The sequence below is a fragment of the Humibacillus xanthopallidus genome, assembly GCF_006716675.1.
Classification (GTDB): Bacteria; Actinomycetota; Actinomycetes; order Actinomycetales; family Dermatophilaceae; genus Humibacillus; species Humibacillus xanthopallidus_B.
The window spans coordinates 1,434,043-1,662,312 of the sequence record NZ_VFPM01000001.1; the positions used below are offsets into that span (position 1 = coordinate 1,434,043).

At 71.4% G+C, this 228,270-nt stretch carries 204 protein-coding genes and 4 pseudogenes (2 of these 208 cut by a window edge); 97 read left to right on the forward strand and 111 right to left on the reverse strand.

The features are described 5' to 3' along the window. The 4 genes from FBY41_RS06260 to FBY41_RS06275 all read left to right on the forward strand — a co-directional run. On the forward strand, positions 1-508 hold the 3' end of the coding sequence (locus tag FBY41_RS06260) for a sensor histidine kinase (protein ID WP_141842460.1). Its footprint begins 818 nt before the window's first position; only the last 508 of its 1,326 coding nucleotides appear in the window; its start codon lies off the left edge, out of view; its stop codon occupies positions 506-508. Then, positions 505-1,221 carry a response regulator gene (locus FBY41_RS06265; RefSeq protein WP_260439584.1) on the forward strand — a complete coding sequence of 239 codons (717 nt, stop codon included), beginning with the start codon at positions 505-507 and terminating at the stop codon, positions 1,219-1,221. Before FBY41_RS06260 ends, FBY41_RS06265 begins: the two co-directional genes overlap by 4 nt. Positions 1,222-1,340: 119 nt before the next feature. Next, positions 1,341-2,489: a M14 family zinc carboxypeptidase gene (locus FBY41_RS06270; RefSeq protein WP_141842461.1), complete on the forward strand. Its 1,149-nt coding sequence runs from the start codon at positions 1,341-1,343 to the stop codon at positions 2,487-2,489. Between the two features lie 266 nt (positions 2,490-2,755). After that, positions 2,756-4,414: an ABC-F family ATP-binding cassette domain-containing protein gene (locus FBY41_RS06275; protein WP_141842462.1), complete on the forward strand. Its 1,659-nt coding sequence runs from the start codon at positions 2,756-2,758 to the stop codon at positions 4,412-4,414. On the opposite strand, the gene FBY41_RS06280 is transcribed toward FBY41_RS06275, so the two are convergent. Beyond that, a complete protein-coding gene (locus tag FBY41_RS06280; RefSeq protein ID WP_141842463.1) occupies positions 4,362-5,372 on the reverse strand; it encodes a YihY/virulence factor BrkB family protein in 1,011 nt (336 codons plus the stop codon). The genes FBY41_RS06275 and FBY41_RS06280 overlap by 53 nt on opposite strands. A gap of 108 nt (positions 5,373-5,480) precedes the next feature. On the opposite strand from FBY41_RS06280, the gene zwf reads away from it, so the two are divergent. Further along, entirely contained in the window at positions 5,481-6,914 is a 1,434-nt protein-coding gene (gene zwf, locus FBY41_RS06285; protein ID WP_141842464.1) for a glucose-6-phosphate dehydrogenase, read from the forward strand. 18 nt (positions 6,915-6,932) lie between these two features. On the opposite strand, the gene FBY41_RS06290 is transcribed toward zwf, so the two are convergent. From FBY41_RS06290 to FBY41_RS06300, 3 genes are all read right to left on the reverse strand, one after another. Beyond that, entirely contained in the window at positions 6,933-7,913 is a 981-nt protein-coding gene (locus tag FBY41_RS06290) for a hypothetical protein (protein ID WP_141842465.1), read from the reverse strand. 100 nt (positions 7,914-8,013) lie between these two features. After that, positions 8,014-9,078, reverse strand: coding sequence for a Gfo/Idh/MocA family protein (locus tag FBY41_RS06295; protein ID WP_141842466.1), 1,065 nt, complete (start codon positions 9,076-9,078; stop codon positions 8,014-8,016). Then, positions 9,075-9,635 (reverse strand): DinB family protein, encoded by a 561-nt coding sequence (locus FBY41_RS06300; protein WP_141842467.1) that lies wholly within the window; start codon positions 9,633-9,635, stop codon positions 9,075-9,077. Before FBY41_RS06300 ends, FBY41_RS06295 begins: the two co-directional genes overlap by 4 nt. Before the next feature lie 79 nt (positions 9,636-9,714). Between FBY41_RS06300 and FBY41_RS06305 the strand changes: the two genes are divergently transcribed. Then, entirely contained in the window at positions 9,715-10,866 is a 1,152-nt protein-coding gene (locus FBY41_RS06305) for a diacylglycerol/lipid kinase family protein (protein WP_141842468.1), read from the forward strand. Between the two features lie 57 nt (positions 10,867-10,923). On the opposite strand, the gene xylA is transcribed toward FBY41_RS06305, so the two are convergent. Further along, positions 10,924-12,111: a xylose isomerase gene (gene xylA / locus FBY41_RS06310; protein ID WP_141842469.1), complete on the reverse strand. Its 1,188-nt coding sequence runs from the start codon at positions 12,109-12,111 to the stop codon at positions 10,924-10,926. A 177-nt stretch (positions 12,112-12,288) separates the two neighbouring features. Further along, complete coding sequence (locus FBY41_RS06315) at positions 12,289-12,879, reverse strand: hypothetical protein (RefSeq protein ID WP_260439638.1); 591 nt, start codon at positions 12,877-12,879, stop codon at positions 12,289-12,291. A 366-nt stretch (positions 12,880-13,245) separates the two neighbouring features. Between FBY41_RS06315 and FBY41_RS06320 the strand changes: the two genes are divergently transcribed. Then, the gene (locus tag FBY41_RS06320) at positions 13,246-13,638 is read left to right on the forward strand and encodes a VOC family protein (RefSeq protein WP_141842471.1); all 393 of its coding nucleotides are present in this window, start codon (positions 13,246-13,248) and stop codon (positions 13,636-13,638) included. A gap of 31 nt (positions 13,639-13,669) precedes the next feature. Here the strand turns inward: FBY41_RS06320 and FBY41_RS06325 are convergent, their stop codons facing one another. The 4 genes from FBY41_RS06325 to efeU form a co-directional block, all read right to left on the reverse strand. Continuing rightward, on the reverse strand, positions 13,670-14,371 hold the full coding sequence (locus FBY41_RS06325; protein WP_141842472.1) for a class I SAM-dependent methyltransferase: 702 nt from the start codon (positions 14,369-14,371) through the stop codon (positions 13,670-13,672). A 62-nt stretch (positions 14,372-14,433) separates the two neighbouring features. Further along, complete coding sequence (gene efeB, locus FBY41_RS06330) at positions 14,434-15,741, reverse strand: iron uptake transporter deferrochelatase/peroxidase subunit (RefSeq protein ID WP_221629233.1); 1,308 nt, start codon at positions 15,739-15,741, stop codon at positions 14,434-14,436. A 62-nt stretch (positions 15,742-15,803) separates the two neighbouring features. Then, positions 15,804-16,970, reverse strand: a complete 1,167-nt coding sequence (efeO, locus tag FBY41_RS06335) for an iron uptake system protein EfeO (protein WP_141842473.1) — start codon at positions 16,968-16,970, stop codon at positions 15,804-15,806. Positions 16,971-17,058: 88 nt separating this feature from the next. Then, positions 17,059-17,916 (reverse strand): iron uptake transporter permease EfeU, encoded by an 858-nt coding sequence (efeU, locus tag FBY41_RS06340; protein WP_141842474.1) that lies wholly within the window; start codon positions 17,914-17,916, stop codon positions 17,059-17,061. 112 nt (positions 17,917-18,028) lie between these two features. Between efeU and FBY41_RS06345 the strand changes: the two genes are divergently transcribed. Beyond that, positions 18,029-18,703 carry a DUF2461 domain-containing protein gene (locus FBY41_RS06345; protein WP_141842475.1) on the forward strand — a complete coding sequence of 225 codons (675 nt, stop codon included), beginning with the start codon at positions 18,029-18,031 and terminating at the stop codon, positions 18,701-18,703. Further along, a complete protein-coding gene (locus FBY41_RS06350) occupies positions 18,700-19,887 on the forward strand; it encodes a flavin-containing monooxygenase (RefSeq protein WP_141842476.1) in 1,188 nt (395 codons plus the stop codon). The genes FBY41_RS06345 and FBY41_RS06350 overlap by 4 nt, the downstream gene beginning before the upstream one ends. A gap of 33 nt (positions 19,888-19,920) precedes the next feature. On the opposite strand, the gene FBY41_RS06355 is transcribed toward FBY41_RS06350, so the two are convergent. The 4 genes from FBY41_RS06355 to FBY41_RS23800 form a co-directional block, all read right to left on the reverse strand. Beyond that, entirely contained in the window at positions 19,921-22,461 is a 2,541-nt protein-coding gene (locus tag FBY41_RS06355) for a CHAT domain-containing protein (RefSeq protein WP_141842477.1), read from the reverse strand. A 92-nt stretch (positions 22,462-22,553) separates the two neighbouring features. After that, the gene (locus tag FBY41_RS06360; protein ID WP_141842478.1) at positions 22,554-23,051 is read right to left on the reverse strand and encodes a hypothetical protein; all 498 of its coding nucleotides are present in this window, start codon (positions 23,049-23,051) and stop codon (positions 22,554-22,556) included. A 1-nt stretch (position 23,052) separates the two neighbouring features. Beyond that, positions 23,053-23,634 carry an RNA polymerase sigma factor gene (locus tag FBY41_RS06365; RefSeq protein ID WP_260439585.1) on the reverse strand — a complete coding sequence of 194 codons (582 nt, stop codon included), beginning with the start codon at positions 23,632-23,634 and terminating at the stop codon, positions 23,053-23,055. Beyond that, positions 23,631-25,217, reverse strand: a complete 1,587-nt coding sequence (locus tag FBY41_RS23800; protein ID WP_141842480.1) for a S8/S53 family peptidase — start codon at positions 25,215-25,217, stop codon at positions 23,631-23,633. Before FBY41_RS23800 ends, FBY41_RS06365 begins: the two co-directional genes overlap by 4 nt. A gap of 336 nt (positions 25,218-25,553) precedes the next feature. Here FBY41_RS23800 and FBY41_RS06375 point away from each other — a divergent pair, with 336 nt between their 5' ends. After that, positions 25,554-26,264, forward strand: coding sequence for a peptidoglycan-binding domain-containing protein (locus FBY41_RS06375; protein WP_141842481.1), 711 nt, complete (start codon positions 25,554-25,556; stop codon positions 26,262-26,264). 57 nt (positions 26,265-26,321) lie between these two features. On the opposite strand, the gene pheA is transcribed toward FBY41_RS06375, so the two are convergent. Continuing rightward, a complete protein-coding gene (gene pheA, locus FBY41_RS06380; protein ID WP_260439586.1) occupies positions 26,322-27,269 on the reverse strand; it encodes a prephenate dehydratase in 948 nt (315 codons plus the stop codon). Further along, positions 27,266-27,802, reverse strand: a complete 537-nt coding sequence (locus tag FBY41_RS06385) for a DUF4446 family protein (protein WP_141842482.1) — start codon at positions 27,800-27,802, stop codon at positions 27,266-27,268. Before FBY41_RS06385 ends, pheA begins: the two co-directional genes overlap by 4 nt. 107 nt (positions 27,803-27,909) lie before the next feature. On the opposite strand from FBY41_RS06385, the gene FBY41_RS06390 reads away from it, so the two are divergent. After that, positions 27,910-30,165: a hypothetical protein gene (locus tag FBY41_RS06390; RefSeq protein WP_141842483.1), complete on the forward strand. Its 2,256-nt coding sequence runs from the start codon at positions 27,910-27,912 to the stop codon at positions 30,163-30,165. Positions 30,166-30,188: 23 nt separating this feature from the next. On the opposite strand, the gene FBY41_RS06395 is transcribed toward FBY41_RS06390, so the two are convergent. The 4 genes from FBY41_RS06395 to FBY41_RS06410 are packed head-to-tail and all read right to left on the reverse strand — an operon-like array spanning position 30,189 to position 33,866. After that, on the reverse strand, positions 30,189-30,968 hold the full coding sequence (locus FBY41_RS06395; RefSeq protein ID WP_141842484.1) for a glycosyltransferase: 780 nt from the start codon (positions 30,966-30,968) through the stop codon (positions 30,189-30,191). Positions 30,969-30,984: 16 nt separating this feature from the next. Further along, the gene (locus FBY41_RS06400; RefSeq protein ID WP_185748915.1) at positions 30,985-31,872 is read right to left on the reverse strand and encodes a DUF5926 family protein; all 888 of its coding nucleotides are present in this window, start codon (positions 31,870-31,872) and stop codon (positions 30,985-30,987) included. A 51-nt stretch (positions 31,873-31,923) separates the two neighbouring features. After that, complete coding sequence (locus tag FBY41_RS06405) at positions 31,924-33,387, reverse strand: LLM class flavin-dependent oxidoreductase (RefSeq protein ID WP_141842485.1); 1,464 nt, start codon at positions 33,385-33,387, stop codon at positions 31,924-31,926. 23 nt (positions 33,388-33,410) lie between these two features. Continuing rightward, positions 33,411-33,866: an ATP-binding protein gene (locus FBY41_RS06410; RefSeq protein ID WP_141842486.1), complete on the reverse strand. Its 456-nt coding sequence runs from the start codon at positions 33,864-33,866 to the stop codon at positions 33,411-33,413. Between the two features lie 281 nt (positions 33,867-34,147). Between FBY41_RS06410 and FBY41_RS06415 the strand changes: the two genes are divergently transcribed. Next, positions 34,148-35,047: a PadR family transcriptional regulator gene (locus FBY41_RS06415; protein ID WP_141842487.1), complete on the forward strand. Its 900-nt coding sequence runs from the start codon at positions 34,148-34,150 to the stop codon at positions 35,045-35,047. 63 nt (positions 35,048-35,110) lie between these two features. Here FBY41_RS06415 and FBY41_RS06420 read toward each other — a convergent pair whose 3' ends face one another. Further along, positions 35,111-35,617 (reverse strand): nitroreductase/quinone reductase family protein, encoded by a 507-nt coding sequence (locus tag FBY41_RS06420; RefSeq protein WP_141842488.1) that lies wholly within the window; start codon positions 35,615-35,617, stop codon positions 35,111-35,113. A gap of 81 nt (positions 35,618-35,698) precedes the next feature. Between FBY41_RS06420 and FBY41_RS06425 the strand changes: the two genes are divergently transcribed. Both FBY41_RS06425 and cobF read left to right on the forward strand, forming a co-directional pair. Continuing rightward, positions 35,699-36,796, forward strand: a complete 1,098-nt coding sequence (locus FBY41_RS06425; protein ID WP_141842489.1) for a cobyric acid synthase — start codon at positions 35,699-35,701, stop codon at positions 36,794-36,796. Next, positions 36,793-38,196 carry a precorrin-6A synthase (deacetylating) gene (gene cobF / locus FBY41_RS23325; protein ID WP_185748916.1) on the forward strand — a complete coding sequence of 468 codons (1,404 nt, stop codon included), beginning with the start codon at positions 36,793-36,795 and terminating at the stop codon, positions 38,194-38,196. Before FBY41_RS06425 ends, cobF begins: the two co-directional genes overlap by 4 nt. A gap of 29 nt (positions 38,197-38,225) precedes the next feature. Here the strand turns inward: cobF and FBY41_RS06435 are convergent, their stop codons facing one another. Continuing rightward, complete coding sequence (locus FBY41_RS06435; RefSeq protein WP_141842490.1) at positions 38,226-38,801, reverse strand: dienelactone hydrolase family protein; 576 nt, start codon at positions 38,799-38,801, stop codon at positions 38,226-38,228. Between the two features lie 229 nt (positions 38,802-39,030). Between FBY41_RS06435 and FBY41_RS06440 the strand changes: the two genes are divergently transcribed. Then, positions 39,031-39,402: a VOC family protein gene (locus FBY41_RS06440; protein WP_141842491.1), complete on the forward strand. Its 372-nt coding sequence runs from the start codon at positions 39,031-39,033 to the stop codon at positions 39,400-39,402. An 87-nt stretch (positions 39,403-39,489) separates the two neighbouring features. Here FBY41_RS06440 and FBY41_RS06445 read toward each other — a convergent pair whose 3' ends face one another. Beyond that, on the reverse strand, positions 39,490-39,975 hold the full coding sequence (locus FBY41_RS06445; protein ID WP_185748917.1) for a GNAT family N-acetyltransferase: 486 nt from the start codon (positions 39,973-39,975) through the stop codon (positions 39,490-39,492). A gap of 80 nt (positions 39,976-40,055) precedes the next feature. On the opposite strand from FBY41_RS06445, the gene FBY41_RS06450 reads away from it, so the two are divergent. Both FBY41_RS06450 and FBY41_RS06455 read left to right on the forward strand, forming a co-directional pair. After that, entirely contained in the window at positions 40,056-40,790 is a 735-nt protein-coding gene (locus FBY41_RS06450) for a class I SAM-dependent methyltransferase (protein ID WP_141842493.1), read from the forward strand. A 54-nt stretch (positions 40,791-40,844) separates the two neighbouring features. Then, entirely contained in the window at positions 40,845-41,426 is a 582-nt protein-coding gene (locus tag FBY41_RS06455; RefSeq protein ID WP_141842494.1) for a DinB family protein, read from the forward strand. 10 nt (positions 41,427-41,436) lie between these two features. On the opposite strand, the gene FBY41_RS06460 is transcribed toward FBY41_RS06455, so the two are convergent. From FBY41_RS06460 to FBY41_RS06465, 3 genes are all read right to left on the reverse strand, one after another. Then, positions 41,437-41,742, reverse strand: a complete 306-nt coding sequence (locus tag FBY41_RS06460; RefSeq protein ID WP_141842495.1) for a hypothetical protein — start codon at positions 41,740-41,742, stop codon at positions 41,437-41,439. Positions 41,743-41,775: 33 nt separating this feature from the next. Continuing rightward, on the reverse strand, positions 41,776-41,940 hold the full coding sequence (locus tag FBY41_RS23330; RefSeq protein ID WP_185748919.1) for a hypothetical protein: 165 nt from the start codon (positions 41,938-41,940) through the stop codon (positions 41,776-41,778). Positions 41,941-42,072: 132 nt separating this feature from the next. Further along, entirely contained in the window at positions 42,073-42,741 is a 669-nt protein-coding gene (locus FBY41_RS06465) for a DUF6928 family protein (protein WP_141842496.1), read from the reverse strand. 84 nt (positions 42,742-42,825) lie between these two features. Between FBY41_RS06465 and FBY41_RS06470 the strand changes: the two genes are divergently transcribed. Then, entirely contained in the window at positions 42,826-43,116 is a 291-nt protein-coding gene (locus tag FBY41_RS06470) for a DUF1905 domain-containing protein (protein ID WP_141842497.1), read from the forward strand. A gap of 105 nt (positions 43,117-43,221) precedes the next feature. Here FBY41_RS06470 and FBY41_RS06475 read toward each other — a convergent pair whose 3' ends face one another. After that, positions 43,222-44,253 (reverse strand): LacI family DNA-binding transcriptional regulator, encoded by a 1,032-nt coding sequence (locus tag FBY41_RS06475; protein WP_141842498.1) that lies wholly within the window; start codon positions 44,251-44,253, stop codon positions 43,222-43,224. Between the two features lie 230 nt (positions 44,254-44,483). Here FBY41_RS06475 and FBY41_RS06480 point away from each other — a divergent pair, with 230 nt between their 5' ends. The 4 genes from FBY41_RS06480 (at position 44,484) to FBY41_RS06495 (ending at position 49,431) form a co-directional block, all read left to right on the forward strand. Beyond that, positions 44,484-45,845 carry an ABC transporter substrate-binding protein gene (locus FBY41_RS06480; protein WP_141842499.1) on the forward strand — a complete coding sequence of 454 codons (1,362 nt, stop codon included), beginning with the start codon at positions 44,484-44,486 and terminating at the stop codon, positions 45,843-45,845. Next, the gene (locus FBY41_RS06485; protein WP_141842500.1) at positions 45,842-46,816 is read left to right on the forward strand and encodes a carbohydrate ABC transporter permease; all 975 of its coding nucleotides are present in this window, start codon (positions 45,842-45,844) and stop codon (positions 46,814-46,816) included. The genes FBY41_RS06480 and FBY41_RS06485 overlap by 4 nt, the downstream gene beginning before the upstream one ends. Before the next feature lie 5 nt (positions 46,817-46,821). Beyond that, a complete protein-coding gene (locus FBY41_RS06490) occupies positions 46,822-47,646 on the forward strand; it encodes a carbohydrate ABC transporter permease (RefSeq protein WP_141842501.1) in 825 nt (274 codons plus the stop codon). Between the two features lie 132 nt (positions 47,647-47,778). Beyond that, positions 47,779-49,431, forward strand: a complete 1,653-nt coding sequence (locus FBY41_RS06495; protein WP_141842502.1) for a glycoside hydrolase family 13 protein — start codon at positions 47,779-47,781, stop codon at positions 49,429-49,431. Positions 49,432-49,499: 68 nt separating this feature from the next. Here the strand turns inward: FBY41_RS06495 and FBY41_RS06500 are convergent, their stop codons facing one another. Further along, entirely contained in the window at positions 49,500-51,278 is a 1,779-nt protein-coding gene (locus tag FBY41_RS06500; protein ID WP_141842503.1) for a SulP family inorganic anion transporter, read from the reverse strand. 196 nt (positions 51,279-51,474) lie between these two features. On the opposite strand from FBY41_RS06500, the gene FBY41_RS06505 reads away from it, so the two are divergent. Beyond that, a complete protein-coding gene (locus FBY41_RS06505) occupies positions 51,475-52,053 on the forward strand; it encodes a DoxX family protein (RefSeq protein WP_221629211.1) in 579 nt (192 codons plus the stop codon). Positions 52,054-52,201: 148 nt separating this feature from the next. Here FBY41_RS06505 and FBY41_RS06510 read toward each other — a convergent pair whose 3' ends face one another. From FBY41_RS06510 to FBY41_RS06525, 4 genes are all read right to left on the reverse strand, one after another. Beyond that, entirely contained in the window at positions 52,202-52,744 is a 543-nt protein-coding gene (locus FBY41_RS06510) for a 2'-5' RNA ligase family protein (protein ID WP_141842505.1), read from the reverse strand. Further along, on the reverse strand, positions 52,741-53,526 hold the full coding sequence (locus FBY41_RS06515) for a B3/B4 domain-containing protein (protein ID WP_141842506.1): 786 nt from the start codon (positions 53,524-53,526) through the stop codon (positions 52,741-52,743). Before FBY41_RS06515 ends, FBY41_RS06510 begins: the two co-directional genes overlap by 4 nt. Then, the gene (locus tag FBY41_RS06520) at positions 53,519-53,650 is read right to left on the reverse strand and encodes a hypothetical protein (protein WP_260439587.1); all 132 of its coding nucleotides are present in this window, start codon (positions 53,648-53,650) and stop codon (positions 53,519-53,521) included. The genes FBY41_RS06515 and FBY41_RS06520 overlap by 8 nt, the downstream gene beginning before the upstream one ends. Positions 53,651-53,845: 195 nt before the next feature. Beyond that, a complete protein-coding gene (locus FBY41_RS06525) occupies positions 53,846-54,619 on the reverse strand; it encodes an AfsR/SARP family transcriptional regulator (protein ID WP_141842507.1) in 774 nt (257 codons plus the stop codon). A 294-nt stretch (positions 54,620-54,913) separates the two neighbouring features. Between FBY41_RS06525 and FBY41_RS06530 the strand changes: the two genes are divergently transcribed. From FBY41_RS06530 to FBY41_RS06590, 13 genes are all read left to right on the forward strand, one after another. After that, positions 54,914-55,603 carry a hypothetical protein gene (locus FBY41_RS06530; RefSeq protein ID WP_141842508.1) on the forward strand — a complete coding sequence of 230 codons (690 nt, stop codon included), beginning with the start codon at positions 54,914-54,916 and terminating at the stop codon, positions 55,601-55,603. Positions 55,604-55,605: 2 nt separating this feature from the next. Next, entirely contained in the window at positions 55,606-55,908 is a 303-nt protein-coding gene (locus tag FBY41_RS06535; protein WP_141842509.1) for a LysM domain-containing protein, read from the forward strand. Then, positions 55,908-57,050 carry a hypothetical protein gene (locus FBY41_RS06540; RefSeq protein WP_141842510.1) on the forward strand — a complete coding sequence of 381 codons (1,143 nt, stop codon included), beginning with the start codon at positions 55,908-55,910 and terminating at the stop codon, positions 57,048-57,050. The genes FBY41_RS06535 and FBY41_RS06540 overlap by 1 nt, the downstream gene beginning before the upstream one ends. Position 57,051: 1 nt before the next feature. Further along, the gene (locus FBY41_RS06545) at positions 57,052-57,582 is read left to right on the forward strand and encodes a phage baseplate assembly protein V (RefSeq protein WP_141842511.1); all 531 of its coding nucleotides are present in this window, start codon (positions 57,052-57,054) and stop codon (positions 57,580-57,582) included. Next, a complete protein-coding gene (locus FBY41_RS06550; protein WP_141842512.1) occupies positions 57,582-57,905 on the forward strand; it encodes a hypothetical protein in 324 nt (107 codons plus the stop codon). Before FBY41_RS06545 ends, FBY41_RS06550 begins: the two co-directional genes overlap by 1 nt. Further along, complete coding sequence (locus tag FBY41_RS06555) at positions 57,902-58,333, forward strand: GPW/gp25 family protein (protein ID WP_141842513.1); 432 nt, start codon at positions 57,902-57,904, stop codon at positions 58,331-58,333. Before FBY41_RS06550 ends, FBY41_RS06555 begins: the two co-directional genes overlap by 4 nt. Then, a complete protein-coding gene (locus FBY41_RS06560; RefSeq protein ID WP_141842514.1) occupies positions 58,330-60,870 on the forward strand; it encodes a putative baseplate assembly protein in 2,541 nt (846 codons plus the stop codon). The genes FBY41_RS06555 and FBY41_RS06560 overlap by 4 nt, the downstream gene beginning before the upstream one ends. Next, positions 60,867-63,377, forward strand: a complete 2,511-nt coding sequence (locus FBY41_RS06565; protein ID WP_141842515.1) for a baseplate J/gp47 family protein — start codon at positions 60,867-60,869, stop codon at positions 63,375-63,377. Before FBY41_RS06560 ends, FBY41_RS06565 begins: the two co-directional genes overlap by 4 nt. After that, positions 63,374-65,563 (forward strand): phage tail protein, encoded by a 2,190-nt coding sequence (locus tag FBY41_RS06570; RefSeq protein ID WP_141842516.1) that lies wholly within the window; start codon positions 63,374-63,376, stop codon positions 65,561-65,563. The genes FBY41_RS06565 and FBY41_RS06570 overlap by 4 nt, the downstream gene beginning before the upstream one ends. Before the next feature lie 2 nt (positions 65,564-65,565). Then, the gene (locus FBY41_RS06575) at positions 65,566-68,496 is read left to right on the forward strand and encodes a DUF6519 domain-containing protein (protein WP_141842517.1); all 2,931 of its coding nucleotides are present in this window, start codon (positions 65,566-65,568) and stop codon (positions 68,494-68,496) included. A 9-nt stretch (positions 68,497-68,505) separates the two neighbouring features. Then, positions 68,506-69,735 carry an eCIS core domain-containing protein gene (locus tag FBY41_RS06580; protein WP_185748920.1) on the forward strand — a complete coding sequence of 410 codons (1,230 nt, stop codon included), beginning with the start codon at positions 68,506-68,508 and terminating at the stop codon, positions 69,733-69,735. Positions 69,736-69,814: 79 nt separating this feature from the next. Next, entirely contained in the window at positions 69,815-70,864 is a 1,050-nt protein-coding gene (locus tag FBY41_RS06585; protein WP_141842519.1) for an eCIS core domain-containing protein, read from the forward strand. Then, positions 70,861-71,256: a hypothetical protein gene (locus FBY41_RS06590; RefSeq protein ID WP_141842520.1), complete on the forward strand. Its 396-nt coding sequence runs from the start codon at positions 70,861-70,863 to the stop codon at positions 71,254-71,256. Before FBY41_RS06585 ends, FBY41_RS06590 begins: the two co-directional genes overlap by 4 nt. Here the strand turns inward: FBY41_RS06590 and FBY41_RS06595 are convergent. The 7 genes from FBY41_RS06595 to FBY41_RS06625 are packed head-to-tail and all read right to left on the reverse strand — an operon-like array spanning position 71,235 to position 79,418. Continuing rightward, the gene (locus FBY41_RS06595; RefSeq protein ID WP_141842521.1) at positions 71,235-72,299 is read right to left on the reverse strand and encodes an eCIS core domain-containing protein; all 1,065 of its coding nucleotides are present in this window, start codon (positions 72,297-72,299) and stop codon (positions 71,235-71,237) included. The genes FBY41_RS06590 and FBY41_RS06595 overlap by 22 nt on opposite strands. After that, positions 72,296-74,308 (reverse strand): ATP-binding protein, encoded by a 2,013-nt coding sequence (locus FBY41_RS23805; protein ID WP_141842522.1) that lies wholly within the window; start codon positions 74,306-74,308, stop codon positions 72,296-72,298. The genes FBY41_RS06595 and FBY41_RS23805 overlap by 4 nt, the downstream gene beginning before the upstream one ends. After that, complete coding sequence (locus FBY41_RS06605; protein WP_141842523.1) at positions 74,305-75,555, reverse strand: DUF4255 domain-containing protein; 1,251 nt, start codon at positions 75,553-75,555, stop codon at positions 74,305-74,307. The genes FBY41_RS23805 and FBY41_RS06605 overlap by 4 nt, the downstream gene beginning before the upstream one ends. Continuing rightward, positions 75,552-76,622, reverse strand: a complete 1,071-nt coding sequence (locus FBY41_RS06610; RefSeq protein ID WP_141842524.1) for a hypothetical protein — start codon at positions 76,620-76,622, stop codon at positions 75,552-75,554. Before FBY41_RS06610 ends, FBY41_RS06605 begins: the two co-directional genes overlap by 4 nt. Next, positions 76,619-77,341 (reverse strand): hypothetical protein, encoded by a 723-nt coding sequence (locus FBY41_RS06615; protein ID WP_141842525.1) that lies wholly within the window; start codon positions 77,339-77,341, stop codon positions 76,619-76,621. Before FBY41_RS06615 ends, FBY41_RS06610 begins: the two co-directional genes overlap by 4 nt. Then, a complete protein-coding gene (locus FBY41_RS06620; protein WP_141842526.1) occupies positions 77,341-77,862 on the reverse strand; it encodes a phage tail protein in 522 nt (173 codons plus the stop codon). The genes FBY41_RS06615 and FBY41_RS06620 overlap by 1 nt, the downstream gene beginning before the upstream one ends. 11 nt (positions 77,863-77,873) lie before the next feature. Then, positions 77,874-79,418: a phage tail sheath subtilisin-like domain-containing protein gene (locus FBY41_RS06625; RefSeq protein ID WP_141842527.1), complete on the reverse strand. Its 1,545-nt coding sequence runs from the start codon at positions 79,416-79,418 to the stop codon at positions 77,874-77,876. Between the two features lie 171 nt (positions 79,419-79,589). Between FBY41_RS06625 and FBY41_RS06630 the strand changes: the two genes are divergently transcribed. Continuing rightward, complete coding sequence (locus FBY41_RS06630; RefSeq protein WP_141842528.1) at positions 79,590-80,063, forward strand: hypothetical protein; 474 nt, start codon at positions 79,590-79,592, stop codon at positions 80,061-80,063. Positions 80,064-80,374: 311 nt separating this feature from the next. On the opposite strand, the gene FBY41_RS06635 is transcribed toward FBY41_RS06630, so the two are convergent. Continuing rightward, positions 80,375-81,280 (reverse strand): MerR family transcriptional regulator, encoded by a 906-nt coding sequence (locus FBY41_RS06635; protein ID WP_141842529.1) that lies wholly within the window; start codon positions 81,278-81,280, stop codon positions 80,375-80,377. A gap of 7 nt (positions 81,281-81,287) precedes the next feature. After that, positions 81,288-81,740: an SRPBCC family protein gene (locus tag FBY41_RS06640; RefSeq protein WP_141842530.1), complete on the reverse strand. Its 453-nt coding sequence runs from the start codon at positions 81,738-81,740 to the stop codon at positions 81,288-81,290. A 168-nt stretch (positions 81,741-81,908) separates the two neighbouring features. Here FBY41_RS06640 and FBY41_RS06645 point away from each other — a divergent pair, with 168 nt between their 5' ends. From FBY41_RS06645 to FBY41_RS06670, 6 genes are all read left to right on the forward strand, one after another. After that, positions 81,909-83,198, forward strand: coding sequence for an NAD(P)/FAD-dependent oxidoreductase (locus FBY41_RS06645; protein WP_311769370.1), 1,290 nt, complete (start codon positions 81,909-81,911; stop codon positions 83,196-83,198). Further along, positions 83,195-83,950: a DUF1365 domain-containing protein gene (locus FBY41_RS06650; RefSeq protein WP_260439589.1), complete on the forward strand. Its 756-nt coding sequence runs from the start codon at positions 83,195-83,197 to the stop codon at positions 83,948-83,950. The genes FBY41_RS06645 and FBY41_RS06650 overlap by 4 nt, the downstream gene beginning before the upstream one ends. Then, positions 83,947-85,224, forward strand: a complete 1,278-nt coding sequence (locus FBY41_RS06655; RefSeq protein WP_260439590.1) for an SAM-dependent methyltransferase — start codon at positions 83,947-83,949, stop codon at positions 85,222-85,224. Before FBY41_RS06650 ends, FBY41_RS06655 begins: the two co-directional genes overlap by 4 nt. Then, positions 85,224-86,579: a cryptochrome/photolyase family protein gene (locus FBY41_RS06660; protein ID WP_141842532.1), complete on the forward strand. Its 1,356-nt coding sequence runs from the start codon at positions 85,224-85,226 to the stop codon at positions 86,577-86,579. The genes FBY41_RS06655 and FBY41_RS06660 overlap by 1 nt, the downstream gene beginning before the upstream one ends. 130 nt (positions 86,580-86,709) lie before the next feature. Next, positions 86,710-87,432, forward strand: a complete 723-nt coding sequence (locus tag FBY41_RS06665; protein ID WP_141842533.1) for a CPBP family intramembrane glutamic endopeptidase — start codon at positions 86,710-86,712, stop codon at positions 87,430-87,432. A 4-nt stretch (positions 87,433-87,436) separates the two neighbouring features. Then, entirely contained in the window at positions 87,437-88,894 is a 1,458-nt protein-coding gene (locus FBY41_RS06670; RefSeq protein ID WP_141842534.1) for a tryptophan-rich sensory protein, read from the forward strand. A 183-nt stretch (positions 88,895-89,077) separates the two neighbouring features. On the opposite strand, the gene FBY41_RS06675 is transcribed toward FBY41_RS06670, so the two are convergent. Continuing rightward, positions 89,078-90,040, reverse strand: coding sequence for a GlxA family transcriptional regulator (locus FBY41_RS06675; RefSeq protein WP_141842535.1), 963 nt, complete (start codon positions 90,038-90,040; stop codon positions 89,078-89,080). Between the two features lie 93 nt (positions 90,041-90,133). Here FBY41_RS06675 and FBY41_RS23335 point away from each other — a divergent pair, with 93 nt between their 5' ends. The 4 genes from FBY41_RS23335 (at position 90,134) to FBY41_RS06690 (ending at position 92,159) form a co-directional block, all read left to right on the forward strand. Next, a complete protein-coding gene (locus tag FBY41_RS23335) occupies positions 90,134-90,295 on the forward strand; it encodes a hypothetical protein (RefSeq protein WP_185748921.1) in 162 nt (53 codons plus the stop codon). 174 nt (positions 90,296-90,469) lie between these two features. Continuing rightward, positions 90,470-90,967: a cysteine dioxygenase gene (locus FBY41_RS06680; RefSeq protein ID WP_141842536.1), complete on the forward strand. Its 498-nt coding sequence runs from the start codon at positions 90,470-90,472 to the stop codon at positions 90,965-90,967. A 38-nt stretch (positions 90,968-91,005) separates the two neighbouring features. Then, positions 91,006-91,383 carry a rhodanese-like domain-containing protein gene (locus FBY41_RS06685; RefSeq protein ID WP_260439591.1) on the forward strand — a complete coding sequence of 126 codons (378 nt, stop codon included), beginning with the start codon at positions 91,006-91,008 and terminating at the stop codon, positions 91,381-91,383. 41 nt (positions 91,384-91,424) lie between these two features. Further along, entirely contained in the window at positions 91,425-92,159 is a 735-nt protein-coding gene (locus FBY41_RS06690; RefSeq protein ID WP_141842538.1) for a class I SAM-dependent DNA methyltransferase, read from the forward strand. Positions 92,160-92,175: 16 nt separating this feature from the next. Here the strand turns inward: FBY41_RS06690 and FBY41_RS06695 are convergent, their stop codons facing one another. The 4 genes from FBY41_RS06695 to FBY41_RS06710 all read right to left on the reverse strand — a co-directional run bounded on the left by FBY41_RS06695 (position 92,176) and on the right by FBY41_RS06710 (position 96,783). Further along, positions 92,176-93,552 (reverse strand): glutamate decarboxylase, encoded by a 1,377-nt coding sequence (locus FBY41_RS06695; protein WP_141842539.1) that lies wholly within the window; start codon positions 93,550-93,552, stop codon positions 92,176-92,178. 33 nt (positions 93,553-93,585) lie between these two features. After that, positions 93,586-94,287 (reverse strand): hypothetical protein, encoded by a 702-nt coding sequence (locus FBY41_RS06700; RefSeq protein ID WP_185748922.1) that lies wholly within the window; start codon positions 94,285-94,287, stop codon positions 93,586-93,588. A gap of 19 nt (positions 94,288-94,306) precedes the next feature. Then, a complete protein-coding gene (locus FBY41_RS06705) occupies positions 94,307-95,680 on the reverse strand; it encodes a chloride channel protein (protein ID WP_141842540.1) in 1,374 nt (457 codons plus the stop codon). Between the two features lie 209 nt (positions 95,681-95,889). Beyond that, complete coding sequence (locus FBY41_RS06710) at positions 95,890-96,783, reverse strand: ArgP/LysG family DNA-binding transcriptional regulator (RefSeq protein WP_141842541.1); 894 nt, start codon at positions 96,781-96,783, stop codon at positions 95,890-95,892. A gap of 69 nt (positions 96,784-96,852) precedes the next feature. Here FBY41_RS06710 and FBY41_RS06715 point away from each other — a divergent pair, with 69 nt between their 5' ends. The 3 genes from FBY41_RS06715 (at position 96,853) to FBY41_RS24150 (ending at position 100,861) form a co-directional block, all read left to right on the forward strand. Continuing rightward, complete coding sequence (locus FBY41_RS06715; RefSeq protein ID WP_260439592.1) at positions 96,853-97,449, forward strand: LysE/ArgO family amino acid transporter; 597 nt, start codon at positions 96,853-96,855, stop codon at positions 97,447-97,449. A gap of 149 nt (positions 97,450-97,598) precedes the next feature. Then, the gene (locus tag FBY41_RS23340) at positions 97,599-97,757 is read left to right on the forward strand and encodes a hypothetical protein (protein ID WP_185748923.1); all 159 of its coding nucleotides are present in this window, start codon (positions 97,599-97,601) and stop codon (positions 97,755-97,757) included. Between the two features lie 83 nt (positions 97,758-97,840). Continuing rightward, entirely contained in the window at positions 97,841-100,861 is a 3,021-nt protein-coding gene (locus tag FBY41_RS24150; protein ID WP_311769371.1) for a helix-turn-helix transcriptional regulator, read from the forward strand. Between the two features lie 102 nt (positions 100,862-100,963). Here the strand turns inward: FBY41_RS24150 and FBY41_RS06725 are convergent, their stop codons facing one another. Then, positions 100,964-102,166: an MFS transporter gene (locus FBY41_RS06725; RefSeq protein ID WP_141842544.1), complete on the reverse strand. Its 1,203-nt coding sequence runs from the start codon at positions 102,164-102,166 to the stop codon at positions 100,964-100,966. Between the two features lie 59 nt (positions 102,167-102,225). On the opposite strand from FBY41_RS06725, the gene FBY41_RS06730 reads away from it, so the two are divergent. After that, positions 102,226-103,227, forward strand: a complete 1,002-nt coding sequence (locus FBY41_RS06730) for an ArsR/SmtB family transcription factor (protein ID WP_141842545.1) — start codon at positions 102,226-102,228, stop codon at positions 103,225-103,227. Between the two features lie 66 nt (positions 103,228-103,293). Continuing rightward, entirely contained in the window at positions 103,294-104,304 is a 1,011-nt protein-coding gene (locus FBY41_RS06735) for a hypothetical protein (protein WP_141842546.1), read from the forward strand. Between the two features lie 6 nt (positions 104,305-104,310). Here the strand turns inward: FBY41_RS06735 and FBY41_RS06740 are convergent, their stop codons facing one another. Beyond that, positions 104,311-104,988 (reverse strand): cobalamin B12-binding domain-containing protein, encoded by a 678-nt coding sequence (locus tag FBY41_RS06740; protein WP_141842547.1) that lies wholly within the window; start codon positions 104,986-104,988, stop codon positions 104,311-104,313. A gap of 214 nt (positions 104,989-105,202) precedes the next feature. Between FBY41_RS06740 and FBY41_RS06745 the strand changes: the two genes are divergently transcribed. Beyond that, positions 105,203-107,416, forward strand: a complete 2,214-nt coding sequence (locus FBY41_RS06745) for an acyltransferase family protein (protein WP_185748924.1) — start codon at positions 105,203-105,205, stop codon at positions 107,414-107,416. Here FBY41_RS06745 and FBY41_RS06750 read toward each other — a convergent pair. Further along, the gene (locus tag FBY41_RS06750) at positions 107,388-108,098 is read right to left on the reverse strand and encodes an SDR family NAD(P)-dependent oxidoreductase (protein ID WP_141842549.1); all 711 of its coding nucleotides are present in this window, start codon (positions 108,096-108,098) and stop codon (positions 107,388-107,390) included. The two genes, FBY41_RS06745 and FBY41_RS06750, sit on opposite strands and share 29 nt — an antisense overlap. Positions 108,099-108,293: 195 nt before the next feature. Between FBY41_RS06750 and FBY41_RS06755 the strand changes: the two genes are divergently transcribed. Genes FBY41_RS06755 through FBY41_RS06775 form a run of 5 tightly spaced genes read left to right on the forward strand, consistent with a single transcriptional unit; the run spans position 108,294 to position 115,689 of the window. Next, complete coding sequence (locus FBY41_RS06755) at positions 108,294-109,610, forward strand: SWIM zinc finger family protein (protein WP_260439593.1); 1,317 nt, start codon at positions 108,294-108,296, stop codon at positions 109,608-109,610. Beyond that, a complete protein-coding gene (locus FBY41_RS06760) occupies positions 109,607-111,142 on the forward strand; it encodes a DUF5691 domain-containing protein (protein WP_141842550.1) in 1,536 nt (511 codons plus the stop codon). The genes FBY41_RS06755 and FBY41_RS06760 overlap by 4 nt, the downstream gene beginning before the upstream one ends. Then, positions 111,139-112,236: an ATP-binding protein gene (locus FBY41_RS06765; RefSeq protein ID WP_141842551.1), complete on the forward strand. Its 1,098-nt coding sequence runs from the start codon at positions 111,139-111,141 to the stop codon at positions 112,234-112,236. Before FBY41_RS06760 ends, FBY41_RS06765 begins: the two co-directional genes overlap by 4 nt. 1 nt (position 112,237) lies before the next feature. Continuing rightward, positions 112,238-114,490, forward strand: coding sequence for a DUF5682 family protein (locus FBY41_RS06770; protein WP_141842552.1), 2,253 nt, complete (start codon positions 112,238-112,240; stop codon positions 114,488-114,490). Further along, positions 114,487-115,689, forward strand: coding sequence for a vWA domain-containing protein (locus FBY41_RS06775; protein ID WP_141842553.1), 1,203 nt, complete (start codon positions 114,487-114,489; stop codon positions 115,687-115,689). The genes FBY41_RS06770 and FBY41_RS06775 overlap by 4 nt, the downstream gene beginning before the upstream one ends. Here the strand turns inward: FBY41_RS06775 and FBY41_RS06780 are convergent. Then, positions 115,682-116,095 (reverse strand): RidA family protein, encoded by a 414-nt coding sequence (locus tag FBY41_RS06780; RefSeq protein WP_141842554.1) that lies wholly within the window; start codon positions 116,093-116,095, stop codon positions 115,682-115,684. The genes FBY41_RS06775 and FBY41_RS06780 overlap by 8 nt on opposite strands. Positions 116,096-116,153: 58 nt before the next feature. On the opposite strand from FBY41_RS06780, the gene FBY41_RS06785 reads away from it, so the two are divergent. The 4 genes from FBY41_RS06785 to FBY41_RS06800 all read left to right on the forward strand — a co-directional run bounded on the left by FBY41_RS06785 (position 116,154) and on the right by FBY41_RS06800 (position 124,483). After that, positions 116,154-116,801 carry a uridine kinase family protein gene (locus FBY41_RS06785; RefSeq protein WP_221629213.1) on the forward strand — a complete coding sequence of 216 codons (648 nt, stop codon included), beginning with the start codon at positions 116,154-116,156 and terminating at the stop codon, positions 116,799-116,801. Between the two features lie 86 nt (positions 116,802-116,887). Next, positions 116,888-118,378 carry a hypothetical protein gene (locus tag FBY41_RS06790; protein WP_141842555.1) on the forward strand — a complete coding sequence of 497 codons (1,491 nt, stop codon included), beginning with the start codon at positions 116,888-116,890 and terminating at the stop codon, positions 118,376-118,378. A gap of 77 nt (positions 118,379-118,455) precedes the next feature. Then, positions 118,456-118,692, forward strand: coding sequence for a hypothetical protein (locus FBY41_RS06795; protein ID WP_141842556.1), 237 nt, complete (start codon positions 118,456-118,458; stop codon positions 118,690-118,692). A 253-nt stretch (positions 118,693-118,945) separates the two neighbouring features. Beyond that, on the forward strand, positions 118,946-124,483 hold the full coding sequence (locus FBY41_RS06800; RefSeq protein WP_141842557.1) for an ATP-binding protein: 5,538 nt from the start codon (positions 118,946-118,948) through the stop codon (positions 124,481-124,483). A 161-nt stretch (positions 124,484-124,644) separates the two neighbouring features. Here the strand turns inward: FBY41_RS06800 and FBY41_RS06805 are convergent, their stop codons facing one another. From FBY41_RS06805 to FBY41_RS06860, 12 genes are all read right to left on the reverse strand, one after another. Beyond that, positions 124,645-125,388, reverse strand: a complete 744-nt coding sequence (locus FBY41_RS06805; RefSeq protein ID WP_141842558.1) for a hypothetical protein — start codon at positions 125,386-125,388, stop codon at positions 124,645-124,647. Next, positions 125,385-125,969 carry an RNA polymerase sigma factor gene (locus FBY41_RS06810; protein ID WP_141842559.1) on the reverse strand — a complete coding sequence of 195 codons (585 nt, stop codon included), beginning with the start codon at positions 125,967-125,969 and terminating at the stop codon, positions 125,385-125,387. The genes FBY41_RS06805 and FBY41_RS06810 overlap by 4 nt, the downstream gene beginning before the upstream one ends. A 60-nt stretch (positions 125,970-126,029) precedes the next feature. Further along, positions 126,030-126,326 carry a DUF6510 family protein gene (locus tag FBY41_RS06815; RefSeq protein WP_141842560.1) on the reverse strand — a complete coding sequence of 99 codons (297 nt, stop codon included), beginning with the start codon at positions 126,324-126,326 and terminating at the stop codon, positions 126,030-126,032. Positions 126,327-126,337: 11 nt separating this feature from the next. Then, positions 126,338-127,102, reverse strand: coding sequence for a ferredoxin reductase (locus FBY41_RS06820; RefSeq protein ID WP_141842561.1), 765 nt, complete (start codon positions 127,100-127,102; stop codon positions 126,338-126,340). Beyond that, complete coding sequence (locus tag FBY41_RS06825) at positions 127,072-127,671, reverse strand: molybdopterin-dependent oxidoreductase (protein WP_141842562.1); 600 nt, start codon at positions 127,669-127,671, stop codon at positions 127,072-127,074. Before FBY41_RS06825 ends, FBY41_RS06820 begins: the two co-directional genes overlap by 31 nt. An 85-nt stretch (positions 127,672-127,756) precedes the next feature. Then, on the reverse strand, positions 127,757-128,776 hold the full coding sequence (locus tag FBY41_RS06830; RefSeq protein ID WP_141842563.1) for a YdcF family protein: 1,020 nt from the start codon (positions 128,774-128,776) through the stop codon (positions 127,757-127,759). 172 nt (positions 128,777-128,948) lie between these two features. Then, positions 128,949-129,320, reverse strand: a complete 372-nt coding sequence (crcB, locus tag FBY41_RS06835) for a fluoride efflux transporter CrcB (protein WP_141842564.1) — start codon at positions 129,318-129,320, stop codon at positions 128,949-128,951. Further along, positions 129,317-129,853, reverse strand: a complete 537-nt coding sequence (crcB, locus tag FBY41_RS06840; protein WP_260439594.1) for a fluoride efflux transporter CrcB — start codon at positions 129,851-129,853, stop codon at positions 129,317-129,319. The genes crcB (FBY41_RS06835) and crcB (FBY41_RS06840) overlap by 4 nt, the downstream gene beginning before the upstream one ends. Before the next feature lie 98 nt (positions 129,854-129,951). Then, positions 129,952-130,836 carry a putative hydro-lyase gene (locus FBY41_RS06845; protein ID WP_141842566.1) on the reverse strand — a complete coding sequence of 295 codons (885 nt, stop codon included), beginning with the start codon at positions 130,834-130,836 and terminating at the stop codon, positions 129,952-129,954. Next, the gene (locus FBY41_RS06850) at positions 130,833-131,702 is read right to left on the reverse strand and encodes a 5-oxoprolinase subunit C family protein (protein WP_141842567.1); all 870 of its coding nucleotides are present in this window, start codon (positions 131,700-131,702) and stop codon (positions 130,833-130,835) included. The genes FBY41_RS06845 and FBY41_RS06850 overlap by 4 nt, the downstream gene beginning before the upstream one ends. After that, positions 131,699-132,367: a 5-oxoprolinase subunit B family protein gene (locus FBY41_RS06855; protein ID WP_185748925.1), complete on the reverse strand. Its 669-nt coding sequence runs from the start codon at positions 132,365-132,367 to the stop codon at positions 131,699-131,701. Before FBY41_RS06855 ends, FBY41_RS06850 begins: the two co-directional genes overlap by 4 nt. A 6-nt stretch (positions 132,368-132,373) precedes the next feature. Continuing rightward, positions 132,374-133,141 (reverse strand): LamB/YcsF family protein, encoded by a 768-nt coding sequence (locus FBY41_RS06860; protein ID WP_141842568.1) that lies wholly within the window; start codon positions 133,139-133,141, stop codon positions 132,374-132,376. Positions 133,142-133,239: 98 nt separating this feature from the next. Between FBY41_RS06860 and FBY41_RS06865 the strand changes: the two genes are divergently transcribed. Then, positions 133,240-133,932 (forward strand): GntR family transcriptional regulator, encoded by a 693-nt coding sequence (locus FBY41_RS06865; RefSeq protein ID WP_141842569.1) that lies wholly within the window; start codon positions 133,240-133,242, stop codon positions 133,930-133,932. A gap of 70 nt (positions 133,933-134,002) precedes the next feature. Here FBY41_RS06865 and FBY41_RS06870 read toward each other — a convergent pair whose 3' ends face one another. Beyond that, a complete protein-coding gene (locus tag FBY41_RS06870) occupies positions 134,003-134,146 on the reverse strand; it encodes a DUF2200 domain-containing protein (protein WP_141842570.1) in 144 nt (47 codons plus the stop codon). Positions 134,147-134,156: 10 nt separating this feature from the next. Then, positions 134,157-134,957 carry a DUF427 domain-containing protein gene (locus tag FBY41_RS06875; RefSeq protein ID WP_141842571.1) on the reverse strand — a complete coding sequence of 267 codons (801 nt, stop codon included), beginning with the start codon at positions 134,955-134,957 and terminating at the stop codon, positions 134,157-134,159. Positions 134,958-135,064: 107 nt separating this feature from the next. Between FBY41_RS06875 and FBY41_RS06880 the strand changes: the two genes are divergently transcribed. The 4 genes from FBY41_RS06880 (at position 135,065) to arr (ending at position 138,817) form a co-directional block, all read left to right on the forward strand. Beyond that, positions 135,065-136,075 carry a zinc metalloprotease HtpX gene (locus tag FBY41_RS06880; RefSeq protein WP_141842572.1) on the forward strand — a complete coding sequence of 337 codons (1,011 nt, stop codon included), beginning with the start codon at positions 135,065-135,067 and terminating at the stop codon, positions 136,073-136,075. 16 nt (positions 136,076-136,091) lie between these two features. Then, positions 136,092-136,607, forward strand: coding sequence for a hypothetical protein (locus FBY41_RS06885; protein ID WP_141842573.1), 516 nt, complete (start codon positions 136,092-136,094; stop codon positions 136,605-136,607). A gap of 278 nt (positions 136,608-136,885) precedes the next feature. Further along, a complete protein-coding gene (locus FBY41_RS24240) occupies positions 136,886-137,749 on the forward strand; it encodes a putative immunity protein (protein ID WP_375869857.1) in 864 nt (287 codons plus the stop codon). 114 nt (positions 137,750-137,863) lie between these two features. Next, positions 137,864-138,817, forward strand: coding sequence for an NAD(+)--rifampin ADP-ribosyltransferase (arr, locus tag FBY41_RS24155; protein WP_185748926.1), 954 nt, complete (start codon positions 137,864-137,866; stop codon positions 138,815-138,817). Between the two features lie 46 nt (positions 138,818-138,863). Here the strand turns inward: arr and FBY41_RS06900 are convergent, their stop codons facing one another. Beyond that, positions 138,864-140,138: an ATP-binding protein gene (locus FBY41_RS06900; protein ID WP_141842574.1), complete on the reverse strand. Its 1,275-nt coding sequence runs from the start codon at positions 140,136-140,138 to the stop codon at positions 138,864-138,866. 234 nt (positions 140,139-140,372) lie between these two features. Then, positions 140,373-141,221 carry a pyridoxal kinase PdxY gene (gene pdxY / locus FBY41_RS06905; protein ID WP_141842575.1) on the reverse strand — a complete coding sequence of 283 codons (849 nt, stop codon included), beginning with the start codon at positions 141,219-141,221 and terminating at the stop codon, positions 140,373-140,375. A 58-nt stretch (positions 141,222-141,279) separates the two neighbouring features. On the opposite strand from pdxY, the gene FBY41_RS06910 reads away from it, so the two are divergent. Both FBY41_RS06910 and FBY41_RS06915 read left to right on the forward strand, forming a co-directional pair. After that, positions 141,280-141,603 carry a rhodanese-like domain-containing protein gene (locus FBY41_RS06910; RefSeq protein WP_141824019.1) on the forward strand — a complete coding sequence of 108 codons (324 nt, stop codon included), beginning with the start codon at positions 141,280-141,282 and terminating at the stop codon, positions 141,601-141,603. Positions 141,604-141,657: 54 nt separating this feature from the next. Further along, a complete protein-coding gene (locus tag FBY41_RS06915; protein WP_141842576.1) occupies positions 141,658-142,152 on the forward strand; it encodes a CD225/dispanin family protein in 495 nt (164 codons plus the stop codon). 91 nt (positions 142,153-142,243) lie between these two features. On the opposite strand, the gene FBY41_RS06920 is transcribed toward FBY41_RS06915, so the two are convergent. The 3 genes from FBY41_RS06920 to FBY41_RS06930 form a co-directional block, all read right to left on the reverse strand. After that, entirely contained in the window at positions 142,244-143,032 is a 789-nt protein-coding gene (locus tag FBY41_RS06920) for a hypothetical protein (protein WP_141842577.1), read from the reverse strand. A 64-nt stretch (positions 143,033-143,096) separates the two neighbouring features. Further along, positions 143,097-143,957, reverse strand: a complete 861-nt coding sequence (locus FBY41_RS06925) for an Fpg/Nei family DNA glycosylase (RefSeq protein ID WP_141842578.1) — start codon at positions 143,955-143,957, stop codon at positions 143,097-143,099. Between the two features lie 25 nt (positions 143,958-143,982). Continuing rightward, on the reverse strand, positions 143,983-145,092 hold the full coding sequence (locus FBY41_RS06930) for an App1 family protein (RefSeq protein WP_141842579.1): 1,110 nt from the start codon (positions 145,090-145,092) through the stop codon (positions 143,983-143,985). Between the two features lie 86 nt (positions 145,093-145,178). On the opposite strand from FBY41_RS06930, the gene FBY41_RS06935 reads away from it, so the two are divergent. From FBY41_RS06935 to FBY41_RS06945, 3 genes are all read left to right on the forward strand, one after another. Beyond that, positions 145,179-145,814 carry an N-acetyltransferase gene (locus FBY41_RS06935; RefSeq protein ID WP_221629214.1) on the forward strand — a complete coding sequence of 212 codons (636 nt, stop codon included), beginning with the start codon at positions 145,179-145,181 and terminating at the stop codon, positions 145,812-145,814. Between the two features lie 172 nt (positions 145,815-145,986). After that, a complete protein-coding gene (locus tag FBY41_RS06940) occupies positions 145,987-147,084 on the forward strand; it encodes a hypothetical protein (protein WP_141842581.1) in 1,098 nt (365 codons plus the stop codon). 35 nt (positions 147,085-147,119) lie between these two features. Beyond that, on the forward strand, positions 147,120-149,057 hold the full coding sequence (locus tag FBY41_RS06945; protein ID WP_260439596.1) for a penicillin-binding transpeptidase domain-containing protein: 1,938 nt from the start codon (positions 147,120-147,122) through the stop codon (positions 149,055-149,057). 110 nt (positions 149,058-149,167) lie between these two features. On the opposite strand, the gene FBY41_RS06950 is transcribed toward FBY41_RS06945, so the two are convergent. The 4 genes from FBY41_RS06950 to FBY41_RS06965 form a co-directional block, all read right to left on the reverse strand. Further along, on the reverse strand, positions 149,168-149,356 hold the full coding sequence (locus tag FBY41_RS06950; RefSeq protein ID WP_141842582.1) for a hypothetical protein: 189 nt from the start codon (positions 149,354-149,356) through the stop codon (positions 149,168-149,170). A 345-nt stretch (positions 149,357-149,701) separates the two neighbouring features. After that, on the reverse strand, positions 149,702-150,997 hold the full coding sequence (locus tag FBY41_RS06955) for a serine hydrolase domain-containing protein (protein ID WP_141842583.1): 1,296 nt from the start codon (positions 150,995-150,997) through the stop codon (positions 149,702-149,704). Next, positions 150,994-152,592, reverse strand: a complete 1,599-nt coding sequence (gene dacB / locus FBY41_RS06960) for a D-alanyl-D-alanine carboxypeptidase/D-alanyl-D-alanine endopeptidase (RefSeq protein ID WP_141842584.1) — start codon at positions 152,590-152,592, stop codon at positions 150,994-150,996. Before dacB ends, FBY41_RS06955 begins: the two co-directional genes overlap by 4 nt. 90 nt (positions 152,593-152,682) lie before the next feature. Continuing rightward, positions 152,683-155,460, reverse strand: coding sequence for a hypothetical protein (locus FBY41_RS06965; protein WP_141842585.1), 2,778 nt, complete (start codon positions 155,458-155,460; stop codon positions 152,683-152,685). A gap of 159 nt (positions 155,461-155,619) precedes the next feature. Here FBY41_RS06965 and FBY41_RS06970 point away from each other — a divergent pair, with 159 nt between their 5' ends. Then, positions 155,620-157,407, forward strand: a complete 1,788-nt coding sequence (locus FBY41_RS06970) for an ATP-binding protein (RefSeq protein WP_141842586.1) — start codon at positions 155,620-155,622, stop codon at positions 157,405-157,407. After that, complete coding sequence (locus tag FBY41_RS06975; RefSeq protein ID WP_141842587.1) at positions 157,395-158,042, forward strand: response regulator transcription factor; 648 nt, start codon at positions 157,395-157,397, stop codon at positions 158,040-158,042. The genes FBY41_RS06970 and FBY41_RS06975 overlap by 13 nt, the downstream gene beginning before the upstream one ends. Before the next feature lie 205 nt (positions 158,043-158,247). On the opposite strand, the gene FBY41_RS06980 is transcribed toward FBY41_RS06975, so the two are convergent. Beyond that, complete coding sequence (locus FBY41_RS06980) at positions 158,248-160,230, reverse strand: N-acetylmuramoyl-L-alanine amidase (protein ID WP_260439598.1); 1,983 nt, start codon at positions 160,228-160,230, stop codon at positions 158,248-158,250. 294 nt (positions 160,231-160,524) lie between these two features. Between FBY41_RS06980 and FBY41_RS06985 the strand changes: the two genes are divergently transcribed. Next, the gene (locus FBY41_RS06985) at positions 160,525-161,121 is read left to right on the forward strand and encodes a hypothetical protein (protein WP_141842588.1); all 597 of its coding nucleotides are present in this window, start codon (positions 160,525-160,527) and stop codon (positions 161,119-161,121) included. Between the two features lie 117 nt (positions 161,122-161,238). On the opposite strand, the gene FBY41_RS06990 is transcribed toward FBY41_RS06985, so the two are convergent. Then, positions 161,239-163,299 (reverse strand): M4 family metallopeptidase, encoded by a 2,061-nt coding sequence (locus FBY41_RS06990; RefSeq protein ID WP_141842589.1) that lies wholly within the window; start codon positions 163,297-163,299, stop codon positions 161,239-161,241. A 213-nt stretch (positions 163,300-163,512) separates the two neighbouring features. Then, positions 163,513-164,133, reverse strand: coding sequence for a molybdenum cofactor guanylyltransferase (gene mobA, locus FBY41_RS06995; RefSeq protein WP_221629215.1), 621 nt, complete (start codon positions 164,131-164,133; stop codon positions 163,513-163,515). A gap of 25 nt (positions 164,134-164,158) precedes the next feature. Between mobA and fdhD the strand changes: the two genes are divergently transcribed. Continuing rightward, a complete protein-coding gene (fdhD, locus tag FBY41_RS07000; RefSeq protein WP_141842591.1) occupies positions 164,159-165,007 on the forward strand; it encodes a formate dehydrogenase accessory sulfurtransferase FdhD in 849 nt (282 codons plus the stop codon). Between the two features lie 14 nt (positions 165,008-165,021). Further along, entirely contained in the window at positions 165,022-165,360 is a 339-nt protein-coding gene (locus FBY41_RS07005) for a YciI family protein (protein WP_141842592.1), read from the forward strand. A gap of 151 nt (positions 165,361-165,511) precedes the next feature. Here the strand turns inward: FBY41_RS07005 and FBY41_RS07010 are convergent, their stop codons facing one another. Both FBY41_RS07010 and FBY41_RS07015 read right to left on the reverse strand, forming a co-directional pair. Next, positions 165,512-167,149 carry an ABC-F family ATP-binding cassette domain-containing protein gene (locus FBY41_RS07010; RefSeq protein WP_141842593.1) on the reverse strand — a complete coding sequence of 546 codons (1,638 nt, stop codon included), beginning with the start codon at positions 167,147-167,149 and terminating at the stop codon, positions 165,512-165,514. 53 nt (positions 167,150-167,202) lie between these two features. Then, positions 167,203-168,408, reverse strand: a complete 1,206-nt coding sequence (locus FBY41_RS07015; RefSeq protein WP_141842594.1) for a molybdopterin molybdotransferase MoeA — start codon at positions 168,406-168,408, stop codon at positions 167,203-167,205. 75 nt (positions 168,409-168,483) lie between these two features. Here FBY41_RS07015 and FBY41_RS07020 point away from each other — a divergent pair, with 75 nt between their 5' ends. Both FBY41_RS07020 and FBY41_RS07025 read left to right on the forward strand, forming a co-directional pair. Continuing rightward, complete coding sequence (locus FBY41_RS07020; RefSeq protein WP_141842595.1) at positions 168,484-169,830, forward strand: glycoside hydrolase family 1 protein; 1,347 nt, start codon at positions 168,484-168,486, stop codon at positions 169,828-169,830. A gap of 82 nt (positions 169,831-169,912) precedes the next feature. Continuing rightward, the gene (locus FBY41_RS07025; RefSeq protein WP_141842596.1) at positions 169,913-170,350 is read left to right on the forward strand and encodes a DUF3237 domain-containing protein; all 438 of its coding nucleotides are present in this window, start codon (positions 169,913-169,915) and stop codon (positions 170,348-170,350) included. A gap of 126 nt (positions 170,351-170,476) precedes the next feature. Here the strand turns inward: FBY41_RS07025 and FBY41_RS07030 are convergent, their stop codons facing one another. Beyond that, the gene (locus FBY41_RS07030; RefSeq protein ID WP_141842597.1) at positions 170,477-171,850 is read right to left on the reverse strand and encodes an L-serine ammonia-lyase; all 1,374 of its coding nucleotides are present in this window, start codon (positions 171,848-171,850) and stop codon (positions 170,477-170,479) included. 391 nt (positions 171,851-172,241) lie between these two features. On the opposite strand from FBY41_RS07030, the gene FBY41_RS07035 reads away from it, so the two are divergent. Further along, positions 172,242-173,189 carry an ornithine cyclodeaminase family protein gene (locus FBY41_RS07035; RefSeq protein WP_141842598.1) on the forward strand — a complete coding sequence of 316 codons (948 nt, stop codon included), beginning with the start codon at positions 172,242-172,244 and terminating at the stop codon, positions 173,187-173,189. Positions 173,190-173,263: 74 nt separating this feature from the next. Here the strand turns inward: FBY41_RS07035 and FBY41_RS07040 are convergent, their stop codons facing one another. The 5 genes from FBY41_RS07040 to FBY41_RS07060 all read right to left on the reverse strand — a co-directional run bounded on the left by FBY41_RS07040 (position 173,264) and on the right by FBY41_RS07060 (position 178,757). After that, the gene (locus tag FBY41_RS07040) at positions 173,264-173,920 is read right to left on the reverse strand and encodes an NAD(P)-dependent oxidoreductase (RefSeq protein ID WP_141842600.1); all 657 of its coding nucleotides are present in this window, start codon (positions 173,918-173,920) and stop codon (positions 173,264-173,266) included. A gap of 140 nt (positions 173,921-174,060) precedes the next feature. After that, complete coding sequence (locus tag FBY41_RS07045; protein ID WP_141842601.1) at positions 174,061-174,912, reverse strand: SRPBCC family protein; 852 nt, start codon at positions 174,910-174,912, stop codon at positions 174,061-174,063. 7 nt (positions 174,913-174,919) lie between these two features. Continuing rightward, a complete protein-coding gene (locus FBY41_RS07050; protein ID WP_141842603.1) occupies positions 174,920-175,777 on the reverse strand; it encodes an FAD binding domain-containing protein in 858 nt (285 codons plus the stop codon). After that, positions 175,774-178,278, reverse strand: a complete 2,505-nt coding sequence (locus FBY41_RS07055) for a xanthine dehydrogenase family protein molybdopterin-binding subunit (protein WP_141842606.1) — start codon at positions 178,276-178,278, stop codon at positions 175,774-175,776. The genes FBY41_RS07050 and FBY41_RS07055 overlap by 4 nt, the downstream gene beginning before the upstream one ends. Then, entirely contained in the window at positions 178,275-178,757 is a 483-nt protein-coding gene (locus tag FBY41_RS07060) for a (2Fe-2S)-binding protein (protein WP_141842608.1), read from the reverse strand. The genes FBY41_RS07055 and FBY41_RS07060 overlap by 4 nt, the downstream gene beginning before the upstream one ends. A gap of 106 nt (positions 178,758-178,863) precedes the next feature. Between FBY41_RS07060 and mgrA the strand changes: the two genes are divergently transcribed. Next, positions 178,864-179,907, forward strand: coding sequence for an L-glyceraldehyde 3-phosphate reductase (gene mgrA, locus FBY41_RS07065; RefSeq protein ID WP_141842610.1), 1,044 nt, complete (start codon positions 178,864-178,866; stop codon positions 179,905-179,907). A gap of 108 nt (positions 179,908-180,015) precedes the next feature. On the opposite strand, the gene FBY41_RS07070 is transcribed toward mgrA, so the two are convergent. From FBY41_RS07070 to FBY41_RS07100, 8 genes and pseudogenes are all read right to left on the reverse strand, one after another. Continuing rightward, complete coding sequence (locus FBY41_RS07070) at positions 180,016-180,726, reverse strand: FadR/GntR family transcriptional regulator (RefSeq protein ID WP_185748927.1); 711 nt, start codon at positions 180,724-180,726, stop codon at positions 180,016-180,018. A gap of 179 nt (positions 180,727-180,905) precedes the next feature. Further along, complete coding sequence (locus tag FBY41_RS07075) at positions 180,906-182,051, reverse strand: XdhC family protein (protein ID WP_141842614.1); 1,146 nt, start codon at positions 182,049-182,051, stop codon at positions 180,906-180,908. Continuing rightward, complete coding sequence (locus FBY41_RS07080; RefSeq protein ID WP_141842616.1) at positions 182,044-183,183, reverse strand: vWA domain-containing protein; 1,140 nt, start codon at positions 183,181-183,183, stop codon at positions 182,044-182,046. The genes FBY41_RS07075 and FBY41_RS07080 overlap by 8 nt, the downstream gene beginning before the upstream one ends. 7 nt (positions 183,184-183,190) lie before the next feature. Continuing rightward, complete coding sequence (locus tag FBY41_RS07085) at positions 183,191-184,078, reverse strand: AAA family ATPase (protein ID WP_141842618.1); 888 nt, start codon at positions 184,076-184,078, stop codon at positions 183,191-183,193. A gap of 92 nt (positions 184,079-184,170) precedes the next feature. Next, positions 184,171-184,938 (reverse strand): nucleotidyltransferase family protein, encoded by a 768-nt coding sequence (locus tag FBY41_RS07090; RefSeq protein WP_141842620.1) that lies wholly within the window; start codon positions 184,936-184,938, stop codon positions 184,171-184,173. 240 nt (positions 184,939-185,178) lie between these two features. Then, on the reverse strand, positions 185,179-186,447 hold the full coding sequence (locus tag FBY41_RS07095; RefSeq protein WP_375869862.1) for a DUF4041 domain-containing protein: 1,269 nt from the start codon (positions 186,445-186,447) through the stop codon (positions 185,179-185,181). Between the two features lie 186 nt (positions 186,448-186,633). Continuing rightward, a pseudogene (locus tag FBY41_RS24245) lies at positions 186,634-186,930 on the reverse strand (DUF2510 domain-containing protein); the annotation flags it as partial. Positions 186,931-186,999: 69 nt separating this feature from the next. After that, a complete protein-coding gene (locus tag FBY41_RS07100; protein ID WP_260439600.1) occupies positions 187,000-187,803 on the reverse strand; it encodes an Ltp family lipoprotein in 804 nt (267 codons plus the stop codon). A 594-nt stretch (positions 187,804-188,397) separates the two neighbouring features. Here FBY41_RS07100 and FBY41_RS07105 point away from each other — a divergent pair. After that, positions 188,398-188,802 carry a hypothetical protein gene (locus FBY41_RS07105; protein ID WP_141842622.1) on the forward strand — a complete coding sequence of 135 codons (405 nt, stop codon included), beginning with the start codon at positions 188,398-188,400 and terminating at the stop codon, positions 188,800-188,802. 298 nt (positions 188,803-189,100) lie between these two features. Beyond that, complete coding sequence (locus FBY41_RS07110; RefSeq protein WP_141842624.1) at positions 189,101-189,415, forward strand: hypothetical protein; 315 nt, start codon at positions 189,101-189,103, stop codon at positions 189,413-189,415. A 249-nt stretch (positions 189,416-189,664) separates the two neighbouring features. Here FBY41_RS07110 and FBY41_RS23830 read toward each other — a convergent pair whose 3' ends face one another. Next, positions 189,665-190,648 carry a helix-turn-helix transcriptional regulator gene (locus FBY41_RS23830; protein ID WP_260439601.1) on the reverse strand — a complete coding sequence of 328 codons (984 nt, stop codon included), beginning with the start codon at positions 190,646-190,648 and terminating at the stop codon, positions 189,665-189,667. 172 nt (positions 190,649-190,820) lie between these two features. Between FBY41_RS23830 and FBY41_RS07120 the strand changes: the two genes are divergently transcribed. The 3 genes from FBY41_RS07120 (at position 190,821) to FBY41_RS23835 (ending at position 192,109) form a co-directional block, all read left to right on the forward strand. Further along, positions 190,821-191,207 (forward strand): hypothetical protein, encoded by a 387-nt coding sequence (locus tag FBY41_RS07120; RefSeq protein WP_141842626.1) that lies wholly within the window; start codon positions 190,821-190,823, stop codon positions 191,205-191,207. A 340-nt stretch (positions 191,208-191,547) separates the two neighbouring features. Next, positions 191,548-191,883, forward strand: a complete 336-nt coding sequence (locus FBY41_RS07125; RefSeq protein ID WP_141842629.1) for a DUF2510 domain-containing protein — start codon at positions 191,548-191,550, stop codon at positions 191,881-191,883. 94 nt (positions 191,884-191,977) lie between these two features. Next, positions 191,978-192,109, forward strand: a complete 132-nt coding sequence (locus FBY41_RS23835; protein ID WP_260439602.1) for a hypothetical protein — start codon at positions 191,978-191,980, stop codon at positions 192,107-192,109. A gap of 192 nt (positions 192,110-192,301) precedes the next feature. On the opposite strand, the gene FBY41_RS07130 is transcribed toward FBY41_RS23835, so the two are convergent. From FBY41_RS07130 to FBY41_RS07140, 3 genes are all read right to left on the reverse strand, one after another. Beyond that, positions 192,302-194,362, reverse strand: a complete 2,061-nt coding sequence (locus tag FBY41_RS07130) for a P-loop NTPase fold protein (RefSeq protein ID WP_185748929.1) — start codon at positions 194,360-194,362, stop codon at positions 192,302-192,304. 771 nt (positions 194,363-195,133) lie between these two features. Continuing rightward, positions 195,134-195,685 carry a hypothetical protein gene (locus FBY41_RS07135; RefSeq protein ID WP_141842633.1) on the reverse strand — a complete coding sequence of 184 codons (552 nt, stop codon included), beginning with the start codon at positions 195,683-195,685 and terminating at the stop codon, positions 195,134-195,136. A 321-nt stretch (positions 195,686-196,006) separates the two neighbouring features. Beyond that, complete coding sequence (locus tag FBY41_RS07140) at positions 196,007-197,332, reverse strand: hypothetical protein (RefSeq protein ID WP_141842635.1); 1,326 nt, start codon at positions 197,330-197,332, stop codon at positions 196,007-196,009. A 488-nt stretch (positions 197,333-197,820) separates the two neighbouring features. Here FBY41_RS07140 and FBY41_RS07145 point away from each other — a divergent pair, with 488 nt between their 5' ends. Together FBY41_RS07145 and FBY41_RS07150 are read left to right on the forward strand one after the other, a co-directional pair. Continuing rightward, on the forward strand, positions 197,821-198,363 hold the full coding sequence (locus tag FBY41_RS07145) for an AAA family ATPase (protein ID WP_141842637.1): 543 nt from the start codon (positions 197,821-197,823) through the stop codon (positions 198,361-198,363). 128 nt (positions 198,364-198,491) lie between these two features. After that, the gene (locus FBY41_RS07150) at positions 198,492-199,334 is read left to right on the forward strand and encodes a hypothetical protein (protein ID WP_141842639.1); all 843 of its coding nucleotides are present in this window, start codon (positions 198,492-198,494) and stop codon (positions 199,332-199,334) included. Between the two features lie 192 nt (positions 199,335-199,526). Here FBY41_RS07150 and FBY41_RS07155 read toward each other — a convergent pair whose 3' ends face one another. Next, the gene (locus tag FBY41_RS07155) at positions 199,527-200,369 is read right to left on the reverse strand and encodes a transposase (RefSeq protein ID WP_260439603.1); all 843 of its coding nucleotides are present in this window, start codon (positions 200,367-200,369) and stop codon (positions 199,527-199,529) included. A gap of 47 nt (positions 200,370-200,416) precedes the next feature. Further along, a pseudogene (locus FBY41_RS23840) lies at positions 200,417-200,722 on the reverse strand (IS110 family transposase); the annotation flags it as partial. Between the two features lie 501 nt (positions 200,723-201,223). Between FBY41_RS23840 and FBY41_RS07160 the strand changes: the two are divergent. Then, complete coding sequence (locus tag FBY41_RS07160) at positions 201,224-202,477, forward strand: IS110 family transposase (RefSeq protein ID WP_260439604.1); 1,254 nt, start codon at positions 201,224-201,226, stop codon at positions 202,475-202,477. Positions 202,478-202,739: 262 nt separating this feature from the next. Here the strand turns inward: FBY41_RS07160 and FBY41_RS07165 are convergent, their stop codons facing one another. The 3 genes from FBY41_RS07165 to FBY41_RS07175 are packed head-to-tail and all read right to left on the reverse strand — an operon-like array spanning position 202,740 to position 206,589. After that, on the reverse strand, positions 202,740-204,386 hold the full coding sequence (locus tag FBY41_RS07165; RefSeq protein ID WP_141842643.1) for a sensor histidine kinase: 1,647 nt from the start codon (positions 204,384-204,386) through the stop codon (positions 202,740-202,742). Continuing rightward, positions 204,383-204,736: a response regulator gene (locus FBY41_RS07170; protein WP_141842645.1), complete on the reverse strand. Its 354-nt coding sequence runs from the start codon at positions 204,734-204,736 to the stop codon at positions 204,383-204,385. Before FBY41_RS07170 ends, FBY41_RS07165 begins: the two co-directional genes overlap by 4 nt. Continuing rightward, positions 204,733-206,589 (reverse strand): TRAP transporter substrate-binding protein, encoded by a 1,857-nt coding sequence (locus FBY41_RS07175; RefSeq protein WP_141842648.1) that lies wholly within the window; start codon positions 206,587-206,589, stop codon positions 204,733-204,735. The genes FBY41_RS07170 and FBY41_RS07175 overlap by 4 nt, the downstream gene beginning before the upstream one ends. Positions 206,590-206,967: 378 nt before the next feature. On the opposite strand from FBY41_RS07175, the gene FBY41_RS07180 reads away from it, so the two are divergent. From FBY41_RS07180 to FBY41_RS07190, 3 genes are all read left to right on the forward strand, one after another. After that, positions 206,968-208,659, forward strand: coding sequence for a histidine kinase (locus tag FBY41_RS07180; protein WP_185748930.1), 1,692 nt, complete (start codon positions 206,968-206,970; stop codon positions 208,657-208,659). A gap of 55 nt (positions 208,660-208,714) precedes the next feature. Next, complete coding sequence (locus FBY41_RS07185; RefSeq protein WP_141842652.1) at positions 208,715-209,362, forward strand: response regulator transcription factor; 648 nt, start codon at positions 208,715-208,717, stop codon at positions 209,360-209,362. A gap of 348 nt (positions 209,363-209,710) precedes the next feature. Next, positions 209,711-210,307, forward strand: coding sequence for a hypothetical protein (locus FBY41_RS07190; protein ID WP_141842654.1), 597 nt, complete (start codon positions 209,711-209,713; stop codon positions 210,305-210,307). A gap of 172 nt (positions 210,308-210,479) precedes the next feature. Here the strand turns inward: FBY41_RS07190 and FBY41_RS23845 are convergent. The 3 genes and pseudogenes from FBY41_RS23845 to FBY41_RS07205 all read right to left on the reverse strand — a co-directional run. Next, a pseudogene (locus FBY41_RS23845) lies at positions 210,480-210,625 on the reverse strand (IS256 family transposase); the annotation flags it as partial. Positions 210,626-211,292: 667 nt separating this feature from the next. Then, entirely contained in the window at positions 211,293-212,234 is a 942-nt protein-coding gene (locus tag FBY41_RS07200; RefSeq protein ID WP_141842656.1) for a hypothetical protein, read from the reverse strand. 322 nt (positions 212,235-212,556) lie between these two features. Then, entirely contained in the window at positions 212,557-213,306 is a 750-nt protein-coding gene (locus FBY41_RS07205; RefSeq protein WP_141842658.1) for a hypothetical protein, read from the reverse strand. 433 nt (positions 213,307-213,739) lie between these two features. Here FBY41_RS07205 and FBY41_RS07210 point away from each other — a divergent pair, with 433 nt between their 5' ends. Both FBY41_RS07210 and FBY41_RS24250 read left to right on the forward strand, forming a co-directional pair. Further along, entirely contained in the window at positions 213,740-214,240 is a 501-nt protein-coding gene (locus FBY41_RS07210) for a GNAT family N-acetyltransferase (protein ID WP_141842660.1), read from the forward strand. Between the two features lie 591 nt (positions 214,241-214,831). Then, positions 214,832-215,185: pseudogene (locus tag FBY41_RS24250) on the forward strand (tyrosine-type recombinase/integrase); the annotation flags it as partial. Positions 215,186-215,195: 10 nt separating this feature from the next. Here the strand turns inward: FBY41_RS24250 and FBY41_RS23850 are convergent. Both FBY41_RS23850 and FBY41_RS07225 read right to left on the reverse strand, forming a co-directional pair. Beyond that, on the reverse strand, positions 215,196-215,852 hold the full coding sequence (locus FBY41_RS23850) for a maleylpyruvate isomerase family mycothiol-dependent enzyme (RefSeq protein WP_141842664.1): 657 nt from the start codon (positions 215,850-215,852) through the stop codon (positions 215,196-215,198). A gap of 55 nt (positions 215,853-215,907) precedes the next feature. Further along, on the reverse strand, positions 215,908-216,387 hold the full coding sequence (locus FBY41_RS07225; protein ID WP_141842666.1) for a MarR family winged helix-turn-helix transcriptional regulator: 480 nt from the start codon (positions 216,385-216,387) through the stop codon (positions 215,908-215,910). Between the two features lie 437 nt (positions 216,388-216,824). Here FBY41_RS07225 and FBY41_RS07230 point away from each other — a divergent pair, with 437 nt between their 5' ends. Then, on the forward strand, positions 216,825-218,792 hold the full coding sequence (locus FBY41_RS07230) for an acyl-CoA dehydrogenase family protein (RefSeq protein ID WP_141842668.1): 1,968 nt from the start codon (positions 216,825-216,827) through the stop codon (positions 218,790-218,792). Positions 218,793-218,948: 156 nt separating this feature from the next. On the opposite strand, the gene FBY41_RS07235 is transcribed toward FBY41_RS07230, so the two are convergent. Beyond that, positions 218,949-219,596, reverse strand: coding sequence for a TetR/AcrR family transcriptional regulator (locus tag FBY41_RS07235; RefSeq protein WP_141842670.1), 648 nt, complete (start codon positions 219,594-219,596; stop codon positions 218,949-218,951). Between the two features lie 78 nt (positions 219,597-219,674). On the opposite strand from FBY41_RS07235, the gene FBY41_RS07240 reads away from it, so the two are divergent. Next, complete coding sequence (locus FBY41_RS07240; RefSeq protein WP_141842672.1) at positions 219,675-220,982, forward strand: glycosyltransferase; 1,308 nt, start codon at positions 219,675-219,677, stop codon at positions 220,980-220,982. Positions 220,983-221,599: 617 nt separating this feature from the next. Here the strand turns inward: FBY41_RS07240 and FBY41_RS07245 are convergent. The 4 genes from FBY41_RS07245 to FBY41_RS07260 form a co-directional block, all read right to left on the reverse strand. Further along, positions 221,600-222,499, reverse strand: coding sequence for an NAD-dependent epimerase/dehydratase family protein (locus tag FBY41_RS07245; protein WP_141842674.1), 900 nt, complete (start codon positions 222,497-222,499; stop codon positions 221,600-221,602). 87 nt (positions 222,500-222,586) lie between these two features. Beyond that, positions 222,587-225,157, reverse strand: coding sequence for a M14 family zinc carboxypeptidase (locus tag FBY41_RS07250; protein ID WP_185748931.1), 2,571 nt, complete (start codon positions 225,155-225,157; stop codon positions 222,587-222,589). 208 nt (positions 225,158-225,365) lie between these two features. Next, positions 225,366-227,315 carry a GAF domain-containing protein gene (locus FBY41_RS07255; protein ID WP_260439607.1) on the reverse strand — a complete coding sequence of 650 codons (1,950 nt, stop codon included), beginning with the start codon at positions 227,313-227,315 and terminating at the stop codon, positions 225,366-225,368. A gap of 83 nt (positions 227,316-227,398) precedes the next feature. After that, positions 227,399-227,794, reverse strand: coding sequence for a VOC family protein (locus FBY41_RS07260; RefSeq protein WP_141842677.1), 396 nt, complete (start codon positions 227,792-227,794; stop codon positions 227,399-227,401). A 337-nt stretch (positions 227,795-228,131) separates the two neighbouring features. On the opposite strand from FBY41_RS07260, the gene FBY41_RS07265 reads away from it, so the two are divergent. Continuing rightward, positions 228,132-228,270, forward strand: partial view of a GTPase gene (locus FBY41_RS07265; protein WP_260439608.1) — the start only. The gene runs 668 nt beyond the window's last position; 139 of the gene's 807 nt are visible here — the first part of the coding sequence; the start codon lies at positions 228,132-228,134; its stop codon lies beyond the right edge, outside the window.

Genomic DNA, 228,270 nt, shown 5'->3' on the forward strand with positions numbered 1-228,270 from the left:
TGCCGTCGACGGTGCCGTCGACGGTGCCGTCGACGGTGCAGTCGGGCGCCCCGACGCTCTGGGTGAGCGGCTCCCGGAGCGGCCGCAGCCGACCCTGGGCGACCTCGACACGCTCGTGGCGGAGGCCACGTCGGCCGGGGCCCTCGTCGCCCTCGAGCGCTCCGGCGACCTGGCCGAGGTGCCGGACTCCGTCTCGCGCAGCGCCTACCGCATCGTGCAGGAGTGCCTGACCAACGCCCGCAAGCACGCCCCGGGCGCCCGCGCCCTGGTCCGCGTCGACGTGGGGCCCGAGCCCGACGGCACTCAGCCGCCCGCCACCCGGGCGGTCCGCGTGACGGTGCGCAACGGCATACCGCCTCGGGACGACGCCGACCCCGCGCCTCCGGGCGCCGGCCTCGGGCTCATCGGGCTCACCGAGCGGGCGGTGCTCGGCGGCGGCGAGCTGACCTACGGCCGGGACCGGCGCGGCGACTTCGTCGTGTCGGCGCGGCTACCGTGGGCGTCGTGAGCGAGGCGGGCGGCACCGACGGAGCTGGGCGGCCCACGCGGGTGCTGCTCGTCGACGACGACGCCCTCGTGCGGGCGGGCCTGCGGATGATCCTCGGCGGCGCACCCGACCTCCGTGTCGTCGGCGAGGCGGGCGACGGCATCGAGGCCGAGGCCGCGGTGGCCCAGCACCGCCCGGACGTCGTGCTCATGGACATCCGGATGCCGCGCCGCGACGGGCTCGAGGCCACCCGGCGGCTGCTCGCCGAGGCGGCGCGGAGCTCGCGTGAGGCCGACCTGCGCGTCGTCGTGCTCACGACGTTCGAGGCCGACGACATGGTGGTCCAGGCGCTGCGCGCCGGCGCCCACGGCTTCCTGCTCAAGGACACCGAGCCGAGCCGGCTCGTCGAGGCGGTGCGGCTCGTGGCGGCGGGGCAGCCGATCCTCTCGCCGAGCGTCACGGCGACCCTCATGGCCCACGTCGCCTCCGGCGGTGACCCTGCCCCCGCAGACGAGCGGCGCGCCAGCGCGCAGGGGCGCCTCGACGAGCTCACCGACCGCGAGCGCGAGGTCGCCCTGGCCATCGGCCGGGGGCTGTCGAACGCCGAGATCTCGCGCGAGCTCTACCTCTCCGTGCCGACCGTCAAGGCGCACGTCTCGCGCATCCTCGACAAGCTGGGCGCCGACAACCGCGTCCAGATCGCCATCGTCGTGCACGACGCCGCCACCCGCTGACCCCTACCCCTTCCGCCCACCCCCTCGGGCCGATGCCGTTGCGCCACAACAGGCGACATTCGCCGAGCCTTGGCAGGATCGAAGACTCCGACACGTATGACTACGCCAGGAGAACTCACATGAACCCATCCATCCGCTCCGCCCTGACCAGACGCGCCGTGCTCGCCGCCGGCGTCGCGGCCGTGCCGCTGCTTGCCGGCCGACCCGCCTCGGCGGCGGGCACCTTCCCCGACCCGGGGCCGAACGTGCCCACCCAGGCCACGCTCGGCTACGCCGACATGATCCGCGAGCTGCGGCGCATCGAGCGCAGCTCACGCTTCGGTGTCGAGGTGACGACCCTGCGCGAGCTCGGCATCACGCCCGGCGTCTCCGAGGCCGGCCGTGACCTCTACGTCGCGACCGTGGGCACGGGAGCGAAGCACGTCTGGCTGCAGGGCCGGATCCACGGCAACGAGCCCTACGGCGTCGACACCCTGCTCACGCTCCTGTCGACGGTCGGCTCGAGCGGGGCCGCCGGCTACCGGGCGATCCGCGAGGCGCTCACCCTCCACGTCATCCCCATGTACAACCCCGACGGCACGGAGCTCAACATCCGGCACACCGTGCTCCAGGATGGCACCGAGCGCCGCATCGACCTCAACCGCGACTGGGCGCCGACGGCCTTCGCGGCAAAGGAGTCGGTCTCCTGGTACACCTACTGGACCCGGGTCAAGCCGGCGTTCGGTCTCGACATCCACCACCAGGGCCTTAAGACCGACGCCGACGGGGACGCCGTCACGATGTCGCTCGGCATCTCGCTCGCGCCCAGCGGGCCCACCCTGCCGACCGTGCTCGGCGGTCTCTACGACCGGCAGACCCGCCAGGCGCAGGGGCTCGTCTACACCTCGCTGCAACGCTACGGCTTCGTCTCGGTCGACCGCTACAGCGTCGGCAGCTACGAGATCGACATCCTCGGCGGCGTCTCGTCGGCGGTCATGGTCGGGCTCAACTGGAACGGGCTCAACCCGACCGGTCACTCGCACCCGATGGTCTTCTTCGAGACCTCGGGCAACACGAGCGCCGGCAGCGTCGGGCAGAAGGCGCGCGGCAAGGCGATCCGCCAGAACGTCATCGGCGCGAGCGAGCTGTTGCAGGGTCTCGCGACGGGCTCGGTGTGGAACACCGACCGGATGATCTGGCACGAGCAGATCCCGCACGTCGACTACACGGGCTACTTCAGCGACAACAACGTGGTCATCACCCCCTGGCCGACGCGTCCGCCGCTCTGATCGCGCAGCGCTGACCGACTCGCGCCCCGAGACGATGTGTCTGCGCGCGCCTTGGCCCGCGCAGACACATCGACCGGGGAGGGGGGTCGGCGGGTGGGGGCTCGGGGGCGACGAAGTGCTCTCTCGATCGGGTTAATCCGGTGGACGGGTGGGGCGTCCCCTGCCTAGCCTCGTCACCGTGTGGAAGTCCTGATGCCCTCGTGCCCGCCCGCGCCGCTGACGCCTGACGTCACCCGCGCGGCCCTGCCGACCATCAAGGACCGCTCATGTCTTCCACCCTCACCATCAGTGGGCTCGACGTCGCCTTCGGCGCTCGCTCGCTCTTCACCGGCCTCGACCTGACCCTCGCCGACGGCGACGTCACCGCCGTCGTCGGCCCCAACGGGTCAGGCAAGTCGACGCTGATGCGCACCATCGTCGGCGACCTCGCGGCCGAGGCCGGCACGATCCGCCTCGCTCCCCGTGATGCCACGATCGCCTGGCTGCCGCAGGTGCTGCCCGACCCCACCGAGACGCTGCTCGGCCATGCCCGCCGCCGCACCGGCGTCGAGGACGCCGAGCACGAGCTGGAGGTCGCCTCCGCCGCCATCGCCTCCGGTGTGCCGGGTGCTGACGACCGCTACGCCACTGCCCTCGAGCGGTGGCTCGCGCTGGGCGCCGCCGACCTCGACGAGCGCCTGCCCGAGGTCGCAGCCCGGGTCGGCCTCGCCGTCGACCCCGCTCGCCCGCTCGGCAGCCTCTCGGGCGGCCAGGCGGCGCGAGCCAACCTCGTCAGCGTGCTGCTCAGCCACTACGACGTGCTGCTGCTCGACGAGCCGACCAACGACCTCGACGCCCGTGGGCTCGACCTCATGGCCGACTTCGTGCGGTCGCACGAGGGTCCGGTGCTCATCGCCAGCCACGACCGGGCCTTCCTCGACGCGGTCGCGACGAGCGTCATCGAGCTCGACCTCGCCCAGCAGCGCATCGGCCACTACACGGGCGGGTGGAGCGACTACGTCGCGCAGCGGGCGCTCGACCGCGCCCACGCCTGGGAGGCCTACGAGGGGTATGCCGCCGAGCGCGACTCCCTGCTCGCCCAGTCGCGGCAGCGCCAGGACTGGGCCGCGAGGGGCCGGCGCAACGTCGCTATGGGCGCCGAGCCCGACAAGCACATCCGCGAGAAGCACCGGGCCCGGGCCGACCGTCAGGCCGCGAAGGGGGCTCGTCTCGAGCGCGCGGCCGAACGGCTCGACGCCGTCGACGCGCCGCGCAAGGAATGGCAGCTGCGCTACACGATCACTGAGGGGCGGCCCTCGTCCGATGTCGTGGCGACGCTCGTCGACGCGGTCGTCGAACGGCCGGACTTCCGGCTCGGGCCGGTGACGCTCGTCGTCGGCCGCGGCGACCGCATCGCGCTCGTCGGAGACAACGGCAGTGGCAAGTCGACGCTGCTCGCGGCCCTCCTCGGTGAGCTGCCCCTGGCCTCCGGACGCCAGTCCCTCGGCAGCCGCGTGTCGGTGGGGGTCGTCGACCAGCAGCGCAGACTGCTCGATGCGGACGACTCCGTGCTCGAGGTCGTGCGGCGCGAGCTCGGAGCGTCGCCCCGGATCGGCCGCGAGTGGCCGATCGCCGACGTGCGCACCCTGCTCGCGAAGTTCGGGCTCGGGTCAGAGCACGTCGCCCGCCCGGCTCGCAGCCTGTCGATGGGCGAGCGCACCCGCGCTCTGCTGGCGCTCTTCCAGGGCCGCGAGGTCAACCTGCTCGTGCTCGACGAGCCGACCAACCACCTCGACGTCGCCGCGATCGAGCAGCTCGAGGCCGCCGTGGCGACCTTCCGGGGGACGGTGCTCGTCGTCAGTCACGATGCGAGCCTGCGCGACGGCATACGGCTCACCCACGTGTGGTCGGTCGACCGGGGGCAGGTGACGGTGGAGGCGCTGTGACGCGGTCGTCGTCGTCCGACGCCCGCTCGGCTGCGGCCTCCTGCTGCGCACGGTCGGCGCGGTAGTCGAACCAGACCCGGTTGACGAGGGCCGAGACCGTCGTCAGGTGACCGAGGATGAGCAGCCACACGAGGATGACGGCGGCGACGCCGAGCGATCCGTAGAGCTGTGACGAGTGCTCGAAGCGCGCGGGGAGGTAGAAGCGGCCGACGAGCTGCATGAGCGTGAGCCCGAGCCCGAAGAGGAGGCAGCCGGGCAGCAGGTCGGTCCACGACTCGCGCCGGTCGGGCAGTCGCAGCGAGATGACGAGCCACACGAGCGTGCTGAGCGTGATCTGGGTGAGGAACGTGGCGACAATGCCGGCGGGGAGGATGTCGATCGTCGAGGCGAGACCGACCGCGAAGAACAGCATGAGCCAGGCGCTGGCGAAGATGACCGACGAGACGATCACCTGGCGCTGGGGCTGACGGCGAGTCGGGGCGTCCCAGATGTGGGCAGTGGCCTGGATGAGGTTGCGCATGAGGGTGCGCGTGGTCCACAGGAAGCCGACCAGTCCGACGATGACGGCCACCCACCACGACTGCCCCCCGTCCTGCAGAGCCGCGACGATCTGCTGGCGCGCGACGGCCGTGACCCCCGTGGTCTTCTCCGCGCGGGCGGCGACGAGGGGAAAGCTCAGCCCGACGCCTGTGAGCAGACCCGCTGCCAGCAGGGCCAAGGGCATGAGCCAGAGGAAGGTGCGGAAGGCGATGGCGCTGGCCAGCAGCATCCCCTGCCGTGCGACATACGTGGTGAGCGCGACGATGGGGAGGGCATAGACGGGGTCGCGGCGGGCCAGCTCGCGGTAGCGGGCAGCGGCGTCCTCGGCGCGCGCTCGCACGTGGTCGATGCGCTCAGTCCAGCCGTGCTGCGACGGCGCGGGGTGCGCGTCGCCCTCGTCGCCGGGGTGAGTGCCCATGGATCGAGCCTCCCACGCGTGGCTCGCCTCCCGGGCACTGTCGGGCGGATCGGCGCGTGCCGCGTGCGTCACCTTCCGGAGGCGCCCGATCTGCGCCACGCTGTGGCCATGCCTGCAACGACGGTCGTCCTCTTCGGTGCCACCGGTGACCTTGCCAAGCGCAAGCTGCTCCCGGGCATGTTGCACCTGCACGAGTCACAGCTCATCGAGGGGCTCCGGGTCGTGGCGACCTCGCTCGACGACCTGAGCCGCGATGAGTTCCTCGAGCTCGTCTTCGCCTCGGTGCGCGAGCACAGCAGCCACGACGTCAGCGACGACGACCTCCGCGAGTTCGCCGCTCGGATCCACTGGGTGCCCGGCAGTGCTGGGCCACAGGGGATTCGCGCGGCCGTCGACGAGTCCGAGGCGATTCTCGGCGCGGACGCGTGGCGGCTGCACTACCTCTCGGTGCCACCCAAGGCAGCGCTCGCCGTCGTGCACCAGCTCGGCGAGGCGGGCCTCGTCGAGCGCAGCCGCATCATCATGGAGAAGCCCTTCGGCACCGACCTCGCGAGCGCCAAGGCGCTCAACGCCGAGCTGCACCAGGTCTTCGCGGAGGAGCAGATCTTCCGCATCGACCACTTCCTCGGCAAGGAGGCGGCGCAGAACATCCTCGCCTTCCGCTTCGCCAACGGCCTCTTCGAGCCGATCTGGCACCGCAACCACATCGACCACATCCAGATCGACGTGCCCGAGACGCTCGGCCTCGCGCAGCGGGCCGACTTCTACGAGAGCACCGGCGCCTACCGCGACATGGTCGTCACCCACCTCTTCCAGGTGCTCGCCTTCACGGCGATGGAGCCACCGACCGCCCTCGAGCCCGCGGCGATCAGCGAGGAGAAGAACAAGGTCTTCCGGTCGATGTCACCGATCCAGCCGCACGACGTCGTGCGCGGGCAGTACGTCGGCTACCGCGACGAGCCGGGCGTCAGGCCCGAGAGCCAGACGGAGACCTTCGTCGCCCTCAAGTGCTTCGTCGACAACTGGCGCTGGGCCGGGGTGCCGTTCTACCTGCGCACCGGCAAGCGGCTCGCCGAGGGCGCACGGATCATCTCGATCGCCTTCAAGGAGCCGCCCCGCTCGATGTTCCCCGCCGGCTCGGGGGTGGGTGACAACGGCCCCGACCACCTGACCTTCGACCTCGCCGACAAGGCGCGCATGTCGCTCTCCTTCTACGGCAAGCGGCCCGGCCCCGGCATGAAGCTCGACAAGCTCTCGATGCAGTTCTCCATGCAGGAGACGAACTGGGCGGGCGCCGTGCTCGAGGCCTACGAGCGGCTCATCTACGACGCCGCCCGCGGCGACCGCACCCTCTTCACCTCGGCCGACGGCATCGAACGCCTCTGGGAGATCTCGCAGCCGTTGCTCGACAACCTGCCGACCGTGCGGCCCTACGACCCGGGCACGTGGGGCCCGAACCAGATCCACCAGCTCATCGCGCCCTTCACGTGGCGGCTGCCCTTCGAGCGGCGCTGGCGCAACCCCAACGACTACGGCTCCTGACCCCTCGGGGGCCCGCGGTCAGCTCGGGTTCGCGGGCGGGTTCCCACTTGGGCTGCCACCTGGGCTGCCACCCTGGTTGGCGTCGGGGGCAGCGCTCGCGGCGAGGGCGGCCCGCAGCTCCCGGCGTGCGGTGTCGATCGCCGCGCGACGGGCCCGGAAGTCATCGGGGGTCGAGTCCGGTCCGGCAGCCGTGTCGGCGCTGACCGCTTCGACGAGCCGGGCCAGGCGGTCCCGCAGGGCAGCCGCCGAGGCCCGCCTCGCCTCGTCGGGCGCGCTGCCCTCGAGCGCCAGCAGTGACTCGTCGATCGCCAGCAGCCTCGGACCGGCGGCCGTCCACACCTGGCTGGCCTCGGTCGCCGTCGGCATGGCGAGCACCTGCGTGACGAGCGACTCCTCGACCCACGTCGCCTCACGCCGGCTGTCGGCCAGCTTCGCGTCCCACTCGTCGAGCACCCGCTTCGCCTCACGTCGGCGCAGGAGGAGCCAGACGAGGCCTGCGACGGCAAGCACGAGCAGGAGGAGCCACGGCCACCACGTCGTCGACTCGGTGGAGGTGGGAGTCGTCTCGGGCGCAGCCTCAGCCGGAGCAGTGGACGACGTCGTCTCCGACGGGGTCTCGGCGGGCGTCTCGGCGGGCGTCTCGGTGGGCGACTGGGTCACGGTCTCGGTGACGGTCTCGGTCGGCGTGGGTGCGACGGTGGCCGTCCGGGTCTCGGTGGCCGTCTGGGTGACGGTCTGCGTCTGGGTGACGGTCGGGGTCTCCTCCGGCGTCGCGGTCTGCGTGGGCTTCTCGCTCTGCGTCCGCGTCGCCTCAGGCGTCTCTGCCTCCGAGGAGCTGGAGGCCTCGGGCAGCGTCGGCAGCGTCAGGCTGGGGACCGTCGTCGGCACGTTGATGCTGGGCAACGACGTCGGCAGCGTGATGCTGCCGCTCCCGCCGCAGGCTGCCAGGCCCAGGAGGGCGAGCAGCAGGGAGAGCAGGATCACCGGGCGACGTCGCATGGACGATTGTGCCCTCTGGGTCCACACCCCCCACGTCACCCTCCGGGGGTGATCTCCCGGCCCCCACCCGGGACGACCACAGGCCGTCGTCCGGCCACGGTCAGGGACGCCCCTCCCCCGGGTAGCTGACGCCGACCTGGCGGCGCACCTCGTCCATCGTCTCCATGACGCGCACCGTCGTGGCGAGCGGAAGGAGCGGCGACTCGCGCTCCCCTGCGACGAGGCATCGCGCGAACTCCGCTGCCTCGTAAGAGAACCCACGCACGTCTACCGGCATACCGGCCGGGTGCTCGTCGAGCACCTCGTTGCTGCGACTGACGAGCCGGATGCCCGAGCCGGCACCGTAGAAGGCGCCACTCAGCTCGAGACGGGCCTCGGTGCCGGCCACGACGGCCGTGCAGGGGGTGACGGCCGCCATCGTGCACGACAGCACGCCGTGGGCCCCACCGGCACCGCTGACCGTGATCGTCGTCGTGGCGTCGACCCCGAGGTCGGTCAGCGTGCCGGTGGCAGCGACGTGGGCGGGGGCGCCGAGCACGAGGTCGGCAAAGGAGACGGGGTAGACCCCGAGGTCCAGCAGGGCACCGCCGGCGAGGTCGGGCTGCGCCAGTCGGGCCGGGCCGTCGGGGTAGAGACGCTGACCGTGGTCGGCGAAGACGGCGACGACGTCACCGATGAGCCCCGTCTCGACGACGTGCCGCACGACGTCGTAGTGCGGCAGGAAGCGGCTCCACATCGCCTCCATGACGAGCAGCCCGCGCGCCTCGGCTGCGCGCACGACCTGCCGGGCCTCGGCGGCGCTGCGCGCGAAGGCCTTCTCGACGAGCACCGGCTTGCCCGCCTCGATCGCGAGCAGGGCGTGGTCGCGGTGCTCCGAGTGGGGTGATGCGACGTAGACGGCGTCGACCTCGTCGTCGGCGACGAGCTCCTCGTAGCTGCCGTATGCCGTCGGGATCGCGAACTCGTCGGCGAAGTCCCGTGCCCGCTCGCCGCTGCGCGAGCCGACCGCGGCGACCTGCGACGCCGTGCCGACCGCGACGGCCTCGGCGAAGGTGTGGGCGATGCCTCCCGGTCCGATGATGCCCCAGCGGATCGCCGGGGCGTCGTGGGGATCCGGCGTGCGCGGCTGCGGCAGCCGGAGCGGAACCTCGATCGGTAGCGTCATGCGTTCACGTCCCAGAGATGGTGGCGGATGTCGTGGATGAAGTAGAGCGCGAGCGTGCGTGCAGTGAAGCGAGATCCGTTGCTGCGCAGGGCCGGCCACTCCCACTCGTCCCCCACCGGACGGGCGTATGCCGTCGCAGCTGTGTCGAACGCCGCCGCGAGCTCGCGCTGGACCTCACTCGGGTCCGAGCGCCAGTACTGGCTCTCGACCGCCGTGGCGTCCTGGTCCCAGTTGGCGAACTGCACGAGATCGCCTCTGCCGTCGAGGATCTGCTCGAGGCGGTCCCGCATGACGTCGCACACGTCGCGCACGTGGCAGGAGTACTCGAGAGGCGACCACACCCCCGCGGACGGGCGACTGCGGACGTCGGGCTGGGCCAGCCGGACGGCATACCGTCGCGCGGCGTCACGGAGGAGCGTGGGGACGTCCTCGGCGGCGAGCGTGGAGGCGTCGAAGCCGCAGTCGGGGCACGGCCGCGACAGCACCCACGTCCAGTCCGCGGCGTCGGGGGTGGACGGGCCGGGATCGGCGGCGTCGCCGGCGGGCAGGTCGGTCATGCGCCCAGCGTAGGGGTGGCCGGCGGCCGGGCGGACCGGCGATTCATGGTGTCGGACGTGCTGGCGATACCGTGCACTCGTGCTCAGTGACTACCTGCCGTGGATCGTCGCCGGGGCCGTGGTGCTGGCGCTGGTCATCGGTGGCGTCGTCATGAGCCGCGTCGCCCCCGACGTGACTGCTCCGCTGCGCCGACGCCGTCCCCGACCGCACCGCGGCCACTTCCGCCCCGAGGAGGAGCAGCAGACCCCGGTGCGGCAGGCGGCGGTCATCATCAACCCGACGAAGGTCACCGACCTCGGGCCCGTGCGCGAGCGGATCACCGCAACCTGCCGTGCGAACGGCTGGGGCGAGCCGCTCTTCCTCGAGACGACCGCCGAGGACCCCGGTCCGGGTCAGGCGGCCACTGCCGTGCGCCACGGGGTCGACCTCGTGTGCACCCTCGGCGGGGACGGCACCGTGCGCAACGTCGCGAGCGTCCTCGTCGGCACCGAGATGCCGCTCGGCATCCTGCCCGCGGGCACCGGCAACCTGCTGGCACGCAACCTCGACCTGCCCGTCGGCCTCGAGGCGGCCCTGACGGTGGCGCTCACCGGACGCAACCGGCGCATCGACGTCGGCGAGCTGCGCATCGGGCCCCTCGAGCCGGCGGAGCATCCCGAGGCCGGCCCGGACGGCGCAGCGGCGAGCGCACAGGACGAGCCGATCAGCACGCCGACGCCGCAGACCCACCACTTCCTCGTCATGAGCGGCATCGGCATGGACGCGGCGATCATGGCGGGCACGAACGAGAACCTCAAGAACAAGGTGGGCTGGCCGGCCTACCTCGTCTCGGGAGCCAAGCACCTCATCTCGCCCGAGTTCCGCGTCACGGTGCGCGTCGACGACGAGCCGGAGTTCCGGCGGCGCTCGCGGATGGTCGTCATCGGCAACTGCGGTCGCCTGCTCGGCGGCCTCGTCCTCATGCCGAGCGCGCTCGTCGACGACGGGCACCTCGACGCCGTCATCGCCTCACCCCGGGGGCTCGTGGGCTGGGTGCCCGTCGCGACCCGCGTCGCGACGCGGCGGCGCAAGGGCCACCCGACCCTCGACCACAAGGTGTGCACGGAGATCCGGGTCGTCGTCGACCGGCCGGTGCCCGTGCAGGTCGACGGGGACGTGCTGGGTGAGGCGACCGAGGTGACCGCCGTCGTGCGGCCCGCCTCCCTGACGGTGCGCGTCAGCCGGGCCTGAGCGGGCGCGCCCCCACCTCCCCCGGCGGGAGGTGGGGGCGCGGGTCCCGTCTCCGGGTCAGCGGGCGCCGAGGGCGTGCTCGACGGCCAGCTGGTTGAGGGCGACGAAGGCATAGCCGGCCTCGGCCACGGCGTCGACGTCGAAGTCCTCGAAGGTCGCCCGGTCGGCGAGCACGTCAGAGAGCTTCTCGTCGGCGCCGAGGGTCGGCACCGCGAGCTCCGTGACGCGGCTGGCCTCGAAGGCAGCCTGCACCTCGGGGTCGGCGCGGTAGGCCGCGGCGCGCTCCTTGAGGACGATGTAGGTGCTCATGTTGGCGGCAGCCGAGACCCAGACCCCGTCGACGTCCTCGGTGCGCGAGGGCTTGTAGTCGAAGTGGCGCGGGCCGTCGTAGCGCGGACCACCGCCGACGAAGCCGTTCTCGATGAGGTCGACGGTGAAGAAGGCGGAGAGCAGGTCGCCGTGGCCGAAGACGAGGTCCTGGTCGTACTTGATCGAGCGCTGGCCGTTGAGGTCGATGTGGAAGAGCTTGCCCGCCCACAGCGCCTGCGCGATGCCCGAGGTGTAGTTGAGGCCGGCCATCTGCTCGTGGCCGACCTCGGGGTTGAGGCCGACGATGTCGCCGTGCTCGAGCTCGGCGATGAAGCCAAGCGCGTGGCCGACGGTCGGCAGGAGGATGTCGCCGCGCGGCTCGTTGGGCTTGGGCTCGATGGCGATCCGCAGGTCGTAGCCCTGGTCCTTGATGTAGCCCGCGACGGTGTCGATGCCCTCGCGGTAGCGGTCGAGAGCGGCGTTGATGTCCTTGGCGCCGTCGTACTCCGCACCCTCGCGGCCACCCCACATGACGAAGGTCTCGGCCCCGAGCTCGGCTGCGAGGTCGACGTTGCGGATCACCTTGCGCAGGCCGTAGCGACGCACCTCGCGGTTGTTGGACGTGAACGCGCCGTCCTTGAAGATCGGGTGGCTGAAGGTGTTGGTCGTGACCATCTCGCAGACGACGCCGGTCTCGTCGAGCACCTTGCGGAAGTCGGCGATGATCCGGTCGCGGTCGGCGTCGCTGCTGCCGAAGGGCACGAGGTCGTCGTCGTGGAAGGTCACCCCCCAGGCGCCGAGGTCGGCGAGGCGGCGCACCGACTCGATCGGGTCGAGGTGCGGCCGCGACGCGTCACCGAACTGGTCGCGCGCCTCCCAGCCGACGGTCCAGAGACCGAAAGAGAACTTGTCGTCAGGGGTCGGCGTGCGGACCATGGGGCTCCTCCTCGAGCAAACGGCATACCGAGTCTCGGCATTTGTATGTTGAACAAACATATTACCTCGGGGAGGTCAGGTCAACGGGTGAGCGAGACGAGAGCAACCCCACCGTCCCGGTCGTCGGGGACCACGACGAGCCGATGAATCCGGCAATGCCATGACGTGCTCGAGCGGTCAGACTGCCGAGCCGCCGGGATCAGTGGGCACCGAGGAGTCCCAGGACCAGTCCGTGAGCCGCTCGAGGCCCGGCAACGCCCGGCGCCCGGTGACGTGGAGCAGGACGTCTGAGGGGTCGCCCGGAGGCGCCCCCGGGAAGAGTCGCTGAAGGACCGGGATGCACAGCTGCGCCGGGGGCCTCCAGGCGACCCCCAACCCGGTGGCGATGTCGTAGCAGTGGACGAGGATCTCGACGACGCCCATGGCCGCGAAGCCGTCGGGGTCGGACGTCCCGTACGGGTGCCACGCGCGAGAGTCGGAAGATGCCGCGTCCACGGCGAGAGTCAAGAGCCGCCCGCACATCGCGACAGCGCCGAGGATCTCGACGTTGCTGGCCGCCGGATCGATCATCGCCTCGATCGGCAGGTAACCGCGGCGAGGTTGCGCGATCACCTGGGAGGCGTAGGAGAACAGATCGTCGGCGACGTGGGCAGCCGTGGCGCGGCAGGTCCACTCCAGCTCGCCCGCCGTGACGTCCCAGCTCCGCTCCGACGCTGGCGTCAGTGCCGCACGCATCTCGTCGACCGCCTGCCCGACCACATCACTCATCGCCGTCACGACGACGAACCTAGAGCGTCTGCGCTCGGAGCGGCGCGTCGCGGGTGAGCTCGTTCACTCGAGGAGGGTGCTCCAGAGGGTTGTCCCGGAGGGCTCAGCCGAGCGGGAGACCCCATTGTGCGGTCTGGTGCCGCAACTGCTTGAGCGGCTGCACGCCGTAGCGTCAGCCCGCCGTTGCCGGTGCCGGTCTCGAACTGGGGCTGCGGTAGTCGACATGCGCCACCGCCGCACGTGCCCGAGGACTCTCGACGCTCACACCGCACAGGGCAAGGGCGCCGTTCGGTTCTCGGGCGTCGGTGGCAGAGGCTGCCCGAGCGGCGAGGCGCTCGACCGTTCGTGCGATGACAGCATGGGTCCATGCAGATGAAGCTGGAGCTCGTGCCCCTACCCGTGTCGGATGTGGACCGGGCCATCGACTTCTATGCCGGCAAGCTCGGCTTCACCACGGACGTCGACGTGCAGCCCGCGGAGGGTGTCCGGGTCGTCCAGCTGACACCGGAGGGCTCGGGCTGCTCGGTCGGCTTCGGCACCGGACTCGACGTGTATGCCGGTGAGCCGGGCAGCGTCCGCGGCCTGCACCTCGTCGTCGAGAACCTCGACGAGGCCCGAGCCGAGCTCGTCAGCCGCGGTGTCGAGGTCGGCGAGATCCACGACTTCGGCGGCGGGGTGCGCGGCGCGGGCTTCTCCGACCCCGACGGCAACACGTTCGAGCTGCAGGAGATGGCGTGGCGCACGGGGTCGACGTTCTAGGACGCTCCCGCCGTCATCACCCCGCCCGTCCTCACTCCGCCTGCAGCAGGAAGAAGATGAAGCAGATGAAGGCGGTCCGGTCGCCGAGGTCCGGCGGGAGGAGCTCGCGCGGGGTGTCGGGCGAGAATGGCGGCTCGCTGATGACCGCGACGCGGAAGCCGGCCGCGGTGAACGCGTCCGTCATCGCGTGCAACGGCCGGTGCCAGAAGGTCAGCGTCCACGCCTCACCGTCGTCGAAGGTGTACTCGTCGGAGTACTGCGTGACGGCGAAGTAGTCGGCCTGGGGGTCGCTCGCCTCGAGGATGCGGGGATGGTTGACCGCGAGGAGGAGGCGGCCGCCGGGCTCGAGGACACGTCGGAGCTCGGCGAGCGGCGCCGCCCAGTCGTGCAGGTAGTGCAGGACGAGGGAGCAGACGACGTCGTCGAACGCGGCGTCGGCATACGGCAGGGGCGCGCTGAGGTCGGCGACCCGCAGGTCCACGTCCTCCCCGAGCCGCTGCCGGGCGAGCTCGAGCATGGCCGCACTCGAGTCGAAACCCGACACCGTGGCGCCTCGTGCGCGAAGGGCCTCCATGAGGGGACCGTTGCCACAGCCGGCGTCGAGCACGCGACGCCCGTCGACGTCGCCGGCCAGCGCGAGCATCGCCGGCCGCGCGTAGTACGCGTTGAACAGCCCCGTCTCGTTGGTCCGCGCATACTGCGCCGCGAAGCTGTCGTAGTGGTCGGCCTTCATGACGTCCTCACTGCCCGGAGCGCTCCCCGGACGGAAGACGCCCACGCAAGGCTAGACGAGAATCAGGCGAAAAGGGACTGTCCCCAGTGCTCGCCGTCCTGGAGCCCGGGCGGGCAGGCGAAGACGGCCGACCCGTTGTGCTCGATGTACTCGTTGAGCAGGTCCTTGCTCGCGAGCGCCCGCTGCATCGGGACGAACTGCTTGGCCGGGTCGCGCATGTAGGCGAGGAAGAAGAGCCCCGCGTCGAGGTGGCCGACGCCGTCGGAGCCGTCGGTGAAGTTGTAGCCGCGGCGCAGGATGCGGATGCCGCCGAGCTGGCTCTCGTGGGCCAGGCGGACGTGGGCGTTGACCGGGATGGCCGGAGTGCCGTCCGGCCCTCTCTTCGCGAAGTCGAGCGCGTCGAACTCCTTGGCCTGGCCGAGCGGAGCGCCTTCCTTCTTGTCACGTCCGATGACGTCCTCCTGCTCCTGCAGCGACGTGCGGTCCCACACCTCGATGTGCATGCGGATGCGCCGCGCGACGAGGTAGGAGCCGCCGGCCATCCAGGCGCCGCCGCCCTTCTCGTCCTCCGGGGCCACCCACACGTGCCGGTCCAGCCCCTCGGGCTCCTCCGCCTTGACGTTGTTGGTGCCGTCCTTGAAGCCGAACATGTTGCGCGGTGTCGCCTGGGCGGTCGAGGTCGACGACGTGCGACCGAAACCGAGCTGCGACCACCGCACCGCGACGACGCCGAAGCCCATCCGCACGAGGTTGCGGACGGCATGCACGGCCACCTGCGGGTCGTTGGCGCACGCCTGGATGCAGAGATCACCGCCTGAGCGCTTCGGGTCGAGCTGGTCACCGACGAAGGGCGGCAGCTCCTCCAGCGCGGCCGGCTTGCGGTCCGCGAGACCGAAGCGGTCGTCGAAGAGGGACGGGCCGTAGCCGATGGTGATCGTCAGACCGGACGCCGGCAGCCCGTAGGCCTCGCCCGTGTCCTCAGGCGCCCGGTTCGGACCACCGCCGACGAGCCCGCCGGGTGCAGCCTCGGCGCCGGCCGTCATCCGCTCGGCGGCCCGGGTCCACGTCTCGAGCAGCTCTCGCAGCTGGGCGCGGTCCTTCGTCACGACGTCGAGGGCGACGAAGTGCAGGCGGTCCTGGGCCGGGGTCACGATGCCCGCCTGGTGCTCGCCGCGGAACGGGATCGCGGCATCGAGCCCGAGGGCCGGAGCCGTCGTGGGTCCCGCCTCCTGCGCCGCGGTGGCTGCGCTCGCCTGCGACACGGCATACGCACTGGTGGCACCGGCCACGATGCCGGCAACGGCCGCCGTGCCCGAGACGCCGAGGAGCCGACGGCGGCTCACACCACCGGCGTCACCGGCGTCGCCCACCTCGCCCACCTCGCCGGTGCCGTTCGCCGGGTCGGGCAGGCGGGGCTGGGGAGCGCGCGCCGTCACGTGGCCTCCACGACGCCGGGCACCTTCGACACCTCTTCGGACAAGGCGTCGAGCGAGACGGTCAGCGCCTTGATGTCGGCATCGGTGAGGGCGGTGTAGCTCTTGTAGTCGGCACCGGCCTTGTGCGTGCCGAGCAGGCTGGACAGCTCGGTGAACCGGGCGTCGAGGGACTTCTGCAGCGCGGGGTCGCGCTCGGTGATGACGGGGCGCAGGGCGGCGAGCGCCTGGCGCGAGCCCTCGAGGTTGCCGTCGAAGTCCCAGAGGTCGGTGTGCGAGTAGCGCTCCTCCTCCCCGGTGACCTTGCCGGTCGCGACCTCGTCGAGCAGCGCCTTGGCGCCGCCCGCGATCGACAGGGCCGTCGGGTCGACGGTCTTGCTCTTCGCCGCGATCGCCTTGACGTCGGTCAGCAGCTGGTCGGCGATGGCGCCCGAGTCCTTCTGGAGGCCGTCCTTCCAGAGGTCCTTCTCGAGGCGGTGGTAGCCGGTGAAGGCCATCCCCTCGGCGATGACGTCCTCGCGGCCGTCGATCTTCGGGTCGAGGTCGCCGAAGCTCTCGGCGACCGGCTCGATGGCCTCCCACGGGTGTCGGGCCTGCGCATAGAGCGACTTCGCCTTCGCGACGTCGCCCGCCTTGACCGCCGCGACGAACTTCTCGGTGCCCTCGACGAACTCGTCGGCCTCCGAGGCGACGAACGCCTTGTAGTCGGCGATCGCCTTGGCCACCTTCTGGTCTGCACTGCCGGCGGTCGCCGTGCCGGTCACGGTGAAGGGCGCCCGGATGCCGTCGCCGACCATGCCCGGCTTGCAGGCCGTGGTGAACGTACCCGGCTCGGTGATCTCGACCTTCAGCTCGCGCTTGAGGCCGGGAGTGATGTTCTCCACCTCGCCGACGATGCGGTCGCCCTCGGCGTAGAGGTAGAACTCGTTGACCTTCGACCCGGCGTTGGTGACCTCGAAGGTCACCGTGCCGGCCTTGGCCGTCGTCGCCGACAGCTCGCAGGTGGTGTCGGTCGCGTTGACGGTGATGGGGCCGGCCGCGCCACCCGTGCCGGCCGCTGTGGACGAGCTGCTCGTCTCGACCTTGTCGGTGCAGGCGGCGACGCCGAGGACGCAGGTCAGGGCGAGGGCTGCGGGCGCAGCGCGGCGCAGGGACGGGCGGGACATGAGGCTCCTGTGAGTGTGGTGCTGTGCGTGGGAGGGGTATGCCGGGTGGCGGGCTCTTCGGCGAGACCCCGCTCCCGGGCCGGTCAGGTCAGGCGGCGACGGCGCTCGTCGGCTCGGACGCGGGCGCGGTGACGGCTGGCCGGCTCTTGACGGGCCGGAGGAAGAGCGTGAGGACGATGCCGACGTAGAGCACCCAGGCGACGGCCTGCAGCACGGTCGTGGCCGGTGTGAAGTTGAAGATGCCCTTGAGGAGCGTGGCGTACCAGCTGCTCGGGTCGACCGTCGCGCTGACGTCGAAGGCGAGGGTGCCCAGGCCGGGGAGGAACTGCGCCTCCTGCAGGTCGTGGATGCCGTAGGCGAGGATGCCCGCAGCCACGAGGATGAGCAGGATGCCGGTGTAGCGGAAGAACTTCGCGAGGTTGATCTGGACCGCACCGCGGTAGATGAGCCAACCCAGCAGCACGGCGCCTCCGAGACCGATGACCCAGCCGATGAGCGGCTGGTTGTTGCCCTGCCCGGCAGCCTCGGTCGTCGCGTAGAAGAAGATCGCGGTCTCGAGGCCCTCCCGGCCGACACCGAGGAAGGCGACGAGCGCGATCGCGAACGGGCCGAGGTCGAGCGCCTTGTCGAGCTTGCCCTTGAGCTCGCCCGAGATGGTGCGCGAGGCCGTGCGCATCCAGAAGACCATGAAGGTCACGAAGACGACGGCGAGGATCGAGGCGAGCCCGCCGATCATCTCCTGCGCCTCGAAGGACAGCTGCTTCGTGCCGTAGGTGAGCAGCGCCCCGAGGGCCACCGAGAGGGTGACCGCGACGCCGACGCCGAGCCACACGTAGCGCAGCGCCCAGCGGCGGTCGGTCTTGACGAGGAAGGCCACGAGGATGACGACGACGAGGGCAGCCTCGAGCCCCTCTCGCAGTCCGATCAGCGCGTTGCTCGCGAGCACGGTGACCTCTCTCAGGAAGTTCTCAGGAATTAAGCCACGGGGGCGTGACGGAAATCAGCAAAGCACAGGTAAGCCTTGCCTAACAAGCCAGCAGCAGTGTCAGAGTCGCCACATGGACACCCCCGCCGCCTTCGCCGGGTTCCCGCCCAGCGCCCTCGCCTTCTATGCAGGCCTCGAGGCCGACAACAGCCGCGAGCACTGGCAGGAGCACCGCTCCACCTACGAGAACGACGTCCGTGAGCCGATGCTCGCCCTGCTCGACGCCCTCGAGGACGAGTTCGGCGAGGGCAGGCTGTTCCGACCCAACCGCGACATCCGGTTCAGCGCCGACAAGTCGCCCTACAAGACGCACCAGGGCGCGCTCGTCGGCGTCGGGACGAGCCTCGGCTACTACGTCCAGCTGAGTGCCGACGGGCTCCGGGCGGGCGGCGGCTTCCGGATCACGGGCCCCGGACCGACAGCACGCTTCCGCGCCGCGGTCGGCGCCCCCAGCACCGGCCTCGAGCTCGAGCGCCTGCTCACCGCCCTGCGCGGCAAGGGTTTCGAGATCCTCGGCGAGGCCGTCAAGACCGCCCCGAGGGGGTATGCGGCCGACCACCCGCGCATCGAGACGCTCCGTCACAAGGAGCTCATGGTCGTTCGCGACTTCGGCACGCCGCCGTGGTTGCACACCCGGCGGGCGCTGACGCGGGTGCGGGACACCTGGCGTGACGCGCGTCCGCTCGTCGAGTGGCTCGGCGCCCATGTCGGGACGAGCGAGGCCCCGCCCGCTACGTTGTCCCGGTGAGCCACCGCAGCCCCGTCGTCGACGCCTACATCATCGGAGCCGGGCCGGCCGGGCTCGCCACCGCAGCCGCGCTGAAGAAGCGCGGCCTGCACGGCGTCGTCCTCGACAAGGGCGACGCCATCGGCAGCTCGTGGCGGCAGCACTACGACCGCCTCCACCTGCACACCCCGCGCGAGCTGTCCGGCCTGCCCGGCATGGCCATCCCCAAGAGGATGGGCCGGTGGGTCTCGCGCGACGACGTCGTGCGCTATCTCGAGCTGTATGCCGCGCACTTCGACCTCGACGTGCGCCTGCGCACCGCTGTCGAGCGGGTCGACCGCTCCGATGACGGACTCGGCTGGGCACTGACTCTCCGTGACGGGTCGCAGCTGACGGCGCCCTACGTCGTCGTCGCCACCGGCTTCAACCACACGCCTGTCGAGCCGGATCTGCCTGGCCTGCAAGGCTTCTCGGGCGAGGTCGTCCTCTCGCGCACCTACCGCAACGGCAGCCCGTATGCCGGCAAGGACGTCCTCGTCGTCGGCAGCGGCAACACCGGCACCGAGCTGGCGGTCGACCTCGTCGAGCACGGCGCCGCACGGGTCCGCCTCTCCGTGCGCACGATCCCCCACATCCTGCGCCGCTCCGCGGGGCCGTATGCCGCGCAGTACACCGGCATCACCGTCCGCCACCTCCCAGCCGCGCTCGTCGACCGCGCCGCCGCCCTCGTCGAGCGGGCCACGACCCCCGACCTCACGGCATACGGGCTGCCCAGACCGGACACGGGACTGCTGACGCGCGTGGAGCGCGACAACGCGATCCCGGTGCAGGACGTCGGGATCATCGACGCGATCCGCTCCGGGCGGGTCGAGCCGGTCGCCGGGCTCGCGTCGTTCGACGGTGACAGCGTGGTGCTCTCGGACGGCAGCCGCCTCGAGCCGGACGTCGTCGTGCTCGCGACGGGCTTCTCGCAGGGGCTCGAGCCGCTCATCGGGCACCTCGGGCTGCTCGATGCCAAGGGCCACCCCGTCGAGCGTGGCGGGGCGACCGCCCGTGGAGCGCGGGGCCTGTGGTTCAACGGCTTCACGAACCCGATCTCAGGGATGCTGCGCGAGATCGCCATCGACGCGAAGAAGATCGCCCTCGCCATGGCCCTGGCCAAGGACCGGCGCCTCAAGGAGCTCATGGCGGCGCACGGGGCCTGACCCCTCCAGCCGACACCGAGCCGGACGCTCCGATCAGGGGCGCAGCTGGCCGCCGAGGTTGAGGAAGGCCGCCGCCACGTCGTCGACGTCGGCCACGGCACGCGCGAGGGCGTCGTCGCTCGGCACGCCCGAGGCGAGCAGCTCGTGGTGGCGGGCCATCGTCGCGGCTGCCACGTCGTCGGGCACGGGCGCGACAGCGGCGACGGCCGAGCGCGCCCCGAGCGAGAGCAGCGAGAGCGCGAGCCCGAGCGACTCGTGGCCGGGGCGGCCCGTCTCGAGGCCGACCTCGCACGCGGAGAGCACGACGTGGTCGGCGCACACCCCGGTGGGTTGCAGCTCGTGGGCGAAGACCGGACCGTCGTGGAGCACGAGCGAGGAGAACAGCGGGGACTCGACCTGGTGCGTGCCGTGGGCTGCCACGTGGACGATGCCCGGCCGAGCCAGAGCGGCGACGAGCTCCTGCCGGCTGGACGGCTCGGCGATCCGCGAGCGCCTGCCCCAGGTGCGCGCCAGGGCGCGAGCCTCGGCGGACGCGCGTGGGACCGCGGGCCCCACGCTGATGTGGACTCCCATCTCGCCCACCGGCGGCTCCGGCGCCGGGCCGGTGGTCGGGGGTCCGACGCCGAGGCCGCGCCGGGCGAAGGAGGTCAGGGAGACGGCGACGGTGAGGGGCCGGGCGCGCATCGAGGGCAGCAGCGACCACGGCAGGGCCGACACCTCGGGGCAGGTGACGAGCACGAGCCCTCGGCTCGACCGCCACGGGTGGAGCAGCCCCGCATCGAGCTCCGCGGCGCTCGACCTCAGCGACGACCACACTGCGCCGGACAGGGGCCCGAGATGGTGCGTCGCAGCCGCCCGCAGATCGACCCGGATGCGCTGGGCGAGCTCGGTGGCCCGATCGGCCGGCATGAGGTCGCGCAGGACCGCACGGCCCCCGATGACCCCGACCCCGGCGATCCGCCCCCGGTGGCGGAAGAACCAGACGAGGTCGCGGTCGACCTCGAGCAGGTGTGCCCGCGCCTCGCGGACCCGCACCGGCACCGCCCGGGCCGTGCCGCGCCGGCTCAGCGCCCAGTCACGGTCGCGGATCAGCCGCTCGAGCTGCGAGGCGTCGGCCTCGAGATCGCGCAGCACCTCCGGATCGCTCTCGCCGCGCATGAGTCCCCGGACCGATCGCAGCTGCTCGGTGAGCGAGGCGAGCTGCTCGTCGTCGGGCCGCCCGAGGGAGGGCAGCCGGTCGGTCGCGCTGCGCCAGCGCTCCAGCGCCTCGAGCACCGCGCCGCTGCCGCGGGGCACGGCGAGGTCGAGGTCGAGCTCGGCGAGACGCACCCCGTGCACGGCCCTGGCCGTGCGCAGGTCGAGGCTGGCGCTGCCCTGCTGGCCGGCCGCGAGACGGCGGGCGGCTCTGCCGAGGATGCGGCGGGCCGGGCCGAGGTCTCCGGTCGCGACGAGGGTCCGCGCCGTGACGGCGGCCGCGTCGAGCTCGTCGGACAGCGAGGCCGACGAGACGCGCTCGAGGCTCAGCAACCTCGTGTTGGCGGCCGGCGCGTCACCGGCGAGAAGGAGCGCCTGGGCCGCGACGACCCTGGCCCCGTCGGCGAGCTCGGAGTCGCCGAGCTCGCCCGCCACCTCGACGAGCTGGTCGGCGAGCGCCGCTGCCGCCCGGGCCACCGCGACGTCGTCGCCGCCCTCCGCGTCTCCGAGCCGGGTGCCTCGCTGCTGCCGGTCGAGGTCGACGAGCAGCGACACGAGCGTGGCCTTGGCGACCCACGCCGTCGCACCGATCCGGCGGTAGGTCTCGATGGCCGAGGTTGCCGCGACGGCGGCCCGGTCGAGGTGCCCGGCGAGCCGCTCGGCCCTGGCGAGCTCGAGGTCGAACTCGGCCCTGATCTGGTCGTGGCCCTCGTCAGGCAGGTCTGCGAGCCCGGCGTGCAGGGCTTCCGTCGCCTCACGCACGAGACCGGCCTCGAGCAGCACCCTCGCCCGGTCGAGGCGGGCCGGTGCCCGGTAGGCATCGGCGGCGAGCAGCTCGGCGGCGGCCATGCCGGCCAGGGACCGCGGGATGTCACCGAGGAGGTAGGCGGCATACCCCTCGTTGTGACGGGCCATGAACTCCTGCTCGACCCCGCCGAGCGCCGCTGCGAGGCGAGCCGCCTCGGCGAAGGACTCGAGCGCCTGCTGCGGACGCGACAGCTCGAAGGCGAGCATGCCGCGGCTCAGGTGCACGGAGCACTGCTCGCGGGGCGTGAAGGCGTCGAGGCGCTGGACGGCTCCCTCGAGGCCGTGCCAGGCCGAGGCGAGGTCGCCGACCCGGCCGTAGATGCTGGCGCGCTGGTAGTCGAGCCGGGCCTGCAGCCCGGAGTCGCCGAGCTCCGCGATCACCACCTCGGCCTCGGCGAACCGCGCCGAGGCCGCATCGAGACCGAAGAGCATGTAGTCGGTCAGGGCCAGCGTGATCAGCGTGTTGCACCGCAGCTCGAGCCGCTCCCGCGACGGGGCCGCGCCGTCGAGCCGCTCGATCTCCTCGAGCGCCGCCGACAGCGAGCGCGCAGCCTCGAGCGGTCGGCCGGCCATGTTGTCGGCCGCCGCACGCTCGCGCAGCGTTCGCGCTCTCTCGAGCAGGTCGATGAGTCGAACCGGCCTCTCCGTCAGGGCCGGTCATGGGCCTAGATCTGGATCGTCGGGGTGATGACCGGTCGCACGTCGTCGTCGTCGGGGTCGGTGATGACGAAATGCACCGGCCCGTGAGGTAGATCATCCATAACGAAGCGGCCGTTCGCATCTGAAATCTGCGACACGCTGCCCTCGATGGTCACCGCCTCGACCTGGGCACCGGGTGAGGTGACCCAGCCGTCGACCCGCACGCGGGCGTCCGTGTCGGCCTGCTCGCTGGGGCTGGCCGAGACCATGAGGCTGACCGAGGCCGCCGTGAAGGTGACCGAGTCGGTCGGGGTCGGCTCCACCTTGGCGTCGGTGCCACGGGTGGTCAGCAGGGCCGAGTCCATGAGCTCGGCGACCTCTGCGTGCAGCGCGTGCACCGTGATCGCGAACTTCATCCGCTCGGCGAGGTCGCTGGGCACCGGGTCGGCGTGCGCGAACAGGTCGCGCAGCTGGCCGAGGTTGGCGATGTCGCGGGCGTCGATGGCTTCCGTGTGCGATGTCATGTCAGACCGCCCATCCGGGGTCGGAGCCGAGGGTCGTCCTCAGCTTCTGGAGGCAGCGGCCACGGGTCGGGCCGATGCTGCCGACCGGCATCCCCAGCGACTCCGCGATGGCGGCGTAGTCGGGGCGGTCGGCAAAGGCGATGACCCGGAGCAGCTCCTGGCATCGCGGGGTGAGAGTGGAGATGTGCTGCCACAGGACCCGCTGGCGCTCGCTGAGGATCGACTGCGACTCCGGGTCGAGCTGCTGGGTCGGGGCCTCGGGCACCTCGTCGACGCCGATCTCGCGCCGGGAGCCCCGCGACAGGCGCCAGACCTCGCGCTTGACGACGACGACGAGCCAGCCGAGCACCGCCGCAGGCTCCTTGATCGACTCGGCCCGGTCGACGAGCTGGAGGAAGGCCGTCTGGATGGCGTCCTCGCACATCGGCGCGGCTGCGCCCTGCGACCGGGCGGCGTTCCACAGCACGGGCGTCACGAGGTCGACGAGCTCCGAGAGCCGCTCGCGGTCGCCGGCGATGTAGGCGGCGAAGGCCTTGCCGGCGCGGGTGCCGAGCCCGTCGGGCGCCGTCGGGGTCGGGGTCACTTCGGCTCCTCCTTGATGCAGCTGCGGATCGCCTCGATGGCGCGCCCACACATGGCAGCGGCCGACACGTCGCCCAGCCGGTCCCCGGCGACGGCGATGATCTCCGAGGCGAGCTCGGCGGCGAAGACGGGAGTGGCGAAGGACGTGCCGCTCCATACCCCGAAACCGCCGGTGTAGTCGTCCGGGTCCACCGTGCAACGCACTCCGGTCGGGGACGGGACGCTCGAGGAGGGCTGGCCCATCCCGTCCGTCAACGGAAGCGTGCTGACGAGCGAGACCCCGGGGCGCACGGCGGTGATGACCTTGAGCGGGTTGGAGAAGAGCGCCACCGTCGTGCGGTCCGGGTTGCTCGCACCGACGCTCGACACCGGGGGCACCTGCGCATCCGACGGCCCGGGCAGGGCGGCGGCGAGCGAAGCGGGCACGAAGGGCGCGTCCGTGCCGTCGTTGCCGGCGCCGGCGACCACCGTGACCCCGGCGGCGGCGAACTGGTCGAGCAGGTCGTGGACCGGACCGGAGGAGAAGGTGCTGTCCTCGGCGTAGTAGCCCATCGAGAGCGAGAGGACGTCGACGACGTCGCCCTTCGTGCCGCCCCGCTTCTGGCCGGCCACGTGACGGGCGAGCAGCGCTTCGAGCACGTCGAGCAGGTGACTCTCCTCGACGACCCCGTCGTCGTCCATGACCGGGATCGACAGGATCGTCGCCTCCGGGCAGCCCTGGCGGATGAGGCCGGCGATGAAGGTGGCGTGGCCCTGGAGCAGGCCCACCGGTTCCACCGGGGTGGGCGTGTCGACGGGAGGGGCGGAGATGGCCGGCGTCGACGGCTCGGGCACGAGGCGGCCGTCCTCGAAGCGCAGCCGCACGATGCCGGGGCTGTCGTGGCGGAACCACGGGTGGTCGGCGATCGGGGTGTCGAGAACGGCGACGACCGGGTTGCGCCTGACCTTGCGGGCACGCAGCGCCGGGTCGGGCAGGGCGAGGCTGACCGGCATCCGGCCGCCGCGGCCCGGCACGGCGTACTCCTGCAGCGCCGAGAGCCCGATGCCACCCCAGTAGCCACCGATCCCGCCCCAGTAACCGCCGATGCCACCCCAGTAGCCCCCGATCCCGCCCCAGTAGCCACCGATGCCACCCCAGTAGCCGTCGGCGGGACGCAGGACGTGCTCGAGGCTGAGGTCCTGCGCGAGCGTCTCGTCCGTGCGGCGCAGCTCCTGGAGGATGCTCCAGGCATCGACCGGCTCGATGGGGTCCTCCGCCACGAGCGTGATCGTCGTCCCCCAGCCCGCACCCGTGACGTCGCGGGTGCCCCCACCGGGCCGCCGGTCGACCCGGTAGCCGAGCCTCAGCCCCCTGAGCGCCTGGGCCAGCGGGTCCTCGGCATCGGGATCGCGAGGTGCGTCGCGCGGGATGTTGCGGGCGATGAGCCGGTCCGAGAGGTAGAGGGCCGGGCGCGGCGGGTCCCCGTCCAGGAGACGCTTGGCCGTGGCCGGGTCGAGGGCACGCACGGGCGGGCGGGTGGGACGTCGTGCGTCGCCCCCGGCGTTGCTCGAACCCCCGGTGGACCCGGGACCGGACTCGGACATCAAGAACCTCCTGCAGGCGACGGCGACGTGTCGCAATGACACTTACACCCAGACAGAGTTCGCGTACTCACTTTTGATACGGAGCCCATAGAGAACTTTTCGGACCAAGACGTATCAGACCGGCCGCGGCCGGCTCTGAGGGTCACAGGGGGCGTTGGTCACCGGACGACAAGGGGCACTGCGGAGGGGCAGTGAGTCCGGTGACCAGACGGCTCGGGCGCGCACTCGCCCGGCCCAGGGGGCGTCGGCAGGCAGCAGCCGACGCCCCCTCTCACCTGCCTCCTGCGCGATGGCCTTCGGTCACAATGGTCGGCAACCGATGACAGGGGAGCTCCGATGGCGCGCAGGACGACACCCGCCTCCACCCGCCGGCACGCTGCGGCCGGCTCCGGGCTCGCTGTCGTCATGCTGCTCGGGACGCTGACCGCGTGCGGCACCTCGCCCGCACCGCCCTCGTCTGCGTCAGCGGTCACGGCGACGGCCGATGCCGTCGGCCCGGACGCCTCCGTCACGACGGCCACCCGCTCCGTCACGTCCGCCGGCCAGGCCTCCACGGAGCCTGCCCACGCGGACGTCCAGGGCGAGTGCGAGCGGACGCTCACGGCATACCCCGTGCTCGAGCCGGGCGCAAAGGGCCCCGCCGTGCGCGCGCTCCAGTGCTTCCTCGACGACGCCGACTACGGGCCGGTGATCGTCGACGGCGTCTACGGCAGGCAGACCCGGGCGGCGGTCGCGCGCGTCGAGTCGGGCTTCGAGGGAGCGCCGCCGCACCCGGGCCGGATCGACCGCGGCATGTGGGTGCTGCTCATCAGCCGCGCGCTCGGCACCGCGACGCTGCGCGAGGGGGCCACGGGGCCCGAGGTCACGACGCTGCAGCGGGCCCTGCGCGCGGCGGGCGGCACGCTCGAGGTCGACGGCGTCTTCGGCCCGCAGACCAGGAGGGCCGTCACGCAGTTCCAGAAGGCGAACTCGATCACCGCCGACGGCGTCGTCGGCGAGGAGACCTACTTCTTCCTCAAGAGCGGCGGCGTCACCACCCGCGGCTGACGCCGCACCCCCCACCGGCGGTATGCCGTCCGGCCGGGTCGCGCGCCCGAGGTGGCCTCAGGCGCGCAGCTCGTCGAGCCAGGCGCGGGCATCGTCGAAGTCGGCGTCGGTCGTGCCGGGGCGGGCGCCGGGCCGGCCGCCGTCGGCGCGGGGGTAGGAGCCGAGGAAGCGCACCTCGGCGCACACCCGCCGCAGGCCCATGAGGGTCTCGCCGACGCGGGCGTCCTGGACGTGACCCTCGAAGTCGATGGAGAAGCAGTAGGAGCCCATCGCCGAGCCGGTCGGCCGTGACTCGAGGCGCGTCATGTTCACCCCGCGCACCGCGAACTGCTCGAGCAGCTCGAGCAGGCCGCCGGCGTGGTCCTCCTTCTGGAAGAGCACGACGGTCGTCTTGTCGGCGCCGGTCGGCGCCGGCAGCGTGCCCGGCCGGGCGACGAGGACGAAGCGGGTGACCGCTGCCTTGTTGTCGCCGATGTCGTCGGCGAGCACCTCGAGACCCTCGTCGCGCGCCGCGACCGGAGCGCAGACGCCGGCATCGAACATGACGTCGCCGGGAGCGCCGAGGGCCGCCGCGCTCGCGGCGGTCGACAGGGTCGGCACGTAGACGGCGTCCGGCAGGTGCTCTGCCATCCAGCCCCGCACCTGGGCCCAGGCGTGCGAGTGGGTGCCGACGGTGCGCACCTCGCCGAGCGGCATACCGGGTCGGGCGCACAGCACGAAGGTGATCGGCACGAGCACCTCGCCGATGACGACGAGCGGGTCGCCGGTGGCGAGCGCGTCGAGCGTCGCGGACACCCCGCCCTCGACGGAGTTCTCGATGGGCACCATCGCGGCGTCGACCTCGCCCGCGCGCAGGGCGGCGAGGGCGACGTCGACCGAGCCGAAGGGCACCTGCTCGCGGCCGGCGGCAGCGTCCCAGGCGTCGAGCGCCATCTGGGTGAAGGTGCCGCGAGGGCCGAGGTAGCCGAAGCGGTGCAGCTCGTCTGGGGTGCGGGGCGGCGTCACGACGCGTCCTTCGTGCGATCGGGATGGGGCAGGGCGGTGGGAGCCGAGGTGCGCGTCTCGCCCTGGGTGGCCGAGGCGAGCGCCTGCTGCTCCTCGGGCGTCAGGGTGATGCTGGAGCGGCCGCCCACGACCCCCTTGGCGTAGGTGCGCGACTCACCGCGCGCATGGATCGAGCTGATGACGATGCCGTCGCCGACGTCGTCGACGATCGCGGCCGAGAAGGAGAGCCGGCCGCCCATGTCGCCGAAGGCGTCGTAGCGCACGACCGCGACGTTGCGCAGGCTCTGGCGCACGTCGTCCTCCGCGGTGGCCACGTGCTCGCGCAACCGGGCGACCTCGCTCGCGAGCCCTTCGATGCGGCGGTTCTGGTTGGCCGCGACCCGGGCGATGTCCGTCGAGCCGTCACCGCCGAGGGTCGTGAAGTCGCGCCGGACGCCGCGCAGGCGCAGCAGCGCGACGACGGCCGTGACGAGCGCGAGCACCGCGACGACGGCAGCCGCGAGGGCCACGGTCGTCAGCGTCGAGTCGTCCACGATCGGCAAGGGTAGCCCCGGGTGCGTGAGTGGCCTCTGGGATTCCACCCCCTGACCGGGGTGGTCGCTCGGGCCCCCTCCACACGCCCGCTTTGTAGGGTGTCCCCGTGATCCGCCGCCACCCCCTGAAGACGCTCGTCGTGCTTCTCGTGGTCCTGGTGGGCGTGCTCACCGCGGCCTACGTGGGTCGCACCACCGTCCCCGTGCCCGCGACGACGGCCCCGCAGCCCGGCGACTCGCTCGTCGTCGTCGGCCTCGGCGGCGTGTCGTGGGACGACGTCAACGCCAAGGACACCCCCGTGCTCTGGGGACTGCTCCGTGACGGGTCGGCAGCCTCGGTGTCGGTGCGGGCGCTCGACGGGGCGACGTGCCCGGCCGACGGCTGGTCGACGGTGTCAGCCGGTGAGGCCGCTGGGCCCGGCTCGGGCGGCTCGGGCGGCTCGGGCGGCACGAGCGGCACGAGCGGCACGAGCGGCACGAGCGGCTCAGCCGGGGAGGGCACCGGGTGCGCGCCGCTGCCCTCGGTGGCGGGCGACGCGACCGCGGGCTGGCGGGTCGTCGGCTTCGACGAGATCGCCGCAGCGTCGAGCGACTCGACGTCGCGGGCGCAGCTCGGCCTGCTCGGCGACAGCTTCGCGGCGGCCCGCACGTGCGTGCAGGCGATCGGCCCGGGGGCCGGCCTCGCGGCCGCGACCTCCGACGGCACGGTCGCGAAGTACTCGCCGTTCTCGGCCACCTCGCTCGTCTCCGACCTCGCCCAGTGCCCCGTGACGATCGTCGACGTCGGCGCCCTGGCCACCAGCGACCCCGACCCCACCCGACAGGTCGAGCGGATCAACGAGCTCGAGCGGCGCTTGGAGCAGGTCACCGACGCCATGCCCAACGGCGCCGACCTGCTCGTCGTGAGCCTCGCCGACCGCGACCAGCAGGAGCGGCTCCGGCTGCTCGCCGCAACGGGCCCGCACTACGCCCCGGGCCTGCTCGCCTCCGCCTCGACCCGCACGACCGGCATCGCGCAGCTGCCCGACGTGACCGCGACCATCCTCCAGCGCGGCGGGGTGCGGCCGCAGTCGCCCATCAGTGGCCGGGCGGTGAGCATCGTGCCGTCGGCCAACAACAGCGAGTCGACGGCGGCCGCGAAGCTCACCGTGCTCACCGACGTCGACACCAAGGCCGACGCGATGCACCGCGTCATCGGCCCGTTCCTGCTCATCTGGGTCGTCGGCACCGCCCTCGCGATGCTCGTCCTCTGGGTCATGCTGCGCCGCTCGGCGCCGTGGAACCAACGCCTCGCCCGCCAGCGCGTGCTGCGCCTCGTGCGGGTGGTCGGGCTCATCGCCGCAGGTATGCCGGCCGCCACCTTTGTGGCCAACCTCCTGCCGTGGTGGCGGTGGTCGACGACGACCGCCGTGCTCACCGCCCTGCTGCTCGCGCTCGCCCTCCTCATCAGCGCGGTCCTCACCGTCATCGCCCTCGGCGGGCCGTGGAGCACGTCGGCGCTCGGCCCCATGGCGGCCATGTCGGCGATCACGGCGGGCATCATCGCGCTCGACCTCATCACCGGCTCGCACCTGCAGATCAGCTCGATCTTCGGGCTGCAGCCGCTGCTCGGCGGGCGGTTCTACGGGATGGGCAACGTCGCGTTCGCCCTCTACGGCTCGGCCGTGCTCCTGCTCTGCGCCGCGCTGGCGCACGCCCTGCGCCGCCGTGGGGCGCCGCGCCTCGCCGTCGTCGTCGTGCTCGTCGTCGGCGGCCTCGCGCTCGCCGTCGACGTGCTGCCCGCGTGGGGAGCCGACTTCGGTGGCCCGATCGCCCTCGTGCCCGCGCTCGGTCTGCTCCTGCTCGGCGTCATGCAGGTGCGGGTGACGTGGCGCAGCGCCGGCCTCGTCGTGGTCGCCGCCGCGCTCGTCGTCGGGCTCGTCTGCTACCTCGACTGGCGCCGACCGGTCGACGAGCGTTCGCACCCGGGACGCTTCCTCCAGACCGTCATCGACGGCGGGGCCTGGGACGTCATGTCACGCCGGCTCGTCGGCAACATCGAGACCGTGCTGTCGGTGCCGCTCCTCGCCGTCGTCGTCACGGTGCTGCTCGCCATGTGCGTCGTCGTCGTGGCCCGGCCGGGTGCCCTGCGCACGCAGCCCCTCGCCCGGCTCTACGACGAGGCGCCGCTGCTGCGCCGGGCCCTGTGGTCCATCATCCTCATGGCCGCGATCGGCTTCCTCACCAACGACAGCGGCGCGGCCATCCCGCCGGTGGCAGCGCTCTTCACGGTGCCGGTCGTCGTCTCGGCCGTCGTGCACTTCCTCTCGGTGCAGGCCCGCCTCGCGCCGGTGCGCCGCCGCCGGGACCGACACCACCTCTGACGCACCTGCGGTGCCGGCGCAGGTCAGCCGGGGCCGAGGCGGCGACGCAGGCGCCGGACGGCCAGCGCGAGCGCGATGTCGCGATACTGCGCTGCGCGGTGCACCTGGCTGCGCCAGTCGGTGCCGACCTCCCGGTGGCGCAGGTCGCAGGGCACCTCGAGGAGCGTGAGACCGGCGTCGAGCACGTCGATGGTCATGCCGACCTCGACGCCCCACCCGCGGGCGAAGGGCGTCGCTGCCGCGATGGCGGCCGGTGAGAGGCACCGCATGCCCGAGAGGGGCTGCTCCGGCGCCCATCCGGTGAGCTCCTCGATGCCGCGGCGCGCGAGCCCGACGACGACTCCGTGGCCTCCGCCCTGGTCGGAGCGCCGGCCGTCGTCCGGCAGGGTGGCGATGGCGAGGTCGGCCTCGCCCGAGGCGACGGGACCGACGAGTGCCCCCACGGCCTGGGCCGACGCCTCGAGGTCGGCATCGACGAAGAGGACCGTGGTGCTCGCGTCGATCCGCCCGACGCGACGCATCCCGGTGATGCGACCGAGACCGCTCATCATGGCGTCGGCCTTGCCGTGGCCCCGCACGTGGCGCACGACCTCGGCGCCGTGCTGGGCCGCGATCACCGCCGTGCGGTCGGTCGACCCGTCGTCGACGACGACGACGGCGACGACGCCCGGGATGTGGCGCACCCCGTCGATCGTCTCGCCGATGCGCACGGCCTCGTCGCGCGCGGGGATGACCACGGCGACCGGCAGGGTGGGAGGGCCGGCATCGGGCACGGCACCTCCCACGCCGGCGGAGGGGCTCATCGTGGGCGCGGCCGGCTCAGCGGAGGGTGACCTGGCGGTTGAGCAGCCCGGCCTTGGCGCCGCGCTCAGCCGCGTCGAGGGGGCGCTCGTCGGCCGCGGCCTCGTCGATGCGCACCTTCATCGCGGCGACGGCGTCCTCGAAATCGGCGGGCTCGCTCGAGGCGTCGACCTCCCAGACCGGGATGAGCAGACCACTGGAGCGGAAGCACCCGAGCAGGCGGCCGCCGTCTCCGAGGTGGCTCTCACCGGCAGCGTGCAGGCGGGCCAGGGCGTTCGTCGAGGTGTCCTCGTCGAACGGGAGCACCCAGCGCACGTAGGTGCGCTCGCCGATCCGGCACCAGTAGGCCGACGGCGCTGCCTCGATCCTGGCGGTGGGGATGGCGGACTCGTTGGCGCGCTCGAGCGACTCCTTGCCGTCGGCGTCGAGCTCGGCGTCGGCGACCCAGAAGTCGAAGCCGTCGTACAGGGTGATCTCGAAGGACTCGTTGGTGTCGATGAGGTCCTGGAGCCGGGGGGTGTCGACCGAGGAGACGGCGAGGGTCGTCACGGGTGAGCCCGGCGTGGCGGCGATGGCGAGCTCGATGGCCTGGGCGATGTCGCGGCTCGTGTCGCCGCTCGCGTTGCCGGACTGGATGCCGACGAGGACCTCGCCCGACTCGCGGTGCAGACCTGGCCAGGCGAGCGGCAGCACCGTCGCGATGGTGACCTCGCCCGGCGCGTCGCCGGAGATCGCACCCTCGACGAGGCGGACCGTCGCCGTGGCCGCGGGCACGATCTCGCGCATGGCCACCCAGTCGGTCTCGTTGGGCAGCCCCTCGAAGGGCCGGGCCACGAACGGTGCCGGAGCGGGACGAGAGGACTGGTCCGCGCGCTCGCGGCGCGGTTTGCGTGATGCCTTACCCATGGCGGCCACCCTAGTGGCCGACCGGGCGGCCTCCACCGTGTGGGCTGCTCGTCAGCGCAGGGCGGTGGCGATCGGCCCGAGGGCGTGGACGTCGTCGGCGCCCGCGAGGTCGAGTGGGGAGACGAAGACCGTCGAGACGCCGTGCCGGGCGAGCCCTGCCAGGCGTTCCGCGTGCTCGCGAGCCGTGCCTGCATGGTGTCGGGCCGCGAACGTCGCAGCCGCGGTCCGCCGTCGCAGAGCCTCCACCCTGCGCCAGGTGTCGTCGCGGTCGCGCCCGACGAGGGGCAGGTCGAGGACCGTGGCGTGCACGTCCTCGACCCGGCGCCCCGCCGCGCCCACGAGCTCGAGGTAGATGGCGACCTTCTCGAGACCTGCGTCGTCGGACGGAACGTTGCAGCCGTCACCGAGCCGGGCGGCGATCCGCAACGTGCGCGCGCCCCCACCGCCCACGACGACGGGGATCTCACCCACGGGCCGGGGGTAGCAGGTCGTCTCGGGGAGCGAGACGTGCTGACCGGCATACGGCTTGGTGCCGGGAGACCAGAGGGCCTTCATCGTCTCGATGGCACGCTCGAGCGCGTCGAGTCGCGTTGCGGCAGGGGGGAACTCGAGACCGTAGGCCGCGTGCTCCCGCTCCCACCAGCCCGCGCCGACCCCGACGAAGGCCCGCCCACCGGAGAGCGTCGACAGCGTGGCTGCGGCCTTGGCGGTGATGCCGGGGCTGCGGAACGTGACCGGCGAGACCAGGGTGCCGAGCTGGAGGCGCGTCGTGGAGGCGGCGAGGGCCCCGAGCGTCACCCACGGCTCGGGCATCGGGTCCCACGCACGGCCGACCTGCGGGATCTGGATGAGGTGGTCCATGAGGGCGATGCCGGCGAAGCCGACCTCCTCGGCCGCGCCGGCCACCTCCCTGAGCCACGGGAGCAGGTCGACCTCGGCCGGGAAGCGGGAGAGCTGGAGCACGACGCCGTCACGAAGCGTCGACTCCGCGCCCGGGGCACGGGCTGCGCGCGGTGCTGCAACCACACGCGCCTCCGAGGTCACGTCTGCGGCCATGTCGACGACGGCGTCCCAGCCCTCCTCGTCGAGCTGCGGCCGGGTGGCGGCGTGGGCCGACAGCTGCCCTGCGAGGACGCTCGCCGGCACCGGGCGGTCGCGAGCGGCGTTGCGCTCACGGCATACGGCCGCGGGGGTGTCGAGGACGACGGCGACCGCGGGCAGCCCTGCCTCGCGGGCGGAGGCGAGCCAGCCGAGCCGCCGTGACGCGTCGCTGCCGAGGGTGTCGATGACCGTGGTCAGGCGCCGACGCAGCCGCGCGGCGACGATCTGCTCGAGGAGGGCGAACGCCTCCACCGACGCGTCGAGGTCGTGCTCACCGCTGCCGACCACCGATCGCAGGGCGTCCGACGAGACGATCTCGGCTGCGCGGTAGCGGCCCTGCGCCCAGGTCGACTTGCCAGAGCCCGAGGGGCCGACGAGGACGACGAGCGCCGGGTCGGGCAGGTCGGCGGACACCGTGGCCGACCCGGATCAGGTCGTCAGTGCGAGCGACGGCGCGACGGACCGCCGAGCGAGGCCCACACGGTGCGGCCGTTGGGGTCCTCGATGACGCCCCACTCGTGCGCGAGCGAGCGCACGATGCGCAGGCCGCGGCCACCGGGCCCCCAGGTCGTGGGCGGCGCGGGACGCGGCACCGTCGGGCCGCCACCGTCGGAGACCTCGACCTCGACGACGTTGTTCTTGACCTTCCAGTGCACCCGGATCGCGCCGTCGGCGAGCGGTCGCGCGTGGCGGATCGCGTTGGCCACGAGCTCGCTGACGACGATCTCGGACTCGTCGACGACGGGCGGCGTCACGCCTCGGGCGACGAGGTCCTCGACGAGCTCGCGCCGGATGCGCGGTGCGGCGGACGGGGCCCACGGGAGGCGGAGCGTGCGCTTCTCGCCGAGTGGCGCCCCCGATGAGGCAGCGGCGGCGGACGACCCTGTGGACATGGAGCGGCTCCCGGTCGTCGCGGCGTTCCGCGTGATGGTGGCGACGCTCTGACCTGCGGCGCCTCTTCCCTGACTCGTCACCATGGGTGACCTCCTTTGCGGGCGATGCGTCGCCCCCGTCGAGCACCGTAACGAAACCTTGGCCAGAGCTCAATGAACCGTGTGAAATCGCCCGCCGGCGGGCCGCCGCACCGGCAATCCGTTGCTTCTGACATCCTTGCGATATATCGTTGACCTATCGCGACTGTTCACTGGTCGCGCGAGAGTGGAGGGAGTCCACCATGAGCTACACCCCTGAACACGACAGCACCGAGCCCGACGAGGGTCGCGACCCCTGGACCACCGAGGGCGACGAGCGCGGCGGGCGTCACGGCGGCCCGGGGCGTCACGGCGGCCCGCACGACCACCACGGTCATCACGACCACGGCGACCACGGCGACCACCACGGCCACTCCGGCGGACCGCGTGGGCCGCGGGGGCCGCGGGGCGAGGGCCGGGGGTCGGGCTTCGGCTTCGGCCCCGGCTTCACCGTCGGCCCGGGCTTCGGCGGCTTCGGCGGCCTCGGCAGCTTCGGCCCGGGAGGCGGCGGTCCCTGGGGCGGCGGTCCCGGCCGACCCGGCCCGCCGCCGTGGGTCAGCGAGCTGATCCGCGCCTTCGGTGGTCCGGGCGTCGGCCCCGACTTCGGCGGCGGGCGCCGTCGCGGTCCGCGCGCCCGGCGCGGCGACGTGCGCGCCGCCATCCTCGACGTCCTCGCGGGCGACGAGATGAACGGCTACCAGCTCATCCAGCAGATCTCCGAGCGCACCGGCGGCGCGTGGAAGCCGAGCCCCGGCTCGGTCTACCCGACCGTCCAGCAGCTCGAGGACGAAGGGCTCGTCGAGGGCCGCGAGGTGGAGGGGCGGCGCCTGCTGCGCCTCACCGACGCCGGGCGCTCCTACGTCGAGGAGCACCCCGACGAGATGGCTGCGACGTGGCGCCCCTTCGAGGAGGAGCCGGAGCAGCCGCCCCAGCGCTCCTCGAGCGACGGCCCCGACCTCATGCCGGTCGTCGGGCAGGTCATGGGTGCGATGTGGCAGATCGTCACGACCGGCACCGCGCAGCAGCGGGCCGAGGCCGCCGAGATCCTCACCGAGACCCGGCGCCGCCTCTACCAGCTGCTCGCTGACGGCGACCCGGAGTAGGAGCCTGCCGTCGGTGCACGACACCGAGCCGTATGCCGCTGGGCGAGCCCGGCGGCATACGGCTCAGTCGTTCACGGGGTGGAGGACGAAGAAGCCGAGGTCGCGGCCGCCGGCCCGCTGCTCGTAGACCGAGTAGCCGGAGTAGTAGGCGAGCGCGGCCAAGCGGACCCGCTCGCGGTCCTCGCCGTGCACCTGCTCGGCCCGGACCCGGTGCACGACGCCGTCGAGCTCGAGCGTCGCGTGCGGCTGCGCGCGGAGGTTGAAGTACCACCCCGGCGGCCGCTCCGATCCGTAGTGCGAGGCGATGACACCCCAGCCGACCTCGAGGGGCGCGAGCATGAGCGGCACGGTGCGTGGCTGGCCGGAGCGCGCGCCGGTGGTCGTCAGCAGGCCGACGGGCACTGCAGCGAGCCACTGGCTCGGTGGCGCGCGGTGCGGCGCGATCCGGTGGGCGACGAGGTCGAGGCGGTGCAGGACCCGCTTGCCGACCCAGGCTCCGGGGCGCGACGCGACGAGCCGGCGCAAGGCTCGCTGGATCGCGTTGGCCTCGTCGAGACGGCGCAGCTGCATGGCGCCAGCGTAGGACGTGCCGCGCCCTGACAACGGGGCAACGGGGCAACGGGGCAACGGGGAGTCGGGCAGGATGATCCGGTGAGCGCAGCGTCGGGGATCCTCGTCGCCGGAACGTCGTCCGACGCCGGCAAGTCGGTCATCGTCGCGGGCCTCTGCCGAGCGCTCGCGCGGCGAGGGGTGCGCGTCGCACCCTTCAAGGCGCAGAACATGTCGAACAACTCGATGGTGTGCCTCGACGGCGGCGAGATCGGGCGGGCGCAGTACCTCCAGGCGCAGAGGGCCCGTGTCGAGCCGACGACCGCCATGAACCCCGTGCTGCTCAAGCCCGGAACCGACAGGCGCGCCTTCATCGTCGTGCGCGGGGAGCCTGCGGGCACGCTCGAGGCCGGACAGTATGCCGCCGGGCGGGGCCACCTGCGCGACGCGGCGTTCGCCGCCTACCGTGAGCTCGCGGGCGACTACGACCTCGTCGTCTGCGAGGGGGCGGGCTCTCCCGCAGAGATCAACCTCCGGGCGGGCGACTACGTCAACCTCGGGCTCGCACGGGAGTTCGACCTGCCGGTCGTCGTCGTGGGAGACATCGACCGCGGCGGCATCCTCGCCTCGCTCTACGGCACGTGGGCCCTGCTCGGCGACGCCGACCGCGACACGCTGAAGGCCTTTGTCATCAACAAGTTCCGCGGAGACGTCGCCGTGCTCGAGCCGGGGCTCGAGGAGATCACGGCGCGCACCGGGGTGCCGTTCGCCGGGGTCATCCCGTGGCTGCTCGACGTGTGGCTCGACTCGGAGGACACCCTCGAGGTCGGCCACTGGCGGGCTGGTCATGTCGTCGACACGGCCTACGAGATCCATCACGGCCGGGCGAGCCTTGTCGGTGCCGATGGTTCCGGGCGGCCGGATCAGCTTGTGCCGCAAGCATTCCTCGACGGGTGGAGGGCCGGCGCTGTCTGGGGCACGATGTGGCACGGGGCCTTCGAGAGCGACGACTTCCGCCGGGCCTGGCTCGCGCAGATCGCGGCCGCAGTGGGTTCGGAATGGACCGCTGCCGAGGGGGCGCCTGGCTTCGCTGCACGGCGAGAGGGCATGCTCGAGACCCTCGCCGACGCGCTGGAGGAGCACGTCGACATCGACTCCCTTCTCATCCACACCCGCATCGGCATCGGGAGGCGCTCGTGATCAAGCGGATTCGTGTCATCGGCGTCGGCACTGGTGATCCCGGCCATGTGACCGGCGAGGCAGCTCGCGCCCTTGCCTCGGTCGACGTGTTCCTCGTCCTGGGGCTGGCTGCGGAGCCGGGCGATGCCGTCGCAGCACGTCGGGCTTTGTGCGACGCTCTCGTCCCCGCCGACCGGCGGTATCGCTTCGTCGAGGTCACCGGCCCGCGACGCGGCCCGGACGAGGAACCCGGCGAGACGGCATACGGCGAGGGTGAGGGTGCGGGTGCGGGTGCGGGTGAGGCTGGCTGGGTGCCCGCATGGGTGGACGCCTGTGCGCAGGCCGTCGGCGGGCTCGCCGACCAGGAGAGCACGGTGGGCTTCCTCGTGTGGGGCGACGCCGTGCTCGACGACCCGACTCTTCGCGTCGTCGACGGCCTCGCGGAGCGCTTCGCGACGCAGGGGACGACGGTCGAGAACGACGTCGTCGCCGGCGTCAGCCCTGCGTCCGTGCTCGCGGCGCGACACCGGATCTCACTGGGACGCAATGGCGCTCCCGTGCACATCACGACGGGGCGCCGTCTCGTGGACGAGTTCGACGTCGGGCTCGGCGAGGTCCTCGTCCTGCTCGACGAGCACCTCGCGTGCGCGGCGCTCGTCGACGCCTTCCCCGATCTCGAGCTGTTCTGGGGCGCGTATCTCGGCTCTCCCGACGAGCTGCTGGTGCGCGGTCGCCTGGCGGATGTCATCGACGAGGTGCAGCGGGTGCGGGCCGAGGCCAGGCGGCGGCGCGGCTGGATCGCGGACACCTACCTGCTGCGCCAGCCGGGCGATGCGCCGACTCCCCCGCACGCGGGGCCGGCCCATCTCCCCTTCCCCGACGTGGCGACGTGGGAGCCACTGACGGACGGCGTCGTCACGGTGCGGCCCCTCACTGCCGAGGACTGGCCGGTCCTGCTCGCCGAGAGCAACAACGAGGAGTCGCTCCGCTGGGGCTTCGACGGGCGGCCGCTGACGGAGGCGGAGGCCAGGCACAAGACGGCCGAGGCCGGGCGCGAGTGGCGACGCGGGCGGGTGGCGCGATTCGTCATCGTCGACGCCGCGTCCGGTGCAGGTGCCGGGGTGCTCATGGTCGCACGGATGGGTCCCCCAGGCATCGGGGTCGTCGGCTACGGCATCGTGCCGGACTTCCGCGGGCGGGGGTTCACCTCGCGGGCGCTCACCCTCGTGTGCGGCTGGGTCTTCGCCCACACCGACATCCAGCGCCTCGAGCTCGGGCACAAGGTCGGCAACGTCGCGTCGGGCAAGGCCGCGGAGCGGGCCGGCTTCACCCGCGAGGGGATCCTCGTCGGCCGCCTGCCGAACCCCGACGGCACGCGCTCCGACGAGGTCTCCTACTTCCTCCTGCGCCCCCAGTCCTGACAGCCTCCACCCTCGAGTTTCCCGGGGGCTCAGACCCGCGTGAGGAAGTCGAGGACACGCTGCCGGACGAGCGCCGCGGCGTCCGCGTCGTAGGCCTCCGCGCTGGCGTCGGCGAAGAGGTGCCCGCATCCGGGATACGTGAAGAGCTCACCGTCGCCGGCCGCCTCGACCACCTGTCGGGCAGCCTCGACGTCGCCCTCGTCCATGAAGAACGAGTCGGCCTCACCGCCGTGGATCTGCACGGGCACCCCGGCGGGCCACCCCGGCGCGAACTCGCCGAGCGGCGCGCACGAGTCGAGCAGCACCGCACCGGTCGCGCCGGGTCGGGTCTGTGCGAGGCGCTGGGCATCCATCACCCCGATGGAGAAACCGACGTAGACGAGGGCCTCGGGCAGCGCGGCCGCAGCCTCGCTCGCGCGCTCGTGGAGCGAGGCGAAGCCGACCGACTGGGCGTGCGCGAGCCCCTCCTCGATGGTGGCGAAGGTGCGGCCGTCGAAGAGGTCCGGCGCGTGCACGGTGTGGCCGGCCGCGCGCAGCGCCTCCGCGAAGTCGACGAGTCCCGGCGTCAGCCCCTGGACGTGGTGGAAGATGAGGACCTCAGCCATGCGTGCTCCTGTAATCGAGGGATTCCGCGCTGTCGATCCATCAATCTAGACCGACCGCAGTGGCGATCTGTCCCCCAAGCCGATCGAAAGAGCACTCCGTCGCCCACCCCGACGGCCGGCTGCCTTCGTGCCGTATGCCGTCCGGCTGCGTTCGTGACGCACGCCGAGGAGTGTGGACGGATCGCTCGTTCGATCGGGGACGGCATACGTCGGTGGCTACGATCACCACATGACCGAGGCACCCGGCCCGCTGCGCGTCAGCGCCGTCTCGCTCGACTGCGCCGACCACGTGGTGCTCGCCACGTTCTATGCCGAGCTGCTCGGGGGCACGGTGCTCTGGACGCACGACAACGCCTCGGCGGTCGATGCCGGGGGCCTGGTGCTCGTGCCCCAGTCGGTCGCGGACTACCGCGAGCCGGAGTGGCCCGGCGCCGCGATCGTGCACCTGGACCTCACCGCGCTGCCCTCAGACCTCGACGACGCAGTGACTCGGGCCGTTGCGCTCGGCGCGCGGCTCGCCCACCCGCAGCCCGACCCGCGGTGGCGCGTGCTGCTCGACCCAGCCGGGCACCCTTTCTGCATCACGCCTTTCGCCCCCTGACGGGGTCGCGCCCTGGACGACCGCGTGACGACCGCGTGACGACCGCGTGGCGACCGCGTGGCGATCGCGGTGGCGGGTGACGTCAGGTCAGACCTCGAGCGCATAGAGCAGGAGGCTCTCGCTACTGCCCACCCTGGTGAAGCCCGCCCGCTCCAGGGTCAGCTGGGACGGCACGTTATCCTTGTCCGTGTCGGCGACCACGCGGGACACTCCGTGTGCGCGGGCGACGCCGACCAGGGCACGGGCGGCCTCGGCGGCGAAGCCGTGACCGCGTCCCGAGGGCGCCAGCCCGTAGCCGATCTCGACCGTGCCACCGGCCGGTTGCCCCTTGAAGCCGATGCCGCCGATCGCCTGGCCGTCTGACGTCCGGATGATCAGGTAGTGGCCGAACGGGCGCTGTTCGCCGTGCGCGGCGGTGGCGCGGAGGAACATCGTCGCCCCCATCACGTCCCCGTCGAAGGGGAAGTCGGAAGCCCAGGAGTCCTCCGGACCCGGTCGACGGGCGACGATGCGTTCGGCCTCGTCGATCTCGACGGGGCGGAGGGTCAGGCGCTCGGTCTGCAGATCCGTCACCGCGCTAGGAGAGCAGCACCGGGTGCGGACCGCAAGCGGAGCACGCGGCAACCCATGAGTGCCTCACGCCTGACGCACTCATGGGCGACGGATCGTGCTGGCGTGCTGGCGCGCTGGCGTGCTGGCGGGTCGAGGACAGCTACGCTGCTGGCGTGCCGCACGGGTCGTGGATCGCCGACACGAGCGAGTCGTATGACCGAGTCGCCGCGCGCTACTCGGACCTCGTGCGGTCCGGCTTGGATGATCTCCCGCTGGCGTCAGACCTTGTCGATCACTTCGCACGACGGGTCGTCTCGGCAGGCGGCGGTCTGGTGCTGGACGTGGGATGCGGACCGGGGTGGCTTTCGCGACGTCTGGCTTCACGCGGGCTCACGGTGAGCGGCATCGACATCTCGACCGAGATGCTCCGCCTGGCGCGCGCGTCCAACCCCGGCCTGCCCTTCGCCTGCGCATCGGTCACGCACCTCCCCCTCGCCGATGGCGTGGCCGCTGGGGTCTTCTGCTGGTACGTCCTGCACCACGTGCCGGACGACTGTCTCGCGAATGCCGTCCAGGAGCTCGCTCGCGTCACCGCGCCGGGCGGGTTCCTCCTGCTCGGCGGCCACGTGGGAGACAGCAGCCACCTCAAGACCGAGGGTTACGGGGGCCTCCCGATGAGGGTGCTCATCGCGCGCCGTAGCCCTGAGAGCTACGCGCGCCTGTTGCGTGAGGCAGGCCTGACGGTGGATGCGACCGTGGAGCTGGGGCCTGACCAGCCCGCGTCCGGAGCAGTCTTGCTCGCCCACAAGCCTGACGCTCACTCGACTGCGTTGTGACCTGTGCCGGGCCATATCCGTGCTTCACGGTGGGCCCATGGCAGAGTGGCGCGCATGGCGGAGCACCCTGCGCAGGGCGAGACCCGGTCGGAGTCGGGCCTCACCGACGACGACTTCGCGCCGGCCTGGGAGGATGACGACCGCCCGCGCATCCCGCGCGTGGCTGGTGAACGCGAAGCCCTCACGGCATACCTCGAGTACTACCGGGCGACCGTGGAGATGAAGTGCCGCGGCGTCTCGCCGGAGCAGGCCAGACGCCGCTCGATGCCGCCCTCGACGATGTCGCTGCACGGCGTGGTCCGTCACCTCGCCAGCGTCGAACGCTGGTGGTTCCAGCAGAACTTCGAGCGCCGCGACGTGCCGTTCCTCTTCTTCGCAGAGGGCCAGCCGGACCTCGACTTCAACCTTCCGGCGGACGCGGACTTCACCGCCGACCTCGAGACGTGGCGCGCGGAGTGCGCGGTCTCGCGCGACATCGTCACGGCCCACGACCTCGACGACGTCGCACGGCCGCTGGACTGGTACGAGGACATCGACCTGCGCTGGCTCGTGCTGCGCATGATCACGGAGTATGCCCAGCACTGCGGGCACGTCGACCTCCTCCGCGAGGGAGTCGACGGAAGGGTCGGCGCCTGACTGACCCTCGTCAGCTCGTCAGCTCCGCGCACAGGTCGCGCGAGGCGCCGCTCGTTTCGAGCACGGTGAAGTCGCCGGTCGCGGTGGCGGTGTACACGACCCTGCCGGTGTAGAGCGTCGTGGACGGGCCCGCCGGGACGTCGGTGGGGAAGAGGATCAGCACGTTGTGCCCGGTCGAGACGGTGAGGTTCGAGCCCCCCTCGAGCGGCGTCGACCGCGTGACGGCACCGTTCGACCGCAGTGACAGCGTCGCCCCGCTGGTCTCGTTCGTGAACGTCAGAGCCGACCCCGTCCCAGCCGAGAGAGTGCGCACCACGTCGCCGTCCTTGTTCGTGAAGGTGCGGCTGATCTAGTTTCCCAGGGTGCCGTCGACCCGCAACGGGAAGGAGCAAGCGGTGCCGGCGGGCAGCTCCAGCGTGAAGTCGCTCGCCGTGGCGGCTTGAGCCCCGGCCACGCCACCCAGCACCGCCAGCACCGCTGCGGTCCCGACCCTGCGTGTCGTTCTGAGATTCATGGCGCTCCTTGGTCGGCGCGAGGGGACGCTCGTCTCTCCACCATCGCCCGCGCGGTGTGCGGCACTCACCGTGCCGTCCCCTCGATGGTGGGCCCTTGGCGCGTCTCGTGTGCTCGAACACGCGAAAGCCGCTCAGCGACGGCGGAACAGCCTGCGCCTCCGGCCTGGGGTCACCCGGAACCCGGCGAGCGTGACGTCGAACGGATCGACCGATTCTCCCGCCGTCATCGGGCTGAAGCCCTCGAGCACGAAGCCGAAGAGGTGGTGCAGGGCAGCCTCGCCGAGCTCGAGCGGATGGAAGGGGAACGGGTAGTCGTCGTCCTCGTCCTCGACGGCCGGGAAGGCCCCCGCCCAGAAGGGCTCTTCGAAGGGCAGCCGGTCGCCGAGGTCCTCGAGGATCTCGCCGTCGGCGCCGCTCACGCTCAGGGCTCGGCGCAGACCGCCGTCCGGCCCCCACGTCGCGAACGCGGTCCAGTCGACGACGCTGTGCATGGCGTGAACGTGGACCGTGCGGCCTGCGCCCGCGGCGAGGAAGCGGTGGTCGAGGAGTGAGGGCCGGTCCAGGGCGACCGCACTCGTGCACACGAGGCCGGCCCCGGGCCAGACCGCCGCGAAGACCCGGCCATCCGGTGGATTTGCGTTCTCGCCAAGGGTTCCGCCGTCTTCGGGGGTGACCGTGTGGTCGGCGAACAGCCGGCGCACCAGCGCCTCCGTCGCGGCCCGATCGAGCGCGGGCCGAGCGGCGAGGACGCTCGGGACGTCGTTGTCGGCGTAGCAGATGAGGCAGTCCTTGGCTCCCATGCAGGAGATTATGGGTGAGAGGCGGCGCGAATCGGTCTGTGCGACAGGACAAGCGGCGCCTCCCAACGGTGCCATGCTGTCGGAATGAAGCTCCAGTTCAGCGGGGAGGTGTGGGAGTGGCACGGGCCCTCTCCCTACCACTTCGTCAGCGTGCCGGAGGACGAGTGCCAGGCGTTGCACGACGTCGCTCACGTGAGCCACGGCTGGGGCATGATCCCGGTGACGGCGCGCGTCGGGCACACGGAGTGGCCGACGTCCTTGTGGCCCAAGGACGAGGGCTACATCGTCCCGTTCAAGGCCGCCGTACGGCGCGCCGAGCACATCGTCGTCGGTGACGTCGTCACCGTGACGCTCACGGTGCGCGGAGAGGCCTGACCGCCGCTGCCGCGTGCCGCGGGAGCCGACGGACTGCTCTTTCGATCGTCAGCTGGGCGTATGCCGCGGGAGCGCGGTCGCGGACGGAGTGCTCTCTCGATGGGGTCAGCGGGTGCGGCGGGGGCGGGGAGGCGCCGTGCTCCCCCGCACGACGAGCTCGGTCGGCACCGTCATCGGCTTCTCGGCGGGCGTCCTGCCGTCGAGCATGCCCAGGAGCATCTGCCCGGCGAGGACACCCTGCTGGGCGGGGTCCTGCCGCACCGTCGTGAGGTCGCTCAGGGCCGCGAGCGGATGGTCGTCGATGCCGACGACGGAGACGTCACGGCCCGGCTCCAGCCCGGCCCGGCGCAGAGTGCGGATCGCGCCGAGGGCCACCTCGTCGGAGTGGGCGAAGACGGCAGTGGGCGGGTCGGGGTGGCCGAGCAGCCGGCCCATCGACGCCGCGCCGTCCTCGCCGCCCCAGGGCGCGGTGACGACGAGGGTCGGATCGATGTCGATTCCGGCCTGCCCCAGCGCCTCGTAGTACGCGGGCGATCGCGTGGACGGCAGGTGGGGCTGGTCCGGGTCGATCGCCTCGAGCATCGCGATTCGCTCGTGGCCCAGGTGGATCAGGTGGTCGACCGCCTGCCGGCTCGCGACGTGGTCATCGATGTGGACGGAGGGGTAGGTCGCCGTCTGGCCACCGGCGGCCACGATCTGCACCCCGAGGGTCTCGAGACGGATCCGCTCGGCCTCCTCGACCTGGAAGCCGACGACGACCACGGCGTCGACCTTGCGCCGGGCCGGCAGCTTGTCGAAGAAGTCGTGCCGGTCGCTGACCCCGCCGACGTGGTAGAGCAGCACGTCGAGGTCGGCTCCCCGCAGGACGGAGTCGAGGCCCTCGACGACGGACCCGAAGAACCACCGCGACAGGTGTGGCACGACGAGGGCGACACGACCGGTGTTGCCGCGGGCGAGCCGTGAGGCCTCCGGCGAGACGACGTAGTGGTGGTCCTCCGCGACGCGCAGCACCCGGGCTCGGGTTGCCGGAGCGACGTTCTTCGCGTTGCTGAGCGCCCGCGACGCGGTGCCGACCCCGACCCCCGCCATGCGGGCGATGTCGACCAGGGTCACCTTCGTCGGCGAGGCGTCGTCCATGGGGTCCACGGTAAGCCATTGGAAACGTTTCTAGAAGTGATCCTGTCGCCAGCCATGCCCGGCCGCATTCGGGAGCTGTCAAAGCTAGGGATTTCGCTCTCCCCCTTGACAACTGGCAGAGCCGACCTCCACCCTTGGAACTGGAAGCGTTTCCAGTCGCTTCTCGCCCCAGTCAGGGGCCAGGTCGGCAACAGCGGTGGCCGACTCCTTCAACGGTGCAGGAGATAGAAATGCACAACGCACGACGCAGTCCCCACCCCTCCCGCCGAACCGTGCTCGGCGTGATCGGTGCCCTCTCGGTGGCCGGCGTGGCCGCGTGCTCGGCCCCCGGGCCGGCCTCCACGAGCGGCGCGGCCGACTCCACGCCCACGGCCGTCAGCACCTCGATCACCACGGCGCCGGTCACCCTCAAGCTCTACGACGGCCAGGGACTCAAGGCCCTCGACGACGCCCTCATCGCGGCGTTCACGAAAAAGCACCCGAACGTCACGATCACTCCCACCTACGACCCCGACAACGTGACGACCCAGAACCAGCCGCGCCAGCTGGCCTCGGCGACGCCGCCCGACCTCATCCGGGTCATCTCGGTGACCTCGGGCACAAAGAACAACCTCCTGACGAACCTCGACGCGTACGCCACGGCATACGGCTGGGACCAGATCCCGGCCTCGCAGCTCGCGCAGTTCCGGGCCAAGGACGGCGTGGCCGGGTCCGGCTCGCTCTTCGCCAAGGCGAGCGGCTTCACGATGACCGGCCTCTACTACAACAAGAAGCTCGCTCAGCAGGTGGGCATGACGACGCCCCCCGCCTCGGTCGACGAGCTCACCACCCTCATGGGCAAGGCCAAGGCCGCCGGCCTGACCGGCATGGTCGTGGCCAACAAGGAGGGCGGCGGCGTCTTCCCCTACCAGCTGCTCCTCAACACGGCGATGGGCCCGGACAAGGTCTCCCAGTGGGTCTTCAACGCCCAGGGCGCCACCATCAACAACGCCGAGTCCGTCGCCGCCGCCACCCAGGTCGACAGCTGGAACAAGGCCGGACTCTTCCCGCAGGCGATCAACGCCCTCGACGCGAACGCGGCCGACGCGCTCTTCGCGGCCAACAAGGGCCTCTTCTTCCCCTGGGGCAACTGGGATGCGGCAAACCTCGACAAGACCATGCCCGGCCAGGTCGGCTTCTTCCCGATGCCCCCTGCAACCCCCGGTGGCAAGGTCGCCGCGATGTCCGACGCCGCAACGGCGTTCGGCATCCCGTCCAAGTCACAGAACAAGGACGTCGCCGCCGCATTCCTCGACTTCCTCTCGAGCGACGAGGCGCGTCAGATCGCGGTCGACAACGGCTTCATGCCGACCGGCCTCGCCTCGCAGCCCGCTCCGACGATCAAGCCCGGATCGGTGCTGGCCGACGTGACCAAGGCCTTCGCCGCCGTCTCGGCTGACAACGGGCAGGTGCCCTTCGTCCAGAACGCGACCGCAGGCATCTCGAACCAGGCGTGGACGCCCGAGAGCCAGCTGATGCTCGCCGGCAAGTCGACCCCGGAGCAGTTCGTCGCCAACGTCCAGGCCACGTACGAAGACGAGCTGAAGAGATGAGCACCGTCGACGGGCTCACCGCTCCGGTCGACGTCGCAGACGAGGTCTCCACCGCTTCCCGCCGCCGCCTCGCGCGGCGGCGGGGAGGGGCCGGTCGGTCCTCCCTCGGCAGCGGAGCACGCTGGGCCGGCTGGCTGTTCGCCCTCCCGGCACTCGTCATGTATGCGGTGTTCGAGCTCTACCCGATCATCACCGCGGTCCAGTACTCCTTCTTCGACTGGGACGGGGTGAGCGTCGCCACTCCGGCCGGCCTCGACAACTACACCCGGGTGTTCACCGAGCCCCAGCTGCTCGCCTCGATCATCCACGCCTTCATCCTCATCATCTTCTTCACCTTCCTGCCGGTGCTCCTCGCGCTCGTCGTGGCCTCGATCGTCCGCGAGATCAGGTCCAAGGCACTCGGCGCGACGGCGCGCACGATGATGTTCCTGCCGCAGATCATCCCGGGCGCAGCCTCGGCCATCGCCTGGACCTGGATGTACTCGCCCAACGGCGCGGTCAACCAGCTGCTCACCGCACTCGGTCTCGAGTCCCTCACACGGGCGTGGCTCGGGGACTTCACCTGGGCCCTCCCGGCCGTCGGCATCATCGGCACCTGGCTCGCCACCGGCCTCTGCACCCTGCTCCTCATGGCCGGCATCGGCAAGATCGACGCCAGCCTCTACGAGGCGGCCAGCCTTGACGGCGCCAACCGGATCCAGCAGTTCCGGGCGATCACCCTGCCTGGCCTGCGCCAGGAGATCGGGGTCTGCATCACCATCACGATCATCGCTGCGCTCGCGAGCTTCGACGTCGTCTTCATGTCGACCCAGGGCGGCCCCGGCTACGCGACCCAGGTGCCCGGTGTGCAGGTCTACCAGCTCGCCTTCACGGAGAACCGGATCGGCCAGTCCTCCGCCCTCGCGGTCGTGCTCAGCATCATCGTGCTCGCCGTCATCCTGCCCATCCAGCGGTTCTTCAGGGAGAAGTGATCCCGATGCTCCGAAGCCTTCGTGACACCGCACCCAAGACCATCCTGCTCACCGCAGCGGCGTTGTTCTCGGTGTTCCCGCTGATCTCGATGTTCTCCGCCGCCCTTGCGCCGCAAGGCTCCTCACCGGCCGGCATCTCGTTCCCGACGGACCCGCAGTGGCACAACTTCGTCGATGCGTGGAACATCGCAAACATCACGACGCTCGTGAAGTCGAGCACGATCCTCGTGCTCGGCGTCGTGCCGATCGCCATGCTCATCTCGTCCATGGCGGCCTACGCGATCGCCCAGCTGCGCATCCCGCTCGGCAACGTCTTCTTCCTGCTGCTGCTCCTCGGGCTGACGCTGCCCTACGAGATCGTCGTCGTGCCGCTCTACTACCAGATGCAGCAGATGGGCCTGCTCAACACCCAGCTCGGGCTCATCCTGCCCCTCATCGGCCTCAACATGCCCTTCGCCGTCTTCTGGATGAGGACGCACTTCCAGTCGGTGCCCATGGAGATCTCCGAGTCGTCGTGGGTCGACGGCGCGGGCCCGTGGAAGGCGTTCCGGCACATCCAGCTGCCGCTGGCCGTGCCGGCGCTCGCCTCGCTCGGCGTGCTGATGTTCCTCAGCACGTGGAACCAGTTCCTGCTCGCCATCGTGCTCATCGACGACCCCAACAAGCGCACCATGGCCGGCGCCCTCCAGGGCTTCATCGGCGCCCACTCGACCGATGTCGTGCTCCTCAACGCCGGAGCGCTGCTCATCATGGCTCCGACGATCCTGATCTTCCTGATCTTCCAGAAGTACTTCATCCAGGCGATGCTCGCCGGCGCCGTCAAGGGCTGAACCGGCCCGGGTCCGCGGCTGTCGACCGGCCACACACGCGCCTCGCGCCGGTCGACAGCCGCACCCTGACCCGCCACCCCACGCACACCTTCCGGACGAGCCGGCCCACCGGGCCGAGAAGCGGACCCCGCCATGACAACCCTCCTGCCCGACGAGCACCGCGTCACCTCGACCACCGACGACTGGTGGCGCACGGCCGTCATCTACCAGATCTACCCGCGCAGCTTCGCCGACAGCGACGCCGACGGCATCGGCGACCTGGGAGGCATCCGCAGCCGGCTGCCCTACCTCGCGGCGCTCGGCGTCGACGCCGTGTGGCTGAGCCCGTTCTATCCCTCGCCCCTCGCCGACGGGGGCTACGACATCACGGACCACCGTGATGTCGACCCGCGCCTCGGCACCCTGGCGGACTTCGACGCGCTGCTCGCCGACGCCCACCGTCTCGGCCTGCGGGTCATCATCGACATCGTGCCGAACCACACGTCCGAGCAGCACCCGTGGTTCCTCGAGGCACTGGCGTCCGCACCCGGGTCGCCGCAGCGGCAGCGCTACATCTTCCGCGACGGCGTCGGTCCCGGCGGCAGCGAGCCGCCGTCGGACTGGCGCTCGCACTTCGGTGGATCCGCCTGGCAGCGAACCCCAGACGGTCAGTGGTACTGCCACCTCTTCGCGCGGGAGCAGCCGGACCTCAACTGGGACAACCAGCAGATCCGCGACTACTTCGTCGAGACCCTGCGCTTCTGGGCCGACCGCGGCGTCGACGGGTTCCGCATCGACGTGGCCCACTCGCTCGCCAAGGACCTCTCCCACCCGTTGCGCAGCCAGCCGAACCTCGACCGGCAGCTCCCCCTCGACGGGTCCGACCCCCTCTACGACCGGGAGGAGGTGCACGAGATCTACCGGTCGTGGCGCACGGTCTTCGACGAGTACGACCCGCCGCGCATGGCGGTCGCCGAGACGTGGCACCCGACCTCGAGCCGGACCTACCTCTACGCTCGCCCCGACGAGCTGGGCCAGGTCTTCGACTTCTCGCTCCTCAAGGCCGAGTGGAACCCCACTCAGTTCCGCGAGGTCATCACCCGGTCCATCGAGGAGCACGCCGGCGTCGGCGGTGCCCTCACCTGGGTGCTGTCGAGCCACGACGTGCCGCGCCACGCCACGCGCTACGCCCTACCCGTCGGCACCGATCTCGACGAGTGGCTGAGCAGCAACGGAACCCAGCTGCCGATCGACGAGGACACGGCAGCGCGCCGGGCCCGTGCCGCCACGGTGATGATGCTCGCGCTACCGGGCTCGGCCTACCTCTACCAGGGCGAGGAGCTCGGTCTGCTCGAGGTCGCCGACCTTCCCGTGGAGCAGCTGCAGGACCCCGTCTACGAGCGAACGGGGCACCTGCTCAAGGGCCGGGACGGTTGCCGCGTACCCCTTCCCTGGAGCGCGGAGGGCACCTCCTTCGGCTTCGGCGACGACGGCGCGTGGCTGCCCCAGCCGCCGTGGTTCGCCGACCGTGCCGTCTCGGTGCAGGAGGGCCGGACCGACAGTTCTCTCGAGCTGTACAGACGGGCGATCGCGCTGCGCCGACAGCTGGACTCCGGCGTGTCGTTCACGTGGGTCGAGACCGGCGACCCCCGGGTCCTCCGCTTCACGCGGGGCGGCGGATGGGAGTGCGTCGTCAACTTCTCGGCCCAGCCCGTCCCGCTCCGTGGGGAGGTGCTCCTCACGAGCGATCCCCACGCGGGCTCGGTCCTCGCCCCCGACACGGCCGCCTGGGTCCGTCCCGCCTGACGCCGTCCCGCGGCCGACCTCCCTGACGCCTCCCGGGGCCGACCCCCCGACGCCGGCCGGCTGCTCCCTCAGCCGGCCGGCGTGGGCGGGACCGGGGGGATGGTGAGCCCCGGCGGCGGGGCACCGTGCTCGCGCTCATACCACGCGGCATACGCGACGACGGCGGTGGGCAGCGTCGGGAAGATGAGGTCGACCCCGACGGCGTGCACGACGCCGCCGGCCTCGAGCGAGGTGCGCAGGTCCTGCTTGACGCGTGCCATGGCGAAGACGACGCCCTCCTCGTCGAGGCCGCGGCGCAGCTCCTCGAGCGCGTCGATCGACGTGAGGTCGACCTCGCTGATGGCCTCGGCGTTGAGGACGAACCACTCGACCGGGCCGTCTAGGCGAGCATCCTCGACCGCGTTCCGGGCCCGGGTGAGGAAGTCGTCGGAGTTCGCGAAGAAGAGCGGCGAGTCGTAGCGGTAGACGACGAGGCCGGGCACCTGCACCGATCGCGGGTGGTCGTCGATGTCGTGCATGCCGGCGATGCCGGGAACGTAGCCGAGCACCCCGTCGTGAGGGTGGACGATGCGGCGCAGCAGGTCGAGCACCGACAGCGCGATCGCGGCCCCGATGCCCGGCAGCACCCCGAAGAGCAGCACCGCCGCCGTCGTCGAGAGCGCGAGCACGAGCTCGCTCCTGCGGAAGGCGCCGAAGCGACGCATCTCGGCGATGTCGACGAGGCGCAGCGCCGCATAGACGACGACCGCCCCGAGGGCCGCGAGCGGAAAGGCCGCGATCACGGGACCGAGCCAGAGCAGCGTCGCGAGGACGAGGACGAGCGAGACGAGGGAGTGCAGCTGGGTGCGGGCCCCCATCGAGTCGGCGATGACGGTGCGGCTGCCGCTCGAGCTGATGGGAAAGCCCTGCACGAGCCCGGCGCCGATGTTGGAGACCCCGAGGCCGAGGAACTCCTGGTTGCTGTCGATCTGCTCGCGGCGCCGGCCGGCAAAGGCCCGGGCCGTCAGCACGTTGTCGGAGTAGCCGACGATGGCGATGCCCAGGGCGGCCGGCGCCAGCTGCCAGAGGTCGACGCCGGTCAAGGATGGGACGGAGATCTGCGGAAGTCCTTGGGGCACAGGGCCGACGAGCTCGATGCCGCTCGTCTCGGCGAGACCCGTCAGCTGAACGACGATCGTCGCCCCGAGCATGCCGATGAGCGGCGCCGGCCAGGTCGGTCGCCACCGCTGGAGGGCGAGCAGCACCGCCAGCACGGAGAGCGAGAGCACGAGCGTCGGCACGTGGACGTCGCCGAGGTGCGTGACGGCATACCCCAGCTCCTGGAGGAAGGAGTCGCCCTCCACCTCGATGCCGGTGACCTTCCCGATCTGGCTGACGATCATGAGCGCCGCGATGCCGGCCATGTAGCCGACGAGCACGGGCTTGGACAGCAGCTCCGAGAGGAAGCCGAGGCGCGAGGCCCAGCCGACGATGCACACGACCCCGACGGCGATGGCGAGCAACGCAGCGGCGTCCTCGGGGGCGACCAACCCGCCCGAGGCGGTGACGAGGGCGCCGATGCCAGCCGCCGTCATCAGGGCGGTCGTCGACTCCGGCCCGACGGAGAGCTGACGCGACGAGCCGAGGATGGCGTAGACGAGCAGCCCCGGCCCGACGGCCCACAGCCCCGTGATGGCGGGCAACCCGGCGACCTCGGCATAGGCGAGCACCTGAGGCACGAGGTATGCCGCCACGGTCACTCCCGCGAGGACGTCACCTCTCAGCCACGCCCGGTCGTAGCGCCGCAGCACCGCGACCCCGGGGAGGTGTCGCTCCCACGCGGCCGCCTGGGGCGGCGCTTCGGCCATCGCTGCCTCCCGTCGTCGCCGACCTGACGTCCACCGCGGTGTCGAGGGTGGCCGTGCGCACGAGTATGCCGCGTGGCCGGGTGAATGACTGCCAGATCACACCCGGACGGGTCGCGCCCCTCACCCACCCACTACTACGCTGTGTAGTACCGACAGAGTAGCTGCCGGAACCACCCGAGTTCTGGAGTTGATCACCATGACCACCCACGACAACCGCCCAGGCACCACCGCCAGCGCCGACCTGCACGACCCCGCCAAGGGCGTCGTCACCTTCCAGGAGGAGGTCGTCCGCTCGAGCATCGCCCGCAAGTTCCTCGCCGGCCTGCGCATCGTGCTCGGCTTCACCTTCTTCTGGGCCTTCATCGACAAGATGTTCGGCCTCGGCTACGCCACCCCGTCCGCCCGCGCCTGGATCAACGGCGGCACCCCCGCCCAGGGCTTCATGAAGAACGCCGAAGGCCCCTTCGGCTCCTTCTTCAACAACATCGCCGGCACCTGGGCCGACTGGCTCTTCATGGCCGGCCTCCTCGGCATCGGCGTGGCCCTGCTCGCCGGCGCCGGCCTGAAGATCGCCGCCTGGACCGGCGGCCTGCTGCTGGCCCTGATGTACCTGGCCGAGTTCCCCCTCGGCGCCGAGGGCATGACCAACCCGCTCACCGACAGCCACTGGATCGAGGCCCTCGGCATCGCCGTCGTGGCCACGACCCTCGCCGGAGACACCTGGGGTCTCGGCAAGTGGTGGGGCCGCCATGTCGGTAACGGCTTCCTGAGGTGAGCGGGCCGGTGGCCGAGGGACTCAGGAATCACCCTCTCGGTCACCATCGTCCCGATGCGAATCGCTCACGGCGACACAGCATCCGGACGACAGCAAGGCGGTCTCTCCTCCGAGGGACCGCCTTCCTGCTGCCCCGATGCGCCCGGGCCTAGCCGCAGAGGGCAAAGGCGCGGGCGCAACGCCAGCCCGGGGTCGCGGTCGCGAGGGACGGCCCCTGCCAGAGCTCGACGCGGGTGACCATCTGCGTCAGCGGCAGGTGCGGCCGCACCTCGCGCTCGACCGTGCGGAGCACCGGGGCCCCGACACCGTGGCCGACGGTGAGGTGCGGGTGGATGTCGTCATGAGCCCCGCCGTAGATCGGGTACTCCGGGAAGGCACGCTCGACGCGCCGGGTCAGGGAGACGATGGCTGCGGCGTCGTCCGGCTCGAGGAAGAGGACCTCGTCACCGAACCACCCCGTGTCGGAGAAGGTGATCTCGAACGAGCGGGTCGTGGCGAACAGCTCGGCGAGCACCGACACGTCGCCGCCGTCGAGCAGCTCGGGCGGCTTGAAGGGATAGGCGACCGTGATGTGCGCGGGGACCCCGACGCGCGCCGCGACGTCACAGGCGAGTCGGTGGCGGGCCACCGCGGGCTCTGCCGCGGGGACGACGAGCAGCAGGGCGGACTCCGAGGATGAGGCCGGCGTCATCTCCCGCGGCCCTCGTCGTCACGACTCGCGCCGTCGCGGGAACCGCTAACCGGCACTGTCGGGGGACCGCCGATGAGGCGTCTGGCGACCCGCACGTCGGGACCGAGACGCTGCAGGTGCCCGATGAGATCGTCGGCCGCGACAGCGAGCGCCGCGTCGGTGAGCGGGTCGAGCGCGTCGAGGATGAAGAGGGCGTCGACCGTCTCCGGAGTGAGCTGCGTGCGGCTGCCCTGACGCCAGTTCCAGCGGCGACAGGTGACGCCGACGTCGTCGCACCACACGACCTCGCCGGGCTCCGGGTGCTCGACGACCTCGAGACCGGCGGCGATGGTGTCGAACGGCTCGGCCCCGGTGGCGCGCCTCAGCGACGGCGGTCCGGCGTAGCGGCCGAGATCCTCCCCACCGACCGGGATCTGGTGGAGCACAGAGACCGCGTTGTAGATGTCGGTGAGCCGGTTGATCCGCGGCAGCCCCGTGGCGGCACGGCGAAGCAGCGCCTCGAGGCTGTTGCGGGTGCGCTGCGGCTTGGCCCCGAACGCGCGGTAGGCCTCGCGCCACGCCGCGACGTGGGGCAGCTGCTCGACGGGCATGCCGCCCCGCGCCTCGGCCGCCGCAGCCTCGGCCGCTCGGAGCAGCGCCTCGCCCGCGTCGTCGCTCGGCCCCGGCACGATGCCCTCGGCGCACACGAGGAGCACGCGGTAGTCCGGACGCAGCGCGAACACCTCGGCCGACACCTCGGCCTCGGCCAGGGGCCGGCTCAGCATGGCCTCGGGCTCAGTCATGCGACACCTCCGTTCGGGCGGTCCTGCCCACACCCGGCTCGAACACGGTCAGCGAGAACCACGCCTCCTCGGCGCCGGTGTTGGCGTAGGCGTGGGTGTGGCGGTCGCCCGGGTCAGGGTCCACTCCCAGAGCTCGACGACGTCGGGCGGCTCGGTGCCGGCGACGAGCACGCCATCGTAGTGCACTGGCACTGCAGTCCACGATGCACGTTTGAGCCACGTATGCCGTCAGCTCGCCCCACGGTCGTCCGGCGCCCCGCTCCTCCCGCGCTCCGAAGCCAGGCCAACACGGGCGCCGGGCCGTGGCGCACCGCGCAGGTCAGGCGTCGCGCGTGACCGAGTGGAGGGACGCTCGCGCGTGGCCCGCGGCCTCGCGGGTGAGCATCGCGGTGACCGCCGACGAGGGCTCGATGCCGAGCTCCTCGACGAAGGTGCGGCGGCAGAGGTCGAAGGCCCGGCGCGCCTCGGCGACGTTGCCCTCGGCGAGGTGGATGGAGATGACGGCGCGGTGGGCGCTCTCGCGCAGGTCGTCGGCGCGGAGCGCTGCGAGGGCCGACTCGAGGGCCAGCCCGTAGCGCCCCTGCTCGGCGAGCTGACCGGCCGCCGCCTCGAGGACGTGCAGCCGCAGCTGGTGGAGCCGCTCGCGCTCGGCGTCGAGCCAGGGGTCGTCCCAGTCGGGCAGCAGCTCGCCCGGCCCGGCCCCTCCGTCGACGGAGATCGTGTCGGTGCCGCCCTGGAGCACGGCGTGCGCCCGGTCGATGAGGTCGGTGACGTCGACGTCTGCCGCGAGGCCGAGCTCGACGATGCCGTGCGCCGACACGACGAGGCCCGGTGCCGCCTGGTTGACCCGCCAGATGCCGGTCCGCAGGCTCGCGAGGGCACGGTGCTCGGTCGTGCCCGACCAGAGCAGTCCCGCGAGGCGGCTGCGGCCCGTGCGGCCGCGCAGTGCGAGCAGGGCCACGAGCCGCTGGGCGCCCGCGGGCAGCGCGACGGACCGGCCGTCGACGTCGACGGCGAAGGCGCCGAGCATCCTGATGGAAACGACGGGTGTTGCCCTGCGTCCTGGCAGCCGCACCCCCGAGTGCTCCGTCACGACGTCACCTCCTGCGCATCGCATGGGTCGTCTCGCCGGGACCGACGTCGACACGGGCGGCGAGCCGCCCGCGCCTGGCACCGACCTTGTTGCAGGTCAAGAGCGCCCAGCCGTGGCGCGTGATACCTGACAGTCTTCGACGGTACGCCGTCGGCGCCTCGCCCACTGCCGGTCCGGCAGAACTCGTCCGCCCGAACCGGGCTGCCCGACCGGCTGCCCGACCCGGCGGCTCGACCGGCCCGGCGTGACAGGTGCGTGACACCGACGTGACGTGACCCGAGCACCATCGCCGACATGAGCAGCTTCCCCGGGAGCCCGCGCACGGTGCCGGGCGCGATCGTCGCCGTCGACCCGCTGAGCCCGCTCGCGCGCACCGTGATCTTCCAGTACAACCCCGACGAGGTGACCCGCAGCCTGCGACCCCGTGCCGCGCCGTCGGGCGGCAGCTCGGCGTCCGACGCGCACCGCATCTGGGGAGCACCGACCGAGAGCATCACGATGACCGTCGAGCTCGACGCGACGGACGGCCTCGAGAGCGGCGACCCCCTCGCGGCCACGACCGGTGTCGCCGGTCGGCTCGCGACGCTCGAGATGCTCCTCTACCCCAACAGCGTCACGATCGTGACGAACGCCGCCCTGCTGCTCGCGGGCACCATCGAGGTGCTGCCACCCGAGGCGCCGCTGACGGTCCTCGTCTGGGGCCCGGGCCGCGTCGTGCCCGTGCGCGTCGAGAGCCTGACGATCCGCGAGCAGGCCTTCACCACGGGGCTCATGCCGATCCGCGCGAGCGTCGACGTCACACTCGACGTGCTCTCCTACAACGACCTCTCACCCACCGACCCCGGCTTCGCGCTGTTCCTCGTGCACCAGGTGCTCAAGGAGACGATGGCGTCGGTCGCGGCCGTCGCCTCGGTCGCGGGCGCCGCAGCCGGTGCGCTCGGTGGCTCGGCGGGCGCCTCCGGCTCGGTCTCGATCGGGGGCTGACGATGTCGCGCTACTCCGATGTCGAGACGACGACCTACGAGTCGGTCGCCGACGACGGCACCCGCCGGCTCGTGCGCCACTACCGCCGGCGCTTCCCGCCCGATCCGGCCGACCACACCACGCTGGCCGAGCACCTTGTCGTGCCCGGAGACCGGCTCGACCTCATCAGCTTCCGCTACACCGGCGACCCGCTCGGCTTCTGGCGGGTCTGCGACGCGAACGCGGCCCTCGACCCCGACGCCCTCGTCGACGACGAGGCCGTCGGCACCGAGATCGTCGTGCCCGTGCCGGGGGTGACCGGCTGATGCCGCTGCTGGGGGTGCACCTCACCGTCCTCGCCGGGCCGACGGTGCCCATCCCCCTGCCGCCCGACGTCACGGCCCGGGTCCGGTCGGTGACCGTGACCGAGTCCGACGGCGCACGTTCGGCCTTCACCATCACCCTCGACGCCGGACGGTCGGGACCGACGGCGGTGTTCGACACGCCGCTGCTCACGACGTCTCCCCTGCGCGGGGGCGCGCGCGTCGTCGTGCTGCTCACCATGGGCGCCGTGCCGCAGGTGCTCCTCGACGGCATCGTCACCGAGACCGAGCTGACCCCCGGCAGCGCCTCCCAGCACGCCGAGCTGCGGGTCACCGGCCACGACGTGTCACTGCTCCTCGACCGGCACGAGGTCTCGACCGAGCACGTCGGCCTCGACGACTACCTGCAGGTGCAGGCGATCGCCCTGCCCTACCTCGCGCAGGGCATCGTCGCGCAGGCCATCCCCCCGCCCGTCTTCGACCCGCCGCTGCCGATCGAGCGCACCCCGACCCAGCAGGCGACGGACTACGGGCACCTGCAGGCGCTCGCGGCATACCACGGGTATGTCTGCTACATCAGCCCCGGACCGGTGCCGGGACTCTCGACCCTCTACTGGGGCCCACCGGTGCGGGTGGGCCTGCCGCAGAAGGCGCTCTCCGTCGACCTCGGCCCCGACACCAACGTCACCGGCTCGCCGACCTTCCGCGAGGACGTGCTCGGCCCCGAGCTGGTCGAGGGGCAGGTGCAGGACTCCCGCCTCGGCACCGTCGTGCCGGTGCGCACCGTCGGCTCCCTGCGCCCGCCGCTCGCTGCCCTGCCCGCGTGGGCGGTCCACCAGACCGACCTGCGCACCCGGCAGTTCCGCGACACCGGCCTGCCGGCGACGACCGCCCTGGCCCGCGCGCAGTCGATGACCGACCGCAGCGTCAACTGCGTCACCGCCCAGGGCAGCCTCGACGGCGGCGCCTACGGCTCGGTGCTGCGGCCCCGTGGCCTCGTCGGGTTGCGCGGGGCCGGCTGGTCGAACGACGGGCTCTGGTACGTCCAGCAGGTCGTGCACCACGTGCGCCCCGGCAGCTACACCGCCGACTTCACGCTGGCCCGCGAGGGCTACGGCGCCACCGTCCCGATCGTGAGGGTCTGACATGCCGGTCGACATCGACGAGCTGAGCACCTCCGCACCGCGCTTCTTCGGCAAGTACCGCGGCACGGTGGAGAACAACATCGACCCCATGCAGCAGGGCCGGGTGCAGGTCTCGTGCCCTGCCGTGCTCGGCAGCGGTCAGCTGAGCTGGGCCATGCCCTGCACGCCGTATGCCGGCAGCGGCGTCGGGCTCTTCCTCGTCCCTCCCGTCGGGGCGAACGTGTGGGTCGAGTTCGAGGCAGGCAACCCCAACAACCCGATCCTCGGCGGGTGCTTCTGGGGCACCGGTGAGGTGCCGGCGACGCCGGCCCTCGCCGAGATGAAGGTGCTGAAGACCGACTCGATGAGCATCGAGCTGAGCGACCTGCCCGGAGCGGGCGGGATCACGGTCTCCGTCTCGTCTCCGGCCGTCGCCATGAGCATCTCGATCTCGGCGACGAGCTCGGGCGTGGAGGTCTCGGTCGGCGCCTCGAAGATCACCCTCTCTCCCGTGTCGGTGTCGATCAACGACGGCGCCCTGGAGGTGATGTGATGCCGGGCTACCTCCTCAGCCAGGGGTCGCGGGTCAGCTGTGCGCACCAGGGCACGGCGACCCCGACCGCGGCCTTCCCCCGGGTCACCGTCGGCGGGCAGGCGGTCGTGCTCCTCAGCGGCCCCTGGACGATCGCGGGCTGCCCCTTCCCGCCGCCGCCGACGAGCAACGGGCCCTGCGTGACCGGAACGTTCACCTCCGGCACCGTGCGGGTCACGGCCGGCAAGCAGCCGCTCGCGATCCAGGCCGCGCCGGGCACGTGCGTGCCCACGGGCGTCCCCCTCATCGCGATGCAGACCCAGGTGCGGGTGCGTGCATCATGAGCAGCGACGTCTCCCCCCGCCGGGCCGACGCGCGGCACCACGTCGGCTTCCCGCTGCGCCTCGACCTGCGCGGTCGAACCTCGCTCGCCGACGACGACGCCTACCTCGCGGGGCTCATCGAGCAGGTCCTCTTCACGAGCCCCGGTGAGCGGGTCAACCGGCCCGACTTCGGCAGCGGCGTCGCGCGACTCGTCTTCGCCCCGAGTGGTGACTCTCTGGCCGAGTCGACCCAGGCCCTCGTGCACGGCGCCCTGCAGCAGTGGCTCGGTGAGCTGATCCGGGTCGAGAGCGTGCAGGTCACGGCGGTCGACTCGCGCCTCGAGGTCGTCGTCGAGTACCTGCCGCTGCGGGCGACGAGCCCCGACCAGCGCCGCCGCGTCAGCGTCGCCGGCACCGGCGGACCCGCCGGGGTCGGAGGTGTGCCGTGACGCCTCCGGAGCCGCTGCCCTTCAGCGCCGACATCGACCTCGAGGCCCGTCGCGCGCTCGTGCGCGACCTCGCCGGACTCGACGGCATCGACGTCCTCGAGGTGCTCTCCAACCACGACGGCACTCCCGGACAGGTTCCCGGAGCACCGGCGCAGCGCACCCTCCTCGTGCACCTGCTGGGCGGCCCGGTGCCCTCGGGCTGGACCGCCGATGTCGTCCGCGTCGTCGGCGGGGTGCGCGAGGATCCCGACCTCAACCCGGTACGCGTCGACTGGGCCTTCCCGGCCGTCGCCGTCGTCGGGGTGGCGGGCACACCAGCGACAGACCCGCTCGACGGCGTGACCGCCGCCGACCGCCAGCTCGTGCAGCAGGCCCTGCCGGCCGACGACCAGCGCCAGCGTGCGCTCGTCGTGCGCACGAGCTCCAGCGGCGACTGGTCGACCTACACGCTGCGCCTCGTCGGCCCGGGCGGGGTCGGCGCTCCCGCCGGCATCGACGTGCCGCTGTCGACGACGCCCTTCACCTTCACCGTCGACTGCCCGTCCGACCTCGACTGCGCCCCCGCGACCGAGACGCTCCCCGTCGTCGCTGACCTCCTGCCCGGCGACTACCTCGCCCGCGACTACGAGGCACTGCGCAGCCGGCTGCTCGACCGGCTCGCGACGCTCCTGCCGGACTGGACCGACCGCAACCCCGCCGACCCGGCCGTCATGCTCGTCGAGCTCTTCGCCGCGCTCGGCGACCGGCTCGCCTACTGGCAGGACGCCGTCGCCGTCGAGGCCTACCTCGGCACGGCACGGCGCCGCACGTCGGTGCGCCGGCACGCCCGGCTGCTCGACTACACCGTGCACGAGGGCTGCTCGGCCCGCACCCTGCTCGCCTTCACGACCGACTCCGACCTCACGCTCCCGCGCGGGACCCCGGTCACCGACCTGCCGGTCCAGCCCGGTGTCGAGGTGGGTTCCCCGATCGAGGCCGTCGAGCTCGGCGGCACCGTCTTCGAGACCGCGGCCGACCTCTCGCTGAGGCCGGAGCGCAACGCCCTGCCCCTGCACGCCTGGGGCGATCCGTCGCACTGCCTCAAGGTCGGGGCCACCGCGGCCTTCGTCACCACCCCCTCGGGCACCGACCCCGGCCTGCTCGCCGGAGACCTCGTCGTCCTCGTCGACCGCCCCATCGGGGGCATGCCGCGCGAGGGGGATCCGTCGCGCCGGTTCGGCGTGCGGCTCGTCGCGGACGCCCGACCCCACACCGACCCGCTCGCGCCGACACTCACGGTCTGGGAGCTGCGCTGGGGCGCCGCCGACGCTCTGACGGCCTCGCTCGTCGTCACGACGCCCGGCACGGACCAGGCGCTCGCCGCCGTCCTCGCCAACGTCGTCGTGGCCGACCACGGGGCCAGCGTCGTCGACGAGCCGCTCGTTCCCCCAACGGTGCTCGAGCCGGCCGACTACCGACCACGGCTCCAGCGGCCGGGCCTCAGCCGCGTCGACCGCTCGATGCCGACCACGGCTTCGGCGGCCAGCATCGCCACCCCCGACGCCCGCTCCGCCGAGGCGTGGCTCGACCTCTACGACGGGCAGCGCACGTGGACACCGCGACCCGACCTGCTCGGCAGCGGCCGGCTGGCGACGCACGTCGTCGTCGAGCCGGAGCCGGGCGGCGTCAGCCGGTTGCGCTTCGGCGACGGCGTGAGCGGACGCGCCCCCGTGTCCGGCACCACCGCCCTCGCGACCTACCGCGTCGGCGGCGGCGTCGCGGGCAACGTCGCACCGGACCGCCTCGTGCGCCTGCTCGCCCTGGCCGACGGCCGGGACCCCGTCGGCGCGGGCGCCGCCGTCTCGGTGTGGAACCCGCTTCCCGGCACCGGCGGCACCGATCCCGAGCGACTCGAGCAGGTGCGCCAGCTCGCTCCGGCCGCCTTCCGCCAGCAGCTGCGGGCCGTGACGTCGGCCGACTACGCCGTCGTCGCCGAGCAGGACCCCGGGGTGCAGCGTGCCGTCGCGAGGCGGCGCTGGACGGGATCCTGGTACGCCCAGGAGGTGACGGTCGACCCCGTGGCCGCGCACGCCGACGACCCGAACCTGCTGCCGGGCGTCATCGCCGCCCTCGAGGTGCGCCGCATGGCCGGCATCGACGTGGAGCTCGAGCGCCCCGTCTACGTCGCACTCGAGATCGGGCTCGGTGGGTGCGTCCTGCCCGGACACCTGCGGGCCGATGTCGAGCAGCTGCTGCGAGAGACCTTCACGTCGGGGCTGCGCCGTGACGGCCGCCGCGGCTTCTTCCACCCCGACCGCTTCACCTTCGGCCAGCCGCTGCGGCTGTCCGACGTCGTCGCCGCGGCGATGACGGTCGACGGCCTGGCCTGGGTCGAGCTCACCCGCTTCGCGCGTGCGGGAGCCTCGGCCTTCGACGCCGCAGCCTCCCTCGAGGCCGGTGAGCTGCCGATGGCCCCGCGCGAGCTGCTGCGCTGTGACAGCGACGTCAACAACCCCGAGGCCGGGCACATCGAGATCTCCCTCGGAGGTGGGTCATGACAGCCGACTGCTCCTGCACGTCGGGCACGGCGTGCTCCGACGGCGCCGGCTGCTCGGGCTGCGCCGACGACCTCGCCGCCGCCAACCTCCCGGGCCAGTCCGAGCTGCACTGGCGTACGGCGCCCCACGGGGCGGCCCTCGCCCGGATGCGGTCGTGGCTCGCCGGAGACAGCCAGCCGCTCGACATCCGCAGCCTCTCCCACCAGGGCACCGACGACCCCGCCATCGCCCTGCTCGACACGTGGGCCGTCGTCACCGACGTCGTCTCCTTCTACACCGAGCGCATCGCCCAGGAGGGTTTCCTGCGCACGGCGACGGAGCGGGACTCGGTGCGCCAGCAGGCCCGGAGCCTCGGCTACGAGCTGAGACCCGGCGTGTCGGCCCAGGCCGAGCTCGCCTTCGACGTCGAGACGGCGCCGGGCTCGCCGGAGGTGGTCGTCGTGCCGGCGGGCACCCCGGTCCAGACGGTGCCCGCCCCGGGCAAGCTCCCGCAGACCTTCGAGACGACGGCGGAGCTCGAGGCGCGGGCCGCGTGGAACTCCGTGGCCGCATACGACCGGGTCGGGCAGCCCTTCGGCTTCGGCATCGACAGCGTCTGGCTCGACACGACGACCTCCGGCGTCAAGGTCGATGACCGCGTGCTCGTCGTCGGCAGCGAGCGCGCCGGGGTGGCGCCGGGCGACGCCCACAGCGACGCACACGAGAAGTGGGACTTCCGGCGGGTCACCGCGGTCGACGTCGACCCGCTGCACACCCCCGGCTGGACCCGGCTCACCCTCGACCGGCCGCTCGGCTACCGCCGGTCACGCAACCTCGTCGCCGAGAAGGACGTCCGCGTGTATCGGCTGGGCCAGCGCCTCAACCTCTTCGGCTGGAACGCGCCCGACCCGACGCTGCTCGACAGCGCCAAGGTGACCTCGTGGAAAGACTTCGACCTCAAGCCGGGCAGCCGCGAGCTCGAGGTCGACGGTGACGTGCCCGCGATCGTGCCGGGCTCCTGGCTCGTCCTCGAGCAACCGGGCCACACCGAGGCCTTCCAGGTCGAGTCCGTCAACCCCGACGGCGCGACGAAGTACGCCCTGTCGGGCAAGCTGACGCGAGTCACGCTCGACATCTCGGAGCACCTCGATGACTTCGACCGCAACCACGCACTCGTGCACGCCGTGTCGCGCGAGCTGCCGGCCGCGTGGATGCCGCGACCCGACCTCGTCGGCAGCACCGCGCCGGGTGGGGGGCACGTCCTCGACCTCGTGCCGACCGAGCCGGTGCTGCCCAAGGGCCGCGAGATCGTCGTCACGGGCACGACCGACACCGACGAATCCGCTGTGGAGGCAACCCGACTCACCGCAGCCGCCTCGACCGCCGACGGCGTCATGACGATCACGGTCGACCCGCCGCTCGCCAACGCCTACCACGCCGGCACGGTGCGGGTGCGGGCCAACGTGGCCGTCGCGACCCACGGCGAGACCGTCGAGCAGGTGCTCGGCAGCGGCGACGGCCGGCGCGCGTTCGCCTCCTTCGACCTGCGCCGCCCACCGCTGACCTTCGTGCGCTCGACGACCGTGGCGAGCGGCGCCGTGCCGGCGCTCGAGGTGCGCGTCGAGGACGTCGAGTGGACGCGTGTCGACTCCCTCTTCGAGGCCGGTCCGCGCGACCGCGTCTACATCGTGCGCCAGGCCGAGTCGGGCACGACCACCGTGACCTTCGGCGACGGCGTGCACGGCTCACGCCTGCCGACGGGCGTCGAGAACGTGCGCGCGACCTACCGCGTCGGCATCGGTGAGGACGGCGCGGCGGAGCCCGACCAGGTGCGCCTGCCCGTGCGCAAGCCGCGCGGCGTCGCCTCGGTGACCAACCTCGGCCCCGCCCACGACTGGGCACCGTCCGAGACGCTCGAGGAGGCGCGGCTCACGGCGCCGCAGCGAGTGCGCACCCTCGACCGCGCTGTCTCGGTCACCGACTACGAGGACTTCGCCCGCGGCTACTCCGGCATCGGCCGGGCCCGCGCCGACCTCGTGTGGGACGGGCGCATCGACACCGTCGTCGTCTCCGTGCTGGCCTCGACGGGCGACGCCCCCGCCGACTCCCTCGTCGCCGACCTGCGCGACACCCTCGACGACGCGAGGGAGACCCGGGCCCCGAGGGTCGTCCTGCCCGCCGAGGTGGTCGACGTCGGTGCCAGGCTGCGCATCGAGGTCGACCCCCTCTTCGAGGTGCCGCTCGTGCGGGGCGCGGTCGAGGAGGCGCTGCTCACGGCCTTCGGGTCGATGGAGCTCGCCACCCCGCTCGCGTCCTCCGCCGCGCTCGTCGTCGCAGCTGCCGTGCCGGGGGTGGTGTCGGTGACGATGCCCGAGCTGACCGGCGGCCCGGTCGACGACCTGCTCGTCGCCGAGCCCGGCCGGTGGGGTCCACCCGCCAGTGCCCCCGCGGCAGCGCCCCGGCTCCTGCCCGCCCAGGCGCTCCGGCTGACGGCAGCCCTGCTCGACGTGCAGGTGGTGGCGCGATGACGACCTCGGCTGCCCGCAGGGCCGACCGGACGGCATACCTCGAGGGGTTGCTGCCGCCCCACGTCGTCGAGCGCGACGCCGAGAACGGCGGGCTGCTGCGAGCGCTGCTCGAGGCGGTCGCCGGCGAGCTCGCGGTCGTCGAGGACGACGTGCAGCGGCTCTACGACTCGTGGTTCATCGAGACGTGTCCCGAGTGGGTCGTCCCCTACATCGCCGACCTCGTCGGGCTCATCGGGCTGCCCGGCGACCTCGGCGCCGAGACGGGGGCCGGGGTGAGCCGGCGGGCCGTCGTCGCCAACACCGTCGCCTACCGCAAGCGCAAGGGCACCGTCGCCGTCATCGAGCAGGTCGTGCGCGACGTCACCGGCTGGCCGACCCGGGCGGTCGAGGAACACCGCCTGCTCGCCGCGACGACCCACCTCAACCACGTGCACCTCGAGCGACCCGCGGTCGGCTCGGTGCGCGACGCCGCGTCGGCCGAGCTGGAGTCGCCCCGCCTCGCCGCGGGTGCGCTGACCCGCTTCGCCCACACCGGCGAGGTGCGCCCCATCGACCCCAGCACGATCGGGGGGCGTGGCCGCTTCGGGATCCGCGGCATCGGCGTCTTCGTCTTCCCGACCCAGGTGCACGACGCGACCGGCGTGCCGGCGCGCCGGCTCACCGACGCGTGGAGCGTGCACCCGCTCGGGGCGGAGGCGCCGCTCTTCGCCGTGCCGACGACCGAGGAGGCGATCGAGCACCTCGCGACCGAGTCGGACCTTCCAGTGCCGCTGCGGCCCCGACGGCTGCTCGCCGCGCTCGTCGCGGCCCGCGCGGGACTGCCCGGCGAAGACCTGCCGATCGCGATCAGCGTCGACGGGGACGGGCCTCTGGCCCCCGAGCGGATCCGCGTCTGCGGTCTCGAGGACCTCGCGACGAGCGGCGGGTCACCGCTCACGGGCTGGCAGGTCATGGTCGACGCCGTGCGGGGGCTGCTCCACCCCCACCTCGACGGCGTGCCCGGCGACCCGACGACGATCCACCTCGACCACGCGTACGGCGCGGTCGCCGACGTCGGTGCGGGCACGTATGACCGCACGCTCGGCCACGACACGGCCCTCGCCGCCGACCCCTTCACCGGCGACCTCGACCGCACCGACGAGGAGCCCGTGCCCGTGCGCGACCGGGTCGGTGCGCAGGTGCTCGTGCGGACCGGGCCCGCCGCCCCGGGCGTCGAGGTCAGCCTCAACGACGCGATCACCGCGGTCGACGCAGGCTGGGCCGACCCGGCGCGGCGGCTGGTCGGCATCACCCAGGTGGTCTCGGTCGCCGACAGCGAGACGTATGCCGCCGACCTCACGATCGCGGTGCCGGCCGAGAGCCGCCTCGTGCTCGTCGCCGCCCACTGGCGGGGGCGACAGCTGCTCAACGGGGACATCGAGGCGCCGGTGCCGGGGGTGTACTCCCCCGAGGGGCTGCGGCCCCACGTGCGGGGCGACCTGCACGTCACGGGCGCCGGGGGTGCGAGCCTGCTGCTCGACGGGCTCGTCGTCGAGGGCGACGTCGTCGTCGAGGCCGGCGACCTCGGGTCGCTCACCCTGAGCCAGTGCACGGTGGCCGGCCGAGTGGAGGTGAGGTCCGGTGCGCCCGGCGCCAACCGCGAGCTGGCGGTCGCGGTGCGCCGCAGCGTCGTCGGGTCGCTCGACCTCGTCGACACGGTGCCCGAGGTGGTCGTCGTCGACAGCGTCGTCGACCCGGCGCTGACGTCGGCGGCGGCCGCCGTCGCCGCCCCGGGCGCCCACCTCGACGTCGTGGGCTCGACCCTCTTCGGTGACGTCGGCTGCCGCTGGCTCGAGGTCACCTCGAGCATCTGCGACGGCACGGTCACCGTGGTCGACCGCCAGGTCGGGTGCGCCCGCTTCAGCTACATCGCCCCCGGCTCACGGGTGCCGCGGCGCTTCCGGTGCGTGCCGGCCGCCGACGCCACGACCGCGATCTCACCCAGCTACCTCTCCACGCAGCCGGGCTCGCCGTTCTATCCCAGCCTGGCCCCGAGCGCCCCCGTGTCGATCCGGCACGGCGGCGAGTTCGGGTCCGAGATGGGCGTCCACCACCACCTCCGCCGTCCGCAACGGATGGACGCCGCGCGACGGCTCGTCGCGCCCTACGTCCCCGCGGGCATGCAGATCGGAATGTTCGGGAGCTGACCATGCACGCAGACCTCACCCGCTGGACCCACGATCCTGCCTTCGCCTACCGGTCGGTGCTCCTGCAGCAGGGGCGGGTGCTGCTCGACTCCGACTGGAACGAGCAGGCTGCCATCACGGCCCACCACGACACCGCACGCACGGCCGACATCGTCGGACCGAGCGGGGGGCCCGCGCCCCTCGACGGCGGGGTCGGCCCCTTCGCGATCGTCGACCTCACGACGGGCCTGGAGCCCTCCGCGGCCCCGTGGGCCCGGCTCGGCGTGACGCCAGGCCACTACTACGTCGACGGTGTGCTCGCCGAGTCCGCACCCGACCCGGCGCACCCTGCCGGGGCGGGCGCCTGGCCGCTCGCCGACCAGCCCCACCGCCCCACGATCGGCAGCGGTGCGGGAGCGAGCCCCGGCCTCGAGGAGCCGCCCGCGGCCGACGGGGACGGCAGGTATGCCGCCTACCTCGACGTCTTCGAGCGCACGGTCAGCCCCGACGAGCGGCCCGAGCTGCTCGAGTCGGCACTCGGCGGGCCCGACACGGCGATGCGCCAGCAGACCGCGTGGCAGGTGTCGCTGACCCGCCTCGTCGGCGGCGAGGTGTGCTCGCAGCTGGACGACGTCGCCGAGGTCACGCCGCGCACGATGGTCGCGCGCCTGCGCGATGCGGCGCCCGACGCCGACCCCTGCCAGATCACGTCCGGCGGTGGCTACCAGCGGCTGGAGAACCAGCTCTACCGCGTCGAGATCTGCTCGGTCACGCCGTCGCCCCGCTTCGTCTGGTCACGCGAGAACGGCTCTGTCACAGCGGGACTCGTGCAGATCGGCACGACGACGGAGGCCGGCATGGACGCGGCCCTGACGCTCGACCGGGTGGGTCGCGACGAGGAGCTGAGCATCCGGCAGGACGACCTCGTCGAGGTCACGAGCGCCGACCGCCAGCTGCGGCGGCTGCCGGGCTTCATGGCCCGCGTCGGCCCCGTCATCGACCTCGTCATCCACGTGCACTGGCTGGCCGGCGCGCCAGCGAGCGTGGCCTCCCTGGGGCGGGCTGCGGTCGCGCGGCGCTGGGACGGTGGACCGAGCACGCTCTCGACCGCGCCGATCGACCTCGAGGGCGGCATCACCGTGGCCTTCCCCGCCGGCGGCACGCCGAGTGTCGGCGACTTCTGGCTCATCCCGGCCCGCACGGCCCGCCTCGCCTACGGCACGAGCGCCCGCCAGGGCACGCTCGACTGGCCGTGGGACTCGCCGACCGCCTCGCCCCTGCCTCCCGTGGGGCCGATTCACCACCACGCTCCGCTCGGCATCCTCAGCCGCACCGGCACGTCGTGGACCCTCGAGTCCGACTGCCGCCACCTCTTCCCGCCGCTCACCGAGCTCGTCACCATCGACCTCGTCGGCGGGGACGGCCAGGAGGCGATGCCCGGTGACGAGCTCGGTGCGCCGGTGCGGGTCGTCGTCCGCAACGGTGGGCTGCCCGTCGAGGGCGCACCGGTCCGCTTCACCCCTGCGGGGGGCACGCTGCGCGAGGAGGTCTCAGGGTCGCCGCCTGCCGGTGGCATCGTGGCGACCGATGCCGACGGCGTCGCCGCCGTGCGGTGGACGCTCGACCCGGCGGGCGCGTCGACGCAGGCCCTCACCGCGCAGCGTCTCGACGACACGAGCACCCCTGTCGACGTCGCGGTCGTCGTCAGCGGGCGGCTCAGCATCGCCTCGCAGGTGCAGTGGCAGCCGGCGTGCGACGCCTTCGCCGGCACCCGCACCGTGCAGGACGCGCTCGCCCAGCTCGCGACGACCCCGACGCTGCGCCTGCTCGGCGGCGACGGCCAGGAGGTGTCGTCCGAGGGTGTGACGGTGCCGCAGCTCGTGCGCGTCGCCGTCGACAGCCCCTGCGGGCCGGCCCGCGTCAAGGTCGTCGCCCAGGGCACGGACGGCGCCCTCGTGCTCGCCTCGCAGGAGGGGGCGCCCGTGCCGCCCACGCTGACGGGCACGGGGGCCGGGGCGAGCGATGCCGTGGAGCCGGACGCCACCGGGGTGGCGGCCTTCGTGTGGCAGCCGTCCTTCGCCCAGGGCCGAAGCGACGTGCTGACCATCAGTGTCGACGGGCTCGGCCTCGCGCCGGTGCGGGTGTCGGCGCAGCTCGACGTCTCCGTCGCCGGCACGCTCGGCATGCACGTCGTCGAGACGGCCTTCCTCAACGGGTCCGCCTTCGAGAACGACGTGGTCGTCGACGTCGCCGACCTCGTCTCGGGCATCGCGATCACCATCGACTCGCTCGTGCTGCCCGAGAGCGTGAACGGCAAGCCGGTGGGTCGAGTCCTCATGGACCTGCCCTGGCCGACCCCGCCGGAGCTCGACCAGTGGAGCGACCAGTCCTTCGCCCTGCAGACCGTCGAGCTCGTCGGCGAGCTCATCGCCCGCAAGAACCTCATCCTGTGGCGCAGCAAGCTGCCCCTCGACAGCGTGCTGGGGCGGGTGCGCGAGCGCCTCCTCGGCTTCGAGGCCAACAACCGGCTCGGCTCGCCGGCCCTGCCGATCCGCATGCGCTTCCAGCTCGACGGCTGGGCGATCATGGACGCGCGCAACCCCGAGCGGCACCTCAACGGGCACGCGATCACGCAGTCCGTGCAGGGGCAGACCGTGCTGCGGCTGCCGACGACCGACGACATCGCCGGAGGCCGCTTCGATATGTGGTTCTGGTTCGGCACCGACAAGCCGGGGCCGAACTTCACCCGCTTCCGGATCGAGGACTTCTCCGGCTCGACGCTGACGAAGATCACGCGGCTCGCGACGGACGCGGGAGTGCCGGTGACGGTCGTCGAGGAGGACGCACCCGGCATACGGAAGAACACCGTGCTCGGCACGATCCCCGCCAGCGGCACCCTGCTGCTGCCGGGGCAGCCGCTGACGATCCGCGTGTCCCGGGGGGTGGGCGGCTGACGCCGCCCGGTGAGCGCCGTGGCCGTCTTCTCGTGGTCGACTCCCGTGCGTGAGGACGAGCGCGCCGTCGAGCGCGCCGTCGAGGGCTCGGCAGCGTCAGCCCGCCCGCGCGAGGGCGTGGCGCTCGATCCCTCGCTGCGGGCGGCGATGGAGCGGGGCTTCGGTCACGACTTCGGCGCCGTGCGCCTGCACGCCGACGAGGAGGCGTATGCCGTGACGCGGGCCGCCCGGGCCCGTGCCCTCACGATCGGCACGGAGATCTCCCTCGGTCCGGCCGCCGCCGGCAGCGGCGTGACGGCGCGCGGTCGGCACACCCTCGCCCACGAGCTCGCCCACGTCGTGCAGCAGTCGGGCGGAGGCCGGCCGGCGCCGGTCACGACCGACCGGGCCGCCGCCGAGCGCGAGGCCGACGCCACAGCGTCACGGGTGCTCGCGGGCGGGCGGGCCCACGTGCGCGAGCGACGGCCGGTCGGGGTGCAGTGCGAGGGCGAGGGGTCGGCGGCGCCGGCCACGGCGACGCCGGCCACGGATCCCGGCCAGGTCATCCTCGGCGGTCTCGCGACGGTCGCGGAGCAGGCCAAGGACAACAACCCCGAGGTGAAACGACGGCTCGTCGAGCCGCTGACCCTGCGGGCCGAGCGCGCGTGGGGGCGCCTGCCGGGCAGCGAGCGGGCCGGCCTCATCGGCTTCGGCGCCGGCACGCTCGCGCTCTCGGGTGGCGCCCTGCTGAGCGACCCCAACGGGCGCAAGGTGCTCTCGGGCGTCAACCTCGCCACCCCGCTGACGCTCATCCCGGGGATGCCGCTCACCCACTTCAGCTACAGCCTGCCGACGGGTGAGGGGGCGACCCAGCGCACCTACGGCTTTCGGACGGGCTTCTCCTTCGACGACCTGCTCGAGCCGGTGCGGCGCCGGCTCGGATGGCAGGGCCTGACCCTCAAGGCCGAGATGGGCTGGGCCTTCGATCCCGTCGACGGCCAGCTGCGCATCCGTGAGGCGCGAGCGACGCTCGGGATCCTGCCGGGCGTGACGCTCTCGGGCGGCACCTACCCCGACCTGCTGGCAGCGCGACAGACCTTCCCGACCGCGGAGGGCGGCAGTGTCGAGCTGCGCCAGCAGCTGCCCGCTCCCCCGCACACCGCGACGCCGGACGTGCGGGTGATCCTCTCGGTCGACCTGCTGAAGCTCGGCCGGTCGGGCGCCGTGCCCGGGCTGGGCGGACTCATCGGCAACTTCTGACGACCGTGACCGCGCGGCACCCGTGACCGCGACCAGGACGGGGTCCGAAACACTCAGACTGCGAGACTCGGAGGGAATCATGATCGAGCTGGGACGAATTGCCCTCGACCGCAAGGCTGCACGGGCAGCCGACCGAGCCGCGGACGACGATGCCGACCGCGCGGCCCGCGCCGTCACTCCCCTGGCTCCCCCGGCGCCTCTGAGGTCCTCGGGGCCATCGGAGCTGGCTCACGGCGAGCACGGCGACGACGGCGGGGCGGGCAGGCTGCCGGGCAGGCTGCGCAGCCACCTCGAGACGGCGCTGGGTCACGACTTCTCCCGGGTGCGCCTGCACGACGACGCACGCGCCCACCAGCTCACCGGGCGGCTGGGGGCAGAGGCCGTCACGGTCGGCACGGACGTGCACTTCGCCCCGGGGCGGCGCGACCCGGCGACACCTGCCGGCCAGCAGCTGCTCGCGCACGAGCTGACGCACGTCAAGCAGCAGGCGAGGAGTGGGCCCCGCCTGCAGTGCACGTTCGTCGCGACGGGATCGGCGGCCGACTTCGTCACGATGGTCAACTCCATCCTCGCCGTGCAGAAGGAGATTCGCGTGTCGTCGACCGGCGAGATCTCGGTCGTCAGCACCGACGTCGCCGGTCCGCCGACCCGCGACGCCACCGAGCTGCTCGCGACGATCACCGCGATGATCGCCGACTCCCGCACGACGACGATCGAGTTCATCCACGGCACGACATCGACGCGCGCGAGCGACACCAACGTCCTCGTCGGCAACTACGCCCTCAGTCGGGTCGACCTCGACGACGTCGCAGCGTTCGGTTTCGAGTCGAGCCACTCGCGGATGGGCGACAACGCCGCGGTTCAATTGATCCATGAGCTCACCGAGCAGCGGCGCAGGCAGATCAACGGCGAGGCGTTCGGGCCGGCGCACGCTGCCGGCTACGCCGCGCAGGAGCGGCTGCTCGGCGCCAGGCTGCTGCGGGAGTCGCCCATGACGCCCACGACGCCGGGTCGCGGCGAGGTGACGACGACGTATCGCTACCCCGACGGGCGCGAGGTCGACGTCATCACGACCCTCGACTTCACGACCGGCGGCATCGTCGGCGTGCGGCGGGTGGTGCGCCCATGAGCGCCACCCTCCGGCTGCCCGACCCGCTGCCGACCAACGACGCCGTCGAGTGGACGGGGCAGCGCTTCGGCCTCCAGCCCTACCTCGACGCGGTGTCGAACGCCGGCTCTGCCCGCCCCGCCGAGGTCGAGGCGCTCGCGCCACGGCTCGTCGAGGCGCTGAGCGACCCCGACCGCTTCGTCGTCGCTCACGTGCTGCTCACCCGGCTGTCACGGGTGCCGCACGCGACCTTCCCGGACTGGAACGGCCTCGCCGTCGAGCTCGCGGCCGACGGATCGGCGCACGTCGACCCTGCGCAGCGCGAGGTGCTCGCACGCCGATGGCGCGCGTGGCTCGAGGCCACCCCGCACCCCCCGGAGCTGCCGGCCGATCAGGGCGGCCGCATGCCGTAGAGCCCGGCCCAGTTGCGCCAGTCGAACAGCTGCCCGACCTGCCACACCGCGGTGTCGCGGGACGCGGCCGCCGCACCCGAGGCCGTGCTCTGCGTGCGCGACGCGTTGGACGACCCGCGTGCCGCCCCGCCCCGCACCGCAGGATCGGTCGCGGGCAGCGCCGATCTCCGAGCCCCCGGGTCCGAGGCCACCCGCGCCCCGTGGTCAGTCATCCAGCGTCGCATCGCCGCCGAAACCGACTCTCCCGCAACGCTGCCCACATAGTCGTCGCCGAACGAGGCACCAGCCGCGTTGCTCGGGATGTCCTCCGGTGAGAAGCCGCTGCGGTAGGAGTCACCCCACTCCGTCACCCACTGCATCGCCTCGTTGGCCACGCCCAGACCCTCGGTCGCGACGCTGCCCACCGAGCAGGCCCAGCTCGCCGAGGCCCCGAAGTGCCGCACGTCGACCCAGCCGAAGGTGTCGGTGTAGAAGTAGCGGTCGGTGTTGCCGCCGTGTGCATCGCTGAGGGCGTCGAGCACCTGGCTCGGGGTCCGCCCGGCCTCGCGGCCCGCCACCCACGACACGACGTGGTCGGGGTCGGTGGTCCCCGCCTGGTTCGGTGCCCGTCGCAGCCTCGCCGGCCCCGCGGTGGCGCCGCCGTATGCCGTCCGGCCGGCTCCCGAGAGCTCGTGGGCGACCGAGCGGCCCGAGACGGCCAGCTGTGCGATCCGGTCTGCCTGGGCCTCGGCGACCGGCTCGGTCGGAGCACCGCCCAGACGGTGCTGTACGACGTGCACCGCCTCGTGCGCCGCGAGGGCGACCGGCGCGTCTCGGGGCAGGGAGACCCGCTCGCCCAGGGTGAAGCCGCTGCTCAGCACCCGGCGGCGGGCCTCGGCGTCCTGCGCGCCGTCGCTGACCCGGATCGTGCCGAGGTCGTGGTCGCCGAAGAGCGGCTGGAGCCGGTCGCGGTGCGGCAGGGGATGCGTGCCGGGCGACAGCGAGACCGCTGCCACCTGCTCGACCGTGGGCGGCGGCACACGGGCGGCGGTGCGGGCACTCATGCGCTTCGCCCGCTCCGCGTGCTGGCGCGCGGCGCGCTGACGGCGGCGCGGCCGGTCTTGGCGAGCTCCCAGCGCACGGCCCGGGTCAGCTGCTCCATCGTCAGCTCCCCGCCGTCGTCGGCGGCGAGGTAGGCGGCCTGGAGCGCCGCTGAGGCGATGCCACCACCGGACAGGTCGGCCTCCGACAGGCGCGGGAGGTCGAGGTCGGCGTGCGGCAGGGCGACGGGAAGGGCCTGCGACCACATGCGCAGCCGGGCCGCCCGGTCGGGGTAGGGGAAGGTGACGATCGCCGAGAGGCGACGGGTGAAGGCCTGGTCGAGGGCGCTGCGCGCGTTGGTCGTCAGCACGGCGAGACCGGCAAAGGACTCGAGCCGCTGGAGCAGGTAGCCGACCTCGACGTTGGCGTAGCGGTCGTGGCTGTCCTTGACCTCGGACCGCTTGCCGAAGAGGGCGTCGGCCTCGTCGAAGAGCAGCACCATGCCGCCGTTCTCGGCGGCGTCGAAGAGGCGCGAGAGCCGCTTCTCCGTCTCGCCGAGGTACTTGTCGACGACCTGGCTGAGGTCGACGTGGACGAGGTCGAGCTCGAGCTCGTGGGCGATGACCTCCGCGGCGAAGGTCTTGCCCGTGCCACTGGCCCCGGCGAAGAGGGCCGCGGTGCCGAGCCCGCGGCTCGTGCGCGCCGCGAAGCCCCAGTCCTCGAGCACGGTCGAGCGGTGGCGCACCGCGGCGACGAGGGCCCGGAGCTGCTCGAGCTGGGGCTCCGGCAGGACGAGGTCGTCCCAGCCGGCTCGCGGGATCCGCACGCGGGCGAGGTTGCCGACGTCGGCCCGGGGACGGCGTCGGCACGCAGACCAGAGCCGGCGGCCCTGGGTGACCTCGGCGGCGACGACCTCGACGTCGGCGACGGAGAGGTCGAAGGCGCCCGCGGCGGCTGCGACCTCCTGCTCCGGCACCTCGGCCCCGACCCGGTCGAGGGCGCTGACGAGGGCCCGGCGCCGGTCGCCCACCCCGAGCCGCGGCACCTCGAGGACGGGCAGGCCCATGCCGTCGATCGAGGCACCGCCCGGCCCCGTCGAGGCGAGCAGGACGACGGGTGCGTCGCAGGTCGTCAGGGCGCGGCCGAGCCCGGTGACCGACACCCGCGCGTCGTGCAGGTCGTCGAGGTCGACGAGCCACGCGACGCGGGCGAGCACCGTCTCACGCACGAGGTGGCGCAGCAGCACGACGAGGTCGCTCGTCGTCGCCGCGAGGTCGGCCGCGCCGAGCAGCCGCGGCGTCAGCCCGACGGCGGTGCAGGCGGCCGCCGCGACCGCCCGGGTCGTCGCGGGCTGCGGCCCGTGCAGCACGACCGGGCCCGAGGCGGCCCACCGCGACACGACCTCGCCGGCGACCGCGCCCAGCGTGGGGGGCAGCCACTGCGGCGCCGCAACCGGTTGGCTGAGGGCCGAGAGCCGCTCGTCGAGGGCGGCGATGCCGACGAGGTGGTGGACGATGCGCTCGTCGGGCACGAGGGGGCTCGAGAGCAGGGCGTCGGGGTCCGCGAGGCGCACCATGCCCCAGTGGCGCAGCGGCGCCTGGTGGGTCAGGGCGTCCCAGTGCGCGCCGGGCAGGGTGGACAGCGCGGTGCCGAAGCAGAGCCGGGCCTGCCCCGTGTGATCGAGCAGCTCGCGGGCGACGTCGCCGACGAGCTCGGGTCCGCACGCGAGCAGCAGGGTCTGGCGCTCGAAGGCCGAGAGCCCGAAGCCGGTCTCGATCTCGTCGAGCGCACTGGACCCCAGCACGGTCTCGCGCAGGGCGGCGAGCCGGTCACGGGGGGCCTGCGCGTCGGCGCCGGTGACGAGGGCGCGCACGATGTCGAGCTCGGCGACGACGAGGTCGCGTTGCGCCTCGGCGGGTGCGTGGGGCGCGTCGGGAGCGTGTGGCGCGCCGGGCGCATCCGGCACGTCGGGTGCATCCGGCGCGTCCGGCCCCTCCGCCCCCTTCGACCCGCCGGGTCCAGGACTGCTCACGGCAAGGTCACCGCGGGCCCGTCGTAGGTGTCGCCGCTCAGCGTCGGAAGGCTCTCTGCGCCGTCGACCGTCACGCGGACGAGCCACGTGCCAGCGGTCAGCTCGTTGCGGGCGACATCGAGGCGCGACACCGGGGCGTCGGCGGCGAGCACCGGCGCGAACGTCGCGCCGACGAGCGGCGGGTCGTCGGGCTGGCCCCCGGCCAGGCGGCCGAAGGTCACCGACGCGCGCTGGCCCTCGCGCAGCGGCGGCGCCACCGGGATGCGCACGAGCGTGGCCGTCGTCGTCACCGGGCCCGCGGTCGGGAGCACCATGACGGGCAGGCCCGACGAGCGGTCGGTAACCCGTTCGGGAGTGCCGGCGACGGGGTCGGCGGGCTGCAGCCGCAGCACCTGCACCGCGTGCACCCCGGCCGGCACGTCGGGCGTGAGCGTGACGGTCACCCGGGTGGTCGTCGACGAGATGTCGGGCACGAGTCGCACGCCGCCGACCGACACGACCGTGTGCGCCGCGAGCAGCCCACCCCCGGTGAGCACGAGCGTCGCCCCGGTGACGGCGGCACCGCCCCCGTCCACCTCGACTCCCTCGAGCCGGATCCGGGTCAGCGGCCGCACCGCGACGACACGCTCACGCACCGGCAGGGCCCGGCGCGGCACGGCGTCGGCCTCGATGAGCACGACCGTCGCCGTGTAGGCGAGCGAGAGCAGGTAGGGCGTGCCGAGCACCCCCCACAGCTTCGACATCTCCTCGAGCGAAAGGGGTGTCGGGCTCACCTTGACGATCTCGGCCTGGTCGGCGAGGTCGGCGTCCGCGAGGAACCCCGTCGGGTCCGCGTCGTACTTGTCGATCGCGGCCTGGATGACGCCCTTGGTGAAGACCGGCGTCGACGCGAGCGCGAGCGCCCCGCGCGCGAGCAGCCGCTGCGGCTCGAGGGCCTCCTCGTCACCGTAGGCCGTGACGAGGTAGTGCAGGTCGAGCGCCGCGACCGGACGCCGGGCGAGCGACCCGTCGCCGTGACGGGTCGGCAGGTCGCTGAGGTTCCACGCGTGGTTCGGGGTGACCTGGTAGAGGTAGACGTTGAGGCCCGAGGCGTCGTTGCCGACGGTGTCAGCGTCGGAGAGCTGGGCGGGCCGGTAGGTCGTGACATCGGCCCCGCCGACGGGGCCGGGCTGCGCGCCGCCGAGCGACTCGTGCAGCACGTGCCGCATCGTCGAGGTGACCGCCGCGATGGCGAGCGTGTTGCTCATGGCCGACCCGTTCCCGTCCGCCGCCGCTGGCGGTCGAGGTATGCCGTGTGGTCGACCGGGCGTGACCCTGCCGGCTCGCGGGCGGCTCGGGGGCTGGGCGGTTGCGGGGCCGGCGGCCGGCGCACGTCGAGGTGGTCGATGTGCAGGTGCACCTCGGCCGTCGCCGGCACCTCGACGGGGTCGATCCCGACAGGCGTGCGGCCGTCGTGGCGGGGCCGGTCGCGGTCACGAGCGGGCACTGCGACGAGCCGGGCCACCTCCGCCTCGGTGAGGGCACCCGCATCGACGAGGGCCGGGCCGAGGTGGTCGGCGAGGAGTGTCTCGGGGCTGATGATGCGTCGCTCCGTGGACCGAGATCCGCTGGGCGACAGCGACTTCCGTTGGATATCTGCCGAATCGCGCTCTGGGGCAGAGGCCGACGTCATCAGGGCCGCGACTTCGGCTGTCGCGTCGGCGAGGTGCACCGAAGCCTTCATCGGCTGCGTTGCTGCGTTCCGTTCCGGCCCGGAAGAACTCATCCTCGTGGTCACCGCGGCGTCCGGTGGCGGCTCGACGACACCCTGCAGATCCGGCGCGGGCCGGCGGCGGCTGGCCTCGGTGTCTCGGCCGCCGGGGCCGTCCGACCCGGCGGGCGTGCCCGAGGGCCGCGCGCTGCGAGGTCGCGGCGGAGCAGGTCGTCCCGCCCCGTCCCCGGGTCGGTGCACGCGCGCAGCCTCGCCGCCGGTCTCACGTCCCGTCACGCCGCGCTCCGCATCGGCGGGCACATCGCCGCTCACGCCGTCGGGCAAAGATCCCGATCGAAAGAGCAGTTCGTCGCGCGCGTCATGGGCGCGACGCTCCCCGCGCCCATGACCCGAGACCGACAACCCCCCCGATCGAAAGAGCAGCTCGTCGGCCCCCGGGGCCCGCTCCCGCGGGTCGCCGTCGACCTCGAGCCCGGAGGCAGCGAACGGTGCCGCGGCTCCCGGCGTCGCGGCGGCCGGCTCGAAGCGGCTCGCCCGGCGTGCGGTGAGCACCGGGGTGCGCTGGGTCGCCCGGGCGACGAGCCGGTCGAAGACGTCGCTCATCGGGCACCGCCCGCGCGCGCAAGACCGAGGTAGGCGCGGCGCCGGGCGTCCGAGAGCCGCAGCACGTCATCCTCCGACCAGCCGAAGGCCATCGCGAGCTCGGCGACGTCGGAGAGGAGGTCGCGCACCTCGTCGGCCACCCGCTCGGCGAGCAGGGCCACCGCGTCGACCTCTGCGGTGACGTCGCCGCCGCAGTCGGGGCAGTCGAGCCGCACCGCGAGCGCCGACGCCCCTGCCAGCTCCTCGGCGGCGGCAAGCGCCCGGTCCCGGACGGCCGGGTCGAGGGTGGTGGCGTCGATCCCGGCCGGCCAGGTCACACACCGGTCGCGCAGGGCGGCCGACGGCTCGGGGCTCGCGAGGGCCACGAGCAGGTCCTCTGTCGTGGGACCGCGCACGACGACGCCGTCGACGGTGACGCGGCTGGCCGCCGCTCCCTCCGACAGGCCGTCGGTCGCCACGAGCAGGTCGTCGAGGACGAGGGGCACGTCGAGGACGGCGCCGCAGTCCGGGCACGTGAGCACGGTCTGCACCTGGGGGCCGGCCCGCTCCCGCAGCTCACCGAGCGCTGCCCTCGCGGCGGTGGCGAGCGGCATACGGACGGCGTCGGCGAGACCGTCGGCAGCCCCCAGCGCGACGAGCACGGATGCCCCGCGGGCCACGGACGTCGTCGATGCCAGCGCCTCCCACAGCGCCAGCGTCTCGCCGGGCCGCGCGGGCATCACGGCTCGGTGAAGGACGGCTCGGTCGGCTCGGCGACCGCGTAGTCGCGCTCCCAGCCCTCGTTCTCGAGCTTGATCGTCTGGATCGCGACGCCGTTGGCGTTGGCGTCGAGCTCGGGCATCGGCTGGTACTCCGACACCCAGCAGCGATACACCTTGTACGCGATGGCCAGCTGGCCGGCCTCGTTGTAGACCTCGAGGATGATGTCCTTGCGGAAGTCCTTGAGCGAGGTCTCGGCGCCGAGGCCGCTGCCGAAGTTCCACACCTTGTTGGCCCACTGCTCGAAGTCGACGTCGTGGGTGACGCCGCGCTCGAGGGTGATCGCCTCGTACTCCGTGCGGCCCGGGGACTTGCGGCTGCTCGAGGGGTCGCCGCCGTTGCGGTGCTTGACGACCTCGGTCGTCTTCTTGAGCGCACCTACCTTGCTGATGCCGGCGACGTAGCGCCCGTCCCACTTCACGCGGAACTTGAAGTTCTTGTACGGGTCGAACCGGGTTGCGTTGACCGAGAACTCAGCCATGGGAATGCCTCCTAGACGGTCGCGGCAGCAGTCTTCTGCTGGATCGAGATGATGACGAACTCGGCCGGCTTGAGCGGGGCGAAGCCCACCTGGATGTTGACGATGCCGCGATCGATGTCGTACTGCGTCGTCGTCTCCGCGTCGCAGCGCACGAAGAAGGCGTCACGCGGTGTCGTGCCCTGGAAGGCGCCCTTGCGGAAGAGGTCCTGCATGAACGCCCCGACGGAGAGGCGGATCTGCGACCAGAGCGGCTCGTCGTTCGGCTCGAAGACGACCCACTGGGTGCCGCGGTAGAGGCTCTCCTCGAGGAAGAGCGCGAGCCGGCGCACGGGCACGTACTTGTAGTCGTCGGAGAGGGTGTCGGAGCCGCGCAGCGTCCGAGCACCCCACACGACGGCGCCGACCTCGCGGAAGGTCCGCAGGCAGTTGACCCCGACGCGGTTGAGCGAGCCGTTCTCGTCGTTCGTGAGGTTGACCGACAGGTCCACGACCCCCGTGAGCCCGGCCTCGAGTCCGGCCGGCGCCTTCCAGACCCCACGTGAGCCGTCGGTGCGGGCGATGACCCCGGCGACGGCGCCCGACGGGGCGAAGGTGTCGATGGAGCCGCCGCGCAGCGGATCGGCCCGGCGGATGCGCGGGTAGTAGAGCGCGGCGTTGCGCGTCGCGACGCCGGTGAGCCCGTTGGCCGCGGCCCACGTCGCGGCGTCCTCGACCGTGAGGACGGCCGGCGGGTCGACGACGAGGAAGGCCCGGCGCGTCACGGCGTAGGCCGCCGCCGTCGCCCAGAGCTCGGGGGGCAGCTCACCGCCGGGCGCCGGCGGTGGCAGGCAGATGAGGTTGACGAGGTCGGCCTTCTCGAGCGCGTAGAGACCACGCTTGCCGCTGTCGAAGCCGGCCCCGGCGTAGTCGTCGGCATCGACGGCGCCACCGTCGGCACCGACGTCGGCGGCGGCCACGGTGACCGTGCCCTCGGGTGGCCGGGCACCGCTCGGCGTCGCCGAGGCGCGCACGAGGAGCGAGGACTCGAGCATCCGGTCGACCCGCTGCGGCCCGTCGACCATCGTGACGTTGCGGTAGACCTCCGCGGGCGCGCTGGGGCCGGACCCCTCGCGCACGGTGAGGGTGAAGAGGTCGTCGGGCTCGACGCCGGCGCCCTGCCCCTCGGCGATGTCGGCTGCGTCCGCGGCGGAGGGGTGCGTCACCTCGACCTGGAGCACGTCGGCCCAGGCACCGGGTCCGGTCGCCTCGAGCTGGAGACCACCGACTGCGAGACGGGCCGTGCCCGCGTCGGTGTGGACGACGCGGACGACGAGGGCTGGGCCTCCGCCGTTGAGGTAGAAGTCGCGGACGGCATACCCCATGCCGCTGGCGCGCGACAGGCCGCCGAAGCGCCGCTCGAACTCCGAGAAGCTGCTGATCGGCACCGGGTCGTCGACCGGCCCGCGGGGCGCCACCCCGATGAAGGCGGCGATCGCCGTCGCCACCCCGGTGACGGTGCGACTGCCGCTCGGCACCTCGGTGATGTAGACGCCCGGATAGGTGGGGGTGATGGTCATGAGAGCTCCTTCGACGCCCGCGGTGCGCTGGCCTGACGTGCCGAGCATCTCCGCCGGGCGTCACTCACCCGTCAAACCGCCGTCACGTCGCACGCACCCTGCTGCCGGAGGTCGGGACGGCGCGAGGGACGGAGACGAGGGGCTGTCCGTTGACGCGGCTGTGACCCTGCGGTGACGCCGGGGCGCGACGCTCTGGTCGACGGCCCGATGCGGCCGCGCCTCAACCAGGAGAAGGGGATCGTCATGGTGCAGGTATCCGTCAGTGCCACCGTCAGCGTCCACGACGGGCCGATGCTCCCCGTCGGTGCGGAGCTCCAGCCGGACTCCTACGTCGTCTCGGGCGCCGACCTCGACGCGTCCGGCGGGGCCGACGACTCGGCCGAGATCGCGCTCCTGCCGACGTCGGGCGCGGTAGCGCTGCTCGCGCTGTCGTGCACCGGCGCGGACGGCGGGGCGGCGACCGTGACCGTGACGCCTGCGAACGGGGCGACGACGGGTGATGACCTCACCGTCGAGGGCAGCCTGCTCGTCGCCAACGCGAGCGTGCTCGCCGGCCTCGTCGCCGGCGGTCCGCGCACCCTGACTGTGACGAACACCGAGACCACCCCGACCCACGTCGAGATCGTCGCCTGCCTGGACGCGTGAGCCGCGCACCCTCACCCGTCGAGTGCCCACTTCCCCACGACGTATGCGTGCCGACAACTGAGCACTCGACACCCGGGGGCCGTCGAGAAGTGGGCACTCGACACCACAACACCGTCGAGTGCCCACTTCCCCACGACGTATGCGTGCCGACAACTGAGCACTCGACACCCGGGGGCCGTCGAGAACTGAGCACTCGACACCACAACACCGTCGAGTGCCCACTTCCCCACGACGTATGCGTGCCGACAACTGAGCACTCGACACCCGGGGGCCGTCGAGAAGTGGGCACTCGACTGTTGGGGCCGTGCGTGTCAGGCGGGGACGCGGAGGCGGCGCACCATCTCGCCGACGGCGACGGTGATCGAGTGGCCGAGGTGGATGCCGCCCTCGACGGCGTCCTGCTGGCTGCCGCCGAGGCCGATGACGAGCTGCGGCCGCCGCTCGCGCAGCGTGTCGACGATCTTCTGGGCCGGGGTGACGTCTTCGGGCCGGGGCACCGCGAGCACGACGCCCACGGCGTTGCGGGCCTCGACCGCCGTCGCCCAGTCGGCGACGGGCAGGTCGGCGCCGACGTAGACCGTCGCGAAGCCGACCCGGCGGGCAGCGACCGCAAAGGCGAGCAGCCCCAGCTCGTGGCGAGCCCCCGGCGGCAGGCCGATGACGAGCGACGGGCCGTCGGCCCGGCCGGAGGCGGCCTCGTAGGCGGCCGCGAGACGCCGCTGCACGGCATACGCGACGAGGTGCTCACCGGCGACGGTGAGGCGACCGTGCGCCCACTCCTCCCCGACCCGCTTGAGCGTCGGCATGAGCCAGTCGTCGATGACGTGCTCGAAGGTGCCCAGCGCGAACCGGGCGTCGAGCACCGCCGAGGCGGAGGCGCTGTCGAGACGCTCGGCAGCGCGGATGAGCGCCTCGGCGTCCTCCGACTGGATGCCGCCGTTGGACGGGCGCAGGGTAGCGACGTTGCCCGGCCGGCCACGCTCCCCGGAGTCTCGCGACGAGAGCCGGTTGAGGGTCTCGGCGGCGGCCTCGCGAGCCGACCAGCCTTCGTTGACAAGGGAGTTCATGATGGCAAGCGCCCGCACGTCGTCGGGGCCGTAGAGCCGGTAGCCGCCGTCGGAGCGTCGCGGGCTGACGACGCCGTAGCGCCGCTCCCAGGCGCGCAGGGTCGCGACGCTGATGCCCGTCAGCTCGGCGGCTCGTTTGATGGTGTACACGGTGCTCCTACTCCTGTCGGCCCAGCCGGCCGAGGGCGTCCTGCATCCCCGCCTCCGCCTCGTCGCCGAGCTTCTTGAGCGCCGGGGCGAGCAGGGGAGCGATGAGCTTCGCCACGCCCTTGAACTCGAAGGCCGCGTGATACGTCACGGTCGTCCCCTCGCCCTCGGCGGTGTGGCTGCGCATGAAGGTCATGGTGTCGTTGGCGACGACGGTGGCGTTCTCACCGCGCAGGGCGAAGCGCTCACCCGGCACGTGCTCGATCACGAGGTAGTCGAGCTCCGTCTCGCGACCGAGGAACTTCGACACGTTGTGGTAGCGGCTGCCGAGCCCGCCGTCGCCGGAGACGCGCTCCGTGCGCACGGTGCCGGGGTCCCACTCGTTCGTCGTGGTGAAGTCGCTGAGGTAGGCGAACACCGTGTCGAGGGGTTGCGCGACCGTGACGCTGCGAACGATGTCCATGCTTCTCCCAACCTTTGACAGACCTTCGACAACCACCTTACGGTGAGCGCGCAGGTTGGACAACGTGCGCCGGGTACGTCCCATCCGGCGCGGGCACCACGCCGAACTCCATCCGACCCCTCCCGGAGCGCCCCGATGGCCGCCGGACCCATCCATGAGGAGACCTCGGTGAACCGCCCCACCCGCTCGACCCCCTCCTCCGGATCGCCCCGACCCACGGTGGCCGTCATCGGTGCCGGCGTCTCCGGGCTCACAGCCGCCCACGTGCTCTCCTCGACCCACGACGTCACGCTCCTCGAGGCCGACGACCGCCTCGGCGGCCACGCGCACACCCATGACGTCGTCGGCCGCGACGGCACCCTGCGCATCGACAGCGGCTTCATCGTGCACAACGAGCGCACCTATCCGCACCTGCTCCGCCTCTTCCGAGAGCTCGACGTGCCCACCCAGGCGACCGAGATGAGCATGAGCATCCAGTGCCGCGGCTGCGGGCTGACGTATGCCGGGGGCCGCGGTCCCAAGGGCATGTTCGCCCAGCCGTGGCGGGCTGCACAGCCGCGCTTCGTGCGCCTGCTCACCGAGGTGCCACGCTTCCACCGCGAGGCGCGGGCGCTGCTCGCCGACGACTCGCGCGCGCCGACGTGGGGCGAGTTCCTCTCCGAGGGCGGCTTCTCGCCCTACTTCGTGCGGCACTTCGCCATCCCGCTCGTGTCCTGCGTGTGGTCGTGCGGCGACCTCGACGCGACCTCCTACCCGGCCCGTCACCTCTTCCGGTTCCTCGACCACCACGGCATGCTCACCGTCACGGGGTCACCCCAGTGGCGCACCGTGACGGGTGGCTCGGCCACCTACGTCGACCGGCTCGTCGAGCGGCTGTCCGACGTGCGCCGCCAGAGCCGGGTCTCCGCCGTCACCCGGCACGACGACGGCGTGGACGTGCGTGTGACCGACGGCGTGACGACCTACGACCGCGTCGTCATCGCCACCCACGCCGACCAGGCGCTCGAGCTGCTCGCCGACGCGACTCCCGACGAGAAGCGTGACCTCGGGGCAATCCGCTACTCCCGCAACGAGACCTGGCTGCACCGCGACTCGTCGGTGCTGCCGCGGCCCCGTCAGGCCAAGGCGTCGTGGAACTACCGGATGGAGGCGTGCGACGCCCCGGCCCCCGACGTGACGGTCAGCTACTGGATGAACCGCCTCCACGGCATCGACGACGGCGACGACCACGTGGTGACGCTCAACCCGGCCGGTCACGTCGACCCCGCCACCGTGACCGCCCGGATGACCTACGACCACCCGATCTTCACCGCCGAGGCCGTCGAGGCGGCGGGCCGGCTCCGCGAGGCGGGCGGCGAGCGGCTCGCCTTTGCCGGGGCGCACCTCGGCTGGGGCTTCCACGAGGACGGCTGCCGCTCGGGAGTCGAGGCCGCCCAGTCCTTCGGGGTGCGCTGGTGACGGCGGTCCTCACCCCCCCACCGGTGCCGGCCCTCGTCGACGGCACCGTGGCCCACTCGCGCCGCACGCCGATGACCAACACCTTCTCGCACGACCACTACCAGTGGCTCGTCGACATCGACGACCTGCCCCGACTTCCTTGGCCGACAAGGCTGCTCGCGCAGTTCGATGCTCGTGACCACCTCGACGGGGGCCGGCTCGGCGGCGGTCTGCGCGGCGACGTCGAGCGCTTCCTCGCCCGACGCGGCATCCCGTTGGGGGCGGACGACCGCGTCCTCATGCTCGCCAACGCGCGGGTGCTCGGCCACACCTTCGACCCGCTCTCGGTCTTCTGGTGCCTGCGCCCCGACGACAGCCTCGTCGCAGTCGTCTTCGAGGTGCACAACACCTACGGCGAGCGCCACGCCTACCTGCTCGACGTCGACGACGCCGGCACGGCGACCGTCGACAAGGCCTTCTACGTCTCCCCCTTCAACGACGTCTCGGGCACGTATGCCGTCCGCCTCGTCCTCACTCCCGATGCCGTCTCGGTCACCGTGCGTCTCGATCGCGACGGCGAGACCGTGCTGACCGCCGTGACCCGCGGCACCCCGGTGCCGGCGACCCCCCGCGCGCTCCGCCGCCTCGTGCGGCGGCACGGCCTCATGACCCAGCGCGTGACCACCTTGATCAGAGCCCACGGCATCTCGCTGTGGCTGCGCCGGCTGCCTGTCGTGCCCCGGCCCCGACACCCCGAGGAGGCTGTCCGATGACAACCGTGCCCACCCCCATGACCCAGCCGCTGTGCCTGCGACGCCCGGCCCTGCGCCACTTCTGCGTGCGAGCGCGGGTCGCCCGCGGCATCCTCGCGCAGGTGACCAAGCGCGTGCCCATCGACATCGTCATGCCCGACGGCGACCTCATCGACGGCGGCGTGCGACGCGCCGACCACGCCGCCATCGAGATCCTTCGGCCGACGGCCCTCTTCGAGCGCCTGGCCCACCACCCCAAGATCGGCATCGGCGAGGCCTACATGGCGGGCGACTGGAAGGCGGCGGAGGGCACCGACCTCGTCGACGTCCTCATGCCCTTCGCCGAGCGCATGACGACCGCCGTCCCGCCGTGGCTGCTGTCGCTGCGCGGCGTCGTCGACCGGCGCATCCCGTCGGCGCAACGCAACTCGCTGCTCGGCTCGCGGCGCAACATCGAGGCGCACTACGATCTGTCCAACGACCTCTTCGCGACCTTCCTCGACGAGACGATGAGCTACAGCTCCGCCCTCTTCGACGACGGGCTGCCCCTGGAGACACAGGACTTCGAGGAGGCGCAGCTGCGCAAGGTCCACGCGATCCTCGACATGGCGAAGGTCGGTCAGGACACCCGTCTGCTCGAGATCGGCACCGGTTGGGGAACGCTCGCGCTCGAGGCCGCCCGCCGTGGGGCCGTCGTGACAAGCGTGACGCTCTCGCGCGAGCAGGCCGCTCTCGCCCGTGGGCGCGTCGCCGACGCCGGGCTCGCCGACCGGGTCGACATCCGCATCCAGGACTACCGCGAGGTCGAGGGCGAGTTCGACGCCGTCGTCAGCGTCGAGATGATCGAGGCGGTGGGCGAGGAGTACTGGGAGACCTACTTCCGCACCATCGACGAGCGGCTCGCCCCCGGCGGGATCGCCGCGGTCCAGGCCATCCTCATGTCGCACGAGCGGCTGCTCGCGACGAAGCACTCCTACGGCTGGATCCAGAAGCACATCTTCCCCGGAGGCCTCATCCCGAGCCTCGAGGCGATCAGCGAGACCACCGACGCCGCCACGACCCTGCAGATCACCGGCGTCGACGCCTTCGGCACCGACTACGCCGAGACCCTGCGGCGGTGGCGCGAGACGTTCCTCGCACGCTGGCCCGAGGTCAACGCGCTGGGCTTCGACGAGACCTTCCGCCGCAAGTGGGAGTTCTACCTCGCCTACTGCCAGGCGGGCTTCGCGACCGGCTACCTCGACGTCGCCCAGGTGCGCTTCGAGCGCGGGGGCGTCCCGACCGCGGTGGCGTGATGGCAGCGGCCCCGCCCTCGATCCTGTGGTTCCGCCGCGACCTGCGGCTGCGTGACCACCCGGCGCTCCTCGCCGCGTGCGGGGCGGGGTCGGCCCTGCCGCTCTTCGTGCTCGACCCGCGCCTGCTCGAGGCCGACACCCCGCGCACGCGCCGGCTGCTCGCCTCCGTCGCGGCACTGTCCGCCGACACTCGCGGCGCCCTCGTCGTGCGCCGCGGCGACCCGGCCGAGCTGGTCCCCCGCCTCGCCGGCGAGGTCGGCGCGCAGCAGGTGCACGTCTCGCGCGAGACGACCCCCTACGGCCGGCGCCGGGACGAGAGGGTGGCCGAGGCGCTGCGCGCCGACGGGCGAGAGCTCGTCGCCACGGGCACGCCGTATGCCGTCGGGCCGGGTCGCGTCGTCAACCAGTCGGGCACGCCCTACAAGGTGTTCACCCCGTTCTCGCGGGCCTGGCACCAGCACGGCCGCCCCGCGCCGGCCGAGCGTCCGGCGCGCATCCCGTGGTTCCGCGGCGAGGTGCGCAGCGACGACCTGCCCGAGACCCCGCGCGTCGAGGCCGGGGAGCGTGCCGCGCTGGAGCGGTGGGCAGCCTTCCTCGAGAGCGGCCTCACGGCATACGGCAAGGAGCGCGACCGGCCCGACCTCGACTCGACGAGCCGGATGTCGGCGGCGCTCAAGTACGGCGAGATCCACCCCCGCACGATGCTCGCCGACATCGCGGCCCGGTCGAGCGGCCGCTCCCCGGGCGCCGACACCTACGTCACCGAGCTCATCTGGCGCGAGTTCTACGCCGACGTGCTGTGGCACCACCCCGAGTCGGCATGGCACGACCTGCGGCCCGAGCTCGCCAAGCTGCCCTACGACGACGGGCCCGAGACCGACCGGCTCGTCGACGCGTGGCGCGAGGGGCGCACCGGCTACCCCATCGTCGACGCCGGCATGCGCCAGCTCCTCGCGGAGGGGTGGATGCACAACCGGCTGCGGATGATCACCGCGAGCTTCCTCACCAAGGACCTTCACGTCTGGTGGCCCGTCGGTGCGCGGCACTTCCTCGACCACCTCGTCGACGGCGACATCGCCTCCAACAACCACGGCTGGCAGTGGGTCGCAGGCACGGGCACCGACGCCTCGCCCTACTTCCGGGTGTTCAACCCCGTGACCCAGGGCAAGAAGTTCGATCCGGCGGGCGACTACGTGCGACGGTGGGTGCCGGAGCTGCGCCATCTCACCGGATCGGAGGTGCACGAGCCGTGGAAGCACCCGAACGGGTACGACAGCGACTATGCGCGCCCCGTCGTCGACCACGACGAGGAGCGCAGGGAGACACTGGCGCGCTACGAGTCGGCGCGCCGGTGAGACCGGGCGTGAGACCGGGCGTGAGGGCGGGCGTGAGACCTGGTGTGCTGCCGGGCCGTCGCGAGGGCGACAGGGTCTCGGCAGGGACCGGACGGCAGACGGACGACAGCGGCGAAGCGAAGGAGGGGTGGTGAGAGGTCCGATCGGCGAGCTGCGCGCCTTCATCGACGCAGCCCTGCTCGACCCCGTCGCCGACCAGCACGACGACCCGCCCGAGGCGCGCACGCGCCGCCGCGTCGTCGTCGCGATCACCTTCGTCGTCGGCTCTGCCGTGCTCGCGTGGGCGCTGCGGATCCCCGCCGGCGACTCTCTCTTCTACACGGCATCCCTCGCGCTCGCGGCCGTGTGGGGCGTCGGCGCCATCGCGTCGGGGCCGCTCCACTTCGGTCGCGGCCACACCCGCAGCGGCGAGCGGGAGGCGCGGCCGGTGGTCCAGTCGCTCGCGCTCGGTGCACTGCTGCTCGCGATCTTCCTCGTCGCGGCGCTCGTCATCGCCCGGATCCCCGTGCTGCGCGAACCCGTCGACGCCCTGCTCGACCACGCGCGCTTCGGCTCACTGCCCGTGGTGCTCGCCATCACGATGCTCAACGGCATCGTCGAGGAGCTCTACTTCCGCGGGGCGCTGTATGCCGCCCTGCCGTCGCACGCCGTCGCCATCACGACGGTGCTCTACGCCCTGACGACGATCGGCAGCGGCATCCCGCTCCTCGTGCTGGCGGCCTCCATCCTCGGCCTCGTCACCGCGCTCCAACGCCGGGTCACCGGCGGCATCCTCGGCCCGATCATCACGCACGTCACGTGGTCGACCGGCATGCTCCTGCTCCTCCCACCCGCCCTCGAGCTCACCAGGTGATCGCATGACCTCCTCTCCGTCCACTGCCGCAGCCACCGCACCGGGTGGCGAGGCCGCCGCGCCCGCCGGCCGCACCGCCCTCGTGACGGGCGCCTCCGGCTACATCGGCGGCCAGCTCGTGCCGCGGCTGCTCGACACCGGGTGGCGCGTCAAGGTGCTGACGCGGCGCCGGGCGTCGCTCGACGACCGGCCGTGGGTCGATCGTGTCGAGGTCGTCGAGGGTGACGTCTCGAGCGCGAGCGACATGCGAGCCGCGCTGTCCGGGGTCGAGGCGGCCTGGTACCTCGTGCACTCGATGGACGACCGGCCGGACTTCGAGAAGCGTGACCGCGAGGCTGCGACGACGTTCGCCGAGGCCGCTGCCGCCGAGGGCGTGTCGCGCATCGTCTACCTCGGTGGGTTGCACCCCGACGACGAGGTGCTCTCGCCGCACCTCGCGTCGCGCGTCGAGGTCGGCCGGATCTTCCTCGACGCACCGGTGCCCGCCGCGGTGCTGCAGGCCGCCGTGGTGCTCGGCGACGGCTCGGCGTCGTTCGACATGCTGCGCTACCTCACGACCCGTCTGCCCGCGATGGTCGCGCCGAAGTGGCTCGACAACAAGATCCAGCCGATCGCCGTCGACGACGTCATGACGCTGCTCGCCGGCGCCGGCGACCTGCCGCCCGAGGTCAACCGCACCTTCGACATCGGCGGGGACGAGGTGCTCACCTACCGCGAGATGATCGGACGCTTCTCCGACGCGACGGGACGCCGTCGGCCGCTCGTCGTCACGGTGCCGGTCCTCACGCCGCGCCTCGCGAGCCACTGGGTCGGGCTCGTGACGCCGATCTCGGCGGGACTCGCCAAGCCGCTCGTCGGCAGCCTCGTCCACGAGGTCGTCGCCAAGGAGCGCGACATCGACGACTACGTCGACGTGCCCGGCGGCTACATCGACTTCGACACCGCGGTGCAGTCGGCGATGCGCACGGCTGCCCCCGACACCGCGCTGCGCAACCTCGCCCTCACGTCGGCTGCGACGGTCGCGGCTGCTCTCGCGGGTTCGATTGCGACGCAGCCGAACTCGTCGTACTACCGCTCGCTCGACCTCCCCGACTGGCAGCCACCTGCCGCCGCGTTCCCCGTCGTGTGGACCGCGCTCTATGCCGACATCGCCGCGAGCTCCGCGACGGTGCTCAACGCCTACGACAAGGCCGGCGACGAGCAGGGCCGCTCTGACTACCTCAAGGCCTTCGGCACGAACCTCGCGATCAACGCCGCCTGGAGCGCGGTCTTCTGGCGCTCGCGGCGGCCCTGGGCGGCGGCCGCTCACGCCGCGCTGCTCACCGCGAGCTCGGCCGACCTCGCGCGGCGGGCGGGGCAGGCGAGCAAGGGCGCCGGCATCGCCCTCTCCCCGTATGCCGTGTGGTGCGGTTTCGCGACCGTCCTCTCCGCCGCGATCGCCCGCCGCAACCCCCGCCGCTGACGCAATCGAAAGAGCACTCCGTCGCTGTCGAGTACGGGGGAGTTCGCGCACCCTCGGACGACGGAGTGCTCTTTCGATCACGGACGACGGGCAGACGGAATGCTCTTTCGATGGGTTGATCGGGCTGGCTAGGAATTTCTAGCGTCCAGCCGATAGAGCGGCATACGGGGTGATCGACCCCTGTCAGCCGGCGGCGGGCTGGTGCGTGAACGCCTTGCGATAGGTGAGCGGCGCCACCCCGATCTGCCGCTGGAAGTGGTGGCGGAGCACCGCGCCTGTGGCGAACCCGCTCTCGCGGGCGATCCGCTCGACGTCGAAGTCCGTCGTCTCGAGGAGCCGGCGCGCCCGCAGCACGCGCTGGGCCGTGAGCCACTGGTGCGGCGTCGTGCCCACCTCGGCACTGAACCGCCGCGCAAAGGTGCGCTCCGACATCGCCGCCTGCCGCGCGAGCGAGGCCACCGTGTGGTCGCCGTCGAGGTGCTCGAGCACCGCGTCAAGCACCTCCTGGAGGCTGTCGCACGGCTGGTCGGGCACGGGAGTCTCGACGTACTGCCGCTGCCCACCCGACCGGTGCGGGGGCACGACCATCCGACGGGCGATGCGCGTGGCCACCTCCGAGCCGAGCTCGGTGCGCACGAGGTGCAGGCAGGCGTCGATGCCTGCAGCCGTGCCGGCGCTCGTGATGATCGGCCCGTCCTCGACATAGAGGACGTCGAGGTCGACCGCGGCGTCGGGGCACAGCTCGGCCAACCGGGCGGCATACCGCCAGTGGGTCGTGCAGGCGCGCCCCGTGAGCAGGCCGGCGGCAGCGAGCGTGAAGGCGCCGGAGCAGACGGACAGCACCCGGCCTCCACGGTCGACCGTCTCGCGCAGGACCTCGAGGATCTCCGGCTCGAAGGGACCCTCGACGCTTCCTGCGGGCACGGCGACGAGGTCGGCGTCACGAACCCCGTCGAGTCCGTGGGTGGCGACGACGCCGACGCCACCCGTCGAGCGGATGACCTCCCCGGGCCGTGACGCGCACACGCGGAAGTCGAAGGCCGGGACACCGTCGTCGGTGCGGTCGACGCCGAAGACCTCGCAGAGCACGCCGAGTTCGAAGACGGCCACGGGCTCCTGCACGACGACGGCAACGGTCTTCAGCATCCACCCATGATGCCAGCACATTGGCAGGAAATCGATGGCAAGCGACAGAACTGCCACTGGTGGCGGGATCTGGACGAGCGCAGACTTTCTGCCATGGACATCATCATCGCCTTCGCAGCCCTCATCGCCCTCGTCGTCGCCCTGGCGCCGCACCACCGCCGCACCGTCGGCCTCCCGCGAGCGCCGCTCGGGGCCGACCTCGATGTCGACCACGACCTCGACCGCGTGCTCCACGACCTCAGCACCGACCGCTGAACACCCGTCAACCGGCGGTTGCAGGGCCCCACGCTCATAAGTTAGCGTTGTGACCATGCAAAGCCTTGGTTATGTGACAGCAGGTGTCACCGAGCGATGTCGAATGGCTGCCTGACCGGCCGACAGCGCTCTGTTCCCACCACCTGCTCCCTCACCTGACCGAAAGGCACCACCATGTCCCGCGGCGCCCAGCGCACCTCCGTCCACCTCGCCGACACCGCCCGCCGCCTGGCTCGCCAGCGCGCCCTCTGGCAGGGCCTCGTCGACTTCGACCCCATCTCGCGCCACTATGCGCAGCTGCACGCCGATGCCGACCACGAGGCGTGGCTGCTCACGTGGCTGCCCGGTCAGGGCACCCCGTGGCACGACCACGGCGGTAGCGCCGGATCGTTCGTCGTCCTGCAGGGAGTGCTCACCGAGGAGGTCGCCGGCTACCGTCAGGCCGCCGACCTCGACGGCACCCGGCGCATCCCGGCGACCGGGGTGCGCCTCTCGCCCGGCGACCAGCGCACCTTCGGAACGCGCCACCTGCACCGGGTCACCAACGTCGGCCCTGACCCGGCCGTCAGCCTGCACGTCTACGCGCCCAAGCTCACGGCCATGACGAACTACCGGGACGCCGACGGCGTTCTCGAGCCCATCGAGCAGGCGCGCGTGGGGGTGGACTGGTGACGGCGGGCTCGACACGTCGTCCCCGGACGATCGACGACGTGCTCACGGAGGCGCGCTCGCAGCTGCGCCGCGTGACGCCCGAGGAGGCCGACGCCGCATACCGCTCGGGGGCCGTGATCATCGACATCCGACCGGCCGCACAGCGGGCAGCCGAGGGGGAGCTGCCGATCGCGACCGTCATCGAGCGCAACGTGCTCGAGTGGCGCCTCGACCCCGCGAGCGACGCGGCCCTGCCGTTCGCACACCACGACCTCGAGGTCGTCGTGCTCTGTCAGGAGGGCTACACCTCCAGCCTCGCCGCGGCCGCCCTCCAGGAGCTCGGCATCCGCCGCGCCACCGACGTCATCGGGGGGTATGCCGCCTGGCGCGCCTGGGAGGGCACGGTGCCGCGCGCGACCGACGACGACGACCGATAACCGCTCGACACGCTGCGCGACCAGTCGTCAGGATCGGTGGGATGACGAGCAGCGACCTGTGGGACGACTCCACCGCCCGGCGGTACGACGAGGCCACGTCCGACATGTTCGCGCCGGACGTGCTCGGCCCGACGCTCGACGTCCTCGCCGAGCTGGCCGGGTCCGGCCCCGCGCTCGAGCTGGCGATCGGCACGGGCCGGGTCGGGGTGCCGCTCCGCACGCGTGGCGTGCCGGTGAGCGGCATCGAGCTGTCTGCGCCGATGGTCGCCCAGCTGCGGCGGAAGGTCGACGACGCCACGCTCCCCGTGGCGATCGGTGACATGGCGACGACAAGGGTCCCGGGTGAGTTCGCCCTCGTCTACCTCGTCTTCAACACGATCGGCAACCTGCGCACGCAAGCGGAGCAGGTCGCGTGCTTCCGCAACGCCGCCGCGCACCTGCGATCCGGCGGGCGCTTCGTCATCGAGCTGGTGGTGCCTCCCCTGCGACGCTTCCCGCCGGGGCAGGCCGGGGTGCCGTTCGACATCAGCGAACGCCACCTGGGGTTCGACACCTACGACCTCGCCACGCAGCAGGGCACGTCACACCACTACACGACGGAGCCGGACGGCTCGATCCGCTACGGCGCCAGCAACTTCCGCTACATCTGGCCCGGCGAGTGCGACCTCATGGCGCAGCTCGCCGGGCTCGAGCTCGAGCACCGCTGGGCCGACTGGCACCGCAGCCCCTTCACCTCCGACAGCGAGAGCCACGTCTCGGTCTGGCGCAAGCCGTAAGGGTCGGCGCGGCCGCTCAGTGGCCGGGGCCGACGACCATCCTCGCCCGCTCCGACTCGTGGGCCCCGCCCTTGGCCGCGAGGGTCGTGCACGCGTCCTCGATGTCGCGCGCCAGGGTGTCGACGTGCTCGCGACTCATCGTCTCCTTGACGAGGGCCCGCATGATCGTGACGTCGTGCGCGTCGGGCGGCATCGTGTAGGCGGGGACCATCCAGCCGCGCTCGGCCGACAGCTGCCACGCGATGTCGAACTCGTTGTAGGGGTGGTCGCCGGTCAGGCGGAAGGCGACGAGCGGCAGCTGCTCCTCGTCGCGGCCGATCAGCTCGAAGCGGCCCATGGCCTCGAGCTTGTCGCCGAGCAGCCGGGCGTTCTCCTGCATGTTGCGCATGATGTACGTGTAGCCCTGACGGCCGTAGCGCACGAGGTTGTAGTACTGCGCGAGCACCATCGCCGACCCGGTGGAGAAGTTGAGGGTGAACGTCGAGTCGGTCTTGCCGAGGTAGTTCTCCATGAAGACGAGGTCGGGGGCGAGGTCGGACACCTCGCGGAAGATGAGCCAGCCGATGCCGGGGTAGACGAGCCCGAACTTGTGGCCCGACACGTTGATCGAGCGCACCTGCTCGAGCCGGAAGTCCCAGGGTGAGTCCGGGTAGAGGAAGGGCCACACGAAGCCCCCGCTCGCACCGTCGATGTGCAGCGGCACGTCGAGGCCCCGCTCCTGCTTCAGCTGCACCAGCAGGTCGTTGATGCCGACGATGTCGTCCCTGTGGCCGGTGAAGGTCGTGCCGAGCACGGCCGCGACACCGATGGTGTTCTCGTCGATGTGCGGCGCGACGTCGCCGGGCCCGATCGTGTACTTGCCGCGCTGGAGCGGCACGATGCGCGGCTCCACGTCGAAGTAGCGGCAGAACTTCTCCCACACGACGTGCACGTCACCGCCGAAGACGAGGTTGGGCCGGTCGGTCGAGCCGCCCTCGGCCTGGCGACGGGTGCGCCAGTTCCACTTCAGCGACAGGGCGCCGAGCATGATCGCCTCGGACGAGCCCTGGGTCCGCGCACCGGTCGTCTCACCGGGGGCGTGGAAGAGGTCGGCGAGCATGCGGATGCAGCGCTGCTCGATCTCGGCCGTGCGGGGGTACTCCGCGTGGTCGATGAAGTTGCGGTGCAGGTTCTCGGCGATGATCCGTTGCGCCTCCGGCTCCATCCAGGTCGTCACGAAGGTCGCGAGGTTGCGGCCCGGTTCGCCCTCGAGCGCAAGGTCCTCGGCCACGAGCCGCATGGCGTCGACCGCGGTCATGCCGACATCGGGAAACTCCCGGCTCGGCACCTCCTGGGTGACGAAGCGATTGCCGTAGAGGGCTGCGGCGGCATTGATCTCGGACGGTGTGGTCATGCTCTTCTCCTTGCAGGTGGGCGGGCTTCGAGGTCAGGGGGGTGGGGCCGTGGCGGCCGGCGCGACGGCCCGGCGCCAGGCCGGCAGCATGAGGGCGGCGCCGACGAGGAAGCACACGGCGCCCCAGAAGGTTCCGGCGACGGCAAGACGGGCCCCGAGCAGCTCGTCGGTGCTCGGTACGACGTAGCTGGCGACGGCCGAGGCCATGAAGAGCACGGAGCCGAGCATGTTGACCCAGGCGATGCGCCACGGCATCGACTGCGGCTCGAGGGTGAAGAACCGGCGCGACACGGCGAGCACACCGATCGCGCTGGAGACGAGGAAGAGCACCGACCCGAAGAGGTCCGGCCGCCACACGTACCGGTCGGCCTCGGCGGCTGTCGCGTTGTGCGTCAGCGCGGCCACCGTGCTGATGTTGAAGAACACCGTGCCGGGGAACTGCACGGCGGCGGCGAGCCACGCGCGGTCGTGCGGCAGCCAGCCCCAGAGGCGGACCGGGGCGCGCTCGTGCTGGGTCACCTCGTCGACCCCGGTCATCGCCGGGGTCTGCGACTGGACGAGCTGGGCATAGGAGGCGCTCGTGAAGAAGACCGACCCGATGACGTAGGTGATGCCGTCGACCCACCCGCCGATGGCATTGACGTATGCCGGCACTGAGCCGAGCACGAAGCACGCGGACCCGATCATGAACAGCCACGCGATCATCGCGTTGAGGCGGTCCGGTCGGGCGGTCATCAGGGTGCCTCTGTCAGCCTCAGCCCGCCCCGGCCGACCGGTGAGCCCCGGCCGGGTCGTGCGACCCAGCGGGCTGCGGCGGCCCGGGTGTCGGCAGGACGGTCGTGACGACGAACGACACGACGACGGCCACGACGACCTGCGGGGTGATCGTGAGCCCGTCGGTGCCCATGAGCAGCGTTGCGAGCAGGACGGAGGTGAGCGGCAGCCGGAGCATCGCGCAGCACATCGCGCCGATGCCCGTGCCGATGGCAGCGGCCAGCTCCATGCCCGGCAGGCCACTGACCGCGATGCCGAGCGCCGCCCCGATGAACATCGCGGGGAACACCGGGCCACCGCGGAAGGCGCTGAGCGACAGGCCGTAGGCGATGCCCTTGAAGAGACCGAGGAGAAGCACGACGTCGAGGGAGTAGCCGGCCGCGTTGGCGACGAGCTCGGGCAGCGCGTCCTGTCCTGAGAACAGCACTCGGGTGAAGGACTGCCCGGTCGTCACCTGGAACGCCGTGGAACACAGCCCGATGAGCACGCCGAGCACCACCGTGACCGGCACGCGGTTGCGGTGCACGTGGGGACGCACCGTGAGCGCGACCCACCGGATGGCCCAGCCCAGCACCGCACCGAGGATGCCGACCGGGACCGCCCACAGCAGGGACGCGATGGTGGGCGGCAGCCCGGGTGGCACGGTGGGCAGCGCCAGGGAGAAGGTGCCAAGGCCCGTCCAGGCGTTCATCCCCACGAAGACGAGCGCCCCGATGCCCGAAGCGAGCAGGCCGGGCAGGGCGACGAGGCTGAGGGTGGCACCCGCGATGCCGGCGGCCTCCATGATGAGGAAGGCGCCGAGCAACGGCGACCCGAGCAACGTGCTGACAGCCGCGAAACTGCCCGCGGACGCCATGATCGTCACCGCCATCGGCGGCGCGTCGCGCTTCACGAGACGCACGGCGAGCGCTCCGAGGCCGCCGCCGATCGCGATGAGGGGAGCCTCCGGGCCGAGCACCGCGCCGAGGCCGAGGGTCGCCAGGGCGGCGATGATGATGCCGGGCAGGTCGCGGCCCGCCGCGGGCCCGGTGCCGGTCTGGAACCCCAGCGAGGGAGAGTGACCCGCCGTGCCCGGCAGGCGGCTGATCGTCAACGCGACGAGGAGACCGCAGAGAGCGAGCCAGGGCACGGGCCACCAGGCCGGCGTGTCTCCGTCGAAGAGGCCCGAGGGCAGGTCGTCGAAGAGGTAGGTCTGCAGCCAGCCGGTGAGGGCGAGGAAGCCGTACGCGACAACGGAGATCGGGATGCCGAGCAGCGCGGCGAGCACGAGCGCGGAGAGGTACTCCTTGGACCTGACGACACTCGCGAGGTCGGGAGCGGGCGGCGCGGCGGGCGGCGAGGTCGCGTCAGTCACCCCGGGTAGCCTCCTCACACGAGCGAGCTCGTCGCTCGCGGCGGGGATGTGCGTGCAGGGCCAACCTAACGCCGCACCCCAGTCCCGCGTGGCCGATCCGCGAAGACGGCAGGTGACCCCGCGCACTCGCCTTCAGCGGCCGCGTTCCGCCCGCGCGACAAGGCTCACGGTCCTCCGCAGCGTTCAGCCTCAGCGTTCAGCCTCAGCGTTCAGCCGCCGCGTCGAGGACGCAGGCCCGCCAGGGCGGACTCGCGACGCACGAGGTCGCTCAAGCGGTCGAGGTGGGTCGACGGCAGCCGCCACCGCTGCCAGTAGAGCGGCACGTCGACGTGGTCGCGTGACCCGAGGCGCACGAGGTCCCCGCGCTCCAGCAGTGGGGACAGCTGCGAGCTGAGCAGCGCGCCCCATCCGAGCCCAGCCACCACCGCGGCGACGAACGCCGCACCGTCCGGCACCTCGTGCGTGGGGGGTGCGTCGACGACGCCGTGACGGTCGAGGATGCGCTGCTGCAGGTCGTCCTTGTCGTTGAAGCGCACGACCGGCATCGTCGCCCAGCCGACACCCCGGCGCGTACGGTGGCGCTCGACGAGGGCGGGTGTCGCGGCGGGCAGGTAGCGCATCGTCACGAGCGGCTCAGTCGAGCAGCCCTGCACGGGAGTCGGATCCGAGGTGACGGCACCGAGCACCTCACCCGACCGGAGGAGCCGGGCAGAGTGGTCCTGGTCCTCGACCCGCAGGCGCAGCACGACGTCGTCCCAGACCGCGCACCCCGCGATGACCCTGCCGAACCACGTCGCCATCGAGTCGGCGTTGACCGCCACCGCGAGGTCGATCCGCTCGCTCTGCCGCGGCGCAAGCTCGGCCACGGTCTCCGCCGCGAGCAGCGCCTGCTGGCGAGCCAGCCGCACGAGCGCCTCCCCCGTCGGCGTCGCTCGACACGGCGCTGCCCGCACGACGAGGACGTGCCCGACCTCCGACTCGAGAGCCTTGACCCGCTGGCTGACCGCCGAGGGGGTGACGTGCAGGCGCCGGGCAGCCGCCTCGAAGGTGCCCGTGTCGACGATGGCGAGGAGGGCGGCGAGCTGGTCGGTCTGCAGACGCATGAAGCAATGCTAATGAAGCGTGAGAAACCTTCGCTTCCCTCAACTGGCCACGACACCTACCGTCGGAGAGTGACCTCCCTCCTGCCCGGCTTCCTCACGATGGCCTCGCTCATCGTCGCCATCGGTGCGCAGAACGCCTACGTGCTGCGGGTCGGGCTGACGCGTCGCCACGTCGGCCTCGTCGTCGCCGTCTGTGCGCTCTCCGACGCCGTGCTCGTCGTGGCCGGGGTGCTCGGCGTGGGACGCATCGTCACCGCGCACCCCGCGGTGCTCACCTGGGTGCGGTGGATCGGGGCGGCATACCTCGTCGGCTTCGGCATCACGTGCCTGTGGCGGGCCCGCCGACCCAGCACGCTCGTGGCGAGCGTTGCCGTCGGCACCCGGGGCAGCGTGCTCGCAACGGTGCTCGCGCTCACGTGGCTCAACCCGCACGTCTACCTCGACACCGTGCTCCTCGTGGGCTCGATCGCCAACCAGCACGGCCCGGCCGGGCGCTGGTGGTTCACGGCGGGCGCCGCCCTGGCGAGCGTCACGTGGTTCGCCGGGCTCGGCTACGGCGCGCGCGTGCTGGCGCCGCTCTTCGCGAGGCCGGGCACGTGGCGGGTGCTCGACGTCGTCATCGGGCTCGTCATGTTCGTCATCGCCGCCGCCCTCCTGCTGGGTTGAGGCCCTGGCTCAGCCCTACCTCAGACCTACCTCAGAGGGGACCTCAGCCTCCGGCGCCCTCGCGAATACGACGTCCTCCCGATGTGGGGCGCTACCTCAGGCGCCGACTCTGGATGTGTCAGCACGAAGGCACGAGCAGAGGACTCATCATGATCACCACCTACACCGACTTCCGCCTCGTCAAGGCGGAGATGGCCACCCGCTACCCGGCACGCCGCCCGGTCCGGCGCGACTCGTCGCTCGAGATCATGCGGCGCACCCTGGCGCGCAACAGCCGTGAGGAGCTGGACCCCGGCCACCGGCGGTGAGCACCGCCACGGCGCCCGTCGCGCCACCGGCGCCTGTCGCGCCTGACGCGCCTGACGCGCCTGACGCGCCTGACGCGACGACAATGTCGGTGACGCTGTCGGCGGACTACGCGATGATTCCGCGTATGCCGCCGCGCACCGGCTCGCTCATCGGCCGCACCGCCGATCTCGCCCACCTCACAGACGCCGTCGGGCTCCACCCCGCAGAGGGCTCGGAGCCCGGGGGCGTCGTCGTGCTGTCCGGTGACGCCGGCATCGGCAAGTCTCGCCTGCTCGCCCAGCTGCGCGTCGACGCCGAGGCGGCCGGCTGGTCGACGGCCGTCGGCCACTGCGTCGGACAGGCCGGCAGCGCGCTCGCCTACCTCCCCTTCGTCGAGCTCATCGGGACCCTCGACGCCGACCGTCTCGACCTCGTCGACCACGTGCTGGCGACCCACCCGAGCCTTCGCCACCTGCTGCCGGGGCGCGGCGAGCCCTCCGCGGCGGCGTCGTCCCCTCCTGCCGGTTCTGCCGGCTCGACCGACCCCGGCCAGGTGGCCGAGGCGGTGCACGCCCTCCTGACTGCCTGCGGCGCCGCGCAGCCGACGCTCGTCGTCGTCGAGGACGTCCACTGGGCCGACCACTCCTCGCGCGACCTGCTCACCCTCCTGCTCACCCGCGGCTTCTCCACGGCCGTGGGTCTCGTCGTCAGCTACCGCTCCGACGACCTGCACCGCCGCCACCCCCTGCACGAGACGCTCGCCGTGTGGGACCGCATCGCCGGTCTCGAGCACGTCGACCTCGCGCCGCTGCCCGCCCCGGCCGTGCACGAGCTCGTGTCGGGGCTCGTGTCCGGGCTCGAGGGCGCGCCCGACGATCCCGTGACGGTCGACGAGATCGCCCGCCGCGCCCAGGGCAACCCCTTCTTCGCCGAGGAGCTCGTCGCGAGCGCGGCCGCCGGGCAGTCGCTCACCGGAGGGCTGAGCCGGGTGCTGCGCGCCCGCGTCGACCAGCTCGACGAGACGACCCAGCGCGTCCTGCGCGTCATCGCGCTCAAGGGGGGTCAGCACGTTGGCCACGAGCTGCTCTCGCGCGTCGCGGGGGTGCCCGACGAGGCCCTCGAGGCGGCGATCGCCGAGGCGGTCGAGCGGCACGTGCTCGAGGCCTCGTGGCCGCCCGCCTACACCTTCCGCCACGCGCTGCTCGGTGAGGCCGTCGCCGACACCCTCCTGCCGGGCGAGCGGCTGCGCCTCCACCGGGCGTATGCCGCCGTGCTGGCCGAGCGCCCGGACCTCGCCCCCGCCTCCGAGCTCGCCCGCCACGCCGCCGCCGTCGGTGACCTGCCGACCGCGGTCGCCGCGAGCCGGGCCGCGGGCGAGTCCGCCATGGAGATGGGCGGCCCCCAGGATGCGCTCCAGCACTTCGAGCGCGCGCTCGGGTGGCTCGACGAGGACGACCCCGAGCGCGACGCGCTCACCCTGCGGGCATCCGCGGCGGCGATGGTGGCCGGCGAGCCGGTCCGGGCCATCGACCTGCTGCGCGACCGCCTCGACCACCCGGGCCGCGCGCAGGACCCCGAGACGCGCGCCGACCTGCTTGCCACCCTCGTGATCCGCGCCCGCATCCTCGACCTGCCCACCGACGCCCTGGCACTCACCGACGAGGCGATGGCGCTCATCGGCGAGGTGGCCGACGAGCGCAGGGTGCGGGTGCTCGTCGCGCGGCTCCAGGCGCTCGTCGACATCGGCCACTACATGGACGCGGCCGTCGTCGGCACCGAGGTGTCGATGCTCGCCGAGCGCCTCGGCCTCCAGCGGGCGCAGGCCGAGGTGCGCACGATCATGGCCCGGGTGCTCGAGGCCCAGGAGGACCTCGACGCCGTGGAGGCGCACCTGCGCACGGTGGCCGACGACCTGCCGCGCGACGACCCGCTCCGGCTGCGGGTGCTGCACCAGCTCGCGTCGATCGCGCACCGTCGCGGCGACCTGCCGGCCGCGCTGGCGCAGTACGACGCCGGTGCCGCAGTGGCGCGTCAGATGCACCGCGAGTGGGCACCCTGGGGGCAGGAGTGCCGCCTGCTCGGGGGCCTCACGGCATACGAGCTCGGTGACTGGGACGGCGCGACGCGGCGGCTCAGCCTCAGCGGGGCGCCCGCTCCGCAGCCCGGCCGCTCGATCTTCACCGGCGCGCTCCTCTCGGTGAGCGCCGGCCGCGGCGAGGCCGTCGAGCCCGCCGTGCTCACCGAGCTCCGGGAGTGGTGGCCCGTCGACGGCCTCTGCGTCGTGCTCACCGTCATGCCCGGCATCGACCTGCTCGCGCAGGCAGGAGATCTGGCCGGGGCCCTCGACCTCGCCGAGGACGCCGAGCAGGCGCTTGACCGCGCGTGGGGCGACTACTTCGCGATCGTGCGCCTCGCCGCGCTCGTCGCCGGACAGGTGGCGAGCGCGAGCGGGCACCTCGACCCCCTGCCTCGACGCCGTGCCGTCGACGTCGCCCGCCGGCTCGGGGCGAGGGCCCTCGCCTTCGCCCGGGCCGACGACGCGGACGTCGTCTGCCGGCCCGCCTACGAGCGATCGACAGGCGATCAGCTCGAGGACACGAGCCGTGAGGCCTGGGCGTGGCTCGCGCGACTCGAGGCCGAGCTCGCCCGGCTCGACCACGAGGCCGGTGACGGCGCCTCCCCGTCGGCCGCGTCGCTCGCCGAGGCATGGCGCCGCAGCGTCACGGCCTTCGACCGCTATGGGCACGTCTTCGAGGCGGCCCGCTCCCGCGCGCGGCTCGCAGCCGCGCTGCACGCGGCCGGTGACGAGGAGGCCTCCCGTGCGGCTGCGGCACGAGCCCGTGAGGTCGCGGTGGCCCTCGGGGCCGGGCCGCTCCTCGCCGAGCTCGACAGCCTGCAGCCCGCGGCAGCTGCGCCGGGCACGGCCGAGACCCCGCTGACGCCCCGCGAGGTCGAGGTCCTCGGACTGCTCTCGCAGGGCCTCACGAACGGACAGATCGGCCGACACCTCTTCATCAGCACGAAGACGGTGAGCGTGCACGTCTCCAACCTGCTCGCCAAGCTCGGCGCCTCCGGACGCACCGAGGCAGCCGCGATCGCCCGTCGCCGCGGGCTCGTGCCGTGACCTGGGGCGTCCCCGCCCTCGGTGCCGGCTCGACCAGTGTCCTGCCAGCCCCACGGCCAGTGATGCACCTCACCTGACGCAAGGGCACCGAGACGCGACCCCTCAGGCCACCGAGGCACCCCTGAGGATCAGGCGCGAACGGCGCAGCCCCGGGATGAGGGCGATCGAGACGACCACCGACGCGACCGCCATGACACCCATGGCCTGAGCCGCTGCCACCGGCCCGACCCCCAGCGCGCCGGCCACCACCCCACCGAGCAGTGCCCCGAGGGCCTGGCCCACCATGAGGCCGGTGCTCTGCAGCCCGAAGACCTGGCCGCGCATCTCGCCGTCGGTGTGCGTGACGAGCCGCTCCTGCAGCGGAAGGCTCGCGGAGTAGCCCGCCGAGGCCACGAAGGCCAGCACGGCGGCATACGGCAACAAGGGAACGAGGAAGAACGCGAGGTAGGGCACCGCGAGGAGGAAGCGCAGTGGCCCGATCAGCCTGTCGCGCAAGGCAGTCGGCACGAAGCGCCCGACGACGATGTCGCCGAGGAGCATGCCCGCGGCGGAGACCGCGAAGAGATAGCCGGCCCGCCCCCCGGCGAACGGCACGAAGAGCGCCTCGCACCCGACGATGAGCCCGTTGGGCACCCAGAGCGTGAGGTAGACCGGTCGGACGACCCGCGAGCCGAGCAGCCGGCGGTTGACCTCCCGCGTGCGCCCCACGACCGAGGTCCTCGCGGCGCGGGGCGGGTGGTCGGCGAGACCGAGGCGCAGCAGCACGACGGCGACCGCCAGAGCGACCGCCGACCCGAGGAACAGCTGGGTCGTCGTGAAGCGGACGAGCAGGAGTCCGGCGACCCCGAAGCCGACGATCTGCATGCCGCCGACGGCGATGTTCATCGTCGCCCGGCCGAGGATGAAGCCGTCGGGCGGGAGGATGTCGGAGACGAGCGCCATCATGCTGCCGCCGAGCGCCGACGTGACGAGCGGTGGCAGCGCGAGCAGGACGAAGCGCCAGCCCCACGGCAGGTCGGGGATCGCCTGGAGCAGGTCCGCCACGAGCGTCGCGGAGACGACGAGCACGATGGCCGTGCGCGGCCGCACGAGGTCCGCGCCCGAGCCGAAGAGGCTCTGGCCCACGAGCCGCAGCAGCGGCGCACCGAACATCGCGAGCGCCGTCAGCACCGTCGAGCCGGTGGCCTCGAAGGTGATCGTGCCGAGCGCGAGGGACGCGACGGCATACGCCCCGATGTTGAGGCACTGGACGACGAAGAGCACCCGGAACTCACGCACGGCGAACAGCTGTCGGTAGGTCCTCACTCGCTCGAGCCTGACAGGCGTGGACGGGCCGCCGCTATTGTTTCGGGTGGAGGCGAAACATGGGGACGTGGCAGATCTCGGTCGACCTGCTCGCGCGCAGTCGTTTCGTCGTGTCGCCGCGCATCGAGTGCTCGGCGGCGGTCAGTCACCTCGTGCGCCCCAACGATCCGATGACCCGGGCCTTCTCGGCCGCCCACCGCGAGTCCTTCGAGTCGATGCTCGACGAGCACCCGGCGCGCCGGGCGGTCCTCGACCACAGCTGGCGGCCGGGATGGATCGCCGACTGGCTCTCGGTGCCGCCGACCGGCCCGGGACTCGGCTTCGAGGAGGAGCTCGACCACGTCACGCGGCTCGGTGACGCGTGGGTGCGCGCCGACCTCCGGCACACGAGCGGCGGCCCGCTGCCGCGCATCCTCAGCCGGCCCGGCACCGCGCGCCATGCCACCGAGCTGCTCGCATGGGTGTGGACACACTGCCTCGCCACCGACTGGGCGCGGCGCGAGCGGGTGCTGCGCGCCGACATCGTCTCGCGCACGGCGCGGCTCGCGACGCACGGCTGGGCGGCGGTGCTGCGTGACCTCGGCCGCGACCGCGAGTGGCTCGGCGACGGGCAGCTGCGCATCAACCGCTACGACCTGCCGTCGCGCGTCCTCGCCGACGACGCCGACCTCTTCTTCGTGCCCAAGCACGGCTCCGCCACGTGGGTCGGGTGGGACCTCCCGCAGCGGTATGCCGTCTACTACCCCGTCACGGGCGCGCTCGCCCAGGTGGACGGCCGGGTCGACGACGGTCTCGAGCGGCTCGTCGGCGCAGCGCGGGCTCGGCTGCTGCGCACCCTCGACGGGCCGTCGAGCACGACAGCCCTCGTCGCCCGCACCGGTATGCCGCTCGGCTCGGTCGGCGACCACCTCAAGGTGCTCCTCGCCGCCGGCACCGTCCTCCGGCGCCGCTCGGGTCGAGAGGTGCTCTACTGGCGCACCTCGCTGGGCGATGCCCTCGTCGCCTCGGGAACCGGGGCGGGTCGGGAGTCCGCGCGCGGCGCCATGACCCGCGGCGACTGAGCCGGGCGGCCGACGGCGGGGAGGACCTGCCCTCGATTTCTCGCGACAATCTGCGCAAGATGGGTCATGGACACTCACACTCCATCCCCCACCCCTGCATGGTTGTCGCGCCGCGCCCTCCTCACGACCGCCGCCGCGTCGACCCTCGTCGCCCTCACCGCGTCATCGGCGTCCTCGGCCCCGTCCGCTGGCCGGCGCTCCCCCGCCCCCGAGACGGTGCTGCTGCCCGACGGCATCCGACCCGAGGGCATCACGTCCGGCCCGGGCACCACCTACTACGTCGGGTCGCTCGCCGACGGGCGCATCGTCACCGGCGACCTGCTCGCCGGCACGGTGGCGACCCTGCTGCCAGGCGCTCCGGGCCGGGCCCTGCGCGGCCTCTCCCACGACGACCACTGCGGTGTCGTCTGGGCCGTCGGCGGCGTCACGACACCGACCGGCACCGAAGGCCACGTCTGGTGCGTCGACGCGACGACCGGAGCCGTGCACCACGACGTCGTCGTGCCGGGTGCGGTCTTCCTCAACGACCTCGTGCTGACCGACGACGCCGTGTGGGTCACCGACTCGCGCGTCGACCGCCTCACCGTCATCACCCACGACCACGCGACGATGTCGGTGAGCGGGCCGAGCTTCGTCCCGCTGACCGGCGCGTGGCCCGGCAACCCGAGCGGAAACGCCAACAACGCCAATGGGATCCGCCTGCTGCCCGACGGAGACATCGTGCTCAACAACAGTCGGGTCGGGGGTCTCTGGCAGGTCGATCCTACGACCGGCAACACGCGGGAGATCCTCGTCAGCGGGGGTCGCGTCATCACGGGCGGTGACGGGCTCGAGACCGACGGCTCCGTGCTCTACAACGTGCGCGGCAGCGGGCAGTACGAGGTGTCCGTCCTGCGCCTGTCGCCCACAGCGACGGGGTGGGCCGCGAAGTGGACCGGCGCCCGCACCGACGAGACGCTCGACATCCCGTCGACCGCCACGCTCGCCGGCGGGTGGCTGTGGGCGGTCAACGCCCGCTTCGGGGTGACCTCGCCCGGCACGGCGTCGTACTGGATCACCCGCCTCCCGGCGGCCTGACGCCGGTCAGCCGGCGGCGTCGCCGGTCAGGTCGTCGTGCGCTCGGGCGCCGCTCGGGACGTAGGTCTCGTGCAGCGCCCGCGCGCCGGCGACCGGGTCGCCGATGATGAGCTGCGCCTCGCACAGCGATGCAAGCTCCTGGGTGGCCCCCGGTCCGGCGATGTGGACGGGCGTGTGCCGCCCGAGAGCGCGCAGAGCCGGCCCGTGGGCGGCGAAGGCGGTGCGGCGATGAGCGGAGAGCACGACGGCACCCGGACGCAGGGTGCGCGCCGCGAGCGCCACCTCGGCCGTCGGCGTGCTGGCCCCGAGGTAGCAGACCTGCCAGTCGAGGCGTGAGAGCACGAGGGCCATCGCCATGAGCCCGAACTCGTGCTGCTCGCCCGGCATGCAGGCGAGGACCGCGACGGGGCCTTCGCCACCGCGCTCTCCGTGCAGCATCATCGACAGGCGCACCCTCAGCACGTTGCTCGCGAAGTGTTCCTGGGCGACCCCGATCTTGCCCTGCTCCCAGCGCCGGCCGACCTGGCTGAGGTAGGGCATGACGACGTGAGCCAGCCCGTCCTCCACGTCGAGCTGCTCGAAGACCCGGCCCAGGATGCGGTGGCCCCCTGCCTCGTCGAACGACTCGAGGGTGGTCTCCAGCTGGTCGACCCAGTCCTGCGCTGAGGTGTCGAGCTCGGACATGAGTGCTCCGATCAGGTGGTGCCGTCGCGGCTCGCCGGATTCTCGACGTCAGGGACGGTGCCCACCCCATCATCGCTCATGAGCCCGCGGGCTCCTACATCGCGACCGTGACCGGATCGTGGCCGGACCTGCGTCCAGGCTGCGGGGCGATCCGAGACGGCCGCTCGCGGCGTAACGCCCCACACCCGCCCCTGCTGGGGTCATGCTGTGCGGCATGAGCGTCAGCCCCGAGCAGCCACGGCGGCGTGCCGACATCCAGGGGCTGCGCGCGGTGGCGGTGCTGGCGGTCATCGGCTTCCACGTCTTCGGCTGGCCCCAGGGTGGCTACCTCGGCGTCGACGCCTTCTTCGTCGTGTCGGGCTTCGTCATCACCGGTCTGCTGCTCCGCGAGCGGGAGCGCACCGGCCGCACCTCCCTCCGCGCGTTCTGGGCACGTCGAGCGCGCCGCATCCTGCCGCTCGCCCTCGTCGTCATCGCGGCCGTCGTCGCCGTCGCGCCGCTGGCGTGGGCGGGTCCCAAGGTGGCAGCCGTCAGGACGGACGCCATCTGGGCGACCTTCTTCGCGGCCAACTGGCACTTCGCGGAGCAGTCGGCCGACTACTTCCAGCTGGGGTCCGAGCCGTCGCCGCTGCTGCACTACTGGTCGCTCGGGGTCGAGGAGCAGTTCTACCTCGCCTGGCCCCTCCTCGTCGTCCTCGCGCTCGCCCTCGCCGGCGCGGCCCACCGCAGTCGCGTCGCGCTGGTGGTGCTCGCGGCCGTCGTCGGCATCCCCTCCCTCGCGTGGGCCGTCGCGCAGGGCGCCTCCGACCCGACAACGGCCTACTACTCGACCTTCACCCGCGGCTGGGAGCTCGCCCTCGGCGCTGCGCTCGCCACGGTCCCGGCCGTCGCCGCGACCCACCGGCGGTATGCCGTCCGGCTCGCTCCCGTGGCCCGCACCGCTCTGTCCTGGGCGGGTCTGGCGATCCTCTTGGCGAGCGTGGCGCTCCTGTCGCCGGCGACCGGCGTGCCCTGGCCGGCGGCCCTCGGTGCGACGATCGGCACGGCGCTCGTGCTCGTCGCCGGGATCGGGGCCGGGGCCCCGGGGTCGGTCCTGCTGACCAACCGCGTGAGCGGCTACCTCGGCGACATCTCCTTCGGCCTCTACCTGTGGCACTTCCCGCTCGTCGTGATCGTCCCGGTCTTCCTGTCGGCGAGCCGATCAGCCACCGCCGTAGTGGTGCTCGTGGGCACCCTGCTCCTCGCCGTCATCTCGCACCACCTGCTCGAGCGGCCCGTCCTCGATGCACCGCGGGTGCGACCGCGGGCCATGCTGGCGTCGGGCCTGGCGCTCGTCCTCCTCGTCGGCGTCGTCGGCGGGGCGGCGGCGATGCGTCCCGACCTCTTCTCCGGCGGCACCGTGGTCGCCTCGGGAGCGGATGCCGAAGGTGCGGTCGAGACTCCGGCGGGCGGTGTGCCGGCGCCCGAGCCGACCCCCGAGCCGACGCCCACCGCCACGAGCGCGAGCCCGACGGCGACGGGCCCGACGCCGTCGCCCTCAGCCCCGACGACCACCGCTGCCGCCGGCTGGGCCCCGATCCCCTTGGGGGCGACCGGCACCCGGGTGCAGAACGGCCTCAGCGAGGCGCTCGCCTCGACGTCGTGGCCCTCCGACCTCAATCCCTCGCCCGACGCGTGGCAGACGATGGCGGACCCCCGGATGTCCACCGGCGCGTGCACGGCCACGCGCGCCTCGGACCCCGACTCGTGCACCTTCGGCAACCGCAAGGGCCCCGAGATCATCGTCTACGGCGACTCCATCGGCATCCCGCTGCTCGCCACCGTCGTCAAGGCGTACGGATCGACGTACAAGGTGCGCGGCATGACCAAGATCGGCTGCGCGGTCAACGGCGTCGATGCCAACTTCGGCAAGGACGAGTGGGCCATCCCGTGCGTCAGGCACCGGCAGATGGTGCTCGACTACGTGCGGCGGGTGAAGCCGAAGATCCTCATCATGACCGAGACCTACTCCTGGGCGGTGCGGCTGAAGTCGAAGGCCAAGGGAAGCGCATCGGCCAAGGAGTGGCTCGCGGCCGACCAGGCGTTCGTCGACTCGGTGCGCGAGAGCGTGGGGTCCGTCGTCATCGTGGCGCCCTCGATGCCGGGCGTGGCCTTCCTCGACTGCTACCGGCCGGGCGGCTCCCCGCGACGGTGCGTCACCGGCATACCGGCGTGGTGGGCGCGGACCCGTGACGTCGAGAAGAAGGTCGTCGGCGCGCACTTCATCGACACGACGCACTGGTACTGCGTCGACGGCCGCTGCCCGCTCTTCACCGGCACGACCGACACGATCGTCAAGGGCGACTACCTGCACACGTCGGTCCAGTACGCCCGCCAGCTCGCGCCGGACTTCGCCTACCTCATGAAGGCGTCGGGGGCGCTGCCGTGAACGCCGTCGACGGCAGGTCGCGCTCGTCCTCGCGCAGGGCCCGGACGACCCGATCGGCGACGACCTCGGGCGTCAGCCCCTGCGGCAGGCGAGGCGCCTCACCTGCGATGGCGCGTGTCGTCAGGCCCGTCTCGGTGTGCGGCGGCCGCACGTCGAGCACCCGGATCCTGCGCCGGCGCAGCTCCGTGGCGAGCGCCGCGTCGAAGGCGGTCAGGCCCGCCTTGGCCGCGCTGTAGGCGGCCATCCCCGGCATCGCCCGCTCGGCGACGACGGCGCTGACCTGCACGAGGAACCCGCCCTCGGGGAGCGCCCCGATGGCGGCCCGGGCGAGGCGGATGGGGGCGACGAGGTCGAGCAGGAGCACCTCGTCGAGGGTGTCGTCGTCGAGCCCCTCGACCGGCCCGAACGCGACCACCCCCGCCGCGTTGACGACGCCGGTCAGCGGGGCGGCCTCGACCGAGGCGCGCACCGCCGAGGCGGGGCCGTCCGGACGCGTCAGGTCGGCCACCACCGTCGTCACGACGGCGTCGCCGAGCTCGGTGGCGAGGCCCTCCAGGCGGGCCGGGTCGCGACCCGAGAGCGTGAGCCGGCACCCGGCCTCGGCGAGGCTTCGCGCGATCGCCCCGCCGAGGCCGCCGGTGGCGCCGAGGACGAGGACGTGGGCGGAGGCGAGGTCGGTCACGCCGCCATCATCACCCGGCTCCCCGCTCGGCAACAGGGCAGCGACCGGCGGCTGCACCCACACCCCCGTCGAGTGCCCAGTTCCCGACGCACCCGACTGAGCACTCGACCACCCGGACGCCACCACCCCCGGTCGAGTGCCCAGTTCCCGACGTTCACCCCGGGTGTGGGAGGTGTCGGCAATGATGTGCCAGTCATGACGCGAGCGACTCGATGGACCGCAACGCAGGTGGCCGGCCTCGCCCCCGACGCCTCGTCGCTCGCCGCTGCCCGCAGACTCGCGCGCCCGGGTCCGTGGTCCGACACCGGCTCCACCGACACGCTGCTCTGGGGCAAGTGCCAAGGGTCGGGCAAGACGCCCTACCAGGTGAGCATCGACCTCGTCGGCCCCGCCTTCCGCTGCAGCTGCCCGAGCCGCAAGTTCCCCTGCAAGCACGGGCTCGCGCTCCTGCTGCTCTGGGTCGACGGTTCCGGTTCGGTCGCGGATGCCGACGAGGCGGCCGGCTTCGCGCAGGAGTGGGCGGCCGAGCGATCGGCCCGCGCCGAGGCCAGGGCCGCCGGCGATGCAGCCCGCCCGACCCAGACTCCCGACCCGGCTGCCGCGGCCAAGCGCCTCGAGGACCGGCTCGCGCTCATGGACGGCGGCATGGACGACTTCGCCCGCTGGCTCACCGACCTCGCCCGAGGGGGCACAGCGGCCGCACGGCACCAGTCCTACTCGTGGTGGGACGGCACCGCCGCGCGCCTCGTCGACGCCCAGCTGCCGGGTCTCGCCGACGACGTGCGCTCGGTGGGCGGAGCCGTCAGTGGCAGGCCGGACTGGCCCGAGCGGCTGCTCGTCGCCCTCGGCCGCTGGTGGACCGCGACCCGTGCGTGGGCAGCCCGCGAGTCCCTCGACGACGCGCAGATGGGCGACCTCCGCGCCTACCTCGGCTGGTCGACGAGTGCCGACTCGGTGCGGCGGGCCGACGCCGTGACCGACCGATGGCTCGTGCTCGGAGCCCACCGCTCCGACGACGGCCGCCTCCAGCAGCAGCGGACGTGGCTGCTGGGCGACGCCACCGGTGAGACGGTGCAGGTGCTCGACTTCGCCGCCGGGGGGCAGGTGCTTCCCGTCGCGCGGGCCGTCGGGTCGACCCTGGTCGCGACGGTCGCGCGCTACCCCGGCGCTGCCGTGCGCCGGGCCCTCTTCGCCGACGAGCCCGCTCCCGCCGACGACGAGGTCCGTATGCCGTCCGGCTCGACACTCGAGCACGCACAGCTCGCTGCCGCGCGGGCCTGGGGTCAGAACCCGTGGGCTCGCAGGGTGCCGGTCGTCCTCGCCGACGTGCGGGTCGGCGTCGACCGCGTCGTCGACCCGCAGGGGGCGAGCCTGTCGCTGACCGGGGACGCCCCGGTGTGGTCGCTCCTCGCCCTCACCGGCGGCCGCCCGTCGCGCGTCTTCGGCGAGCTCGAGGACTCGCGCCTGCGGCCGCTCACCGTCGTCGTCGACGGCGAGGTGGTGGGCCTGTGAGCGACCAGGAGGCCGGCGACGTCGACACGTGGTGGCGCGAAGTCGGCAACGTCGCGCTCGTCGGCACGTCCCGACGACCCGTCCCACCGCTGCCCGACCTCGGCCCGGCGGGCGTGCGGGCCCGGGCCGACGGCGCGCGACGTGAGGAGACGCTGCTCGACTCCGTCGCCATCGGCGCGGCAGCCCTGCGTGCCGGGCGTCGCCTGGACCACGCCGACCCACCCGCGGCGGCTCCCGACGACCACCGCCCCGTCGCACCACGACGGGCCGTGCAGCTGCTCGAGCTCGTCATCACGCAACCGCCGGCCGGAGCCCAGCAGCGCGCGGGTCTGCTCGTGCACTGGCTGCGCGCGGCTGACGACGCCGGCTGCCGCGTCCCCCACGGCCTCCTGCCCGGACTGCTCGACCTCGCCACGGGCGGTCGCGAGCTGCGCCGGCCCGTCACTGCCGTGCTCGACGAGCGTGGCCGGTGGCTCGCCGGCCTGCGCGAGGAGTGGTCGTGGGTCGCCGACGCGGTGGCAGGCGCCGGGGCCGGCGCTGCCTCCCGCAGCGAGGGCACCGCACCCGCCGCCGGAGACTGGGCGCGCCTGCCGTCGTCCGACCGCATCGCGGTGCTGGCCACGCTGCGCACCCACGAGCCCGCCGCGGCCCGAGCACTGGTCGCCTCGACGTGGGCCACCGACTCGGCACGCGACCGGCACGCCCACCTCGGCACCCTGCGCATCGGGCTCGGACCGGACGACGAGCCGCTCCTCGAGGCCGCCCTCGACGACCGCGCCGCCACCGTGCGCGGGGCCGCTGCCGAGCTGCTCGACGCGTTCCCCGGCTCGGCTCGCGCCGCGCGCATGGCAGAGCGGCTCCGGCCCCTCGTGCGCCGCACCGGGCTGCTCGGCAGGGGCGTCGAGGTCACGCTGCCAGGCGAGCCCGATCCGGCCGGCACGCGCGACGGTCTCGGCAAGCCGCCGCCCCGGCGCTCGGCCCGCGGGTGGTGGCTCGAGCAGATCTGCGCCGGTGCACCGCTCGAGGTCTGGTCCGAGCTGACCGGCGCCGACCCGTCCCTGACGGTCAAGCGACTCACCGACGCGCAGGCGACCGACGCGTTGACCGGCATACGTCGGGCAGTGCGTGCGCGGCGCGACCCCGAGTGGGCGACGGCGCTGCTCGACCGGGGCTGGGACCCGACCCTCGTGGCCGCCCTTCCCCGCGAGCGCCGCGAGCGAGTCGTGCTGACGCGCGTCGACGCCACCACCGACCGCGTGCACGAGCTCGGTGCCGTCGTCGGCTCGGTCGACCCGCCGTGGTCGCCGGACTTCAGCGTGGCCCTCGTGTCGCGCCTGCGTGCGTCGAAGGTCGGCTCGGCCATGGTGCTCGCGACGATGCCCCACCTGCTGAGCGGGCTGCACCCCGCTGCCCTCGACCCCCTCGAGCGGTGGATCGAGCAGGCCGGCGGCGACCAGACCCTCACGACCAACCTCCGCAACCTGCTCCAGTTCCACTCCGTCAAGCGATCGATCACCGAGGCCTTCAGATGAGCGAATCACCTTCTCCCACCACGGTTCTGCGGGCCCACGCCGAGGACGCCCATGCCGACGAGCTCGCTGCCCTGGCAGCCGTCGACGACCGCCCGCGCCCACCGCGCTGGCGGTTGTCTCCCTGGGCTGTCACGACCTACCTCCTCGGCGGCACGCTCGACGACGGCACCGAGGTCACGCCGAAGTACCTCGGCTCGCGCCGGCTCATGGAGGTCGCGGTCGCCTCGCTCGCCACCGACCGCGCGTTGCTGCTCCTCGGCGTGCCCGGCACGGCGAAGACGTGGGTCAGCGAGCACCTCGCGGCCGCAGTGAGCGGCTCGTCGACGCTCGTCGTCCAGGGCACGGCGGGCACGCCCGAGGAGTCGCTGCGCTACGGCTGGAACTACGCGAGGCTGCTCGCCGAGGGGCCGACCCGTGCGGCACTCGTGCCGAGCCCGGTCATGCGAGCCATGGAGACGGGCACCCTCGTGCGCATCGAGGAGCTGACCCGCATCCCGGCCGACGTGCAGGACGCCCTCATCACGATCCTGTCGGAGAAGCACCTGCCGATCCCCGAGCTCGACTCCGAGGTGCAGGCACAGCAGGGCTTCAACGTCATCGCGACGGCCAACAACCGTGACAAGGGCGTCAACGACCTGTCGTCGGCGCTCAAGCGCCGCTTCAACACCCTCGTCCTGCCACTGCCCGACACCCTCGCGCAGGAGGTCGAGATCGTGCGCACTCGCGTCGACTCGCTCGGCCGCTCGCTCGAGCTGCCGCCCGGGCTCGAGTCGCTCGCCGAGATCGAGCGGGTCGTCACGATCTTCCGCGAGCTGCGCTCGGGTGTCACCGCCGACCAGCGCACGACGGTGAAGTCGCCGTCCGCCACCCTCTCGACGGCCGAGGCGATCTCGGTCATGACCAACGGCCTGTCGCTCGCCGCGCACTTCGGCGACGGGGTCGTGCGGGCCGACGACGTCGCGGCCGGTCTCGTCGGTGCCGTCGTCAAGGACCCCGTCCAGGACCGCATCGTCTGGCAGGAGTACCTCGAGACCGTCGTCAAGGACCGCACCGAGTGGACCGACCTCTACCGCGCGTGCCGCGAGCTGGGCTGAGATGACCGCGAGCAGCGTCAGAGGAGGGCAGGCCCGCGTCGAGGTGCTCGGTGTCCGCCACCACGGGCCGGGCTCCGCGCGCTCCGTCGCCAGGGCCCTCGACGAGCTGCGGCCCGACGCCGTCGTCATCGAGGGGCCACCCGAGCTCGACGCCCTCATCACGCTCGCGTCCGACCCCGACCTCGTGCCGCCGGTGGCCGGCCTCGTCTATGCCGTCGACGAGCCACGGCGGGCGGCGTTCTACCCGTTCGCCGCGTTCTCGCCCGAGTGGGTCGCCCTGCGCTGGTCGCTCGAGCACGGCGTCGACGTCCGCTTCGCCGACCTCCCGGCCACGCACCACCTCGCCGACGACCCGGACGACGGGCCACGCCGCCGGGGCCCGCGAGTCGACCCCATCTCGGCCCTCGCTTCGGCCGCGGGCTACGACGACCCCGAGCGGTGGTGGGAGGACGCCGTCGAGCACCGCCGCACGTCCTCGCTCGCGCACTTCGCCCACCTGCGCGAGGCGATGGAAGGAGTGCGCGGCAGCCTCGAGGTCGATGACGACGCACGTCGAGAGGCCTTCATGCGCAGGGTGATCCGTGCCGAGATGCGAGCCGGCCGCGAGCGCATCGCCGTCGTCTGCGGCGCCTACCACGCCCCCGCGCTCCACCCGCCGTCCTTCCCGCCCGTGAGCCGCGACAACGCCCTGCTCAGCCGGCTGCCCAAGGTCAAGGTCGCCGCCACCTGGGCTCCTTGGAGCTCCGAGCGACTGTCGTATGCCAGTGGCTACGGCGCCGGGGTCCGCTCCCCCGGGTGGTACCACCACCTCTTCGTCACCCCCGACGACGACGTCGTGCCGTCGTGGTTCGTCCGGGTCGCCCGAGCGCTGCGTGGCGAGAACCTCGACGCGTCGACGGCATCGGTCGTCGAGGCGACCCGCCTGGCAGGCGCGCTCGCGGCCGTGCGCGGTCGCCCCTCCGTCGGCCTCGCCGAGCTCACCGACGCCGCCCGGGCCGTGCTCACCGAGGGCTCCGACCTGCCGCTGCGCCTCATCGACCGCACCCTCGTCATCGGGGAGGAGCTCGGCCGGGTGCCGGAGTCGACCCCGATGGTGCCCTTGGCCGGGGACCTCGCCAGGCAGCAGAAGTCGTTGCGGCTCAAGGCGACTGCCGCCTCGACGGCCGTCCAGCTCGACCTGCGTCGCGAGTCGCAGCTGGCCCGTTCGGTGCTGCTGCACCGGCTCGCGGTGCTCGACGTGCCGTGGGGCACTGCGCTCGACGCCGGCCGCACCATGGGCACCTTCAAGGAGGCGTGGGAACTCGAGTGGACCCCCGAGCTCTCCGTCGCCGTCATCGAGGCGAGCCTCTACGGCACGACCGTCCGCAGTGCCGCCGAGGCCCGCATCGCCGAGGAGGCCGCAGAGGCGGCCGACCTCGGTGTGCTCGGCCGGCTCATCGAGCAGTGCCTGCTCGCCGACCTGCCGCAGGGACTGCGCGCCGTCGTCGCCGCGCTCGCCGAGCGCACCGCCCGCCAGCACGACACCCGGGGCCTGCTGGAGACCGTCGAGCCGCTCGCCCGCACCTGCCGCTACGGCGACGTGCGCGGCGTCGACGTCGCCGATGTCTCCCACGTGCTCCAGACCGTCGTCGTGCGGGCGGCGGTGGGGCTGCGCGCCGCCTGCTCGAGCCTCGATGACGACGGCGCAGCCGCGATGCGCACGGCGGTCGAGGCAGCTCATCGCGGTGTGGCCCTCGTCGACCGCGCCGACCTGCGCGACCCGTGGGCCGAGGCACTCGTCGCCGTCGGCCGTGACGAGTCCATCCACGGCGCCGTCGCCGGGCGGGTCAACCGACTGCTGCTCGACGGGAGCCTGCTGACCCACGAGGAGGCCGCCGCACGGCTCAGCCGCCGCCTCTCGCCGGGCACGCCCGCACCGGCGGCGGCGGCCTGGCTCGACGGCTTCCTCGCCGGCGAGGCGTTGCTGCTCATCCACGGCGACGACCTGCTCTCCCTCATCGACGAGTGGCTCGCCGGCGCCACCGAGGAGGCCTTCGAGGACCTCCTTCCGCTCGTGCGCCGCACCTTCTCGCGCTTCCAGCCGGCCGAGCGCCGCCTCATCGGAACCCACCTGCGCGACCTCGCGACGGACCCGGGTGCCGGCGGTGCGCGCGGGCTCCACCCCTCGGCCGCGACGAGCTCCATCGACCTCGACCGGGCCGCGCCTGCCGTGGCGGCGGTCGCCCGGCTGCTGGGACTCGAGGTGGCGTCGTGACGGGCCCGGCGGCATACGACAGCGCGGAGCAGGAGCGCGGGCGCGACCGGCTGACCCGGTGGCGGCTCGTCCTCGGCGGCGAGCAGGCGGACGGCATCGGGGAGGCGGCCACCCTCGACGCCGACGATGTCAAGCGCGACGAGGCGCTGCGCGAGCTCTACGACGGCGAGCGCCGCAGCGGCCTCGGCGCCTCTGCGCCACGGGTTGCCCGCTGGCTCGGCGACATCCGCGGCTACTTCCCGTCATCGGTCGTGCAGGTCATGCAGCACGACGCCATGGATCGCCTCGGGCTCACCCAGCTCCTCCTCGAGCCCGAGCTCATGGAGGCGGTGCAGCCCGACGTGGGCCTCGTCGCGACGCTCGTCGGCCTGGGCCGCGTCATCCCCGAGCGCTCCCGCGCCACGGCGCGAGCGGTCGTCCGCGTGGTCACCGACGAGCTCGAGGCGCGGCTGCGGGCTGAGACGGTCCAGGCGGTGCACGGAGCCCTCAACCGCGCCGCCCGCACCCGCCGCCCCAGGGCCTCAGACATCGACTGGAACCGCACCATCGCGGCCAACCTCAAGCACTACCAACCCGAGCACGGCACGGTCGTGCCCGAACGGCTCGTCGGCCACGCCCGCCGGGCGCAGCGGGTCGAGCGCCGGATCATCCTCTGCATCGACCAGTCCGGGTCGATGGCCGAGTCGGTCGTCTACTCCAGCGTCTTCGGTGCCGTGCTCGCCTCGCTGCGGTCGGTCGACACGCGGCTCGTCGCCTTCGACACGGCGGTCGTCGACCTCACCGACGAGCTCGACGACCCCGTCGACGTCCTCTTCGGCGTGCAGCTCGGCGGGGGCACCGACATCAACCGGGCGCTCGCCTACTGCGAGGGGCTCATCGAGCAGCCCGGCGAGACCATCCTCGTGCTCATCAGCGACCTCTACGAGGGCGGCATCGCCGAGGAGATGGTGCGGCGGGCGGCATCGATCGTCGGGTCGGGCGCGACGATGGTCGCCCTGCTCGCGCTGAGCGACTCGGGCCGCCCGAGCTTCGACGCCGACCACGCGGCAGCCCTCGCGGCCGTCGGCGTGCCGGCCTTCGCCTGCACGCCCGACCGCTTCCCCGACCTCATGGCGACCGCCATCGAGAAGCGCGACATCACCGCCTGGGCCGCGGCCCACGACATCGTCACGACCCACGAGTCCGAGCCGCCTACCTGACGGCAGCCACGGCCTCGATCTCGACGAGCTGGCCGGGGTAGCCGAGGACGGTGACCCCGTGCAGGGTGCTCGGCACCTCGTGCTCGCCGAAGGCGTCGTGGACGACGTCCCACGCCGTCACGAGGTCGGCGCGGACCGTCGTCGCGACGAGCACGCGCGTGTAGGCGACGTCCTCGAGGGTCGCGCCCGCGGACTCCAGGGCGGTGACGAGGTTGGCGACGCACTGCCGGGCCTGGGCGGCGATGTCACCCGGCGCGACGGTCGCGCCGGCCTCGTCGAGCGGGCACGCGCCCGCCGCGAAGACGAGGCGGGCGCCGGCGTCGACGGACGCGGCATACGCGTAGGGAGCGGTGTCGGTGAGCGCGTCCGACCGGACGAGCCGGACGGCACTGCGGGGTCGGTCCATGTGCCGACGGTAGTGCGTCCACGTGGAGCGACACGGGCACCGGCGGCATACTCGCGGCATGCAGCTGCACCCCGAGGAGACCGAGGCCGGGCCCTGGCGCCGCGTCGACGACGCCGAGCTCCCCGCGCTCGTCGCGCCCCTGCTCTCCGGCGGGCGCGGCGTGCTGCTCGTCGACGGCCGCTCGGGCAGCGGCAAGTCCACCATCTCGGCCCGGCTGGCTGACCTGCTCGGCGGGGCGGTCGTGCACAGCGACGACCTGGCCTGGCACCACGACGCGTTCGCCTGGGACGACCTCGCACGCGACCACGTCATCGAGCCCTGGCGCCGCGGCGAGAGCGTCGACTACCGCCCGCCGGGCTGGGTGGTCAAGGGCCGCGAGGGCGCGGTGACGGTGCCCGCCGACGTATGCGTCCTCGTCCTCGAGGGGGTCGGTGCGGGTCGCGCGGCGCTGGCCACTCAGGCGGACGCGGTGGTGTGGGTGCAGTCCGACCGGGCGGAGGCCCGCGAGCGCGGGCTGCGGCGGGACGTCGAGCTCGGCCGCACCCCGGAGGAGGCGGAGCGCTTCTGGGACGAGTGGATGGCGGCGGAGGAGCCGTTCCTCGCCGCCGACCGGCCGTGGGAGCGCGCCGACCTCGTCGTCAGGTCCAGCCCGGACGCATGGGCGCCCGGCTGCACGACCGTGGCGCTGAGGCGCAGGGGCCGCTGAGTGAACGGGCGGCAGGCGGGGTATCCCCTCGGCGTGACGGCGACGGGGACGCGACGTGACGGCCGCCGCGCCCCGTGGGCGGCGCGATGACGAGCGCCTCGCTCGCTCGCACGGCGACGGCGGTGTCGAGACGCTCGCTGCCCCGGCCGCCCCGGAAGGTCTTCGTCGCGGTGGTCGTCCTCGGCGCGTGCGTGCTGACCCGGGGGTTCAGCCAGGCCGTGACGCCCTTCATCCGCCACGACGACTGGCCCTACCTCGTGCCGGCCAACACCCCGGGCGTGACATCCGTGGCGGAGCACGACCTCTACGAGGGGCGCTGGCTCAACACGCTGTGGTGGGCGGTCATCGGCCAGCACGGCACGCCGACGTCGGCGTCACTGACGTATGCCGTCGCGTACGCCCTCGTCGTCGCCGGCATGTGGCGCGTGCTGCACCTCTCCGGCATCCGGCCGCGGCCGGCCGTCGACGCCCTCCTCGGAGTCGCCCTCTTCGCCTCGGCCGTCTGGGTGCAGCTGCTCTACTGGCCGGGCGCGCTGACGCCGTCGGTGGTCGTGGCGGCGGTGGCGCTGTGGACCCTGCCCTGGGCGGCGCACTCGCGCTGGCGCCTCGGAGTCTGGCTCGTCGTCGGCGAGGCGTGCGCGGTGCTCACCTACCCGCCCGTCGGTGTGCTGCTCGTGCTCTTCGCCGTGGTGCTGCTGCGCGAGGCCCGCTGGCGTGCAGTGCTCGCCGTCATCACCGGCTGGGGGGCTGGCTTCGCCCTGGGGGTGGCGACGGCCTACACCCTCAACTGGATCGACTACGGCTACTTCGGCATCAAGATCGCCTACTGGCGCGACCCCAACCCGCTGACCTCGCTCGGGGCGCTCGCGACCAACCTCGGCCGGTGGGCCGAGGCCGCGGGCACGCTCTGGGCCTCGCAGTGGTGGGTCGCGGTCGTGGGGGTCGTCGCCGTCGTCCTCGGCCTGAGAGACGTCGTCGTGCGGACTCGGATGCAACGGCTCGTCGTGGCGCTCTCGGTGGCCGGTGGGCTGGACGCCGCCCTGGCGCTCGTCACGGGTGTCGTCACGGAGAACCGCGGTCAGCTGTGGAGCTGGTACGTCGGGGTGCTCCCGGTGGCCCTCCTGCTCATGGACCGGGGTGCGCGGCAGCCGGAGGAGGCGCTCGCCCCTCGCTCGCGGACCCTCGACCGGGTCGCGACGGCCGCGCTCGTCGTGCTCGCCGTGGGCGGGGTGCTCGCGTGGCGCACGGACGTCGGCGAGCACCAGGCGACGCGGGCGCAGTATGCCGCGATCGCCGAGGCCGCCACCCGTGTCGGCCCCGACGGGCAACGTCCGTTCGTCGTCATCTACATGGAGCCGACCCTGCGCCACAGCCGTGAAGGAGGGATCATGGCCGGAACGATGCGCATGGCCGTCCGCGCCGACCAGGACGGCCTGCTGCCCGTCTGGTGCGCGCCCGACGAGTGTGCCCAGATGATCGCGCGCGCATCAGGACCGGTCATCGATCTCGGTCGGGTCGGCTCCCGGCCACACGTCGTCGGCGTGATCGTCCCGAACCCCCCGGCGTGGATCTACTGACGACACGGACGTCCGTGTCACATTCGCCCCGCCAGGACCGTCAGCATGACAACGGACCACCGGAGAAGGAGAGAGCGATGAAGACGATGACCTGCCGGGCCCTCGGAGGCCCCTGCGACCTCGCGCACGAGGGTGCGACCGCCGACGACGTCATCAAGGCCCAGGACCAGCACCTCAAGGACGCGGAGAAGGCCGGCGACCGGGCGCACCAGCCGGCCCGTGACGCGATGAAGAGGCGCTGGCGCCACCCGCGCCAGTCGATGGCCTGGTACCGCGAGACCAAGGAGGCCTTCGCCGCCCTCCCGGACAGCTGAACACCTGGCGATACTGCGCTTGGCAGCGGTGTCAGGCTGCCCGCACGACTGATCGAAAGAGCAATCCGCCCCCACGAGCGCGCACCTCCCTCCGCACGCTCCCGGGCGGATTGCTCTTTCGATCAGGCGCCTCGCCAGAATCCGCTGCCATGTCTACTCGCGGGTCAGCGCCTCGGAGTGGAAGGCTGCGGGTGTGGCGTGACGAGCGCCACTCGCCCTGACGGGCGCTGGCACGACGAAGGAGACCCGCTCGATGATCTCGCGCATCGCAATCGTCAACCGCGGTGAGGCCGCCATGCGCCTCATCCACGCCGTACGCGACCTCAATGCTGCCGCCGGCCCCGACGGCCACCGCATCGAGACGATCGCCCTGCACACGGAGGGCGAGCGGCGGGCGATGTTCGTGCGCGAGAGCGACCACGCCTACGACCTCGGGCCGGCCTCCGCGCGGCCCTACCTCGACCACGCGGTGCTCGAGCGCGCGCTGCGCGAGACGGGGGCCGACGCGGCGTGGGTCGGCTGGGGCTTCGTCGCCGAGGACCCCTCCTTCGCCGAGCTCTGCGAGCGCATCGGCGTCACCTTCATCGGCCCGAGCCCCGAGGCGATGCGCAAGCTCGGTGACAAGATCGGCAGCAAGCTCATCGCCGAGGAGGTGGGCGTCCCGGTCGCACCGTGGAGTCGCGGCGGCGTCGACACGCTCGAGGACGCCAAGGCCGCAGCCGCGCGCATCGGCTACCCCCTCATGCTCAAGGCGACCGCAGGCGGTGGCGGCCGCGGCATCCGCCGCGTCGACTCCGACGCCGACCTCACCGACGCCTACGAGCGCACCCGCGACGAGGCCGAGCGCGCCTTCGGCTCGGGCATCGTCTTCCTCGAGAAGCTCGTCACCGGTGCCCGCCACATCGAGGTGCAGGTCATCGCCGACGGTCAGGGCAGCGCCTGGGCCGTCGGCGTGCGCGACTGCTCCGTGCAGCGGCGCAACCAGAAGGTCATCGAGGAGTCCGCCTCGCCCGTGCTCGGCCCCGAGCAGGAGCAGGAGGTGCGCACGAGCGCGGAGCGTCTCGCGATCGCGGTCGGCTATGCCGGCGCCGGCACCGTCGAGTTCCTCTACCACCCGGGCGAGCGGTTCTTCGCCTTCCTCGAGGTCAACACCCGCCTCCAGGTCGAGCACCCGATCACCGAGGTCGTCACCGACACAGACCTCGTCAAGCTCCAGATCCACGTCGCGAACGGCGGCCGCCTCGACGACCTGCCGGACGGGCGCCCCACCGAGCGCGGCCACGCCGTCGAGGCCCGCCTCAACGCCGAGGACCCCGACCGCGACTTCGCCCCGTCGCCCGGGCGCATCGAGCTGCTGAACTTCCCGTCCGGCCCCGGCATCCGGGTCGACACCGGCGTCGGGGAGGGCGACTCGATCCCGGCCGACTTCGACTCGATGATCGCCAAGATCATCGCCCACGGTCGCGACCGTGACGAGGCCCTCGCCCGTCTGCGCCGGGCCCTGTCCGAGACGACCGTGGTCATCAACGGCGGCGCGACGAACAAGAGCTTCATCCTCGACCTGCTCGACCAGCCCGAGATCATCGACGGCTCAGCCGACACCGGCTGGATCGACCGGGTGCGCGGCGAGGGCCGGCTCGTCTCGCACCGCCACTCCGGCGTCGCCCTCGTCGCCGCCGGCATCGAGGCCTACGAGGACGCCGAGGCCATCGAGCGGGCCCGCCTCTTCGAATCCGCCCGCGGCGGGCGCCCGCAGGTGCAGCACGCGGTCGGCCGCGCCATCGACCTCAAGCTGCGCGGCACGGCATACAAGGTCATGGTGCTGCGCACCGCGTCCGACCGCTACCGCGTGTCGATCCAGAACGGCGGCGAGGCCCACGTCGTCGACGCGTCCATCGACCGCATCGACGACTACGCCGGGCGGATCACCGTCGAGGGTCGGGCCCACCGCCTCATCACCGCCACCCACGGACCCGTGCACCTCGTCGAGGTCGACGGCATCACGCACCGCGTCTCGCGCGACGAGGGTGGGGTCGTGCGCTCACCCGCACCCGCCCTCGTCGTCGCCACGCCCGTCGAGGTCGGTGCGGAGGTCGCCGCCGGCGCTCCCGTGCTCGTGCTCGAGTCGATGAAGATGGAGACGGTGCTGCCGGCGCCCTTCGCGGCGCGCGTGCGCGAGCTGCTCGTCGCGGTCGGCAGCCAGGTCGAGACCGGCGCGCCCCTCGTGCGGCTCGAGCCGACGGGTGACGGGGACGAGGTGGCCGAGGCCGCCGCGACGGAGTCGGTCGACCTCGACCTGCCCGACTCCACCGGGCACACGGCCACGGCCCGCGAGCGGGCCGACCGCCGCATCGGCGACCTGTCGGCGAGCGTGCTCGGCTTCGACGCCGACCCCGCCGGTGACCGGCGCCAGCTCTCCTCCTACCTCGCCGCGCGCGACGAGCTCGCCGCCGAGGGTCACGTGCCGCTCGCCGAGGAGATCTCGGTGCTCGAGCTCGTCGCCGACTTCGCCGAGCTGAGCCGCAACCGTCCCGTCGAGCAGGAGCGGCACACCGAGCTGCTCGTGCACAGCCCCAAGGAGCACTTCCACACCTACCTCCAGAGCCTCGACGCCGACCGCGCCGCGCTGCCCGACGAGTTCCGCGACAAGCTCGCCCGCGTGCTGCGCCACTACGGCGTCGAGGACTTCGAGCGCACGCCGCAGCTCGAGGAGGCCGTCTTCCGCATCTTCCTCGCCCAGCAGCGTTCGGCCCCGGAGATCAACCTCGCCACCTCGATCCTGCAGCGCTGGCTCGGCGAGCCCGCTCCCGCGGAGCAGGAGGCCGCCGCGGCACGCGACGCCCTCGACCGGCTCGTCGTCGCGACCCAGCTGCGCTTCCCCGTCGTCGGCGACCTCGCGCGCAGCGTGCGCTTCCGCTGGTTCGACCAGCCGCTCGTCGACCAGGAGCGCGCCAGCGTCCTCGACGGCGTCGGCGACCGCCTCGCTGCCCTCGCAGCCGAGCCCGACGCCCCCGACCACGCGGCCCGGGTCGACGAGCTCGCCTCGATCCCCGAGCAGATCGTGCGCTTCCTCGCCGACCGGCTGCACTCGGCGCCGGGCGGGGGCCTGCCCGAGCACGAGCCGATGCTCGAGGTGCTCATCAGGCGGCACTACCGCGAGCACGAGCTGCACGGCCTGCACACCTTCGCCGCCGGTGGCCGGCCCTTCGCCGTCGCCGACTACACCCTCGACGACCGCCCCACGCACCTCACCTCGACGATCGGCTCGGTGGCCGAGCTCGAGCCGGGCAGCGCCCTCGACACGGCCGTGTCGGCCGACGTCTGGGCCAGGGTCGAGGGGCACCAGTCCGTCGTCGACCTCTATCTCAGCTGGCCCGACGAGCCGGAGTCGCCCGACGAGGCGAGCGCCCGCCTCGCCGAGCTGCTCGAAGCCCTGCCCTTCACGCAGGACGTGCGCCGGGTGGCGGTCGCCACCTCGCCGGGCCACGGGCGCCCGATCTCCTACTTCACCTTCCGGCCGACCGCGGGCGCCCTCGTCGAGGACCGTCTCGTGCGCGGCGTGCACCCCATGGTCGGGCGCCGGCTCAACCTCTGGCGGCTCACGGCCTTCGACGTGACCCGGCTCGAGGCGCCCGAGGACGTCCTGCTCTACGAGTGCGTCGCCCGGGACAACAAGGACGACCGTCGCCTCGTCGCCCTCGCCCAGGTGCGCCAGGTTGTCGTCGTGCGCGACGACGAGGGCCACGTCACCGGCCTGCCCCACGTCGAGCGCGCCATCGCCAACTGCCTCGAGGCCATCCGTCGGGTGCGGTCGAGCCGCGGTGCCCGCGCCTCGAAGCTCGACATGAACCACGTGTGGGTCCAGATCTGGCCGACGATCGAGGCCGACCTCGGCCAGCTCACGGCCCTCCAGACCCGCATCGCGCCGCTCACCGCCGGTGCCGGCATCGAGGAGGTGCTCGTGCAGGCCAACGTGACGACCGACCCCGGCGAGGCCCCCCTGCCGATCGCGGGCCGCTTCTTCTACCAGCCCGGCTCGGGTGTCGTCGGCACGGTCGGGGCTCCGCCGACCGAGCGGCTCAAGCCGCTCGACGACTACGCCTCGAAGGTCGTGCGGGCGCGGCGTCGCGGCCTCGTCTACCCCTACGAGCTCCAGTCGATGATCGCGGGCGACGGCGGCACCGTCGTCGAGCACGACCTCGACGACTCGGGCGCACTCGTGCCCGTCGACCGCCCGCTCGGCCTCAACAAGGCCGGCATCATCGTCGCGGTCGTCAGCTCGCCGACGGTGCGCCACCCCGAGGGCGTCACCCGTGTCGTCCTCAGCGGCGACCCGCTGCGCTCGCTGGGCTCGGTCGCCGAGGCCGAGTGCGCCCGCGTCATCGCGGCGATCGACCTCGCCGAGCAGATGCAGGTGCCGCTCGAGTGGTACTCCCTCTCGGCCGGCGCCCGCATCTCGATGGACTCCGGCACCGAGAACATGGACTGGGTGGCGCGTGCCCTCAAGCGCATCATCGAGTTCACGCAGGCCGGCGGCGAGATCAACATCGTCGTGGCGGGCATCAACGTCGGCGCCCAGCCCTACTGGAACGCCGAGGCCACGATGCTCATGCACACCAAGGGCATCCTCGTCATGACCCCCGACAGCGCCATGGTGCTCACGGGCAAGCAGTCGCTCGACTTCTCGGGCGGCGTGTCGGCCGAGGACAACTTCGGCATCGGCGGCTACGACCGCGTCATGGGCCCCAACGGCCAGGCGCAGTACTGGGCCAAGGACCTCGCGGGCGCCCACGCCATCCTCATGGCGCACTACGAGCACGCCTACATCGCGCCGGGCGAGTCCGGCCCGCGCCGCGTCAGCACCTCCGACCCCGTCGACCGCGACGTCACCCTCTCGCCGCACTCCGCGCCGGGCTCGGACTTCACGACGGTCGGCGAGATCTTCTCGAGCGCGACGAACCCCGACCGCAAGAAGCCCTTCGACATCCGCACCGTGATGCGCGCCGTCAGCGACGCCGACCACGAGCCCCTCGAGCGGTGGGCCGGCATGGCCGACGCCGAGACGGCCGTCGTGCAGGATGCCCACGTCGGCGGCATCCCGGTCTGCATGATCGGCATCGAGTCCAAGACGGTGGCCCGTCGCGGCTTCCCGCCCACCGACGGCCCCGACACCTACACGGCCGGCACGCTCTTCCCCCGGTCGAGCAAGAAGGTCGCCCGGGCGATCAACGCCGCGAGCGGCAACCGGCCTCTCGTCGTGCTCGCCAACCTGTCGGGCTTCGACGGCTCACCGGAGTCGATGCGTGCCCTGCAGCTCGAGTACGGCGCCGAGATCGGCCGGGCCATCGTCAACTTCGACGGCCCGATCGTCTTCACCGTGATCTCCCGCTACCACGGCGGCGCCTTCGTCGTCTTCTCCAAGACGCTCAACCCGCGCATGACGGTCCTGGCCGTCGAGGGGTCCTTCGCGTCGGTGCTCGGCGGCGCTCCCGCCGCGGCCGTGGTCTTCGCGCGCGACGTCGACGCCCGCACGACGGCCGACCCCCGGGTCGCCGAGCTCGAGAGCCAGCTGGCCTCGGCGTCCGGCGTCGAGCGGGCCCGTCTCGCAACGGAGCTCGCGGAGGTGCGCAGCGCAGTGCGCTCCGAGAAGCTCGGTCAGGTTGCCGCGGAGTTCGACTCGGTGCACAGCATCCAGCGCGCCGTGACCGTCGGCTCCGTCGACGCGGTCATCGCGCCCCAGGAGATCCGCCCGCGCATCATCGCCGCGCTCGAGGAGGGCCTGCAGGGCTGACCGACGACACAGCCCGCGTATGCCGCCCGACGGGGTGGGCGGCATACGCGGGCTGTCGTCGTGCCGCGGGGCCGTGTGCCACCCGGAGGGGAGAGCAGCACACGGCCCCGCGGTGACGCCGCCCCGTGGAGGGAGAGGCGGCGTCGCGGGGGCACCCTCGGTCAGGGACGTCCGGTGGGGTGCGTCGTGGGGGGCACGGTCGCCGGCTTGCCCGTGGGGGTGGTCGTCGGCTTCTGGGAGGGCACGGTCGGGGGCACGGTCGCCGGCTTGCCCGTCGGCACGGTGGTCGGCTTGCCGGTGGGCACCGAGGTGGGCTTGCCCGTGGGGTGGTCGGCCGGCTTGCCCGCCGAGTCGCCGACCGGCGGCAGCGCTGCGCACCAGGCGTCGACCTTGTCGGCGCCGCCGGCGGCCGCCGCGAGGTTGACGAAGGCGGGAGCCTGCGCGGCCTTGCCCTTGTCAGCGACGTGCGACCACGCCGTGCAGAGCCCGTGGGCGGCGGCGCCCGAGGCAACCGGGCCGACCGCGGTCGCCGTCGCAGTGCCGGACGGCGTGCCCGTGGCGCCCTGCGCGTGGGCGGCATCGTCGGCTCCGACCGAGGTGGGGCTCGCGGCCGCGCTCGAGTGCGCGTCGGGCGTGGCTGCCGGGGCGCTGGCCGTCACGTAGGCGACCGTGGCCACGCCACCGACGCCGACCGCGAGGGCGGCGAGGGTGGCTCCGAGCTTGGCGCCCGCAAGGGTGAAGATCATCGATGCTCTCCTGGAGGAGTGGGGAGGGGACGTGACCTGGGCAGCCCGGAACGACCGGATGGCACCGTCGAGGCCGTGGAGCTCGCGCTCGTCGGCAGGTGCCGTGAGGGCCCGGAGGAGGGGGGTCAGGGCCGGATCGTCGATGGGGTCTGCGCTCATGTCACCTCCCGAAGCGCTCGGGAGTCGCTGCGCGTTACACCTTGCTCGGACATGATCTTCGCGAGGCTCTGCAACCCTCGGTGCGCGGCGACGCGGACGGCTCCGGGCGAGCGCCCGACGAGCTCCGCGACCTCGGTGACAGACAGGCCCACGACGACACGCAGGAGCACGACCTCGGCCTGCAGCGCCGGCAGCCGGCGCACGATCTGGATGGCCTCTGCGCTCGAGAGGGATTCGATGACGAGATCGGCGCAGTCGGGTTCGACAGGGGTCACCCACGAGCTGGATCGGTCTCGCCACTGGGCGCGTGCTGACCGGGTGCGTTGGCGCCCCGCATCAACGGCTCGACGCCGCGCGGTGGTGAAGACCCAGGCACGCCAAGCGGTTTCGTCACCGCGAAAGTCCGCGAGCCCCTTGACCACTGTCAGCCAGGTCTCTGACGCGACCTCGTCGGCCGACTCGCCCGCGAGGCTGAGGTAGCGCAGCAGGGCGGGGTTGAGGTCACGCCACAGCACGGCGAAGGCGGACTCGTCACCGGTGCGCGCCCGGGCGAGAAGACGCTCGAACTCCTCGCCGATCACCGGGCAAGTGTGGACTGTCGCGGGCGGTGTGTGGGGTTTTGCGGCCCTGAGAATTTCCTGTCAGCCCGCTGAGGGGATGCGCAGGGAGGTGAGACCCCCGAGGTCGAGCCAGACCGCGTCAGGGGTGCGCACGATGCGCAGCAGCACGTCGTCGCACCCCGGGCAGCGGCCGACGAGCCCTGGCTGCGGCCCGTGGACGCGCAGCGTCGCGATCGCGGAGCTCGCACCGCAGCCGCGGCACCGCCCGACAGCGGTCGTGATGTCGACCGCGAACACCTCGGAGAGCGGCCCGGCGAGCACGTTGCCGTCGAGACCTGCTCCGCCCACCGGCTCCTCACCGCTGTCCTTGTCCTGCATCGCTGCCTCCTTCATGAGCCACTCGGCCCGAAGCGCTCGGTCCGGATGCGCGCCGGGTCGTGGCCCGCCGCCGCGAGGATGGTGGCCGCCGCCTCGACGAAGCCAGTGGGGCCGCAGACGTAACAGGTGGGCGCGTCGGCCGGCCCCCAGCCGGCGGCGTCCAGGTCGGCTGCGCGCAGCCGTCCCGGTGGCCGCTCGTCGCCATCGTCTTCACCCGCCCCGCGGCGTGTGAAGACGTAGCGGACGTCGACGCCCTCAGCCCTGCCGAGGGCGTCGAGCTCCGCGCGGTAGATGACGTCGTCGGGCTGACGTACGGAGTAGACGAGACGGAACGGCGGCCCGTCGGCAGGGCGCGCCCGCAGCATGGCCATGAGGGGCACGACACCCGACCCTCCCGCGACGAGCAGCACCGGACCGGGCTGCTCCGGTCGCCAGACGAACCAGCCACCCACCGGGCCGCGCAGGAGCGCGGCGTCGCCCAGCTGGAGGTCGTCGCAGAGGAAGGTCGAGACCTCCCCGTCGGGCACCCGCTGCACGGTCACCTCGACCCGGTCGCCCTCGGCCGGGGCGGACAGCGAGTAGCTGCGCGTTGCGGTGTAGCCGTCGTCGGCCGTGAGGCGCAGGTCGACGTGCTGCCCGGGCAGGTGTCCCGGCCAGTCGGCCACCTCGAGCACGAGCGTCGACGCGCTCGCGGTCTCGACCCGCCGCTCGAGCAGGCGCGCCGGTCGCCAGGCGCGGCGGGCGCTCAGTCCCCCTGGTATCGCTGCTCGCGCCATGGGTCTCCGTAGTCGTGGTAGCCGAGCTGCTCCCAGAAGCCCGGCGTGTCCTCGAGCACCAGCTCGATGCCGTGCACCCACTTGGCCGACTTCCAGAAGTAGAGGTGCGGCACGAGCAGCCGCGCCGGGCCGCCGTGCTCCGGGTGGAGGTCGTCACCCTCGAACTCGTAGGCGACCCAAGCCTTTCCGTCGAGCAGGTCCTCGAGGGGGAGATTCGTCGTGTAGCCGCCGTAGCTGTGCACCAGGGCGTAGTCGGCAGCGGTCTCGACATCGGCGAGGATCGTGTCGAGCGAGACACCGCGCCACGTGGTGTCGAGCTTGGACCAGCTCGTCACACAGTGGATGTCGACCGTGGGCTCGTCGGCAGCCAGCGCCATGAGCTCGGCCCACGACCACGTGTGCCGGGTGCCCTCCTCCGTGGCGACCCACAGCTCCCACTCGTCGAGGGGTATGCGTGGGGTCGGCCCCGCGGACAGCACGGGGAAGTCGCCGGTCAGGTGCTGCCCCGGAGGCAACCGGCCGTCGTCGTCACGGCGCCGGCCGTGGAAGCCTCTCGTCACGAAACTCATGCGCTCTCCTGGGTCGGCCGTCGCGGAGCGGACTCGGTGACCAGTATTCAGGTCGGCTGCCGTCATGGCGAGGCCCGCGTGGCCCTCAGCCGGCGATCACGGCATACGTGAGGACGGCACTCACCGCGGCCCACACGGTGAGCCCGACCGCGTTGACCCACGGGTGGTAGGTGAGCACGGCGACGAACTCGCGTAGGAAGGCACTGGGGACGAAGTACCACGCGGTGCGCGCGCCGCTGACGTCGGCGTCGATCCCCAGACGCCGGCAGATGAGCGCGGCGCGGCCCACGTGGTAGCCGCTCGTGATGACGCGCAGGTGCCCGGTGATGCCGGCCTCCTCGAGCAGCGCCCGCGAGAGCAGGAGGTTCTCCTCCGTCGAGGTCGCCTCGTCCTCCGTCACGACGTCGTGCTCGTCGAGCCCCCGCTCCAGCAGGTATGCCGTCATGGCCGCCCCCTCGGACGTGGGCTCGTCCTCGCCCTGGCCACCGCTCGGCACGAGGGGCGGTCGTCGCCCGTGGAGCTCCTCGACGCGGCGGAGCGCGATCGCGGCGTCGAGGCGCCGGGCCAGCAGGCGCGGGATGCGGCCGTCGACGAGACCGGACCCGAGCACGACGATCGCCGCCGGCGTCGGCCGCTTGCGGCGCCTCAGGTAGTCGAGGCAGTAGAGGACGTAGCTGACGAGCGAGAGCGCCGGGTAGCCCGGCAGCAGCAGGATGACGATGCCGATGACGGCGACCGTCGTCGGGCCGGAGAGGAAGAGCGTGACGCCGATGACGGTCGCGACGATCATGCCGAGGCCGAGCAGCAGGGAGAGGAGGTTGCTCAGGCTGCGTCCCTCACGGCGCACCATGCGCAACCCGTTGACCAGCAGGAGCAGGCCGAGCACCACGGCGCTCAGCCACGGCAGGGCGAGCAGGACGACGCCGTCCTCGTGACGCTCCACCCCGAGCCGATCCGCGACCTCGCCCGCGACCAGGTCGACCGCCGACCACACGGCGACGAGGAGGAAGACCCCGTTGCGCCATCGCCGGGGCTCGGTGCGTGACGACACGGCGTAGAGGACCAGGCCCAGGGCGATGATCGCGGCGTGGACGAGCAGTCTCATTCCTCGGCCGCCGCCATCTCGTGCACCCCCGTCGCGCCGCGCGGGCGCGCGAGCTCGCCACCACTATGCCCGTTCTGCGTTCCAGCCCCACGACCGGGGCGCCGGGCGTCGCGGCACTGTCCGGACCGGGCCGGGCCGGGCCGGGCGGCGGCTGCCGGCAAGTGGCGTCGCCTCAGGCGAGCGCGGTGACGAGGAACCAGCCGGCGCTGCCGGCGACGAGGCCCGCCGCGAGGCTCCCCACGGCATTCAGGGCGGCAGTGCCCACCGACCCCTCCTCGAGGAGGCGCACGGTCTCGAAGCCGAACGTCGAGAAGGTCGTCAGGGCGCCGCAGATGCCGGTGCCGATGAAGGCGACCGCAGCCGCGGGCAGGGCGCCTGTCGATGCCGCGCCGAGCACGGCGCCGAGCACGAGCGAGCCGGCGATGTTGACCGTGAAGGTGCCCCACGGGAAGAGGCTGTCGTGGCGGGACTGGATGAGCAAGTCGGTGAGGTAGCGCAGGGGAGCACCGATGACACCACCCGCGAGCACGAGCAGCAGCGTCACGAGGTCCCCTCCCGGCGAGCGCGGCCGCTGCGCGACGCTGCGGCCGCAGCGCGCCCCACGAGGATGCCCAGCCACACCGCCACCAGCCCGACGAGCAGGGTGGCGAAGAGGTAGAGGAGAGCAACGGGCAGCCGTCCCGCGGCGAGGAGCGCACGGGTGTCGAGCATGTACGTCGAGAAGGTCGTGAAGCCGCCGAGGACGCCGACCCCGAGGAAGGGCCGGACGTAGCGGCGCGGAGGCCAGACGTCGTTGACGAAGACCATGAGCAGGCCGAGGAGGAAGCCGCCCACGACGTTGACGGTGAAGGTCGACCACGCGATCTCGGACGGGGCGTGCGGCAGCAGCACCCCGGCCCCGTAGCGCGCCGCGCTCCCGAGCGCGCCGCCCACGGCGATGACGGCGAGGATGTCCCAGCGCTCCCGGATGATGCTCGATGCGTGACGGACCGGCGACATCCGGCTCGCCACGTCAGGGTCGACTGGCATCGCGGCACCGCTGGAACCGGCGCCCACGGGACCAGAATCTGTTGGCATGCATGCTCCTACCACTCGGGTAGGGACTGTTGGCGACCCTCGTCGCGGTTGTCGGCGAGCCCCACCGCCATCACGCCCTAGGGTACCGACGGCCCTCCTCAGGGCACGGCATACGCGCTGTCGCGGACGTCGGTGACGTCGGTGACGTCGGTGACGAGCATGTGCCCGGGGGCGTGGGTGATGGCGAGCTCGGGGCGCGACTCCATGACGACCGCCTGCGGGGTGACGCCGCAGGCCCAGAAGACGGGCACGTCGCCCTCCTCGATCACCGGAGGGTCGCCGAAGTCGGGGCTCGCGAGGTCGGCGATGCCGAGGTCCGACGGGTCGCCGACGTGGACCGGGCCACCGTGGGCCGCAGGGTAGCGGGACGTCACGCGAACGGCGTCGGCCACGCGCGCCCGCGGGATCGCACGCATCGAGACGACGAGTGGCCCGGAGAGCCGACCCGCCGGCCAGCACCGGGTCGTCGTGACATACATCGGCGCGGTGCGCCCGGCCGTGAGGTGTCGCACCGGCACCCCGGCATCGAGCAGGGGATGCTCGGCGGTGAGCGAGCAGCCGACGATGAAGGTGACGAGGTCGTCGCGCCAGTGCTCGCGGGCGTCGGTCACCTCCGCGACGAGCTCGCCGTGCTCGAAGATGCGGTAGAGCGGGATGTCGGTGCGGATGTCCGCGTGCGACGCGAGGTCGGCACCGCCGAGCACCCCGCCACGCGTCTCACCCGCATCGAGGACGTCGAGGATCGGGCACGGCTTGGGGTTGCGCTGGGCGAAGAGCATCATGTCGAAGGCGAGCACCTGGGGCACGGCGATGATGTTGGCCTGGGCGTGGCCGGCGCACCACCCAGTCGTCGGCGCCCGCAGACCGGCGGCGAAGAGCGTCCGCGCCTCGCTGGGCGACAGCGCCGCGGGGTCGTGCGGCAGGAGTGGCGTCGTGGGGGTCAGCGACGTCGGATCCCTCTTGGTATCAGTGGAGCTCGTCATCTCTGCTCCCATCGGAACCGCACCTGTTGACCCGGCTGCAGCTGGGCCGCTCGGTCGACGTCGGCCGTCCGCACGACGCCGATCACCGGGTAGCCCCCCGTGACGGGATGGTCGTTGAGGAAGAGCACCGGCTGGCCGTTGGGCGGCACCTGGATCGCGCCGCGCACCATGCCCTCGCTCGGCAGCTCCGCGTCGCTCCAGCGCGTATGCCGTTCGATCGGGTCGCCGTCGAGGCGAATCCCCTTGCGGTCGCTGCGTCCCGAGACGCACCACGGCGTCTGGGCGAGCGCCTCTGGCCGGGCGAACCAGTCCCTGCGCGGACCCGGCAGGACGGCGAGCTCGACCGGGCCGCCGGACGGGGGTGGCACAGCGGCGACGTCGACGTGCGGGAAGCCCTCCGTGCTGCGGCCGATCTCGAGCGTCTGGCCGGCCCGCAGCGGCTCCGGTCCGAGCCCCGACATCGTGTCGGACGCGAGCGACCCGAGCACCCCCGGCATCGCCAGCCCACCGCGGAAGGACACGTAGGTGCGCAGCCCGCTGGACGGCATACCGAGGGCGAGCTCCTGGCCGTCACGGATCGCGAAGGGTGCGGCGTGCGGGACCGGCCGCCCCCCGACCCGGGCCGGTGCGTGGGCGCCCGTGAGGCAGGCGAGCAGGTCGCCCGAAGCCCGGAGGCGCAGCCCGCCGAAGGTCACCTCGAGCGCCGCGACCCCGCGGACGTTGCCGAGGAGGCGTCCGCCGAGGAGGTAGGCGCCGACGTCCGCCGCGCCGGAGCGCCCGACACCGACAGCCAGGTGGCCGACCCGTCCCAGGTCCTGCACGAGCGTCAGCGGGCCGGGCTCGATGATCTCGACGCGGCGCGTCATCGCCGTGCCTCGACGAAGCGGACGGTCGTGCCGGGTGCGAGCAGGGCGGGCGGCTGTCGGTCGGCGTCCCACAGGACGACGTGGGTGGTGCCGATGAGCTGCCAGCCGCCCGGCGACTCGCGCGGGTAGATGCCACTGAACTCGCCCGCGAGACCGACGGATCCGGCCGGCACCCTCGTGCGGGGCTCCGCACGTCGAGCGACGGTGAGGCGCGGGTCACCACCGACGAGGTAGGCGAAGCCGGGCGCGAAGCCGCCGAAGCCCACCCTCCAGTCCGCGCCCGTGTGCGCGGCGACGACCTCGTCGGGAGCCAGGCCGGTGAGGGCGCCGACCTCGGCGAGATCGGGCCCGTCGTAGACGACGGGGATCTCTACGAGGCGCTGACCCGAGGTCGCGGCGCCGACGCTCGCGGTGCGTGCAGCGTCGACGATCACCCGACCCAGCTCGTCGAGGTCCGTCGTCGGGCGCGCGACGACGAGGAGCGTGCGGGCAGCGGGCACGAGGTCGTCGACATCGGCCCAGATGCCGGTGCCGGCGTGGGCGAGGGGAGCGAGCGCCTCCGCGAGCGCGAGCACCGCGTCGATGCCGTTGGTCTCGACGAGCAGCGCTGCATCACCCATCGGTAGGAGGCGCAGGGGCGGGGCGGGGGCGCTCGGGTCGGGCATGGCGACCTACCTCGCGAAGGCGGCGATCTCGATGCCCGCGCCGGTCAGCGCGGTGCGGAGCGCACGAGCCATCTCGACGGCCCCGGGAGAGTCTCCGTGGGTGCAGATGGAGTCAGCCCGCACCTCGATCTCGGTGCCGTCGATGGCCGTGATGCGGCCCTCGGTCGCGAGCCGGACCATGCGGGCGGCGACGGTCTCGGGGTCGTGGAGCACCGCGCCGGGCTCGCGCCGCGACACGAGGTGACCCTCGGGGGTGTAGGCGCGGTCGGCGAAGGCCTCGGCGACGGTGCTGAGCCCGGCCTCCTCGGCGAGCCGGAGGAAGGCCGACCCCGGCAGGCCCATGACGTGCAGGCTCGGGTCGATGGCGACGACGGCCGCGACGACGGCGCTCGCCTGCTCCTCGTGCTGCACGATGGCGTTGTAGAGGGCGCCGTGGGGCTTGACGTACTCCACCCGCACGCCGGCGACCCGGCACATCGCCTCGAGCGCCCCGATCTGGTAGACCACGTCGGCCGTCAGCTCGTCGGGGTCCATGTCGATGAACCGGCGGCCGAAGCCGGCGAGGTCGCGGTAGCCGACCTGCGCGCCGACGACGACGCCGCGCTCTGCCGCCTGCGCGCACGTACGCATCAGCGTCAGGCTGTCACCGGCATGGAAGCCGCAGGCCACGTTGGCACTCGTGACGATGTCGAGCATGGCCTCGTCGTTGCCGAGCTCCCACGTGCCGAGGCTCTCGCCGAGGTCGGAGTTGAGGTCGATCCGCTGGACGGTCATCGCCGGATCCTCCTTGGCTGCGGTGAGCTCATATTGTTCAACAATCCTGCAATAGCGCGATCCTACGACTCCCAGCGCCGGCGGCCTAGAGTGCCGGTGTGGCCAACCGCGCCCTGTCCGAGGCCCTGCGCCAGATCCCGACCCGCGTGTCCGTGCAGCCCTCGGCTGCGGAGCGGGTCGCGGACGTGCTCCGCGAGCAGATCGTCAACGGCGCCCTGCGCTCCGGCACCCGCCTCACGGAGGAGACGATCGGCGCCGCCCTCGGCTTCTCGCGCAACACGATCCGCGAGGCGTTCGCCCTGCTCATCGCCGAGCGGCTCGCCGCTCGCGAGCCCAACCGCGGCGTGTTCGTCGCCACCCCCACCGCGAGCGACATCCGTGACCTGTATGCCACGCGCCGGCTCATCGAGCCCGCCGCCCTCGAGCACGGGATCGGCTTCTCGCACGCAGCGGTTGCCCGGTTGCGTGAGGTCGTCGACGCCGCACACGCCTGTCGCGAGCACGAGGACACGGCCGGGGTCGCCCAGGGCAACCAGGAGTTCCACCGCACGGTCGCTCGGCTCGCCGAGAGCCGACGGGTCGACCAGCTCATGGAGGGCGTGCTCGCGGAGATGAGACTCGTGTTCCACCTGATGGGCGACGACCCCGGCTTCCACGTGCCCTACCTCGACCGCAACGAGGCCATCATCCGCGACCTCGAGGCCGGCGACCGGGCCGGTGCCGCGGCGGCCCTGCGCGCCTACCTCTCCGACGCCGAGGAGCACCTCCTCGGCGCGCTCCACCACCCCTGAACGATGCCGCGGCCTGCGGCGATGTGGCCACGCAGCCTTCCGTGACGTCGATCTCCGGGGGGGAAGCCACTCAGCGGACGGGCTCCGACCCCCGCAGGATCGACGACATCTTCTTGCCCTTGGCGACGTAGTGCGGATAGATGCTGGCGAAGCTCGCGTCGAAGATCCGGTGACGCGAAGGCCCGGCCTGCTGGGGCGCGTCGGAGAGCGGCATGCCGCCCAGCCTAGATCGCGCCGGGTCCCGCGCCGGCCGGCTCACCGGGCATCGCAGTGCTGACCGCCACGCCGTCGACCTCCACCGTGGCCGCCCGCCAGAAGCTGACGAGGTCCTTGACCTGGAGCGCGTCGTGCAGGGGGTCGGGGTAGAACCACGCCACGTCCGGAGCCCCCGGAGCGCTGAGGTAGGACGCGATGCCCTTGTAGGCACAGACGGTGTGCGTCTCGGACGGGGTGAGCAGCTCCATCCGGACGTCCTCGCGCGGCAGGTACCACCGCACCGGCAGCCCCGTCTCGATGAGCATCGTCGCGCGGGAGGACTCGGCGATGGTCGTGCCGCCCACCTCGACGCGGACGTGCCGGCTGCTACGCAGCACATCGATCCGCTTGAACGGGTCGTGGGGGTGACCCATGACGTGCTCGTCCTCCTCGAGCCACTCGAACGGCTCCCACTGGAGGACGACGCGACCGCCGAGGTCGGGATCGTCCGGACGGAAGCCGACCTCGCCGTGGCCGTCGAGGTGGAGCGAACGCCCCGGCACGGTGTGCCACTCGTTGTGGTGGGGCGGCAGCACGGGTGCGTGCAGCTCGGGCACGGGTGAAGGCTCGTGCTCACTGAGCTGCAGGTGCAGGTCACCCGGCGGGACGGCATACCAGGGCACGACGCGGCGCGGCTCGTAGACGAGCAGCGCGTCACGGGTGTCGAGGACGGTCTGGCCGTCCAGCAGTGCGCGAATTCGCTTGGGGGTGCGGGCAAAGCGCAGCTCGCCCAGTCCGCGGAACCAGTCCTGCTCGAGGTCGACGGCCATGTCTCAGTGTGGGCGCCCGCGCGCACGTCCACAACGGCCTCGGCGGCAGTGCGTCAGCGGGACGTTCGGCACTGGGACGGCCGAGGCTGACGCGCGAGTCTGGACCCATGAGGGCGGCCAGCCCACACCCGGCTGCGCGACGTCGCCCCGACGGGCGACGCGTGGCGGCGGCATACGCCCCTGCAGGGCGCCACCGGGTGCGCAACGTCGCCCAGGAGCTGCTCCTCTTCCTCGGCCTGGCCGTCGTGCTGGGAGCGGCCGCATGGCTGCTCGCGGGCACCGCTGGGCTCCTCTGGGCAACGGTCACCGTGGTGGTCCTCGCGATGCTGCGCCCGCGGGTGCCGACGGCGTGGATCCTCTCCCTGTATGCCGCCCAGCCCGTCCCCCGCGCAGCCGCACCCCGTCTGCACGACCTCGTCGACGTGCTCTCCGAGCGGGCACATCTCGAGCGACGGCCGGCGGTGTTCTACGTCGCGAGCCCGCAGGTCAATGCCTTCGTCGTCGGCCGCGGGGAGGACGCGGCGCTCGCCGTCACCGACGGGCTGCTCCGTCTGCTCGACGGGCGCGAGCTCGCGGCCGTCGTCGCCCACGAGGTCAGCCACCTGCGCAACGGCGACACGGCGGTCATGAGCCTGTCCGACCTCGTGGCCCGGCTCTCCCAGTGGATGTCGTGGGTCGGGCTGTGGTCGGGCCTGCTCACCCTGCCACTCGCCATCAGCCGCGACAGCCTCGTCCCCCTCCTCGTGTCGATGGTCCTCGTCGCCGTGCCGATGCTCGTGACGCTGATGCAGCTGGCCGTGTCGCGGTCGAGGGAGTACGACGCCGACCTCGACGCCGCCTCGCTCACGGGCGACCCGGAGGGGCTCGCCCGGGCCCTCGTCGTCCTCGAGCACGCCGACGGGCGCATCTGGGAGCGGATCCTCGTCGGCCGCTCGGCCGGCCCCGACCCGCTGCTGCTCCGGACACATCCGCCGACCGACGAACGCGTCCGCCGGCTCATGGCGCTGGAGGCGGACGTGACCGGGCAGCCACTGCCGACGACGCCCTACCGGGTGGTCATCATCTACCCTCCGGCGACCGACAGCCCGCGACTGCGACGCACCGGCATCTGGTGGTAGGACGAAGGAGAACGCCATGACGATCACCACGGAGTCCGAGCGACTCAGCGCCGCACCACAGGGCCGCCGCAGGACCCTGCGCCTGACGACTGCCATCCTGTGCGGGGTCACCGCCGTCGCCTACCTCGTCCTTGCCCTGCTGGTCGCGCGGGCGCAGTCGAGCCCCGGGTGGACGGATGTGGCACAGGGGGGTGGGCGCATGGACAGCATCTACGGGATCTACATCTTCGCGGCCGTTCCCTACCTCATCGGGGCAGCGCTCAGCGTGCGGCTCGACCGCACCGTCATCTGGGTGCTGGGCGCCTGCACCCAGGTCGCGATCCTCGCGGGGCTGCTCTGGCTCGGGCTCGCGGTCATCGGGCCCGGTGGGCCCGAGGCAGAGCCCACCGTCTTCGACTATGCGCCGCTGAGCGGTCTGGGCATGGCCTGGTGGGCGGCTGCGATCTCGGGGGCTCAGGTCGTGCTTCTCGCACTGCTCACCTACCTGGCCCTGACGCCTGAGCACCGGCAGGGGACGGCAGCGGCGGAGTAGGCCCCAGCGGAACCCGCGGAGGCCGTTGCGGTGACGGACCCTGGTGGAGGACTACCCGACCGCGCCGCTCACCCAGAGGCGGCGTCTCCACAACGACGTGCTCCTCGAGGTGAACGCGCTGTGGTCGAGGATCTGACCGTGGCCGTCTCAGGCGGCCGCGCCGACGCCCCGAGGCGCTGGGTGGTCCCGGGCTTCGCTCGATTGCCGGTCAGGGCGCTCTCAGCAGGACTACCGTCGGAACGCAGGCCCCGTCGTGGGCCATGGTGTGGGAGGCGACCATGAACCTGAAGGAATCCCTGTGCGCCGTCGAGCTCTTCTGCGAGCTGCCCGACGACCTCGCCGAAGAGGTGATCTCTCGCGGGTCCACGGTCACGGTCGGCCCCGGCGTCCCGGTCGTCAACCAGGGTGATCGCAGCGCAGGCATGGTGATGCTCATCGAGGGCTCTGCCGACGTCGTCGTCGACGGTCGTGTCGTGGGTTCCCGCACGTCGCCATGCTGCTCCTCAAGGGCCTGGTTGCACGCGTGCGCAGGCTCGAGGCCCAGGAGACCGCCCCGGGCGGCGGCTGACAGTCGTCCGTATGCCGCCGCGCCTGGAGCTCGCCGGACCGGCCGCGGCTGGCAGGCTGGCTCCATGATCCTGCCGGAGGTCCGCGACCCGCGCCTCGTCACGATCCGGCGCGGCGGCCTGCTCAGTGATGCTGACCACCGGCTGCTGGCGCAGTGGGCCGCCGAGTGTGCGGAGCACGTGCTCCCTCTCTTCGAGACCGAGGTGCTGTCGGACACCCGCCCTCGCGACGCGATCGCCGCGGCACGCGCATGGGCCGAGGGCGAGATGGCGATGATGGCGGCAAGGGCCGTCGGAGGGCACGCCATGGCCGCCGCGCGACCGCTGCGAGGCGCAGCCCGGTTCGCCGCCTACGCCGCAGGCCAGGCCGCCTGCGTGGGTCATGTGGCCGAGCACGACCTCGGCGCCGCCGCCTACGCCATCAAGGCCGTCCGGGCATCCGATCCGGGCAACGACGACGCCGGCCGGCTGGAGCGTGACTGGCAGCGCAACCAGCTGCCCGAGCAGGTCCGGACCCTCGTCATCGAGGACCAGTCGCGCCGCAACGCCATCTGCTGGTCCGTGTTCGACGACTGAGGACGTGGCCGGCGTGGCGTGCAGTCTTCTCGATCAGGTGCGGCCCCCCAGCGCAGGTCGGTGATCGGCACGTGAAGTCCCAGCGTCCGGGAGCCCTGTGCGAAACTCGGGAGGATGCAGACCCCCTCGGGTGACTTCGCGCTGACGACCGAGGAGCTGCGCGCCGTTGCCGCGTATGCCGCCTCGTGCGCCGAGCCCGCCCTCGTGATCTTCCAGAAGGCCCACCCCGACGACCCGCGCCCAGCCGCCGCTGTGGAGGCCGCCCGGGTGTTCGCCGAGGGGGCGCCCCGTTCGAGCCTCCAGCGCACGGCCGCCACCGACGCCCACCGAGCAGCACGCGACGCCGAGACAGAGGCGCCCCGGCACGCAGCAAGCGCTGCAGGGGATGCGGCCGGGGCGGCATACCTCCATCCGTTGGCGAAGGCGACGCAGGTGCGCCACATCCTGGGCGCCGCTGCCCACGCGGCGCGAGCGGCGGAGCTCGCACGCGGCGACGACCCCGTGGTCGCGGAGTACGTCGTCACGGCTGCGGCCAAGCGAGCCACACCGGTCGTCCTCGACGTGCTGACCCGCTATCCGCGCGCGCCGGAGGGGCGCACCCGGGTCGCCGTCCTCATGACGCGGCTCGACAGCCTGCTCCGCGACCCTCCGCCGCCCCGGCGCGTCGTCGACGACCCCGGGCCGTTCTTCCACGGCACCAAGGCCGACGTGCGCCCGGGTGACCTGCTGACGCCGGGCTGGCGCTCGAACTACGGCTCCGGGCGCCGGGCCAACCACATCTACCTGACGGCGTCGCTCGGGGGTGCACCCCTCGCGGCCGAGCTCGCCCGGGGTGACGGACCGGGGCGGGTCTACCGGGTCGAGCCGCTCGGCACCATCGAGGACGACCCGAACGTCACCGACAAGCGCTTCCCCGGCAACCCGACCCGCTCCTACCGGACGACCGAGCCGCTGCGGGTGATCGAGGAGATCACGGGCTGGGAGCCACCCCCCGCGGAGATGGTTGCCCACCTTCGCGAGCGCATGGGCGAGCTCGCCGAGCTCGGCATCGAGGCGATGGACGACTGAGGGCCGGATCAACCCTGCTCGTCCGACCCCGGCCCGCCACTCATCCTCAGCCGACCAGCGCGGTGGTGCGCAGGTAGCGGCCGAAGTGCGGCACCGTGAACGCGATGAGCCCTCGCTCACCGGAGTAGATGAGCCCCTTCTTGATGAGCGCGTCGCGCGCCGGCGACAGCGACTGCGGCTTGCGCCCCAGCACCTCCGCCACCGCCGAGGTGGGCACGGCCTCCCGCTCGCCCACGATGCCGTATGCCGTCACCCCGCTCGCGTCGTCATCGGCGGTCACTGGCGAATCCGTTTCCGCACCAGGGGAATTCAGCAGCGCGGCATCAGCCATCGCCCGCAGGTACTCGCGCTCGGCAGGCGTGGCCCGCTCGTAGCGGGAGCCGAAGAAGCCGACCGCCAGCTCGGACTCGGCCTCGGGTGCCGCGACGCGGATGTCCTGGGCCGTGACCGGCGAGGTCGGCGCGACGTCCCACACGACCTTGCCGTAGGCCTGGATGAAGTAGGGGTAGCCCGCGGTGATGGCATACATCTCGTCGAGGGCCTCGGACGTGAACTCGCAGCCCTCCTCCGCCGCCGGCCCGACGAGCGCCTGGTCGGCGGCCTCGCGGGGCAGGCGGTCGATGCGCGAGTAGCGAAAGAGCCTCTCGGAGTATGACTTCGACGCCGAGAGCACGGCCGGCAGGTGGGGCAGCCCGGCGCCGACGACGATGACGGGCAGGCCCGACTGCGAGATCTCGTGGCAGGCCGCGCAGAGCGCCGAGACGTCCTCGGGGTCGAGGTCCTGCATCTCGTCGATGAAGATGGCGACGCCCTTGCCGACGTCGGCGGCGAGCCCGCCGATGTCGGTGAAGAGCTCGACGAGGTCGATCTCGATGTCACCGGAGTCGGCCCGCCCGGTCACCGCGGGCACGTCGATGCCGGGCTGCCACCGATCGCGCAGCTTGGCGGCGGAGGGTGCCTCACGCAGCGCGAAGGCCTTGACGATGCCGAGCACCTGGTCGACCTCGGAGCCGCGCGGGTGCCCCAGCTCGCGCACCGCCTGGTGGGCGGCGGCGGCCAGGGGACGCCGCAGCCGCTGGTCGGGCCGGGCCTCGAACTTGCCGGTGCCCCAGTTGGCGCGCACCGCGGAGCTGCGCAGGGCGTTGAGCAGGACGGTCTTGCCGACCCCGCGCAGACCCGTCAGGACGATGGAGCGCTCCGCGCGGCCACGTGCGATCCGCTCGAGCACGACGTCGAAGGTGCGCAGCTGCTCGTCGCGGCCGGCGAGCTCGGGTGGGCGCTGACCGGCGCCGGGCGCATACGGGTTCGTGATCGGGTCCACGATCGGAGGGTATATGCGTCTCTATCGAAAACCTGAGACATCCGGATAGAGGGGCATCGGCGCGTCGTTCGCGCAGAACCGCCAGCGGTGCCCACGCACGGTCTGGGTCACCCCCCATGGTCACTTGATTCGGATTCCACTGAATCTGGGCATGAAAAAGCGCCGTTCCGCACGGTCAGGGGTGGTCATGCGGAACGGCGCGATGCGACTATAACGCGCTCGGAGCCCGTACGGTCAACTGGTCGCAAAGATTTCAAAAACCTCGTCGGGAGCCGCGATCGCGTCCTGCTCCTGCACGAGGAGCATCTCCTCGGAGCCCGCCGCGTGGGTGCGCTCGAGCACGGCATACATCGTCGCCGCGGTGCGCGCGAGCGCCGCCTGCGGGCCGTCGGTCAGCAGGTGCGCGAGGAAGACCGCAGCCGTCACGTCGCCGCCACCGCGCACCGTCATCGGCAGCATCGGCGTCGTCACCATCCACGAGCCCTCACCGGTGACACACGCCATCTGGATCGACCCCTCGGGGGTGTCGGAGGTCAGCGCGCTCGTGACGAGCACGACGTCGGGACCGGCCGACCGCAGCTCCCGCGACGCCTCGAGCAGGCTCTCCTGCGTCGTCACGGAGCGCCCGACGAGGTGCTCGAGCTCGAACTGGTTGGGGGTGACGATGTCGGCCTTGGGCACGACGTGGTCGCGCATGAACTCAGGGATGCCGGGGCGCACGAAGAAGCCGCGCCCGACATCGCCCATGACGGGGTCACAGCAGTAGATGGCGGCGGGGTTGGCCGCCTTGACCCGCTCGACCGCGTCGAGCACGACGTTGGCGACCGGCTCGGCGCCGAGGTAGCCCGAGAGCACCGCGTCGATCGACGGGAAGGCGCCGCGGTCCTCGATGCCGCCCAGGACCTCGGCGACGTCGGACGGGGCGATGAGCGGGCCGCGCGTCTCGCCGTAGCCCGTGTGGTTGGAGAAGGTCACCGTGAGCACGGGGTAGACCTCGTGACCGAGTCGCTGGAGCGGGAACACCGCGGCCGAGTTGCCGGCGTGACCGTAGGCGACGTGGGACTGGATCGACAGGATCTTCACGAGTCGCAAGGCTAGTGCTCCACCACGTGAGCCGCCGTCTCCCGTGCGAGGATGGGGCATGAGCACGATCCCCACGACGACCGTGACCGAGCTGCCCGACGATGCCGTCATCGTCGACGTCCGAGAGGCCGACGAGTGGGCCGCCGGGCACGCCCCCAATGCCGTCCACATCCCGTTGAGCGACCTGCCGGCACGGCTCGACGAGCTGCCCGACACCGACGACACGATCCCGATCGTCTGCCGCAGCGGCGGTCGCTCCGGCCGCGCGGTCGCCTGGCTCGCCCAGCAGGGCTTCGACGTCGCCAACGTCGAGGGCGGCATGCGCGCGTGGCACTCGGCTGGCAAGCAGCTCGCGGGCTCTGGAGAGCCCCGCATCCTCTGACCCCCCGGGCCGTATGCCGTGCGGCCCCCTTCCCGAGATGACGACGTTCCAGACATGACCGATCACCGAGACCGCGACGACGCGACCGAGCCGGACCCCGATGCCGACCGCTGGTCGGCCTGGCTCCCTCCGCTGGACCCGTCGAGCGATCGCACCGGTGCTGCAGGTCCGACGCAGCAGGGCCCGCCCCTGCCGCAGAGTCCGGGGCCGGCCCTGCCGCAGAGCCCCGGCCCGCCGCCGGTGCCCCCTCCGCAGGCTGCCCAGCGCGCCTCGCAGTCCTATCGCTCCGCACCCCCGCCGCACGTCGGCCAGAAGGTGGCGGTCGGGCCCAAGCGCTACCTCGCATTGTCGGTCTTCGCGACCTTCTTCGGCTTCACACCCGTCGGCATCATCGCCATCGTCATCTCGCTCTCGGTCGGCAGGCACGTGCGCGCCGGGCGGCTCGCCGAGGCCGAGCGCGCCTCGCGGTGGGCGCGCAGCTGGGCCATCGCCGCGCTCGTGCTCAAGCTGCTCTGGACGCTCTACTTCTCGTTCGTCCTCGGCTCCTAGGCGCGGGCGGACCTGGGGTGGGGCCATGCTCCGAGCGCCCCGAGCGCCCCGAGCGCCCCGAGCGCCCCGAGCGCCTTGGGCCGTTCCGCCGTCACGGCGAGGCGAGCGTCACCGCGGGCGTGCACACCAGCTCGTCGCCCTCGGGCGCGCGCACGGGCGCTTCGAGCACACCCTGGCCGACAGCCGAGGGACGCATCCCCGGCAGGCGGTCACCGACCTGGACGCAGAACTCCCACGCGCTGCTCCCCGGCGGCAGCGGGGCACGCGGCGCCGAGAACTCGGCACCCGGCACGTCGAGCTCGGCGGGCGACACGGCATACGCGCGGCCCTGCAGCGAGCCGCCGGCCGGGATGACACGGGCGCCGATCGTGGGAGCGGCGACGAAGGTGGTGCCGGGCGCGCTGGCGAACCCCTGCTTGCTGATCCGGACGGCCGTGCCGTTCGCGTAGACCCAGGCGTGCTCGGGGTTGACGTCGGGTGGCAGGCCGGCCGAGCCGAGGCCGTCGGGCACGACGTCGTACGCCACGAGCTCACCCGCGCCGCCGCCCTCGCGGGTCAGCGTGTAGGTGACGACGACGCCGGACTTCTTGCGAACCCCCGGGTCGGTCGGCTGCTCGGGGAAGCCGATCGCGAAGGTCGCCTCGAGCCGCACCCCGTGGCCGCTCGCCGACGCCCCGGCGCCCGAGGAGGCCGCGCCGTCCGTCGGGTCGGTCGGGGCAGGGGCGTCCGCGCTGGTGGCCGTGCCGCCGGTCGAGGTGCCGCCGCCTGCGGGGGTGGCGGTGCCCGACGGGCTGGCCTGACCGCACGCGGCGGCGGGGCCGACGACGGCGAGGAGCGCGACGAGCGGCAGGGCACGGCGGAAGGGTGTGGAGGTCCTCATGTCACCAAGAGACAACCATGCGAGGCGAACCGTTGCATCTCGGGCGCTTCGCACCAGGGCGGGCTCACTTGAGCAGTCGGCTCATCCGGCGGTCGGCGAGCGGCTTGCCGCCCGTCTGGCACGTGGGGCAGTACTGCAGTGACGTGTCGGCGAAGGACACCTCGCGCACCGTGTCGCCGCACTCCGGGCACGGCTGACCGGTGCGGGCGTGGACCCGCATGCCGGCCCGCTTGGCGTCCTTGAGCTCCTTCGCCGGCTTGCCCGACGCCGTCGCGACGGCACCCTTGAGCGTGTCGCGCAGGGCGGCATACAGCCGGTCGACGACCTCGGGAGCGAGCGTGCCCGCGAGCGCGAAGGGGCTGATCTTCGCGACGTGGAGGATCTCGTCGGAGTAGGCGTTGCCGACGCCCGCGATGAACTCCTGGTCGCGCAGCAGCCCCTTGATCTGGGTGCGGCGGCCGGCGAGCAGCTCACGGAAGCGCTCGAGCGTGAAGTCGTCGGCCAGCGGGTCGGGGCCGAGGCGCGCGATGCCGGGCACCTCGGCCGGGTCCTTGACGATGTAGGCCGCGAGCGACTTCTTCGTGCCGGCCTCGGTGAGGTCGAAGCCGGAGCCGTCGGAGAGCCTGACCCGCAGGGCGATCGGCGACTTGCCCGGGCGCACGACGGTCGCCGGCAGCTGGTCGGACCAGCGCAGCCACCCGGCGCGTGCGAGGTGGAAGACCAGGTGGGTGCCGTCGGCGTCGATGTCGAGGAACTTGCCGTGGCGGTGCACCCCGTCGATGGGGCTGCCCTCGAGCGCCTGCGGCGGCGGGTTGAAGGTCTTGAGGACGCTGAACGAGGCGAGCTCCACCCCGGTGATGGCCAGACCATCGGTGCGCTCGGCGAGGAAGTCGACGAGCGCCTGCACCTCGGGCAGCTCAGGCATGGGGCCAGTCTGACATCCGGGGGCGTCAGGGGGCGGGTTGTCGCTGGGGACGTGAGGGCTGCTCGTGCTCGGCCACGGGGTCGCCGACCCGGCCCTGCTCGGTGAGCGTGCGCAGGAGGCCGTACCCGTCGGGCGCCGAGAAGGTCGCCACCGTGCGCGGTCCCATCGTGCGGGCCGGCGCGTCGATCTTCATCGGGTTGCTCAGCACCTGCTCGGTCGGCGAGAGGTGCCGGATGCAGATGGCGTCGACCCGGTCGGGGCGCGCCTCGGCGAACTCGGCGTAGAGCTGCGGGTCGTGCTGCCCGTCGTCGCCGAAGAGCAGCCACTTGATGTCGGGGAAGTCGCGGGCGAGCCGGTGGAGGCACGTGCGCTTGTGGTCGCGACCGCTGCGGAACCACCCGGTGTTGGTCGGGCCCCAGTCGGTCAGCATGAGCGGCCCGAGCGGGAAGCCGTTCTCGAGGAGGAACCGGTTGAGGGTCGCGGCGGTGTTCCACGCGCCGGTCGAGACGTAGACGATCGGCGCCCCGGGGTGGGCGGCGAGGAGGCGGCGATACATCGGCGCCATGCCGGGCACCGCGTGGCGGGCCTTGCCGCGGCGCACGAAGGTGTTGAAGGCCGCGATCATCGGGCGCGGCAGCATCGTCGTGATGACGGTGTCGTCGATGTCGCTGACGAGGCCGAAGCGCACGTCGTCGCCGACGATGAAGACGTCGGCCGCGACCGGGGCGGTGCCCTGGGCCTCGACGACGACCTGCTGCCAGCCCGGGGCGAGACCGTGGTCGCGCGCGACGATGTCGACGTGACCGCCGCGGTCGGAGCGGCCGTAGATCTCGCGGTCACCGGCAGTGACCTTGACCGGCACCCCCGTCGCCGGCGAGGTGAGGAAGGCCCGCCAGCCCCGGTCGTAGTGGGCGGGGCTCAGCGCACCGGTCGCGTCCTGACGGCTCTCCGGGCCCTCCGTGCTCTCACGACCCTTGCGCCCGAGGAGGATTCGCGCGAAGACACGCACGAAGGAGGGCGAGCCGTAGCCGACGTGGGTGATGACGCGGTTGCCCCAGCCCCGGCTGCGGAGCACGCGCTCGATCTGCTCGTGGACGGTGTCCTCGACGATGGCGGCCGCGTGCGGTCGTGACATGTGCTCAACCTACCTGCAGCGGGCGACGCCCGTCGGGTGGTGGGATCGGTGGGCGCAGCGGCCACGTCCGTTGTTGGATGGGCGGCGTGCACCCCATCGCGCAGGTCCTGAGCAACGCCGCCCACGGCGAGTTCCCCGACGTCGACGGCGCGTGGGAGCGCGTCGACCCGTGGCACGAGGGGGTCGAGGGCGTCGTGGCGCTGACCGGCCACGCCCTCATCGCCGTGGCCGACGACGTGGCCGACGCGCGCATCGATGCCCTGGGCGCCAACGGATTCGGCGGAGCCACGAACCCCCGGCTCGTCGCCGGCCTCGCGGGTGACGGCTGGATCGACGCCCTGGACGTCGTGCTCGTCGCGAACGGGCTCGGCGGGGAGCCCACCCTCGTGCCCCGCAGCGACCTGCGCAACCACCCACGCGCCGAGCACGCCACCGCGGTGCGCACCGGCGTCGCCACCTTCGGGTATGCCGCCGCCGACGACCACACCCTCGTCACCCTCGCGACGGGGCTGGGCGGACTGCCCGAGCTCGGCATCGAGGTCGACCCGCGCAAGGGCCACACCGGCGCCGAGGTCACCCAGGCGGCACTGACCCTCGTGCCGCGCGAGCAGGTCGTCGTCGCGGCCTGCGCCCCGGGCAACGCCCGAGCCCTGCGCGCGGCGTTGGCCGCCGGCTTCGAGCCGGTCGCCTCGGTACAGCTGTGGAGACCCCACCGCCCCTGAGCGGCCCCGGAGCACCGGCTCTCCCCCATCGAAAGAGCACTCCGTCGCCACAACCCCAATCGAAAGAGCACTCCGTCGGCGCATCCCGATCGAGAGAGCACTCCGTCGGTGGCCGATAACAGTCCTGCCCTTCCGATTGCAGGATGTCGGCATCTCATGATCGGATCTGCGGGTGGACGACGCCGTCGAGGTCCCCGACGAGGCGATCAGCCGGCCGGCTGACCGTCCTGTGCGCCGACCCCTGCGCAGTCGCGTGTGGCCCGTCGCCCCCCTCGCCTTCGCCGGGTGGTGGGTCGTCGGAGCCCTCCCGTGGGTCGTCACCGGCCTTCACATCACGCCGCGACTGACCACCGCGCGGGAGCTGCCTCCGGAGGACTACCTCTCGACCCTGCCCTTCCTCACGAGCCAGCTGCCCCTGCTCGTCGTCCTCACGCTCTGCGCCGGGGCCGTCTCGGCGTTGGCGGTCCTGTGGTCGACACCCCATGGCACCAAGCGAATCCGCAGAACGCTTGCAGCTCTGTCCGGCGCCCTCGCGGCCACTGCCTACACGGTGGTCCAGTCCGCAGGCGCCGCGCGGCAGTCCGCCGGCACCTTCGACGGCGACGCACGCGTGCTACGCCCTCTCATCGTCCTGGCCGTGGGGTGCAGCCTCGTCGGCTTCGCGCTCGGCCTCTGCGTCGCCTACGGGAAGCCGGTGCTGCGCGCGCTCGCCGCGGCCCCGCTCGCTGTCCTCACCGTGAACTGGTTGTCGGCCCTCACCGTGGCGCTGCTCGGCTCCGCTGCCGCCTACCGCTTCGTCGGGCAGACCCGGTGGCTCGTCGGCATCCTGCTCGGCCTCGCCCTCGCAACCGTGGGTCTGCGCCCCGCCCGCCGCGTCATCACGTGGGTCCTCGCCCTCGCGATGGTCTGGGTGCTCGAGGCCGCCATCACCATGCTCGTCAACATCACCGTGCTCCTCCGCCCGGGCTACGGACTGCCCGGCACGGTGCGCGAGGTCGCTGCCGCCGGGCAGGACGTCTTCGTGCAGGCTCTCCTCGCCTACCGCCCCGGCCCGCTCGTGCTGGCCGTCGTCATCGGGCTCGCCGGCTCGCTGCTCCTGCCCCGAATCCGGCCTGTCGGCGACGGCTGGCGTGAAGGTCCGGCCGGGCCCGGTCAGGGGGCGCCGACCACCCCGGCGGCTCCCAGTCCGGAGCCGACGCAGCCACTCACGGACGAGCCGTTGGCGCCCGAGCCGGCCGGACGGCATACCGGCGACGCGTCAGCGCGATGACAACCGCGCACAGAGGCGGCACGTACGGTGTGCCCATGTCTGGCCCCCACCGCACCCGACGCGCCCGATCGACCGTTGCTGCCGCCCTCGGTGGCGTGCTCGTGCTCGGAATCGGTGCCGGCTGCTCGCTCTTCGAGCAGGCGCCGCCTCCTGAGGACGCCGCGAAGGCGCTGGCGACCGGCCTCGCCAAGGCCGACCTGTCGGGTGTGACGTTCTCGGGCTCGACGAAGCCCGCGGCGGCAACCGCCTTCGTCGCCAAGGCCTACAAGGACCTCGGCACGCTGCGCCCCGAGGTCACCGTCACCTCGGTCAAGGCCAACGACGCCAAGGACGCCGCGACCGCGACCCTCCAGACCCGCTGGGACGTCTCCGCGTCGCCGACCGACTGGACCTACTCCACCACCGTGCCGATGCGCCTCGTCGACAACGTGTGGCAGGTCGCGTGGTCGCCCGCGGTCGTGGCGCCGCAGCTCACCGCCGACGAGACGCTGGCGATGAAGCGCACGTGGCCTCGCCGCGCCGACATCGTCGACGCCAACGGCGCCAAGCTCATGACGGAGCGTGAGGTCGCCGTCATCGGCATCGACAAGTCGAAGGTGTCGGGTGCCGCCGCCGCGTCGTCCGCCAAGCAGCTCGCTGGCCTCGTCGGCATCGACCCGGGCCGGTATGCCGCGAAGGTGTCGGCCGCCGGTAGCAAGGCCTTTGTCGAGGCGATCACGTTGCGATCCGACGACCCGGTGCTGGAGAAGCAGGGAGCGGCCATCGATGCCGTCAAGGGGGCGCTGACCGTGCCGGCGCTCAAGGTGCTCGGGCCCACCCGCACCTTCGCCGCCCCGATCCTCGGCTCCGTCGGCGAGGCGACGGCCGAGCAGGTCAAGGACTCCGGTGGGGTGCTCCAGGCCGGTGACGACGTGGGTCAGAGCGGGCTGGAGTACCGCTATGACGAGCAGCTGCGCGGCACGCCCGGGCTGTCCATGCGCGCCGTCAAGCACGGCGCCGACGGCAGCGTCATCGACCAGCGCGAGCTCTTCGCCGAGGTCTCGACCGAGGGCGAGCCCCTCAAGGTCAGCCTCGACTCGCGCGCCCAGACCGCGGCCGAGGCCGCCCTCGCCAAGCAGACCGCCCGGCCCACCGCCCTCGTCGTCGTCAAGGTGTCGACGGGCGAGGTGCTCGCCGCGGCCGTCGGCCCCGGCGCCAAGGGCTCGACGCTGGCACTCGCCGGCAAGGCGGCCCCGGGATCGACGTTCAAGATCGTCAGCTCGCTCGCCCTCGTGCGCAAGGGCGCGACGGCCGAGACGAAGCTGCCGTGCACCGAGACGCTGACCGTCAACGGGCGCCGCTTCAGCAACTACACGACCTACCCGAAGGACAAGCTGGGCGACATCCCGATGCAGACGGCGCTCGCCTACTCGTGCAACACGGCCTTCATCAGCCAGCACGAGAAGGTCAGCCAGGACGACCTGACGAGTGCCGCCCAGTCGCTCGGCATGGGCGAGAAGCTCGACCTGCCCTTCACCGGGTTCCTCGGGTCGGTGCCGGCCACCGACGACGTCGTCGAGCACGCGGCCTCCTTCATCGGGCAGGGCAAGGTCGAGGCGTCACCGCTGACGATGGCTCTCGTCGTCGCGTCCGTCATGAAGGGGCAGACGGTGCGGCCCAGCCTCGTGGCCGGAGCGCCCGCGCTGCCCGCACCCGCCACACCGCTCGACCCCAAAGAGGCCGAGGTGCTGCGCCAGGAGATGCGTGCCGTGGTCGACGAGGGGTCCGGCACCGTGCTCAAGCCGGTGGGCGTCGAGTTCGCCAAGACGGGCACCGCGGAGTTCGGCACGAAGAGCCCGCCCGACACCCACACGTGGATGGTCGCCGGCAAGGGTGACCTCGCGATCGCCGCCTACAACGAGGTCGGCGACAACGGCGTCACCGGGTCCGCCCCCTTCATCCTCAGCTTCCTCAAGGCCTACACCCCGAGCTGACGATCGACAGAGCGATCCGTCCGCCCTCCCGTCGAGTGCCCATTTCCCGACGCCGTATGCCCGTCAGGAAGTGAGCACTCGAGCGGCCGTCACGGTCGGCCGGGTAGCAGTCACTGCTGGTAGGGAATGACATAGTTGAGGTAGCGCAGCGCCTTGAGCGTGTGGCCCGGCACGGAGTGGACGTCGCGATGGACGACGACATCCCGGTAGCCGGGCTCATCGGCCGTGACCTGGAACTCCTCGACGTCGAGCCCGGTCTTCGCCGTGCCGTAGGACGGCCTCAGATCCTTGAAGACCATCATCCTGATGGTGGCGACGCCGTTCAACCAGCCCTTCGCATACGAGAAGTCAGACCGACGGAGTTCCACCGGCAGGGCTTCTCCACGGGGCGCTGTTGGTGAAGGTGCCATGCAGCGTCCACTCGTCGACGAAGGTCCCCGGTGGATGAAACCGGCTGCGTGGAGGGCGCCGTCGCGGGTGGGGCGGTCGAAGTGGAGCTCGATGCCGTCCGCGGGGTTCTCCAGGCTGGAGCCGGGCAAGTAGCAGCCGACCCAGCTCCCGGACATGATGGGGCGCCGGGGCCCCTGTCTGCACGGTGGGCACGGGGCTCCCGGCGTTCTGCGGCAGCGACCTGCTCGACGACGTCACGTGGACGTTGGGGTCGGCGTCGATGACGTGGTCTCCGCAGGCGTCGCCGACGATCCGTAGAGCGTGGCGATGACCGCCTTGGCCACCACGACCGCGGCGTTCTCGCCCTTGATCGGAGACGCCGACAGGTTGACGCCGATGATGATGGTGTCGTCGGTGGCGAGGTTGTGGACCATGAAGCTCGAGTAGCCGGGGAGCTGACCGTCGTGGCCCAGGACACCCGGCGCGAACTGCGCGATGCCCAGGCCGTAGCCGACCCCGCTCGGCTGACCCGCGACGGTGGGCTTGATGCTGTCGATGCGCAGCTTCTGCGTCTCGGGCTTGAGCAGCCCGCCCGTGACGAGCGCCTTCGCATAGACCGCGAGGTCGCGCGGGGTTGAGATGGCGCCGCCCGCGGTCCACGCCCACGACGGGCTCGCCTCTGTCTGGTCGATCGGCAGCAGCGTCCCGTCGGACACCTGCGGGAGGCGGTCGCTCGGCACGGCATACGAGTCGATCGTGTCGACGTTGGTGCCGAACTGGTAGCCGCGTGCGTGGGGCGTGGGGATCGACGCGTCGTCGGCGGCGGGCAGGGACGTGTTCTTCAAGCCGAGTGGCTCGAAGATCCTCTTCTCGAACGCCTCCGAGGCGCTCATTCCGGTGACCTTCTCGATCACGGCGCCGAGGAGCACGGTGTTGGTGTTGCTGTACTCGAACTGCGTCCCCGGTTCGAAGTTGGCGGGGTGGCGCAGGGCGATCGCGAGCAGCTCGTCGGGTGTCCAGGCCTTCTGGGGGTCGTCATCGAGGGTCTTGTTGAAGCCGGGGTCGAACGTGTAGCTGTAGAGCCCACTCCTCATCTCCGACAGCTGGGCGATCGTGATGTTCTCGCCGTTCGGGACATCGGGCCGGAAGTCGGAGATGGGGTCGTCGAGCGAGATCGACCCCTCCTCGACGAGCTGGAGGATGACGGTAGAGGTCATCGTCTTGGCGTTGCTGCCGATCCTCAGGTGGTCATCGAGCGACATCGGCACCGTGGCGCCGAGCTGCGCCGTGCCGAACGTCGCCGACCAGCTGCCCTTGCCGGGCGACTCGATCAGCACGACAGCACCCGGGATGGCGTTCTCCTTCATGATCTCGGGGATCTGCGTCTGCAACGTCGACGCGTAGTCAGGCGCTGCGGACGTGGACGCCGGGCCCGAGCCGGTGGGCGCCGGCTGGGTCGCCGGGGTGACGCCGCCCCCGCACCCCGCCAGGGACATCGTGGCGGCGACCAGTGGCACCGCGATCACCGGCACTCTCGAAGGACGTCTCATGATCTACCCTTTGCGCCACGAGGGCCCCAGATGGCGGCAGCGACCCGGCCGAGGTCGGTGTTGACCTGCAGGACGTCGTCGATGGACGAGGCCGGCACGTAGTTGACGACCAGCGAGAACGCCAGCAGCTGGCCGTTGCTCGTGTCGATGTAGCCGGCCAGGGCCTTGCTCGGCATGAGGAGCCGGTTGTTGAGGAGGTCACCGGCGGCGAGGGTGCCGGTCTTGGCCTGGACGTGTCCGGCGGCGGGGCTGTCGGGCACGACCATGGCGAGCGAGCCGTCCCGGCCGAGGACCGGCAGGCTGGCCCGGAACCGCGCGAAGTCCGGTCGGGTCTGGAAGTAGCGGAGCAGGGCGACGGTGGCCGTCGGGGTCACCACGTCGCCGAGCGAGCCACCCTGTCCGTCGTTGAGCACCACCTGCTCGACGGGCACGCGCGCCACGTCGCGCAGGAAGTCGCGCTCGACCTCAAGCCCGTCGAGGCAGTCGGTCGAACCCGCACGGACGGCGAGGAGGCAGACGGTCAGGTTGGCCCCGAGGTTGTGGCTGACTTTGAGGATGAGCTTGACGTACTCCGAGAACACCGGCGAGACGTAGGCTGCGACCCGGTTGCCGGCGGCATACGACGACTTCGGCGGCAGCGCACCCGAGGGGTTGGCGCCCGAGGCGCTCACGTCGACCGTGACGCCCGCCAGGCGCAGCGCGTCGATGAACGCGGAGCGGGCGAAGGCCGCCGGGTCCTCGACCTGCTGGACGTGCAGCAGGGGCGGCGTGATCCCCATCGGCACCTGACCCGTCAGCTCGATGCGCCCCGGAGCCACGACCCTTGAGGTCACCTGAGCCGGCTGCCCTGCCTCGACGGTGCGGACGGTGGAGGTCACGGTGTAGGCCGACGTGTGGGGCCGGTAGTCCAGCTTCGCCGGCTGGCCCACGGCTGTGGGAGTCGACACCATGTCGATGAGGTTGTCGTTGATGACGATCGGGGTCGCGGGCGCCTCGGCGTTCTGCTCGCGGTCGAGCTGGAAGAGCCGGTCGTCGATGATGACGTCGCCGGACACTCGCGTGACGCCGGAGGCCTTGACCTGGCTCGCCAGCTGGTTGAGCCCGCCGAGTGGGTCCTCGGGGATCAGGGTGGCGCCCGGGATGCCGTTGGCGTCGTTGTGGTCGAGGTTGGCGAAGCTCACCGAGCCGTCGGCCTTCGTGCGGCCCCCCATGGTGAGGTCACCCGAGGCGACGAGGACGAGGTCGCCGGCCAACGTGCCGTTCGTCATCGCGCCCTGCCGATAGACCGGCGTCGTGAAGCGGTGGTCGGGGCCGAAGGTGTGCCAGGCCGCGCCCAAGCTGTAGAGCTTGGCCGTCGAGGCCGGCACGAAGAACTGCCGCTCGTTGAGCTGCATCTCGTTGCGGCCGGTCTTGAGGTTGTAGGTCAGCAGACCCCACCGGGAGCTGGAGTAGCGCGCGGAGTCCATGACCTGCGTGACGTCGTTCGGGAGCCCCTGCCCGGCCGCGGGTGACCCCCCTGGGCTGCAGGCGGCCACGGCCAGGATCAGGGCGCCGGCGACGGCGGCCACCAGCGCGGTGCGGATCGGTCGAGCCATGATTCTCCTCGAGGTGACTGCGATGGGACGGAGTCGGGGGTCGTGCTGCGGCACGGCCCGCCGACTCCGGGAGCGGATGGGTGGTGTCGGTCAGGGGACGCCGGGCGGGGATGCAGGCGCCATCGGGATCGTGGCGTCGGTCTGCCCCTTCCACTGGCACAGGATCGTGTAGTTGTGCGGCAGGGAGGGGATGAACTGCGTCTTCGACATCCCGAGGCCTCCCTGGTCCGGGTCGCCGTCGACCTGCACGGGGTCGAACATCCGCTCCATGACCTCCGCGGGCGGGTATGCGTGTCCGCTCCACTGCGGGCTGTTGGGCTCCTTCAGCCCCATGACGTAGACCTGCGACGTCGGCCAGAGCGTCCACGCCTGCGTCCGGGGGTCGGGCTGGCGGAGGCTGACGCGGGCGTCGAGGGTCGAGCCGTCGAGAGGGAGGTACCTGCCTCGACGCAGGACGGCGACCGCGTCCTCGGGGGCGTCGTTGAAGGTGTAGAAGGCGCCGCAGTAGTAGTAGTTGGTGAAGTCGTCGGGGTTCGTCGTGGGGTAGTAGGTCTCGCCGAGGTCGTAGGCGGCGTAGGCTAGGGGGCTGGCCTGGGTCCAGACCGCGCGGTCGTTGGCGCGCTTGAGAGCGGCCGTCGCGAGCTTCGACCAGCGCTCGTCGCTGGCCCCGCAGACCCCCTCCGGCCTGGCGGTCGTGAAGCACCAGTTGCCGACGCGCTGCAGCTTGGACCAGTCGGCCACGACGAGGTCGCCCATGATGGTGAGGTTGGCTATGGCGGCGTCCGTCCTGCGTCCGATGTGCTCGGCGATCTCGTCACGCTTCAGCGAGAACGTGTCGTAGGCCGGCGGCCCGTCCTTGCTGTGCGCGGCTCCCCACGCGCTGGCCTCGATGAGTCCGGCGGTGGCGTGCAGGGCGTGGGCCAGCTTCTCGGCGACGTTGGCCGACACCGAGAACGCCTTGACGAGCGCTCCGGGGCCGAGTGCGGCCGTGATGCCGACCAGGGCCTTGAACAACCCCTCCCAGTCGAACTCCGCCTCCTTCTGCTCCTTCGCGTCCGAGTAGATCTCGTCGACGATGGCGTTGATGCGGTTCTGGTAGTCGCCCTTCACCGCATCGAGTGGCAGCGCGAGGCTGTCGAGGTTGGAGCGCACGTGTCCGACGAGGACCATCTCGTCGTGCAGCTGCTTCTGGGTCTGTCGGAACTCCTCCGTCGTGAACCTCAGACGAGGCGACGGCGCGGGAGGCGGCACGGAGGCCACCGCCGCTGCCAGCGCGGTCATGGCGGACCCGTCCCGCGCCGCCCCCGACTTGAGCGAGACGTCCGACCAGTACTGCCGCCGCGGGTCGGCGCTGAGCGAGTGGTTGGTGTCCTGCACCTCCTGACGACCCCGCAGGTAGGCGATGACGTTGCCGTTGAGCGCGGGCCAGGTGCCGGTCGGTGTCGACCAGGCGACGGTAGCGAGGTCGTCCTCGACGGGGAGCTCGGCAGAGCCGTTGACGGGGCGGAAGAGCGAGTGCTGGTCGCGGCGCAACACCGCGCGCAGCCGGGCGTTCGGGCCGGCAGCTTCGGAGCCCGCTCCCTCCATAGCTGCGCCGAGCGTCGGGTCGGCCCACCCGACGAGGGTGTAGTCCTGACCCGCGACCCCCACGGTCCGGTTGAAGGTGTCACGGCTCCCGCCCACGGTGGCGACAGCCTCGCTGAGCTGCCTCATGGTCTGCTGGGTCACGCCGTGGCTCATCACGATGTTGCGGTAGGCGGGACTGCGGTAGGACGTCAGCACGGCGAGGTTCCCCGTGCTCGAGGCCAGGCTGCGCAGGTAGACGGTCATCTGCCGGGCCTGGTCGTCCATGCCGGTGTCGAGTGAGTGGCCGTTGCCGCCGGTGCTGAAGGACCTCGCATCGATCACCTTCAAGGTGAGCTTGTCGTAGACCCGCACCATGAAGCCGGCGCCACCGTTGGTCTGGACGGTCTGGAGGTCCTCCGCTCCCGGGCCCCGAGGGCTGCCCACGGTGATGCCGACTCGGCAGTCCGTCGCGGCCACGTTGCAGGTCTCGATGCTGCGGGTGTCGATGGTGGGCCGCTCGTTCGAGACGTAGCGGTAGTTGAGGAACTGGTCGTAGACGAGCAGGCCCGACATCCGCCCCCCGTGGCTGATGCTGCTCCACTTGTACTGCGGCGTGAACTGGCGGCCGTTGACCTTGACCACCGCCGAGAAGCCGCCGGTCGCGCCCGGACGTTGCGCCGCAGCCGGGGAAAGCGTGAGACCCATGGCCTTGAGCACCGGGGTGACCGCCGATGCCGACGGGTCGAAGCCCACCCACCCGGGAGTGTCGTGGCTCGTGACGATGACGAGCGAGGGCACCGGGTCGTTCTGCAGGGCGGTGAGGTCCTTGTCGAGTGCCCCCGCTCGCCCCTTCGTCGACGTCGAGTCGATCTCTATACCGCCGTCAGTGTAGGTGCGGTTCCAGCGCAGCTTGAGGTTCTGCTGCGACAGCACCACGACCTGCCACCGGGCCTGGCGGTAGCTCGGCCTGGAGTTGTCCACCCCCGTGTAGGGCGCCTTGTAGTACGTGCCGCCGACCCGGACGCCGGGGGTGCCGCTGCCCAGCACGTCGGGGATCATCGTGTCGACGACCACGCCGGGAGCCCGCACCGCGGCGGGGTCCTTCAGGTCGGACCAGGGGATCGGGGTGCTGGCGCCTCGCACGGGATCCGCTTGGACGGTCGCCTGGGAGGTCGTCGCCGTCGTGAGCGCTGTGGCCAGGGCCACCGACAGGGCGGCCACGACGGAGACGAAGCGCGGACGCCGGGCGGCGTGCAGGACGACGGGCCTCGCCTCGGCCGGCGACGACAGTTCGTGGGACACGAATACTCCTAGGGCTGACGACATGCCTTTTCCTCAACCCTTTGATCCTGTGCTGCGGACTCACGCCGACCTATGGGGCTAACCCCCCAATATCCGGGATTCCTGCACACGCCCACCCTCATTCCCGCCGTAAACGCATGAGCCTGACAAAGTAATTGCGTGACGAACAATGGGGGCTGGCAACGCGCCAGGCGTCAGCCACAGCAGTCCTTGGTGGTCCTGGGCCTGACCATCGGCATCCTCGTCATGTCCCAGGTGTGCGTGCTCGTCGCGGCCGACGGGGAGAACTGGATCCCGTTCACCCTGCCGGCACTCGCCTCCGTCTACGCGGGGGCGGGGCTCGTGGCCTGGCACCGGCGTCCCCGGAACGGGATGGGCCTCCTGCTGGTCATGGGCGCGCTGGCAAACATCCTGGTCGGCTTCGGCAACAGCGAGATCCGTCCCCTGCAGGTGGTGGGGGCAGTGTTCTCGACGGTGCCTCTCGCCCTGATCATCCACCTGCTCCTCGCCTTCCCCTCGGGCCGGCTCCACGGTGCGGCGTCTCGCGTCATCGTGCTCGGCGCCTACGTCAACAGCGTGTTCCTGCAGGCCCCGTCCTACCTGCTGGCCGGACCTCCCGACGGCCTGCTCGACGGACCGGGGCGCCCTGACGTCATCGCCGCCGCCCGGCTGGCACAACGACTCCTCGGTCTCGTCGTGGAGATCGCCGCAGCCGTCATCCTCAGCCAGCGCCTCCTGGCGATCACCCCGCGACAGCGGCGCGTCTTCGCGCCCCTGGCTCTCTACGGGGTCGTGACGGTCTTCACGATCCCCCTCAGCCGCTACATCGTCGATGCACTGGCCCTGGACCCGGTCACCGTCTTCCTCGTGCAGCTGGTCGCGCTCGCCGGCATCCCAGTGGCCTTCGCCGTCTGCGTACTGCGTGGCGGGTTCGAACCGACCTACGAGGTCGACGACCTCGCGCTGTGGCTGGGGTCCGACGCCCCGGGGTCCGGTCGCCCCCGCATGGCACGCGCCCTCGCGGCAACCCTCGGCGACCCCACCCTGCGAGTGACGTTCGACGAGGCCCCCTTGTCGGCCCCCGGGTCCGCCAACGAGTCCGCCAACGAGTCCGACGCCGAGTCCGCCGCCGACCCCGCCGCCGAGCCCGCCCCCGAGGACGGCGTCGTCCAGGTCGACCTCGACGGCCGGCGCGTCGCCCAGATCACCTACGACCCGGCGCTCATCACCGACCGGCGGCAGGTCGATGCCGCCGCGCGAGTCCTCGCGATCGCCCTCGACCGGGAGCGCTTGACCGACGAGCTCCAGGTCCGCGGCGACGAGCTGCGGCAGTCACGGGTCCGGCTGCTCGAGGCACAGGACCGCGAGCGCCGCCGCATCGTGCGCGACCTTCACGACGGCCTCCAGTCCCAGCTGGTGCTGCTGTCGTGGCGTGCGGCCCGACTCGCGAAGTCCGTCCTCGACGGCGAGGCGGCGGTCGAAGCCCGCGGCCTGCACGACGACCTCGACCAGGTGAGTGGCGAGGTGCGGCGGTTGATCCACGGGTTGATGCCTGCGCTGTTGACGGAGCAGGGGCTCTTTGCAGCCGTCGAGGACCTGAGCGAGGCTCTCCCCGTGCGCGGTCGCGTCGTGCGACGAGGGTCCGACCAAGGACTGCCTGGAGCGGTCGAGACCACCCTCTACTTCGTCGTCGCCGAGTCCCTCACCAATGTGGTCAAGCACGCCCAGGCGCAGTCCGTCGACATCATGCTCGAACGGCACGACGACAGGGTGAAGATCAGCGTGGCGGACGACGGCGTCGGCGGCGCCACGCCCGACGTGGTCACCCGCGGGACCGGCCTTCGGGGCCTGATCGACCGGGTCGACGCCCTCGGCGGCACGCTGTCGCTCGCCAGCCCCGAACGCGGGGGGACCAAGGTCCTGGTGGAGATCCCGTGCGCGCCGTGATCGCCGAGGACCAGGCACTGCTGCGCCACGGCCTCACCTTGACGCTGACCTCGGCCGGCTTCGAGGTGGCTGCGACGGTTGGCGACGGTGCAGCGCTCATCCGGGCCGTCGACACGCACCTGCCCGACCTCGTGGTCACCGACATCCGCATGCCGCCGAGCTTCACCGACGAAGGTCTCGAGGCGGCGCTGGCGATCCGGCGCGCCCACCCGAGCACCGCCATCCTCGTCCTGTCGCAGTTCGTCCAGACGAAGTACGCGTTGGAGCTGATCAACCAGCGACGCGGGGGCGTGGGCTACCTCCTCAAGCAGCGCTTCGCCGACATCGACCGGTTCGAAGCCGACCTGCACCGCATCTGTGCCGGCGAGGTGGTCCTGGACCCCGAGGTGGTGGACCGCCTGATGAAGCCCGGCTCGGCACGCAGGCGCGCCCTGGACCGTCTCACTGACCGGCAACGGGAGGTGCTCGGACTCATGGCCGCAGGACGGAGCAATGCCTCGATCGCCCGTGAGCTGTTCATCTCGGAGAAGGCCGTCATCAACCACATCACCCGGATCTACACCGTGCTCGAACTGGCCCCCAACACCGACGAGCACCGCCGCGTCATCGCCGTCGTCGAATACCTCTCCGGATAGCCGTACGCCGGTAGAGAAGTGAGCACTCGACCAGACCCTTCCCGTCGAGTGCCCAATTTCCGACCCCGTATGCCGGCCGAGAAGTGAGCACTCGACCAGACCCTTCCCGTCGAGTGCCCAATTTCCGACCCCGTATGCGCGTCGAGAAGTGAGCACTCGACCAGTCCTTTCGCGTCGAGTGCTCACTTCCTGACCATCGGTGGCGCTACTTCGCCGTCATGACCTCCACGTCGGCCGCGCGGACGAAGGCGAAGCGGTGGCCGAGCGAGATCTGGTAGTAGCGGTCCTGCCCCACCACGTCGACGTGGTCGTTCGGTGTGTCGAGCGAGAACGTCGTCGCACGGTAGTAGTTCGTCGGGACGGTGAGGTCGCCGACGGCATACCGCTGACCCGGCGTGAACGCATACTGCAGCGGTGCGAGCGGCTGGACGGGGATGCCGGCCGGGTAGGCCGACGCCTCGGGGTAGGCCCGCCCATAGACGGGAACCTTGGCCAGGCCCGCCTTGGGCACGACGTAGGAGCCCTCGACCGGGATGGCCGTCGGGTCACTCGCCGGGTTGTGGAACCAGCCCTTGACCCCGTTGAACCAGATGGCGGTCCAGTCACCCTGGCGCTCGGCCACGGCGAAGGTCAGGCCCGCCTGGGCGCGGGCGCCGATGTCAGAGACGCGGGTCGTGGCCGGCGCACCGTTCGGGCGCAGCGCGATGTCGTTGATGTAGGGCGCGTCCGTCGACGGCGCCTGGTGCAGGTAGACGAAGTTCGTGCCCTGCGGCTCGCACGGCGCCCCCGCGGTCGTGCACGAGGTCAGCGGCTGGATGTTGTCGTCGAAGCCGGGCACGATGCGCACGAGGTCGACGGCGCCGTCGGCGGCGTGCGCGTTGAGCGGCGCGCCGAGCAGCTGGAAGTAGCGCTCCCAGTTCCAGTAGGGGCCCGGGTCCCAGTGCATCCCCGCGACGTTGGCGGGCGTGACGCCCGGGATCTGGTCGTGGCCGAAGATGTGCTGCATGTCGAGCGGGATGTCGTACTTCCGCGCGAGGTACTTCACGAGTCGCGCCGACGAGCGGTACATCGACTCGCTGAACCACTGCGCACCGGTCGCCGCGAAGCCCTCGTGCTCGAGACCGATCGAGTGGCTGTTGACGTACCAGTTGCCCGCGTGCCAGCCCACGTCCTGCGGCTCGAGGTGCTGCGCGATGTGCCCGTCCGACGAGCGCAGCGAGTACTGCCACGAGAGGTAGGTCGGGTCGGTGACGAGCTTGAGGGTCGTGTCGTAGCTCGCCTCGGTGTTGTGGATGACGATGTTCGTGATCTTCGGCGACGACGGCCGGCTCGCGAGGTCGTGGTTGCCGTAGTCCGACGGGTCGGGTCCGAGCTTCTCGTAGGGCGCCGGCACCCACTCGCAGTCCAGCCCGGGCGGGCAGTCGACGGGGCCCCGGTTGTTCTTCTTCACGAGACCGAGTCTGCCGAGTTGGCTCTTGTCGGGGCTCACCCGGGCCGGGAGGAGCGAGACGTCCTTGCCGTCGACCGTGCGGCGGGCCGCGCCGCTCGCGATGACCGCGAAGGTGTCGTCGGCGAACGCCGCGGCGACGTCCTCCTGCGCGGACCCCGAGGACTCGGCGACGGCGGCGTACCACGCGTCCGGGCTCGTCGTCGCGCCCACGGGCAGGCCGAGGGTCCGCTGCTCGGCGGCCAGCACCGCGGCGCCGCCGCGGATGTTGGCGAGCTCGTCGGTGCGCAGCGCGTCCTTGTCGAGGCCGGTGAGGGTCGCGGCGCGCGACAGCGTGTCGGCCGCCGGCGCACCGGCGCCTGCAGCCGGCGCGGTCGGGCCGCCGAGGCCCTTGGCCTCCGACGCGGAGCCCAGGCTCGCGTCGACGAGGTGCATCGGGCCGTAACCGCCCGACGTGCTGTGGCCGGGGTTGAAGTCCCACCGGGTCTGCGCGTAGGAGACGGCCTCGAGCACCGGCTGCGGCACCCCGAACTCGACCGACGCTGCGGCGAAGGCACGTTCGCGGCTGCCCGCGTCGCTGCCGACGCTCGTCGCCTGCGCCTGGGCCGACGGCCCGGCTGTCAGCGCGAGACCGCCGATGACCGCGGCTGCTGCGACGAGCGCCGCCATCGAGCGCCTGCGGGTCCGCCCCCGCAGGGGCGACGAGATGTCGGCGGAGGTGGCGACGGAGTCACTCGCCACCCCGCTCCGGGTTCGGTCGAACTGGTCGTGGGGTATCACTCGGTGGTCCCTTTCGTATGCCGGATGGATGGTGTGCGTCGCGATCCTGCGACCCGCTCCACCCGGTCGAGCCAACACCCAGACCCCGAGGCCTGCCACTTGAGATCTTCACCGAAGTGTTGTCACCCTTCCCGCCTGTCCCACGTGCACCACCGGGCAGATGGGCGCAAGATGGACAGCATGTGGCGCGCAAGCGTGTGCGCAGGGGTGGCCGTCACTGCACTCCTGCTCGGGGGGTGCAGTGTCACTGCGTCCGTGAACGGGGTCGAGGCGACGACCCGTACCCTGCCGTCCGGCGGCGGGTCCACCGATGACCCTGCGGGCAGCTCCGGCTCCGGCATCGACGCCGGCAACGACATCGACCGGGCGGGCGGTGACGGCGGCGTGGGCAGCGGCCCCGACGAGCCGGGCCCGAAGTTCCCCATGACCCTGCGACGCACCGGTGGGATCGCGGGCTTCGACGACCGGGTCGTCGTCGAGATCAGCGGCCGGGTCGTCGTCAACACCCGCCTCGTCCACGACCGCACCTGCACCCTGACGACGCCTCAGCGCCTGCAGCTGATGGACGCCCTCACCGCCCTGCGGGCGACGCCCGTCCAGTCCGGCGACGTCACGTCCGACGGCACGGCGACGATCCCGCCGTCCGACGACGCCGAGAGCGACCCCATCACCCTCTCGGTGACCGACGACCTCGCCCGGTCCTTCGACCTCACCGACTCCTCGCTCGGCGGGGTCTCCGACGTCATCGGCGCCGTCGTCACCGACGTGACGCTCACGACGCCGGCCAGCGCCAGATGCACGACGCCGACGGCGACCGCGACGACGTCGACCGGCGTCACCGCCGCGGGCTGACCCAGCCCACGCAGCCAGGACGGCAACGGCCGGTATGCCGCCGAGGGAGCGGGCGGCATACCGGCCGTCAGTCTGTGGTGCTGTGGGTGACGCAGCTGACGCGGGTGACGCGAGCGATCAGAAGTTGGTCGCGGCGTCGTCGAAGACGAAGCTCGTCTGGAGCGACGAGTCCTCCGTGGCGGCGAACTTCAGCGTGACGTTCGTGCCCTTGTAGGCGGTGAGGTCGACGCTCACCTGGAAGTACGAGGCCTTGGGCGTCGACAGGTTGGAGTAGCTCTTCACCGTCGTGCCGTTGAGCGAGACCGTCGCCTTGTCGTAGGCCGACGAGGTCGTCGTCTCGGCCGTGTCGATGCGGACCCAGTAGGTGAGCGTCGGCGACGTGGCCGTCGACGGCACCGCGAAGGTCTGCGACTCGCTCTCGGAGGCCGTCGTGCCGTTGCCGCCGAGCCAGAGCTTCCACGAACCGCTGTGGGCCGGGCGGCCCGTGTTGTTCGTGATCGGGCCCGAGGTGCCGGTCCAGCCGGTCTGGCCGGCCTCGAAGCCACCGTTCGTCAGCGACCCACCGGTGGGCGGCGGGGTCGTGCCGCCGCACGTCTCGGTGCTCGCGGGCGCCGAGATGGCCGCCATCGCCTTGTCGACCGCGGTGCACTCGGCCGAGCCAGCACCGTAGAGGTCCTTCGCCGCCTTGATGACGCCCGTGCGGGCAGCGGCGTAGTTGCTCGAGGACGTGAGGTACGTCGACAGCGTGCGGTACCAGATCTTCTCGACCTTGAGGTGACCGATGCCGGTGACGGTCGAGGCGTTGCACGTCGGGCTGTTGTAGCTGACGCCGTTGATCGTCTTGGCGCCAGAGCCCTCCGAGGCGAGGTAGTACCAGTGGTTGAGCGGGCCGCTCGAGTAGTGCGGGTCGAGGCCGCCGAGCGAGCTGCTCCAGCAGTCCTTCGACGAGCCGTCCTTGCTCGGCTTGTCCATGTAGCGCAGCGGCGTGCCGTTGCCGTTGAGGTTGATCTCCTCGCCGATGAGGTAGTCGGGGACGTCGCTCGGGTTGTTGGTGTACCACTCGACGGCCGTGCCGAAGATGTCGGACGTCGACTCGTTGAGGCCACCCGCGTCGCCGGAGTAGGCGAGGCCGGCGGTGTTCTCGGTGACGCCGTGGCTCATCTCGTGGCCGGCGACGTCGAGCTCGACGAGCGGGGCGGCGTTGCCCGCGCCGTCGCCGTAGGTCATCTGCGTGCCGTCCCAGAAGGCGTTGACGTAGTTCTGGCCGTAGTGGACACGGCTGCGGGCGCCGGTGCCGTTGTTCCAGATGCCGGCGCGGCCGAGCTGGGTGTTGTAGTAGTCGTAGGTCTTGCCGGCGCCGTAGTGCGCGTCGACGGCGGCCGACTGGCGGCTGCTCTGCGAGCCGTTGCCCCAGACGTCGTCGGCGTCGGTGAACGTCGTGCCCGTGCCGGAGGTCGCCTGGTTGAGGTCGGTCGCGTAGTTGCCGTGCGTGTCGCGCATCGTGTAGCTGCCGCTGCTGCCCGAGGTGGCGAGCGACACGGTGCCGACGAAGATGCCGTTGCCGGTGCCCTCCTTGATGTCGTCCCAGCTCGTCAGCGTCTTGCCCGTCACGGCGTCGACGATCGTGTGCAGCCGGGTCGGCGTCTGGTCGGCCTTGATGCCCTCGGTGACGACCTCGTAGGCGAGGGTCGGCGCCTTGGCGCCCTGGTAGACGACGAGCTCACCGGCCGTCGACTTCTCGTTGTTCGCCGTCGCGGCCGCGAGGCCGGCCTGCTGGGCCGTGCTCTTGGAGATCTTCGGCGTCATCGTGGCCGGGGTGACGCTCTTGCGGATGTTCCACGTCACGCTCTCGACGGCGCCGGAGGCGTCGCGGTGCGAGACGAGGTCGCCCCCGACGACGCGCAGCCCGTCGACGGTGCGCTCGTAGCGCACGTGCGTCGCGCCGTTCGGGTCGGTGATGACGGACTTCACGGTCAGTTGCTCGCCGGAGGCGAGGCCGAGGGCCTTGGCGGAGCTGGCCGCCTTGGACTGCTCGACGGTCTTGAGGCTCTGTGACTCCGGCGCGGGGCCCTTGTCCCCCGACGCCGCGGAGGCCGCGCCCGCCGGGATCGCCGGCGAGATGGCCAGCGCGAGGGCCAGCAGGCCCCCGGTCGCGAGCCCAGACTTCAATCGCTTCACTGATTGCTCCTGTCGACATGCGGCGTCCGCCGCTGGTGGAGTCCGCCGTCTCAGGTGATGAGACTCACGATGGGGACGGCTGACAGTCGCAGGAGCCCGAAATGTCGGTCAACGTCCCTTACCAACTCTTTGCCAAATGCGGGCCGAACTCGGAGTAACGCTTGGGCACAAGGAGATTCGCGGCAGGGGCCGGCTTGGCCGATCTCCCAGCCTTCAGGTGGGTGATCCCTCCCCGGCGACGCGTTCGCGCGCCTGCACGAGGTCGTCCGGGGTGTCGACGTCGTCGGCGACGCCGTCGGTGTCAGCGACCTCGGCGGGCCGCAGGCCGGCGGCGAGGTCGCGCATGCTGCGTCCCGACGGGTCGCCCAGGCGGTCGAGCGCGGCGGCGAGCGCCGTGCGTGGCCAGGCCGAGCAGAGCCAGTTGCGCCGTCCGGTCGGGTCGACGGTGACGGCGCCCCCGGTCGCGCCCGCAGCGCCGGTCATCGCGGCGCTCGCCAGGCGGTCGAGGTGCCCGGAGGTGACGAAGGGCAGGTCGGCCGCGAGCACGACGACGACGTCGGTCTCCCCCGGCAGGTGCCGCACTCCCGCGGCGATCGCGGCCACCGGCCCCCCTCCGGGCGGGTCCTCCACGAGCACCGGTATGCCGCCCGGCACGTCGTCGCCTCGCCCGACGACGAGCACGGGGCGGGGTCGCGCAGCCTCGAGCACGCGCACCACCATCGGGAGGTCGCCGACCTCGAGCGACGGCTTGTGGCTGCCCATGCGTCGCGAAGCGCCACCGGTGAGCACGAGGACGCTCACGGCATACGGCAGGACGGGTGGGCTCGGCTCCACGAGGGGAGTCTGGCACGCTGGGCTCATGGGACGAGTGACGGTGCGGCGCAAGGTCACGACGATCGACGTCGCGACCGGCGCGAGCGCGACCCGCCCGGACACCCTGACGGTGGAGGAGCCGCTCGAGCTGCGCGTCAACGGCAGTCCGCTCACGGTGACGATGCGCACGCCCGGTCACGACATCGAGCTCGTCCACGGCTTCCTGCTCAGTGAGGGCATCATCCGGTCGGCCGAGGACATCGCACTGGCGCGCTACTGCGAGGGCGCTGTCGTGTCGGGCGAGAGCGGCTTCGACGAGAACACCTACAACGTCATCGACGTGACCCTCGCCGCGGGGGTCACACCTCCTGCGGCATCGGCGACCCGGTCCTTCTTCACGAGCTCCTCGTGCGGCGTCTGCGGCAAGGCGAGCATCGAGCAGCTGCGGGCGCAGTCGGCCTTCGACGTGAGGGCGGACCGGATGGAGATAGCCGCCAAGGTCGTCGCCGAGCTGCCGGATGCGCTGAGGGGCGAGCAGCGGGCCTTCGAGAAGACGGGCGGGCTGCACGCCGCAGGCCTCTTCACCGCCGACGGCGAGGCGCTCGTCGTGCGCGAGGACGTCGGTCGGCACAACGCCGTCGACAAGGTTGTCGGGTGGGCGCTGCAGAACGGCAGGGTGCCCGGGGTCGGGTGCGTGCTCGTCGTGTCGAGTCGGGCGTCGTTCGAGCTGACCCAAAAGGCGATCATGGCCGGAATCCCTTGTCTGGCAGCCGTTTCGGCGCCCTCTTCGCTCGCCGTCGAGTGTGCTGAGGATGCCGGGATGACACTGATGGGTTTTGTGCGAGGCACCCGCCTCAACGTCTATGCCGGCGCGCACCGCGTCACGACCACCTGACCGGAAGGACCACCGTGGCCATCTTCGCGATCCACTACACCTACCCCGACGACGTCACCGAGATGCTGACGATCCGGCCGGAGCACCGCGAGTGGCTCACGGGCCTGCCCGGCCTGCTCGTCGGCGGGATGTACCAGGAGGGCATCGACGAGATCAGCGAGGGTGAGCCGACCGACCAGGAGCCGCGCAACGCCGCCCTCGTCGTCGTGTCGGGTGAGTCGCTCGCCGAGGTGACCGAGACCTTCGACCAGGACCCCTACTGGCAGGGCGGCTACGTGCTGCGCCGCGTCGTGCGGCGCTGGGACCCGCCGCTCGGTCCGTGGGTGGCCGACGAGACCCAGTCACCCGGCTGAGGCGCTGCCTACCGGGCTGAAGCGCTGACGACTGGGAGGGCGGACCGCCACCATCGGCCGTATGCCGCCGGGCTGAGCGTGCCGCGGCAGCTGCCTGAGCGTTCGTGGCGGTCCGTCGGCACACCGGCGGCGGTCCCGCAGCCGCCTCCGGTCACAGGCGGGTGACCTGGCCGCCCTCGACGTGCCACCGCTCGTCGAGCCGGACGTTCTCGAGCAGGCGCCGGTCGTGCGATACGAGCAGCAGCGCTCCGTCGTAGGAGTCGAGGGCCTGCTCGAGCTGCTCGATGGCCGGCAGGTCGAGGTGGTTCGTCGGCTCGTCGAGCACGAGCAGGTTGACGCCCCGCGCCTGCAGCAGGGCAATCGCGGCTCTCGTGCGCTCACCCGGTGAGAGCCGCCCGACCGCACTGCCGACCTGGTCGGCCTTGAGCCCGAACTTCGCGAGCAGCGTCCGACGCTCGGCCGGGGCGAGGTCGGGCACCGCCTCGCCGAAGGCATCGCCGAGGGGCAGGTCCTCGCGCAGCCCGGTGCGCGCCTGGTCGATCTCGCCGACGGCGACGCTGGCACCGAGCGAGGCACTCCCTGCATCCGGCTCCAGCCGCCCGAGCAGCAGCGACAGGAGCGTCGACTTCCCGGCCCCGTTCGGGCCGGTGATGCCGATGCGCCGACGCGCCTCGACCTGAAGCGACGCCGGGCCGAAGGTCCAGTCCCCGCGCCGCACGACCGCCTCGTTGAGGGTCGCGACGACCGAGCTCGACCGCGGCGCAGCGCCGATCGAGAACTGCAGCACCCACTCCTTGCGCGGCTCGGCGACCTCGTCGAGCCGGGCGATGCGCGACTCCATCTGCCGCACCTTGCGGGCCTGCTTCTCCGACGAGTCGATGCTCGCGGCGCGGCGGATCTTGTCGTTGTCGGGGCTCTTCTTCATGGCGTTGCGCACGCCCTTGGACGACCACTCCCGCTGCGTGCGGGCCCGCGCCTCGAGATCGGCCTTCGTGCCGGCATACGCCTCGTACGCCTCGCGCGCGTGCCGGCGCGCGACCTCGCGCTCCTCGAGGTAGGACTCGTAGCCGCCGTCGTGCACCGAGACGGCGTTCTGGGCGAGGTCGAGCTCGACGATGCGGGTGACGCAGCGGGCGAGGAACTCCCGGTCGTGCGACACGAGAACGACGCCGCCGCGCTGGCCGTGGACGAACGCCTCGAGCCGGTCGAGCCCCGCGAGGTCGAGGTCGTTGGTGGGCTCGTCGAGCAGCACGAGGTCGAAGCGGCTGAGCAGCAGGGCCGCGAGCGCGGCCCGCGCCGCCTGGCCGCCCGAGAGCGAGGTCATGAGCGCGTCGGGCCCGACGTCGAGCCCGAGCTCCGCGAGCATGGGCGGGACGCGGTCGTCGAGGTCGGGCGCACCGCTCGCGAGCCAGTGGTCGAGCGCGACGGCATACGTCTCGTCGGCCCGCGGGTCGTCGCCGCCGAGCGCCGCGGCCGCGTCCTCCATAGCGAGCATCGCGGCGGTCGCTCCCGTGCGCCTCCCGATGTGGTCGGCCACCGTCTCGCCGGGCACCCGCTCGTGCTCCTGCGGCAGCCACCCGATGAAGGCGTCGGACGGCGCCGTCGTCACGGTGCCGGCGAGCGGCTCGTCCACCCCGGCGAGCAGCCGCAGCAGGGTCGACTTGCCCGCGCCGTTGGCGCCGACGACCCCGACGACGTCGCCCGGGGCGACGGTGAGGTCGAGGTGCTCGAAGAGAGTCCGGTGGGCGTGGCCCCCGGCGAGGTCCTTGGCCACGAGGGTCGCGCTCACGGGGCAAGCCTAGGTGTGCCGGCGGGCGCTCTCCGACACACGCTCGGCCGCGGTCACAGCAGGTGCACGGTGACGACGTCGCCGTCGATGAGCTGGTCGACGCCCTCGGGCACCTCGATGAGGCAGTTCGCGGCGGCGAGGGCCGTCAGGTGGCGCGCGTCCGGCGCCGAGACGGTGCCGTCGTCGTGCAGCACGCTCGTGACGAACTGGACGCGTCCCGCTCGCGTGCGTCTCGACTTGCCGCGGTATGCCGCCTGGCCGGGTCGCGCGGGCGGTGCGCCGTGGCGTCGGTCGAGTCCCGGCCGGACGAGGACCTCGAAGGCGACGAACGCCCCGACCGGGGTGCCGGGCAGGCAGATCACCGGGGTCGAGCCGTAGCGACCGAGCCCCTGGGGGCCCCCGGGCTGCATCGCGAGGTGGACGAAGTCGAAGGTCGGCAGCGGCTCGCAGACCTGGCGGACGACCTCGTAGGCCCCGGCACTGACGCCTCCCGTCGTGACGACGAGGTCGATGTCGGGGTCGCGGTCGAGGTCGTGGAGCAGCGCTCGCAGCTCGGGGGGCTCGTCGGAGCAGACCTCGGCGCGGCGCACGTCGCACCCGGCGGCCTGCGCCAGGGCGGCGATCATGTCGGAGTTGGACTCGTGGATCCCGCCGGCGCCGGGGTCGGCGTCGGGCGGCGCCAGCTCGGCGCCGGTGGCGACGACGGCCACCCGCGTGGCCACCTGGACCTCCACGACCGTGCAGCCGGCGGAGCGACCGAGCGCGATGAGAGCCGGGGTCGTCGCGGATCCCCTTGCGGCAAGAACGGATCCGGCCGTGACATCTTCGCCCCGAGGCCGCACGTGCTGTCCGGGAGTCGGGTCGGCATCGATGGTGACCCGTTCGGGTGCGGGCCCGGTCGGGCTGGCATCAGTGCGCTCCACGGGCACGACGGCGACCGTGCCCTCGGGCACCCGGGCGCCGGTCATCACCCTCGCTGCCTCACCCGGCGCGAGGGCAAAGCGTGGAGCGGACCCCGCGGGCACGTCCCCGACCACCGGATAGGCGCGCTGGTCCGGCGATCCCGGGCACACGGCATACCCGTCCATGGCGCTGTTGTCGAAGCGCGGCAGGTCGTCGGCGGCGACGAGGTCGGCTGCGAGCCGGCGTCCTGCGGCGTGGCGGTCGAGGGCGACGCGCTCCGTCGCACCTGCACCCAGCAGGTCGGCGATGGCGGCACGATGCTCCGCGACCGACCGGTGTCCTCCAGCTGCGCTCACGGTCGCCAGTCTGCCGCACCCGTGCGGGGTAGCGCCTCGCGCCCCACGGCGGGGGACGCCGACTAGCGTGAGCTCATGGCCACCGATGACGCGTTCCGCCTCGACGGGATGCTGCTCGGTGTCGCGAGCGCGGCGACCCAGATCGAGGGCGGCGACGTCGAGAGCAACTGGAGCGACTGGGGGAGCCGCCCGGGCACCATCGCCGACGGCTCCACCCCCGCTCGCGCCACCGACCACTGGCGGCGGTGGCGGGAGGACACCGAGCTGATGGCCTCGCTGGGCGTGCAGATCTACCGCCTCAGCGTCGAGTGGGCGCGACTCGAGCCGCAGCCCGGACAGTGGGACGACGCGGCCTTCCGGCGCTATCGCGCCGAGCTGGAGCTCCTGCGCACCAAGGGAATCCGCCCCCTCGTGACGCTGCACCACTTCAGCCACCCGCTGTGGTTCGAGCGTGACGGAGGGTGGCTCGCTCCCGGCGCCCTCTGGGTCTGGGAGCGCTTCGTCGCCGAGGTCGTGACGCGGCTCGGCGACCTCGTCTCGGAGTGGGTGACGATCAACGAGCCCAATGTCTACGTCACCGGCGCCTACGTCTTCGGCCACTTCCCGCCCGGGCACCGCAGCCTGCGCGAGGGGATGCGCGTCTACAGCGTCCTCGCGGCTGCCCACCTCCGCGCCTACACCCTCATCCACGCCCTGCAGCCCGGACCCGGCACGATGGTCGGGGTCGCCCACCACCTGCGGCCGTTCCGACCGGGCAACCCGCGCAACCCGTGGCACCGCGCGCTGACGCCGGCCATGCGCCACCTCTTCCAGGGGGCCATCGTGCGGGCCATGACGACAGGGGAGTTCACGTTCCCGCTACGGCGGCCGGCTGGCATACCTGCTCCGCCCGCGGGCTCCGGTGAGGGCCACGCCCTCTACGCCGACTTCTTCGGGCTCAACTACTACTCCCGCACGACGGTCACGCGCTTCGACGACGGCACCCCGCCGGGTGTCCCCGTCAACGACCTCGGATGGGAGGTGTATGCCGCCGGGCTCGGCGAGATGGCCCGCTGGGCTTGGGAGATCTACCGCCTGCCCGTCTGGGTCACCGAGAACGGCACGTGCGATGCTGTCGATGCCTTCCGGTCGCGCTACCTCTGGGAGCACCTGTCGGTGCTGAGCGAGGCTCGGGCACAAGGGATTCCGGTCGAGCGCTACTACCACTGGTGCTTCGTCGACAACTGGGAGTGGAACGAGGGCGAGGGCCCGCGTTTCGGCCTCGTCGCCCTCGACTACGAGACGCAGGAGCGCACCGTGCGCGACTCGGGGCGCTTCTTCGCCGAGGTGATCCGCGCGGGCGGCGGTACGCCGGAGCTACACGCCAAATACGTTGCAGGACAGGAGTATCCGGTGAGCGAGCAGGCCACGCACCCTCGCTGAGCGCACTCATCTCCCCCGACGAGCACACGGGCCGCCGACACCGGCGTACCGTCGAAGGATCGGACGATCCGAGGAGGTCAGGGTGCGACTCAACCATCTCTGCGATGCCTACTGGACCTACGAGCTGCTGCAGGAGGTCGCGGCCGGGTCCGGACGCGACGGCCGGATCTACGGGCAGGGCACGGGCACGCTGACCGGACGCCTCTCGGGCACCGCCACGTGGTCGAACTTCCCACGCATCCGCGAGGGCTACGCGTCACCGGATGCCCGCGGCGTCATCGAGGTCGACGACGGGGTCGTCCTCTTCACGCTGACGGGGCTCTCGTCGCTGGCCGACGGGCGCGGTGTCCACGTCCTCACCTTCCAGACCGACGCGGCGTCGCACCTCTGGCTCAACGACGTCATCGCCGTCGGCGAGGGCAGCATCGACACGGAGCAGCACCGGCTCGCGATGCGTTACTACGAGTGCGAGGTCGAGCTGCCCCTGGCCGACCTCCCCGACCTCAGGCGCCATCCGTAGCTCCTGGGACGGTGTGCCCGGGACGGAGTGCCCGGGACGGAGTGCCCCGCCGGAGTGCCCACGAGACGGTCACTCAGCGTCGGCGCCCGCGCACCTCACGGCATACCGGCGGCTGTGGACCGGCCCTCAGCACTCGATGACGTTGACGGCGAGCCCGCCGCGCGCGGTCTCCTTGTACTTCACCTTCATGTCGGCGCCAGTCTCGCGCATCGTCTTGACGACCTTGTCGAGGCTGACGACGTGCGAGCCGTCGCCGCGCAGCGCCGTGCGGGCGGCCGTGATCGCCTTGACCGACGCGATCGCGTTGCGCTCGATGCAGGGGATCTGCACGAGCCCGCCGACGGGGTCGCAGGTGAGGCCGAGGTTGTGCTCCATGCCGATCTCGGCGGCGTTCTCGACCTGCTCCGGCGTGCCGCCGAGCACGGCGGCCATCGCGCCCGCCGCCATCGAGCACGCGGAGCCGACCTCGCCCTGGCAGCCGACCTCGGCGCCGGAGATCGAGGCGGTCTCCTTGTAGATGACGCCGATCGCGCCGGCAGTGAGCAGGAAGCGGACGATGCCGTCACGGTCGGCGCCGCGCACGAAGTTGGCGTAGTAGTGCAGCACCGCGGGGATGATGCCCGCCGCTCCGTTGGTCGGCGCCGTGACGACCCGGCCGCCGGCGGCGTTCTCCTCGTTCACGGCGAGCGCGTAGAGCGTGATCCAGTCCATGCCGCGCAGCGGGTCGTCGCTGCCCGACTCGAGAGCGAGCCGCCGCGCGAGCTCGGGCGCCCGCCGCCGCACGCGCAGGCCCCCCGGGAGCACGCCCTCGGTCGCGATGCCGTTGCGCACGCACTCCTTCATGACGGCCCAGATGTCGAGCAGCCCCTGGCGCACCTCCGCCTCCGTGCGCCACGACAGCTCGTTCTCGAGCATGATGCGCGCGATCGACTTGCCGGTCTCCTTGCAGTGCGCGAGCAGCTCGTCGCCGGTGCGGAAGGGGTGGGCGACCGGCGTCGAGTCCTCGACGATCTTCGTCTGGCCGTCGGCGTTCTCACCGACGACGAAGCCGCCGCCGACGGAGTAGTACGTGTGCTGCGCCACCGTCGCGCCCGACGCGTCGAGCGCGGTGAACGTCATGCCGTTGGGGTGCAGCGGCAGCGTCTTGCGCCGGTGCAGCACGAGGTCCTCGTCCTCGACGAGGTCGATCTCGTGCTCGCCGAGCAGCGAGAGCCGCTTCGTCGCGCGAATCTCCGCGAGGCGCGCGTCGACCGCCCGGGGGTCGCACAGCTCCGGACGCTCACCCGTCAGCCCGAGCAGCACCGCCTTGTCGCTGCCGTGCCCGTGGCCCGTCGCGCCGAGGGAGCCGAAGAGCTCGGACCGCACCCGCGCGACCTGCTCGAGCCGGCCCTCGTCACGGAGCCGCTCGGCGAAGAGCACCGCGGCCCGCATGGGGCCGACCGTGTGCGAGCTCGACGGCCCGATGCCGATCGAGAAGAGGTCGAAAACGCTGAGCGCCATGGTGTCCTGACTTCGTGTCGTCGTTGACGGCGGCCGCCGCGGGGGTGGTGGACGGCCGACCCGAGCCTACGTCCCCGACCCGCGCCGACGCACCACGCCGAGGTATGCCGTCCGCCCCCTCCCCGACACCCCCTACCAGTCGAGTGCCCAGTTTCCTACCGTCGATAAACGGGCACTCGACACACCGACCAGTCGAGTGCCCAGTTTCCTACCGTCGTGAAATGGGCACTCGACACACCGACGAGTCGAGTGCCCAGTTTCCTACCGTCGGGAAATGAGCACTCGACACACCGACCAGTCGAGTGCCCAGTTTCCTGCTGTCGGGAAATGGGCACTCGACGCCGCGTGACGTCGAGTGCTCATGTGCCGACGGCATACAGTCTGGGCCGTGATGACGGAGCAGCCACGCTGGGTCGATGCGACCACCCTTCGACGTGCGGTGTCCGCGGACCGGGCACGGCGTCTCATCCGGCAGGCACTCGTCGATGGGCTCGACCCGGCAGCCGAGCCCGCGCGGACGGCACTGCCTGCGGGTGACGGCCAGCTGCTCGTCATGCCGTCGACGTCGAGGCGCGCCGCCGGAGTCAAGGTCGCCACGGTTGCGCCCGCGAATCCCAGCAAGGGGCTCGAGCGCATCCAGGCCATCTACGTGCTCTGCGACGCAGTGACGTTGACCCCCTCGACCCTGCTCGACGGCGCCGCCCTCACGACCCTGCGCACCCCGGCCGTGTCAGCGGTCGCCATCGACTGCCTTGCGCCGCAGGAGGTTTCGCAGGTCGTCATCCTCGGCAGCGGACCGCAGGCGATCGGTCACGCAGAGGCAGTCCTGGCGATCCGCGCACCGCAGACGATCACCGTGGCCGGGCGCGCCCTCGACCGCGCCCGCTCGGCGGCAAACCGCATCAGGGGTCTCGATGGCGCACCGCGCGTCGAGGCGCTGGCCGTCACCGACCGGCAGGCCCTCGAGGAGGCAGTGCGGGGCGCGGACGTCATCATCACGGCAACCGCAGCGCAGACCCCGGTGCTCGACGGGTCGTGGGTGCGCAACGGTGCGTGCGTGGTGGCCATCGGGTCGCACGAGCTCGACCGCCGCGAGCTCGACAGCGGCCTCATGGGTCGGTCGCTCGTCGTCGTGGAGGACGTCGAGACCGCCCGCCGGGAGGCCGGCGACGTCGTGCTGGCGGTCTCCGACGGTGCCCTCTCCTGGAGCGACGTCGGCACGCTCACCGATCTCGTGCGCGGGCACGTCTCGCGGGCGACCGACCGGCCGAATGTCTTCAAGGGCGTCGGGATGGCCTGGCAGGACCTCGTCGTGGCCGAGCACGCGACGCGGCTGTAGCCGACGCTTTCGTCCTGTCGGGAACTGGGCACTCGACGAGACACGCACTCGAGTGGGCGCGTCGTCACACGGGGTCAGTCGCGGGGGTGGATGACGTCCTCGATCGGCGTCAGCCCGTCGTTGAAGGCGATGATGCGCCGGGCGGTGGTCTCCGGGTGACCGACGACCGAGCGGATCACGTGCGCGACGTTGTCGCGTGACACCGAGCCCGCGGCCACTCCCTCGCCCGTCTCGATGTGCCCGGTCGCGTCCTCGAGCGTCAGGGCGCTGGGACGCAGGATCGTCCACGCGAGGTCAGTGCCCTGCAGGTGCTCGTCGGCAGCGGCCTTGGCCTCGGCATAGGCGTAGAAGCCGTTGTCCGGCGCCACCCCGTGGTCGGGCCCGGCCCCGAAGTAGCTCACCATGACATAGCGCTCGACTCCGGCCTCGGACGCGGCCTCCATCGAGCGGATCGCGGCGTCACGGTCGACGGCATACGTCCGCTCGGGACTGCCGCCGCCGGCACCCGCGGACCACACGACGACGTCGCTCCCACGCAGGGCCTCGGCGATCTCGGCGGTCGCGGCGTGCTCGATGTCGAGCACCAGGGCGGTCGCGCCGGTCGCCTCGACGTCAGCGACGTGGTCGGGGTTGCGCACGACCGAGGTGACCTCGTGGCCGTCGGCGACGAGGAGGGGAGCAGCGAGCAGGGCCACCTTGCCGTGGCCGCCTATGAGCGTGATGCGAGACATGACTCCACCCTCTCAGAGCGGGCTGTGCACCGCCCCCTCCCCAGCAATCGAAAGAGCAGTTCGTCGCCCTTCCACGCGGCCGCGCGGGGCCGCTCGACAGCGACGAACTGCTCTTTCGATTGGGTTGGGTGGGTGGGTGGTCAGTCGGAGCCGCGCCGGCCGAGCAGGATGCCGATGACGAGGCCGACGAACGCCGCCGCGGCATAGCCCGCGTAGCGCTTGACCAGCACCGGCATGACGGCCGACCCGAGGTCGAGCGCGTCGTCCTCCTCGATCGAGGAGGGCACCAGCCGTGGCCCAGGGGGGTATGCCGCCGGGCGCGGTGCCGCTCCACCTGCAGTCCCGGACGTGGCCGGGGCAGCAGGCGCCGGGCTCGGAGCAGCGGCTGCTGCCGCAGACTCCGCCGCGGGACTGATGGCCGTGCCGTCGGCCGTGGCAGCGCCTGCCGCGGCCACGACACCTGCGTCCGTTGCTGCCGCCCCGGCGGCACCGGTCTCAGCCACGCCGGCCTCGGCCGCGCCCGCCTCGGCCGCACCCGCCTCAGCGCCACCCTCGCCGAGCCGCGTCTCGATGCACGCGATGAACGCCATGAGCAGCTTGTCCGACACGTCCTGCATGACGCCCCGGCCGAACTGCGCCGGCTTGCCCGTGACGGCGAGGTCGGTGACGACGTCGGCGCGGGTGCCGGTGCCGTCGGGCGAGAGCTCGATGGTCACCGTCGCCCCGGCCGTGCCGTTGCCGCGCTTGTCCTTGCCCTTGGCCTCGATCACCGCCCGGTGGGCCTGGTCGTCACGCTCGACGAAGGACCCGGAGCCGGAGTAGAGCAGGGCGATCGGGCCGAGCTTGACCTTGACCGTGCCGGAGAAGTCGTCGGCGTTCACCTCCGTCACGGTCGCTCCCGGGAAGCACCCACCGACCTTCTCGAGGTCCATGAAGAGTGCCCACGCATCGTCGACCGAGGTCGGCACGGTGAAGGAGTGCGTCAGCTCCATCCGCCGATCACGCCCCGGCCGCGGCGAGCACCGCGCGCCGCGTCAGCACCGTGGCGAGGTGCTTGCGGTAGTCGGAGTCGCCGTTGAGGTCGGAGGGCGGGTTGGTGCCCTCCGCCACCGAGGCGACGGCCGCACGCACGGCCTCGTCGGTAGCGGGCTTCCCCACGAGCGCCTCCTCGACGGCCTTGGCGCGCAGGGGAGTTGAGCCCATGTTCGTCAGGCCGACCCGCGCCTCGGCGATCGAGCCGCCCTCGCTGCGCACCGTCGCCGCGATGCCGACGATGGACCACTGGTGGCTGACCCGCACGAACTTCTCGTAGTGCGCCCCCCAGCCCGTGTGCTTGGGCACGCGGATGTGGGTGAGCAGCTCGCCCTCGCCGACAGCCGTCGTGAAGAGGTCCTCGAAGAAGTCGTCACCCGCGACCGTGCGGGACGAGCCGCCCGGTCCGGCGATGACGAACTCCGCACCGAGGGCCAGCGCCGGCGCCCCGACGTCACCGGCCGGGTCGGCGTGCACGAGGGCCCCGCCGATCGTGCCGCGGTGCCGGATCTGCGGGTCCGCGACCGTCTGGATCGCCTTGGACAGCAGGGCCGCATGGGTCCCGACGGCCTCGGAGGCCAGCACGGCGGCATACGTCGTCATGGCTCCGATGACGAGGGTGTCGCCCTCCTCGGTGATGCCCTGGAGCTCACCGATGCGGCCGAGGTCGATGACGACCCCGGGCGCGTTGAGGCGCATCCGCAGGATGGGCAGCAGCGACTGCCCACCGGCGAGCACCTTGGCGTCGTCGCCGTGCTCGGCGAGCGCGCGGATGGCCTCCTCGACCGAGCTGGGCGCGATGTAGTCGAACTGTGCGGGGATCACTGGTCGCTCCCTTCGGTCGTCGTGCTGGGACTGCCGGCGCCCGGGTCCTGGTTGGGCGTGGCCTCGTCGAAGTGCGGCGCAGCGTCGCGCTCGCCCTCGTGCGAGACCGGGTGACCGGCCTGGATCGCCTTCCACACCCGCTCGGGGGTGCACGGCATGACGATGTCGTCGACACCGAGCGGGCGCACCGCGTCGACGATCGCGTTGACCACCGCAGGGGTCGACGCGATCGTGCCAGCCTCGCCGACTCCCTTGGTGCCCAAGGTGTTCGTCGTCGACGGCGAGGTCGTGTGGTCGGTGACGAAGCTGATCGTGTCGGCCGCGGTCGGCAGGGTGTAGTCGACGAACGAGCCGGTCACGAGGGTGCCCTGCTCGTCGTACTCCGCGCCCTCCCACAGCGCCTGGGCGATGCCCTGGACGAGGCCGCCGTGCACCTGGCCCTCGACGATGAGGGGGTTGATGATCGTGCCGATGTCGTCGACGCAGACGTACTTGCGCATCGTCGTCGCCCCGGTCTCGGTGTCGACCTCCATGGCACAGAGGTGCGTGCCGTGGGGGAAGGAGAAGTTGTCGGGGTCGAACGTCGCGTCGGCGTCGATGCTGGGCTCCGCCCCGTCGGGGAGGTTGTGCGCCGCGAAGGTCGCCAGCGCGATCTCGGCGATGCCGATGCCCTTGTCGGTGCCCTTGACGCCGAAGCGGCCGGCCTTGAACTCCAGGTCGTCCTCGCTCGCCTCGAGCAGGTGGGCGGCGAAGACCTTGGCCTTGTCGATGACCCTGTCGGCGGCCCGGACGACCGCCTCGGCTCCGACGACGAGCGAGCGGGAGCCGTAGGTGTCGAGGCCGCGCGGGGAGGTCTGCGTGTCGCCGTGCAGCACCTCGACGTCCTCGAAGGGCACGCCGAGCCGGTCGGCGACGATCTGGCTCCACGCCGTCTCGTGGCCCTGGCCGTGCGGCGAGACTCCCGTGACGACCTCGACCTTGCCGGTCGCGAGCATGCGGATGCTCGCGTGCTCCCAGCCGCCGGCGCCGTAGTTGAGCTGGCCGAGGATGCGTGACGGCGCGAGGCCGCACATCTCGGTGAAGGTCGAGACGCCGATGCCGAGCTGGACCGGGTCGTTGCTCTCGCGACGGCGCTTCTGCTCGGCGCGCAGCTCGTCGTAGCCGAAGAGCTCCTTGGCCTTCGCGGTCGCCGCCTCGTAGTTGCCCGAGTCGTAGGTCATGCCCGCGACCGTCGTGAAGGGGAACTCCTCGTGCCTGATCCAGTTCTGCTCGCGCACCTCGAGCGGGTCGCGGCCGAGCTCGGCAGCGAGCTCGTCCATCATCCGCTCGATGCCGAAGGTCGCCTCCGGGCGACCGGCGCCGCGGTATGCGTCGACCCACGTCTTGTTCGTCAGCACCGTCTGGCAGTTGAACTGGTAGGCCGGGAACTTGTAGATCGAGTTGAACATCCACGCGCCGAGCACCGGCACGCCGCCGCCGACGATGGCGATGTAGGCGCCCATGTCGGCGAGCAGCTCGACCTTGAGGCCGGTGACCGTGCCGTCCTTCTCGGCCGAGAGGGTCAGCTTCTGCCACTGGTCGCGGCCATGGTGACCGGAGAGCAGCGACTCGGACCGGGTCTCGGTGTACTTGCAGGGCTTGCCGAGGCGCCGGGCCACGGCGATCGTGGCGAATTCCTCGGGCGTCGTCTGCAGCTTGCCGCCGAAGCCGCCGCCCACGTCGGGCGCGATGACGCGCACCTTCGACTCGGGGATGCCCATCGTCGCCGCGATGAGGAAGCGCAGGATGTGCGGGATCTGCGTGGCCGACCAGACGACCATCTGCTCACCCGTCGGGTCGACGACGACCGAGCGCGGCTCCATGAAGGCGGGGATGAGCCGCTGCTGGCGGAACTCGCGCTCAATGACGACGCCGTCCTCGCGAGCCTTGGCGATGGCGGCGTCGACGTCGCCGCCGGTGCCGGCCTCGGCCGAGTCGAGCTTCCAGAAGGCGGACTTGTTCGTGCCGAGGTCGGGGTGGGCGAGGACCGTGTCGGCCGCCGCCTCCTTGAGGTCGAGCACGGCCGGCAGCTCGTCGTAGTCGACGTCGACGAGCTCGGCGGCGTCGCGCGCAGCAGCCGCGCTGCGGGCGACGACGACGGCGACGATCTCGCCGGCACACGCGACCCGCTCGACCGCGACGGGCAGGTGGGTCGGGGTGACCTGGTCGGCCGTGATCGGCCAGGCGTTGGCGTTGACGCCCTGCACGTCCTTGATGTCCTCGCCGGTGACGACGTCGATGACGCCCGGGGCCGCCTTGGCCTCGGCCGTGTTGATCGCCGTGATCGTCGCGTGGGCGAAGGGGCTGCGCACCATCGCGAGGTGCAGCATGCCGGGCAGCTGGATGTTGTCGGTCCACCGGGTGCGACCGGTGATGAGCCGCTGGTCCTCCTTGCGGCGCCGCGCCTTGCCGATCTCCAGCTCAGGCGCGGTGGTGTCGGTGCGGTCGTCGGTGATCGTCATGAGGACACCGCCTGCGAGCTCAGCTCGCCGGCCGCCTGCTGCACGGCCTTGACGATGTTGTGGTAGCCCGTGCAGCGGCAGAGGTTGCCCTCGAGGCCCTCACGGATCTCCTGCTCGCTCGGGTCGGGGTTGTTCTTCAGCACGTCGCACGCCTGCATGATCATTCCGGGGGTGCAGTAGCCGCACTGGAGGGCGTGACACTCGTGGAAGGCCTTCTGTACCGGGTGCAGCTCGCCGTTCTGCGCGAGGCCCTCGATCGTCGTGACCTCGTGCCCGTCCGCCTGGACGGCGAGGACGTTGCACGACTTGACGCTGGTGCCGTCGAGGTGGACCGTGCAGGCCCCGCAGTTGCTCGTGTCGCAACCGACGACCGTGCCGGTCTTGCCGACCGTCTCTCGTAGGTAATGGACCAAGAGGGTCCGGGGCTCGACCTCGTCGGTGTAGCTCACACCGTCGACGATCACCGTGATTCGACTCATGCTTCATGTCCTCCTGCCGCGCTGCAGTGACTTCCCCGCCCTGAGTCTCGCTGCCGTTCAACTACCTGACAAGGGCTGGGGGCAGACTGGGGGCAGACTGGTCCCCATGACGCTCCACGCCGACGACTACCAGGCCCTCCGCTCGCGCTACGACTCCATGACCTACCGCCGCACCGGCCGGTCGGGGCTCGACCTGCCGGCGGTCTCGCTCGGCCTCTGGCACAACTTCGGCGACGACGTGCCGCTCGAGCGCCAGCGTGCGACCCTGCGCCGGGCCTTCGACCTCGGGGTCACGCACTTCGACCTCGCCAACAACTACGGCCCGCCCTACGGCTCCGCCGAGCGCAACTTCGGCGCCATCTACGCGCAGGACTTCACGCGCTACCGCGACGAGCTGATCCTCTCGACGAAGGCGGGCTACGACATGTGGCCCGGCCCTTACGGCCAGGGCGGCGGCAGCCGCAAGTACGTCCTCTCCTCCCTCGACCAGTCCCTCCAGCGCATGGGCGTCGACTACGTCGACATCTTCTACTCCCACCGCTTCGACGAGACGACGCCGCTCGAGGAGACGATGGGCGCGCTCGACACGGCAGTGCGCCAGGGCAAGGCGCTCTACGTCGGCATCTCGTCCTACTCGGGCCCGCGCACCAAGGACGCCATCGCGATCCTGCGTGAGCTCGGCACCCCGCTGCTCATCCACCAGCCGAGCTACTCGATGCTCAACCGCTGGGTCGAGGAGGACCTCCTCGACGTGCTCGGCGAGGAGGGCGTCGGCTGCATCGCCTTCTCGCCGCTCGCGCAGGGCATGCTCACCGACAAGTACCTCAAGGGCGTGCCGGCCGGCTCGCGAGCCGCTCAGGGGAAGTCGCTGTCGCCGAAGCTGCTCAGCGAGCAGAACCTCAAGCACATCCGTGCCCTCAACCGGATGGCGAAGGCCCGCGGCCAGTCCCTCGCGCAGATGGCGCTCGCGTGGATCCTCCGCGACGAGCGCGTCACGTCGGTGCTCATCGGCGCGTCGTCGGTGCAGCAGCTCGAGAACAGCCTCGGCTCCCTCGACAACCTCGACTTCACTCCCGAGGAGCTCGCCAAGATCGACACCCACGCCGTCGAGGGCGGCATCAACCTCTGGAAGCGCTCCAGCGCCCACTGAGCTCTCCCGAGCTCTCAACCCACCACGTCGGTATGCCGTCCGGCCGTGTCCCCCGGCGAGCTCGCGCCGCGCGTCGGCCGGGGCCGGGCCGGACGGCATACGGGCTGGTCAGTCGGCTGGGGCCGCGAGGGCGGTCCAGGTGTCGACGGCCTGGCTGAGGATGGCGTCGGCGAGGGCGGGCGCGCGGTCGACGTCGCGCGCGGCGATGGCTTCAGCCAGCGGAGCGTGCGGCAGCAGGTCGGCGCGGTCGGCGGCGAGCACGGGGTCCATCGAGTCGGGCCAGGAGTCGATGGCGCGCTCGAGCGAGTTGAGGGCGAGCCGGAAGGCGAAGTTGTCGCTCGACTCGACGATCTCGCGCCAGAAGCAGCGGTCGGCGTCGGGATGGGCGTCGTCGCCGTAGTCGACACAGCGGGCGATGATGCGGGCGTGCGACTCCGCGGTGCCCCGGGTGGCCGCCAGCCGAGCCGCCTCCCGGCCGATGGAGCGCCGCATCTCGAGACCGTCGCGCACGATGGAGGGATCCGGCTCGCCGGCGACGTCGGCGAGGTGGGCGAGCAGGTCGAGTCCGGCCGTGGCCCGCACGTCGCGGACGGTCGTGCGGCCGCCGGGGACGATCCGCACGAATCCGGCGTGCTGCAGGCGCTGCAGCGCCTCGCGGACCGTGTAGCGGTTGACGCCGAACGACATCGCGAGCTCGCGCTCGGGGGGCACGATGTCACCGGGTGCCAGTCGACCCGTGAGGATGGCGTCGCGCAGCTCGGCGAAGACTTCTTGCGTCACCGGCTGGCGCGCGACGGGTCCGAACCCCGAGTGGCTCACGGGGGGTGAGCCTGCCACCCAAGTGGTCACATCTTCAAGTGCCGCCCCTGCGGTCGCCCGGGCTACCGAACGTGCGGCGAAGGCGCCCCAGACCCGCCCCTGCGGTCGCCCGGGCTACCGAACGTGCGGCGAATGCCCCCCGGACCCGGCTGTGCCTCGGCCCGGCCTCACCCCACCTGTCACACGTGGTGGTGGTGGATGGGGCCCTCGGTGACCGCGAGCCGCTCGCCGGCGCCGCCCCAGCGCAGCGCGATGATCTCGGCGGCGATCGAGACGGCCGTCTCCTCGGGGGTGCGGGCGCCGAGGTCGAGCCCGATGGGCGAGCTCATCCGGGCGAGCTCCTCCTCGCTCAGCCCCGCCTCACGGAGCCGCTCGAGACGGTCCTCGTGGGTGCGGCGCGATCCCATGGCACCGATGTAGGCGACCTCCGGCAGGCGCAGGGCGACCTCGAGCAGCGGCACGTCGAACTTCGGGTCGTGGGTGAGTACGGCGATGACGGTGCGCCCGTCGATCCTGCCCTCGTCGACCTCGCCCTGGAGGTAGTCGTGCGGCCACTTGACGACCACCTCGTCGGCACCGGGGAAGCGCGTCTTCGTCGCGAAGACAGGCCGGGCGTCGCAGACGGTGACGTGGTAGCCGAGGAAGCCGCCGACCCGGGCCACCGCCGCCGCGAAGTCGATGGCGCCGAAGACGAGCATCCGCGGCTTGGGGGCGTGCGCCGCCACGAAGACCCGCATGCCCTCGCCCCGTCGCTCCCCGTCGGGGCCGTAGGTGAGGATCGCCGAACGTCCTTGTGCGAGCAGTCCCCTCGCGTCATCGCGCACGGCGTCGTCGGCGCGGCCACTGCCGAGCGATCCGAGCACGGAGGTCGTTTCGTCGCCCTCCTCCTCGGCGTGCACGACGATCCGACGCCCGACCCACGTGGGCTCGGGGTGCTCGATGACGGTCACGACCGCGACCGGGCGGCCCGCGTCGATGTCGGCCGCGACGGCACCGAGCTCGGGGAAGGTCTCGGGTGAGACCTTCTCGACGAAGACGTCGAGGATGCCCCCGCAGGTGAGCCCGACGGCATACGCGTCGTCGTCGCTCACGCCGTAGCGCTGGAGGACCGGGCGGCCGGACGCGACGACCTCCTGGGCGAGCTCGTACACCGCGCCCTCGACGCAGCCGCCCGACACCGAGCCGACGGCCTCGCCGCCGGGCCCGACGAGCATCGACGCGCCGGGCTGGCGCGGCGCCGAGCGCCACGTGCCCACGACGGTGCCGACGCCGACGGTCTCACCGGCCGACCACCACTGCATCAGCTCGTTCATCACCTCACGCATGGGCGACCACCTCGATCAGCTCCTCGAACGTCGCGAGCGAGTGCCCGGCGACGAAGTCGTCGATGTGCGGCAGGGCCGCGACGATGCCCTGCTGCACCGGCTCGTAGCCCACCTTGCCGCGGTGCGGGTTGGCCCAGACGACGCGGTGGGCGAGGGCGGCGAGCCGGCGCATCTGCTCACCGAGCACCTCGGGCCCCTCGCGCTCCCAGCCGTCGGAGAAGACGACGACGACGGCTCCCCGGGCCATGCCCCGCCGACCCCAGCGGTCGAGGAAGGCGCCGATCGAGTCGCCGAGGCGGGTGCCGCCCGACCAGTCCGGGACGACCCGCCCGGCGGCGGCGAGCGCACGGTCGGGGTCACGCTCGGTGAGCGCGCGGGTCACGTGCGTGAGGCGGGTGCCCATCGTGAAGACCTCGACGTGCTCAGCCCGGCGCACGTAGGCGTGGGCGAGGCGAAGGAGGCTGTCGGCATACGGGCTCATCGACCCCGAGACGTCGATGAGCAGCACGACGCGACGGGCGCGCACCCCACGTCGGCGGTGGTGCATGCGGCCCGGCTCGCCCATCCGCCGCAGCTGCTCGCGCAGGGTCGCAGAGCCGTCGAGCGCTCCGGTCGAGGAGCGCACGTGGCGGCGGGCCCGGCGCTGCGGGCAGCGAGGGTTCAGGCTCGCGAAGACGCGCGCCGCGACGGCCCGGTCGGCCGGCGTGAGGCTGGCGACGTCGCGGTGGCGGAGGACCTCCTGGGCGCTCGCCTTGGCCTGCACGGTGTCGGCATCCGCGTCGCCGCCTTCGCCCTCGCCGCTGTCGAGCGGCGCCTGGACGACGGGCGGGCGCACGACGTCGACGCGCTGGCCCGGCTTGATGGCCTCGCCGCCGAACCACCGCTCGAAGACCTCGTCGTATGCCGCGAAGTCGGCGGGCGTCGACGTGAGGGTCGCGCGGCCGGCCCAGTAGACGTGCGAGCGCTCGTCCATGCCGACGGTGGCGACGGCGAGGAGGAAGGTGCGCTCGCGGTCTGCGGTGACGCCGATGCCGGCTGCGCGCAGGGCGCGGGCGAAGCCGAGGAGCAGCTCGTCGGGCGCGGGCTCCGGGGGTGGCGTCCGGGCGGTGAGGTCGATGGTGCCGGTGGTCATGTGCTGCTCACGCGGTGAGGAGCTTGTCGAGCGACGCGCGGATCCGCTCGGAGTCCTCGCGGTACTTCAGGGCAGCGCCGAGGGTCGCGGCGGCGACCTCGGGGTCGAGGCGGGTGGCGCCGACGGTCTCGAGGGCGCGCGCCCAGTCGAGCGTCTCGGCGACACCCGGGGGCTTGATGAGCTCGCCCGACGTGCGGAGGCGCTGGACGAGGGTGACGACCTGCTCGGCGAGGGCAGCGCTGACCTCGGGGAGGCGGGTGCGCACGATCTCGAGCTCGCGGGCGAGGCCGGGGTGGTCGATCCAGTGGTAGAGGCAGCGGCGCTTGAGCGCGTCGTGCAGCTCGCGGGTGCGGTTGGAGGTGAGCACGACGATGGGCGGAGTGGCGGCGCTGACGGTGCCGAGCTCGGGGATCGTCACCTGCCAGGTGGAGAGGACCTCGAGGAGGAAGGCCTCGAACTCGTCGTCGGCGCGGTCGATCTCGTCGATGAGCAGGACGCACGGTGCTTGGCGCAGAGCCTGGAGGACCGGGCGTGCGAGGAGGAAGCGCTCGTCGAAGAGCTCGTCCTCGAGGACCTTCGGATCGCGGTGCTCGTCACGGCTGATGGCCTCGACGGTGCGCAGGTGGAGGATCTGGCGCGGGAAGTCCCAGTCGTAGAGGGCTTGCGTCGCGTCGATGCCCTCGTAGCACTGGAGGCGGATGAGCTGGAGGTCGAGTGCCTGGGCGAGGGCCTCGGCGAGAGCGGTCTTGCCGGTGCCGGGCTCACCCTCGAGAAGGATCGGGCGGGAGAGCCGCGTCGCGAGGAAGGTGATGGTCGCGAGGGCGTCGTCGGCAAGGTAGCCGGTGCGGGCGAGCGCAGTCGTGACGTCGTCGGCACTGGCGAACAGGTGATCCACCCCCTGAGCATCACTCATCGACGCAGGTTGCGGAAGCGGTGGGCCCGTTTGGCGGGATCGGCGAGATCGGCGGCACGGCGGGGTCGCCGGGGCTAGCGCGACGTGCCGAGCTCTTCGGGGGTGTCGGCGTCGCGACCGGTGGCGAGGTCGCCGCACTCCACAAGCTCGTGCGGGGTGCCGCGGAAGTAGTGGCGGGCGCCGTGGTCGCCGACCGCCGAGGCGATGACCGCATCCCAGTGGGCGCGCCCGATGAGCGCCGGGTGCCCGGGGACGCCGTCGTATGCTGCCCGGCGCAGTGTCGCTCGGAGCTCTTGGCTGGTGGGGGTGGTGGGCGTGCGGGGGCTGGGGCTGGCGGGCTGGTGGAGCTCGACCGAGTGGTCGTCGGGGTCGGGGTGCGGGGAATGGGTGTTGTCGACGTGGCGCGGCGCGTCGAGCACGCGGGCGACGACCTCAGGCGTGAGGTCCGGGAGGTCCACCAACGTGACGAGGACCGCGTCGACGCAACCCTCGCCCTCGTGGGTGGAGCGGGTCAGGGCTGTGAGTCCGGCCCGGAGGGAGGCGCCCATGCCCTCGTGCCAGTCGGGACAGGGGACGACGTCGACGTCGCGGCCCAGCGCGGTGACGATGGCGGACACCTCCTGGCCGGCGGCTCCGACGACGACGGTGATGCCCGTGCAGCCGCCGGCGTGGAGAAGGGAGACGGCCTGCTCGACCAGTGTCGGATCGTCCGGGTGCCGTCGGAGGAGCGCCTTCGGCCCGCCCATCCGTTTGCCGGCACCCGCCGCGAGGACGAGGCCGCGGACGTGGGCGGCTCGACCGTGCACGGCGGCCGGATGGGGCGCGTTGAGACTCTCGCTCACCCTTCGAACCTACCCGCGGAGCCAGTGCAAGACGGCCTCAACCAGAGGTGATAGACCGCACTCCGGCGCCCACCCTGGACCCCTCCACGCCGCCCATGTTGAGGCGCCCCTATCGCCGCGTGCCGACCGGCGACAGTCACAGGGACCCACTTCACCCAGGGTCTGTGGCTGGAGCCTGAACGGGGATGAAGCAGAGGGTGGGGTCCCTGGGGGTCCGGGAGTCTTACCCCGCCGGCGTCGCTAGCGTGTCATCGGGTCTGATGAGTAGCCGCTGGGCCAGCTCATTCTGAAGTCGTCCGCTGCGGCGTGCGTGGTGAATTCGAGCACGGAGACCTTGTGCTCGGTCAGGGCCTCGAGGACCTGCTCGGGTCGCACCCTGAAGAACTCGCGGCGTGGGTTGACCTTGTTGAGCCTCTGCTGGGCGAACTCCCGATGGAGCATGGCCTCGATGCTGACAGCGTCGTCGCTGAAGAACAGGGCGTGGACGTCGAACGTGAACGGGACGGAGGCATCTCCGAGCTCGCGGATCCGGTCCATCGGTTCCAACCGTCGTGTCATACCGATTTTGACCACGCCCTCGCCGAAGGCGCCGATGTTGGAGATGACGTAGACGTACCCGGCGCGGATGTTCGCCGCGCGGTAGTCGGCTTCCGCGATCTCGGCGTCGATCCGGTCGAGTTCGGCTTGGAGCGCGTCGGCCGCCTGGGCGTCACCGGAGTCTCGGAGCCGCTGGATCGAGTTGAGGTAGTGCGTCCGTTCCTTCTCCAACCGTTCCTTCTCGCGTTTGATCTCGGCTTCCAGTGCGCGCTGCTCCCGCAGCTCGGCCCGCCGTTCGCGGTCGAGTTCCTTCTCGGCGGCAACGGCCTGCAGGTGCCGGGACGCCAGCTCCAGCTCGCGCAACCGTAGCCAGTGGTAGTGATCGGTCACGCTGAGATCGATCATCTGGCCCTGCTTGGCAATTTGGTCTCGGGCGGTCGACAGTCGCTTCTGCGCTGAAGCGAGGTTGCCGGCCTTGACGGTCTTGACGGCGTTCTCGGCCTCGGCGTTGTAGGCGCGGAGCATGATCCGGCTCATCTGGTTGACGAAGGTGCGGCCCTTGGCGGTGGAGTTGTTGAACGTGAAGTTCGACGTCGCGGTGATGGCGGTTCCCAGCTTGTTCGCCTGCCGTATCTGTGACCTGAAGGACTCAAGCTCTGTCGCCAGCGAGGCAGACGCCTCTGCGGGGTGCTCGAAGTCAAAAAGGCCAACCTCTTCGAGGACGAGTCGGTCGCGGTTGACGATCACCTGTTGGTCCAGCTCGCTGAGCTGGCGTCGCAGTTCAGCGACCTGATGGCGCAGCGCCTCTTCCGTCTGTCGCTGCTCGTCGATGCGGCGCTGCCGGGCGGCCATGTCCAACGCGCCCAGATCGGCCAAGATCGCTTGTAGGCGCGCCACTTCACGGGTGAGCACGGCGTACTCGCTCTGGAGCTCACTGGCGATGCGCTTCGCGTTGAACGTGGTGACCTTCATGGTCGCCGCGTGGGCAGCCGCCTCAGACAGCGGAATCGACGCTCCCGCCACGACAGCTACGGGAGCGGAGTTGGCCCCTCCGTCGTTTGCAGAGGTTCCTGACGCGACCTGATGCCCAGACGAGGACGTGGGAGTTCCACCCTCGGGGACTGTTGCCTCAACCGGGTCGACGGACTGCGAACCGGCGCTGCTTACGTGCTCCGTCCACCTGCCACCATCCCAGTAACGGTGCTCGAACCTCCTCATCGGATCCGGATACCAACCAGCCGCCGTATTGCCCGCCATGCATTTCCCTTTCGACTGGGTCACGCTATTCGACGCCACCAGAGAGCGCACCTCGATGAAAGGCGGCCACCACCTGGAGCGGACCCCGGCGACGCCTCCAGCACGGCAACCACGCAGGGAGCGCCTATCCGCCGCGTGGTGACCATTCTGATCGCGGCCTAAGCACGCGTTGCACCACTCCGCCATGCCCGTCGGCATCTACGTCAAGGGACCATTCCGGAACTCAGTGCGCTACTCGTCGGACCGCGCCATGCCGTCTTCGGCCGGTCAGAGACCGACCGCCTTGACCCCATACCGGGCCTGGGCCAGAGTGAAGCCCTCGAACCTCAACTGATCGATCAGGCCACCCCGCGAGAACGCAGTGTACTCGAGGTAGTCTTTCGCTTTCTTCGCGGCCTGCTCGTTCCAATTCACCTTGATGTGGTCGACGGCGAATGTCGCGTCGGCTTTGGAGAACTGCTCGTACTGCAACTGCTCAATGAGGCCCTTGCGGGAGAACGCGGTGTACTCGAGGTAGTCCTCGGCCTTGGCGACCGCTTGTTCCTGCGACACCGTCATCGCGTTCGCTGCCTTCTCCGCCGCGGCCTCCGCTGCTGCCTTTGCGGCGGCATCCTCCGCTGCCTTCTTCTTGGCCGCCTCGTCTGCCTTCCTCTTGGCCTCTGCGTCGGCTGCGGCCTTCGCCTCTGCGTCGGCTGCGGCCTTCGCCTCTGCGTCGGCTGCGGCCTTCTCAGCGGCTGCCTGGTCGGCTGCGACCTTGTCGAGCGACGCCTGAACCGACGGGTCGACGGCCGGGAAGTTGCCCGGCTCGGAGGTGCTCGCGGCGGCGACCGGCTCCGCGGTCGGTGTCGCGGCGGGCTGCTGCTGGCTCGTAGCACCAATCACGACGAGGACGGTCAGAATGCCCCCAGTCCACAGACCGACCTTCTTGCCTCGACTCATCTTCTTCTTGGGCGCCAGCTCCTCCGTGAGCGCAGCGCTCGAGTACGGCTGGCCCTGCGGAGGCGGAAACCCAGCCTGCGGCATGGGCTGGGTGGGCTCGGTGCCGTCGTTCTGGCCCCAGTAGTCGCTCATAGGTGCCATGTCCCCTGTCTTGGTGTCGTGAGTTGTTCTTGAGGACAGCACCGCTATGTGCGCTTTCGTCCCCTCCCCCCGGACAGTCTCGGCCTACGGGGCGTTTCTGTCTCCGCTTTGGACGAATCACCCGTTCGACCTATGGGCCTCCCGCCTCAACCGACATGAGAGAGGGCGAGGACGGCCTGGCGACGGTCCAACCGGAGGTGCCCCGACCGCAGGGTGGATAGCGGGGAACCTGCCCGATCATCTCCGGCCGCAGGTCCGTGCCTGGTCGTGAGGGAACGGCACCAGCGTCAGCCGCCAGACGTCAAGGTGGCAGCATTGGGTCGGCGCGGGCCAGAGCGGCATTGGTCTTTTCGCACCTGACGGGCGTCCCCACCAAAGTGCCAACAGGTCACAAGCACTGGCGCCCTCCTCGGACGATACTCGGCGCGTTGGACGAGTGGGTGTCGGTCAGCAGGGGCTAACATCTCTCGCTCGATGGTTGACGTAGGCCACCGGTGAAGAGCCCTTCCTTGCCTCGTGCGACCATTCTCTCCTTCGAAGCAACGTGCAGAATGACCGCGCAAGTCACAGGGAGAGTCAAAGTCAATGAAGTTCACAGCAGGCGTCCTTCTCTTCGCGCTCGCGCTCGCTGGTTGCGGCAAGGCAGCCGATCCCACGCGCGCGGTTCCTTCGACGACAACCGCATCAGCACCCACGCGATTTGCAGATGCTCGCGACGCTTGCGGGATCGGAAGCCAAGTAAGCGTGGACGACGGCGGTCGCACGGTCACCGTTAATGGTATCGGCAAGGACGAGATGGGCGCGTCGCTACGGATGGAGCAAACCGACTGCCTCCTGGAGAAGCTCAACGTAAGCAGTGCAGTCAAGAAGCACATGGAGACTACTCGCGCTCTTGACGGACAGCAGACCGACGAGTGGGACGGGATCAAGGCGCGTTGGACCTATCACCCTGACGACGGACTCAATCTCATCCTGCAAGACACGCACTAGTACTCGCAGCTGCCTTCGGCAGCAGGCAGTTCTCAGCGCCTGCCGCCCGCGGCCCCTTTTCGAACCGGTCAGCCCGGCACGTACACCGCCCGGACGGTAGACGGGGTGAGTCCTTCCGCCGCCAGTCGACCTCCGTGGCTCTGGTCAGTGGTCCCGCTGAGCGCGGCGTCCGAGACCAGCGGCAGCCGATTCAGTTGGCGCTATGACTCTTCCCGTGGGTTCCTGTGGGTAGTAGCCTGATGGTGGAGAAGTATCCGGGATAGTGACCTTTGGCGCCGGACGAGGGGGTCGAAAGAACATGGCTGAGAGTAAGTTCCGTTTGGAGAGTTTTTCTTCGGAGGATCTCCCGGATGGACTACAAGTGGTGAAGGAGAGTCCCGAAGGGACGAAGATTCTGGCTTACGTAGAGAACGGACGGATCACTCGTTATGAAGCGGAAGACAGTTCTGGAAACCCGCGTTCGGTCTTCCTGATGAAACAGTCGGCGCCTGCCGTCAGCGCCTCCTTGGATCTCCCCTTCTCTGGTATCTGGGACTGGGTCTGTGTACTTGACGATGTAATGCCGTATTGCGTTCACGATTCGGCCGGACCAAAGTTCTTTCCGCCGGCTTGACGGCCCGCGCACCCCATAGATCCGGAGGTGACAGGAGCACTCGCGCCTGAGCGGGGTATTCCTGTGCCGCAATTACGGGGATCAGCCGTGCGTCACCCCGCTGCCAGTCGAACGCCCCGACGGGATCTTGAGCCCACGTCACCTGCGGCTGACAGCAGTCGGAGAGTCCAACTAGAAAATGCTGGCCACGGCAACGTCGCCGTGTCGGTGGCGTCCCATGTCGCCGTGTCGGTGGCGTCCCATCCCGAGTCAGCGTTGCGCGAGCCGCCAGCGAACCTCTGCGCGCTGCCGCACTCCGAGCTTGCGAAGGACAGCCGCGACATGTGACTTCGCAGTTGTCTCTTTGACCCCCAGAGAAGCCGCAATATCGCGATTGCTCGGTCCGTCGATACGAGCGAGAAGCTCGGCCACCTGACGTTCGCGTGGCGTGAGCGTGGCCAGGACGTCAGGGCCTGCTGCGACGCTGGCGAGCTGCGAGAACTTGCCAAGGAGCATCGAGCACCGAGCGGTTAGCTCATGAATGACAGCACCTGGCGTCGCCGAGTTCTCGAGCGAGCTCTCCAGGACTTCCAGCGAGTGCTGCAGGCCGTGGAGCTCCTGTGCCACGAAGTTGATCAGGTCCTCGGTGGTTGACATCTCCGGACCGCCGAGTTCGGGATAGAGCTCCGCGAGCCCCAGGCGTTCCTTCTCCGTATCGCGGTGTGAGCGAGCCAAGGCGAGTGCGCTGGCGAGCCACTCGAAGGCGCGCGCGTGCTCGTCGGTAAAGGTGTCTGGCTCGGAGCTCAGGACCGCCATGAACCCAGTAACCGGGATGTCGGAGTCAGCGTCCCAAAGGGGCGTGACGATGGCGTCGCGGGAGGTCTCTTGCTCGTCACCGAACATGTAGCCGCGGTTGATGACGGCGCCATCATCGTCGCGGTAACGGTACGTCTTCTGGCTGGCCATCATCCATGCGGTCAGCCCCTTGGGCCCGTAGGGAAGCACCTCGATGGGCAAAGCTTGTCCATGGTCGAAGGTGTAAGGAAAGGCGGTCATGCCCACTCCCGGCCGGATCAGCGCCACGTAGAAGCTGTCGATGCTGGCTAAGCAGTCCATCGCCACGCGAATCGCGGCGTACAGCCGGAAGTCGTCTCCTCGGGGCGCCATCGAGATGGCACGGTCGGCCAAGCGGAGCACGCGTATCGTCGAATCGCTGAAAGGGGCCAAGCCGTCGCCAGCGGAGCGTGTGGTCACAGTGGCCAGTCAACCTGCATTCTGCCGACCGGTCGAGCGTAGCCACCATCATTATTCGGAGGATGCCCCTGCCCACCCGTTGGCGAATGGGCGCCGAGTGCCCGGCGCTTCATTCTGGGATTGAGCGGCCTGATGCGCTAGGGCTGGGCCACCCGCACGGGAGGAGAGTTGGATGAACGTTCGAAAACTGGCTGCAGGGGCGCTCGCGGCCGGCGCCATTCTGGCGGCGAGCGCAGCACCCGCGCAAGCGGCCAACGCTTGTTGCTGGCAGGTCGACTGGGGTCGCACCGGCGGGACCGGCGTCGCGTATCGGAACGCGCCCGCCATCTCGGCGAAGACCGGCGCGTATGGGCTTCCAGCAGGGGCAACTGTTGGCTTGTGGTGCTGGTCGTACGGCGACCGGGTTGGCCCGAACGGCAACAGCCTCTGGTGGCATATCGACGCCTTCGATGGCCGTGGGGACTTCTGGGTCGCGGATCACTACCTGACGACCCCCGCCCCGAACGGCAGGCCGACGCTGACGGGCAACTGTCCTGGGGCCGACGAGACGCCAAATTGACGCAGACGGAAGGTTTCCTGTGCGTCGCGCTGCCCCCGATGACGATCCGGGAGGGGGCGGGGCGGTTTGGAGCATTCCGCCGCGTGCCGACCTCATGCTTGCGAGTCCCACTCCGGAAATAGCCGGCTCTAGGGGCCTCCCACTGACGTCGACGACTCTGGCGGGGTCTGCACCCCGATCGCCTCCGGAGACCGCGGGGTGAGCGCGGCGGGTCGGGCCGTCGGATTCGTTGGGGGGTGTTGCCCTGGATGACAGGAGTGACCGCCTTCGTTACGAAGACGTGTCTCACCACTCACCCAGAGGGCGTTCATCTCAGCGACGGATTCGCTAACCTGCGCGCATGATTACGCGTCGCGGTTGGGTTTGGATATTGGGATTGCTGGGAGCGGCGTCGATCGCCTGGGGGTTTCGCCTGCAGAGCAACGCGAACTTCGACAACGCCGTCCGCGGGTACCTCGGTGTTCGTGAGCGCGGTACGGCGGCTCCCTGGGTCTTCGGCATTCTGGGGGCCGTGCTGCTTGTTATTGCCCTCGGCATCGTGATTGCCGGTTCTCGCCAGCAGGTGACTACGACCATCCCAATGGGATGGCACGACCATCCCGACGACCCGACGAAACTGCGCTACCACGATGGAAACTCCTGGACCAATAGGACTGCTGACAAGACTGCGCAGTAGGGCACGAGTTGGGCGAGGTGGTCAACCGAGAGTCGCCGGAAAGTCCCGGTGTCAATAGTCGCGACTGGCAGCTGGCGGCTTCCACAGCACCGGCATGGGCAACGTGCTCGACGGCGACGACCTCGACCAAGTCAGCGAAGCGACGCGTGTGCGTCTCATCGTCGCGAGTCGGGCGGCGCACAGCAGCACCGAGTTAGGACTGGCGCACTGGAGAATGACGCGTTGACCCCTTCTGGAGGCGCCGACTGCCCACTTCACCTCGCCGCCCGTCCTTTTCGCACCACCCGCAGATCGGCTACCGAGCACCCGTCCCGGTTGAGCGCCTTCTGCTCGCCGTTCCGTCAGCCGGGTGGGCCCTAGCTGAGTCTGCTTGAGCGCAGAGTGGACTCGACCACCAGTGCTACAAAACTCTGCTGCACTAGTGCTGATCATCGGCCAGCTCCTGAACGGTGTCATGGTCTTCGGCGGCCGTCGGAGTGAGGAATTGCGCAGCAAACTCGCGGCGACGAGTCCAACTTGTGTCGTACCACTCTCCCGTCTCCACGTGGTCGGCCGAGCGTGCCTCGGTCCCAGTAACCTTCGTAAAGAGCTCCCCCGAGAAGGACGCGCTCGATGGGCGGCCTGCCCCACCGATGACGTATGCCAGGCCGACAAACCTCGCGGCGACGTCCTCAATGGTGAAGTCGTTCGCGGCCAAGCCGGCGGCGATCTGGCTCTGCAGTCCTTCAAGGCTCGGCGAGTCCGCGACAAGTTCGTAGAGGAAACTACTACCGGACTCCCCGTCCGAGCCGTCGCCCTGTCGTAGGTCGGCGATGAGCACGGGCAGGATCCGATCAACCTCGCGCTGCAGAGCGGCGGTCAGGGCATTCTCAGTCGCGTCACTGAGCCTGTCTAGGTCGCGTGTGGCAGTCGTAAGCACATGCGTCCGGGGGTGGATCTGGGAGCATCTGAGCAGCGCCGGGTCGACGTCACGGCTGGGCTCGGCATCGAGTAGCCGTCGAAGGAGCGCGGCAGCCCACCAACGGAGTTGATCGCTCGTCGATGTCCAGGTTGTCAACCGATCGTCACCCGCATCGTCGACCAACGCCATGGCCACCCCGAGGAGTTCGAAGGTGACCAGACCCTGCGGGCCCGTGTGGTACTGGACCTCGTCGACGTCGGGGTAGCGGGCCCGGATCTTGCTGAGCGCAAGCAGCACCCGATCGTTGTCGTCGTCGGTCAAAAGGGCACGCAGATCGTGGGCGTCGCCAGCTGCTGCCGCCTCCAACAACTGGCTGATGAAGGCGTCGGGGATGTCGCCTTCGGGGATGGCCTGAGCCAAGTAGCGATCGAAGTAGTCGGGATGCGCGAACCGTCCCGCAGGAAGGCGAGAGGGGTTCTTCTCGCGTACGGCAGGGAAGAGCGCACCAAGCACCGACAGTGCGTCCCGGCGATCTTCCTCCTGCTCGAGGACGTTCACGAGGGCGTCCCAGTCGGGTTGCTGCCGTTCGCGTGGGTTCCAGCCGATATACGAAGAGGCCACCCTCGTGAGATCGGCCTTCCAGGCCTGCAGCTTTGCAAACACGTCGGGGAACTGGACCCTCAGGAAGGTCGCCAGGATGAGGTCGACATCGTTCATCTCATCGAGGTCATGGGCGCGGAGCTGCTCGCGCACCTGCGCGAGGAAGCGCTCGATCGCTCTTGGTGTGGCTAGCTGCCTGGGCATTGTGGTCAGGAGGATGTCGCCGAACCTTTGCTTGTCGAAACTCGTCTCGACCCGCTCCAGCGTCAGGATCTCTGTCAGACCGGAGTCGAGAATCCGCACGATCTGACTGGTGAGGAGCGACGGAATGGTGAGCGGGTACTGAACGATCTTCTCCATGAACGAACGAGCACGTGCCTTTGAGGCCGTGCCTTGCCCGGGGGTCCGGAGGGTTTCGACCAGAGTCTGCTCGTCGTACGCCAATAGGAAATCCACCCCCGGGAAGCGACCGAGCAGGCGAACGACCTTCAGCAAGTCAAGGAGTTCACCGGGCTGAAGCCGGTCGATATCGTCCACCACGACGATCACTCGGGTGTCCAACTCTCGAAGGGCTGCGGCGATCTCGTCGAACGCGACGTTCCAAGGCTTCTCCAGACGCTTCGCCGCCGCCGTCGCAAGGTCACCGGCTGCGGCGCCGACGAAGGGGATCAGCGAGGCAAGGGGCCGCGCTATGTCGGCATACGACGTGATCAGGTCCCGGAGACCTTTCTTGCCTACCCCGGGATCAACAGTGGACAACGCGGCGAAGAACTCCGAGAACAAGCCCTCGGTGCCCGAGGTCGCCCACGGAGTGAAAGTCACGACCTGCCAATCGCTGTCGGGCGCCTCCGTGAGGTAGGCGGTGATGAGCGCGATGACGGAAGACTTGCCGCTACCCCAAGGACCCTCGAGTCCGTACACGACGCTGGACTCAGGGCTGTGATTCTCGGCGATCAGCTGGGCCGTGCGTTGCGCCATGGGCGCACGACGGAGTCGGTCGTCAGCAGGGGTCTTGATCGGATCGTCACGCCAGCCCTTCCAAGGGGACCTCTGAGTTCTCGGTTCATTCACGTGTGATCTCCAGGCCTTGTGCGAAGACGTCGGCGGTTCCCTCATCGAGAGAATGACTCAGTGGGTGAGGGTAGACCAACGCGCCAACGCTCCGTGGACAGCTCGATGAGTTCGACACCCTCGGCCGTCCCAATTCAGTGGACGTTGCTGAGTCCGCGCCAGGGCGCCGGCGGTGGGATAGAGCGCAGCAAGCGGCATGAAGTTACTGTGCACAGCGCGTTCAACCCTCTCAGCGGATCAGCCGGACCTGACGGCAACAGAACTCGTCGACACTGATGTATCGCACGGCTGACGCTCTCCGTACCTTGCCGACGTGAAGCGCGTTGACGACCTGTGTCCTTCCGCCGCGTAGCGCCTTCGTGAACGCGGCTGTTGCCGGGGATGTTGTGTGGCGGCGCTGCAGAACTGCTCGTACTGGGTGGCTTCGTCGCCGCACCAACTGTGAAGGCGCAATTCGCCCGGACCACCGCCCGACTGTTCAACAGCTGCAGCCGGCTCTGCCCGGATGCAGAAGTCGCGGCCGAGCTGTCAGCCACGAAGCTGACCATGAAGGCGACGGCCAACCGGGGGAACGCGACAAGCACGGCAACCTGCACGTGCGGCTGCTCGACGTCGTCGCGGGCCGGTCCGGGATGCCCTCTTTCCCGCCTTCGTGCCACCTTCGTGCTGTGCCTGCGCTCAGCCTGTGCAGTCCTCGACGATCTTTCGCATCAGACGCTGGCCGTCGGCCGTCGTGATGGCGCCTAAGCGAATCCATTCACGGACTTCGTTTACTCTCTTCACACAGTCGGGGTTCAGTCCGTCCGTCCAAGAAGCGTCATCCGGTGGTGCCGTGTCACCTGGGTGATCAACGTCGGGATACCCACCTTCTCGGGCCACGGCTGACCGCCAGTCGCCTCCGCCATGGAAAGTCCAGACCAGGTTCGGCCACAGCCGCCGCTGCTTTTCATATGCCTCCGAGACTCGCGCGAAGAGCTCCGGGAGCCAAGTATCGGCCCGCGCTCGCTCGACAGCTGAGTCGTCGTTGCGGATAAGGTCGAATCCTGATCCTGGTGTGGTATTCGTGACGCCGCATTCATCCAGAATCCATTTCGAAGCGGGATATGTGAACCAACGCTTATGCCCAGGGTTCCATCTCCAACGGAACCTGTCCGGCAGGTCGTCGTTGGCGACCATGACGCCGTCACGAAAGGACAGGTATGCGGGGTCTGCTGGCGGGCCGAAACTCATGCTGCACTCCTTGAAAGGGCCAGTTGAAGGCAACGACCAACGTTTGGAACTCCATCCTGTGGGCTCGCGGAGGCACCCGTCAACGGTTTTCATGCAACGTGTTCGGCGGGGCTACTTCCCGAACGGAGTAAACCGCCGCACATCCCTTGACCGCTCGAAGGTTGCGGATGTGTCGAGGTCATCGCTCCCCGGTGGCCCAGCCCGCTGCCCAGCGGCGCACCCTTTCGCCGCGTGCCGGGCGTCCTTGGACCCGAACCTCGTGGCCTAGACGCCGAGAGCGTCGAGCCAGGCGGGCAGCGGTCACGTCGGGGCCAAGCGCGTCTACTTCGGCTTGCGGGATCGAGGTGCGTTCGTGCGTGCGGGACGTTTGGCAGCAACGGTCTTGTGGGCTACCGGAGGTTCGGTGTGCAACGGCACGCTTTGGGCTGCCATCCTCCGATCAGCCGCAGCTTGGGCGTAAGCCATGTTTGCTGCAAAGTTCCGCATCTCGGGCGTCAGGCCGCCCTCGTCTTTGTACCCCAAGCAGTCACACTTGCCGTCGGGGTGAATGCCAACAAGAATCGGCGGCGAGGGACGGGATCCACCGACTTCGGGCAGGCGCGCCACCGCGGCTATGGCGACAGCGACAGCTTGGGTCAGGTCCCGATCGTCCACCAGGGTGCGGTCCTTGTTCTGTGCCTTGCGCCGACAGACGGCGGTGTGGGAGATGGCGAACTGCGGCCGCTCCGTCAAAGTGCGGAAATCCCCCCAGGTGGAACGGTCGTCGACGAGCCACAGCTCGTCGATTCCGGTGTTGTCCTTCGCGATCCTCAGCAGGTCATCGCGGATCGCCAGCACAGCCGTCCGCACCGGTGCGACGTGGAGTTGGAGGAAGAATTCCACGGAGCCCGAAGTGGGCGCTGAGCAGCGCACGGTGGGTATGAGATCGACGGAGAGCGTGGGACTGTCTATGGCCCCGGCAGCGCGCAGAACCGGCGCCAACGCGTCCGCTGCCGCATGTAGGTTCGCGTATGCCAGCAAGCGGGGATCTGTGCTCGGTCGCCCCGCGACTGCGTCGCTGAGTAGATGGCTCCATTGCGCCCGTGCCCCGTCATCGTCGTTTACGACCTGACGCCATAGTCGGTTCATGTCGGCGGTGCGACGGTCCCCTGTAAGCGACTTTAGACCACGCCGTGGCGCCAGCTCGCTGCGCATATCGTCGACGATAGCCGCGCTAACGTTCTCGATAGCTGGCCACCCGTGAAGCTTGGACTGGATAGCCCACCGCAGCGCCGAGTCCGGATCATCGAGGAGTGCGAACACCAACGAGAGCAGAAGGTCGATGGACGCCGATTCAATGGTGGCTCCTTCCTGCATAGCTGCGGCGTCGATCAGCCGGTCGCGGGCAAGTATCAGGTACTCGCGCCGGCTCTGGCCGTCACGCGCGTAACCTGCTTGGGCGAACATGGTTTGGGCGGCCAACCACGGGCCGGCGATGACGCGGTCGACCCGGCCCGAGATGGCGTCAAGCTTCTGGCCGTGTTCCTTGGCCGCAGCCGCGAGGTCCTCGAGCGTGATCGACTGCAGAATGGTCGACACCGCGCGTCGCCCCGCTTGGGCGCCAGCACCCTTCGCGACGGCTAGGGCGATCACCTCGAAACCTGTCATTGTCACGCCTCCGCTTCTAAGGGTTTAAGATTCCACGAGGGCTGCGAATCGCTTACCGAGTTGCGACCCGCCGGGGTAACGTCATCGCGTGGCGGCACCGTTCGCAGGGAGGGGCACCGAATCCACTGCCGCGATCCGCGCGGCTGCGAGGTTTCATCAGGGCGAGAAGCCGGTCCTCATCCTACCGCCATCTGCGGGCTCAGGCTTAACCCTCGGCGTCGGCCTGCCCAGTCGAACGCAGCCTGCATGTTTGCGTTAGTGCGCTATTTAGAGGAGTCGATTCCGTTAAATCAGAGGGCCGATGATTGCGGTGCAAATTTGGTCGATTGGATAGGCATCTCTCAAGTGGATGGTTCAATTGCGGTCGCCCTTCGCTTCAGCGAAGTGCAGGAAGGTGAGTCCTTCCGCTGCCTGCCGGGCGCAAGGCGTGTCAACTTGGGTCGGAAGCATCGAACGATCGCCGGGCGTCCGCTCGGTACGGTTGGCGCATGTCTCGGCTGGTCCTCATCAACGGGCCTCCGGGGTCGGGGAAGTCACCCATCGCGCTATCCCTCGCGCAGGACCGTCCGCTGACACTTGACATCGACGTCGACGCGATCAAACACACGCTTGGGCGTTGGGCTGCGGACCCGTCATCCGGCCTGCACGCCAGACGGCTGAGCCTCGCGCTGGCCGGAGAACACCTCCGCAGCGGATTTGACGTCGTCCTGGTGCATTACCTCGCCAAGACACCGTTCATCGAGGAGCTGGAACATCTTGCCGGTGAAGTCGGCGCGCAGTTCCACGAATTCGTGCTGGACCTCGATACCCCGAGCCTCGCGGCACGCCTTGCCGCCCGCGCGACGAACCCGGATCGCCCAGAGCACCAGATCAACAACCGACTCGTCGGGCCCGAGGACGCCGCCCTGCTCATCCAGTCGCTCCAAGCGCTGCGCGAACAACGCCCTGGGGCCATCTGGGTCGACGCCACGGGCTCGTTGGCCGCAACGGTCAGCGCCTTGCGTTCTCGGCTGGACCAACCCGTGAGCTGACACCTCGCGATCCGTGCCCTCGCGAGAGGTGAGTCAATTCGCCGCGAAGCGGCAGTGTCCTACCGCCGCATGCAGACGCGGCGTCTGTGACCTTCCGGTGTGGGGATCGATACGGGATCATGGCTCCTGTGGAAGACAGCTCCTGCTCTCTCAACGTGTATAGAACGTGGGGGACCGCGAACATCTACGCCATCCCCATTCTTCTTGATGAGGTTGAGGTTGGACGTCTGCGGCCGGGCCAAAGTCTCCATGTGCAAATGGCTGCGGGTCCGCACACTGTGCAACCTCGGTTCCCTGGCCTCAGCGGCAAGGCACTAAGCGCACGCGCCGCTGTTGAGTTTAGGGCGTCTCCCGGTCAGCAGGTAGACCTCCGGTTGGCGGTGGGCAAGTTCGGCTTGACTGAGTTCAAGTTGTCTGGGCCCTCTCAGAAGCCCCCGCCACGAACCTCTGCGACCGCCCTACATCAAGGCAGGGAGGTGGAGGAAATTGGCGCGAATGGCTGGAGCCCCACACCCTCCACGGTTATCTGCCAGATCTCGGAGGGAAAGAGATATGAAGTAGAAGTGGGAGATCCGGAAATTCGAGTCATCGACAACTCCAGCGGCTTGTCGGATGCTGTACGTACCTTCAAGCTCTCCCGAACTTGGAGCCGCACTCTTACGACGGACACAGAGCGCGCGCTGAGGGCGACAGGTGGCTTGAGTATCCCCTGGGTACAGGTGAAAGCGGAGATCGATGGTGCGCTGACCCAGCACCTGTCACGATCCTTCCAGGAGCAGCAGTCGTTCGAGGACACGGTCGTGATCACGTCTGCGGCGCGTACGAAGACTACGGTCTTCTTTGCGTGGCGGGAGATTCGTCAGCAGGGGAATGTTCGCGTGCTAGTGGACGGTGTTGAGGCAGACGTGCCTTTCGAGGCCGTCATAGGCCTGTCTTTCGATCAGAGGCAAGTCGACGAAAGGGTCGACTAGCATGCATTTGACGAAAACAGAAGTTTCTAGTGTTTGGTATGTCGTTTCTCGGGAACCGGCAACCACACCTAGGGCGATCCTCCGAAGAGCGACACCCAGCCGCTTGAGATCACAGCTCGGCCCGCGCTTGTGTGGGTACCGCGGCTCCGCCGAGGCACTAGAGACACGCGTCTTACCGGCTCCCTTCTGTTGTCAAGCGGTCGCTTCGAGATTCCGTTGGCGGTCGGTCTTCCGTGTTGTGGAGGCTGGGCGTGGCGACGGTTTCGCGGGTCCGGGAAGTGGCTCATCCGAAGTGTCGATGTGCGGGGGCAGGTCGACCGCGCTGGATTCTTGAGTCGCCCCGCAGTGCCCTCCCGGGCCCGTTTCACCTGCACGAGCGTCGGTGACGAGCTGGCGGTAGATGGCGTCAGAGATCCTGCGCTTGAGGCAGCGCAGCGCCTCGAGGGGCTTCTTGCCCTCGGCTCGCTTGCGTCGGTAGTAGGCCCGGCCGTCGGTGTCGAGGCGGATCTGGCTGATCGCGACGATGTGGATCACGTGGTTCATCCGCCGGTTCCCGGCCCGGGACAGCCGGTGCCGGTTCTGCTCACCCGAGGACGCATCCAGGGGTGCGGTGCCGGTCCAGGACGCGAACCGGTTCCGATCCGCGAACCGCGCAATGTCACCGACGTCGGCCAACGTCCGCGCCGCGACGACGGGTCCGACACCGCGCAGCTCCATCAAGCGCGACCCGCGGGCCAGCACGATGGCCTTGAGCTCGGCGCTGGACTTCTTGATCTTCGCGTCGAGGGCGACCAGCTCGGCGAGCTCCTCGGCGGCGATCCGCCGGCGGGTCTTCCCGGCGACGTCCCGGGGGCGGACCGAGGCGAGCAGTGCCTTGGCCTGCAGCGGGGTGATGTCCTTCTTCGCCTGTCCCGGAAGGAGTTCCGCGAGCAGGGCGTGGAGCCGGTTGACCGTCTGAACCCGGCGCCGGGACAGCGCCTCGCGGCGGTCGGTGAGCATCCGCAACGCCTCGAGCTCGCCGTCGACCTGTAGCACCGAAGTCCCTCGGTGCGCACGGCGACGACCGCGATCGAGTGCGCATCCCGGGCGTCGGTCTTGCGGTTGTGGCCCGTGTCGAACAGGCGCACCCGGGCGGCGAGCTTCGCCGGGACGTCGAGGACGTGCTCGCCGTCCTCGAGGAGCCGCTGCGCCAGCGGCCGGCCCGCGCCGTTGCTGCCTTCGACCGCCCAGACCCGCTCTGGCCAGGCCTTCACGTAGGCCAGCATCGCGGTGTAGCCGGCCTGGTCGGTGGTGAACCGGCCCGAGCCGAGGAACTTCTCGTGTTGGTCGACGACCTCGATCGTCGCCGACAGCTTGTGCGGGTCGACCCCGATGATCACCGTCGCCATGTCGCCACCTCGTCCTCGTCTCGTCGTGGACCTGCAAGAAGTCGCGAGGCGGGCAGTGCTGTTATGAGCAGGGCAGTCCCTTCTTGAGCCACGCCTCGTCAACGGTGACCGGCGGGCCGCAGACCGATAGTGAGCCACACCGCTCCTCTGGTGGGCAGCCGCTTGGAGAGCTGCCCGCCGATCACCTGAACCGAGTCTGGCCAGACACCGGCCCTAAGGGAATCGTCTAGTAGTCCCGTTCGCCCTGTGGGCGGCCCGTTCACGGGCTGAAAATAGGGGTCCGGGCGTCCGTTGACGTCGTCGCGGCTTGGTCGTTGGAGGCCGTCTGGTAGTCGGGCGCCGGGAGCCGCGCCGTGGCCCTTCATTGTTGCCGGCGGTGGTTGCCGAGCACGCGGATTAGCTTCTCTCTTTCCCTTGCGGTTCCCACGGAGGCCCGGGCCGTTGAGTGCCGAGTCCCGGTTCGCGAGGGAGGTTCTTCGAATGGTTCAGGTAGTCGAAGACGTGGAGATCATCGAGCGGGTCGCCGCGTTGGACATCGGCAAGGCCGAAGTTGTCTGCTGCGTCAGGGTTCCTGATGAGTCGAGGTCCGGGCGCGGCGCCGGCCGCGGTCAACACGTCCGCACGTTCGCCACGATGACCCGGTCGCTAACGGACCTGAGCGACTGGCTGACGGGGTTACGGGTGACCCGGGTCGTGATGGAGGCGACCAGCGACTACTGGAAGCCGCCGTTCTACCTGCTCGAGGCGGCAGGATTCGACGTCTGGTTGGTGAACGCTCACGAGGTCAAGCACCTGCCGGGCCGCCCGAAGACCGATGCGCTGGACGCGGTGTGGCCGTGCAAGATCGCCGAGCGGCAAATGATCCGAGCCAGTTTCGTGCCACCGGCGCCGATCAGGCAGTTGCGGGACCTGACCCGATACCGGATCGACCTGATCGGGGACCGGGGTCGGGAGAAGAACCGCGTCGAGAAGCTCCCCGAGGACGCTGGGATCAAGCTGTCCGTCGTCGCGTCGGACCTATTCGGTGTCTCTGGACGCGCCATGATGGACGCGCTCATCGCCGGAGAACGCGATCCGGACATCCTCGCGGACCTCGCCAGGACCCGGCTACGGGCGCGGATCCCCGAGCTGCGGGAAGCCCTGACGGGGCACTTCACCGACCACCACGGATTCCTGCTCTCCCAGATGCTCCGCCACGTGGACCACCTCGACGGGCGAATCGCAGCCGTCGAGGCCCAGATCGAGGATCACATCCGGCCCTACGCCGACACGGTGGCTCGGCTCGATCAGATCCCGGGCATCGGCCCCGCCGCCGCCGGCATGACCATCGCCGAGATCGGCATCGACATGACGCGCTTCCCGACCGCAGCCCACCTCGCGTCCTGGGCGAAGTTCAGCCCAACCGTCAAGGAGTCAGCGGGCAAGACCAAGGGCAGCGCCGCGACCGGACGCGGGAACCGCTACCTGGCCAGGGCGCTCGGCGAGGCCGCCGTCGGAGCCTCCAGAACGAACACGTTCCTCGGCGAACGCTACCGCCGCGTCGCAAGACGCCGCGGGAAGCAGCGAGCACTGGTAGCGATCGGACGATCAATCCTGACCGTGATCTGGCACTTGTTGTCCGACCCCGACGCCACCTTCAACGACCTCGGAGCCGACCACTACGACAACCGCGGCAGCACCCAACGCGGCTTGCGCAGGCACGTCAACGCCCTCCATGCCCTCGGCTTCACCGTCACGATCACACCCACCGGCTGACCCGCGCGGTCGGCCACCTCCAGGACCCGCGTGGCCAGGTCCATTTTCGGATTAGCCGCGAAGCGGCAGTGTCCATCCGCCGCACGTAACCTCGTCGCGCCCGCCATCTTTGCTGTCGCGCCGTCGGCCAGGAGTTGGAGAGGCGATCCCTGTCGGTGATGTCTTCAGCCGCCCTTCCAAAGTACTTCGCACCGTCTCTTGGTCTGCTGCAGTCGCCAGCGTGGTTGACCAGCCTGGAAAGGGTCACGCTCGCCTCAGTTCGTCAGCCATCGACGTGGGGACCCAGCCCCTGAGATCCCCGTTTGGCGACGGTTTCCAAGTGTGCAGGCTGCTCCAAGCTCAGGCCTTCGGCCCCCTTGGGCTGGCGTTTGGGCTCGCGTGTGAGGTGTCCGGAGTCGGTGTGTTTCGCGGCATGGTCGGAGCGCGGAACCCTCGCCTCGAGGATTGTCCCGCCGTCGGTCGGGCTCGTCACGACCAACCGACCGCCCGTAGTCTCGATCCGGTCGGTCAGGCCGATCAGGCCTGAGCCGGCCGCGTCCGCGCCACCGATCCCGTCGTCGTCGACGCGCGCGATGATCAGTTCCGGTTCAGTGGTGATGAGCACCCGACATCGGCTCGCGCGGGCGTGCTTCGCCACGTTGGTCACCGCCTCGGAGCAGAAGAAGAGCAATGCGCCCTCGAGGGCGTCGGGAAGCCGTCCCACATCGACTTGTACATCGACCGGGAAGGGGAAGTGCCCGGCCATGTCACGGACGGCCGCGTCCAGGCCACCCTCGACGAGGGCCGCGGGGCGGACTCCCTGGACGAACCTGGTCAGGTCCTCCTGCGCCCGCATGACCTCCGCACGCACCCGCGTGAGGTTCTGGTTGCCCGAGAGGCCCGGGGTCGCGACGTGGTCCAGCAGGTCGGCGACCCGGCCGAGACGTCGTTGCGCGCCGCCTCCGAGCTCGTCGGCGATCCGTTCCCGCTCGTCATCGACAGCCGCGACGATGCGTCGCCGCGACTGCGTGAGCTCGTCCACGCGTGACCGGACGTCGGCGAGCATCCGCGCGTTGGTCATCGCGAGTCGTGCTGCGGTCGCCACGCCGCAAACCAGCTGGGGGTCCTCGAGCAGAGCGCGGTCGTGGACCAGCACAGCCACGCGCCGGCCCGCGTCATCGATGTAGGTGGCCGTGCGATCATCGTCCTGTGGGGGCGGGTCAATCTCCTCACTGTGGTCGTCGACGTATGCCGCCCGCTGCGGGATCCAGTAGCCGACCGTGAGGCTGGGGTCGCCCAGCGCTCGCTGCAGCCGTCCGCTCAGCCCGCTGGTGTCGGACGTCGCCCCGAGGTCGGCAACGAGGTCACTGAGGGTCGACTCGGTCCAGCGTCCCCATCGCAGGTCGGCCGCGAGCACGACGACGGCGCCCGCGACGACCGCGTCGTATGCGAGCAGGACGGGTTGGTCGATGTCCCAGGCCAGCATCTGGTTCAGCGCGCTCGTCACAAGAACGGTGGAGAACCCGAGGGCAGCCGCCAACGCCGGCCGTCCCGCCTTGCGTGCGGGGCCGGTCGTGCGCACGAAGACGTCGATCGCGGCGGCGGCGACCAGGAGCGCGAGCGCGAGGGTGAGCGCGGGCGTGGGCATCAACGCCTCGGCCACGCCCAGGGCGTACGCCGTCACGACGACAACCGTGACGTAGCGGCGCCGCGAGTGCCCGGTGGGGTAGGTGAGGTGCAGGTGCACCAGTGGTCCACGGTGGAGGAAGACGGCTGCGCTGAGGAGGCTGCCGACCAGCCACGTCGCCCCGACGAGCAGCATCAGCCGGGCGGACCTGCCGAACCGCATCGATGCGAGGCCGGCACCGATCACGACAGCCCCGACCAGCAGGTCGACGGCCTGGAGTAGCCCGATCCTGGCCATGGTCACCCGGTCAACCGCCCGAGGGCTGACCCGCTGAGCTCGCTCTTACCGACGAAACCGCGGGCCGGGCTGGCCGCGACGCGCCCGCCGTAGGAGACGGCCCGGCGCGTGGACGTCAGCACGACGGCGCACCCCGGTGCCTCGTCCGCGATGCGCTCGGACACCGCGAACCCGTCGAGGTCAGGCAGGACGACGTCGAGCAGCACGACGTCGGGAAGCAGGCGGCACACCAGCTCCGCGCCCGACGTGCCGTCCGCAGCCTCCCCGACGACGGCGTAACCCTCTGCCTCGAGAAGCGCTCTTGCAAACGCCCGGAAGCCGGCGTGGTCGTCGATGATCACGAGCGTGGGTGTCATTGCGCCTTCTTGGTCAAGGCCCACGGGTGGCGGCTCATCACGACTCTGGCGTCACACGGCCAAGAGCCCACGGGCGTGAGCGTCAGGGTCGAGCGGTCGAACGTGAAGGTGGCGGTCATTTCGGTGCGGCGGATAGTCGGATAGTGGTCCACGCTCGTGAGGTGGGTCAGCTCGAAAGTGCTGCCGTACACCCGGTAGCTGCCCACCCACCACATCTTGGCCGTCGCCGCGAGGCTGCCCTCGCGCGCATACGCCCTGACGACTCCGCTCTCGAGTGTGATGCTCGTGTACCAGGTCTGGTTGCCGCTTGGGCCGCTCGGTGGGTTGAGGCCACGTCGGCCTGCGGTATCCGGCAGGCCATCACAGAGTCGGCGGTCGGCGGGGGAGAGCACCGCCTCGTACCTGCCGTCGGGAACCACCGACGCGCCCGGCTGAGCCGGGTCGGACCGCAGGACCCAGGGGTTGGTCGTCCAGATGACGATTTCGCGGCACGAGCCGCCGTTCATGTCGCTGAGCTGCAGGGCAGTTCCGTCGAAAGACCACCTCGCGTTGAGGTTGTCGATCTGGACCCGGTCGCGCAACGTGGAGTACACCCCGTCGTACCCAACGTCCACGGGCGCAGCCTGACTGTCGATGCGTTGGCTTCTTGTGACTTTGCCGTCACGCACCTCGAGCGAGAACCACGACTCTCGCCCGGGGGTGCCCTGCATCGTGCCATCCGTGCACTGCGACATCACATCGTTCTCAAGCGCCATGTCGTAGGTTCCCTCGGGAAGCGACCCGCTGCCGGCTCCGGGCTTTCGCGAGGGACAAACGGAGACGTCCGGCGGCGCGGCGGCGGCAGCCCTGAGTTCGGTGAGCCGGTCGAGCATCCGGCCGTCGTCAGGGTTGTCGGCGATCGCGTCGTGGACCGGTTGAACGGCACGGCGCAGAGCGGCGAGCTGCAGGTCCGACGAGGGGGGGAACGCCACCTGCTGTCCACACAGCTTCGCGATGGCGGTCTCGTCCTCGGCCCGAGTCGCCGCAAGGGCCACTGGGATCGCGTCTGTTGCGGCCTTGCGCAGGACCTCCCGCTGGGCGTCTGTCAGCGCACGGTACGACGCCTGGTTGAGGACCACCGCAATGGCCTGCGGCCAGAGGTTGACGTTCGCGGTGATGTACTTCGCCTCGAGTCCGTAGAAGCCGCCGAGGATGTTCTCAGCGGGCTGCTCGTACGCGTCGACCCCGTCGAGCCTCGCGCCGGACGACATCCGTGTGAAGGTCGCCCCGAGGGCCTTCGCCGTGGCCTCCGGTATGTCGCCGCCTTGGATCCCCAGGACGGTACCGCGGAAGTCCGCGGGCTCTCGGAACGGCTTGCGCACCCCCAGCACTTTGCGCATCGGGCCCGGCAGGACGGCGACCGCCACCAAGCCGTGCCCCTCAAGGCCGCGGGCCATCTCGAGCGGGATCCCCTCGGAGAAGATGCGGCTCTGCACGAGCTGGCTGTCAACGAGCATCGGCGCCACGAGTGGTTGGAACGAGGTCACGCCGATCAGGTCGAACGACCGCACGCCGACCCAGGCACCCGCCGTACGACCGCCCGTCACGTCCTCCAGAGTGTTCTTCTCGAAATCGATCTCGCCCATACGCCAGGAGTCGTTGAAGTGAAAGCGAAGAGACCCGCGCGACTGCTTCTCCACCTCTGCGGCATACGCCTGGACTTGCGGAGGCGCAACGTCGTCGAGCTGAGCGATCTCCAGCACGATGACCTCTTGGAGGCCCCGGCCACCGGCCTTGTCCGCGGAGCTGCTGCATGCAGAGAGCCCGATAATTACAGCCATGACCATCAGGGCCACCGGTGTGGTTCGCGGCATGGACGGCACTTCCCTTCGTGCCTCGACGCTCGATTGTCCCGCCTGGGATCAGTCTCGTCTCCCCGATCGCCGACCGAATCAGTGCCAACCCTGAGCAGGGTGGCCGTCACGGGTGGATTCTGGGCTCATGAGGGCTCGGCATGGGGCGCGAAGGGCGTGTGTCGCGGCGGTTTCGGACGCCTTGGCCGCCGCCCGCGTCGTCAGCCGCTGTGCCCCAGAGCGCGGAGGTCATGCCGCAGGCGTCGGCGGCACGAAGCCATGCGTGCGCTAGGCCATGTCGCGCGCCGCTGGGTGGCGTCCGTCAATGCCGTGGCGGTCGGCTGGTGCGCTGGGGCCGTGGGTGCCGTGGCGGGCGTTGGCTGGTTGACAATGCGTCTGGTGGACGCATCACCCGGTTTCTCCGGGGGCGGCGACTCTGCCCAGTCGGAGGTTGCGCTGCTCGGCACGGTGGCACTGCTCGCGGGAATCGGGGTTGTCCATCGGCGCGCCCGACCGGCGAGCCGCTCCGGCTGGCTGCTGGTCCTTGTCGCGGTCCTGCTGCTCGTCTCGGAGTGGGACATCCCCGGAGCGACAGCGGCCGGGTCACTCTCCGCTGCAGTTTTCTCCGTGGGTCTGCTGCTCTCGATGGCCTTGCCCGTCGCCACGACGTGGGCGGTGCTGGCGTATCCGTCCGGACGGGTGGAGCGACCCCCGGAGCGCTACCTGCTCTCGGCAGGGGCGCTCGTGTTCGTCGGTGCCGTGGGCCTGGTGCCCGGAGTGTTCTTCGACCCGCAGGCTGAGGGCTGCTCGGACTGTCCGACGAACCTGATGCTCGTCCACGGCGACCCGGCGCTGGCCGCGACGCTGTCGCGAGCCGCGATGGCGGCCGCTCTCTTGTGGGCCGTGGTGACGATGGTGGTCCTGCTCCTGGGTCTGGCACGGATGAGCCCGGCGTCTCGGCGGGCGCGTGGAGCGGTGTGGTGGGTGGGTGTTGTCTACCTGGCCGCTTGGTCCGCGCAGCTCGTCCTGAGCCTCGAGCGCGGCTTCGTAGGTAGTTCGACGGCGGACCAGGGGCTGTGGTGGGTGCAGCTCGCGGGTCTGACAGCCCTGGCCCTCGCGGTCGCGTTCGGCCTGCTGCAAGCGCGAGCCATGCGGCGCAGCGTCGCAGCCCTCGTCGTCGCCCTGCACCGTGATGCGGCGGCCGGCGGGATGCGTTGTGCGTTGGCCGAGTGGCTGCACGACCCGTCCCTGCAGGTGGGCTATCTGGTTGACGGGACCTATCGCGACGTCGACCTCGCGATGGTGGACGTGACGGCCCGGCCCGGACGCGCGATGAGCCGGCTCCTCGAGGGCGGCCAGGAGATCGCCGTCCTGGTGCACCGCCCCAGCCTGCTCGACGATCCGGATGCCGTTCGTGAGGTGGTCCGGGCGGCCCGGCTGGGCCTTGAGAACGAGCGGCTGCGCGCCGAGGGATTCGCCCAGCTGCGCGCACTCGCCGACTCGCGTGTGCGCGTCATCGAGGCGGGAGACCGCGAGCGGCGCCGCCTCGAGCGCGACCTGCACGACGGCGCCCAGCAGCGCCTCGTCGGCCTGCTGTTGGGTCTACGCCTGCTGAAGGCCACGACCGGAGAAGACTGCACTGAGGTGGACCAGGCGGAGGCAGAGATCCGGGCGGCCGTCGAGGACCTCAGGGAACTGGCCAACGGACTGCATCCGATCGTGCTGCTCACCGAGGGGTTTGCGGGCGCGTGCGCGGCCTTGAGCGAGAGCATGGACGTGCGGGTCGTCGACGCTCCAAACCGACGCTTCCCCGCGGTGGTGGAGACCACGGCATACCTGCTCGTGGCCATGGCGGCGGCCGCGGGGCCCACCACGGTGTATGCCGCATGTGAGGGCGATGCTCTGCGGGTCCGCGCGGACGTCGCGCATGCGCGCGTCGTCCTCGCCGGCCTGCAGGACCGCGCCACCGCGCTCGGCGGCCACCTCGAGGTGCTGCCCGTCGACGATGGCTGCCGGATCGAGCTCGAGCTGCCGCTCGCGGCGCCGGCGGTCCCGCGCGACGTCATGGCCGCGGACGGCATATCGGGGTGACCCGCGCAGAGGAAGGGACCGATCCAAGGTGTCTCAGCAACAAAAAGGGGGGCCCGTGCGAGCCGTTGTTGCCGACGACACCCTTCTGACGCGCGAAGGGATCGTGGCACTGCTCACCGCCGGCGGAGTCGACGTGGTGGCCAAGGCCGGGGACGCCACCACCCTCATGAGCCAGGTCCGCGTCCACCGGCCCGATGTCTGCGTTGTCGACATCCGGATGCCTCCGACACACACCGACGAGGGTCTCGTCGCCGCGACCGCGATCCGGTCCGAGTTCCCCGACACCGGCGTGCTGGTGCTGTCCCACTACATCGAGTCCGCCTACGCGCTGCGCCTCATTCAGGAACAGCCCGAAGGAATCGGCTACATCCTGAAAGATCGGATCTTCTCCGGCGACGTCCTCATAGACAGCCTCCGGAGGGTGGCCGAGGCGGAGACCGTCGTCGATCCGACCATCGTGGCGCGACTGCTTCACAAGCGCCGCACCGATGACCCCGTCCAGGCGCTCAGCGAACGAGAGCACGAGGTCCTTGCTCTCGTCGCCGAGGGTCTGACGAACCAAGGCATCAGCAGGCGGTTGTTCATCACCGATCGGACGGTCGAGGCGCACGTGCGCCAGATCTTCACGAAGCTCGGGCTCGACGAGTCATCGGACAGCAACCGCCGGGTCCTTGCCGTGCTCACCTACCTCCGTAGCGGCTGACACTCGAGAGGCCGAGGCCGCGGATACGGGATAACCCCAACGCGGCGATGCGCGCGTCGAGTGATCCCCTCAATGTGGGGAAGCGGGCTTCAAGTCGATTCTGGACGTGGGATATCCAAGCCGAGCTGGCCCAGGCATCGAGGAAGTACCAATGAACCACTCTTCATATCGCCACTGGCGAAAGCACTACCGCATGCACCCCGGGTCGTCAGGACCGCCCGTCACGAGGCCAGCGCAACACCACCACCTCCCGACGGGCCGACGTGCGGCCAGCGTGCAACTCGCCTACGCCGCCGCGCTCAATGGCGCTCTTTCCCGCCCTCAAACCACCACCAGGAGGTGGAGATCATGACCCGATCCCCAATCATGACCGGCGCCGCGGCACTCGCCGTCGGCCTCACCCTTCCCGCGATCTTGCTGACAGCCCCAGCGTCGGCCGAACCCGCCGGCAACGGTCCATGGCACACGGACCTGCAGGGGCCGTTCAGCGAGATCCAAGAAGACTTCTGTGACGTTCCCGGGCTGACGGTGGAGTACGAGTTCACCGATAACGCCCAAGTCAGGGATCCGCGGATCCTTGGCCCCGACCAGTTCCCCTACGACTGGTACTTCGATGAGGGCTATGAGAAGTTCACCAACGTGGCCACCGGCGAGTCGGTCACCCTCGTCCACGAGGGCGGCAGCCTCCAGGACATTCGCCTCATCGACAACGGGGATGGCACCTTCACCCGCTACGTCACCAACAAGGGTCACAGCGTCCTGTACTCCGACGACGGCGACGTGCTTGAGCGTCAGGCGGGCGTGTTCAGCTACAGCGTCGTCTACAACTACAACGAGACCCCCAGCGACCCCTCGGATGACTTCAAGGTCGGACGGCCCACCATCCTCAAGCAGGAGGGCAACAACTACGACTTCTGCGCGGTCGTGGTCGGCGCCATCGGCTAGCACGCCGGGACGCGGGCGGCGGCAGAGACCCCGCCTGGGCGGGCGATCCGCAACGAGGCACACATTGTATGAGCCCGGTCACCGCTGTCGTGGCAGCGCCATGCCGTCCTCTACCACCTGAGTGTGGCGCACATCATGTGCGGTAGCACAACACACGCATACCGTCGCGGGGCGCGTGCTTGTCGTAGCCGACGTGCTCGGTCATCTCCACCTCAAGGGCGGCCTCGATGAGCTGCTTTGTGATCGCCTTGATCAGCCGTCCGGGCCGGTCAGCTCCTCACCTCTGGAGCGAGCGGCCTTGACCAGCTCGCGCACCCTGCTCGCTCGCGCTTGGATCCACTCGAGTCTGCATCGCTGGGCCGACCGTTGAGCGGTGAGACACAGCGCGCGTCCTTCCGCGCGCGTCGCTCAACTGGCGCGTGCGGTCGGGTCCCGATCTTGGGCCAGAGGCCGGAATTGGCCCGTGCGGCGGTTGCCGCACACGAGGATGATCCCGGCTACTTCGTCCCACTGTTGCGCCGGCCTGGCCAAGGCATCAGTGAGGCCACACGGTGCCGGTACAATCGAAGGGCGCACAGGAGGCCCTGCTCTTCGCAGGATTGGTGCTCGGCCCGGTCGCAGCAACGGTGGTGCGGTCGGCGAGCGCAAGTGACTCACTGCTCGGATTCAGCAACTCACCCGAGGAAGCCCAGGTGGAGGCGTCCGTCTTTGTCCGTGCCCCCGGTTCCGTCGGGCATAGCGCTTGGGAAGCCGGAGCCGGAGGCATCGGCGGCGACACCGGCGGCGCCAGCTGAGTGTCGCCCCTGCCCGCTGCTATGACCGGGCGCAGGCCATCCGCTCGATCGCCGATGACGTCCGGAGGTGCGTCACATCGCCGTGTAGAGTCCAAATCAGTTGGGCGCTCCGCGAAGGTGCCGCTTACCTCCCTTGTGGGGGATCGACCCTCAGGCGCCCGTCACCTAGGTCGTCGCGAGTACCGCTCGGCCTAGGTCAGCTTCTGGACTCGCCGCGTCTCCATCACCCAGAACAGGCCGAAGAGCAAGATCTCCCACCATTCGAGGAAGATGATCCAGTGGTCCGGGGCGAGCTTGCTGAAACCCCATGCCACGAACGGCCCGGCCACCATCAGCCAGAAGATCAACTGGTACCGGTTGCGCACTTCGAGGTCGCTGGCGGGCACAAGGCCTGCTCCTTCACGATTGGCGACAGCCTGCGGCCATGCATGGCTGGCGACCGCGACCGCCAAGGCGGCGATGAGGAGGATGGCGGCCAGGTCGTGGACACGCACGTCGACCGGGCCAAGCGTGAACCCGTCCATTGTCACCTCGTCCGCCGGGTGCAAGTAGAGCTTCACCACGACCAGCACCAAGAACGCAGCAAGCACGGCGCCCGTCAGTGCGATGAACCCCTTGCTCTGCGGCCCCCGCTTCCACAGCCTGGCCAAGCGCTCGGACTCTTTGAGTTCAATTACCACCAAGGCGCCACACAAGACGAGGACTGTGAAGATGGCGATGCGAAGGGACGAAATGTACTCCATAACCGTCACGCCGTCTCCAGGCGGATTCTGGCGCAACTCCTGCAGTATCTCATCGAGATTGGTCGGAACGAGCGCAACGAAGACGGCATAGAAGCCCGCGCCGTTCAAGGTGTAATCCTCCAGCAGCGATGACCCCTGGTACGCGACCATGCAGGCGGCCGTCGCAATCATCACTCCCACAAAGACGTCTCGGACCGGCGTGCCGTAGTAGGCGCTGATTGATGACTCCAGCTCCCTCTGAGCGATGGCATTTGCCATCGTGACGAAGAGCAGCACCAAAGGCAGGAACACCATCAACCAGCGAAGGTACCGGTATGTGACGCGGGCGATCTCAGCTTGCTGCTCTGGGACGGTTGGAGCACCGTCTCCGTTGGCGGTCACAGTTCCCATCGATTCAGAATGCCGGAGTTTCGCGCCATGCGCGGCCCAATGAGCAGACTCGACAGGGCTGCGAGGTCATCGCACGGACATCAGTTTGTCCCCGCAGGTCAGTCTCGGGGGGGGCTTTACGAGCGCAGCGCCTCGTTCATTGCCCGTGGGTCCTTCCGCCGCGAGCCGGGCGCTCGGCGCTCCTCACAGAACTGGCGTGGTGCTCTCAGCATGATTCGGATCAACTCCGGCGCCTCGCTCGTGACACGGATCCCTCGGAGCAGGCTTCGGGGCGTTCCTGCTCGCTTACCGCGATCGCGCAGCAGCATCTGGTCGGGCACGCTCACCCGGAAAGAAAGTCGGGGAACCTGTAGACCGTCGCCCCGCTCGGCCGGACGTCGCGTCGGCAGAAGCCACGCTCCGCCAACTGGTCGAGTATGAGACTCGCGTCGTCAATAGACATTGAGGAGTCAACTGCCACCTGAGCAGGACTAACCTCGCCCCCTTCTCGGCGTGCAACGCGCAAGACCTCTCGTTCCAACTCCGTGCGAGGCGATCGGTTGCCGGCGGCACTACCCCGCGCGCTGCCGGGCTCCGTCGTGCCAGGGAAGGCCAAGCCCAAGAACCCCACGCAGGCGCCGATCACCAGCCCAGCCAGCAGCCCTTCTACCTCTTCGCCACGTGATAACACGCCCATCAGGAGACCGCTTGCACCGATAACGACCATGCATATGGCGAGAAACCGAGACCACGGCATACGCCGTCGCATCCCCTGCGCGTATAACAAGAGCAGCGCTGCACCTTCGACGAGCAACACGAACTGCGCACCGCCCGTGTCCGAACCACTGAGACCGGCCGTCAACGTTACAACGAGCGAGATGACGAAGACGGGAACGCTCACCCACAAGATGATTCGCGCTCGGGCGAGCCGCTCGGGACTGGCATCACTGCTAACACCGGCAGGAGATCGGGCTTCGGCGTCACTCTCGCGCGCTGATGCGCGGCGCAGCTGCCCGACGGAGGTGATTCCGGTTGAAAAGCTGAAGATGGCAAGCAGTCCGGACAGGAGGCCCACGATGTCGAGAATGCTCACGTCATAGCTCCGACCTTGCACCTACCACCGCAACGCAACTAACTGGGTCACAGGCCAGCCCACTCCAAGCTCGTTCCTGGCGCGCAACGTCTATAACCGTAATGAGGCGGATCTCGAGAGGGCCATCGTTGTGAAGCAGAATGCAGGCCCACCATTACATTCATCCCAGATGACCACGGTAGCAGCGGCCGGGACGATGCGCTGTGACTTGGACTAGGGAGGCGCGTTGCGGCTCCGGATGACCTCGACCTGCAGCCGGCCAAGGCAGCTTCAGGGGGCAAGCCCGGATCTACGTCATCTCGCCACGAAGCGGCAGTGTCCTTCCGCGGCGATACGGTCTCTTTCGGCATCGATGCGGTACGGACCAGGGGATAGTGTTCTTCGCTGTCGGAGCGACGCCTCCCGTGAGTCTCCGGTAAGGATGTGAGTGGCCGTGTCGACAGACTTTGAGGTGGTGGTGCCGCACCTCGCTGACGCTGAGGAACTGGCCTCGGTCCACGTTCAGGCGTGGCGGGAAGCCTACGCAGAGCTGCTCCCAGAGCATTTCTACGATGACGCCGCGCGCGAGAGTCGGCAGGTGATGTGGTCGGGTCGCCTCTCAGAGGAGGATGCCAGGGAGCGGTTCCGGGTCGCCCGGCGCGAAGGCCGCATCGTGGGGTTTGTCGCCCACGGTCCGGCCGCAGACCACCAAGGGCACCCGCCGGTGCGCAATGAGCAGCTGTACGCGCTCTACGTGCTGTCCAGCTGCTACGGCCACGGTGTCGGTCAGGCTCTCCTTGACCAGGCTCTCAGCGAGCGGCCTGCTCAACTGTGGGTGGCCAAGGGCAACGCGCGGGCTCGACGCTTCTACGAGAAGAACGGATTCACAGCCGACGGGACCGAGCAGGTCGATCCGGATCTCGACGGGCTGGTCGAGATCCGGATGGTGCGATAGGCCGACGCCCTCACCACAGCGAGGTCCGACATCCCACACCACCGCCAAGTGCTTGCGTTCTCTCGCCGCGAAGCGGCTGGGTCACTTCACCGCCTGTCGACGCGAGAAGTGGAACGGGCCTAGCGTCGAGGAGCCCCTCATGGCCGGTCGCGTCGGCGGCGGGCGGGGTCTGGCCCGCGCCCGGTCGCCGCGCGAGGTGTCACTGTGCCCACTCCGACGACTCTGCTTCCGTTCCAGCCCGCGACGATGTCAACCGCCCAGCTCGCAGCGGTCTCCTACCTGGCCCGATACTCCGGGCGCACCCACACCCTGTACGCCTTCCAACAACGGGAGTGGTTCGCTTAGTGCGAGGCCAACGGGCTCGACGCCCTGGCCGGTATCCAGCGAGCCCACGTCGAGCTCTACATCCGTGGCCTCGGGGACCGCGGGCTCATGGACTCCTCCGTCAACACGATGATGCACGCCGTCCGCGGCTACTTCCGCTTCGCCCACATCGACGGCCTCATCACCGCCGACCCAGCCGTCTACGCGCGACTACCGAAGATCCACCGCGACGAGACCCGCACCCAAGGACTCGACCGACTCGAGCTCATGCGGTTCCTACAGGTCGCCCAGACCACCACCGTCCACCACGGCGCCCTCGCCTACCTGCTCTGCATCAACGCGCTCCGAGCCTCTGAAGCCGCCGCAGTGCGGATCGAGGACTACGCCGACACCCTCCGCAGCCACCGCGTCCTGCCCCTGGTCGGCAAGGGCAACAAGCCGGCCACCATGCCGGTCACCGTCCCCGTGCTCCGGGCACTCGAGGCCTGCCGCGGCCAGCACACGTCCGGGCCACTCGTCCTACGGCCAGTCTCGGGCAAGCCGATCGACCGCCGCGACGTGTATCGGATGGTCGCCCGGATGGCGACAGCTGCCGGCATCCCTCGGCACATCAGCCCGCACTCGCTGCGGGTCAGGACGTGGCTAGGCTGCGCACACCGTCGCCCGTCAGCAAGGGGGTTGCCGCCTCGGTGCGGCCGGTCAGCAGGAGCAGGATCGCGCAGATCGGCCCGGCAACCTCAGGGCCAGTGCCGATGGTCCAGTCCGCGTCGGTTGCCGTCAGCCGGAGCGAGCCCAGCCGGCGCTTGACCCCGAACGAGAACGGCCAGCGGAGCTCCCAGATCCGGGTAGCGGCGGCGGCACCGGCGTCGGGCGGGGTGGGGAAGTCGATTCCCAGCGGAATCGCGATGTCCTGAGCGTGCACCAGGATGTCCCACATCACGTTCGCCGGATTGGCGGGCCACGGAACCGAGCGCGACTCGGCGGTGGTTCGCAGGTCCTCCACGAGCTGGGTCGGCGTGCGCGCCGCGCGGCGCCGGCTGGCCACGGTGTTGAACCGGCCGTAGTCGCCGCGGGCCTTCGCGAAGTCGACCAGCAGACTGCCTGGCGAGGGCGCTATGGGGATCAGCGTCACGTGGGCGGCGACATCGCGCACCCGCCAGCCGGCACACAACGACGGCTGCTCCCAATCCGGATCGGACAGTCCGGCGAGCAGCTCTGCAATGGCCAGCCGCTGCTCGACTACCACCTGCCAGCTCTCTTCGATGCCCATGCTCGCCCCGGTGCCCATGATGCTCCTTGGAGTCGACCTCGTGATCAAGAGTAGACAGATAATCTGTCTAGTTTCAAGAGGTGCGGTCCTTCAAGAAGGGGTCGGTGATCTCGCGCAACAACGTCAGCGTCTCGCGCAGGTGCGCCATCCGCTCGGGCCCGATGTGCGCCAGCCATTGCGCCTCGACCTCGGCGAGGACAGGCAGAACCGCCTCCCTCGCCGCGTAGCCTCGGGCGGCGACCTTGACCAGCCGGGCGCGGCCGTCGGTCGGGTCCGCCACTCGTTCGACATAGCCCGCGCGTTCCAGTTGCTCGACCAGGAAGCCGGCAGTCTGCTTGGTGACCTGTGCGGCTGCGGCGAGCTGGGTGATCCGCGACCCGCCGGCGTCGATCCGAGCGGCAATACGTGCTTGCGCGACCGTCATGTCGGTAAAGCCGGCACGCGCCAGCCCGTCCATGGTCGCGGCCTCCATCGCCCGGGCAGGGATGAACAGCAGGACCCCGAGGGGCAGCTCCTCAGTGCCCGCCGCGTCCGCCGACGTTGACGCATGCATGTGCACCGACCCCTTTGGTTGCCGCTGGAGCATCCAATAGTAGACAGATGCTCTTACTACGTGACGATGCGGTGGTTATAACCGTTCTGATGCACGCGCCTGAGTGCCCCAGATCTCCGGCGTCGCTGGGACAAGACCGCGGCTGGGTGTCTCGGCGTATGTCGTGGCCGGGTCACACGATGAGCAGGCGACCTGTTGGTGTGAGCACGTCTCAGACCCCGCCGCCAGCCACCCTTCATTGACCTCTTCGCGGACGAGGTCCCGCACGTGTCCCATAGCTGGAGAACGGCGAGACACGTCCAGACCATCTCGTTCAAACCATGGTCAGCCAGCGCAGGTTGCGTGCTGGAGCACTCGAGGGGCTTGGAAAGGTCGGGCCCCCTACCGCTTTCGCTCGGGCTACCCAGAGGTAACACTGGGTACAGGAGGCGAGGCCAATGAGCAGTGACGTCAGGGAGAACCCGTCCACCAAGCAGGCCGACCGCACCCGTCGTGTTGACGCCACCGAGCGGGAGTCGCGCGCGGTCGTCGAGGCGGCTCGCGAGAAGGGGTGGGACCGACCGAGCTTCGCCAAGGGCCTCTACCTCGGCCGTTTCGACCTCGACCTCGTCCACCCCCATCCCCGGGCCGATCCTGGCGACGAGGCCCGCGGTGACGAGTTCCTGATCCGGATGCGCGAGGTCTGCAACCACATCGACGGCGCCCGCATCGAGCGCGAGGCGCGGATTCCTGACGAGGACGTCAAGGCCCTGGCCGACGTGGGCGCCTTCGGCATGAAGATCCCCCGCGCGTACGGCGGGCTCGGTCTGACCACGTCGTCCTATGGCAAGGCGCTGATGCTTGCCAGCTCCGCTCACCCGAGCATCGGCGCGCTGCTGTCGGCCCACCAGTCGATCGGCGTGCCGGAGCCGGTCAAGCTCGTCGGCACCTCCGAGCAGAAGGAGGCGTTCCTGCCCCGCTGCGCCGCGGGCGCCATCTCCGCGTTCCTGCTCACCGAGCCCGACGTGGGGTCCGACCCGGCCCGGCTGGCGACCACAGCCATCCCCACGGCCGACGGCACGGCATACCTCATTGACGGCGTGAAGCTGTGGACCACCAACGGCGTCGTTGCCGACCTGCTCGTGGTCATCGCGCGGGTGCCCGCGCATGACGGCCGGAAGGGAGGCATCACCGCGTTCGTCGTCGAGGCCAGCTCCCCGGGGATCACCGTCGAGCGGCGCAACTCCTTCATGGGGCTCAAGGGGATCGAGAACGGTCTGACCCGCTTCCACCAGGTGCGGGTCCCCGCCGAGAACCGGCTGGGCAATGAGGGCGACGGCCTCAAGATCGCGCTCACCACCCTCAACGCCGGGCGGCTGGCCATCCCCGCGATGTGCGCGGGGGCGGGCAAGTGGGCGCTGAAGATCGCGCGCGAGTGGTCCTCCGAGCGGGTGCAGTGGGGCCGGCCGATCGGCGAGCACGACGCCGTCGCCGAGAAGATCGCCTTCATCGCCGCCACGACCTACGGCCTGGAGTCGGTGCTGGAGCTGTCGGCGCAGCTCGCCGACGCCGGCAGCAAGGACATCCGGATCGAGGCCGCAATCGCCAAGCTGTGGGCCAGCGAGATGGCGTGGAAGATCGCCGACGAGCTCGTGCAGATCCGTGGCGGCCGAGGGTATGAGACCGCCGAGTCCCTGCGCGCCCGCGGCGAGCGAGCCGTGCCCGCCGAGCAGGTCCTGCGCGACGCGCGGATCAACCGCATCTTCGAGGGCTCGAGCGAGATCATGCGTCTGCTCATCGCCCGGGAGGCCGTGGACGCCCACCTCAAGGCGGCCGGCGCGCTGGCGGACAAGGACGCGACGTTCCAGGACAAGGCGCGGGCAGCGATGGGAGCCAGTGGGTTCTACGCGAAATGGCTGCCGCACCTCGTTGCCGGCCGCGGTTCCGCCCCGATGTCGTATGCGGAGTTCGGGCCTCTGGCCGAGCACCTGCGGTTCGTGGAGCGGTCCAGTCGCAAGCTGGCGCGGCACACGTTCTACGGCATCTCCCGTTGGCAGGCGAAGCTGGAGTACCGGCAAGTGTTCCTCGGCCGGGTCGTGGACATCGGCGCCGAGCTGTTCGCCATGACGGCCGCGTGCAGCCGGGCCGAGATGCTGCGCGTCGACGACGACGTGCGTGGCCGACACGCCTACCAGCTCGCCGACGCGTTCTGCGACCAGAGCCGGCTGCGCGTGGAAACACTGTTCGCCGCCCTCTGGACCAACACCGATGCCACCGACTCGCGGCTGGCGCGGAGTGTGCTGGCCGGCGACTACACATGGCTCGAGGAGGGCGTGCTCGACCCGAGCGAGGGCACCGGACCGTGGATCGCCGAATGGTCGCCGGGGCCCAGCGAGGCGGAGTCGGTCTGGCGCCCCCTCCGGTGACTTCGTGGAGTGAGTCGTCCTCGCTGCGCCGCGCGACGGAAGCCGCCACGGGAGCAGCCGCCCTCCGTCATGGCCCGCTGGCCCGCCGCCGGTGTCACGATCAGCGACGAACATGGGCAGTGACCACTCGCGCGGAACGGAGCGGGGGCGTCCCAGTCAGTGCGCGAGGATGGTCTCGCGGACGGTCCGCGCCACAAACTCCTGGTAGCGCGCGGGTGGTATGCCGTCGTGCTCGACGAACCGTACGTAGGTCTCGAGGCACGTGATGATGCAGAAGGCTTCGACGAGGTCGTCCAGGGGCACGTCGCGCCGGAGCCAGCCGCGGGCGTCGACGTAGCGCAGCACATGCTCGACCTGTGCTCGAATCAGGGAAAGCATGTGAGCGTGGTAGCGGCTCAGCTCCTGGTCGGCGTGGGCCGCGCTCACGAACGTCATCCAGAGGCCGGCCGAGGGAGTGTTGATCGCGAGCATCGCGCTCCCGATCATGCTCGCGAGCTCGTCCGCGCTCTCGACCTGCAGCATCGCCCGACCCAGATCGGTGGCGAAGAAGTCGGTCTCGCCCTCGACCCCGAAGGATGCCAGCTCGACCGCGGCTTGGAGCAGAGCGGACTTGGGCCCGTGCTCCTGCACCGTCTTGACCGACACGCCGGCCTCGGCTGCGAGCTGCGCAAACGTCGTGGCCCGGTAACCCTGTCGCTCAAAGAGGGCCTGGCTCGCCCGCACCACCCTGAGGCGCGTGTCGGCGGCCTGGCGCCGGCGCAGATCGGAGTTGTACGGGCGGGCGGCCTTGTCACGCTTTGGCATATTGACCACTATCCCATAGAGGTGAACACTATGAGATGGCGCTGAAACCTGAGCGTCGCAGCATCGGCGAGGTGAGTCATGGCATCCATCATCATCGCGACCGTTCCGGTCCACGGGCACGTCACTCCGCTGCTGAGCGTCGCTCGCAGGCTCCGAGAGCGCGGCGACCGTGTCCGCTTCCTGACAGGCGCCCGCTTCGTCGAGCTGGTGAGCGACACCGGCGCCGAGCACATCCCCCTGCCCGACGAGGCGGACTTCGACGACCGGCAGGACCTGGCCCAGACGTTCCCCGAGCGCGCCGCGCTCAAGGGGGCCAAGGCTCTCGCCTTCGACGTAGAACACGTCTTCGTCCGGCCCGCCCAAGCGCAGCACGAGGCGGTCATGGCCATGCACGCCACAGAGCGCGCCGACGTCCTGTTGGCCGACCCCGCCTTCGTGGGCGCCGCGTTCGTCGGCGGCCACGCGCACGCAGACCGGCCCCCGGTCCTCGTCTGCGGTGTCGTGCCGTTGACGCTCGCGAGCCGCGACACTGCTCCCTACGGCATGGGGCTGACCCCGCTCCGGGGTCCGGTCGGTCGAGTGCGCAACGCGCTGTTGGCGCAGCTCGCCGCCCGCACCGTCTTCCCGCCTGCGGAGCGCGCAGCCGACGAGATCCATCGCGGGTTATTCGGGCGGCCCCTGCCGTACCCGGTGCTCGACTGGCCCAGGCATGCCGAGGCGATCGCCCAGTTCACCGTCCCCGAGTTCGAGTACCCGAGGTCGGACGCTCCCTCGACCCTGCACTTCGTCGGCCCGATCTCGGCCAGCGGATCGCAGGCACCCCTTCCGCCGTGGTGGCACGACCTCGACGGTACGCGGCCCGTGGTCCATGTCACCCAAGGCACGATCGCGAACCGCGACTACCGCCAGATCATCGCCCCGACCCTCACGGCGCTCGCCGACGACGACGTGCTCGTCGTCGTGTCCACCGGCGGACGCTCCCTCGACACGCTGCCGCCGCTGCCCGACAACGCCCGAGCAGCGCCATACCTGCCGTACGACTCGCTGCTGCCCAAGACCGACGTCTTCGTCACCAACGGCGGCTACGGGGGCGTGCAGTACGCGCTGCGCCACGGGGTCCCGGTCGTCACCAGCGGCGGCAAGGAGGACAAGCCGGAAGTGGCCGGTCGAGTCGCATGGTCCGGCGCCGGACGCCGCCTCAACACCGAAACCCCCACGCCCACCGCGGTCCGAACTGCCGTTCACTCCGTGCTCGACGATCCCGTCTACCGGGCGAAGGCACAGGCCATCGCCACAAGCATGGACCGGGCCGGCGGCCTCGAACGCCTCGTGGAAATCATCGACGGTGTCCGCCCCCAGGGCCCACGGCCATCCGAGACCACGTGAGGGGCCGGACCAGCTGGTCTGCGCCTCACCCAGCCCATCGCGGTCGCTGCGGTGCGATCGGGCCACGCCAGCACCGATGCCGGCGGATATCCCGCCGCATCGAGAACCGGCCCGGGGCCCCTCGAGCACGGACACCTCGTCGAACCGCCCACCCCGTCCCCGCGCCGGCCGGCGCGAGGTCCAGCAGGGAGACGTCGTGCGGCACGTCGTCCAGGGAATGCACCCTGCGCGGTGACGCTCAGTCATCCACCGCCAAACGCCTCGCACCTTCACCGAGTGTCAAGAACTGGGCACTCGACATACACACACCCGTCGAGAACTGGGCACTCGACAGTCACCCTCGTCGAGTGCCCAGTTCCTTGGACCCCGGCCCACCTGCGCGGTGCCGACGACCCGATACAGACCGGCAGTCAGGGGGTTGACGAGATCAGCGTCGAGCGGCTCGCACGACCACCCCCGGCTCACCTCGCGACGAGGTGTCCAGACGGATCTGCATACGGCTCATCTTCGGGGATGGAGGACCTCTTCGGATACCCGCGCCGCAGCGCTGCCTGCCACTCCGTCCACCGACGTTCGGCACGGCATACGCCCGCGGTCGTCGTCGATGACGACCGCCTTCACGCTGCGTTGGGGTCCGGGAGGACGTCGCGCCACGAGTGCTGCGGCAAGTAGCCGAGCAGCCGCCGCGCCTTGTCGATGGAGTAGAAGGTCTCGTCGCGCCCCATCGGCCGGCGCAGCTCCACCCCGTCGTAGAAGCGCTCGCGCACCTCGTCGGTCGTCGCGGCGACGGACATGTCGGCGTTCGCGACGTTGAAGACCTCGTAGCCGAGGCCGTCGACCTCGAGACACCGCTGCACCATGAGCCCCAGGTCGCGGGTGTCGATGTAGGCGAAGATGTTGCGCCGCCGCAGCGCCGGATCCGCGAGGAACGGCGGGAACAACGAGGCGTACTCGTGCGGCTCGATGACGTTGTTGATCCGCAGCCCGTAGACGTCGGCGCCGGTGCGCGCCTGGAACGAGCGCGCCGTCACCTCGTTCGCGACCTTCGACATCGCGTAGGAGTCCTCCGGCACCGTCGGGTGCTCCTCGTCGACCGGCACGTAGAGCGGACGCCGCTCGCCCTGCGCGAAGCACACGCCGTAGGTCGTCTCCGACGACGCGAAGATCACCTTGCGGATGCCGAGCCGCGTCGCCGCCTCGAGCACGTTGTAGGTGCTGAGCACGTTCGTCGCATACGTCTTCGCGTCCGACGTGAGCAAGATCGCCGGCACCGCGGCGAAGTGCACGACGGCGTCGTATGCCGGCTTGGCAGCAAGCTCCAGCTCGTCGAAGCGCGCGAGTCCCGCGAGTGCCGAGTACGTCTCGCCGATGTCGGTGAGGTCGACCCACAGGTCAGCGACGTCGGGGTGCCCCAACCGCACGAGGTCGGCGTTCGTGACCTGGTGGCCCTGCTCGGCGAGGAAGGGTGCGACGTGCTTGCCGGCCTTGCCGCTGCCGCCCGTGAAGAAGATGCGCATGGCTCGATCCAACCACCCGCGCCGCAAGCGAACTCAGCGTGCACGGCATACCCCAGAACACCCCGCGCCCCCGAGAGGCGCCGCCCCCTACGGCAGCCGGATGGCCACCACCTGAGGCCCGAGCTTGGCCGCGTCGAGGGCGACCTCCTGCGCCCACGGGTGCTCGTCGGCGGTCCGGCCGCCGAGGTCGACCCGGAAGCTGACGACCCCAGGCGAGCGGACGACATCGGCCGACGCCCCACGAGCGGCGAGCAGTGCTTGCACGCGGTCGGCTGCGCCAGGGCGGACGCTGATGACCATGCGGTCCGACGCTGACACTGCCGCCGTCGACCGAGGAGCCGCCGCGCCAACCTGCACGGACGCCGACGGGTCGGGGCCGGTGATGGCGTTGAGGAGCATCCGCGCCGTGCCGCCGGTGAACGCGCGGTAGTTGGGGTCGAAGCCGAAGAGGACCACGCGGCCGTCACCCACCCTCTCGTCGACGACGGCCGACGTGCCGTGCAGCTGCTCCTCGCCCTCGGCGAAGCCCGAGATGAACCAGTCCGGGTCGCCCGCGGCGGGGTAACGCACGGGTGTCGCGCCCGCGGCAGCCGACCAGACGAACTCGTACTCGTACATCGCCCACGCGGTGTCGCCGACGCCGGCGGACAGCGGGCTCGCCGGGTCGACCTCCACGCGGATCAGCGAGCCGGGGATGTCGGACGTCGGGGACGTGTAGGACGCGGAGGTCAGGCCGAGCCGGGTGGCGAGGCGTGAGCTGTCTCGCAGGGTGATGAGCCGGCCGCCGTCGCGGACCCACTGGTCGAGGGCAGCGCGCCCCGCCGCACCGAGGGCGTTGGACGCAGTGGAGTCCGAGCCGTTGGGCACGACGAGCACGTCGATGTCGGCGAGGGCCCCCGCAGCGATCTGTGCCGCGGTGAGGTCGGTGTGCTTCAGCCCGGCGCGGTTGTCGAGCCACCAGCGCAGCCAGCCCGCGGACTCGATCGAACCGGTCGACGTGGCAGAGATCTGCCACACGCCCAGTCGAGGGGCCGCGCCCGCGACAGCCGTGACGGGCTCGGCCTGCAGCGCGAGCGGAGCCGCCTGCGGCTTGAGGTCCGCGCCGGAGCGGCCGCCCGCGATGTTCTCGAGCAGCGGCGAGCTCCACGCGGTCACGTCGTAGAAGTAGGGGAACGGGACGTAGGTGTCCTCGTTGAGCATGGCCTGGACCCAGTGCTTCTGGCCCTGCGCCATGGGGATCCAGTACGTGCCCGCCGGCAACGTCGTCGAGGCGGCAGGCCGCCCGTAGGGGGTGTAGTCCGGAACCGTGAGCGGGCGCACGAGGCGGAAGACGTCGACGTCCATCCGCTGGAGCCGCCGCACGACGCGCTGCACCTCTTCGGTCTTGGCCGGGTCGTCGGTGCGCAGGAAGTAGTGCTTGACGGTGATGTCGGGCACGGGGTTGGTGATCGGCGCGCCCTCCCAGTAGAGCTGGTTGGGCTCGAGCTCTCCGGCCACTCCCTGCTCGTAGGCCTTGACGTGCTCGGCGCGCCACTGCGTCAGCAGGTCGTCGTCCTTCGCCCCCGCTGCGCTCAGCGTCGCCCAGATCGCGACGTACTGCTCCTGCACCCGCTGCGACGCGGGGTCACCGCTCGACTTCTCGAAGGTCATGCCGGCGGCGTTGAAGCCCGTCGCCGGCACGCTGTCGCCGTAGCCCATGTAGAAGAGGTCGTAGACGTCGCCGTTGAAGTAGGGGATCGAGAACCGCCCGAAGGCCTCCTGCATCGCCGGCCCGTAGAGGTTGTAGATCCAGTCGAGCGGCGTCTCCCCGATGTCGTGGTAGACCGGGTCGGCGTTCGGCGGGAAGAAGTAGGTCGCCCGACCCATCTCGTGGGCGTCGATGAACAGCTGCGGCGGCAGCTTCCGCAGCATCTCCACCTTGCCGTCGGTCTCCGGCTGGGTCCGCGCGAACCAGTCGCGGTTCATGTCGAAGCCGTATGCGTTGCGCCGGGTGTCGGCCTCGCGCCCGTCGGGGTTCTGGGTGGGCAGCACGACGACGATCGCGTCGTCGAGGATCTCGTCGGCGGCGCAGTCGGTGCGTGCGGCGAGCTCGTAGAGCACCCGCAGCGCGGCGTCGGTGCCGCTCTCCTCACCGCCGTGCACATTGCCGGCGACCCAGAGGATCGACGGCATCGACCGGATGGTCTGGCTCGCCTGCGCCTCGGGCGTCTTCGGGTCGCGCAGCCGCCCGAGGTCTCGACCGATGCGCTCCAGCCCAGCGGGGGTCACCCACTTCTCCTGCCCGACGACGGCGTAGCGGAGGGGGCGCCCCTGCACCGAGGTGGCGAGCACACCTTGAGTGACCTTGGGGCTCGCGTCGGCGACCGCGCCGAGGTAGGCGTCCGACTCCTGCGTCGTGACGTCGCGGTCGCCGAGGTCGATCCCGATGACGTCGCGCGCGGTGGGGACGCTCGCGTCCAGCGAGGGAGCGGTGAACGGGTCACACGGCTCCGCCGAAGCCGCCGGAGCCACCGAGGCCGCCGCGACCGCTGCGGGTCCGGGCGGTGACGCCGCCTGCGCCCCGGCGGTCGGGGCCGTGACGAGCAGCGCGGCTGCGAGTGCCAGCGCTGTCAGGCCACCGGCCAGTCGGATCGGGTGAGCAGTGCCCCTGCCGTGCATGACAACCCCCATCGAGCGGACGGGAAAGCCGAAACTCCACTGAACCACCGCTGGGAGAAGTCCGTCAATGGGCTGAGATAGGCGCACATGACGTGGCGCCAAGTCGTACATACCATTTGATTCCGGGCACGGTCCGGCGACAAGGCCGGTACCTACCTGTCCTTGGCCGACGGCAGCGACCCCTACGCGGCCACCGTCCTCCGGTCGGTCAGGCGCCCGACAGGTCGTCGGCCGACCGCTGCTGGTCCCGCGCCTTCTCGGTCACGGCCGTCTGCGGGATCCTGAGGCCGAACGTGCTCCCTTCCCCGAGAGTGCTCCGCACCCACATCGCGCCCCCGTGCAGCTCGACGATCTGTTTGCTCAGCGTCAGCCCGAGTCCGGTGCCCTCCGTCGTCGACGCAGATCTGCTGCCCTGCTGGAACGAGTCGAAGATGCGGGCCTGGTCCTCTCGCGAGATGCCGATGCCCGTGTCGGTGACCGTGACGACGAGGTCGCCCGCGTCGCGATGCGCGTGAACCTCGACCGAGCCCCCGTCCGGTGTGAACTTGACGGCGTTGCTCAGCAGGTTGAGCAGCACCTGCTTGAGGCGCAGCTCGTCGGCGGTGACGAGCCCGAGGTCCTGCTGGGCGTGGAGCGTGAGCTCGATGCCGTGCAGCGCCGCCCGCTCGCGAACCAGCGAGAGGGCCTGGCCGATGACGTCGTCCACCTCGAACGTGGTGAGGTCGAGCTCCATCCGCCCCGCCTCGATCTTCGACAGGTCGAGGATGTCGCCGAGCAGCGCGAGCAGGTGGCTGCCGGCAGCATGGATGTCCTTGAGGTAGTCCTCCTGCCGCTCGTTGAGGTCACCGAACATCCGCTCGAGGAGCACCTCGGAGAACCCGATGACGGCGTTGAGCGGGGTGCGCAGCTCGTGCGACATGCTCGCGAGGAACTCGGACTTGTGCCTGCTCGCCTCGGCCAGGTCGGCGCTCTGCAGCTCGAGCTGCTGGTAGAGGCGGGCGTTCGTCAGTGCCACGGCGGACTGGCTGGCAAAGGCGTCGAGAAGGTCGCACGTCTCACCACTGAAGGAGCCAGTCCTCTTTCGCCGGACGACGAGGACGCCGACGACCCGGTCTGGACTGACGAGCGGGACGGCGACGAGCGACTTCCAGCCGGCCGCGTGCAGGACGGCCAGGTGCTCGTCGAGCTGGGCCTCGTCCAGGTCGGGAATCTGCAGGACCCAGCGGGTCCGAGCCGCCCTGCCGACCCACGTCCGGTCGATGTGGATCTCGGCGGCGCGAAGGGCAGCGACGGTGTCGTCGCTCGTGCCGTACACGGTTCGCACCCGGAAGAGCCCGGTCGCCTCGTCGTACTCCATCAGCGAACCGCCGTCGGTGCCGGAAAGATCGACGGCGTGCGACACGATCGTGGCGAGCATCTCGTCCGGCACGAGCGTCGAGCTGATCGCGGCACCGACGTCGGCGAGACCCTCGAGCTGCTCGACCTTTCGTGCCAGCTCCGCAGACCTGCTCTCGAGCGCGGCGGACCTGCTCTCGAGCGTGGCGAAGAGGTCGACGTGGCGCAGCGCGAGCGCCGCCTGTTCGGCGAACGTCGCGAGCACGCGTTCGTCGACGTCGTCAAAGGGGGCCACCCGGTTGCGCATCACGTTGAGTGCGCCCACCACCTCGTCTCCCACGATGAGCGGTGCGCCGATCATCGACCGGAAGCCGGCCAACCTCTGGAGGTCGGACCGGCTGTAGTCCGGATCGGCGAGGGCGTCGGGGATGTGGTGGATCCGGCGGTCGATGGTCACGCGGCCGACGAGGGTGCCGCGGTCGCGCTTGATGGGGTGTTGCTCGAGGAGTCGACGGTGTTCCTCGGACATGCCGCTCTGGCGAGCGATGACGTACGTCGCGCCCTTGACGAGGTAGATCTGCGCGACGGCCGCGTTGAGCAGCGTTCGGGCGTTCTCGACGACGGCGTCGAAGACCTTGTCGGGGTCTCCCGACGAGCTCGTCAACACCTTGAGGATGTCGCTCGTGGCCCGGAACTGCTCCTTGACCTGCGCGAGACGCCCCACGAGCGCCTGGCGCGACATCACGGCGATGCTGTCCTCCGTGGCCTCTCCGGACCAGACCATGCGCGGCTCCCCCATCCTCGGTGCCTCGATGCGCTCCACCGTGAAGTTTCCTCCCGTCGGAGCGCGCGCGGTCGAGAACGTCGCAACCTCGCTAGGGTCGGCGTCGGCTCACGCCCTGCTGCTCAGTCCTGCGGGAAGCCGGAGTCGATGCAGAGGATGTTGCCCTCGCTGTCCTTGAACCAGGCCGCCTGACCCATGCCGCCCATGTCGGCGACGCCGTCCTCCCACTCGACTCCCGGCATGTCGTAGGTCTCGAGCGAGACACCCTTGGCCTGCAGGGCGCGCGCCTCGCCTACGACGTCGTCGACGTGGAACTGGGCGATGGTGTGACCGGCCTGGCCGGCGTACTCGGTCTGATAGAGGCTGAACACCGTGCCGCCGTCGGTGCGGTAGATGAGCATGCCGCCGTCACCGACCTCGGTGGCCGGCTCGAGGCCGAAGGTGTCGGCGTAGAACGACTTGGCCCGCTCGATATCGGAGGCGGGGATGTTGGCGGTGACAGATGCACTCCTGAGCATGGGTTCCTCCTGGTGAGAGCGGACTGTGGACCACCTCGACGGTGACCCTCCCTCCGCGATACACCTTGCTCGGCGATGTCGCAGCCAAACCACGAACTTGGCTCGCAGCGCGAGCCGGTGTGGTCCGCGCCGTCCCAAACGTCCCATCGCGCCACAGCCTCGCCATCCCGGGCGACGCGCTCAGCGGACACACCACTAGAGTCGGAGACGCAACACCCTGTCCTCTCGCCAGGACGGGGTGTTGTTCGTTGCCCACCGGTGCGCCGCGCACCGGCACGGGTACGAAACGTAGGCTCTAGGGTCAACTGGCCCCAGACCAGCACGCCGAGGAGGCACCGTGTCTCAGACCTCATCCCGGATCAAGACGATCCTGCCGCCGTCGAGCCGCACCGCGCTGGGCGCGACCGTCGCCACCGGTCTGCTGACCGCCCTCGCCCAGGCGCCCGAGCGGTTGAGCCGGCTCCTGCGCGACCGCT

Excerpts from the sequence above, each read along its gene's own strand:
- FBY41_RS06955 (WP_141842583.1), bottom strand. The coding sequence starts at position 150,997 with ATGAGACGTCCTTCGAGAGTGCCGGTGATCGCGGTGCCACTGGTCGCC.
- FBY41_RS07120 (WP_141842626.1), top strand. The coding sequence starts at position 190,821 with ATGAACGTTCGAAAACTGGCTGCAGGGGCGCTCGCGGCCGGCGCCATT.
- FBY41_RS06930 (WP_141842579.1), bottom strand. The coding sequence starts at position 145,092 with ATGTCACGACCGCACGCGGCCGCCATCGTCGAGGACACCGTCCACGAG.
- FBY41_RS07030 (WP_141842597.1), bottom strand. The coding sequence starts at position 171,850 with ATGGCGCTCAGCGTTTTCGACCTCTTCTCGATCGGCATCGGGCCGTCG.
- FBY41_RS06465 (WP_141842496.1), bottom strand. The coding sequence starts at position 42,741 with ATGGGAGCCAAGGACTGCCTCATCTGCTACGCCGACAACGACGTCCCG.
- FBY41_RS06400 (WP_185748915.1), bottom strand. The coding sequence starts at position 31,872 with ATGGGTAAGGCATCACGCAAACCGCGCCGCGAGCGCGCGGACCAGTCC.
- FBY41_RS06590 (WP_141842520.1), top strand. The coding sequence starts at position 70,861 with ATGAGCGCCACCCTCCGGCTGCCCGACCCGCTGCCGACCAACGACGCC.
- FBY41_RS06315 (WP_260439638.1), bottom strand. The coding sequence starts at position 12,879 with ATGAGTGATGTGGTCGGGCAGGCGGTCGACGAGATGCGTGCGGCACTG.
- FBY41_RS06290 (WP_141842465.1), bottom strand. The coding sequence starts at position 7,913 with ATGCGACGTCGCCCGGTGATCCTGCTCTCCCTGCTGCTCGCCCTCCTG.
- FBY41_RS23330 (WP_185748919.1), bottom strand. The coding sequence starts at position 41,940 with ATGAATCTCAGAACGACACGCAGGGTCGGGACCGCAGCGGTGCTGGCG.
- xylA (WP_141842469.1), bottom strand. The coding sequence starts at position 12,111 with ATGGTCCGCACGCCGACCCCTGACGACAAGTTCTCTTTCGGTCTCTGG.
- FBY41_RS07095 (WP_375869862.1), bottom strand. The coding sequence starts at position 186,447 with ATGAAGGTCACCACGTTCAACGCGAAGCGCATCGCCAGTGAGCTCCAG.
- FBY41_RS07250 (WP_185748931.1), bottom strand. The coding sequence starts at position 225,157 with ATGCACGGCAGGGGCACTGCTCACCCGATCCGACTGGCCGGTGGCCTG.
- FBY41_RS07200 (WP_141842656.1), bottom strand. The coding sequence starts at position 212,234 with ATGGGAACTGTGACCGCCAACGGAGACGGTGCTCCAACCGTCCCAGAG.
- fdhD (WP_141842591.1), top strand. The coding sequence starts at position 164,159 with ATGGGACGAGTGACGGTGCGGCGCAAGGTCACGACGATCGACGTCGCG.
- FBY41_RS06765 (WP_141842551.1), top strand. The coding sequence starts at position 111,139 with ATGAGCGAATCACCTTCTCCCACCACGGTTCTGCGGGCCCACGCCGAG.
- FBY41_RS06690 (WP_141842538.1), top strand. The coding sequence starts at position 91,425 with ATGACGAGCAGCGACCTGTGGGACGACTCCACCGCCCGGCGGTACGAC.
- FBY41_RS06510 (WP_141842505.1), bottom strand. The coding sequence starts at position 52,744 with ATGACGCCGGCCTCATCCTCGGAGTCCGCCCTGCTGCTCGTCGTCCCC.
- FBY41_RS06695 (WP_141842539.1), bottom strand. The coding sequence starts at position 93,552 with ATGACCACACCGTCCGAGATCAATGCCGCCGCAGCCCTCTACGGCAAT.
- FBY41_RS07175 (WP_141842648.1), bottom strand. The coding sequence starts at position 206,589 with ATGCCGCGAACCACACCGGTGGCCCTGATGGTCATGGCTGTAATTATC.
- FBY41_RS07035 (WP_141842598.1), top strand. The coding sequence starts at position 172,242 with ATGACGGAGCAGCCACGCTGGGTCGATGCGACCACCCTTCGACGTGCG.
- FBY41_RS06860 (WP_141842568.1), bottom strand. The coding sequence starts at position 133,141 with ATGACCGTCCAGCGGATCGACCTCAACTCCGACCTCGGCGAGAGCCTC.
- FBY41_RS07075 (WP_141842614.1), bottom strand. The coding sequence starts at position 182,051 with ATGCGTGAGGTGATGAACGAGCTGATGCAGTGGTGGTCGGCCGGTGAG.
- FBY41_RS24150 (WP_311769371.1), top strand. The coding sequence starts at position 97,841 with ATGTCGGTGACGCTGTCGGCGGACTACGCGATGATTCCGCGTATGCCG.
- FBY41_RS06850 (WP_141842567.1), bottom strand. The coding sequence starts at position 131,702 with ATGACGCGCCGCGTCGAGATCATCGAGCCCGGCCCGCTGACGCTCGTG.
- FBY41_RS06680 (WP_141842536.1), top strand. The coding sequence starts at position 90,470 with ATGTCCCGCGGCGCCCAGCGCACCTCCGTCCACCTCGCCGACACCGCC.
- FBY41_RS06915 (WP_141842576.1), top strand. The coding sequence starts at position 141,658 with ATGACCGATCACCGAGACCGCGACGACGCGACCGAGCCGGACCCCGAT.
- FBY41_RS06475 (WP_141842498.1), bottom strand. The coding sequence starts at position 44,253 with ATGGACGACGCCTCGCCGACGAAGGTGACCCTGGTCGACATCGCCCGC.
- FBY41_RS06830 (WP_141842563.1), bottom strand. The coding sequence starts at position 128,776 with ATGAGACTGCTCGTCCACGCCGCGATCATCGCCCTGGGCCTGGTCCTC.
- FBY41_RS06780 (WP_141842554.1), bottom strand. The coding sequence starts at position 116,095 with ATGGACCGACCCCGCAGTGCCGTCCGGCTCGTCCGGTCGGACGCGCTC.
- FBY41_RS06820 (WP_141842561.1), bottom strand. The coding sequence starts at position 127,102 with ATGGCGCGAGCAGCGATACCAGGGGGACTGAGCGCCCGCCGCGCCTGG.
- FBY41_RS06870 (WP_141842570.1), bottom strand. The coding sequence starts at position 134,146 with ATGCCGCTCTCCGACGCGCCCCAGCAGGCCGGGCCTTCGCGTCACCGG.
- FBY41_RS24240 (WP_375869857.1), top strand. The coding sequence starts at position 136,886 with ATGAACCTGAAGGAATCCCTGTGCGCCGTCGAGCTCTTCTGCGAGCTG.
- FBY41_RS06280 (WP_141842463.1), bottom strand. The coding sequence starts at position 5,372 with ATGGGCACTCACCCCGGCGACGAGGGCGACGCGCACCCCGCGCCGTCG.
- FBY41_RS06300 (WP_141842467.1), bottom strand. The coding sequence starts at position 9,635 with ATGACCGACCTGCCCGCCGGCGACGCCGCCGATCCCGGCCCGTCCACC.
- efeO (WP_141842473.1), bottom strand. The coding sequence starts at position 16,970 with ATGTCCCGCCCGTCCCTGCGCCGCGCTGCGCCCGCAGCCCTCGCCCTG.
- FBY41_RS07240 (WP_141842672.1), top strand. The coding sequence starts at position 219,675 with ATGGCATCCATCATCATCGCGACCGTTCCGGTCCACGGGCACGTCACT.
- FBY41_RS06945 (WP_260439596.1), top strand. The coding sequence starts at position 147,120 with ATGTCTGGCCCCCACCGCACCCGACGCGCCCGATCGACCGTTGCTGCC.
- FBY41_RS06625 (WP_141842527.1), bottom strand. The coding sequence starts at position 79,418 with ATGACCATCACCCCCACCTATCCGGGCGTCTACATCACCGAGGTGCCG.
- FBY41_RS06530 (WP_141842508.1), top strand. The coding sequence starts at position 54,914 with ATGAGCAGCTTCCCCGGGAGCCCGCGCACGGTGCCGGGCGCGATCGTC.
- FBY41_RS06545 (WP_141842511.1), top strand. The coding sequence starts at position 57,052 with ATGCCGGTCGACATCGACGAGCTGAGCACCTCCGCACCGCGCTTCTTC.
- FBY41_RS06700 (WP_185748922.1), bottom strand. The coding sequence starts at position 94,287 with ATGACCGCCCGACCGGACCGCCTCAACGCGATGATCGCGTGGCTGTTC.
- FBY41_RS06470 (WP_141842497.1), top strand. The coding sequence starts at position 42,826 with ATGAAGCTCCAGTTCAGCGGGGAGGTGTGGGAGTGGCACGGGCCCTCT.
- FBY41_RS06825 (WP_141842562.1), bottom strand. The coding sequence starts at position 127,671 with ATGAGTTTCGTGACGAGAGGCTTCCACGGCCGGCGCCGTGACGACGAC.
- FBY41_RS07110 (WP_141842624.1), top strand. The coding sequence starts at position 189,101 with ATGGCTGAGAGTAAGTTCCGTTTGGAGAGTTTTTCTTCGGAGGATCTC.
- FBY41_RS06505 (WP_221629211.1), top strand. The coding sequence starts at position 51,475 with ATGACCACCCACGACAACCGCCCAGGCACCACCGCCAGCGCCGACCTG.
- FBY41_RS06755 (WP_260439593.1), top strand. The coding sequence starts at position 108,294 with ATGACGCGAGCGACTCGATGGACCGCAACGCAGGTGGCCGGCCTCGCC.
- FBY41_RS06585 (WP_141842519.1), top strand. The coding sequence starts at position 69,815 with ATGATCGAGCTGGGACGAATTGCCCTCGACCGCAAGGCTGCACGGGCA.
- FBY41_RS06455 (WP_141842494.1), top strand. The coding sequence starts at position 40,845 with ATGGCGGAGCACCCTGCGCAGGGCGAGACCCGGTCGGAGTCGGGCCTC.
- FBY41_RS06295 (WP_141842466.1), bottom strand. The coding sequence starts at position 9,078 with ATGACGCTACCGATCGAGGTTCCGCTCCGGCTGCCGCAGCCGCGCACG.
- FBY41_RS06415 (WP_141842487.1), top strand. The coding sequence starts at position 34,148 with ATGAGCTACACCCCTGAACACGACAGCACCGAGCCCGACGAGGGTCGC.
- FBY41_RS06270 (WP_141842461.1), top strand. The coding sequence starts at position 1,341 with ATGAACCCATCCATCCGCTCCGCCCTGACCAGACGCGCCGTGCTCGCC.
- FBY41_RS06435 (WP_141842490.1), bottom strand. The coding sequence starts at position 38,801 with ATGGCTGAGGTCCTCATCTTCCACCACGTCCAGGGGCTGACGCCGGGA.
- FBY41_RS07020 (WP_141842595.1), top strand. The coding sequence starts at position 168,484 with ATGGCCACCGATGACGCGTTCCGCCTCGACGGGATGCTGCTCGGTGTC.
- FBY41_RS06785 (WP_221629213.1), top strand. The coding sequence starts at position 116,154 with ATGCAGCTGCACCCCGAGGAGACCGAGGCCGGGCCCTGGCGCCGCGTC.
- FBY41_RS07100 (WP_260439600.1), bottom strand. The coding sequence starts at position 187,803 with ATGAGCGACTACTGGGGCCAGAACGACGGCACCGAGCCCACCCAGCCC.
- FBY41_RS06550 (WP_141842512.1), top strand. The coding sequence starts at position 57,582 with ATGCCGGGCTACCTCCTCAGCCAGGGGTCGCGGGTCAGCTGTGCGCAC.
- FBY41_RS07125 (WP_141842629.1), top strand. The coding sequence starts at position 191,548 with ATGATTACGCGTCGCGGTTGGGTTTGGATATTGGGATTGCTGGGAGCG.
- FBY41_RS06795 (WP_141842556.1), top strand. The coding sequence starts at position 118,456 with ATGAAGACGATGACCTGCCGGGCCCTCGGAGGCCCCTGCGACCTCGCG.
- FBY41_RS06565 (WP_141842515.1), top strand. The coding sequence starts at position 60,867 with ATGACAGCCGACTGCTCCTGCACGTCGGGCACGGCGTGCTCCGACGGC.
- FBY41_RS07135 (WP_141842633.1), bottom strand. The coding sequence starts at position 195,685 with ATGAGTTTCGGCCCGCCAGCAGACCCCGCATACCTGTCCTTTCGTGAC.
- FBY41_RS07225 (WP_141842666.1), bottom strand. The coding sequence starts at position 216,387 with ATGCATGCGTCAACGTCGGCGGACGCGGCGGGCACTGAGGAGCTGCCC.
- arr (WP_185748926.1), top strand. The coding sequence starts at position 137,864 with ATGCAGACCCCCTCGGGTGACTTCGCGCTGACGACCGAGGAGCTGCGC.
- FBY41_RS06640 (WP_141842530.1), bottom strand. The coding sequence starts at position 81,740 with ATGGACATCGTTCGCAGCGTCACGGTCGCGCAACCCCTCGACACGGTG.
- FBY41_RS06495 (WP_141842502.1), top strand. The coding sequence starts at position 47,779 with ATGACAACCCTCCTGCCCGACGAGCACCGCGTCACCTCGACCACCGAC.
- FBY41_RS06740 (WP_141842547.1), bottom strand. The coding sequence starts at position 104,988 with ATGTCCGAGCTCGACACCTCAGCGCAGGACTGGGTCGACCAGCTGGAG.
- FBY41_RS06805 (WP_141842558.1), bottom strand. The coding sequence starts at position 125,388 with ATGAGCGCAGACCCCATCGACGATCCGGCCCTGACCCCCCTCCTCCGG.
- FBY41_RS07245 (WP_141842674.1), bottom strand. The coding sequence starts at position 222,499 with ATGCGCATCTTCTTCACGGGCGGCAGCGGCAAGGCCGGCAAGCACGTC.
- dacB (WP_141842584.1), bottom strand. The coding sequence starts at position 152,592 with ATGGCTCGACCGATCCGCACCGCGCTGGTGGCCGCCGTCGCCGGCGCC.
- FBY41_RS06500 (WP_141842503.1), bottom strand. The coding sequence starts at position 51,278 with ATGGCCGAAGCGCCGCCCCAGGCGGCCGCGTGGGAGCGACACCTCCCC.
- FBY41_RS06440 (WP_141842491.1), top strand. The coding sequence starts at position 39,031 with ATGACCGAGGCACCCGGCCCGCTGCGCGTCAGCGCCGTCTCGCTCGAC.
- FBY41_RS23800 (WP_141842480.1), bottom strand. The coding sequence starts at position 25,217 with ATGTCCGAGTCCGGTCCCGGGTCCACCGGGGGTTCGAGCAACGCCGGG.
- FBY41_RS06880 (WP_141842572.1), top strand. The coding sequence starts at position 135,065 with ATGAGGGCGGCCAGCCCACACCCGGCTGCGCGACGTCGCCCCGACGGG.
- crcB (WP_260439594.1), bottom strand. The coding sequence starts at position 129,853 with ATGCCAACAGATTCTGGTCCCGTGGGCGCCGGTTCCAGCGGTGCCGCG.
- FBY41_RS06355 (WP_141842477.1), bottom strand. The coding sequence starts at position 22,461 with ATGGCCGGCCGACCGCTCGAGGCTGCGCGCTCGCTGTCGGCGGCGCTC.
- FBY41_RS23850 (WP_141842664.1), bottom strand. The coding sequence starts at position 215,852 with ATGGGCACCGGGGCGAGCATGGGCATCGAAGAGAGCTGGCAGGTGGTA.
- FBY41_RS06855 (WP_185748925.1), bottom strand. The coding sequence starts at position 132,367 with ATGCCCGACCCGAGCGCCCCCGCCCCGCCCCTGCGCCTCCTACCGATG.
- FBY41_RS06730 (WP_141842545.1), top strand. The coding sequence starts at position 102,226 with ATGGGGACGTGGCAGATCTCGGTCGACCTGCTCGCGCGCAGTCGTTTC.
- FBY41_RS07045 (WP_141842601.1), bottom strand. The coding sequence starts at position 174,912 with ATGGAGCTGACGCACTCCTTCACCGTGCCGACCTCGGTCGACGATGCG.
- FBY41_RS06450 (WP_141842493.1), top strand. The coding sequence starts at position 40,056 with ATGGGCGACGGATCGTGCTGGCGTGCTGGCGCGCTGGCGTGCTGGCGG.
- mgrA (WP_141842610.1), top strand. The coding sequence starts at position 178,864 with ATGACGCTCCACGCCGACGACTACCAGGCCCTCCGCTCGCGCTACGAC.
- FBY41_RS06735 (WP_141842546.1), top strand. The coding sequence starts at position 103,294 with ATGGACACTCACACTCCATCCCCCACCCCTGCATGGTTGTCGCGCCGC.
- FBY41_RS06710 (WP_141842541.1), bottom strand. The coding sequence starts at position 96,783 with ATGCGTCTGCAGACCGACCAGCTCGCCGCCCTCCTCGCCATCGTCGAC.
- FBY41_RS06320 (WP_141842471.1), top strand. The coding sequence starts at position 13,246 with ATGCAGATGAAGCTGGAGCTCGTGCCCCTACCCGTGTCGGATGTGGAC.
- FBY41_RS06345 (WP_141842475.1), top strand. The coding sequence starts at position 18,029 with ATGGACACCCCCGCCGCCTTCGCCGGGTTCCCGCCCAGCGCCCTCGCC.
- FBY41_RS06605 (WP_141842523.1), bottom strand. The coding sequence starts at position 75,555 with ATGAGCAACACGCTCGCCATCGCGGCGGTCACCTCGACGATGCGGCAC.
- FBY41_RS06745 (WP_185748924.1), top strand. The coding sequence starts at position 105,203 with ATGAGCGTCAGCCCCGAGCAGCCACGGCGGCGTGCCGACATCCAGGGG.
- FBY41_RS06375 (WP_141842481.1), top strand. The coding sequence starts at position 25,554 with ATGGCGCGCAGGACGACACCCGCCTCCACCCGCCGGCACGCTGCGGCC.
- FBY41_RS06325 (WP_141842472.1), bottom strand. The coding sequence starts at position 14,371 with ATGAAGGCCGACCACTACGACAGCTTCGCGGCGCAGTATGCGCGGACC.
- FBY41_RS07060 (WP_141842608.1), bottom strand. The coding sequence starts at position 178,757 with ATGAGTCGAATCACGGTGATCGTCGACGGTGTGAGCTACACCGACGAG.
- FBY41_RS06480 (WP_141842499.1), top strand. The coding sequence starts at position 44,484 with ATGCACAACGCACGACGCAGTCCCCACCCCTCCCGCCGAACCGTGCTC.
- FBY41_RS07260 (WP_141842677.1), bottom strand. The coding sequence starts at position 227,794 with ATGCTCAGGAGTGCATCTGTCACCGCCAACATCCCCGCCTCCGATATC.
- FBY41_RS06535 (WP_141842509.1), top strand. The coding sequence starts at position 55,606 with ATGTCGCGCTACTCCGATGTCGAGACGACGACCTACGAGTCGGTCGCC.
- FBY41_RS06620 (WP_141842526.1), bottom strand. The coding sequence starts at position 77,862 with ATGGCTGAGTTCTCGGTCAACGCAACCCGGTTCGACCCGTACAAGAAC.
- FBY41_RS06790 (WP_141842555.1), top strand. The coding sequence starts at position 116,888 with ATGACGAGCGCCTCGCTCGCTCGCACGGCGACGGCGGTGTCGAGACGC.
- FBY41_RS06770 (WP_141842552.1), top strand. The coding sequence starts at position 112,238 with ATGACCGCGAGCAGCGTCAGAGGAGGGCAGGCCCGCGTCGAGGTGCTC.
- FBY41_RS06570 (WP_141842516.1), top strand. The coding sequence starts at position 63,374 with ATGACGACCTCGGCTGCCCGCAGGGCCGACCGGACGGCATACCTCGAG.
- FBY41_RS06670 (WP_141842534.1), top strand. The coding sequence starts at position 87,437 with ATGACCTCCTCTCCGTCCACTGCCGCAGCCACCGCACCGGGTGGCGAG.
- FBY41_RS06485 (WP_141842500.1), top strand. The coding sequence starts at position 45,842 with ATGAGCACCGTCGACGGGCTCACCGCTCCGGTCGACGTCGCAGACGAG.
- FBY41_RS06410 (WP_141842486.1), bottom strand. The coding sequence starts at position 33,866 with ATGTCCACAGGGTCGTCCGCCGCCGCTGCCTCATCGGGGGCGCCACTC.
- FBY41_RS06610 (WP_141842524.1), bottom strand. The coding sequence starts at position 76,622 with ATGAGCGACGTCTTCGACCGGCTCGTCGCCCGGGCGACCCAGCGCACC.
- FBY41_RS06660 (WP_141842532.1), top strand. The coding sequence starts at position 85,224 with ATGGCAGCGGCCCCGCCCTCGATCCTGTGGTTCCGCCGCGACCTGCGG.
- FBY41_RS07040 (WP_141842600.1), bottom strand. The coding sequence starts at position 173,920 with ATGTCTCGCATCACGCTCATAGGCGGCCACGGCAAGGTGGCCCTGCTC.
- FBY41_RS06540 (WP_141842510.1), top strand. The coding sequence starts at position 55,908 with ATGCCGCTGCTGGGGGTGCACCTCACCGTCCTCGCCGGGCCGACGGTG.
- FBY41_RS06555 (WP_141842513.1), top strand. The coding sequence starts at position 57,902 with ATGAGCAGCGACGTCTCCCCCCGCCGGGCCGACGCGCGGCACCACGTC.
- FBY41_RS06675 (WP_141842535.1), bottom strand. The coding sequence starts at position 90,040 with ATGCTGAAGACCGTTGCCGTCGTCGTGCAGGAGCCCGTGGCCGTCTTC.
- FBY41_RS06950 (WP_141842582.1), bottom strand. The coding sequence starts at position 149,356 with ATGGTCTTCAAGGATCTGAGGCCGTCCTACGGCACGGCGAAGACCGGG.
- FBY41_RS06655 (WP_260439590.1), top strand. The coding sequence starts at position 83,947 with ATGACAACCGTGCCCACCCCCATGACCCAGCCGCTGTGCCTGCGACGC.
- FBY41_RS06800 (WP_141842557.1), top strand. The coding sequence starts at position 118,946 with ATGATCTCGCGCATCGCAATCGTCAACCGCGGTGAGGCCGCCATGCGC.
- FBY41_RS06615 (WP_141842525.1), bottom strand. The coding sequence starts at position 77,341 with ATGCCCGCGCGGCCCGGCGAGACGCTGGCGCTGTGGGAGGCGCTGGCA.
- FBY41_RS07170 (WP_141842645.1), bottom strand. The coding sequence starts at position 204,736 with ATGACACCCACGCTCGTGATCATCGACGACCACGCCGGCTTCCGGGCG.
- FBY41_RS06815 (WP_141842560.1), bottom strand. The coding sequence starts at position 126,326 with ATGCAGGACAAGGACAGCGGTGAGGAGCCGGTGGGCGGAGCAGGTCTC.
- FBY41_RS06845 (WP_141842566.1), bottom strand. The coding sequence starts at position 130,836 with ATGACGAGCTCCACTGATACCAAGAGGGATCCGACGTCGCTGACCCCC.
- FBY41_RS06575 (WP_141842517.1), top strand. The coding sequence starts at position 65,566 with ATGCACGCAGACCTCACCCGCTGGACCCACGATCCTGCCTTCGCCTAC.
- FBY41_RS23335 (WP_185748921.1), top strand. The coding sequence starts at position 90,134 with ATGGACATCATCATCGCCTTCGCAGCCCTCATCGCCCTCGTCGTCGCC.
- FBY41_RS06595 (WP_141842521.1), bottom strand. The coding sequence starts at position 72,299 with ATGAGTGCCCGCACCGCCGCCCGTGTGCCGCCGCCCACGGTCGAGCAG.
- FBY41_RS06925 (WP_141842578.1), bottom strand. The coding sequence starts at position 143,957 with ATGCCTGAGCTGCCCGAGGTGCAGGCGCTCGTCGACTTCCTCGCCGAG.
- FBY41_RS07080 (WP_141842616.1), bottom strand. The coding sequence starts at position 183,183 with ATGACCACCGGCACCATCGACCTCACCGCCCGGACGCCACCCCCGGAG.
- zwf (WP_141842464.1), top strand. The coding sequence starts at position 5,481 with ATGCCTGCAACGACGGTCGTCCTCTTCGGTGCCACCGGTGACCTTGCC.
- FBY41_RS07235 (WP_141842670.1), bottom strand. The coding sequence starts at position 219,596 with ATGCCAAAGCGTGACAAGGCCGCCCGCCCGTACAACTCCGATCTGCGC.
- FBY41_RS06910 (WP_141824019.1), top strand. The coding sequence starts at position 141,280 with ATGAGCACGATCCCCACGACGACCGTGACCGAGCTGCCCGACGATGCC.
- FBY41_RS07105 (WP_141842622.1), top strand. The coding sequence starts at position 188,398 with ATGAAGTTCACAGCAGGCGTCCTTCTCTTCGCGCTCGCGCTCGCTGGT.
- FBY41_RS23340 (WP_185748923.1), top strand. The coding sequence starts at position 97,599 with ATGATCACCACCTACACCGACTTCCGCCTCGTCAAGGCGGAGATGGCC.
- FBY41_RS07055 (WP_141842606.1), bottom strand. The coding sequence starts at position 178,278 with ATGACGATCACCGACGACCGCACCGACACCACCGCGCCTGAGCTGGAG.
- FBY41_RS06885 (WP_141842573.1), top strand. The coding sequence starts at position 136,092 with ATGACGATCACCACGGAGTCCGAGCGACTCAGCGCCGCACCACAGGGC.
- FBY41_RS06420 (WP_141842488.1), bottom strand. The coding sequence starts at position 35,617 with ATGCAGCTGCGCCGTCTCGACGAGGCCAACGCGATCCAGCGAGCCTTG.
- FBY41_RS07130 (WP_185748929.1), bottom strand. The coding sequence starts at position 194,362 with ATGGCGCAACGCACGGCCCAGCTGATCGCCGAGAATCACAGCCCTGAG.
- FBY41_RS07230 (WP_141842668.1), top strand. The coding sequence starts at position 216,825 with ATGAGCAGTGACGTCAGGGAGAACCCGTCCACCAAGCAGGCCGACCGC.
- FBY41_RS06395 (WP_141842484.1), bottom strand. The coding sequence starts at position 30,968 with ATGAGCCCCTCCGCCGGCGTGGGAGGTGCCGTGCCCGATGCCGGCCCT.
- FBY41_RS07140 (WP_141842635.1), bottom strand. The coding sequence starts at position 197,332 with ATGACAGGTTTCGAGGTGATCGCCCTAGCCGTCGCGAAGGGTGCTGGC.
- FBY41_RS07145 (WP_141842637.1), top strand. The coding sequence starts at position 197,821 with ATGTCTCGGCTGGTCCTCATCAACGGGCCTCCGGGGTCGGGGAAGTCA.
- FBY41_RS23835 (WP_260439602.1), top strand. The coding sequence starts at position 191,978 with ATGGGCAACGTGCTCGACGGCGACGACCTCGACCAAGTCAGCGAAGCG.
- FBY41_RS06275 (WP_141842462.1), top strand. The coding sequence starts at position 2,756 with ATGTCTTCCACCCTCACCATCAGTGGGCTCGACGTCGCCTTCGGCGCT.
- FBY41_RS06490 (WP_141842501.1), top strand. The coding sequence starts at position 46,822 with ATGCTCCGAAGCCTTCGTGACACCGCACCCAAGACCATCCTGCTCACC.
- FBY41_RS06515 (WP_141842506.1), bottom strand. The coding sequence starts at position 53,526 with ATGACTGAGCCCGAGGCCATGCTGAGCCGGCCCCTGGCCGAGGCCGAG.
- FBY41_RS07190 (WP_141842654.1), top strand. The coding sequence starts at position 209,711 with ATGACCCGATCCCCAATCATGACCGGCGCCGCGGCACTCGCCGTCGGC.
- FBY41_RS06920 (WP_141842577.1), bottom strand. The coding sequence starts at position 143,032 with ATGAGGACCTCCACACCCTTCCGCCGTGCCCTGCCGCTCGTCGCGCTC.
- FBY41_RS06875 (WP_141842571.1), bottom strand. The coding sequence starts at position 134,957 with ATGGCCGTCGACCTCGAGCAGGACTGGTTCCGCGGACTGGGCGAGCTG.
- FBY41_RS06360 (WP_141842478.1), bottom strand. The coding sequence starts at position 23,051 with ATGACATCGCACACGGAAGCCATCGACGCCCGCGACATCGCCAACCTC.